This is a genomic window from Peribacillus sp. NPDC097895 (genome assembly GCF_050277555.1).
Taxonomy (GTDB): Bacteria; Bacillota; Bacilli; order Bacillales; family DSM-1321; genus Peribacillus.
Map to the genome: position 1 here is coordinate 1,105,682 of NZ_JBNNSH010000001.1, position 230,686 is coordinate 1,336,367.

The 230,686-nt window shown below is 38.9% G+C and carries 219 protein-coding genes, 1 other RNA gene, 4 pseudogenes and 3 riboswitches (1 of these 227 only partly in view); of the genes and pseudogenes, 181 read left to right on the plus strand and 43 right to left on the minus strand.

Annotation, left to right across the window (positions count from 1 at the left end; genetic code table 11):
• Window positions 1-253: pseudogene (locus tag ACQKMH_RS05300) on the minus strand (cupin domain-containing protein) (its annotated part extends 367 nt beyond the left edge of the window); the annotation flags it as partial.
• A 442-nt stretch (window positions 254-695) separates the two neighbouring features.
• Here ACQKMH_RS05300 and ACQKMH_RS05305 point away from each other — a divergent pair.
• From ACQKMH_RS05305 to ACQKMH_RS05315, 3 genes and pseudogenes are all read left to right on the plus strand, one after another.
• Window positions 696-1,115: a DUF6944 family repetitive protein gene (locus tag ACQKMH_RS05305; RefSeq protein ID WP_427586388.1), complete on the plus strand. Its 420-nt coding sequence runs from the start codon at window positions 696-698 to the stop codon at window positions 1,113-1,115.
• Window positions 1,116-1,388: 273 nt separating this feature from the next.
• Window positions 1,389-1,524, plus strand: a riboswitch (FMN riboswitch).
• A gap of 164 nt (window positions 1,525-1,688) precedes the next feature.
• A complete protein-coding gene (locus ACQKMH_RS05310) occupies window positions 1,689-2,270 on the plus strand; it encodes an ECF transporter S component (RefSeq protein WP_427586389.1) in 582 nt (193 codons plus the stop codon).
• Window positions 2,271-2,362: 92 nt separating this feature from the next.
• Window positions 2,363-2,611: pseudogene (locus tag ACQKMH_RS05315) on the plus strand (transposase); the annotation flags it as partial.
• Between the two features lie 47 nt (window positions 2,612-2,658).
• Here the strand turns inward: ACQKMH_RS05315 and ACQKMH_RS05320 are convergent.
• On the minus strand, window positions 2,659-2,907 hold the full coding sequence (locus tag ACQKMH_RS05320) for a ferredoxin (RefSeq protein WP_214789522.1): 249 nt from the start codon (window positions 2,905-2,907) through the stop codon (window positions 2,659-2,661).
• 292 nt (window positions 2,908-3,199) lie between these two features.
• On the opposite strand from ACQKMH_RS05320, the gene ACQKMH_RS05325 reads away from it, so the two are divergent.
• The 20 genes from ACQKMH_RS05325 to fni all read left to right on the plus strand — a co-directional run bounded on the left by ACQKMH_RS05325 (window position 3,200) and on the right by fni (window position 22,054).
• Entirely contained in the window at window positions 3,200-4,264 is a 1,065-nt protein-coding gene (locus tag ACQKMH_RS05325) for a helix-turn-helix domain-containing protein (RefSeq protein ID WP_427586390.1), read from the plus strand.
• Entirely contained in the window at window positions 4,264-5,775 is a 1,512-nt protein-coding gene (locus ACQKMH_RS05330; protein WP_427586391.1) for a RecQ family ATP-dependent DNA helicase, read from the plus strand. The genes ACQKMH_RS05325 and ACQKMH_RS05330 overlap by 1 nt, the downstream gene beginning before the upstream one ends.
• On the plus strand, window positions 5,765-6,391 hold the full coding sequence (locus tag ACQKMH_RS05335; protein ID WP_427586392.1) for a CPBP family intramembrane glutamic endopeptidase: 627 nt from the start codon (window positions 5,765-5,767) through the stop codon (window positions 6,389-6,391). Before ACQKMH_RS05330 ends, ACQKMH_RS05335 begins: the two co-directional genes overlap by 11 nt.
• Window positions 6,369-7,157: a LysM peptidoglycan-binding domain-containing protein gene (locus tag ACQKMH_RS05340; RefSeq protein WP_427586393.1), complete on the plus strand. Its 789-nt coding sequence runs from the start codon at window positions 6,369-6,371 to the stop codon at window positions 7,155-7,157. Before ACQKMH_RS05335 ends, ACQKMH_RS05340 begins: the two co-directional genes overlap by 23 nt.
• A 124-nt stretch (window positions 7,158-7,281) precedes the next feature.
• Window positions 7,282-7,740, plus strand: a complete 459-nt coding sequence (locus tag ACQKMH_RS05345) for a YpbF family protein (RefSeq protein ID WP_230156930.1) — start codon at window positions 7,282-7,284, stop codon at window positions 7,738-7,740.
• Between the two features lie 98 nt (window positions 7,741-7,838).
• Window positions 7,839-8,654, plus strand: a complete 816-nt coding sequence (locus ACQKMH_RS05350) for a metallophosphoesterase (protein ID WP_427586394.1) — start codon at window positions 7,839-7,841, stop codon at window positions 8,652-8,654.
• A gap of 99 nt (window positions 8,655-8,753) precedes the next feature.
• Window positions 8,754-9,647: a MerR family transcriptional regulator gene (locus tag ACQKMH_RS05355; RefSeq protein WP_427586395.1), complete on the plus strand. Its 894-nt coding sequence runs from the start codon at window positions 8,754-8,756 to the stop codon at window positions 9,645-9,647.
• A gap of 87 nt (window positions 9,648-9,734) precedes the next feature.
• Complete coding sequence (locus ACQKMH_RS05360; protein WP_427586396.1) at window positions 9,735-10,310, plus strand: genetic competence negative regulator; 576 nt, start codon at window positions 9,735-9,737, stop codon at window positions 10,308-10,310.
• A gap of 271 nt (window positions 10,311-10,581) precedes the next feature.
• Window positions 10,582-11,859, plus strand: coding sequence for a Glu/Leu/Phe/Val family dehydrogenase (locus ACQKMH_RS05365; RefSeq protein ID WP_427586397.1), 1,278 nt, complete (start codon window positions 10,582-10,584; stop codon window positions 11,857-11,859).
• Between the two features lie 151 nt (window positions 11,860-12,010).
• Window positions 12,011-12,979 carry a YpdA family putative bacillithiol disulfide reductase gene (locus tag ACQKMH_RS05370; RefSeq protein ID WP_427586398.1) on the plus strand — a complete coding sequence of 323 codons (969 nt, stop codon included), beginning with the start codon at window positions 12,011-12,013 and terminating at the stop codon, window positions 12,977-12,979.
• Between the two features lie 23 nt (window positions 12,980-13,002).
• Window positions 13,003-13,968 (plus strand): asparaginase, encoded by a 966-nt coding sequence (locus tag ACQKMH_RS05375; protein WP_427586399.1) that lies wholly within the window; start codon window positions 13,003-13,005, stop codon window positions 13,966-13,968.
• A gap of 97 nt (window positions 13,969-14,065) precedes the next feature.
• Window positions 14,066-14,752, plus strand: a complete 687-nt coding sequence (gene prsW, locus ACQKMH_RS05380; RefSeq protein WP_427586400.1) for a glutamic-type intramembrane protease PrsW — start codon at window positions 14,066-14,068, stop codon at window positions 14,750-14,752.
• A gap of 124 nt (window positions 14,753-14,876) precedes the next feature.
• The gene (sleB, locus tag ACQKMH_RS05385) at window positions 14,877-15,728 is read left to right on the plus strand and encodes a spore cortex-lytic enzyme (RefSeq protein ID WP_427586401.1); all 852 of its coding nucleotides are present in this window, start codon (window positions 14,877-14,879) and stop codon (window positions 15,726-15,728) included.
• 14 nt (window positions 15,729-15,742) lie between these two features.
• Window positions 15,743-17,098, plus strand: coding sequence for a germination protein YpeB (gene ypeB, locus ACQKMH_RS05390; protein WP_427586402.1), 1,356 nt, complete (start codon window positions 15,743-15,745; stop codon window positions 17,096-17,098).
• 166 nt (window positions 17,099-17,264) lie between these two features.
• Entirely contained in the window at window positions 17,265-17,924 is a 660-nt protein-coding gene (locus tag ACQKMH_RS05395; protein ID WP_427586403.1) for a flagellar brake protein, read from the plus strand.
• A gap of 67 nt (window positions 17,925-17,991) precedes the next feature.
• A complete protein-coding gene (locus ACQKMH_RS05400) occupies window positions 17,992-18,177 on the plus strand; it encodes a YpfB family protein (protein ID WP_230156946.1) in 186 nt (61 codons plus the stop codon).
• A gap of 194 nt (window positions 18,178-18,371) precedes the next feature.
• Window positions 18,372-19,046 carry a (d)CMP kinase gene (gene cmk / locus ACQKMH_RS05405; protein ID WP_230156947.1) on the plus strand — a complete coding sequence of 225 codons (675 nt, stop codon included), beginning with the start codon at window positions 18,372-18,374 and terminating at the stop codon, window positions 19,044-19,046.
• Window positions 19,043-19,630 (plus strand): lysophospholipid acyltransferase family protein, encoded by a 588-nt coding sequence (locus ACQKMH_RS05410; RefSeq protein ID WP_427586404.1) that lies wholly within the window; start codon window positions 19,043-19,045, stop codon window positions 19,628-19,630. The genes cmk and ACQKMH_RS05410 overlap by 4 nt, the downstream gene beginning before the upstream one ends.
• 216 nt (window positions 19,631-19,846) lie before the next feature.
• Window positions 19,847-20,986 (plus strand): 30S ribosomal protein S1, encoded by a 1,140-nt coding sequence (rpsA, locus tag ACQKMH_RS05415; RefSeq protein ID WP_427586405.1) that lies wholly within the window; start codon window positions 19,847-19,849, stop codon window positions 20,984-20,986.
• A gap of 21 nt (window positions 20,987-21,007) precedes the next feature.
• On the plus strand, window positions 21,008-22,054 hold the full coding sequence (gene fni, locus ACQKMH_RS05420; protein ID WP_427586406.1) for a type 2 isopentenyl-diphosphate Delta-isomerase: 1,047 nt from the start codon (window positions 21,008-21,010) through the stop codon (window positions 22,052-22,054).
• Between the two features lie 65 nt (window positions 22,055-22,119).
• Here fni and ACQKMH_RS05425 read toward each other — a convergent pair whose 3' ends face one another.
• Entirely contained in the window at window positions 22,120-22,251 is a 132-nt protein-coding gene (locus tag ACQKMH_RS05425) for a YpzI family protein (protein ID WP_427586407.1), read from the minus strand.
• 133 nt (window positions 22,252-22,384) lie between these two features.
• On the opposite strand from ACQKMH_RS05425, the gene ACQKMH_RS05430 reads away from it, so the two are divergent.
• The 33 genes from ACQKMH_RS05430 to ACQKMH_RS05590 all read left to right on the plus strand — a co-directional run bounded on the left by ACQKMH_RS05430 (window position 22,385) and on the right by ACQKMH_RS05590 (window position 55,635).
• Complete coding sequence (locus tag ACQKMH_RS05430) at window positions 22,385-23,005, plus strand: YphA family membrane protein (RefSeq protein ID WP_427586408.1); 621 nt, start codon at window positions 22,385-22,387, stop codon at window positions 23,003-23,005.
• 507 nt (window positions 23,006-23,512) lie between these two features.
• A complete protein-coding gene (gene der / locus ACQKMH_RS05435; protein WP_230156953.1) occupies window positions 23,513-24,823 on the plus strand; it encodes a ribosome biogenesis GTPase Der in 1,311 nt (436 codons plus the stop codon).
• Between the two features lie 17 nt (window positions 24,824-24,840).
• Window positions 24,841-25,893: an NAD(P)H-dependent glycerol-3-phosphate dehydrogenase gene (locus ACQKMH_RS05440; RefSeq protein ID WP_427586409.1), complete on the plus strand. Its 1,053-nt coding sequence runs from the start codon at window positions 24,841-24,843 to the stop codon at window positions 25,891-25,893.
• A 399-nt stretch (window positions 25,894-26,292) separates the two neighbouring features.
• Window positions 26,293-27,630, plus strand: a complete 1,338-nt coding sequence (locus ACQKMH_RS05445) for an APC family permease (RefSeq protein WP_427586410.1) — start codon at window positions 26,293-26,295, stop codon at window positions 27,628-27,630.
• Window positions 27,631-27,742: 112 nt separating this feature from the next.
• Entirely contained in the window at window positions 27,743-27,901 is a 159-nt protein-coding gene (locus tag ACQKMH_RS05450) for a hypothetical protein (RefSeq protein WP_427586411.1), read from the plus strand.
• 605 nt (window positions 27,902-28,506) lie between these two features.
• On the plus strand, window positions 28,507-30,612 hold the full coding sequence (locus ACQKMH_RS05455; RefSeq protein WP_427586412.1) for a sigma 54-interacting transcriptional regulator: 2,106 nt from the start codon (window positions 28,507-28,509) through the stop codon (window positions 30,610-30,612).
• Window positions 30,613-30,911: 299 nt separating this feature from the next.
• Entirely contained in the window at window positions 30,912-32,282 is a 1,371-nt protein-coding gene (locus ACQKMH_RS05460; protein WP_427586413.1) for a putrescine aminotransferase, read from the plus strand.
• 459 nt (window positions 32,283-32,741) lie between these two features.
• A complete protein-coding gene (locus ACQKMH_RS05465) occupies window positions 32,742-32,939 on the plus strand; it encodes a DUF2768 domain-containing protein (RefSeq protein WP_284470311.1) in 198 nt (65 codons plus the stop codon).
• A 13-nt stretch (window positions 32,940-32,952) separates the two neighbouring features.
• Window positions 32,953-33,681 (plus strand): hypothetical protein, encoded by a 729-nt coding sequence (locus tag ACQKMH_RS05470; protein WP_427586414.1) that lies wholly within the window; start codon window positions 32,953-32,955, stop codon window positions 33,679-33,681.
• A 230-nt stretch (window positions 33,682-33,911) separates the two neighbouring features.
• Window positions 33,912-35,390 carry a stage IV sporulation protein A gene (gene spoIVA / locus ACQKMH_RS05475; RefSeq protein WP_230156962.1) on the plus strand — a complete coding sequence of 493 codons (1,479 nt, stop codon included), beginning with the start codon at window positions 33,912-33,914 and terminating at the stop codon, window positions 35,388-35,390.
• A 495-nt stretch (window positions 35,391-35,885) separates the two neighbouring features.
• A complete protein-coding gene (locus tag ACQKMH_RS05480; protein WP_034308023.1) occupies window positions 35,886-36,158 on the plus strand; it encodes an HU family DNA-binding protein in 273 nt (90 codons plus the stop codon).
• A 304-nt stretch (window positions 36,159-36,462) separates the two neighbouring features.
• On the plus strand, window positions 36,463-37,029 hold the full coding sequence (gene folE, locus ACQKMH_RS05485; RefSeq protein WP_427586415.1) for a GTP cyclohydrolase I FolE: 567 nt from the start codon (window positions 36,463-36,465) through the stop codon (window positions 37,027-37,029).
• Window positions 37,030-37,049: 20 nt separating this feature from the next.
• Complete coding sequence (gene mtrB / locus ACQKMH_RS05490; protein WP_427586416.1) at window positions 37,050-37,298, plus strand: trp RNA-binding attenuation protein MtrB; 249 nt, start codon at window positions 37,050-37,052, stop codon at window positions 37,296-37,298.
• Window positions 37,299-37,544: 246 nt separating this feature from the next.
• The gene (locus tag ACQKMH_RS05495; RefSeq protein ID WP_427586417.1) at window positions 37,545-38,375 is read left to right on the plus strand and encodes a heptaprenyl diphosphate synthase component 1; all 831 of its coding nucleotides are present in this window, start codon (window positions 37,545-37,547) and stop codon (window positions 38,373-38,375) included.
• 3 nt (window positions 38,376-38,378) lie between these two features.
• Window positions 38,379-39,095 carry a demethylmenaquinone methyltransferase gene (locus tag ACQKMH_RS05500; RefSeq protein ID WP_427586418.1) on the plus strand — a complete coding sequence of 239 codons (717 nt, stop codon included), beginning with the start codon at window positions 38,379-38,381 and terminating at the stop codon, window positions 39,093-39,095.
• A gap of 28 nt (window positions 39,096-39,123) precedes the next feature.
• A complete protein-coding gene (gene hepT, locus ACQKMH_RS05505; protein ID WP_427586419.1) occupies window positions 39,124-40,086 on the plus strand; it encodes a heptaprenyl diphosphate synthase component II in 963 nt (320 codons plus the stop codon).
• A gap of 96 nt (window positions 40,087-40,182) precedes the next feature.
• Window positions 40,183-40,629, plus strand: a complete 447-nt coding sequence (ndk, locus tag ACQKMH_RS05510) for a nucleoside-diphosphate kinase (protein ID WP_034308008.1) — start codon at window positions 40,183-40,185, stop codon at window positions 40,627-40,629.
• A gap of 184 nt (window positions 40,630-40,813) precedes the next feature.
• On the plus strand, window positions 40,814-41,587 hold the full coding sequence (locus tag ACQKMH_RS05515) for a CheR family methyltransferase (protein WP_427586420.1): 774 nt from the start codon (window positions 40,814-40,816) through the stop codon (window positions 41,585-41,587).
• A 259-nt stretch (window positions 41,588-41,846) separates the two neighbouring features.
• A complete protein-coding gene (gene aroC / locus ACQKMH_RS05520; RefSeq protein ID WP_427586421.1) occupies window positions 41,847-43,019 on the plus strand; it encodes a chorismate synthase in 1,173 nt (390 codons plus the stop codon).
• A gap of 3 nt (window positions 43,020-43,022) precedes the next feature.
• Window positions 43,023-44,102: a 3-dehydroquinate synthase gene (gene aroB / locus ACQKMH_RS05525; RefSeq protein WP_427586422.1), complete on the plus strand. Its 1,080-nt coding sequence runs from the start codon at window positions 43,023-43,025 to the stop codon at window positions 44,100-44,102.
• A 26-nt stretch (window positions 44,103-44,128) separates the two neighbouring features.
• A complete protein-coding gene (aroH, locus tag ACQKMH_RS05530; RefSeq protein ID WP_427586423.1) occupies window positions 44,129-44,497 on the plus strand; it encodes a chorismate mutase in 369 nt (122 codons plus the stop codon).
• Window positions 44,498-44,578: 81 nt separating this feature from the next.
• Window positions 44,579-45,691 carry a histidinol-phosphate transaminase gene (gene hisC / locus ACQKMH_RS05535; protein ID WP_427586424.1) on the plus strand — a complete coding sequence of 371 codons (1,113 nt, stop codon included), beginning with the start codon at window positions 44,579-44,581 and terminating at the stop codon, window positions 45,689-45,691.
• A 46-nt stretch (window positions 45,692-45,737) separates the two neighbouring features.
• On the plus strand, window positions 45,738-46,841 hold the full coding sequence (locus tag ACQKMH_RS05540; protein WP_427586425.1) for a prephenate dehydrogenase: 1,104 nt from the start codon (window positions 45,738-45,740) through the stop codon (window positions 46,839-46,841).
• 24 nt (window positions 46,842-46,865) lie between these two features.
• On the plus strand, window positions 46,866-48,152 hold the full coding sequence (aroA, locus tag ACQKMH_RS05545) for a 3-phosphoshikimate 1-carboxyvinyltransferase (RefSeq protein WP_427586426.1): 1,287 nt from the start codon (window positions 46,866-46,868) through the stop codon (window positions 48,150-48,152).
• A gap of 381 nt (window positions 48,153-48,533) precedes the next feature.
• Entirely contained in the window at window positions 48,534-49,805 is a 1,272-nt protein-coding gene (locus ACQKMH_RS05550; protein ID WP_427586427.1) for a tetratricopeptide repeat protein, read from the plus strand.
• Window positions 49,806-49,846: 41 nt separating this feature from the next.
• Entirely contained in the window at window positions 49,847-50,398 is a 552-nt protein-coding gene (locus ACQKMH_RS05555; protein ID WP_377355734.1) for a ReoY family proteolytic degradation factor, read from the plus strand.
• Between the two features lie 162 nt (window positions 50,399-50,560).
• A complete protein-coding gene (locus tag ACQKMH_RS05560; RefSeq protein WP_427586428.1) occupies window positions 50,561-51,022 on the plus strand; it encodes a YpiF family protein in 462 nt (153 codons plus the stop codon).
• A gap of 159 nt (window positions 51,023-51,181) precedes the next feature.
• Entirely contained in the window at window positions 51,182-51,688 is a 507-nt protein-coding gene (locus tag ACQKMH_RS05565) for a ubiquinol-cytochrome c reductase iron-sulfur subunit (RefSeq protein ID WP_427586429.1), read from the plus strand.
• Window positions 51,689-51,691: 3 nt separating this feature from the next.
• Window positions 51,692-52,366: a menaquinol-cytochrome c reductase cytochrome b subunit gene (gene qcrB / locus ACQKMH_RS05570; RefSeq protein WP_230156978.1), complete on the plus strand. Its 675-nt coding sequence runs from the start codon at window positions 51,692-51,694 to the stop codon at window positions 52,364-52,366.
• A 56-nt stretch (window positions 52,367-52,422) separates the two neighbouring features.
• The gene (locus tag ACQKMH_RS05575; RefSeq protein ID WP_427586430.1) at window positions 52,423-53,190 is read left to right on the plus strand and encodes a c-type cytochrome; all 768 of its coding nucleotides are present in this window, start codon (window positions 52,423-52,425) and stop codon (window positions 53,188-53,190) included.
• 184 nt (window positions 53,191-53,374) lie between these two features.
• Window positions 53,375-53,971 (plus strand): DUF1405 domain-containing protein, encoded by a 597-nt coding sequence (locus ACQKMH_RS05580; protein WP_427586431.1) that lies wholly within the window; start codon window positions 53,375-53,377, stop codon window positions 53,969-53,971.
• Between the two features lie 118 nt (window positions 53,972-54,089).
• Window positions 54,090-54,875 carry a sporulation protein YpjB gene (gene ypjB / locus ACQKMH_RS05585; RefSeq protein ID WP_427586432.1) on the plus strand — a complete coding sequence of 262 codons (786 nt, stop codon included), beginning with the start codon at window positions 54,090-54,092 and terminating at the stop codon, window positions 54,873-54,875.
• Between the two features lie 85 nt (window positions 54,876-54,960).
• A complete protein-coding gene (locus ACQKMH_RS05590; RefSeq protein ID WP_427586433.1) occupies window positions 54,961-55,635 on the plus strand; it encodes a zinc metallopeptidase in 675 nt (224 codons plus the stop codon).
• A gap of 153 nt (window positions 55,636-55,788) precedes the next feature.
• On the opposite strand, the gene ACQKMH_RS05595 is transcribed toward ACQKMH_RS05590, so the two are convergent.
• A complete protein-coding gene (locus tag ACQKMH_RS05595; protein ID WP_427586434.1) occupies window positions 55,789-56,661 on the minus strand; it encodes a YitT family protein in 873 nt (290 codons plus the stop codon).
• Between the two features lie 169 nt (window positions 56,662-56,830).
• Between ACQKMH_RS05595 and ACQKMH_RS05600 the strand changes: the two genes are divergently transcribed.
• The 23 genes and pseudogenes from ACQKMH_RS05600 (at window position 56,831) to ACQKMH_RS05710 (ending at window position 78,441) form a co-directional block, all read left to right on the plus strand.
• Window positions 56,831-57,190, plus strand: coding sequence for a nucleotide pyrophosphohydrolase (locus ACQKMH_RS05600; protein WP_427586435.1), 360 nt, complete (start codon window positions 56,831-56,833; stop codon window positions 57,188-57,190).
• Window positions 57,183-57,983 carry a 4-hydroxy-tetrahydrodipicolinate reductase gene (gene dapB, locus ACQKMH_RS05605; protein WP_427586436.1) on the plus strand — a complete coding sequence of 267 codons (801 nt, stop codon included), beginning with the start codon at window positions 57,183-57,185 and terminating at the stop codon, window positions 57,981-57,983. Before ACQKMH_RS05600 ends, dapB begins: the two co-directional genes overlap by 8 nt.
• 17 nt (window positions 57,984-58,000) lie before the next feature.
• Window positions 58,001-58,426 carry a methylglyoxal synthase gene (locus ACQKMH_RS05610; protein ID WP_230156986.1) on the plus strand — a complete coding sequence of 142 codons (426 nt, stop codon included), beginning with the start codon at window positions 58,001-58,003 and terminating at the stop codon, window positions 58,424-58,426.
• Window positions 58,410-59,123, plus strand: coding sequence for a bacillithiol biosynthesis deacetylase BshB1 (bshB1, locus tag ACQKMH_RS05615; protein WP_427586437.1), 714 nt, complete (start codon window positions 58,410-58,412; stop codon window positions 59,121-59,123). The genes ACQKMH_RS05610 and bshB1 overlap by 17 nt, the downstream gene beginning before the upstream one ends.
• 4 nt (window positions 59,124-59,127) lie before the next feature.
• Window positions 59,128-60,267: an N-acetyl-alpha-D-glucosaminyl L-malate synthase BshA gene (gene bshA / locus ACQKMH_RS05620; RefSeq protein WP_427586438.1), complete on the plus strand. Its 1,140-nt coding sequence runs from the start codon at window positions 59,128-59,130 to the stop codon at window positions 60,265-60,267.
• Window positions 60,268-60,280: 13 nt separating this feature from the next.
• Window positions 60,281-61,474 (plus strand): CCA tRNA nucleotidyltransferase, encoded by a 1,194-nt coding sequence (locus ACQKMH_RS05625; protein WP_427586439.1) that lies wholly within the window; start codon window positions 60,281-60,283, stop codon window positions 61,472-61,474.
• Window positions 61,459-62,439 carry a biotin--[acetyl-CoA-carboxylase] ligase gene (locus tag ACQKMH_RS05630; RefSeq protein WP_427586440.1) on the plus strand — a complete coding sequence of 327 codons (981 nt, stop codon included), beginning with the start codon at window positions 61,459-61,461 and terminating at the stop codon, window positions 62,437-62,439. The genes ACQKMH_RS05625 and ACQKMH_RS05630 overlap by 16 nt, the downstream gene beginning before the upstream one ends.
• A gap of 348 nt (window positions 62,440-62,787) precedes the next feature.
• Complete coding sequence (gene panB, locus ACQKMH_RS05635) at window positions 62,788-63,624, plus strand: 3-methyl-2-oxobutanoate hydroxymethyltransferase (protein WP_427586441.1); 837 nt, start codon at window positions 62,788-62,790, stop codon at window positions 63,622-63,624.
• Window positions 63,621-64,469: a pantoate--beta-alanine ligase gene (gene panC / locus ACQKMH_RS05640; RefSeq protein WP_427586442.1), complete on the plus strand. Its 849-nt coding sequence runs from the start codon at window positions 63,621-63,623 to the stop codon at window positions 64,467-64,469. Before panB ends, panC begins: the two co-directional genes overlap by 4 nt.
• Window positions 64,470-64,496: 27 nt before the next feature.
• A complete protein-coding gene (panD, locus tag ACQKMH_RS05645; RefSeq protein WP_427586443.1) occupies window positions 64,497-64,880 on the plus strand; it encodes an aspartate 1-decarboxylase in 384 nt (127 codons plus the stop codon).
• A 194-nt stretch (window positions 64,881-65,074) separates the two neighbouring features.
• Window positions 65,075-67,855, plus strand: coding sequence for an ATP-dependent DNA helicase DinG (dinG, locus tag ACQKMH_RS05650; RefSeq protein ID WP_427586444.1), 2,781 nt, complete (start codon window positions 65,075-65,077; stop codon window positions 67,853-67,855).
• 154 nt (window positions 67,856-68,009) lie between these two features.
• On the plus strand, window positions 68,010-68,180 hold the full coding sequence (locus ACQKMH_RS05655) for a YpmA family protein (protein ID WP_064505144.1): 171 nt from the start codon (window positions 68,010-68,012) through the stop codon (window positions 68,178-68,180).
• A gap of 18 nt (window positions 68,181-68,198) precedes the next feature.
• Window positions 68,199-68,675, plus strand: a complete 477-nt coding sequence (locus tag ACQKMH_RS05660; protein WP_427586445.1) for a DUF5590 domain-containing protein — start codon at window positions 68,199-68,201, stop codon at window positions 68,673-68,675.
• 19 nt (window positions 68,676-68,694) lie between these two features.
• Complete coding sequence (locus ACQKMH_RS05665) at window positions 68,695-69,879, plus strand: pyridoxal phosphate-dependent aminotransferase (RefSeq protein WP_427586446.1); 1,185 nt, start codon at window positions 68,695-68,697, stop codon at window positions 69,877-69,879.
• A 348-nt stretch (window positions 69,880-70,227) separates the two neighbouring features.
• Window positions 70,228-70,599 (plus strand): annotated as a pseudogene (locus ACQKMH_RS05670) (transposase); the annotation flags it as partial.
• A 247-nt stretch (window positions 70,600-70,846) separates the two neighbouring features.
• Window positions 70,847-71,524: a GntR family transcriptional regulator gene (locus ACQKMH_RS05675; protein WP_427586447.1), complete on the plus strand. Its 678-nt coding sequence runs from the start codon at window positions 70,847-70,849 to the stop codon at window positions 71,522-71,524.
• Window positions 71,525-71,635: 111 nt separating this feature from the next.
• Window positions 71,636-72,553, plus strand: a complete 918-nt coding sequence (gene hpaI, locus ACQKMH_RS05680) for a 2,4-dihydroxyhept-2-ene-1,7-dioic acid aldolase (RefSeq protein ID WP_427586448.1) — start codon at window positions 71,636-71,638, stop codon at window positions 72,551-72,553.
• A 76-nt stretch (window positions 72,554-72,629) separates the two neighbouring features.
• The gene (gene hpaE, locus ACQKMH_RS05685) at window positions 72,630-74,144 is read left to right on the plus strand and encodes a 5-carboxymethyl-2-hydroxymuconate semialdehyde dehydrogenase (RefSeq protein WP_427586449.1); all 1,515 of its coding nucleotides are present in this window, start codon (window positions 72,630-72,632) and stop codon (window positions 74,142-74,144) included.
• A 31-nt stretch (window positions 74,145-74,175) separates the two neighbouring features.
• Window positions 74,176-75,159, plus strand: coding sequence for a 3,4-dihydroxyphenylacetate 2,3-dioxygenase (gene hpaD, locus ACQKMH_RS05690; protein WP_427586450.1), 984 nt, complete (start codon window positions 74,176-74,178; stop codon window positions 75,157-75,159).
• Window positions 75,160-75,339: 180 nt separating this feature from the next.
• Window positions 75,340-75,999 carry a hypothetical protein gene (locus tag ACQKMH_RS05695; protein ID WP_427586451.1) on the plus strand — a complete coding sequence of 220 codons (660 nt, stop codon included), beginning with the start codon at window positions 75,340-75,342 and terminating at the stop codon, window positions 75,997-75,999.
• A gap of 44 nt (window positions 76,000-76,043) precedes the next feature.
• Window positions 76,044-76,229 (plus strand): hypothetical protein, encoded by a 186-nt coding sequence (locus tag ACQKMH_RS05700; protein WP_427586452.1) that lies wholly within the window; start codon window positions 76,044-76,046, stop codon window positions 76,227-76,229.
• A gap of 301 nt (window positions 76,230-76,530) precedes the next feature.
• The gene (locus ACQKMH_RS05705; RefSeq protein WP_427587520.1) at window positions 76,531-76,872 is read left to right on the plus strand and encodes a DUF485 domain-containing protein; all 342 of its coding nucleotides are present in this window, start codon (window positions 76,531-76,533) and stop codon (window positions 76,870-76,872) included.
• 3 nt (window positions 76,873-76,875) lie between these two features.
• Window positions 76,876-78,441, plus strand: coding sequence for a solute symporter family protein (locus ACQKMH_RS05710; RefSeq protein WP_427586453.1), 1,566 nt, complete (start codon window positions 76,876-76,878; stop codon window positions 78,439-78,441).
• A 143-nt stretch (window positions 78,442-78,584) separates the two neighbouring features.
• Here ACQKMH_RS05710 and ACQKMH_RS05715 read toward each other — a convergent pair whose 3' ends face one another.
• Window positions 78,585-79,454: a LysR family transcriptional regulator gene (locus ACQKMH_RS05715; RefSeq protein WP_427586454.1), complete on the minus strand. Its 870-nt coding sequence runs from the start codon at window positions 79,452-79,454 to the stop codon at window positions 78,585-78,587.
• 161 nt (window positions 79,455-79,615) lie between these two features.
• Here ACQKMH_RS05715 and hpaB point away from each other — a divergent pair, with 161 nt between their 5' ends.
• Window positions 79,616-81,100, plus strand: coding sequence for a 4-hydroxyphenylacetate 3-monooxygenase, oxygenase component (gene hpaB, locus ACQKMH_RS05720; protein ID WP_427586455.1), 1,485 nt, complete (start codon window positions 79,616-79,618; stop codon window positions 81,098-81,100).
• Between the two features lie 76 nt (window positions 81,101-81,176).
• Here hpaB and ACQKMH_RS05725 read toward each other — a convergent pair whose 3' ends face one another.
• From ACQKMH_RS05725 to ACQKMH_RS05735, 3 genes are read right to left on the minus strand one after another with little or no spacing between them, the layout of a single operon-like run.
• Window positions 81,177-81,560: a 5-carboxymethyl-2-hydroxymuconate Delta-isomerase gene (locus tag ACQKMH_RS05725; protein ID WP_427586456.1), complete on the minus strand. Its 384-nt coding sequence runs from the start codon at window positions 81,558-81,560 to the stop codon at window positions 81,177-81,179.
• A gap of 4 nt (window positions 81,561-81,564) precedes the next feature.
• Window positions 81,565-82,365: a fumarylacetoacetate hydrolase family protein gene (locus tag ACQKMH_RS05730; protein ID WP_427586457.1), complete on the minus strand. Its 801-nt coding sequence runs from the start codon at window positions 82,363-82,365 to the stop codon at window positions 81,565-81,567.
• Entirely contained in the window at window positions 82,362-83,150 is a 789-nt protein-coding gene (locus ACQKMH_RS05735; protein ID WP_427586458.1) for a fumarylacetoacetate hydrolase family protein, read from the minus strand. The genes ACQKMH_RS05730 and ACQKMH_RS05735 overlap by 4 nt, the downstream gene beginning before the upstream one ends.
• A 236-nt stretch (window positions 83,151-83,386) precedes the next feature.
• On the opposite strand from ACQKMH_RS05735, the gene ACQKMH_RS05740 reads away from it, so the two are divergent.
• The 5 genes from ACQKMH_RS05740 (at window position 83,387) to ACQKMH_RS05760 (ending at window position 87,133) form a co-directional block, all read left to right on the plus strand.
• Window positions 83,387-83,536: a helix-turn-helix domain-containing protein gene (locus tag ACQKMH_RS05740; RefSeq protein WP_427586459.1), complete on the plus strand. Its 150-nt coding sequence runs from the start codon at window positions 83,387-83,389 to the stop codon at window positions 83,534-83,536.
• Between the two features lie 277 nt (window positions 83,537-83,813).
• Window positions 83,814-85,106: an asparagine--tRNA ligase gene (gene asnS, locus ACQKMH_RS05745; protein ID WP_427586460.1), complete on the plus strand. Its 1,293-nt coding sequence runs from the start codon at window positions 83,814-83,816 to the stop codon at window positions 85,104-85,106.
• 116 nt (window positions 85,107-85,222) lie between these two features.
• The gene (locus ACQKMH_RS05750) at window positions 85,223-85,918 is read left to right on the plus strand and encodes a DnaD domain-containing protein (RefSeq protein WP_427586461.1); all 696 of its coding nucleotides are present in this window, start codon (window positions 85,223-85,225) and stop codon (window positions 85,916-85,918) included.
• Window positions 85,919-85,940: 22 nt separating this feature from the next.
• Window positions 85,941-86,597 (plus strand): endonuclease III, encoded by a 657-nt coding sequence (nth, locus tag ACQKMH_RS05755; RefSeq protein ID WP_427586462.1) that lies wholly within the window; start codon window positions 85,941-85,943, stop codon window positions 86,595-86,597.
• A complete protein-coding gene (locus tag ACQKMH_RS05760; protein ID WP_427586463.1) occupies window positions 86,594-87,133 on the plus strand; it encodes a YpoC family protein in 540 nt (179 codons plus the stop codon). Before nth ends, ACQKMH_RS05760 begins: the two co-directional genes overlap by 4 nt.
• Window positions 87,134-87,158: 25 nt before the next feature.
• Here ACQKMH_RS05760 and ACQKMH_RS05765 read toward each other — a convergent pair whose 3' ends face one another.
• Window positions 87,159-89,864 (minus strand): PBP1A family penicillin-binding protein, encoded by a 2,706-nt coding sequence (locus ACQKMH_RS05765; RefSeq protein WP_427586464.1) that lies wholly within the window; start codon window positions 89,862-89,864, stop codon window positions 87,159-87,161.
• 27 nt (window positions 89,865-89,891) lie between these two features.
• Window positions 89,892-90,503, minus strand: coding sequence for a Holliday junction resolvase RecU (recU, locus tag ACQKMH_RS05770; protein WP_427586465.1), 612 nt, complete (start codon window positions 90,501-90,503; stop codon window positions 89,892-89,894).
• Window positions 90,504-90,648: 145 nt separating this feature from the next.
• Here recU and ACQKMH_RS05775 point away from each other — a divergent pair, with 145 nt between their 5' ends.
• The 4 genes from ACQKMH_RS05775 (at window position 90,649) to ACQKMH_RS05790 (ending at window position 93,342) form a co-directional block, all read left to right on the plus strand.
• Window positions 90,649-91,596 carry a DUF2515 family protein gene (locus tag ACQKMH_RS05775; RefSeq protein WP_427586466.1) on the plus strand — a complete coding sequence of 316 codons (948 nt, stop codon included), beginning with the start codon at window positions 90,649-90,651 and terminating at the stop codon, window positions 91,594-91,596.
• Between the two features lie 359 nt (window positions 91,597-91,955).
• Window positions 91,956-92,228 (plus strand): hypothetical protein, encoded by a 273-nt coding sequence (locus ACQKMH_RS05780; protein WP_230157017.1) that lies wholly within the window; start codon window positions 91,956-91,958, stop codon window positions 92,226-92,228.
• A 69-nt stretch (window positions 92,229-92,297) separates the two neighbouring features.
• On the plus strand, window positions 92,298-92,666 hold the full coding sequence (locus ACQKMH_RS05785; protein ID WP_427586467.1) for a YppE family protein: 369 nt from the start codon (window positions 92,298-92,300) through the stop codon (window positions 92,664-92,666).
• Between the two features lie 79 nt (window positions 92,667-92,745).
• Window positions 92,746-93,342, plus strand: coding sequence for a YppG family protein (locus ACQKMH_RS05790; RefSeq protein ID WP_427587521.1), 597 nt, complete (start codon window positions 92,746-92,748; stop codon window positions 93,340-93,342).
• A 69-nt stretch (window positions 93,343-93,411) separates the two neighbouring features.
• Here ACQKMH_RS05790 and ACQKMH_RS05795 read toward each other — a convergent pair whose 3' ends face one another.
• The gene (locus tag ACQKMH_RS05795) at window positions 93,412-93,870 is read right to left on the minus strand and encodes an Hsp20/alpha crystallin family protein (protein ID WP_427586468.1); all 459 of its coding nucleotides are present in this window, start codon (window positions 93,868-93,870) and stop codon (window positions 93,412-93,414) included.
• Window positions 93,871-94,008: 138 nt separating this feature from the next.
• On the opposite strand from ACQKMH_RS05795, the gene ACQKMH_RS05800 reads away from it, so the two are divergent.
• From ACQKMH_RS05800 to ACQKMH_RS05860, 13 genes are all read left to right on the plus strand, one after another.
• Complete coding sequence (locus tag ACQKMH_RS05800; protein WP_427586469.1) at window positions 94,009-94,767, plus strand: alpha/beta fold hydrolase; 759 nt, start codon at window positions 94,009-94,011, stop codon at window positions 94,765-94,767.
• 126 nt (window positions 94,768-94,893) lie between these two features.
• Window positions 94,894-97,173 (plus strand): DEAD/DEAH box helicase, encoded by a 2,280-nt coding sequence (locus ACQKMH_RS05805; RefSeq protein ID WP_427586470.1) that lies wholly within the window; start codon window positions 94,894-94,896, stop codon window positions 97,171-97,173.
• A gap of 32 nt (window positions 97,174-97,205) precedes the next feature.
• Window positions 97,206-98,474 (plus strand): ribonuclease H-like domain-containing protein, encoded by a 1,269-nt coding sequence (locus ACQKMH_RS05810; protein WP_427586471.1) that lies wholly within the window; start codon window positions 97,206-97,208, stop codon window positions 98,472-98,474.
• A gap of 455 nt (window positions 98,475-98,929) precedes the next feature.
• Window positions 98,930-99,451, plus strand: a complete 522-nt coding sequence (locus tag ACQKMH_RS05815) for a CotD family spore coat protein (RefSeq protein WP_427586472.1) — start codon at window positions 98,930-98,932, stop codon at window positions 99,449-99,451.
• A 66-nt stretch (window positions 99,452-99,517) separates the two neighbouring features.
• Window positions 99,518-100,066 (plus strand): DUF1273 domain-containing protein, encoded by a 549-nt coding sequence (locus ACQKMH_RS05820; protein WP_427586473.1) that lies wholly within the window; start codon window positions 99,518-99,520, stop codon window positions 100,064-100,066.
• Window positions 100,067-100,268: 202 nt separating this feature from the next.
• Window positions 100,269-100,580, plus strand: a complete 312-nt coding sequence (gene gpsB / locus ACQKMH_RS05825; RefSeq protein WP_230157025.1) for a cell division regulator GpsB — start codon at window positions 100,269-100,271, stop codon at window positions 100,578-100,580.
• A gap of 80 nt (window positions 100,581-100,660) precedes the next feature.
• Window positions 100,661-101,050, plus strand: an RNA gene (rnpB, locus tag ACQKMH_RS05830) — RNase P RNA component class B.
• A gap of 651 nt (window positions 101,051-101,701) precedes the next feature.
• Complete coding sequence (locus ACQKMH_RS05835; RefSeq protein WP_427586474.1) at window positions 101,702-102,850, plus strand: THUMP domain-containing class I SAM-dependent RNA methyltransferase; 1,149 nt, start codon at window positions 101,702-101,704, stop codon at window positions 102,848-102,850.
• A gap of 193 nt (window positions 102,851-103,043) precedes the next feature.
• Window positions 103,044-103,244: a cold-shock protein gene (locus ACQKMH_RS05840; RefSeq protein WP_034307871.1), complete on the plus strand. Its 201-nt coding sequence runs from the start codon at window positions 103,044-103,046 to the stop codon at window positions 103,242-103,244.
• Between the two features lie 201 nt (window positions 103,245-103,445).
• Complete coding sequence (locus ACQKMH_RS05845; protein ID WP_427586476.1) at window positions 103,446-105,362, plus strand: ATP-dependent DNA helicase; 1,917 nt, start codon at window positions 103,446-103,448, stop codon at window positions 105,360-105,362.
• Between the two features lie 126 nt (window positions 105,363-105,488).
• Complete coding sequence (locus ACQKMH_RS05850) at window positions 105,489-107,006, plus strand: carboxypeptidase M32 (protein ID WP_427586477.1); 1,518 nt, start codon at window positions 105,489-105,491, stop codon at window positions 107,004-107,006.
• Window positions 107,007-107,323: 317 nt separating this feature from the next.
• Window positions 107,324-107,425, plus strand: a riboswitch (purine riboswitch).
• Between the two features lie 162 nt (window positions 107,426-107,587).
• Window positions 107,588-108,187 carry a xanthine phosphoribosyltransferase gene (locus ACQKMH_RS05855; protein ID WP_427586478.1) on the plus strand — a complete coding sequence of 200 codons (600 nt, stop codon included), beginning with the start codon at window positions 107,588-107,590 and terminating at the stop codon, window positions 108,185-108,187.
• Entirely contained in the window at window positions 108,180-109,493 is a 1,314-nt protein-coding gene (locus ACQKMH_RS05860; protein ID WP_427586480.1) for a nucleobase:cation symporter-2 family protein, read from the plus strand. The genes ACQKMH_RS05855 and ACQKMH_RS05860 overlap by 8 nt, the downstream gene beginning before the upstream one ends.
• Before the next feature lie 382 nt (window positions 109,494-109,875).
• Here the strand turns inward: ACQKMH_RS05860 and ACQKMH_RS05865 are convergent, their stop codons facing one another.
• Window positions 109,876-110,334 carry a chemotaxis protein CheX gene (locus tag ACQKMH_RS05865; RefSeq protein WP_427586481.1) on the minus strand — a complete coding sequence of 153 codons (459 nt, stop codon included), beginning with the start codon at window positions 110,332-110,334 and terminating at the stop codon, window positions 109,876-109,878.
• A 182-nt stretch (window positions 110,335-110,516) separates the two neighbouring features.
• Between ACQKMH_RS05865 and ACQKMH_RS05870 the strand changes: the two genes are divergently transcribed.
• The 7 genes from ACQKMH_RS05870 (at window position 110,517) to ACQKMH_RS05900 (ending at window position 119,583) form a co-directional block, all read left to right on the plus strand.
• Window positions 110,517-111,605: a type III polyketide synthase gene (locus ACQKMH_RS05870; RefSeq protein ID WP_427586482.1), complete on the plus strand. Its 1,089-nt coding sequence runs from the start codon at window positions 110,517-110,519 to the stop codon at window positions 111,603-111,605.
• Entirely contained in the window at window positions 111,602-112,135 is a 534-nt protein-coding gene (locus ACQKMH_RS05875; protein ID WP_427586483.1) for an isoprenylcysteine carboxyl methyltransferase family protein, read from the plus strand. The genes ACQKMH_RS05870 and ACQKMH_RS05875 overlap by 4 nt, the downstream gene beginning before the upstream one ends.
• Before the next feature lie 497 nt (window positions 112,136-112,632).
• A complete protein-coding gene (locus ACQKMH_RS05880; protein WP_427586484.1) occupies window positions 112,633-116,346 on the plus strand; it encodes a dynamin family protein in 3,714 nt (1,237 codons plus the stop codon).
• 168 nt (window positions 116,347-116,514) lie between these two features.
• On the plus strand, window positions 116,515-116,652 hold the full coding sequence (locus ACQKMH_RS05885; protein WP_427586485.1) for a hypothetical protein: 138 nt from the start codon (window positions 116,515-116,517) through the stop codon (window positions 116,650-116,652).
• Window positions 116,653-116,786: 134 nt separating this feature from the next.
• On the plus strand, window positions 116,787-117,614 hold the full coding sequence (locus tag ACQKMH_RS05890; protein ID WP_427586486.1) for a sulfurtransferase: 828 nt from the start codon (window positions 116,787-116,789) through the stop codon (window positions 117,612-117,614).
• A gap of 85 nt (window positions 117,615-117,699) precedes the next feature.
• The gene (locus tag ACQKMH_RS05895; RefSeq protein WP_427586487.1) at window positions 117,700-118,575 is read left to right on the plus strand and encodes a 5'-3' exonuclease; all 876 of its coding nucleotides are present in this window, start codon (window positions 117,700-117,702) and stop codon (window positions 118,573-118,575) included.
• Between the two features lie 729 nt (window positions 118,576-119,304).
• Complete coding sequence (locus tag ACQKMH_RS05900; RefSeq protein WP_427587522.1) at window positions 119,305-119,583, plus strand: DUF6123 family protein; 279 nt, start codon at window positions 119,305-119,307, stop codon at window positions 119,581-119,583.
• 44 nt (window positions 119,584-119,627) lie between these two features.
• Here the strand turns inward: ACQKMH_RS05900 and ACQKMH_RS05905 are convergent, their stop codons facing one another.
• Window positions 119,628-120,536: a DMT family transporter gene (locus ACQKMH_RS05905; protein WP_427586488.1), complete on the minus strand. Its 909-nt coding sequence runs from the start codon at window positions 120,534-120,536 to the stop codon at window positions 119,628-119,630.
• On the minus strand, window positions 120,520-120,933 hold the full coding sequence (locus tag ACQKMH_RS05910) for a reverse transcriptase-like protein (protein ID WP_427586489.1): 414 nt from the start codon (window positions 120,931-120,933) through the stop codon (window positions 120,520-120,522). Before ACQKMH_RS05910 ends, ACQKMH_RS05905 begins: the two co-directional genes overlap by 17 nt.
• 227 nt (window positions 120,934-121,160) lie before the next feature.
• Between ACQKMH_RS05910 and ACQKMH_RS05915 the strand changes: the two genes are divergently transcribed.
• The 3 genes from ACQKMH_RS05915 (at window position 121,161) to ACQKMH_RS05925 (ending at window position 123,093) form a co-directional block, all read left to right on the plus strand.
• Window positions 121,161-121,841 (plus strand): reverse transcriptase-like protein, encoded by a 681-nt coding sequence (locus ACQKMH_RS05915; protein ID WP_427586490.1) that lies wholly within the window; start codon window positions 121,161-121,163, stop codon window positions 121,839-121,841.
• Window positions 121,838-122,023, plus strand: coding sequence for a zinc-finger domain-containing protein (locus ACQKMH_RS05920; protein ID WP_427586491.1), 186 nt, complete (start codon window positions 121,838-121,840; stop codon window positions 122,021-122,023). The genes ACQKMH_RS05915 and ACQKMH_RS05920 overlap by 4 nt, the downstream gene beginning before the upstream one ends.
• Window positions 122,024-122,097: 74 nt before the next feature.
• On the plus strand, window positions 122,098-123,093 hold the full coding sequence (locus ACQKMH_RS05925) for an HD-GYP domain-containing protein (RefSeq protein WP_427586492.1): 996 nt from the start codon (window positions 122,098-122,100) through the stop codon (window positions 123,091-123,093).
• A gap of 12 nt (window positions 123,094-123,105) precedes the next feature.
• Here ACQKMH_RS05925 and ACQKMH_RS05930 read toward each other — a convergent pair whose 3' ends face one another.
• Window positions 123,106-123,570 (minus strand): RrF2 family transcriptional regulator, encoded by a 465-nt coding sequence (locus ACQKMH_RS05930; protein ID WP_230157047.1) that lies wholly within the window; start codon window positions 123,568-123,570, stop codon window positions 123,106-123,108.
• A gap of 171 nt (window positions 123,571-123,741) precedes the next feature.
• Here ACQKMH_RS05930 and hmpA point away from each other — a divergent pair, with 171 nt between their 5' ends.
• The 13 genes from hmpA to ACQKMH_RS05995 all read left to right on the plus strand — a co-directional run bounded on the left by hmpA (window position 123,742) and on the right by ACQKMH_RS05995 (window position 140,893).
• Complete coding sequence (gene hmpA / locus ACQKMH_RS05935) at window positions 123,742-124,950, plus strand: NO-inducible flavohemoprotein (protein ID WP_427586493.1); 1,209 nt, start codon at window positions 123,742-123,744, stop codon at window positions 124,948-124,950.
• Window positions 124,951-125,283: 333 nt separating this feature from the next.
• Window positions 125,284-126,372, plus strand: coding sequence for a glutamate 5-kinase (gene proB / locus ACQKMH_RS05940; protein WP_427586494.1), 1,089 nt, complete (start codon window positions 125,284-125,286; stop codon window positions 126,370-126,372).
• Window positions 126,373-126,414: 42 nt separating this feature from the next.
• Entirely contained in the window at window positions 126,415-127,662 is a 1,248-nt protein-coding gene (locus tag ACQKMH_RS05945) for a glutamate-5-semialdehyde dehydrogenase (RefSeq protein WP_427586495.1), read from the plus strand.
• An 80-nt stretch (window positions 127,663-127,742) separates the two neighbouring features.
• Window positions 127,743-128,189 carry a general stress protein gene (locus ACQKMH_RS05950; RefSeq protein WP_427586496.1) on the plus strand — a complete coding sequence of 149 codons (447 nt, stop codon included), beginning with the start codon at window positions 127,743-127,745 and terminating at the stop codon, window positions 128,187-128,189.
• A gap of 658 nt (window positions 128,190-128,847) precedes the next feature.
• The gene (locus tag ACQKMH_RS05955; RefSeq protein ID WP_427586497.1) at window positions 128,848-130,779 is read left to right on the plus strand and encodes a sigma 54-interacting transcriptional regulator; all 1,932 of its coding nucleotides are present in this window, start codon (window positions 128,848-128,850) and stop codon (window positions 130,777-130,779) included.
• A 187-nt stretch (window positions 130,780-130,966) separates the two neighbouring features.
• Entirely contained in the window at window positions 130,967-131,941 is a 975-nt protein-coding gene (locus ACQKMH_RS05960; RefSeq protein WP_427586498.1) for a hydroxyacid dehydrogenase, read from the plus strand.
• Window positions 131,942-132,017: 76 nt separating this feature from the next.
• A complete protein-coding gene (locus tag ACQKMH_RS05965) occupies window positions 132,018-132,209 on the plus strand; it encodes a DUF3311 domain-containing protein (protein ID WP_427586499.1) in 192 nt (63 codons plus the stop codon).
• Window positions 132,209-133,705, plus strand: coding sequence for a sodium:solute symporter family protein (locus ACQKMH_RS05970; protein ID WP_427586500.1), 1,497 nt, complete (start codon window positions 132,209-132,211; stop codon window positions 133,703-133,705). Before ACQKMH_RS05965 ends, ACQKMH_RS05970 begins: the two co-directional genes overlap by 1 nt.
• A gap of 79 nt (window positions 133,706-133,784) precedes the next feature.
• Complete coding sequence (locus tag ACQKMH_RS05975) at window positions 133,785-135,449, plus strand: thiamine pyrophosphate-dependent enzyme (protein ID WP_427586501.1); 1,665 nt, start codon at window positions 133,785-133,787, stop codon at window positions 135,447-135,449.
• An 83-nt stretch (window positions 135,450-135,532) separates the two neighbouring features.
• Window positions 135,533-136,708, plus strand: coding sequence for a Glu/Leu/Phe/Val family dehydrogenase (locus ACQKMH_RS05980; protein ID WP_427586502.1), 1,176 nt, complete (start codon window positions 135,533-135,535; stop codon window positions 136,706-136,708).
• A gap of 93 nt (window positions 136,709-136,801) precedes the next feature.
• Window positions 136,802-138,229: an amino acid permease gene (locus ACQKMH_RS05985; protein ID WP_427586503.1), complete on the plus strand. Its 1,428-nt coding sequence runs from the start codon at window positions 136,802-136,804 to the stop codon at window positions 138,227-138,229.
• Between the two features lie 122 nt (window positions 138,230-138,351).
• On the plus strand, window positions 138,352-139,794 hold the full coding sequence (locus tag ACQKMH_RS05990; protein WP_427586504.1) for an aldehyde dehydrogenase family protein: 1,443 nt from the start codon (window positions 138,352-138,354) through the stop codon (window positions 139,792-139,794).
• 67 nt (window positions 139,795-139,861) lie between these two features.
• Window positions 139,862-140,893: an aromatic ring-hydroxylating oxygenase subunit alpha gene (locus tag ACQKMH_RS05995; protein ID WP_427586505.1), complete on the plus strand. Its 1,032-nt coding sequence runs from the start codon at window positions 139,862-139,864 to the stop codon at window positions 140,891-140,893.
• 197 nt (window positions 140,894-141,090) lie between these two features.
• Here the strand turns inward: ACQKMH_RS05995 and ACQKMH_RS06000 are convergent, their stop codons facing one another.
• Window positions 141,091-141,537: a DUF5392 family protein gene (locus ACQKMH_RS06000; protein ID WP_427586506.1), complete on the minus strand. Its 447-nt coding sequence runs from the start codon at window positions 141,535-141,537 to the stop codon at window positions 141,091-141,093.
• A 522-nt stretch (window positions 141,538-142,059) separates the two neighbouring features.
• On the opposite strand from ACQKMH_RS06000, the gene ACQKMH_RS06005 reads away from it, so the two are divergent.
• Window positions 142,060-142,440: a hypothetical protein gene (locus ACQKMH_RS06005; RefSeq protein ID WP_427586507.1), complete on the plus strand. Its 381-nt coding sequence runs from the start codon at window positions 142,060-142,062 to the stop codon at window positions 142,438-142,440.
• Window positions 142,430-142,906 (plus strand): hypothetical protein, encoded by a 477-nt coding sequence (locus ACQKMH_RS06010; RefSeq protein WP_427586508.1) that lies wholly within the window; start codon window positions 142,430-142,432, stop codon window positions 142,904-142,906. The genes ACQKMH_RS06005 and ACQKMH_RS06010 overlap by 11 nt, the downstream gene beginning before the upstream one ends.
• Window positions 142,907-143,032: 126 nt before the next feature.
• Here ACQKMH_RS06010 and ACQKMH_RS06015 read toward each other — a convergent pair whose 3' ends face one another.
• Window positions 143,033-144,148, minus strand: coding sequence for a GerAB/ArcD/ProY family transporter (locus ACQKMH_RS06015; RefSeq protein WP_427586509.1), 1,116 nt, complete (start codon window positions 144,146-144,148; stop codon window positions 143,033-143,035).
• Window positions 144,149-144,502: 354 nt separating this feature from the next.
• Between ACQKMH_RS06015 and ACQKMH_RS06020 the strand changes: the two genes are divergently transcribed.
• Genes ACQKMH_RS06020 through ACQKMH_RS06035 form a run of 4 tightly spaced genes read left to right on the plus strand, consistent with a single transcriptional unit; the run spans window position 144,503 to window position 148,772 of the window.
• Window positions 144,503-146,203: a spore germination protein gene (locus ACQKMH_RS06020; RefSeq protein WP_427586510.1), complete on the plus strand. Its 1,701-nt coding sequence runs from the start codon at window positions 144,503-144,505 to the stop codon at window positions 146,201-146,203.
• Between the two features lie 17 nt (window positions 146,204-146,220).
• Entirely contained in the window at window positions 146,221-147,408 is a 1,188-nt protein-coding gene (locus ACQKMH_RS06025; protein WP_427586511.1) for a Ger(x)C family spore germination protein, read from the plus strand.
• A 6-nt stretch (window positions 147,409-147,414) separates the two neighbouring features.
• A complete protein-coding gene (locus tag ACQKMH_RS06030) occupies window positions 147,415-147,648 on the plus strand; it encodes a hypothetical protein (protein ID WP_427586512.1) in 234 nt (77 codons plus the stop codon).
• Window positions 147,649-147,665: 17 nt separating this feature from the next.
• Window positions 147,666-148,772, plus strand: coding sequence for a GerAB/ArcD/ProY family transporter (locus ACQKMH_RS06035; protein ID WP_427586513.1), 1,107 nt, complete (start codon window positions 147,666-147,668; stop codon window positions 148,770-148,772).
• Between the two features lie 157 nt (window positions 148,773-148,929).
• On the opposite strand, the gene ACQKMH_RS06040 is transcribed toward ACQKMH_RS06035, so the two are convergent.
• Entirely contained in the window at window positions 148,930-150,210 is a 1,281-nt protein-coding gene (locus tag ACQKMH_RS06040) for an MFS transporter (protein WP_427586515.1), read from the minus strand.
• A 661-nt stretch (window positions 150,211-150,871) separates the two neighbouring features.
• Between ACQKMH_RS06040 and ACQKMH_RS06045 the strand changes: the two genes are divergently transcribed.
• The 3 genes from ACQKMH_RS06045 (at window position 150,872) to ACQKMH_RS06055 (ending at window position 153,347) form a co-directional block, all read left to right on the plus strand.
• Entirely contained in the window at window positions 150,872-152,320 is a 1,449-nt protein-coding gene (locus ACQKMH_RS06045) for a sensor histidine kinase (protein WP_427586516.1), read from the plus strand.
• On the plus strand, window positions 152,317-153,003 hold the full coding sequence (locus ACQKMH_RS06050; RefSeq protein WP_427586517.1) for a response regulator transcription factor: 687 nt from the start codon (window positions 152,317-152,319) through the stop codon (window positions 153,001-153,003). Before ACQKMH_RS06045 ends, ACQKMH_RS06050 begins: the two co-directional genes overlap by 4 nt.
• Window positions 153,004-153,158: 155 nt before the next feature.
• Entirely contained in the window at window positions 153,159-153,347 is a 189-nt protein-coding gene (locus ACQKMH_RS06055; protein WP_427586518.1) for a hypothetical protein, read from the plus strand.
• Between the two features lie 46 nt (window positions 153,348-153,393).
• Here the strand turns inward: ACQKMH_RS06055 and speB are convergent, their stop codons facing one another.
• Window positions 153,394-154,353, minus strand: a complete 960-nt coding sequence (speB, locus tag ACQKMH_RS06060) for an agmatinase (protein ID WP_427586519.1) — start codon at window positions 154,351-154,353, stop codon at window positions 153,394-153,396.
• Between the two features lie 422 nt (window positions 154,354-154,775).
• Here speB and ACQKMH_RS06065 point away from each other — a divergent pair, with 422 nt between their 5' ends.
• The 5 genes from ACQKMH_RS06065 to ACQKMH_RS06085 all read left to right on the plus strand — a co-directional run bounded on the left by ACQKMH_RS06065 (window position 154,776) and on the right by ACQKMH_RS06085 (window position 159,251).
• Window positions 154,776-156,122 carry an APC family permease gene (locus ACQKMH_RS06065; RefSeq protein ID WP_427586520.1) on the plus strand — a complete coding sequence of 449 codons (1,347 nt, stop codon included), beginning with the start codon at window positions 154,776-154,778 and terminating at the stop codon, window positions 156,120-156,122.
• A 214-nt stretch (window positions 156,123-156,336) separates the two neighbouring features.
• The gene (locus ACQKMH_RS06070; protein ID WP_427586521.1) at window positions 156,337-157,614 is read left to right on the plus strand and encodes a Glu/Leu/Phe/Val family dehydrogenase; all 1,278 of its coding nucleotides are present in this window, start codon (window positions 156,337-156,339) and stop codon (window positions 157,612-157,614) included.
• 34 nt (window positions 157,615-157,648) lie between these two features.
• Window positions 157,649-157,939, plus strand: a complete 291-nt coding sequence (locus ACQKMH_RS06075; protein WP_230157077.1) for an SAV0927 family protein — start codon at window positions 157,649-157,651, stop codon at window positions 157,937-157,939.
• 16 nt (window positions 157,940-157,955) lie between these two features.
• The gene (locus tag ACQKMH_RS06080) at window positions 157,956-158,204 is read left to right on the plus strand and encodes a hypothetical protein (RefSeq protein WP_427586522.1); all 249 of its coding nucleotides are present in this window, start codon (window positions 157,956-157,958) and stop codon (window positions 158,202-158,204) included.
• 378 nt (window positions 158,205-158,582) lie between these two features.
• Window positions 158,583-159,251, plus strand: a complete 669-nt coding sequence (locus ACQKMH_RS06085) for an NlpC/P60 family protein (protein ID WP_427586523.1) — start codon at window positions 158,583-158,585, stop codon at window positions 159,249-159,251.
• A gap of 398 nt (window positions 159,252-159,649) precedes the next feature.
• On the opposite strand, the gene ACQKMH_RS06090 is transcribed toward ACQKMH_RS06085, so the two are convergent.
• Window positions 159,650-161,143 carry a DHA2 family efflux MFS transporter permease subunit gene (locus ACQKMH_RS06090; protein WP_427586524.1) on the minus strand — a complete coding sequence of 498 codons (1,494 nt, stop codon included), beginning with the start codon at window positions 161,141-161,143 and terminating at the stop codon, window positions 159,650-159,652.
• 508 nt (window positions 161,144-161,651) lie between these two features.
• Between ACQKMH_RS06090 and ACQKMH_RS06095 the strand changes: the two genes are divergently transcribed.
• Together ACQKMH_RS06095 and ACQKMH_RS06100 are read left to right on the plus strand one after the other, a co-directional pair.
• On the plus strand, window positions 161,652-162,857 hold the full coding sequence (locus ACQKMH_RS06095) for a styrene monooxygenase/indole monooxygenase family protein (RefSeq protein WP_427586525.1): 1,206 nt from the start codon (window positions 161,652-161,654) through the stop codon (window positions 162,855-162,857).
• 153 nt (window positions 162,858-163,010) lie between these two features.
• A complete protein-coding gene (locus ACQKMH_RS06100; RefSeq protein WP_427586526.1) occupies window positions 163,011-163,514 on the plus strand; it encodes a DinB family protein in 504 nt (167 codons plus the stop codon).
• Window positions 163,515-163,889: 375 nt separating this feature from the next.
• On the opposite strand, the gene ACQKMH_RS06105 is transcribed toward ACQKMH_RS06100, so the two are convergent.
• Entirely contained in the window at window positions 163,890-164,402 is a 513-nt protein-coding gene (locus ACQKMH_RS06105) for a DUF3189 family protein (protein ID WP_427586527.1), read from the minus strand.
• Window positions 164,403-164,796: 394 nt separating this feature from the next.
• Here ACQKMH_RS06105 and sigH point away from each other — a divergent pair, with 394 nt between their 5' ends.
• A complete protein-coding gene (gene sigH / locus ACQKMH_RS06110) occupies window positions 164,797-165,447 on the plus strand; it encodes an RNA polymerase sporulation sigma factor SigH (RefSeq protein ID WP_427586528.1) in 651 nt (216 codons plus the stop codon).
• 250 nt (window positions 165,448-165,697) lie between these two features.
• Here the strand turns inward: sigH and ACQKMH_RS06115 are convergent, their stop codons facing one another.
• Window positions 165,698-166,465, minus strand: coding sequence for a yteA family sporulation protein (locus ACQKMH_RS06115; protein WP_427586529.1), 768 nt, complete (start codon window positions 166,463-166,465; stop codon window positions 165,698-165,700).
• A gap of 148 nt (window positions 166,466-166,613) precedes the next feature.
• Here ACQKMH_RS06115 and ACQKMH_RS06120 point away from each other — a divergent pair, with 148 nt between their 5' ends.
• Window positions 166,614-166,772: a hypothetical protein gene (locus tag ACQKMH_RS06120; RefSeq protein WP_427586530.1), complete on the plus strand. Its 159-nt coding sequence runs from the start codon at window positions 166,614-166,616 to the stop codon at window positions 166,770-166,772.
• A 135-nt stretch (window positions 166,773-166,907) separates the two neighbouring features.
• Here ACQKMH_RS06120 and ACQKMH_RS06125 read toward each other — a convergent pair whose 3' ends face one another.
• The 4 genes from ACQKMH_RS06125 to ACQKMH_RS06140 all read right to left on the minus strand — a co-directional run bounded on the left by ACQKMH_RS06125 (window position 166,908) and on the right by ACQKMH_RS06140 (window position 170,965).
• Window positions 166,908-167,108 carry a hypothetical protein gene (locus ACQKMH_RS06125; protein WP_427586531.1) on the minus strand — a complete coding sequence of 67 codons (201 nt, stop codon included), beginning with the start codon at window positions 167,106-167,108 and terminating at the stop codon, window positions 166,908-166,910.
• A gap of 223 nt (window positions 167,109-167,331) precedes the next feature.
• On the minus strand, window positions 167,332-168,678 hold the full coding sequence (locus ACQKMH_RS06130) for a GntP family permease (RefSeq protein ID WP_427586532.1): 1,347 nt from the start codon (window positions 168,676-168,678) through the stop codon (window positions 167,332-167,334).
• A gap of 18 nt (window positions 168,679-168,696) precedes the next feature.
• Entirely contained in the window at window positions 168,697-170,241 is a 1,545-nt protein-coding gene (gene gntK, locus ACQKMH_RS06135; protein WP_427586533.1) for a gluconokinase, read from the minus strand.
• Window positions 170,234-170,965, minus strand: a complete 732-nt coding sequence (locus ACQKMH_RS06140) for a GntR family transcriptional regulator (RefSeq protein ID WP_427586534.1) — start codon at window positions 170,963-170,965, stop codon at window positions 170,234-170,236. The genes gntK and ACQKMH_RS06140 overlap by 8 nt, the downstream gene beginning before the upstream one ends.
• Before the next feature lie 243 nt (window positions 170,966-171,208).
• Here ACQKMH_RS06140 and ACQKMH_RS06145 point away from each other — a divergent pair, with 243 nt between their 5' ends.
• Window positions 171,209-172,618, plus strand: coding sequence for a processed acidic surface protein (locus ACQKMH_RS06145; RefSeq protein WP_427586535.1), 1,410 nt, complete (start codon window positions 171,209-171,211; stop codon window positions 172,616-172,618).
• 1 nt (window position 172,619) lies between these two features.
• The gene (locus tag ACQKMH_RS06150; RefSeq protein WP_427586536.1) at window positions 172,620-173,243 is read left to right on the plus strand and encodes a class D sortase; all 624 of its coding nucleotides are present in this window, start codon (window positions 172,620-172,622) and stop codon (window positions 173,241-173,243) included.
• Between the two features lie 341 nt (window positions 173,244-173,584).
• Here ACQKMH_RS06150 and ACQKMH_RS06155 read toward each other — a convergent pair whose 3' ends face one another.
• Complete coding sequence (locus tag ACQKMH_RS06155; protein ID WP_427586537.1) at window positions 173,585-173,734, minus strand: hypothetical protein; 150 nt, start codon at window positions 173,732-173,734, stop codon at window positions 173,585-173,587.
• Between the two features lie 430 nt (window positions 173,735-174,164).
• Here ACQKMH_RS06155 and ACQKMH_RS06160 point away from each other — a divergent pair, with 430 nt between their 5' ends.
• The 5 genes from ACQKMH_RS06160 (at window position 174,165) to ACQKMH_RS06180 (ending at window position 180,943) form a co-directional block, all read left to right on the plus strand.
• Window positions 174,165-174,581: a DUF2690 domain-containing protein gene (locus tag ACQKMH_RS06160; RefSeq protein ID WP_427586538.1), complete on the plus strand. Its 417-nt coding sequence runs from the start codon at window positions 174,165-174,167 to the stop codon at window positions 174,579-174,581.
• A gap of 635 nt (window positions 174,582-175,216) precedes the next feature.
• The gene (locus tag ACQKMH_RS06165; RefSeq protein ID WP_427586539.1) at window positions 175,217-176,821 is read left to right on the plus strand and encodes a sigma-54 interaction domain-containing protein; all 1,605 of its coding nucleotides are present in this window, start codon (window positions 175,217-175,219) and stop codon (window positions 176,819-176,821) included.
• Window positions 176,822-176,952: 131 nt separating this feature from the next.
• Window positions 176,953-178,104 (plus strand): iron-containing alcohol dehydrogenase, encoded by a 1,152-nt coding sequence (locus ACQKMH_RS06170; protein ID WP_427586540.1) that lies wholly within the window; start codon window positions 176,953-176,955, stop codon window positions 178,102-178,104.
• Window positions 178,105-178,118: 14 nt separating this feature from the next.
• Window positions 178,119-179,507 (plus strand): hypothetical protein, encoded by a 1,389-nt coding sequence (locus tag ACQKMH_RS06175; RefSeq protein ID WP_427586541.1) that lies wholly within the window; start codon window positions 178,119-178,121, stop codon window positions 179,505-179,507.
• Window positions 179,504-180,943 carry an NAD-dependent succinate-semialdehyde dehydrogenase gene (locus ACQKMH_RS06180; RefSeq protein WP_427586542.1) on the plus strand — a complete coding sequence of 480 codons (1,440 nt, stop codon included), beginning with the start codon at window positions 179,504-179,506 and terminating at the stop codon, window positions 180,941-180,943. The genes ACQKMH_RS06175 and ACQKMH_RS06180 overlap by 4 nt, the downstream gene beginning before the upstream one ends.
• 237 nt (window positions 180,944-181,180) lie before the next feature.
• Here the strand turns inward: ACQKMH_RS06180 and ACQKMH_RS06185 are convergent, their stop codons facing one another.
• A complete protein-coding gene (locus ACQKMH_RS06185) occupies window positions 181,181-182,383 on the minus strand; it encodes an MFS transporter (RefSeq protein ID WP_427586543.1) in 1,203 nt (400 codons plus the stop codon).
• A gap of 25 nt (window positions 182,384-182,408) precedes the next feature.
• Entirely contained in the window at window positions 182,409-182,990 is a 582-nt protein-coding gene (locus ACQKMH_RS06190; RefSeq protein WP_427586544.1) for a TetR/AcrR family transcriptional regulator, read from the minus strand.
• Window positions 182,991-183,367: 377 nt separating this feature from the next.
• Between ACQKMH_RS06190 and ACQKMH_RS06195 the strand changes: the two genes are divergently transcribed.
• Complete coding sequence (locus ACQKMH_RS06195) at window positions 183,368-184,108, plus strand: VCBS repeat-containing protein (RefSeq protein WP_427587523.1); 741 nt, start codon at window positions 183,368-183,370, stop codon at window positions 184,106-184,108.
• Between the two features lie 223 nt (window positions 184,109-184,331).
• Here ACQKMH_RS06195 and ACQKMH_RS06200 read toward each other — a convergent pair whose 3' ends face one another.
• A complete protein-coding gene (locus ACQKMH_RS06200) occupies window positions 184,332-184,952 on the minus strand; it encodes an NAD(P)-dependent oxidoreductase (RefSeq protein ID WP_427586545.1) in 621 nt (206 codons plus the stop codon).
• Window positions 184,953-185,488: 536 nt separating this feature from the next.
• Here ACQKMH_RS06200 and ACQKMH_RS06205 point away from each other — a divergent pair.
• Complete coding sequence (locus ACQKMH_RS06205) at window positions 185,489-186,115, plus strand: hypothetical protein (RefSeq protein WP_427587524.1); 627 nt, start codon at window positions 185,489-185,491, stop codon at window positions 186,113-186,115.
• A gap of 342 nt (window positions 186,116-186,457) precedes the next feature.
• On the opposite strand, the gene ACQKMH_RS06210 is transcribed toward ACQKMH_RS06205, so the two are convergent.
• Window positions 186,458-186,775, minus strand: coding sequence for a hypothetical protein (locus ACQKMH_RS06210; RefSeq protein ID WP_427586546.1), 318 nt, complete (start codon window positions 186,773-186,775; stop codon window positions 186,458-186,460).
• 137 nt (window positions 186,776-186,912) lie between these two features.
• On the opposite strand from ACQKMH_RS06210, the gene ACQKMH_RS06215 reads away from it, so the two are divergent.
• Both ACQKMH_RS06215 and ACQKMH_RS06220 read left to right on the plus strand, forming a co-directional pair.
• Window positions 186,913-187,902: an MBL fold metallo-hydrolase gene (locus ACQKMH_RS06215; protein WP_427586547.1), complete on the plus strand. Its 990-nt coding sequence runs from the start codon at window positions 186,913-186,915 to the stop codon at window positions 187,900-187,902.
• 118 nt (window positions 187,903-188,020) lie between these two features.
• Window positions 188,021-189,028 (plus strand): IS1595 family transposase, encoded by a 1,008-nt coding sequence (locus ACQKMH_RS06220; RefSeq protein WP_427586548.1) that lies wholly within the window; start codon window positions 188,021-188,023, stop codon window positions 189,026-189,028.
• A 136-nt stretch (window positions 189,029-189,164) separates the two neighbouring features.
• Here ACQKMH_RS06220 and ACQKMH_RS06225 read toward each other — a convergent pair whose 3' ends face one another.
• From ACQKMH_RS06225 to hxlA, 3 genes are all read right to left on the minus strand, one after another.
• On the minus strand, window positions 189,165-189,725 hold the full coding sequence (locus ACQKMH_RS06225) for a hypothetical protein (RefSeq protein ID WP_427586549.1): 561 nt from the start codon (window positions 189,723-189,725) through the stop codon (window positions 189,165-189,167).
• A 375-nt stretch (window positions 189,726-190,100) separates the two neighbouring features.
• Entirely contained in the window at window positions 190,101-190,658 is a 558-nt protein-coding gene (hxlB, locus tag ACQKMH_RS06230) for a 6-phospho-3-hexuloisomerase (protein WP_427586550.1), read from the minus strand.
• Between the two features lie 8 nt (window positions 190,659-190,666).
• On the minus strand, window positions 190,667-191,299 hold the full coding sequence (gene hxlA / locus ACQKMH_RS06235) for a 3-hexulose-6-phosphate synthase (protein WP_427586551.1): 633 nt from the start codon (window positions 191,297-191,299) through the stop codon (window positions 190,667-190,669).
• A 205-nt stretch (window positions 191,300-191,504) separates the two neighbouring features.
• Between hxlA and ACQKMH_RS06240 the strand changes: the two genes are divergently transcribed.
• The 3 genes from ACQKMH_RS06240 (at window position 191,505) to gnd (ending at window position 194,815) form a co-directional block, all read left to right on the plus strand.
• Window positions 191,505-191,873, plus strand: a complete 369-nt coding sequence (locus ACQKMH_RS06240; RefSeq protein WP_427586552.1) for a winged helix-turn-helix transcriptional regulator — start codon at window positions 191,505-191,507, stop codon at window positions 191,871-191,873.
• Between the two features lie 466 nt (window positions 191,874-192,339).
• Entirely contained in the window at window positions 192,340-193,794 is a 1,455-nt protein-coding gene (zwf, locus tag ACQKMH_RS06245; protein WP_427586553.1) for a glucose-6-phosphate dehydrogenase, read from the plus strand.
• Window positions 193,795-193,918: 124 nt separating this feature from the next.
• Window positions 193,919-194,815: a phosphogluconate dehydrogenase (NAD(+)-dependent, decarboxylating) gene (gene gnd, locus ACQKMH_RS06250; RefSeq protein WP_427586554.1), complete on the plus strand. Its 897-nt coding sequence runs from the start codon at window positions 193,919-193,921 to the stop codon at window positions 194,813-194,815.
• Window positions 194,816-195,039: 224 nt separating this feature from the next.
• On the opposite strand, the gene ACQKMH_RS06255 is transcribed toward gnd, so the two are convergent.
• The 3 genes from ACQKMH_RS06255 to accD form a co-directional block, all read right to left on the minus strand.
• Window positions 195,040-195,438, minus strand: coding sequence for a DoxX family protein (locus tag ACQKMH_RS06255; RefSeq protein ID WP_427586555.1), 399 nt, complete (start codon window positions 195,436-195,438; stop codon window positions 195,040-195,042).
• A gap of 530 nt (window positions 195,439-195,968) precedes the next feature.
• Window positions 195,969-196,919: an acetyl-CoA carboxylase carboxyltransferase subunit alpha gene (locus ACQKMH_RS06260; RefSeq protein ID WP_427586556.1), complete on the minus strand. Its 951-nt coding sequence runs from the start codon at window positions 196,917-196,919 to the stop codon at window positions 195,969-195,971.
• A 3-nt stretch (window positions 196,920-196,922) separates the two neighbouring features.
• Window positions 196,923-197,744, minus strand: a complete 822-nt coding sequence (gene accD, locus ACQKMH_RS06265) for an acetyl-CoA carboxylase, carboxyltransferase subunit beta (protein WP_427586557.1) — start codon at window positions 197,742-197,744, stop codon at window positions 196,923-196,925.
• A gap of 789 nt (window positions 197,745-198,533) precedes the next feature.
• Here accD and ACQKMH_RS06270 point away from each other — a divergent pair.
• The 5 genes from ACQKMH_RS06270 (at window position 198,534) to ACQKMH_RS06290 (ending at window position 203,799) form a co-directional block, all read left to right on the plus strand.
• Entirely contained in the window at window positions 198,534-199,790 is a 1,257-nt protein-coding gene (locus ACQKMH_RS06270; RefSeq protein WP_427586558.1) for an MFS transporter, read from the plus strand.
• 323 nt (window positions 199,791-200,113) lie between these two features.
• On the plus strand, window positions 200,114-200,575 hold the full coding sequence (locus tag ACQKMH_RS06275) for a GNAT family N-acetyltransferase (RefSeq protein ID WP_427586559.1): 462 nt from the start codon (window positions 200,114-200,116) through the stop codon (window positions 200,573-200,575).
• 117 nt (window positions 200,576-200,692) lie between these two features.
• Complete coding sequence (locus ACQKMH_RS06280) at window positions 200,693-201,316, plus strand: fumarylacetoacetate hydrolase family protein (RefSeq protein WP_427586560.1); 624 nt, start codon at window positions 200,693-200,695, stop codon at window positions 201,314-201,316.
• A gap of 725 nt (window positions 201,317-202,041) precedes the next feature.
• A complete protein-coding gene (locus tag ACQKMH_RS06285; RefSeq protein ID WP_427586561.1) occupies window positions 202,042-203,226 on the plus strand; it encodes a D-alanyl-D-alanine carboxypeptidase family protein in 1,185 nt (394 codons plus the stop codon).
• A gap of 363 nt (window positions 203,227-203,589) precedes the next feature.
• Complete coding sequence (locus tag ACQKMH_RS06290) at window positions 203,590-203,799, plus strand: hypothetical protein (RefSeq protein ID WP_427586562.1); 210 nt, start codon at window positions 203,590-203,592, stop codon at window positions 203,797-203,799.
• Between the two features lie 356 nt (window positions 203,800-204,155).
• On the opposite strand, the gene dapA is transcribed toward ACQKMH_RS06290, so the two are convergent.
• Window positions 204,156-205,052 (minus strand): 4-hydroxy-tetrahydrodipicolinate synthase, encoded by an 897-nt coding sequence (gene dapA / locus ACQKMH_RS06295; RefSeq protein ID WP_427586563.1) that lies wholly within the window; start codon window positions 205,050-205,052, stop codon window positions 204,156-204,158.
• A 135-nt stretch (window positions 205,053-205,187) separates the two neighbouring features.
• Window positions 205,188-205,366, minus strand: a riboswitch (Lysine riboswitch).
• 301 nt (window positions 205,367-205,667) lie between these two features.
• On the opposite strand from dapA, the pseudogene ACQKMH_RS06300 reads away from it, so the two are divergent.
• Window positions 205,668-206,229, plus strand: a pseudogene (locus tag ACQKMH_RS06300) (threonine ammonia-lyase); the annotation flags it as partial.
• 193 nt (window positions 206,230-206,422) lie between these two features.
• On the plus strand, window positions 206,423-207,376 hold the full coding sequence (locus ACQKMH_RS06305) for a D-2-hydroxyacid dehydrogenase (RefSeq protein ID WP_427586564.1): 954 nt from the start codon (window positions 206,423-206,425) through the stop codon (window positions 207,374-207,376).
• Between the two features lie 261 nt (window positions 207,377-207,637).
• On the opposite strand, the gene ACQKMH_RS06310 is transcribed toward ACQKMH_RS06305, so the two are convergent.
• Entirely contained in the window at window positions 207,638-208,828 is a 1,191-nt protein-coding gene (locus ACQKMH_RS06310; protein ID WP_427586565.1) for an MFS transporter, read from the minus strand.
• Window positions 208,829-209,562: 734 nt separating this feature from the next.
• Here ACQKMH_RS06310 and ACQKMH_RS06315 point away from each other — a divergent pair.
• The 11 genes from ACQKMH_RS06315 (at window position 209,563) to ACQKMH_RS06365 (ending at window position 221,078) form a co-directional block, all read left to right on the plus strand.
• Window positions 209,563-209,916, plus strand: a complete 354-nt coding sequence (locus tag ACQKMH_RS06315; RefSeq protein WP_427586566.1) for a hypothetical protein — start codon at window positions 209,563-209,565, stop codon at window positions 209,914-209,916.
• Between the two features lie 292 nt (window positions 209,917-210,208).
• Complete coding sequence (locus ACQKMH_RS06320; RefSeq protein WP_427586567.1) at window positions 210,209-210,850, plus strand: hypothetical protein; 642 nt, start codon at window positions 210,209-210,211, stop codon at window positions 210,848-210,850.
• Between the two features lie 778 nt (window positions 210,851-211,628).
• Window positions 211,629-213,212: an ABC transporter substrate-binding protein gene (locus tag ACQKMH_RS06325; RefSeq protein WP_427586568.1), complete on the plus strand. Its 1,584-nt coding sequence runs from the start codon at window positions 211,629-211,631 to the stop codon at window positions 213,210-213,212.
• Window positions 213,209-214,189 carry an ABC transporter permease gene (locus ACQKMH_RS06330; protein WP_427586569.1) on the plus strand — a complete coding sequence of 327 codons (981 nt, stop codon included), beginning with the start codon at window positions 213,209-213,211 and terminating at the stop codon, window positions 214,187-214,189. Before ACQKMH_RS06325 ends, ACQKMH_RS06330 begins: the two co-directional genes overlap by 4 nt.
• Window positions 214,182-215,696, plus strand: a complete 1,515-nt coding sequence (locus ACQKMH_RS06335) for an ATP-binding cassette domain-containing protein (protein ID WP_427586570.1) — start codon at window positions 214,182-214,184, stop codon at window positions 215,694-215,696. The genes ACQKMH_RS06330 and ACQKMH_RS06335 overlap by 8 nt, the downstream gene beginning before the upstream one ends.
• Window positions 215,671-216,399: an ABC transporter ATP-binding protein gene (locus ACQKMH_RS06340; protein WP_427586571.1), complete on the plus strand. Its 729-nt coding sequence runs from the start codon at window positions 215,671-215,673 to the stop codon at window positions 216,397-216,399. Before ACQKMH_RS06335 ends, ACQKMH_RS06340 begins: the two co-directional genes overlap by 26 nt.
• Before the next feature lie 12 nt (window positions 216,400-216,411).
• The gene (locus ACQKMH_RS06345) at window positions 216,412-217,026 is read left to right on the plus strand and encodes a phosphate starvation-inducible protein PhoH (protein ID WP_427586572.1); all 615 of its coding nucleotides are present in this window, start codon (window positions 216,412-216,414) and stop codon (window positions 217,024-217,026) included.
• Window positions 217,026-217,655 (plus strand): hypothetical protein, encoded by a 630-nt coding sequence (locus tag ACQKMH_RS06350; protein WP_427586574.1) that lies wholly within the window; start codon window positions 217,026-217,028, stop codon window positions 217,653-217,655. The genes ACQKMH_RS06345 and ACQKMH_RS06350 overlap by 1 nt, the downstream gene beginning before the upstream one ends.
• A 63-nt stretch (window positions 217,656-217,718) precedes the next feature.
• Window positions 217,719-218,243 (plus strand): hypothetical protein, encoded by a 525-nt coding sequence (locus tag ACQKMH_RS06355; RefSeq protein ID WP_427586575.1) that lies wholly within the window; start codon window positions 217,719-217,721, stop codon window positions 218,241-218,243.
• Between the two features lie 1,242 nt (window positions 218,244-219,485).
• Entirely contained in the window at window positions 219,486-220,421 is a 936-nt protein-coding gene (locus ACQKMH_RS06360; protein ID WP_427586576.1) for an alpha/beta hydrolase, read from the plus strand.
• Window positions 220,422-220,532: 111 nt separating this feature from the next.
• Window positions 220,533-221,078 (plus strand): TetR/AcrR family transcriptional regulator, encoded by a 546-nt coding sequence (locus tag ACQKMH_RS06365; protein WP_427586577.1) that lies wholly within the window; start codon window positions 220,533-220,535, stop codon window positions 221,076-221,078.
• Between the two features lie 390 nt (window positions 221,079-221,468).
• Here ACQKMH_RS06365 and ACQKMH_RS06370 read toward each other — a convergent pair whose 3' ends face one another.
• Both ACQKMH_RS06370 and ACQKMH_RS06375 read right to left on the minus strand, forming a co-directional pair.
• Window positions 221,469-221,999, minus strand: a complete 531-nt coding sequence (locus ACQKMH_RS06370; protein ID WP_427586578.1) for a PadR family transcriptional regulator — start codon at window positions 221,997-221,999, stop codon at window positions 221,469-221,471.
• 45 nt (window positions 222,000-222,044) lie between these two features.
• Window positions 222,045-223,226, minus strand: coding sequence for a YhgE/Pip domain-containing protein (locus tag ACQKMH_RS06375; protein ID WP_427586579.1), 1,182 nt, complete (start codon window positions 223,224-223,226; stop codon window positions 222,045-222,047).
• Window positions 223,227-223,634: 408 nt separating this feature from the next.
• Between ACQKMH_RS06375 and ACQKMH_RS06380 the strand changes: the two genes are divergently transcribed.
• The 3 genes from ACQKMH_RS06380 (at window position 223,635) to ACQKMH_RS06390 (ending at window position 226,527) form a co-directional block, all read left to right on the plus strand.
• The gene (locus tag ACQKMH_RS06380; RefSeq protein ID WP_427586580.1) at window positions 223,635-224,129 is read left to right on the plus strand and encodes a hypothetical protein; all 495 of its coding nucleotides are present in this window, start codon (window positions 223,635-223,637) and stop codon (window positions 224,127-224,129) included.
• Window positions 224,130-224,242: 113 nt separating this feature from the next.
• Window positions 224,243-225,067 carry a class I SAM-dependent methyltransferase gene (locus ACQKMH_RS06385; RefSeq protein ID WP_427586581.1) on the plus strand — a complete coding sequence of 275 codons (825 nt, stop codon included), beginning with the start codon at window positions 224,243-224,245 and terminating at the stop codon, window positions 225,065-225,067.
• Window positions 225,068-225,666: 599 nt separating this feature from the next.
• Window positions 225,667-226,527, plus strand: coding sequence for a transporter substrate-binding domain-containing protein (locus ACQKMH_RS06390; protein WP_427586582.1), 861 nt, complete (start codon window positions 225,667-225,669; stop codon window positions 226,525-226,527).
• Window positions 226,528-226,809: 282 nt separating this feature from the next.
• Here the strand turns inward: ACQKMH_RS06390 and ACQKMH_RS06395 are convergent, their stop codons facing one another.
• Entirely contained in the window at window positions 226,810-226,968 is a 159-nt protein-coding gene (locus ACQKMH_RS06395) for a hypothetical protein (protein WP_427586583.1), read from the minus strand.
• A 190-nt stretch (window positions 226,969-227,158) separates the two neighbouring features.
• Window positions 227,159-227,875 (minus strand): vanadium-dependent haloperoxidase, encoded by a 717-nt coding sequence (locus ACQKMH_RS06400; protein ID WP_427586584.1) that lies wholly within the window; start codon window positions 227,873-227,875, stop codon window positions 227,159-227,161.
• A gap of 305 nt (window positions 227,876-228,180) precedes the next feature.
• On the opposite strand from ACQKMH_RS06400, the gene ACQKMH_RS06405 reads away from it, so the two are divergent.
• From ACQKMH_RS06405 to fosM, 3 genes are all read left to right on the plus strand, one after another.
• Window positions 228,181-228,939: a carbon-nitrogen hydrolase family protein gene (locus ACQKMH_RS06405; RefSeq protein ID WP_427586586.1), complete on the plus strand. Its 759-nt coding sequence runs from the start codon at window positions 228,181-228,183 to the stop codon at window positions 228,937-228,939.
• Between the two features lie 604 nt (window positions 228,940-229,543).
• Window positions 229,544-230,086 (plus strand): PepSY domain-containing protein, encoded by a 543-nt coding sequence (locus tag ACQKMH_RS06410; protein ID WP_427586587.1) that lies wholly within the window; start codon window positions 229,544-229,546, stop codon window positions 230,084-230,086.
• 46 nt (window positions 230,087-230,132) lie between these two features.
• On the plus strand, window positions 230,133-230,555 hold the full coding sequence (fosM, locus tag ACQKMH_RS06415; protein WP_427586589.1) for a FosM family fosfomycin resistance protein: 423 nt from the start codon (window positions 230,133-230,135) through the stop codon (window positions 230,553-230,555).
• Window positions 230,556-230,686 lie beyond the last annotated feature (131 nt).

A 230,686-nucleotide genomic window follows, 5' to 3' on the forward strand; every position in this document is an offset into this window, starting at 1 on the left:
GCACTGCCCAAAATCATGTAGGCCCATTCTGATTGCTTATGCCAATGTAACTCACGCCCACCGCCCGTCGTCAGACGCATGTTCACCCCCGCAAGCGTAGTTGCGATCGGCAGCTCTTTACCCGTTATTCACGCGACCAACCTCCTTGATTTTACTGCATATGAGTGTCCGAAAAAGAGTACTTTAAATTGGGCACCGGCCCGGCGTCGGTGGCCGGTGGAACTAGCATGTCGGGGTTCTCAAGGTCCCTCATGACGTCTTGAGGAACGAAATAGGTCGCTCCGGTACCATCGTCCCTTATCAGCTGCGGCACATTTTTATATGAAGTTTGATTCCAGGGGTCGTTTTTTCAAGAGAGATGCCCCCATCATTGGGTATTGTTCTTTAGAGGTATATGTAATTTATATATGACCTAGATTTCAAAGCTATCTCAGTTTCTGTAAAAAGCCCTAGCTCTCGCTAGTATAGAAAAACAAGAAGTGACATTAGAATATCAATTTGCATATGAATAGGTTATAACCTAATAATAGATTGCGGTTTGAAATGAATAATGAATCTAACAATATTTTTGCTTCTGTGATAGTAGCTGTGGGAACAATTTCGGCTGCCGATGGAGCTTCGCCACTGAACTTCATAAATAGTAATTTGCGTTGAAAACCTAAGTTTATGAGGAAACGTCTTACAGGCAGGAGGGAATGCCTTACAAGCAGAAGGGCAAGGGGAAATCATTCATAACCGGGCAGGTTATTGACTTTAAAAAAGAAACAAAACAGAAAATATTCAATACTGGGAACTGGATGCAAGCGTTAAGTGGACTTATTAATGTAGGACACGGAATCGAACTTAATCCCTTCCCTGGCCATTCAGAAAACATGATAGGAAACTTAGTACAGTCTATGGGGGACTCATTACAGGCTATTGGAGGAGTATCTGAATATGGAAACCAGTATGAAGTCTATAGGGAACATAATTATGGTGAGTCATTAGTAGTAACAGGAAGTTGGATACAAGCAATTGGTTCAGTAATATCAGTAATTGGAACAATAAAAGAAGAGACCCAAGGAATACAAATAGAAAGTCAATTAAGGTTTTATGTCGCATTTATTCATTTATGAACCAACAATGTTTAACAATTCCTTTATGTTAATTTAAGAAAACAGTAATCTTATAGTCTAAATTGTTTTCCTTGTTTTTTTATAATTTCTAAGTTAAAATCAAATCAATCTAAGGGAATTCGTATTGGTAGGATTTTAGTAGGAAATTGGATGAGTTTTAAGGTTTTCCGAGGAAATTAGAGGATAAGGAAAAAGCATTCAAATTCCTTAAAACCATTTGGTAAGCCACTAGAAAATACAATCGGATTCACGAGGATACAAAAAATTTTATAGGTCTATCTTCGGGGCGGGGCGCAATTCCCCACCGGCGGTGATGAAGGAAATCTTCTTCTTAGCCCGCGAGCCTTACGGGGCAGGATTTGGTGTGATTCCAAAGCCGACAGTATAGTCTGGATGGGAGAAGATGGAGGTTCCTGAGTGCGTTTCAACAGTCATATGCTGAACGTTTGTTTGATGAAACCTTTAATTTATCCCTTTAATTCGATCGGAATTAAAGGGTTTTTTATTGAACATCAACGATGAAGGAACACTAACCTCTTTTTCAGGTAGATCGGAAAAGAAGGAGAGAGAGCTATGAAAAAGAACAGAGTTAAAAAAACGGTCACGCTGGCCATGATGGGGAGCATTTCTTATTTATTGATGCTTTTGAATTTCCCGTTTCCAGGATTTCCACCTTTTCTGAATGTTGATTTTAGTGACATTCCAGCACTGATGGCGGCTTTGATTTTTGGTCCGATGGCTGGAATCCTAGTTGAATTCCTTAAAAATCTATTGGATTTAGTCATGACAGGTACCCTGACTGCTGTACCGGTTGGGCATATTGCTAACTTTATAGCAGGAGTACTGTTCGTTTTGCCTACTTACTACGTATTTAAAAAAATCAATTCCAAAAAAGGTATGACGTTCGCTTTACTTGCGGGTACAGTTTCAATGGCGGTAGTCATGAGTGTTTTAAACTATTTTGTTTTTTTACCGGCATATACCTTCTTTATGGGATGGGATGCAATGTCGGCGCCCGAGTCAAGAAAGTTCGTAACGACGGCAATTTTACCTTTCAACGTGATTAAAGGCGTGCTTATCACTTCTGTATTCATGCTGTTGTTCATTAAATTGCAGACATGGATCAATAAGCAAACATTATATAAAAATGCTTAATGGCATTGACGATGATACAAAAAAGCCGGATATCCATATCCGGCTTTTTGTTTTTAAAATAAAAGTAATAAAACTTGAGGTGATGAGGATGCTTTGCCTATACGTTTCATACAGCATCAGAACGCAATGGATTTTGGTTGGGGACGATAGTAACTCCCGGCAATACGCATGATAGTCATATCTTAGAGCCTCAGGTTGAACAAGTGATTGATAAAGTCGGAAAAACAGAAGCTGTTGCCGCAGATGCTGCCTACAAAACACTAGCCATTACAAACTATCATTTTGGCAAAGTAATCAAACCGTCTTTACCTTATACACGTCCCCGAACAATAGAAGGATTCATTAGCCAAAAGAAAAAGCCATTCTCGATTGAAAATGGCTTGCCTTTTTATTCGAATTTTAGTGCATCCCCGTCAAATGACTCGTCAGCAACTTTAATAGAATCCGTTGGGCATCCTTCAAATGCGTCCATCATGTCATCTATAAGTACATCTGGAATTTCAACGATTCCTTCGTTATCGTCAAGGGTAACAAATGCAATCCCTTCGTCATCATAATCATATATATCTGGTGCTGCTGCTCCGCAAGCTCCGCATGCGATGCATGTTTCTTTATCCACAATAGTAAATTTAGCCATGAATATAAAACCCCTCCTAAGTTGTTTAACAACTGATAATCTTTTTATTTCAGATTATTATCTCTTTCTTATTGTAAGACCGAATGCCAAACTTTTCAATAGAAATTGTATTGATAATAACTATCAAGAAGCGAATTGTCAATGAAAAACATCGGAATAATTAACTCGATACTTGCCATGGTTCGTCATTTAGTCACAAATTCTTCCTTATCCCCATCAATAATACCGGCGATTTTTGCAGTTTTTTGATACAATGGGATTAATGGTTAAATGAAACAAGGATGTGAGTCCCATGAATAATTATCTACAGGCAATCATTCTATATGCGATAAAAAAATTTCAAGGCGAACGTTCCATTTATGCTATTTACCATATGCTGCAGGGGAAGAAGTCGTCACAAACGATTCAGGATGCCCATTTATTCGGATTAACGAATATATTCGGGACAATACCCCGTTTTACCCGTCAGCAATTGAATCAAAACATTGAATGGTTCCTAAAACATGACTTCATTAAACTAATGGATAAAACCGATGCTTATGAAATTAGTGTACAAGGTGAGAAAATGTTAGTTAGTTTCTTAGAAAACAACCCATTTCCAACGTATTTAAATGGTTGGAAGTATCAAAATATCACCCCTGTATTCTGGGGGAGATTAAATTTACTCATTCAAACCATATCCCATATTGTCCACAACGAAAGACGTTTTTATCCGATACAACAAAATCCTAAAATCCAACATTTCGTTAAGGAATTCTTACATACCAATCGGCAAGACCGAGTGTTGATAGCAACTCATCTATATGAAGAATTGATATCGCTTTTAGAACGGCAAAGCGATCTGAAAAGAGATATTTTCATTTTGAAATTAACTGGGGTAAACAGGATTGGACTTACGTTTGAACAGATTGCAAAAAGGAAAGATGTAGAAGAAGAATATGTTCGCTTTATGTTTCTTGACTCTCTGCATCAAATGCTTGCAGATACGGAAATGGGCAAGGATTATCCTCTTTTAGCCACGTTAATATACGATTGGAAAAGGAGTGGGAATCCCCATTTGACGCAATCTACACAAACGACTTTACGATATATCCAGGAAGGGAAAAATATGTGGGAAATAGCTGAAATCCGCCGATTGAAGGTGAATACCATAGAAGACCATCTAGTCGAAATTGTCCTTTCGGATAATAGTTTTCCAATTGCCGATTATGTGTCGATCGAGGATGAAAGTAAAATAGCTTCAGCGATCAAGGAGCTTGGTACGAAAAAGCTTAAAGCAATCAAACAAATGGTCGATAATAAACAGATAAGCTTTTTCCAAATACGGCTTGTGCTCGCGAAACTAGGTGATGGATGATGAATATAGAAGCTGTCCTAAAAGAAAAATTCGGATTTGATGAATTCCGTCCTGGGCAAAAAGAAGTGATTGAATCATTGATGTCCGGCCGTCACACTTTAGGGATGCTACCCACCGGATCCGGTAAATCATTATGTTATCAGTTGCCCGCATATCTTTTAAATAAGACGGTCTTAATTGTCTCTCCGTTACTTTCTTTAATGCAGGATCAGGCAGATCAGTTGAAAATGAGTGGAGAAAAAAGTGTATTGACCCTGAATTCTTTTTTGACGCTAAATCAAAAAAGAAGTGCGTTCGAACGGTTACATAGTTATCGGTTTATCTTTTTATCTCCTGAAATGCTTAGCCTGGAGGGCGTAATAAAATCCTTGAAATCCATAGATATAGGTTTGTTCGTCATTGATGAAGCGCACTGCATCTCACAATGGGGGTATGATTTCCGTCCAGATTATTTGAATTTAGGTGAAGTGAGGCGTGAACTGAACGATCCGCTAACGCTTGCCCTGACGGCAACTGCTACCATTGAAGTCCGCAGGGACATCGTTGGTAAACTCAACCTTGGCCAAGTCAATGAAACCGTCGCGTCCGTTGATAGGGAAAATATTGGGATACTTGTTGAACGCATGTTCAGCTACGATGAAAAGCAATCTCTTGTACTTGAACTAGTCAGGAAATTCACAGGGAGTGGAATTATATATTTTTCATCAAAAAAAGTAGCTGAAGCAGTCACTCGGTTTTTACAGGAAAATGGGGTGGATAGTGTCAATTATTATCACGGGGGCATGGAACAGGAACAGAGGATGCTCATCCAGCAGCAATTCATTTCCGGTCAGTTGAAAATAATTTGTGCAACGAGTGCCTTTGGCATGGGTGTAAACAAATCGGATGTCAGATATGTTATCCACTTTCACATGCCATCCACGATGGAAGCATATCTTCAGGAAATAGGCAGGGCGGGGCGAGATCGGAAGCAAAGTGTCGCTGTTTTATTATATAGTGATGGAGATGAAGGGCTTCCCATGCATTTGATGGAACAACAATTACCTACGGATATGCAAATAGAGGGGGTTTGTTCGTTCCTAAATGATTCACAAAAGATTCCGGCGAACTTGACTCCATCTGAAAAAGAACAGCTGTCTCTATCCTTTTCTTTGAACGAAATCCAACTTCGTTTTTTTACCCAGCTTATTAAAGGAACGGATAATCCTTTACATCAAGTCGCAGAGATGAAAGAGTATTGCCATAAGAGGAAGGCCGCGAATCAAGGAAAACTGTATAAATTCCTCCAATGGATAGATGCACAGGAATGTCGCAGGTTAGGGATATTGGACTACTTTGAGGAAAAGCAACAAATAGTGAATCCCATCTGTTGTGATTACTGTGGGATGGATGCGGATAGAATGGTCGATGTATGGCCTGAGGTTAAGGTGGATCACGTTAATTCCTATTCCACGTGGAAAAAGGAATTGGCTTTTATCTTATTAAAGAAGGAAACTGGCAATGAAAAATAAGCAAGCTGAATTAATTAAACAACTAACAGATAAACAGTTGATATATAATTTGTTTCTTACACAAATTATTCTCTTAACGTTAGCCGTTTTTTTAGGTATTATTTTATTTAAAGAACGTTCTGCTTTTTTCGACTTATTTATCTTTGATGACCTTAACATTTTGCTGGTCGGCATTCCTGCTGGAATCATCGTTGTGTTAATTGACATTTTATTGATGAAAGTGACACCATCTTCCTATCAGGATGATGGGGGCATTAACGAACGCATTTTCAGTCATTTATCTTATACGATGATATTTGCCGTTGCTTTAGTGGTCGCGATAAGTGAAGAAGTATTATTTCGTGGAGTTTTGCAAACACATTTTGGTTTACTTTGGACGAGCATCATTTTTGCAGCCGTCCATTATCGTTACCTTTTTAATTGGTTTTTATTTTTAAATGTTTTGGTTTTGAGCTTCTTTATCGGCTTGCTTTTTGAATGGACCAATAATATCATGGTGACGATTACGGCCCATTTTTTGATTGACTTCATCCTTGGTATTTTAATTAGGAGTAAAAAGCAAACAGGGTTGAGCAAGAAGGGGGGTGACTTGAATGAGTCAAGTACAAAAGAATGAAAAAGAAAAAGATCAGGCTGGTGAACTTCGTTCGCGAATAGAACGTCATAAGGCTAAGTCATCATTGCCCAAGCGTAGCAAAATCCACCATAATAAAAAGAAAAAAAGTAAAGCGAAGATTAAGTTACCAATCATACAATTTTTATCGTTGTTTTTTATTTTGCTTCCTATAGGATTTTACGGCCTTAATACATATTTTCAGGATAGACCTGTACGTGATACAAATAGTGACCAAGTCGTCGTTAAAAACAATGAGGAGGAGGTTACAGAAACGATTCCAACTACAGCAACAGCAGATGATTTAAAAGATGATAAAGAAAAAGACTCGGAAAAAGCTGTAGCGGAGAAAGAAAAAAAAGAAAAGGAAGAAGCTAAGGCTAAAGCTGAGGAAGAGGAAAAGCGCAAGCAAGAGGAACAAGCTAAGAAAAATGCCGAAGCAAAAGCTAAAGCACAGCAAGAAGCTGAAGAAAAGGCTAAAGCACAGCAAGAAGCCGAAGAAAAGGCTAAAGCACAGCAAATAGCTGACGAAAAAGCCAAGAAGGAAGCAGCCGAAAAGAAAAAGGCAGCTGAAATTCAAGCCGCAAAACCGGATAAGGATGAATACAAGGTTGTTTTACATACTGTTAAATCGGAAGAAACACTTTTCCGCATTTCAATGAATTACTACAAATCACAGGAAGGCATTGCTTTGATCAGGGAATGGAATGGACTGAATGGCAATGAAATTTCCAATGGTCAGGTTTTGAAAATTCCGATTAAGAAATGATGATGGCACCCTGTCTTTGTAGGCAGGGTGTTTTTCCAATTTGAAGCCAAACATGTCAGGTACTTTATCATTTTTTTCTGGACAGCTTCATATCATGACTTGAAAGAGTAGAGGAGGAAAAAGAATGGAATCGACAATCATTTTATTGGATGAAAAAACGGACCAAGCAACAAAACAAATGTTGCAGAATGTTGTGGATCGAAAAAAAAAGTTCGAGGCTCTTAAAAAGAAGCATCTTCAAAGTTTATGGGCGACCATGATTGTTGCTGCTCTTTTTTTGGTTTACCTTTATTTTTATATTGTTGTACCTTATTCCTATTCCTTTTTCAGCATGTTTAGTGTTTTCGTCGACCATTTCAGCCATTTTCTTTTTTTAGCGGCAGCTATAGGTCTGTATGGATATATGATATTAATTAAAAAGAAGCTCGATAAAGCTGAAAAGGAGTTTCAGCTGCTACGTTGTGAAATCATTAATAAAAGTAAGCAGTTATGGGAAAAAGAGGAAGAATGGAAAAGTCGTCATAAGGTTTTTGAAATGATGAAGAAGAATTATGATATTAACTTATATCATGAAAATAAATGATTGATCACGTTAAAATATATTTAATTGCGGGTAATATGGTTTTATGGTTATATGAAGGTAACTATTAGGATTAGGATGGAAAGAAGGTTTAACGAAAGATGTTATTGGTATCTGGATTATTTTTAGTCATCATTTTGCTGGTAGTCGGCATGGTCATTTACATGTGGCTTACTGCTAAGCAAGATAGGTTGATTTTTCAAGACTTATTTTTCAATGACTTTCCTGAAGAGTTTGGCGATGTTCGAATTTTTTTCATATCTGATCTCCATCGTCGGATCATATCTGATAAATTGATTGAAGAAGCCCGAGGCAAAGCTGATTTGGTGATTATCGGCGGGGACATAAGAGAAAACGGGGTTCCCCTAGCACGAGTGGAAAAAAATATTTTGAAATTGAAAGAGCTTGGTCCCATTTATTTTGTTTGGGGAAATAATGATTATGAAGGGGATTTTCATGAGCTGGATGCAGCACTTCTAAAACATGGAGTGAAAATCCTTGATAATACAGCTGTTTCTTTTGAATCTCGAAATGGCAGGAAAATCGCTCTTTTAGGTATTGATGATATAACGGAAGAACGAGATAGGCTGGATCTCGCCCTGTCGGATTGCGAGAATGAGGCTTTTCGGATATTGGTGAGTCATAACCCCTTGGTCAAGGAACAATTGACTCCGGAACACCATATAAGTCTTGTCCTGTCAGGTCATACCCATGGCGGGCAAATTCGAATATTCGGATTCGGGCCCTATCAGATCGGCAGTATAAAAAAAGAGGGCAACTGTTTGTATATGACGAGTAATGGTTATGGGACAAGCGCAGTGCCTTTAAGGCTTGAGGCTAAACCAGAAACACACCTAATCACCTTGAAAAGGGGAATGCGCACTGAGATAGGCGATGCGATGGAGAAGACCTTTTAAAAAGCTTTTTAACGAGCATATCGGAATTTTACAGACTTATAAGAAACCACTATAATTTCAACAAATGAACGTTCAATTATTGGAGGCCTTGAAAAAACCATGCAAGAAGGTAAATATAATATAAAGGCAGTTTCAAAACTGCTAGACATTCAGCCGGGTACTCTGAGGGCATGGGAAAGGCGCTATAAATTTTTCGAACCTGTCAGGAATGATTCAGGGCATCGGCTATATACAGAAAAGCATCTGCAGATCCTTATATGGCTCGTCAATAAAACGAATCAAGGGTTCACGATAAGCCAGGCCGTGTCACTTCTCGAAAGTACTGGCACTAAAGCGATTGGAGTTCCTGAAACGAACAGTAAGGATGAACAAACGATTAAGTTATCGGATGAATTAATTGAAGCTCTATTGAATTTCAATGAAAATAAAGCCCAGATGCTGATTAGCCAAGCATTCAGTATGTATACGATCGAACATACGATAGTGGATGTTCTTGGTGCCGTACTGGTTCAGATAGGGGATAAGTGGGAAAGGGGAGAAATTACTTCCGCTCATGAACACTTTGCGTCGAACATTATAAAAGCCAGGATCAGTTCCGTCATGCATACGATTCCGACTAATGGTTTTCTTCCAAAAGCTCTTACCGTTTGTGCCCCTGGTGAAAAACATGAGTTTGGCCTGTTGATTTTCACCATTTTTTTGAAGCGGAAAGGGTATGAAACCGTTTATTTGGGAGAATCAATCGCCGATAAGGATCTTTTTACCGTTTTAAACATCATAAAACCCTCATACTTATTCATGTCTGTTTCACTTGAAGAAAATCTTGAAGGTACATTTAGTCTTGTGGAAGCGTTAAAAAAAGATTTCCCGGATTTGAAGGTAGGTCTTGGAGGTGCGGCTTTGAGTCTTATATCCGAAGAAAGAAATATTACCTTCAGTGAAGTTCTCATGGGGGACAAGCAATCGGAATGGGAGGAATGGCTGAAAAGTTAGTGACTGTCTTTGTGAAATAATGGATATGCACCCTGCGACCAAGGCTTCATATGATGTATGAAGATGGTAACCAGGGGGCCTTTTTTTATGAAGCTGGAGCGTTTAACTAATAATAAAATCAAGATTTTTTTGACCCTTGATGATTTAATTGATAGAGGTATAACAAAAGAAGATATTTTAGGGAATTCTTTAAAGGTCCACAAGTTATTTCAGGATATGGTTGAAGAAGCATGCGAAGAACTCAGCTTTAAAATGAGTGGTTCCATTGCAATCGAGATTTTTTCCCTGCCTGCTCAGGGGTTGATAATCATCGTGACAAAGGACGAAGAAGAATTATTGGCAGACGAGGAAGAATTCTTGGATTTGCAGGTTAAAATCGATGACTTCCCCCATATACTGTATGTTTTTGATGAGTTTGAAGATATCGTCCAATTATCTCATAGATTGTCTTCTCAAGGTTTGCTTACGAGTACTCTTTATCATTATGAGGGAAGATATTATTTACTAATCGAAAATGGTAAAGACACGACCTATGACACGGTCATCTCCTTAGCCGCCGAGTATGGCCATGCTTCGACACTGACGCTCTGCCGCATTAATGAATATGGCACTTGTATAATTGAAAATGAAGCTATACATGTTTTGACTACGCACTTCAGTTAACTGCAAAAAGAAGGAGACAAGGCAGACGCATGATGTAAAAATCAATGCGGTTTGCCTTATTTTTCTCTCCTTTTTGATTGAAGAAAATCTGCGGGAATTGAGTAAGAAAACAATGGCTATGATAACGTTTTCATTTTTTGAATATTTCCAACTTTAAAATTCCCATTTTTGTTCTTGCATAAATATAACGAAGGTGTATACTAGCACATGAAGAGGACTATTTGTAAATTATAATTTAATATATGGATGAGATTTTTAGGAGGTACTTTTAATGGATTCGGCAAAAGATAATAGCCATGTAAATGAAGAAGAAAAACACGACGTACTGAGGTCAACCCAAACTGTAATACATAAAGCTTTGGATAAGCTGGGTTACCCGGAAGAAGTTTATGAGCTCTTGAAGGAACCATTGCGTTTATTAACAGTGAAGATACCAGTCCGGATGGATGATGGGTCGGTTAAAATTTTCACGGGTTACAGAGCGCAGCATAACGATGCTGTTGGGCCTACAAAGGGCGGTATCCGTTTTCACCCTGATGTAACGGAACGTGAAGTGAAAGCATTATCCATTTGGATGAGCTTGAAATGCGGGATCGTTGATTTGCCATATGGCGGTGGTAAAGGCGGGATCGTTTGTGACCCTCGTAATATGTCCTTCCGTGAGTTGGAAAGACTAAGCCGGGGCTATGTTCGCGCAATCAGCCAAATCGTGGGGCCGACAAAAGATATCCCGGCACCGGATGTATTTACGAATTCCCAGATCATGGCTTGGATGATGGATGAATACAGCCGTATGGATGAATTCAACTCCCCAGGATTCATTACAGGTAAACCGCTTGTATTGGGTGGTTCTCATGGCCGTGAATCAGCAACTGCTAAGGGTGTAACGATTTGTATCAATGAAGCTGCCAAGAAACGTGGCATTGATATTAAAGGGGCACGGGTCGTCATTCAAGGCTTTGGTAATGCAGGAAGTTTCTTAGCTAAATTCATGCATGATGCAGGTGCTAAGGTTATTGGGATTTCCGATGCATATGGTGCGCTTCATGATCCTGAAGGACTGGATATCGATTATCTTCTAGACCGGAGAGACAGTTTCGGAACCGTAACAAAATTGTTTAAAAGCACAATTTCAAATAAAGAACTGCTTGAATTGGATTGTGATATTTTAGTTCCGGCTGCAATTGAAAACCAAATCACAGAAGAGAATGCTGCTGATATTAAAGCTTCGATCGTTGTAGAGGCTGCAAACGGGCCTACGACAATGGAAGCGACACAAATCCTAACGGACCGTGGAATCCTTCTTGTTCCTGACGTCTTGGCATCTGCTGGCGGAGTTACGGTTTCTTACTTCGAATGGGTACAAAACAATCAAGGATATTACTGGTCTGAAGAAGAAGTGGACGAAAAGCTGGAAAAAATCCTTGTGAAATCTTTTAATAATATTTATGAACTTGCCCAATCCAGACGTGTAGATATGCGTCTTGCGGCTTATATGATTGGCGTAAGAAAAATGGCTGAAGCTTCACGCTTCCGTGGTTGGATCTAAAAAGATTCAATTCACGAATGGCATATAGATAAAATCGTATTCATTGCTTTATCATTGAAATGATTTGTAAAAACTCCTATCATGTATTGATAGGAGTTTTTATTTTTAGGCGAACGAATTACATAGTGCATGGAAAGGCAGTGGAGTAAAAATGAATGTTGAAGAAGTCATTATCATAGGTGGGGGCCCTTGTGGATTGGCGGCTGCGATTGCTCTTAAAGAAGTGGGAATTCAGTCCCTGATTATTGAAAAAGGCAATGTGGTGGATTCGATTTACCGTTACCCCACACATCAAACATTTTTCAGTTCAAGCGAAAAATTGGAAATCGGTGATACCGCTTTTATTATAGAAAACCGTAAACCGGTCCGTAATCAGGCATTAGCTTATTATAGGGAGGTAGTTAGAAGAAAAGAATTACGGATCAATAAGTTCGAAAAAGTGGAAAAGGTGGAAAAACGGGAAGATGGGAAATTTTTAGTAAAGACATCAAAAGGTGACTATACAGCATTGCATGTGATCGTATCTACCGGATACTACGATCATCCAAACTATATGTGCATTCCCGGTGAAGATCTCCCTAAAGTGTTTCATTATTTCAAGGAGGGCCACCCTTACTTTGATTGTGATGTTACCGTCATCGGTGGTAAAAACTCAAGTGTGGATGCGGCACTGGAATTGGTCAAATCAGGTGCAAGAGTTACCGTCCTATACAGGGGAGCGGAGTACTCTTCTAAAATCAAACCATGGATTCTCCCTGAATTTGAATCATTAGTCCGCAATGGAACGATCATGATGGAATTTAATGCGAATGTTGACGAAATCACTGAAGATAGTGTCATATATCATGTAGGTGAAGAGGAAAAAGTTATAAAAAATGATTATGTGTTCGCCATGACTGGTTATCACCCTGACCATTCCTTTTTAGCTTCAATGGGCATAAATATTGATAAGGTGACTGGAAGGCCAACCTATAACGAGGAAACGATGGAGACGAACGTAAAGGGACTATATATTGCCGGCGTTCTTGCAGCCGGAAATAATGCGAACGAAATTTTCATTGAAAATGGCAGGTTCCATGGTGGTTTAATTGCCTATCATTTGGCTGTTAAAGAAAAGTGAAATGAAAAGGGAGCTGAAAGAGTATGGACAAAATATCATTAATAACGACAGGCGGGACTATTGCCAGTAAAGAAACTACAAATGGAATGTTGGCTTCAGGTGCGTTGAGTGGGCAGGAGTTGGCATCCATTTGCGAATTACCCAACGATATTGAGGTTAAAGTGGTTGATCTTTTCCAAATCTCAAGCATGTCCATGTCATTTGGGAAAATGGAACAGCTGAAACTAGCCATAAAAAAGGAATTGGAAGACCCGGAAGTTACCGGGATTGTCGTGACCCACGGTACCGATACACTTGAGGAAACGGCTTATTTCCTTGATGTCACGAATAGAGATCAACGACCAATCGTTTTAACAGGATCCCAGCGGTCTCCTAAAGAGGTGGGAACCGATGTATATTCGAACCTAAGGAATTCGATATTATGTGCTGCGAGTGACCTTCTCAAGGATGTTGGTGTGGTTGTCGTTTTTAATGAGCGCATTTATTCAGCAAAGTATGTAAAAAAAGTGCATGCTTCCAATTTGCAAGGATTCGAATCTTTCGGCTATGGATATCTGGGGATCATTGATAATGATGTCGTCAGCATCTATCAAAAACCTTTACATAGGGAGTTCTATGATATCCAGAATCGCATCCCCAGAGTGGATATCATCAAGTGCCATACAGGCGCCGATGGCCTCTTTATAGAGGCTGCTGTTAAAAACGGTGCGAAAGGCATCGTCCTCGAAGGTGTAGGAAGGGGACAAGTTACGCCTGAAATGGTAACTTCCATACAAAATGCAATCGATAATGGCATAACAATCGTCATGACAACAAGTGCAGAAGAAGGAAAAGTTTACCCGGCATATGATTATGTAGGCAGCGCATTTGATTTAAAACAGCGCGGCGTGATATTAGGTGCTGATTATGACAGCAAGAAGGCTAGAATAAAGTTAGCTGTCGTGCTGGCAAGCGAAAACTCTGTAGATGAAACCTTCTTTAAGTACTGACGGATTAAATAAATGTTGGAAGACTTGATTCTTGGATTTAGTTTTTCTGCATTCCATGGTACGATTAAGGAAAAGAAGAGGAAAAGAGGGTCAGCTAATGCTGGTCATGTTGTCAGCGGCTATTGCGCCAGGGTTGGCGCTACTTAGCTATTTCTATTTGAAAGATCAATATGAAACAGAACCGATATCGGTTGTTATCAAAACATTTTTATTCGGTGTCTTTCTTGTTTTGCCGATTATGTTCATACAGTATGTGCTCGAAACGGAACATATCTTGAATACAGACTTAGCTAATGCATTTTTATGGGCAGCACTGCTTGAGGAATTCTTCAAGTGGTTCATACTCATATATGTTATTTATCAGCATGTAGCCTTTGATGAGCCATATGATGGTATCGTTTACGGAGCAGCAGTCTCACTTGGATTCGCTACGTTGGAGAATATTTTGTACTTACTTGCAAACGGCGTGGAACATGCCTTTGTCAGGGCGGTTCTCCCTGTATCCAGTCACGCTTTATTCGGGGTGATCATGGGGTATTATTTGGGCAAGGCGAAATTTTCAGCTACCAATAATAGGTTCTATTTATTATTGGCACTGATCATACCAATTTCGTTACATGGTGTATATGACTATATTTTAGTTTCTCAAAAATTTTGGGTGTACTTTATTATGCCATTTATGATTTACCTATGGTGGTTAGGGATGAAAAAGGTGAAAAAAGCACGTTTGATGTCTGATTTTCACGCTGAAAAACTTTCTCAAAATCATTTTATTAGCAAATGATGAATAATGAAAAACGGAGTGTTGGCATATTTTGCCCGCTCCGTTTTTTTATGGTTTGGAATAAAAAAGCCAGTTAAGAAGAAAATAGAATTACATTAATTCAAGAAAAAGAGGAGTGTTTTTGATGAAAGGAATTTCGTCAAAATGGAAATGGCTTTTGCTGTTTTCGTGTTTAACTATTTGTTTCGGAATTTACCCGGAAACAAGGACAAATGCCTTTTCGAGCCAGGTCATTCAAAAAGGTGCGGTTGGGGATGATGTAATTGAACTGCAGGCACGCCTGCAAAATATCGGTTACTATAATGGAAAGATTGATGGAGTCTATGGATGGGGCACTTATTGGGCACTTCGAAACTTTCAACAAGATTTCGGGCTTCCAATCGATGGTTTGGCAGGGACTACAACAAAACAGAAGTTGGCGAATGCCTCTAATTTCAATAGTGCATTCGTTCACGAACAGATTAATAAAGGGAACGAGTTCACCTATTATGGGGGAGTCGATATTGAAAAACAGGTAAAAGTGAAAGGAAATGCAAATACACCCAAGTCTGGAGGGGCCAATGATAAATCCGGAAATGCCCCTTCCAAAACAACAACAGCGGCCAATCTTCCAGGAGGATATTCTCAAAACGATATACAGCTTATGGCCAATGCCGTTTATGGAGAGTCGCGTGGGGAGCCATATACAGGTCAGGTTGCTGTTGCGGCGGTCATTTTAAACAGGGTGGAAAGTGCAGCTTTCCCGAATACCATTTCGGGAGTGATCTTCGAACCTGGAGCCTTTACGGCAGTTGCGGATGGCCAGATATGGCTTACCCCGAACGAACGGGCAAAAGAAGCGGTCGTGGATGCTATCAATGGATGGGATCCGAGTGGAAATGCCGAGTATTACTTTAATCCCGAAACGGCTACAAGCAAATGGATTTGGTCTAGACCGCAAATCAAAAAAATCGGAAAACATATCTTTTGTAAGTAAAGAGGTGAAGGAAAATGATCAGGAATATAGTGATTGCCCTGCTTGTTGTAGTTGTTGCAGGAACTGCATTCTGGGGCTATCAAGAACATAAGGAAAAAAATGCTGTATTGATCAATGCGGAAAACACATATCAGAGAGCCTTTCATGATTTAAGCTATCAAGTAGATTTATTGCATGATAAAGTCGGCAGCACGTTGGCGATGAATTCAAGATATTCATTAAGTCCAGCTTTAACAGATGTTTGGCGTATCACTTCCGAAGCCCAAAGTGATGTCGGGCAGTTGCCATTAACCCTGCTTCCTTTTAATAAAACAGAAGAATTTTTAGCGAAAATTGCGGACTTCAGTTATAAAACAGCCGTACGCGATCTTGATAAAGAACCATTGAATGATCAGGAATATTCGACTTTACAATCCCTATATACACAGGCAAGTGACATCCAGGGCGAGTTAAGAAAGGTGCAATATCTAGTCCTTAAAAACAATTTAAGATGGATGGATGTCGAAATGGCTTTAGCATCTGGAAAAGAAAATTCAGATAACACGATCATTGACGGCTTAAAAGTGGTGGAGAAAAAAGTATCGGGGTATGGGGAAACAAACGAAATGAATCCGACCTTTACTTCTACCCAACAGAGGGATGAAAACTTCAAAAATTTGCAAGGTAAGACCATTACTAAAGAAGAAGCCATTGCGACAGCGAAAAGCTATGTACATTCAAAAAGCGGGAATTTGAAGGTGAATGTTGAAGAAAACGGTAAAGGTTCCGATTATGGATTTTATAGTGTGAGCATCCTTGATAAGGATTCCGATACCGAATTGAATATGGATTTGACAAAAAAAGGCGGTTACCCCATTTGGTATATCAATAATAGGGACGTGAACAAAACAAATATTGATTTGAATCAAGCCTATACGAAAGCCGAAGCCTTTTTAAAAGAACATGATTTCAGTTCTCTGGAATTATTTGAAAGTGCACAGTACGATAACATCGCTTTACTGAATTTCGTTACATCTGAAAATGGAGTCAAGATTTATCCTGATTCAGTCAAGGTTAAAATTGGATTGGATGACGGATCTGTTGTGGGGTTCTCGGCAGACGAGTATTTAAAATCACATAAAACAAGGGAAATAGAAAGTCCGAGCATATCGGAGAAAGAAGCTAGAGATAAAATCAACTTAAATGTAAAAATAATGGAAAGTGGAAAGGCATTAATCATTAATGATATTGGCGAAGAAGTTCTTTGTTATGAATTTCTGGGTACTATTAAAGAAGATACATACCGTATTTTCATTAATGCCGACACTGGTCAAGAAGAAAAAGTGGAAAAATTAAAGAATTCCGAACCGGTATACGAAAATTTAATCTAGACGGATAGGATGATTCATTCAAAATGGGGAAATGTGCCTAGTCACTTTCCCTTTTTCTTATTTCATGACATAATAATATAAAAGATTTTTGGATTATATGGGAAATTAATAGGTAATATAGTGTTGTTTCCTTCATTACTGGCTACCAAAAAGGATGTGGTTCAAGATGTTTAAAATTGGTGATATTTTAATGCTCGAACAGAAATACTCCTCCCGGAAGGAAAAGTTCAAATGTATGGTTGTCGAAATGGAGCCGGGATGTGTTTATATAGACTTTCCCATCAATTTAGAGACTGGAAAAATTGCATTCCTGATGGACGGGACACAGTTGAACGTCACATTTTCAAACGAAGATCAGGCAGTATATGTATTTGATTCTGAAGTGCTCGGAAAAGTGAAGGGGAGAATACCAATGATACAATTAATGCTGCCTGATACAGGTACATTTGTGAAAATTCAAAGGAGGCAGTACGTTCGCCTGGATGTAACGCTTGATGCAGCCATCCACCCAGAACATTCCGAGTTTACTCCTTTTCGCGCATTAACGGAGGATATCAGTGCAGGGGGAGCTTCTATAAGGCTTTTAAAAGGCGCAAATATACAATCGGCTTCACAATTATTTCTGTGGATGGCCCTAACACTGAAATCCGGGGAGATCCATTATTTACGTTTAAGAAGCAAAGTCATTCGTGTAACGGAGAAAGAACATGAAAATAAGCTTCTACACGTCCAGTTTATTGAACCGACAAAAAGTGATGTACAAATATTAATGAGATTTATTTTTGAAAAACAAGTGGATTTAAAGAAAAAAGGGTTGTATGTTTGACAGGATTGAATGAAAAACAGTGATTCCATCCATACTGCTAATATAATCAGTATGGAAGGAGCGGCATATGAAAACATTTGAAAGACTTTTAATTAAAGTGATCATCATCCAGCTGGCCTGCTTATTCTTTTTTCAGTTCCTTTTGAGCAGGGAGGACCAAATCATTGATTTGACCAAGCTCTCGAAGTATGAAGGGGTAACTAGCAATAATTATACGAAAATCATTGAAACATTCAATGGGACCTCAAAATGAAAGCGGTGTTCCGCTTTTTTTTTGTATGAAGATCTTCAATAAAGGAAAACTATTGATGGTCATATAAAATCAAAAGATGAACAAAGGTGTTTTTGTATGTACACGTCCCTTTTATTAATGATTTTCCTGCTAGTTGTGATAAAATGAAAGGGTAATAAATAATCAGCATGATTGTAGGATTCTTGGGAGGATTTATGGAAAAAAAATTATCAGTTGCAATCGATGGACCAGCTGCTGCTGGAAAAAGCACGGTTGCTAAAATTGTTGCAGAAAAGTTCAATTACATATATGTGGATACAGGAGCAATGTATAGGGCCCTTACCTATAAGGCCATCAATCAACAGATTCGTCTGAATGATGAACAAGCACTATTTGAAGTTCTCATCAATACAGAAATCGAATTAAGACCGAGTGAAAAGGGGCAGTTGGTGTTCTTGGATCATGAGGACGTGACAGCCCAAATTAGAAACAATGAAGTGACTGGTTCTGTATCGGAAGTGGCAAAGCACAGAAGCATCCGGGAAGAAATGGTGCGCAGGCAGCAGATATTTGGTGAAAATGGTGGAGTCGTCATGGATGGCAGGGATATCGGTACACATGTTTTGCCGAATGCCGAGGTAAAAGTATTTCTAATTGCATCTGTAGATGAAAGGGCACAGCGGAGACATCAGGAAAATATGTTAAAAGGTTTTCCATCCGATATCGAAAAGCTAAGGGAAGAAATTGCAACAAGGGACAAGCTGGATTCGGAACGCGAGGTATCGCCCCTGAAAAAGGCGGCAGATGCTATCGAAATTGATACGACTTCTTTATCGATTCAAGAGGTGGCAGAAAGCATCATGTCTTTAATAGAAGAGAGGAAAAGATGAAATTGGATTTTTACACATTTGGCAAAAACGTCGTAAAAGTCGTTTTAATGCCTGCGTATAGGGTCAAGACGCTCGGAAAGGAACATATCCCTAAAGAGGGCGGAGTATTGATCTGTGCCAATCACATTGATAATTTGGATCCGCCTGTAGTTGGCATGACATCTCCAAGGGACATTCATTTCATGGCGAAGGAAGAGCTGTTTCAAGCACCTGTTTTAAAGGGGATATTACCCAGAGTGAATGCTTTTCCCGTCAAGCGGGGCAATAGCGATCGTGAATCCCTTAGAAAAGGTTTAAAGCTTTTGAAGGAAGGTAAGGCACTTGGGCTGTTTCCCGAGGGAACCAGAAGTAAGACAGGTGAATTGGGAGAGGGGATGGCTGGTGCAGGTTTTTTCGCTTTGCGATCTGATGCCGTAATCATCCCTTGTGCAATCATCGGCCCATATAAGTTATTGCGTCCTTTAAAGGTGGTGTATGGTCCTCCCATACATTTTGCCGAGTACCGTGAACAGAAAATTTCAGCCGATGAAGCAACCAAAATCATTATGGACGAGATTGGGAAATTGATTTCCCAGCATAAATAGTCATTCATACTTGACAATTTTCTGGTTTTGTTAGAATTTATAAAATAGGGGTATTGTTCCTTATAGGGAATGAAAAGGAATATAACCTTATTACTCTAAAAAAAAACCGTTTTTATCTTTATTAGGAAAGTGTTTTTATTGAACCACTTTAAATAAAATATGTGGCCGATGAAGAGGAAGTTTGCTGATCAGTCATGGGTTAAGGAGGAGTTAGTAATGACAGAAGATATGAACCAGGTAGAAGTGAACAATTACAAAGTTGGGGATCAAGTGAAAGCAACCGTTTCAAAGGTAGAAGAAAAACAGGTCATCGTCGATGTAGAAAACAGCAAGACTGATGGAATCATCCCTATCAGCGAGCTGTCGAGCCTTCATGTCGAAAAGGCGTCAGACGCCGTTTCGGAAGGTGATGTATTGGAGCTTGAGGTCATTAAAGTAGAAGAAGAAGCTCTCATTCTATCAAAACGCAAAATTGACGCGCTAAAAGCATGGGATGACCTAGAATTGAAATTTGAAAACGGAGACGTATTTGAGGCTGAGGTTAAAGATGTCGTCAAAGGCGGACTTGTTGTAGATCTAGGCGTACGTGGTTTTGTTCCGGCTTCTCTAGTAGAAGACTATTTCGTTGAAGACTTTTCTGATTACAAAAACAAAACTTTAACATTCAAGATCGTTGAACTTGAGAAAGACAAGAATCGCTTAATTCTCTCACATCGGGCAGTCGTCCAAGACCAAAAGGAAAAACAAAAAGCAAATGTTCTGGATAGGATTGAAAGCGGGCAAGTGCTAGAGGGTGTGGTCCAAAGGATTACCGATTTCGGTGCATTCGTCGATATTGGAGGCGTTGACGGTCTTGTCCACATATCCCAGCTTTCCCATCAGCATGTCGACAAGGCATCCGATGTCGTTTCCGAAGGGGATAAGGTACAGGTGAAGGTCCTTTCCATTGATCGTGATAATGAAAGGATTTCACTTTCCATTAAGGATACCCTTCCTGGGCCATGGGCAGGCATTGCGGAAAAGGCAGCAAAGGGTTCTACACAAGAGGGCATCGTTAAGCGCTTGGTTTCATTCGGAGCATTCGTGGAGATTTTCCCTGGGGTAGAAGGACTTGTCCATATTTCACAGATTTCGCACAAACACATTGCCACACCACAGGAAGTACTGAAAGAAGGCCAATCTGTCGAAGTGAAAGTACTGGATGTCAATGAAACGGAACAACGTTTATCCTTGAGCATTAAAGAACTTGAAGAACCACAATCCAATTACAACTCATCAGATTATGAACTTCCTGAAGAATCGAAGGGCTTTCAGTTAGGTGAAATGATTGGAGATCAATTGAAAAAACTAAAATAATAGATAATAATGGTGATAGCCTTGGAGAGAGAAAAACGAAAATTAGATCATATAGAATTTGCGCTAAAAACAGGTCAGCAGCATAAATCCGGACTAGAAGATATTTCGTTTATTCACCAAAGCTTACCAGGAATTTCTTTGAATAATGTGAACCTCACAGCAGAAGTTGGCGGACTTAAATTAAGTTCGCCAATTTTTATAAATGCCATGACCGGAGGCGGAGGCCTTGAAACCGAGAGATTGAATGGTGACCTTGCCATTGCTGCACGGGAAACAGGAATCGCCATGGCGGTCGGATCACAGATGGCAGCAATCAAGGATCCTAGACAGCAGGCATCTTTTAAAGTGGTAAGACAGGAGAACCCTGATGGGGTGCTGATTGGTAATCTCGGTGGTGAAGCAACTGTAGACCAAGCAAAACGAGCGCACGAGATGATTGGGGCGAATGCCTTGCAGATTCATGTCAACGTCATTCAAGAGTTGACGATGCCGGAAGGAGATAGGAATTTTGCGGGTACCCTTTCTAGAATAGAAAAAATCAACAGAAGTATCGGAATACCTGTCATTGTTAAAGAGGTAGGATTTGGGATGAGTATGGAAACGGTGCAACAATTACGTTCTGTTGGTGTTTCAATCATTGATGTAGGTGGGTTTGGCGGAACAAATTTTGCTAAGATTGAAAATGAAAGGCGAGCAAAAGTACTCGGATATTTTAATGAATGGGGCATTCCGACAGCTGCTTCCATCGTGGAAGCTGTTAATGTTTCACCAGAGATTTCAGTCATTGGATCGGGTGGTATTCAAAACCCTCTGGAAATTTCAAAAGTCCTGGCTTTAGGAGCGAAAGGTGTCGGGTTAGCCGGTCATTTCCTAAAGTTGCATAAAGAATTGGGGCTGGTACAATTAATCAAAGAAATTAACTACATACATGAAGATTTAAAGATCATCATGACTGCACTTGGGTGCGGTAATATCTCAGAATTAAGGGAATCAAAAATTGTCATCACAGGCAAGACCTATCATTGGTTAACTCAAAGAGGCATTGATTGCTCGTCATATGCTAAATGAATCACTACAAAAGAAGCATCTCAATTGGAACATTCATTGAGATGCTTCTTTTTATTCACATAGATTCAGCTATTTCTTTTTCGTGCTTCTTCCGGGCTTTCCATTTTTGTTGCCCCTTTATAATCCAATGATTGGTCCCTATCGGACTCCACCCGTTTACTTTGTTTCAGTTTCTTCTCTTGCCGATCTTTGCCCATGTTTACACCTCCTTTATAAAATAAAGTAGGAACTGTTTTATGTATAAATATTGCAACACCGCATTAAAAGCCGTGCCTAACGTTTATTCTTTGTATAAACGAGCCATAATGTTTCCTAAAAGGGGGACGCAGCATGGATGGAATTTTGTTTTATTGGATGTCATGGATAGTTTGGGTCATTGTCATGTTTTTTATTCCAAAAACGGTTCCCTTTCGTTTTGATTTTCTTTTTCATCTATTAGCCGTAATGGTATTGGCGGGGTATAAACTGGAGGTATCCTTGCTTTCGGTGCAATTGAGCGGTCTATATCTATTGTTTATATTGTGTGTGTATATTAGGAAGCTATCCATCATCAAGTTGATGGAGCTGATTTGCGGCAGTCTAATAATCACACTCGCTTATGCCAGTTTTCAACTGTTTTCTTTGCTTGATCCGATATGGCTGATTATGAAACCTTCATATCTTATGTGTATCTTTCTGAATTATCTTATCCTATTACTTTTTAAAAATTGGAAACATCGATTGTTTGTGCTTTTAATTGGTTTGATAATGGGTGATATCATATATTCAGGTTTGCTTGTTTATCACTCTTTGCCTTATGCTGCCCTTACATACGCATGGCATGATGATGCAGTGCTGATATTGGGCTCGAATATACTGTGGAGAATATTAGAGCTTGTCGGCCAATACATATATTTATCATCTCAATCTAGGGTGATATCCAAACAAAGAAAAGAGAACTTTAATCAATGAGGTGAACTGTGAAAGGAAGGAAAATAAGTATGAGGTGTTGACCGCATTACCAAGAATGCTGCGGTCTAAAATGGAATCAATTGGAATGGGAAGGCTTTTATGCATACAATCATTGTTGATTGTTGAGAAATTTGTTACTATAGGATAGTTAGAGGTCTGTAGATAAATCGTAAAATGCTCTAAACAATTAAAAAGGAAGCAGTATGCCGAACGCTTTCTTCATTTTTTTGGGCTGTTATAATCACGTTTTAGCATGCTGAGGGTTCAGCTTCACGTCACCTAAAGGAACTGGGGAGTAAAGTGGACAAACTGCCTGTATTTACTTGATACGTTTAACTAAAACATCAGGGGGCTTCACTTGCTGATGGAAGTTTCCTATATATGATGATGGATACAGCCTTTTCCTTTAATAGGAAATAATGAAAATCAATAATGCAACGATAATAAATGCATTCATGGATTTCGTGACTTTGACAAAGATGATAGTAGCAGAAAGGGTGAATAGCAATGCCAAAACCGGTAATTGCGATAGTCGGTCGTCCGAACGTAGGAAAATCGACAATCTTTAATAGAATAGTGGGAGAACGGGTTTCGATTGTCGAAGACGTTCCTGGGGTAACACGTGACAGGATTTATAGTTCTGGTGAATGGTTAACACATGATTTTAACATAATTGATACAGGTGGAATTGATATCGGTGACGAACCATTCCTTGAACAAATTCGTCAGCAGGCTGAAATTGCGATCGACGAAGCTGATGTGATAATCTTTATGACGAATGGCCGTGAAGGAGTAACGGCTGCTGATGAAGAGGTCGCTAAGATTCTCTTTAAATCTAGGAAGCCTGTCGTTCTTGCGGTTAATAAAGTCGATAACCCAGAAATGAGAGATCAAATTTATGATTTCTATGCGTTGGGTTTTGGCGATCCATTCCCAATATCCGGATCTCACGGACTAGGTCTTGGTGACCTCCTGGATGAAGCAGCGAAACATTTCCCAAAATTCAGCGGTCAGGATTATGCTGATGATGTCATTAAATTCAGTTTGATTGGAAGACCGAACGTAGGTAAATCATCGCTGGTCAATGCATTGTTGGGAGAAGATCGTGTAATTGTAAGTGATATTGAAGGAACCACGCGCGATGCGATTGACTCTCCTTATAAATATAATGGTAAAGAGTATGTTATCATTGATACCGCTGGGATGCGGAAAAAAGGGAAAGTGTATGAAAGTACGGAAAAATATAGCGTACTACGTGCATTAAGGGCAATTGAACGTTCAGACGTTGTGCTTGTGGTCCTGAACGCTGAAGAAGGGATTCGGGAGCAGGATAAAAAAATTGCCGGATATGCCCATGAAGCGGGTAGGGCGGTCATCATCGTTGTCAATAAGTGGGATGCCATCGAGAAAGATGAAAAAACCATGAAGGATTTTGAAGAAAAGATTCGTGCCCATTTCCTATTCTTGGATTATGCGCCAATCATTTATCTTTCTGCCTTAACTAAAAAACGGACACACACATTAATACCAGTCATCGATCAGGCTAGTGAGAATCATGCTATCCGTGTTCAGACAAATGTATTGAATGAAGTGGTCATGGATGCCGTGGCGATGAATCCGACTCCGACTCATAATGGTAATCGATTAAAAATTTATTATACGACCCAGGTAGCGATCAAGCCGCCTACTTTCGTTGTATTCGTCAATGATCCGGAGTTATTGCATTTCTCATACGAGAGATTTTTAGAAAATAGAATCAGGGATGCCTTTGGTTTTGAAGGAACACCAATACGAATTTTTGGACGCCAAAGAAAATAGTAAAGGCGGGTTTTAGAATGGTGAAAGCAAAAGAGAGTATCGCAGTCATTGGTGCAGGGAGCTGGGGAACTGCTTTAGCAATGGTAATAGCAGATAACCAGCATGAAGTGAGATTATGGGGACATAATCCGAAACAAATTGATGAAATAAATCAAAATCATACGAATGAAAAATACTTGCCTGGAATTGAATTACCTTTGGGGATTAAAGGGTATTCTTCCATTGAGGAAGCATTGGTGGGTATTGAAACAATAATCTTGGCTGTCCCGACTAAAGCCTACCGGGAAGTTCTTGGACAGATTAAAGCGGCTCATGATAAACCATTGACAATCGTTCATGTGAGTAAGGGGATTGAACCAGATTCACTGCTTCGTATTTCTGAAATGATTGAAGAAGTTTCTTCCACTGATTGGCTTAAAGATATAGTGGTTCTTTCAGGACCAAGCCATGCAGAAGAAGTCAGTTTACGTCATCCAACTACAGTTGCCGTTTCTTCAAAAAATATGCAGGCGGCTGAAAAGGTTCAGGACATCTTTATCAACAATAGTTTCCGTGTGTATACAAATCCTGATTTGGTTGGTGTTGAAATCGGCGGTGCTTTAAAGAATATCATTGCCTTGGCTGCCGGTATTACCGATGGGTTAGGCTATGGCGATAATGCCAAGGCTGCTTTAATTACTCGAGGACTGGCTGAAATCTCACGCCTCGGAGTGGCCATGGGGGCTAACCCACTTACTTTTTCAGGATTAGCTGGGATTGGTGACTTAATCGTCACTTGTACAAGCGTTCATTCCCGAAATTGGAGAGCTGGGAATATGCTTGGTAAAGGGCAAAAACTAGAAGAAGTATTGGAAAACATGGGTATGGTGGTTGAAGGAGTCAGAACGACTAAAGCGGCTTATCAACTAGCTCAAAAGTATGAGGTGAATATGCCGATTACTGAAGCCTTGTACAACGTCTTATTCAATGGGAAAGAAGTGAAAGAGGCAGTTGACCTGTTGATGACCCGATCGAAAACGAATGAAATGGAAGAACTTTTTAACATATTGGATAGCAGACAGCAGGATTAATCTCGAATTAGTTGATTTAATAAAAGAATTTCATTAAATTAGGCATTCGATGATGCACCTTGCCATGTATCAGCATACAATGCAACGAAAGTAAACTAGTAATTTGACCTCGGCACGGGGGATTTAGTCAAATGAGCAGAAGATATCTTGATATCTTCTGCTTTTTTTTATGGGTAAAAATCATCGTGATCACTTTAAGCTGGCTTAAGCGTTATGAATATTTGAATAGGTTATTCAAGTTTGCATGAATCATTCGGCTTTATTCCTTATTTTTTGTTATATTTCGACTATTTTTTTTGGTATGAAAATTGCGGAGTGTATTGTATCCAGAAAATAAAAAAGGAAAGGCCTAAAAAATTGGTTCACATATTATCGGCTAAATTGAAAGGGGAATGATACATGCAAACAGGACAGCTGAAAAGATCTTTAAACTTATGGCAAATCGTGTTACTTGGTGTTGGATATATGACGCCCATGGTTGTTTTTGATACATTCGGGATTGTTTCTGAAAAAACAGGGGGACATGTACCAACAGCTTATGTCATTGCTCTAATGGCGATGTTGTTTACGGCAGCGAGCTATGGGAAAATGGTGAAAATTTATCCCCAGGCAGGTTCATCCTATACTTACACACAAAAAACGATCAATCCACATTTAGGCTTCCTTGTCGGATGGTCATCGATGCTTGATTACTTATTTTTACCAATGGTAAACGCCGTTTTAACAAAAATATACTTAACAGCTCTTTTTCCAGAAGTATCCCCGTGGATATGGGTGGTTGCATTTGTCCTATTAATGACTGGCATTAACTTATTCAATGTTAATTTTGCTGCCAACTTTAATAGTTTTCTCGTTTTTTTTCAAATGCTGGTCATCATTATTTTTGTTGCCCTTGTCGTTAAAGGGGTCATGAAGGGTGAAGGAACAGGAGCGGTCTTTTCGCTTCAGCCGTTCATCGGATCTCATATGGAAATGTCGACGCTCATAACAGGTGCTACAATCCTTTGTTTTTCTTTCTTGGGGTTTGACGCAGTCACTACATTATCGGAAGAAACACCAAACCCATCGAAAACGATTCCGCGGGCCATCTTTTTAACTGCCCTTATAGGAGGTGTTTTGTTTGTGACGGCAGCATTCTTTACACAATTATTTTTCCCTGATGTTTCCCGTTTTACTGATCCTGAAGCGGCTTCCCCGGAAATTGCACTTTTCGTAGGAGGGAAGTTATTTCAAGCCTTCTTTCTAGCTGGAACATTATGCGGCACACTTGCCTCCGGACTTGCGTCTCATGCTAGTGTATCGAGATTGTTATATGTCATGGGCCGTGACCAGATGATTCCGAAAAAACTTTTTGGCTTTGTTCACCCTAAATACAACACGCCATTTTTTAATGTCATCTTTGTCGGGATCATATCAATGATTGCCTTATTCCTTGATTTGGTTACGGCTGCTTCCCTCATAAATTTTGGGGCTTTGATTGCTTTTACTTTCGTGAATATTTGTGTGATTGTCCATGCAATAAGGAACAAAAGCTACCAAACGGTTAAAGGATTTCTTGTAAATATTCTGTCCCCGGTTATTGGAGGGGCATCCGTATTCATCCTTTGGCTTAATCTCGATATGAGCTCATTAATTCTGGGGGTTGTCTGGGCGGCTATTGGAATTGGTTATCTACTATATCGGACAAAATGGTTTACGGAATCCCCACCACTATTCCGTTTTGAAGAAGCTCAGTGAATCCACCCTAATCATGAACCGTAGGAGGTTATTAGCTGATAAGAAAATGAAGAGGTCGTTGACGCTCTTGCCCGCTGTTCTATTTGGTTTTTCGTTCATGGCGTAGGCTACGGTGTTCAGCACGTATGGAATCGCTGCAGAAGTGTCAAATGGATGGTTCCGGGAGCTTACTTACTGGCTTTATAGTTTACTGATTATTGTGATAGTTATCAATATGATGGGGGTGAAAATGGCTACGAAAGCGAATGCTGTCCCACCTTGCTTTTCATAGTCAGATTCATTGCTTTATCTATCCGTGAGATTTCTGATGGGGAAGGAACGGGAGCTCTTTTGAGCTTTCAGTCTTTCTATAATTCAAACGAGTCGATTTCATACATCGTTGTTCTCGTTCAGGGACTTTGATTCGGCAACAACGTTTGCCAAAGAACCGGTTAATCCTGTAAAACGCATTCCCCGTACAGTTTAAATCATCATGTTTATAGGTGGCATTTTGTCTATAGCTGTATCATACTTTTTCAAGCGCGTGTTGAATTAACCTTTATCGATGGAAAGCAGGTATGGTGCCGTAATGGTACTGTGGAGGCAAACCTATCTGTATAGTGAGGGCGAGGTGTCTAAAGACCAGCCTCCCATCTAAGGAAGTGGGTTTAAGCAGGGAATTAAATAGGAAAAGGTGAACGTCCTTTTGTAATGAAAAACAATCAATTTTAAGATTTTATTCTTGTCAAAAGGGTCCATTTGAGGACCCTTTTATTTTGGTTCAAATATAGGTAAATATTGGTTGTTGGTTAGAGTGAAGAGTTGCATGTTATTTTTTATCTCGCAATTTGGAATTGTGTTAAAATATAGGCTAGGTTACAAAAGGAGAGTGAAATTGTGTTATCCATTCCGGATGATAAAATTAGACCATTCATAACTATCATAATTGATCAGCCAACATTTTCAGAACAGAAAATTCATGAGATACAGGAACCCTTCTTCTTTCTTGTGAAAGAAAATCAAGTGTTTGCCTATATCCGCGTGGATGACCTCCCGTTAAATAAAAGAATAACAACAGTTGATCAGCTTTTACAGTATGCCTGCTCGATTGATAATGTCTGTAAATTGCCTCCAAACATTTCCATGCCACTCCTGTTTCAAATTATCGGCGAACCTATCGTACTGATAAAAACAGATGAAGGCCAGTTTACCGGCTATGTAAAAAGGGAAGATGTGTTAGCTGAATTATTCAAACAGGACAGCAAACAAAATATAGACCTGCTAAATGTCATTTTAACTTCCATTCCCATGGGGATTTTTGTGGCTGATAAAGAAAAAAATATTGTGAACTTCAACGAATCAGGATTGAAAATGATAAAGAAGCCTTCAGATCAGGTCCTAAATGAACCTGCTGCGACCATCTTCAATAAGCAGCATATACATAGCGTGTTTGCAAGCGGGGGCAGTATCCTTAATCAGCTGGAAATTACTGATATCATGAGTGTGCTAGTCGATTATAGCCCGATTCTAAACCACGCAAAAGAAGTGGAAGGCCTGATCATCATCGTTCAGGATTTACCGATGGTTGAGGAAATGGCTATGGAAATTGAATTGATAAAAAGTTCAAATAAAGACTTGAATGCCATCTTAGCGAATATCTATGATGAAATTCTGGTCGTTAATCAAAAGGGTGAACTGCTGCGCTATAGTGACAGGATCATTTCCGGATTCTGGGGAAAGGATCTAAAAGATTATATCGGAAAGAATCTCTTGCAACTAGAAGATGAAGGGATTTTTAATTCTTCGGTCACTCGATTAGTCCTTGAACAAAAAAAGAAAGTATCGATTGTCCAAGATACGAAAATGAACAAGAAAGTCCTATCCGTGGGGACCCCAGTATTCAATGAAAAAGGGGATATCGAGCGAATTGTCATTGCATCAAGGGATATAACGGAAACGACACAGTTGAAATCGGAATTAAATGAAATGAGGAAAGAACTTGATTCTTTCAAAAAACAAGATCAATTTTATAAAGAGTTGATTTTTGCCAGTCCTAAAATGGAGCAGATAATTAGCCAAGTCAAAAAAATCGCTCATTTTTCATCTACCGTGTTAATCAACGGGGAGTCGGGAGTAGGTAAAGAAGTGATAGCCGAAGCCATTCATAAAATGGGTAGGCGATCCAAGCTACCTTTCCTGAAGATAAATTGCGGGGCAATCCCGGAAAACCTCCTCGAAAGTGAATTGTTTGGATATACGAAGGGTTCATTTACCGGAGCAGATAAAAATGGGAAAATAGGGTATTTTCAACAGGCGAATAAGGGTGTTTTATTCCTTGATGAAGTGGGTGATATGCCTATACATCTGCAAGTGAAGCTGCTCCGTGTCCTTCAGGAACAGGAAGTGATTCCAATAGGCAGCACTACACCAATACCCATTGATGTTCAAATTGTAGCTGCCACGAATAAGAGTCTGGAAAAAATGGTCGAGAGGGGGACGTTTAGAGAAGATTTGTTCTATCGTTTGAACGTCATTCCCATACACGTACCCCCTTTAAGGGAAAGGCCGGAGGATATACCACCACTTGCTTTTCATTTTCTGCAAAAACTGAATGAACGGTATCAGCGGAATTACCACTTTTCACCTGATGCCTTGACTATACTGGAAGTCTACACATGGCCGGGAAACATTCGTGAATTGCAGAACATGATTGAAAGATTGGTTGTTTCAGCAGATGAAGAGACGATAGATGCTGACTTCATTCAAAGGTTCATTCCGGTCAGCAATGACTTTAAACAAACGAAACCAATCATTACGAGAATCCTTCCTCTTCAGGAAGCACAGGATCATGTCGAGGAGCAATTGATCATGCTTGCCATGAAACAATATAAAACTACGACCAAAGCGGCAAAGGCGCTGGGGATAAGCCAATCGTCCGTTAGCCGGAAGTATCAAAAAGTCCTGGCGGAACAGAGTAAGAGAATCGAAAAAAATGCATTTTGATTGAAAGCTGTTGACAAGTGATGATATTCACTTGTACAACGGCTTTTTTTTATGAGGGAATGGGTAAGTAGGGTCATGACATTTCAAGGGGAGTATGCAAATGAAACTAAAGCTATTCAAATTTGCATAGTTTTAGAGGGATTTATTAAAAAGGAATGTGATTTTATTGGTTAATTATCTTGGCATGCTTCTTGCTAGATATATAAGTATAAGAAAAAAGGGAGGTAAGCATTAAAGTTTAATCTAAAGCAATCTTAATTAACCATCCACTAAAGTTATAAAAAAAGGGAGAGTATAAAATGTCAATTAACGTAGAAAGTAAATCTCAAGCAAACCAATCAGCAACACAAGATTATATTAAAAAGGTGCTTCAATTAATCGAACAAAAAGAAATTTCAAAAGAAGATGCCCAATGGGTAACGAAAGAAACGGTCGAGAATTTCCGTAACCATGTAAACCCAGGGTTTTTGGAATATCGGAAGACGGTCACTAAAGACACACAATTTGCTGCGGTGGAGTGGTCTGATCAAGATTCCTGTTTTACGGACGTTAATGGAAAAAAATATATTGATTGTTTAGGTGGTTTCGGTATTTATAATGTTGGCCATCGTAACCCTAAAGTAGTAAAAGCAGTAACCGATCAATTGCAAAGACAAGCCCTTCATAGCCAAGATTTACTTGATCCATTGCGGGCCATGCTTGCAAAAATCCTAGCCGATATCACGCCGGGAGATTTAAAATACTCATTCTTTACGAACAGCGGTACGGAGAGCGTGGAGGCTGCGCTTAAGCTGGCTAAAATGTACAGTGACAAATACACGATTATTTCCACGACAAAATCATTCCATGGTAAAAGTCTTGGTTCCCTATCGGCAACTGCAAAGGGCATGTTCCGAAAACCGTTCATTCCACTGGTACCAGGTGTGCGTCATGTACCTTTCGGTGATGTGGATATGATGAGAAAAACGTTTGAAAGTTGTGCGTTGGTCGGTGAAGATGTTGCTGCAGTGCTGTTGGAGCCTATCCAAGGTGAAGGTGGGGTCATCCTCCCTCCGAAAGATTATTTAAAGCAGGTTCGAGCACTATGTGACGAATATGATGCGTTATTGATATTGGATGAGGTTCAAACAGGAATGGGACGTACAGGTAAAATGTTCGCATCCCAGTTATATGATGTTGTTCCGGACATTATTTGTTTAGCGAAAGCATTTGGCGGCGGAGTAATGCCTGCAGGAGCTGTTGTAGCCAACGAGAAAGTGTTTAAAAGCTGGTTCGACAATCCATTCATGCACACTACCACGTTTGGAGGAAATCCACTCGCTTGTGCTGCGGCCATTGCTACGATAGACGTACTTTTGGAAGAAAAATTACCGGAGCGTGCTGCAGAAGTTGGTGAATACTTCTTAAATGGGTTAAGGGAAGTGGCTGCTGAGCACAAAGATAAAGTTTTGGAGATTCGAGGCCAAGGATTGATGATTGGTATTGAGTTCCATAAGGACGAAGTGGGTTATGAATTTTCAAAAGCCCTCTTTGATAAAGGCATCTTGGTGGCAGGTACGCTTATAAATTCCAAAACAATCAGGATTGAGCCGTCATTGACTATTCATTTAGATGAAGTCGATGCAGTGATTAAAGCGTTTAAAGAGGTCTTGCCGACGCTTCAATCTTAATTTAAATAAGCAGAAAAGCAGCCTTTGGACTGTTTCAGACTGTAGACGAACTCGGTGAAAGTCGAGTTTGTCTACAGTTTTTTTGGTTATTTAAATTTGACCGTTGCCACGAGGCACTTGCTTTTCTCGAGCGGTCCGCCCTCGGCGCCTCGGGGTCTCCTTTGGACTTGCTTTTTCCGCAGGAGTCTCGTACACCGGTTCCAATCAATTTTGTTTTAGCAGGTAGATAGAACTTCTCTCCCTTCGTTTTTTGTTTATTGCAGTGGATGATGAGGAATGAATGTCAATCAAATGGCCAGCAGCATAGTCCTGAACATGGTGCATATCGGATGAATGTCGGTTGGGTTTTTTTTACATTAAAGCGATCGTGCATATATTACATAGTTTGGACAATGATTTAATTCCTTTAACGTAATTTGGTATGTTATAATAATTTCTGGAAAAAGGAGTGATAAAGATATGACACCTGCTCTGCAAAAAATGTGGATATCCTTTATAGCTATGGGCTTTATGGTTATCTCTATATTTCTTATCTACTTAAGCCGATATAAGTTAAAAGGTTTTTGGAGAGGCTTGACAGCAATTATCGCATACATACTAATGATTCTAGCCGGCTTGATCATCCTTATCGTTGTTCTTAGCGGGCCAACCACTTGATAGGTGAGGAGAAATGATGAAAACTTTTTTCAAAATATTATGTTTATTATGCATCTCTGTGTCTCTATCTGGCTGTTTATATCCAGAGAAGCAAAAAATGCAAAACCAGCTGCCTTATAAAGAACAAATACAATCCGTCCAAAGTGCAGTAGATCAATTTCAGAAAGATGAAGGTGGCATTCTGCCCATCGTTACGAAAGATGCAGAGACACCCATTTATCAAAAATATGTCATTAAATTTTCTAAGATTTCCCCAAGGTATATGGCTGAACCGCCGGATAATGCCTATGAATCAGGAGGCGTTTTTCAATATATCCTTGTAAATGTTGAAAAGGATCCGACTGTAAAGTTGTTGGATGTCAGGATGGCGCAAAAAATACAGGATGTTTCGTTGAGATTGACTGCTTATCAACAAAGCAACGGATATCCGCCTTTTAAGGAAAGGTTATCCGATAATGTCTTTACACTTGATTATGAAAAAATGGGCCTGAAGGAAGCTCCTACTGTCACAAGTCCATTTTCACAAAGAGACTTATATCTTGTAGTCGATGGACAGGGTAGTATTTTTGCCGATTATACCCCGGATTTAATTGAGGCGATGAAGAAGCATGATGGAGAAAAAATTAAGCCAGGTGAAGATATCCGGGACCTGCTTGTACAGAGTTCGGAGTTCGTGCCTGCCTATTCACTCCCATATACGATTGATGAAAAAACAAATAATCCAATATTTCTTACAAAATAGGCATAACCCTTCTTCTACAAAATATATTGTAGGGGAAGGGTTATTTCTTTATCTTTATTTCATCTTACTTTTAAAATAACAACCCTTATATAAAATTTCTGGTGGAGGAAGGGATTGAACCAGGGAAATAATTGGAATAAATTTTTAGGACAACATCATAGATATATAGTGTCCTAAATAAAGTAAATGGATAAACGAAATCCCAAAACTCTAATTCGGGAGGGGATACCTTGGAAAAGGTAGATATTTTTAAAGATATAGCAGAACGGACCGGCGGCGATATATATTTGGGGGTGGTCGGTGCCGTCAGGACTGGGAAATCCACATTTATTAAAAAATTCATGGAGTTAGTCGTTATTCCGAATATACCGTCAGAGGCTGACCGTGCCAGGGCACAAGATGAATTGCCTCAAAGTGCAGCTGGAAAAACCATCATGACGACAGAACCTAAATTCGTACCTAATCAGGCAGCATCGATTCAGGTAGCTGAAGGGCTCGAAGTGAACATTCGTTTAGTCGATTGTGTCGGTTATACAATACCTGGGGCTAAAGGGTATGAAGATGAAAATGGTCCCCGCATGATTCATACGCCTTGGTATGAGGAGCCGATTCCGTTCAATGAAGCGGCAGAAATAGGTACACGCAAAGTAATTCAGGATCATTCCACTTTAGGTGTTGTCGTTACGACTGATGGATCCATAGGAGAAATTCCACGCAGTGATTATTTAGAGGCCGAGGAAAGGGTTGTTGAAGAATTGAAGGAGGTTGGCAAGCCATTTATCATGATTGTCAATTCCGTTCAGCCTCATCATCCAAATACAATAGCCTTAAAGGAGTCCTTGCAAGAAAAGTATGATATCCCTGTCTTGGCCATGAGTGTTGAAGGAATGCGGGAATCGGATGTTTATAGCGTCCTGCGTGAGGCCCTGTATGAATTTCCTGTACTTGAAGTCAATGTAAATCTCCCGAGCTGGGTAATGGTTCTGCGTGAGGATCATTGGTTAAGGGAGAGTTACCAGGAAGCGGTTAAAGAGACCGTGAAGGACATTAAACGTCTGAGGGATGTAGATCGTGTAGTCGGTCATTTCAATGAATTCGAGTTCATTGACCGTGCCGCACTTGCAGGTATTGAGATGGGGCAGGGTGTAGCGGAAATCGACCTTTATGCACCTGATGAACTCTATGATGAAATCCTGAAGGAAATTGTCGGTGTGGAGATACGGGGCAAGGATCATCTATTATCATTGATGCAGGACTTTGCGTATGCCAAAGCTGAATATGATCAGGTGGCCGATGCATTGAGAATGGTCAAACAAACAGGATATGGTGTCGCAGCCCCTTCCCTTAACGATATGAGTCTTGATGAACCTGAAATTATCCGACAAGGCGCCAGGTTCGGTGTCAGGCTAAAAGCGGTAGCGCCTTCCATCCATATGATCAAGGTCGATGTCGAATCTGAATTCTCACCAATCATTGGGACGGAAAAGCAAAGTGAAGAATTGGTCCGGTATCTGATGCAGGATTTTGAAGATAATCCACTTTCCATTTGGAACTCTGATATTTTTGGCAGAAGCCTTAGTTCATACGTAAGAGAAGGCATACAGGTGAAATTAGCGATGATGCCAGACAATGCACGTTACAAATTGAAAGAGACACTGGAGAGAATTATTAATGAGGGCAGTGGGGGATTGATTGCCATTATCTTATAAAAATGTTAAAAAGCTGGACCAATTCCATTCTGGATTGGTCTTTTTGCATGCAAATTCGGAATGAATCCAAGTAAAAGTATCGCTTGTGAGGTCCACATTTTGAAAATAACGGTTGTTTTTTAGGGAAATCTTGAAAAAACCCTGTGGTTAAGCGATATTCAGTAATATAATAAGTTTAAATTCTATAAAAAAGGGAAATGATGATTAGCGAAAGACAAAATTTATAATATATACAATTATTAATGAAAAGATTCCCATTATTTTTTGAATTCCCTTGCTAAGCTTATAGGATTTGTGATAATCTACATACAGAAAACGCGTTATAACAGCGATTTCACCTGTTTTTAAATTTCTGGATGTACTATTTGGAAATTTATCCGGCTTAGTAATTTTCGATTTTTAAAGGAATGAAAATTAAAACCAATATCAAATCACTATTATAGTGTTGTAATAATGATTTTTTATAAAGAATCCTTTTGGGAGGAGGTGAATGGCATGAACAAAACAGAATTGATTAATGAAGTTGTTACAGCAACTGAAATTTCTAAGAAAGACGCTACAAAAGCTGTTGATGCTGTTTTTGATACAATTTTAGAAGCTCTAAAAAACGGTGATAAAGTCCAATTGATTGGTTTTGGTAACTTTGAAGTTCGTGAACGTGCGGCTCGTAAAGGCCGTAACCCACAAACTGGTGACGAAATCGAAATTGCAGCTAGCAAAGTGCCAGCTTTCAAACCTGGTAAAGCACTGAAAGATGCAGTGAAGTAATTCTACCATTACATACGGGTGCTTAACCGAAAAGGGCCGCGTGCAAACGCGGCCCTTTTTTTGCTTCTTAATTTCTATCTGTGATAATATAAAAGACAGTGAACATTTTAGTGAAGGTGTAAATGTTAAATGCACCATAATGAATGAACCATTACGAAAAAGCGATTCCGATGAAGCGGCGTTTCAAGGGACGTATTGCGGTGGTAATGGGCTGCTTTAACAAGAGGAAATATGGATATCGGGGTGTAATGCCTTGATTTTTCTAAATACATATTATGTTTGAATTTTTAGGAGGTACGTATAAATGGCTAATGTAGATCATGCCAAATTAGAGGAAGCGGTTAAAATGCTTCTTGAGGCTGTAGGAGAAGACCCAACGAGGGAAGGACTGCTTGATACTCCTGGCCGTGTAGCTAGAATGTATGAAGAAATTTTTTCTGGACTGAACCAGGATCCAAAGGAATATTTCGATACTGTATTTGGAGAAGACCATGAAGAACTCGTACTAGTAAAAGATATCCCGTTTTACTCAGTCTGTGAACATCATTTAGTCCCTTTTTACGGAAAAGCGCATGTAGCATATATTCCGAAAAACGGAAAAGTAACAGGCCTAAGCAAGTTGGCACGTGCGGTTGAGGCCGTATCAAAACGTCCGCAACTTCAAGAACGTATCACTTCAACGGTGGCGGACTCCATTATGGATAAGCTTGAACCTCATGGTGTAATGGTGGTAGTGGAGGCTGAACATATGTGCATGACGATGCGAGGTGTCAAAAAACCAGGATCTAAAACAGTGACATCAGCTGTAAGGGGAACGTTCGCAAAAGATCATCGTACAAGAGCTGAAGTGCTGGCATTCATTAAAGACTAAGGTATGGGGGCAGGAAAAAAATGAATGAAAAAAAGATTCTGAATGATTTTGTCGTAATCAAAGCTATTGAGGATAGTGTGAATGTCATTGGATTAACAAGAGGTACGGATACAAAGTTTCATCACTCCGAAAAACTTGATTCAGGAGAGGTGATGATCGCACAATTCACAGAGCATACATCGGCGATTAAAATCAGGGGACATGCAAAAATTTATACGCCTTTCGGTGAGATAGAAAGCGATTCGAAAAGGAATCCCTCCGACAAATAATGGCTTTTCCATAATTTAAGTATTAAAATAATCATCTGATATCGCGTTTAACAAGCTGTACATTTCCCGCATCCATTTTTTTGAAGAAACAAAAGACGATGGTTTCCATATTTTTGGGAGTTTCATTTTATAAACGTTGTCCATTTCATCTGATTGTTTTTATGGTATAATAATGTGTATTTTACACAGACAGAAACCAATATGTATGAAAAAAATTATCTTTCGGGGATGCAAGGGTGATCTCAATTGTTAAACATAACGGACGACATAAGGCAATTAAAACGATTAATCGAAACGAAAGCTCAACATCCATATTTATTGAAGTTTATACAAAAACCAAGCTTAGACGAAGATAAACTGTTATTGCTTTGGGGATTGTTTAACGATTTGGACGTTTTAAGCGAAAAACGGAATCAATACATCATTTCAACCATGTTAGTGCAAATAGCTCTGGATACCCATGAAACCGTATCGAATTCTGGTGAAGGTATCGAGTTACCAGAGGTATTGAAAAATCGCCAATTACAAGTGCTTGCTGGTGATTACTATAGCGGTCTATACTATCAAGGTCTTGCCAGTGTGGGCAACGTTGAGATGATCCGTGTACTCTCAAACGCCATAAAACAAATAAATGATAATAAAATCATTCTATATCAGCAAGGTTCCATAAAGGATGTACCAACGCTTTTAATGACGATAAAAGCGATTGAGGCCTCGCTGATCCTTAAACTGGCGGATTACTATGATCAGCCCGCCTGGAGAGACATCTCGGAAGATTTGCTGCTTTTAAACCGGTTACATGCAGAGAAGAGGAGTTATCTGAAGTCGGGCCAATCGATAGTTTTTGATGTCCTTAGGGAAATGCCTTTTGATGCTTCGAATGGTGAGGAAGTTCTCACCTCGGAAAAAGAAGATCGGGTACGGGTCCAATTCGATAAGTGTCTGAGGGATGCCAGGCAATCCGTACAGCACTCAATGCGAAAATTAGTAAAAATGGATGATGATCTTCTGGAAAGAGTGAACGTCATCTTGGAACAAACAGAGAATATAGCAAATTCATATGTGAAAGAAGGGTGAATCATGGAGCAGTCTAAAGAGCAAAAAGTTCATCATGTCTTTGAAAAGATCTACGGAAATTATGACAAGATGAATTCTCTCATCAGCTTTAAACAGCATCTTAAATGGCGTAAGGCTACAATGGCCATCATGAATGTCCCAAAAGGCGCCCATGCACTTGATGTATGCTGTGGAACAGCGGACTGGACCATTGCCCTTGCTAATGAAGTAGGACCAAAAGGTCGTGTCGTGGGTCTGGATTTTAGTAAGAACATGCTGAAAATCGGCGAGCAAAAGGTGGATGAACTCAATTTAGATCAAGTTACCCTAATGCATGGGAATGCAATGGAGCTTCCTTTTGAGGATAATAGCTTTGATTATGTCACGATCGGTTTCGGGTTGAGGAATGTCCCTGATTACATGCAAGTGCTTAAAGAGTTAAACCGAGTCGCCAAGCCGGGTGGAATGGTCGTTTGTCTGGATACTTCACAACCGACGATGCTTGGCTTTAAACAGGGCTATTATTTTTATTTCCGCTTCATCATGCCCGTGTTCGGCAAATTATTCGCAAAAAGCTATAACGAATATTCATGGTTACAGGAATCGGCCCGCGATTTCCCTGGCATGAAAAAGCTTGAAAACATGTTCAAGCAGGCAGGAATGGAAAATGTCAGCTACAAGGCCCATTTTGGTGGTGTTGCAGCAACACATTTCGGGTACAAGCCTTCAAAAAAAGCATAATAGCAATGGACAAAGCTGGGTGGAATGTATGAAATTTAAAATGATGTATTCATTTTTGAATGCAGATTTGCAATTAATAGAAAAAGAACTAGAAGCCGCAATTGAAGCGGATTCCACTGTTTTAAGGGAAGCATCCCTGCATTTACTGCAATCCGGTGGAAAGCGGATCCGTCCTGTATTCGTCCTATTGGGTGCGAAGTTTGGCGATTATGATATTCATGTCGTAAAGCATGTTGCAGCGACATTGGAACTGATCCACACGGCTTCCCTCGTACATGATGATGTTGTAGATGATGCGGATTTACGCAGGGGATCTGCGACCATCAAATCCAAATGGGATAATCGTGTCGCCATGTATACAGGCGACTTCATTTTTGCACGTGCATTGGAAATGATGGCAGTGATCGAGTCTCCTCTTGCACATCAAATTCTAGCAAATACGATGGTTGAACTATGTCTTGGAGAAATTGAACAGATCAAAGATAAATACAATTTCGAACAAAATTGGCGGATATACTTTAGAAGGATCAAACGAAAAACGGCATTACTCATTGCTTCTAGCTGCCAGTTGGGGGCCATTTCAGCGGGAGTGGATGAGAAAATTCACCAAAAGCTATTTAAATTCGGATATTATGTCGGTATGTCTTATCAAATCACCGATGATATATTGGATTTTACAGCTTCCGAAGAAGAACTTGGGAAACCAGCCGGAAGTGATTTGATACAAGGAAATATCACGTTACCCGTTTTGATTGCGATGGAAGATCCAAAGTTGAAAGAGCTTATCGAAACAGTTCGGGAAGATACGCCTAAGGACGAAATGAACCGTATAATCAATGCGATAAAATCTTCGGGTGCCATTGAACAGGCAGCGAGGGTCAGTGATATGTATTTAGAAAAGGCATTTATTGAGTTGAAGGGTCTTCCTGCTATTAAAGCAAGAAAAGCTTTATCCGATATCGCGAAAAATATCGGAAAAAGAAAGTTTTAATACTTGGAGTTGCGAAACTCATCAAACAATGGTAATATTCTAAAAGGATTGCCTTATATAGGCAAATAACAATGATACATAATAGGAGTGACAATTATGGAAAGAACATTTTTAATGGTAAAGCCTGACGGCGTTCAACGTAATTTAATCGGTGAAATCGTTTCCCGTTTTGAAAAGAAAGGCTTCCTTCTTGCAGGAGCAAAATTAATGGTCATCTCCCAGGAATTGGCTGAGCAACATTACGGCGAGCACAAAGAACGTCCTTTCTTTGGCGAATTAGTGGACTTCATTACTTCAGGTCCTGTTTTCGCAATGGTTTGGGAAGGTGAAAATGTAATCGCTACTGCACGTCAAATGATGGGTGCAACTAACCCTAAAGATGCAGCAGCAGCAACAATTCGTGGCGACTTTGCCGTAACTGTTGGAAAAAACATCATTCACGGTTCTGATTCAGCTGAAAGCGCAGTGCGTGAAATCGGTTTATTCTTCAAAGAAGAAGAGCTTGTTGAATATTCTAAACTTGTTAACGAGTGGGTTTATTAATCTATAGAAACACTTTTTAAAAAGCGGGCTTCATCGTCTTTATGCGATGGACCCGCTTTTTTTGTATGGACTTTTCTATGTTGGGAAGAGGTCGTGAGCACCATTTTAGTTTAAAGAAATTTCAGCTCTCTCCGATATATATATGGAATCATTTAAAATAATTATGTGCAGGGGAGTCGTTGGAATGCCTCAAGAATATGAAGAGTTTATTCGTAATATCAAAATGCTGACAGGCATTGATTTGGCATTATATAAAGAAGGGCAAATGAAAAGACGACTGACATCTCTATATGAAAAAAGAGGTTATCAATCATTTCGTGAATACTATAAAGATATTCAAACCAGTCCCGGAGTTTTGAATGAGTTTTTGGATAGAATGACCATCAATGTTTCTGAATTTTATAGAAACGTGAAAAGATGGGAAGTGCTGGAGGGGAAAATCCTTCCACGCTTATTGGGAAGCAATAAAAAGTTGAAAATTTGGAGTGCTGCCTGCTCTACGGGTGAGGAACCATATACAATTGCCATGATATTATCCAATCTTGTTCCACTTAACCAAATAGAGATATTGGCGACGGATCTAGATGAAAATGTATTGGCGCGAGCGAAATTGGGAATTTATCCTGAACGGTCATTAAATGAAGTGCCTGAAGAAATGAAAAGGAAATACTTAAAAAAAGAAGAGGGCTTTTATCGTGTCGATGATGCAATCAAGAAGAGAGTGACATTTAAGAAGCATAATCTTCTTGCTGATCGATTCGAACAGGGATTCGATTTAGTCGTTTGCCGTAATGTGTTAATTTATTTCACTGAAGAGGCAAAAAGTTTATTATATGATAAATTCAGTACGTCACTAAAAAGCGGCGGGGTTTTTTTTGTAGGAAGTACAGAGCAGATATTCACCCCCGGAAAATATCAATTTGAAACCATCGATACATTTTTTTATAAGAAAAAGTAAATACTTTGTATAAGGGACTGATTATACGCATTCAGTCCCTTTTTGGTTTGCACGTAATAAGCAAATCCTGTAGGAGCATGATCCAAAAAGAATAAACTATATCGAAAATGCTGGAGAACATGTAAAATAAAATGAATAGTGATTATATTCAGTATTTGATCCAAAATAAGGTTTTTGCGTTTTACATATACCCATATTTCATAAAATTGTGGTATATTGATACATATACACTTTAAAGTGCTAAAAGGGGGGCTGGAAGATGAGATATTTAACAGCGGGAGAATCACATGGTCCGCAACTTACTACTATTATTGAGGGATTACCGGCAGGAATGCCGATTACGAATGAGGATATTAATGAAGAATTAGGACGCCGGCAAAAAGGGCATGGACGTGGTCGAAGAATGCAGATCGAGAAAGATCAGGCTTTTATATCTTCGGGAATCAGACATGGCTACACACTAGGTTCACCGGTTGCTTTAGTTGTTGAGAACGACGACTGGAAGCATTGGACAAAGATTATGGGAAGTGAAGGTCTTTCAGAGGAAGAAGCTGAAGAAGTCAAACGTAAAATTACCCGGCCGCGCCCAGGTCATGCCGATTTGAACGGTGGGATTAAATACGGGCACCGTGATTTGAGAAATGTTTTGGAACGCTCTTCAGCCCGTGAAACGACTGTAAGAGTGGCAGCAGGGGCTGTCGCTAAAAAGTTATTGTCGTTATTGGGAATAGAAGTGGCATCACATGTTTTGGAAATTGGTGGAGTGAAGGCTGAACCGCCAAAATACGAAACAATTCAGCAATTGCAACAGGTGACAGAAGAATCTTCAGTTCGATGTTTTGATAAAAACGTGGAGCAGCAGATGAAGGATGCAATTGATGAAGCGAAACAAAAAGGGGATTCCATCGGCGGAATTGTTGAGGTCATTGTAGAAGGAATGCCTGTGGGCGTAGGAAGCTATGTGCATTATGACCGTAAACTTGATGCGAAAGTTGCTTCTGCAATAATGAGCATTAATGCATTCAAAGGGGTGGAAATAGGGCTTGGATTTGAAGCGGCCCATCGTTTCGGCAGTGATGTCCATGATGAAATTGCTTGGGATGAAGAACAGGGGTATTACCGGAAAACCAATCGCCTTGGCGGTTTTGAAGGCGGTATGACAACTGGAATGCCGATCGTTGTGCGCGGGGTAATGAAGCCGATCCCTACTTTATATAAACCATTGAAAAGTGTTGATATTGATACGAAGGAAGTATTCGAAGCAAGTGTCGAACGTTCCGATAGTTGTGCAGTTCCTGCTGCAGCAGTAGTTGCTGAAGCTGTAGTTGCATGGGAACTGGCGACTGCCATCGTTGATCAATTCCCTTCAGATCGATATGAGCAATTAGCGGATTACATAAGATCCTATCGTGAAGAAGTAAAGGAGTTTTAAATCATGGAATCCATCCAAATAAAAACGGCTTCCAAGCAATATCCGGTTTTAATTGGCCAGAAGGTGATCAATGAATTACCGGAATTAATAACAGATGAATTAAATCATCTAAACAAGATTTTGATCATAACGGATGAAAAAGTAGCGGAACTTCATTTGCAAACTGTAAAAAACGCTCTGATCAAGACGGGGAAACCGGTCCTGCAACATATAGTGCCAGAAGGGGAGCATGCTAAAACATTCGAAGTGTTTTATGAATGCCAAAGCTATTGCTTATCCCAACAGCTTAACCGCAAGTCATTGATTATCGCCCTTGGTGGTGGTGCAGTCGGTGACTTGGCTGGATTTGTTGCGGCTACTTTTATGAGGGGGATTCCATTCATTCAGGTTCCTACCACCTTGCTCGCCCATGATAGTGCTGTGGGCGGTAAGGTTGCCATCAATCACCCTCTAGGGAAAAATATGATTGGGGCCTTTCATCAGCCTGAAGCGGTCATATATGATCTTGAATTTTTACAAACTCTGCCTCTCCAAGAATTAAGGTCAGGTTTTGCTGAAGTCATTAAACATTCCTTGATTGCCGATAATGAGTTTTATCAATGGTTAAAGTCGAATATTGTGGATTTGAATAATATAACGGATGAGCAATTTCTGACAATGATTACAAAAGGGATTGGCATTAAAGCGGAAATTGTCGAAGAAGATGAAAAAGAAATGGGCATTCGAGCCTTTTTGAATTTTGGTCATACACTTGGACATGCAGTAGAAGGTTCTATGGGATATGGAAACTTTACGCATGGGGAATCCATATTAATCGGGATGGTATATGCTCTTAAATTAAGCAGAAAAAAAGAGGGTCTCGATTTTAAACTTGAGGAGTTTATTAATTGGGTATCCTCTTTAGGTTATCAAACAACCATTCCTACTGGACTTGAAAACATCACTTTACTTAATTTAATGAAAACAGACAAAAAATCAATCAATGAAGCAGCTACTTTTGTCCTGCTAAAGCAGGTTGGGTCACCACTATTAACGGACATAGCCGACTCTGAGCTGTTAGAGGAAATGATTGATATGAAATGAAATTCAGAGAGAAGGGGGAACTATGTGTGATTAGAGGAATAAGAGGTGCAACCACAATTGTGAACGACACGGAAACGGAAGTGATTGACGCTGTCGAGAAGTTAATGGCAGAAATCATTCACCTAAACAAGATTGATCCCGATATGGTTGCTTCTGTATTTTTTTCCGCTACGGATGAGATCCGTTCTGTCTTTCCTGCCAAAGCCTTGAGGAAATTCGACGGCTGGACCTATGTACCGGTTACATGCATGAAAGAAATACCAGTGAGCAATTCATTGCCATTTTGCATCCGTGTTATGATCCATGTAAATACAACGATATCTCAAAAAGAGATTCAGCATGTATATCAAGGTGGGGCTATCGCATTACGCCCAGATTTGACAAAGAAAATATAAGATGATCATGAATACTGGAATATGATACACTATTCTCACACTTTCTTACTTTAAAGTGATAAAAATATAGAGGTGATTGATATGAAGTGGAATGAAGCGGTCCTTTCCTTGAAGTCTTATCAACCAGGAAAATCCACCGATGAAGTGAAAAAATTGTATGGTCTTGAAAAAATCACGAAATTAGCTTCAAATGAAAATCCTTTTGGCTGTTCGGAAAAGGTCAAGGAGTCTGTCAGGAATTCAACACATTCTTTTGCGATTTACCCGGATGGATATGCAACGATGCTTAGAGAAGCTGTCGCAAAACATACAGGTGTGAAAGAAACCCAGCTTATTTTTGGGAATGGATCAGATGAGAATATCCAAATTATTTCTAGAAGTTTGTTGGGGGCTGGAAAGAATACGGTCATGGCAACAGGCACTTTTTCGCAATATCGCCATAATGCCACGCTGGAGGGTGCGGAAATCAGGGAAGTTCCTCATATTGACGGTGCACATGATCTAGACGGAATGATCAATGCCATCGACGAAAAAACAGCGGTTGTTTGGCTTTGTACACCCAATAATCCTACAGGGAAATACATTTCGGAACAGGACTTATTATCGTTTATCAAAGGGGTGCCTGAGGATGTGCTTATCGTCCTGGATGAAGCCTATTGTGAATATGCAACGGCAGAAGATTACCCGAAAACGAATCAATGGATTAATAAATATAAAAATTTGATTATCCTTCGTACGTTTTCAAAAATTTATGGACTTGCTAGTTTTCGGGTAGGTTACGGATTGGCGGATGAGGATATTATTCAAAAGCTAGATCCATCCCGGGAACCATTCAATGTCAACACTTTCGCTCAAAATATTGCTATCGTCGCTTTGGAAGATCAAGCTTTCATTGAAAAATGCAAGGAAGAAAATCAAAAAGGGCTTAAGCAATACTATGAGTTTTGCAGTAAGGAAAATTTAGCCTATTACCCGTCGCAAGGTAACTTTATTTTTATCCATTTTAAACAGGATGCCGATGTGGTGTTCCAATATTTGCTTGAGCGTGGATATATTGCAAGGTCGGGTAAATCTTTCGGGTTTCCTAATAGCCTAAGGGTGACGATTGGATCTACTGAAGAAAATGAAGGAATGATTAACGCTATTAAAACTTTCTTGAATGAAGTTGAGGCACCTTCTGATTCGCTGCTCTAACGATTTATCAAACTAGAGGGGCATAATAGATGCGGGGGAGAGAAGAGTGAAGGGAAAGGTTTTTGTAATAGGTCTCGGTCTAATTGGCGGATCCTTGGCCATGGCTGTACGCCATGCACATCCTGATGCCGTGATTGTTGGTACGGACCTAAGTGAAAAGAATATTCAGCTTTCGATGCTATTGGGAATCATAGATGATTCGGTATCTTCCCTGGAAGCGGGAGCATGTGAAGCTGATTTGATCATACTTGCTGTACCTGTCAATGAAACGGTCAAGATATTAGCTCAATTAGCAGACATGGATTTAAAAAGTGATGTCCTTATATCGGATGCCGGAAGTACGAAGGATACAGTCGTAAAGGCAGCGAAACCATTGATAGATAAAGGGGTGGCCTTCATCGGGGGGCACCCTATGGCCGGTTCCCATAAAAGTGGTGCAGGGGCAGCCAAATTGCACTTATTTGAACATGCATTTTATTTACTCACTCCTGGAGATTCGATCGAAGAAGAAAAAGTGGAGCAGCTGAAAGAGTGGTTAAAAGGGACAAGAGCGAACTTTTTGGTTGTCACTCCTGCTACACATGATAAGCTGACGGGAGTCATTAGTCATTTTCCGCATATTGTCGCATCGGGTCTGGTCAAGCAAGCGGAAAATTACAGTAAGGAAAATAAGTTGATTTCAAGGCTTGCAGCTGGTGGGTTTCGGGATATTACAAGAATTGCTTCAAGCAGTCCGGAAATGTGGCGTGACATTTTGTTACATAACCGGGATGTTTTGCTTGTATTAATGAATGATTGGCTTGCTGAAATGGAGCATATTAAAGGGTTGGTGGCAAATGAAGATAGTGATGAAATCCTTCGATTCTTTACTGAAGCCAAGATTTTCAGGGATGATTTGCCAACCCACGAGAAAGGCGCCATCCCAGCCTTTTATGATTTATATATCGATATACCGGATTATGCCGGAATAATTTCTGAGATCACCGGATATTTGGCCCAAGAAGGTATCAGCATTACAAACATTAGGATCATAGAAACCAGGGAAGAGATATACGGTGTGCTGGTCATCAGTTTCCAAACGGATGTTGATCGCATAAAGGCCGCTGATTGTATCTCAAGACATACGGATTATGAAACGATCCTGGCATAATAATAAAAGGGGAAGGATGATTGTATGAAAACAAAAACATTACAAACCAACATTCAATCATTACGTGGTTTGATTGCCATACCAGGAGACAAGTCCATCTCCCATCGTTCGATAATGTTCGGAGCCCTTGCTGAGGGAGAAACGACAGTCACTAATTTTCTCCCAGGAGCCGATTGTTTAAGTACGATTTCCTGTTTTCGGCAGCTGGGAGTCCATATTGAACAAGAAGGACATCAGGTCCGGATTGAGGGCAAAGGATTTCATGGATTGAAGGAACCGGAAGAAGTGCTGGATGTCGGAAATTCTGGTACCACGATCAGGTTAATGATGGGCATTTTGGCAGGACAAGATTTTTCCGCCGTTTTGGTAGGTGACGAATCCATCGCCAAACGCCCTATGTCACGGGTAGTGAACCCTCTTCGTGAGATGGGAGCGATCATTGATGGTCGTAAAGGTGCCGAATATACGCCGCTTTTCATAAGAGGTGGCAAGTTACAAGGGTTTCGATATGAATTGCCTGTGGCAAGTGCGCAGGTGAAATCGGCGATAATACTGGCAGGTTTACAAGCTGAAGGGGAAACGACCATTGTCGAACCGGAAGAGACCCGTGATCATACAGAACGAATGATCCAGGAGTTTGGCGGGAAAATCGAAAAGGACGGTCAAACGATTAAAGTTAGCGGGAATCAAGTCTTCAAAGGAACCACAATCCAGGTGCCAGGCGATATTTCTTCAGCTGCATTCTTCATGGTGGCTGCAGCGATCACGGAAAATAGTGAAGTCGTTTTAAAAAATGTCGGCCTTAATTCGACAAGGTCAGGAATCATCGACGTTATGAAATCGATGGGGGCAGATATTTCGATAGAGATGAAGGCGAGCGAGGGTGAACCAACAGGAGATATTACAGTCAGAAGCTCCCGCTTAAAAGGAACAACCATCAGTGGGGATCTAATCCCGCGTCTCATCGATGAGATTCCGGTTATTGCACTTCTGGCATCCCAGGCGGAGGGAATAACGACAATCAAGGATGCAGCAGAGCTCAAAGTGAAAGAGACCAATCGAATAGATACGGTCGCAAACGAGCTTTCCATCCTGGGGGCTGATATAACGCCGACTGCGGATGGATTAATTATCAATGGACGGAAAGCCCTTAACGGAGGTATGGTTACAAGCCATGGAGATCATCGTATCGGGATGATGCTCGCAGTAGCGGCTTTGATAGCTGATGGTGAAGTGGAACTTGGTGACCCTGATGCAATTGATGTTTCATATCCACAATTCTTCGAGCATATGACTCATTTGATTCAGTAAATATTTTCAAGTTTACAGACCTTTTAAATAGGTCTGTAAACTTTTTTTATTTTCATGTAATATGCCAGAAAGTGTTGAAAGCGCTAACATTTCGATGTTCATACGCGTCTTATTCATAAAAAATTATGAAAAAGTGATCCGTGATCAAAAAGGAGATTGACCGTAGCATGGAGAATTAACTAGTAACCTTTTTTTAATGAGAATGGGAGGGGACTTCATCAATGGAATACAGGGCTACAGTATGGTAAACTAATGAATACTGCTTACTATGCACCTCACGATTACATGGGTATTTTGGTCTTGATGGAAGAGAATATGACATAAGGCGTGAGAGTGTATGACTAAGGACCAAGTCTATCATGCAAAAGGAAGGAATCAGCAATGAACACTGTGGAACAAGTTATTCAGCAATTAAAAAAAGGGGAATTAAAAGAAGCTCTTAAACATATAAATCGAATTAAATCATCAGAGTCAGTCGAGGACATATTGTTGCTGGCCGAGGAAATGCTCCAGCTTGGTTTTGTGGAGGAGGCAAAGGATCTTTTTGAACACCTATTGGAACTATATCCTGATGAAGGAGAATTGATTGTTTCGTTGGCTGAAATACTGATTGACATGGATCAAGAAGATGAAGCGATGTTAATGCTTGAAAAAGTAAGTGTTGATGATGAAGTATATCCAAGTGCTTTGCTTTTGGAAGCGGACCTTTATCAATTACAGGGGATGGATGAGGTCAGTGAAAGAAAATTGCTGCAAGCCAAGGAAATACTGCCAGATGAGATCATCATTGATTTTGCTCTAGGTGAACTGTTCTTTCATCAAGGAAGGGATCAGGAAGCCATTGCAAATTACATAAAGGTTTTGGAACAGGAACAAGAAATCGCTGGAGTCAATGTCAATCAGAGGCTTGCTGAAGCATTAAGCAGTTCAGGGAAGTTCGAGGAGGCACTTTCGTACTTTGAAAAGGCCTTAGATGATGGAGTTGAAATCAATACGCTATTTGAGTATGCATTTACAGCTTTCCAGGCAGGTCTATATGAGACAGCCGTACGTAAGTTTATTGAACTGAAAGAAATGGATCATGAATACCATTCCCTATATTTATATTTGGCAAAGAGTTATGAACACCTAGAGGATTTGGAAAATGCCTTGAAAACGGTCAAAGAAGGTATAAAGGCTGATGAATTCAATAAGGAACTTTATTTCTTCGGTGGAAAAATAGCCTTGAAAAGCGGACTTGATGAAGAGGCGGAAAATTTATTTAAGGAAGCTCTTGCCATAGATCCTGGATATTTGGAAGCTGCACTTACACTCTTGAAATTGTATATGCATCATGAAAGATATGAAGATGTGTTGGAGTGTATCGGTGAAGTCAGGCGATATGGGGAGGATGATCCGCAATTTGAATGGATTGCCGCTGTATCTTATCAACACACCGAACAATTTAAAGAGGCATTAACCAGCTATCATAAAGCATATAATTCATTCAAGAACAATCAAGATTTCCTAGAAGACTATGGTTTCTTTTTAATTGAAGAAGGAGACAGAGCCACATCTAGAGAAGTATTTAATAAGCTGCTTGAGATAAACCCAGCGAATGATGAGTATGTGATGATATTGGAGCGGCTAGGTGAAAGTACAGAAGAAATGTAGATAAGCGAAATAAAACTAAATCAAGACAGAGGAGGGAATTCATGGTGGCTGCCCCTGTTTCTGTGAATGAGAAGAAGGAATTTATTCGGTGGTTTTTAAATCATTATCAATTGAAACGAAGAGAATGCGTGTGGATATTAAATTATTTGATGAGTCATGATCAATTAATGAAAAAGGTTCATTTTGTAGAGAACGCCCAATATTGCCCTCGTGGACTGGTAATGTCGACACATTGTGTGGAAGAGGTCCCTTTCAGGTTCTACAAGTCCAATATCATGACGACCGATGCTGAAAAATCTTTTCACGATATCCGTTTAAACCGGGATGAAGATATTTATATTCAACTCAATTTTAAATCCGCATACTCTTCCTATCAATATGCAGCGGTTCTGGAACATAATCCATTCATGCCGAAATCAACGGCAGCGAACGAAAAAGATCAGCTGCTTGCTGAACAATTTTTAGAAAAAAGCATGTTGTATTTTCAAAGGGACCGCCTGCTTAAGGAAATCGATGAAGCACTTGATAAGCATGATGAACAAGCATTTAAGAGCCTAACTGAACAATTGAACCAGCTAAAAGTACTTGGCTGAAATAAAATGACCTTTCCGTAATCAGGAAAGGTTTTTATTTTTTATAAAACATTGATAAAATCCACATTTTTGTAAAGACTATGGGTATATGGTAAATGTGTTATAAAAATAATGGTAAAATGATAAGGAGTTGATTCAAAAAATCGGGAGTGAAGAAAAGATATGAAGTGGACAGCAAAAGATCTTGACATGTACAACCAGTCAAAAGAGTATGTGGATACCGTTTTAATCCCATTGGTTCCCATTTCTTTTGGAGGACAAATGAAGCAAACGGGTTCAATGAATGAATTTCTTACCATCTTAAGCTTGGAAATTGAAAAGCAGATGAAAGGAAGAATACTTTTAATGCCAACATTTCATTATTTACCTGATGAAATGGATAAAATTGAGCGGTTAAAGCGTTGGGCCAATGAAGTGAAAGAAAATGATTTCAAGCATATTTTTTTTCTAACATCAGATTTTGAATGGAAAAAGGAAGAGCAGGAATTAGAAAACCATTTAGTTTGGATCCCTGCCATCCCCCTGGATAGTCTGGAAAATGACCAAGCCAGGGAAATGATTAACCAGCAAGTTCTCCAAATCCTTGATATTTTCACTTATAATTGGAAAAATGAAAAAAAGTAGGATTTTTCTCATTATTTTCACATAGTTGCCACCTTTTGGGTTTTACAAATATTGACCTTGGTAAATTATTGAGATATCATGGAAATGTCCTAGTTTTATAGTGTTGCTATTTATTGGTCCTTTGGGCTCTCAGTATAGTAATAGAGGGGGGGAAAACGCATGAGCAAGCATAATGTTTCACGACGTCAATTCCTTAATTACACACTTACTGGCGTTGGTGGATTTATGGCGGCCGGTATGTTGATGCCTATGGTTAGGTTTGCAATTGATCCAGTACTATCTGCAGATAAAGGCGGGGATTACGTTGCAACTAAACAAAAGGTAAGTGAACTGACTACCGAACCAACCCGTGTTGACTTTAGTTTCAAGCAGGTCGATGGGTGGTATGAGTCCGAAGAAACAAATACAGCTTGGGTTTACAAAATGGATGATGGTAAAATCATTGCTTTATCTCCAATCTGTAAGCATTTAGGCTGTACGGTAGCATGGAATACGGATAAGTCTAATCCGAATCAATTTTTCTGTCCTTGCCATTACGGCAGGTATACGAAAGATGGAGTGAACGTGAAAGGGACACCGCCGGTTTCACCTTTGGATGTCTATGACACGAAAGAAAAAGATGGAATTCTTTACTTGGGTCAACTAAAACCGCATGGGGAGGCGTAAACATTGCTAACAAAGTTATATGACTGGGTGGACGAGCGTTTAGATATTACGCCGTTATGGCGGGATATTGCTGACCATGAGGTTCCTGAACATGTTAACCCCGCGCATCATTTTTCTGCATTCGTATATTGTTTTGGAGGGTTAACTTTTTTTATCACGGTCATCCAAATCTTGTCAGGCATGTTCTTGACGATGTATTATGTCCCGGACATTAAAAACGCTTGGGAATCTGTTTATTATTTACAAAATGAAGTGGCCTTCGGTCAAATTGTTCGTGGTATGCATCACTGGGGAGCAAGTCTGGTTATTGTTATGATGTTTTTACATACTCTTCGTGTCTTCTTCCAGGGAGCTTACAAAAAACCGCGCGAATTGAACTGGATGGTCGGCGTTTTGATTTTCTTCATCATGCTGGCACTAGGTTTAACTGGTTATTTACTGCCATGGGATATGAAAGCGCTATTCGCAACGAAAGTTACTTTGACCATTGTTGATTCGGTACCGTTAATGGGACCGGCACTCAGGGCATTGATAGCAGGAGATCCAACCATCGTTGGAGCACAGACATTGACACGATTCTTTGCCATTCATGTATTCTTCCTGCCTGCAGCATTATTTGCTTTACTGGCGGCTCATTTCTTAATGATCCGAAAACAAGGTATTTCAGGTCCACTATAATAGAATTATGAACCAAGAACTAAAAAAACCTTTTCATAAAGGAGGGGAATTGTTCAATGCATCGTGGGAAAGGTATGAAATTCGTAGGTGACTCGCGTATCTCTGCGAACCGTAAACCGAATATTCCGAAAGATTATTCAGAATATCCTGGTAAAACTGAAGCATTTTGGCCTAATTTCCTTTTAAAGGAATGGATGGTCGGGGCAGTTTTTCTTGTTGGTTATCTATGCCTGACAATCGCACATCCGTCTCCATTGGAAAGAATAGCAGATCCTACAGATACAGCGTATATTCCGCTGCCAGACTGGTATTTTCTATTCCTTTACCAATTACTTAAGTATACTTATGCATCAGGCCCTTATAATGCAATTGGGGCACTGGTAATACCGGGTTTGGCTTTCGGAGCCTTGCTCTTGGCACCTTTTTTAGATCGTGGTCCAGAGCGGAGCCCGGCGAAACGCCCTTTTGCTGTAGGATTCATGCTATTGGCAATGGCGGGTGTTTTCTATTTAACTTGGGAGTCAGCAGCCCATCACGATTGGGAAGCTTCTAAGAAACAAGGAGCAATCGTAGAAGGTGCAGACATTGATAAAGAGAGCGATGGATATAAATTGATGGATTCAAATGGCTGTATTAGTTGTCATGGAGCAGAATTAACTGGTGGAGCAGGAGCGCCAAGCTTAATTGACACTGGTTTAAGTCCTGAAGAAATCTCTAAAATCGCTCGCAAAGGCCAAGGCGCCATGCCAGCTGGCATGTTTAAAGGGTCAGATGAAGAATTGGCAACATTAGCTGAATTTGTTTCGGGATTATCCGCAAAATAATGTAACCATCCATCAAGAGCATTTTCTTTCATATGCTGCAAATGAGAAGCTGACGACTACGGTTGTCGGCTTTTTTATTGGTAAATTGAAGCCTAATTGCAAAGAAATTGAAATAAAATACTTGGTTTTAATGGTGATGACCTGTAAAATGAGTATACTTGAATATGTAAGAGAGGTTAAAAGAATGAATATCATCTACAGTTGGCTTGCAAATCGGCAAATGCTCGTTTTGTTATTAATAATAAATATATTCGGAACTGCCTTTGGATATTATTGGTACGGAAGCCAATTGCAAAATACACCGGCCATATTTTTGGCATTTGTACCAGACAGTCCGACAGCTAGCCTGTTTTTTGTATTTGTATTACTGGGGTTCCTTTTAAAAAGAAATTTTGGACTGATGGAAGCCTTGGCGATAATAACACTATTCAAATATGGTATTTGGGCAGTCGTAATGAATCTATTGACGTTAATGACAACGGGTTCATTGCCTTGGGAAGGGTATATGTTAATGGCTTCTCATTTGGGTATGGCGATTCAAGGGATATTATATGCACCATTTTATCGAATAAAACCTTGGCATTTAATTGTCGCAGGGATTTGGACCATACATAATGACATAATTGATTATGTCTTTGAAATGATGCCTATATACAGTGATTTGTTGGATTATATGAAATCGATCGGCTATTTTACCTTTTGGCTTAGTATCCTTTCCATCTTCGTCGGCTGGTACTTTGGATATAGGAAAAAGCGATTTACTCTATCCTTCATCCATTAAAAAGTTAACCCCGCATACAGCTTTGTAAAAGCGGGGTTAACTTTTTTATGTTGACAAGGTCTACTCATGTTTTTTCTTTCATATCGTTTTAGTAGAGATATGAGGAGGGACGAGTAGCATGTTGAAAAAATTCATATTAACCATTGCTGTTTTATTTGTCGTCTTACATTTCCCTGTCTATGCAGAATCCTCTTCAAGTTTGGAGCAATTAGATAACATTTCCGATAGAGCCTTGGAAATGACCAAGTTGAAGCGATATGGAGATTCAGAAAAGATGCTGACGTATTTTTCTGACCGGTTTTTAAAAGAGACAGCGAAAGAGCAGATTCTTGACATGGACGAACTTCGCATTATCACTGTAGCTCATAATGAGGCGTTGATGACAATAAAGGATATGAATAAGGGAGATTCGGAAAAGGTTAATTCTGTCACAAAGTTCAGGCTTGTCGTTGATGCGGTCAAGTCCACCCATCAGCCCCTGTGGACAGAGATGGAGGATCAAATGATGAATTCTTTCCAGCAGACAAAAAATGCCGCGATCAACCAAGACACAATTACATTCAATAGCCAATTGAACTTATTCCTTTCACAATATGAAATGATATATCCGAGCTTGAAAGTAGACCTTTCTAAAGAAACGATGCAGCAACTGGACACCAGGATTCAATACATTAACCAATACCGCCCGGAAGTAATCAGTGATGGTAAGAATCAAAAGGAAATGGATGCGTTGCAAAATGAACTAACTTCCATTTTTGATGACATGGGAGAGGATGATGCAGACCCTTCCCTCTGGTGGGTCATCATATCTACAGGCAGTATTATTATCATGACTCTTTCATATGTAGGTTGGAGAAAATATAAAGGTGACCAGGGAAAACCGAGAAAAGAACATAATGATTAAAAAGGCATGGGAAGAGAACACTATATTTGACTTGGGTGCCCTCAAATCATAGAATTAAAAGTAATAATAGTTATAGGAGGATACCATGTATTTCATTTATTTGGCGATTATCATTTTAATCCCGATTTATGCACAAATGAAAGTGAAAAGTACGTATAAAAAATATTCAAAAGTACCGGCTTCTTCTGGTATGAATGGTGCTGAGACGGCACGGGCCATTTTGGATCAAAATGGACTGTTCAATGTCAGGGTAGAAGAGACACCTGGCATGCTATCAGATCATTATGATCCAAGAGATAAAACGGTGCGTTTGTCAACAAATAACTATCACGGCCATTCAGTTGCAGGTGTAGCGGTTGCGGCCCATGAAGTTGGACATGCGATCCAAGATAAAGAAGCTTATGCATTCTTACGTTTCCGCCATGCGTTAGTACCGGTAGCTAACTTTGGTTCTAACATATCCTGGATTTTGATTTTAATCGGGATGTTAGCTTCAATCCCTGACTTGCTATTGGCGGGTATCGTATTTATGTCAGCCGCAGTTTTATTCCAAGTGATTACACTCCCGGTCGAATTCAATGCTTCTTCTCGGGCGATGGATCAGCTGGTTTCCGTCGGGGTCATCCGTAATGATGAAGAACGGGAAACGAAAAAGGTTTTAAGTGCAGCTGCGATGACGTACGTTGCTGCCGCTCTTGTAGCCGTGCTTGAATTAGTCCGTCTTCTGCTTATGTATACAGGAATGAGAGAAGAAGATTAATTGAAAAAGGACGCCATCATATGATGGCGTCCTTTTTCATGTACTGTTTTTAAAAGGATCAAAAATATTGGAGAACACAGCTCATAACATTCATACATTCGGGGAAACATTCAAAATGATTACATTCCATTTGTTATACATCAAGCAAATCGATTATCTTTCAATGGGATTCTTGTTCTCATCGAGGGTAAAGCCTTCACCCAATACGTCATGCACTTCACTTACAGAGACGAATGCATGAGGGTCCACTGAAGTTATGCAATTTTTTAAACGGACAAGCTCATTTTTCCCGACAACACAATAGAGAACTTCCCGGTCATTGCGTGTAAATGATCCATACCCCCTTAATACAGTTACGCCCCGCTCCATATCATTCATGATTTTTTCTGCAATTTCTTTGTTTTTCTCACTAATGATCATTGCACCTCTTGCTGCATATGCTCCTTCCTGCATAAAGTCAATGACTCTAGCACCGATAAATACGGCAACAAGGGTGTACATCGCTTCCCGGTAATCCAGGTAGGTGAGGATGGAAAGACCAATAACAACGGCATCAAAGATGAACATTGTCCGTCCCATGGCCATTCCTAAATACCGATGAGCAAAACGGGCAATGATATCAACTCCGCCTGTTGTCCCACCGTAACGAAAGATGATGCCTAGTCCGACACCAACAAAGACCCCGGCAAACAGTGCCACCAGCATCAAATCGTTACCGAGGTTGATTTCGATTTGATATCTTTCGAATACCCATAGCCAAACGGATAGGCCTACTGTTCCAATGATCGTATAAAAGAAAGATGTCCGCCCTAAATATTTCCATCCAATAAAAAATAATGGAATATTCAAAACCAAATTAGAATAAGAAGGATTTATTCCAATAAGTTGATATATAATCAAGGTGAGACCGGTGAAACCGCCTTCGGCTAAATTGTTCTGCATGTTAAAATGCACAAGGCCAAAGGCAAAGATTCCTGCACCAAAAAGGATGAATAATGTATTTTTCAATTTTAAGCCGAAAAGCATGTCCCATACCTCCAAAAGGTTTGTATATCATTAATTTACTTATTATAACTAATTAGCCAACTATGGGCAATTTTGATTCGCGAACGTATCTGTTGTCATCTGTTTCACTTTTAGCTAACATGGAGAAGGTATAATGTAAGGTAAACGAAAATCAAGAATGGGTGACTATATGGAAAAGCACAAGACGATCCAACAAATGCAAGCAGAAGTCGACCAATACATAGGGCAATTCAAAGAAGGATATTTCAGCCCTCTGGCCATGCTTGCACGCATGTCAGAAGAGCTTGGGGAATTGGCTAGGGAAGTCAATCATTATCATGGTGAAAAACCTAAGAAAACAACTGAGGAAGAGAATACGGTTGAAGAGGAATTGGGGGACATGCTTTTTGTTTTAATTTGCTTTGCCAATTCTTTAGGGATAGATCTTCAAAGCTCACATGATAAGGTCATGCATAAGTTTGCAACCCGTGATAAAGATAGATGGACGAAAAAAGAAGAAAAAATGGAGGAGGAAGGTAAAGATGAGTAATGTAAAAGTGATTGTAGCTGGACCTCGTGGCAGAATGGGAAATGAAGCGGTGAAGCTGGTACATAGGACAGAAGGGTTTGAATTGGCAGCTGTCATCGATCGTAAGCATGACGGGGAAAGCCTCTCCGCAATAGAAGGATTTCAAGGCATTGAAGCACCTGTTTTTTCAGATATAAATGAATGTTTTTCTTCGGTAAAAGCAGACGTATTGATTGATTTAACTACACCTGAAGTGGGGATGTACCATACCGAAACGGCACTTAACCACGGAATTCGTCCTGTAGTGGGAACGACTGGTTTTACAAAGGAAGATTTAGCAAAACTTGATTCGTTAACCAAGGAAAAAGGCATCGGTTGCATCATCGCCCCAAACTTTGCAATTGGAGCCATTTTGATGATGAAGTTTTCACAAATGGCCGCCAAGTATTTCCCGGATGTGGAAATCATAGAAATGCATCATGATCAAAAACTGGATGCACCTTCGGGAACGGCTTCCAAAACGGCAGATATGATTGCTGCCGTACGTGAAACAAAACAACAGGGGCATCCTAATGAGAAAGAAACCATTCAGGGAGCTAGAGGAGCTAATGTTGATGGCATGCATATCCATAGTGTAAGGCTTCCGGGACTTGTTGCTCATCAACAGGTGCTTTTCGGAAGTGATGGAGAGCTATTGACGATCCGTCATGATTCCTTTAATCGGGCATCCTTCATGTCGGGAGTTAAACTTGCTGTCGAATCCGTCATGAAATTGGATGTACTTGTATATGGTCTGGAAAACATTATCGAATAGTGATTAGGAGGAAGACGATGAGAATTGCCTTAATTGCCCATGATAAGAAAAAAGAAGATATCATTCAATTTGTAACTGCCTATAAAACTGTATTTCAGCAACATGATTTATATGCTACAGGTACGACCGGGAAACGAATTATGGAAGAAGTATCACTTCCTGTCCACCGCTTTCATTCGGGACCACTTGGCGGAGATCAGGAAATAGGTGCCATGATAGCACGTGGAGAAATGGATATGGTCTTATTTTTCCGTGATCCTTTGACATCACAACCCCATGAACCGGATGTATCAGCACTTATACGTCTCTCTGATGTCTATGAAATTCCATTAGCGACAAATATGGGCACGGCAGAAGTACTGATACAAGGTCTGAAAAATGGGTATATGGATTGGCTTAAACTACGAAAAAAACAAGGTGAGATTAATGATAAACAAAAGTAATATAGATATACTGGCTTTCGGTGCACACGCAGATGATGTGGAAATCGGTATGGGTGGCACGATTGCTAAATATGTGCAACAAGGCATGGAAATTGTCATTTGTGATTTGACAAAAGCTGAAATGTCATCGAATGGGACTGTGCCTTTACGACAAGAGGAAGCGCAAAAGGCTGCAGAAATCCTTGGGGTGAAGAGAATATCCCTTGATTTACCCGACCGGGGTTTATATATGAAAGCGGAATACATAGATCAAATCATAACGGTCATACGTCAATATAAACCTTCCCTTGTATTTGCACCTTTTTTGGCAGATCGCCATCCCGATCATGGAAACTGTGCGAAATTAGTGGAAGAAGCAGTTTTTTCGGCGGGAGTCAGAAAGTATATGGAAGAAGATGGAGTTGAATCTCATCGTGTCAAAAATATGTACTATTATATGATCAATGGTTTTCACAAGCCGGACTTCGTCGTGGACATCACATCTACCATCTCGAAAAAACTGGATAGCCTTAGAGCATATGGGAGCCAATTCGAGAAAAGCGATATAACAGTTGAAACCCCGCTAGTGAATGGCTATATCGAGACTGTAGAGGCACGTGAGAGAATGTTCGGCAAAGAAGTGGGTGTCTCATATGCGGAAGGATTCATGACAAAAAAACCGTTACTGATCGATACCGATTTGTTAGGAGAAAAATAACCTTATGAAATTAAAAATTGGAATTACCTGTTACCCTACAGTTGGGGGTTCAGGTGTCGTAGCAACAGAATTAGGCAAGATGCTTGCGGAAAAAGGACATGAAATACATTTTATTTCCTCGAGTCTCCCTTTTCGCTTGAATAAAATGTACCATAATATTTATTATCACCAAGTTGAAGTGAACTCGTACTCTGTCTTTCAATATCCACCATATGATTTGGCACTTGCGAGCAAGATAGCGGAAGTCGTGAAACGGGAGAAATTGGATATCCTTCACGTTCATTATGCGATCCCGCATGCTGTTTGTGCGATTCTGGCAAAGCAGATGTCAGGTAATGAAGTAAAGATCGTGACCACACTGCATGGTACGGACATAACCGTGTTGGGACAAGATCCTTCATTGAACAATTTAATAAAATTTGGGATAGAACAATCCGATGTCGTTACAGCGGTATCCAATTCACTTGTGCAACAAACACATGATTTAATCGCTCCAGATAAGGATATCAAAACCATTTATAATTTTATTGATGAGAGAGATTACCATAAAACCAATTCAGGATACCTAAGGGAAAAATACGGAATCAGGGATGATGAAAAAGTGATCATACATGTTTCGAATTTCCGTTCGGTCAAGCGTGTAAAAGACGTCATTCAAGCGTTTTATTTAACTCAACGGAAAATTCCTGCGAAGCTTCTTCTCGTCGGTGACGGACCTGAAGTGACTACCGTTTTGAAATTGGCTAAAGATCTTGGAATCGATGAATCGGTCTTGTTTCTTTGCAAGCAAGATAATCTTGCCGAATTATATTCAATCAGTGATTTGATACTCCTCTTATCCGAAAAAGAGAGTTTTGGCCTTGTCTTGCTGGAAGCGATGGCATGTGGGGTTCCTTGTATCGGAACGAATATCGGGGGAATACCTGAGGTCATCGTTGATGGGGAGACTGGATATATTTGTGAACTGGGGGATGTTGAAACGGTTGCTGAAAAAGCAATTGGCCTTTTAAGCGACCCGATTTTACATAAACGTTTTTCAGAGGCTGCACTGGAAAGGGCGAATTCTGATTTTCACTCCGATACGATCATGTCAGAATATGAAGCCATTTACATTGAAGCTCTTGAAGGTAAATCTATGAAATAAGGAGGGGATGCTGATGGATCAATTATTCCTAAAATCGGTGCCCATTCTTGAATTGATTGAAAAAGCAGGATTCGAGGCCTATTTCGTTGGTGGTTCTGTCAGGGATTATATCCTAGGCAGGCCCATCAACGATGTGGACATCGCCACTTCCGCTACACCCGAGGAAATCAAACGGATTTTTCCTAAAACCGCCGATATCGGGATTGAACATGGAACAGTCCTTATAATTACGGAGGCTGGTACATACGAAATAACGACGTTTAGAACGGAAAGCAGTTATTCGGACTTCCGCAGACCTGATTCAGTGCAATTTGTTCGTTCTTTGACGGAGGATTTACAAAGAAGAGATTTCACGATGAATGCAATGGCCATGGATAAGTCGGGGAATATCATCGATCCATTTAATGGGAAGCATGACTTGGTAGAAAAAAGGATAATCACGGTTGGCAATCCACATGAAAGGTTTCATGAGGACGCTTTAAGAATGATGCGAGCATTAAGGTTCGTCAGTCAACTTGGTTTTGAACTGGATCAAGATACGTTTGTTTCCCTTAAAGAGAATGCCCAAATCATAAATGAAATCGCTGTCGAAAGAATCCTTGTTGAATTTGAGAAGCTAATGGCTGGCTCCAATAACAAAAGGGCTATTTCTCTCTTGCTTGAAAGCGGATTGTATCAATATCTGCCACACTTCTCCAAAGAGAAGGATCATTTAGGAAATTTACTAAAACTGCCGCTTAATCAGCTAAAAGCAGCAGAAATATGGTCTGTAATCATGGTTCATACGAGCGATCAGGAAATTGAAGCGGCATTAAGAGCATGGAAGCTGCCATTGAAAACAATTAGAAACGTCCAACGTATCATACAACTTGTGAAGAAAGACCCATCATTTGAAAATTCAGCTTTCGATGTATTCCAGGCAGGTCAAATCCTAGCCGTACAGGCGGCTAAAGTCAGGGCTGCGCTGACTGGAGGAGACGTTATGGATGCAGAGGAGAACGCCCATCAACATTACAATAAACTCATTATTAAACAGATGTCCGATCTTGCCGTGACGGGGACGGATTTATTGAATTGGAATCAAGAAAAGCCAGGTCCATGGGTGAAGGAATCCTTGGAAATGATATTGAAAGCAGTCTTGGACGATGTATTAATAAATGATAAAGAAGAAATAAAGAGGTGGCTGGAAAAATGCAATCTGAGTTAAGAACAAAGCTGATGGAAGCCCTCTCAAAAGCGGATGGTGCATTTATATCCGGTCAGGAAATTGCCGAATATATTGGCTGTTCGCGTACAGCGGTCTGGAAGCATATAGAAGACCTGCGCAGTGAAGGTTATAATGTGGAAGCCGTTAGAAAAAAAGGCTATCGGATCATTTCAGCACCGGAAAAAGTGTCCGAAAGCGAAATACAACTCGGCTTGGAAACAAAAACGATCGGCAAGATGATTCACTATCAGGAAACTGTGGAATCCACTCAAAAAATTGCCCATCAATTAGCAAATGAAGGCGTTCAGGAGGGGACCCTGGTCGTTGCCGAGGAGCAAATCTCTGGAAAAGGTAGACTGATGAGATCTTGGCATTCCCCAAAATACAGCGGCATTTGGATGAGCCTCATCTTAAGACCGAATATCCCGATTCATGAGGCTCCCCAACTGACATTATTGGCAGCTGTGGCAGTGGCTCAAGCAATCGAGGATACAACTGATGTAAAACCTCAAATTAAATGGCCGAATGATATTTTGGTGAATCGCAAGAAAGTGGTAGGCATCCTGACTGAGATGCAGGCTGAATCGGATAGGATCCATTCTGTCATTATTGGGATTGGCATGAATGTCAATCAGCAATTGGAGGATTTTCCCGAAGACTTACAGGAAAAGGCGTCTTCCCTTTTCATAGAAAGTGGAGAAATGGTTTCAAGGTCCAAGGTTATTCAACGTGCATTGTTTCGCCTGGAAAGATTATATGATCTCTATTTAATTGAAGGCTTCCTGCCAATAAAGGTTTTGTGGGAGAGTTATGCCATCAGCCTTGGGCAAGTCATCAAGGCCAGTACCGTCAATGATACGATTGTCGGAAAAGCATTAGGCATAACGGATGCCGGTGTTTTACTCCTTGAAGATGGAAAAGGAACTGTACATTCGATCTATTCTGCAGACATTGAAATTCAGTAGTTTTTTGTCAAATCAATGAAAAATAAATAGAATTTTTGAATTTGGCTTGATATAATGCAAGTGGGCAGTATCTCATATGAACTGCACCCCCATAACTACCAAATTATTTGAAAATCTGCCTTGATCCAGAGAACTGGACTGGGACGGAGGGATGAAACTTCTGATGGAACAAAGAGATTGACTAAAAAGTAAAGTGATGTTTTAGTGAACGATATGTGGCTTTTATAGCCATTTTCGTAACGAAACAGATCCTTCTTTAGTCAGTCTTTTTTTTGCGTATGAATGTATAGACACCAGTTTTTAAAACGCTGATGTTTTCATCTCCTCCATCAAAAAGGAGGAAACGTAATGAAATTGTCCGGAGAATTTTTGAAAATGAAACAAAATCAAGAGAAAATTGTCATGCTTACGGCTTATGATTATCCGTCAGCAAAGTTAGCCGAACAATCAGGTGTAGACATGATTTTAGTGGGCGATTCATTAGGAATGGTCGTATTGGGCTATGACTCAACCATTCCTGTAACGGTGAATGACATGATTCATCATACAAAGGCAGTAAAACGCGGGGCGCCAAATACATTTGTCGTGACTGATATGCCCTTTATGAGCTATCACCTTTCAATGGATGAAACCCTCAAGAATGCAGCCCGTATCATGCAAGAAGGTCATGCGGATGCTGTGAAGCTTGAGGGAGCGGATGATGTTGTTGAAAAAATATCAGCATTAACGAAAGCGGGCATCCCAGTTGTAGCTCATCTTGGCCTGACTCCGCAATCCGTTGGCGTTCTTGGCGGATATAAAGTACAAGGAAAAGACGCCGAAGCTGCAGCACAGCTCGTGGAGGATGCGAAAAAGTGTGAAGCGGCGGGGGCGATGGCAATAGTATTTGAATGTGTACCATATCAAGTGGGGGAACTCGTCACACGGAATCTCGGAATTCCAACCATAGGAATTGGAGCAGGTGCCGACACAGATGGTCAAGTTCTCGTTTTTCATGATGTCATCAGATATGGTGTTGATCGTGTAGCAAAATTCGTAAAAGTTTATGGAGATGCGAACGAACTGATCGGTCAATCGATAACGAAGTATGTGAGTGAAGTGAAAGCTAAAGATTTTCCATCGAAGGAACATTCATTTACGATGAAGGAAGAGCAGCTTACCGAACTTTACGGAGGGACAAGATGAAAACTTTTACTTCAGCAGATGACTTGCAACAGGTGCTCCGAGAAGAAAAAAGTAATCAAAAAAGTATTGGCTATGTAGCGACAATGGGCTTTTTACATGAAGGGCATGCCACCCTTTTGGAAGAGGCACGGAAAGAAAATGATATTGTGGCATTGAGCATTTTTGTCAATCCGTTGCAATTCGGACCAAATGAGGACTTTGAAACATATCCACGTGATAGGGAGCGTGATGAAAATATTGCTTCCAATGCCGGAGTGGATTATCTCTTCTATCCAACAGTCCAAGAAATGTACGGTGAAGAACCATCGGTCAAAGTGGTTGTCCAAAGCAGGACGGATTGTTTATGTGGTAGACAAAGGCCAGGACACTTTGATGGTGTAGCGACAGTCTTAACGAAGTTCTTCAATATCATCCTTCCTGATCGCGCTTACTTCGGTAAGAAGGATGCCCAACAGGTCGCCGTGATAGATGGTTTGATCCAAGATTTTAATTTCCCGATTCAGCTAGTTGCTGTAGATACCGTACGTGAAGAAGATGGGTTAGCGAAAAGCTCGCGAAATGTTTACCTATCAGATCAAGAACGCAAGGAAGCTAAAGAGTTGTACCAAAGTTTATTAAAGGCGAAAGAAGCCGTTGAATCTGGTGAAAGGAATCCTTCAAGCGTTACGGCAATGGTAAGGGAACATATTGAGGACCATACAAATGGTGTGATCGACTATATTGAAGTCTATCAATACCCGGAACTTAAACCACTTGAAACGCTATCTGGAAACATCATCATCGCAATAGCGGTTAAATTCAAGCATGCAAGGCTAATTGATAATATTACTTTAAACATCGAATAAAATCAGAAAGATCAGGGGGGAATATAGATGTTTCGAACGATGATGAATGGTAAAATTCACCGTGCACGGGTAACAGAAGCTAATTTGAACTATGTGGGCAGCATTACAATTGATGAAGACATAATTGATGCGGTAGGTATTCTGCCAAATGAAAAAGTCGCCATCGTGAATAATAATAATGGTGCACGGCTTGAAACATATGTGATTGCCGGTGAACGCGGCAGTGGTGTTGTTTGTTTGAACGGAGCAGCTGCAAGACTGGTTCAGCCGGATGATATCGTGATCATCATTTCTTATATGATGGTCGCCGAAGAAAAACTGGGAGATCACAAGCCAAAAGTTGCAATTATGGATGAAAATAACAAAATCATTGATTTGATTTCAAACGAACCTGCAGCTACAATCATGTAAGCGGAAGGCCGGCTCATGCGCATGAACCATGCATACATGAGCCGGCCCTTTTTGTCTGTGGGTGGAAGGGGAGAAATTGATTATAAAAAGGTCTGATGAACGGTGTGTTTCCTTTATTACGATTATTATGGTATAAAAAAGATAAGAGAATTCCATCAGGATGTGGAGAAAGAGAAGTTTGAGGTGTACAATTCATGACGCAACGATATGTAGTGGTCGATTTGGAAACAACAGGGAATTCTCCGAAAAAAGGGGATAGGATTATTCAATTTGCTGGCGTGGTCATCGAAAATGACCAAATTGTTGATGAATACTCGACATTCATCCACCCTGGACAGGAAATTTCCTTGTTTATAGAAGAATTGACCGGAATAAGCAACGAGACGGTAAAAAATGCACCTGACTTTGAGGATGTCGCAGAAAATATTGCCCGGCTGATCGAAGGGGCATGTTTTGTTGCCCATAATGTTTTATTTGACTTATCTTTTTTACAGGAAGAATTAGTACGATGCGGGTTTGAGCCATTTTATGGTTCCACCCTTGATACGGTAGAGTTAGCAAAAATTTTAAAACCAACATCCGATGGATATAAGCTGCACCAGCTTGCAAAAGAAGAGAACCTGGATCATTCCAGGCCCCATCAAGCGGATAGTGATGCATATGCGACGGCTTTATTATTGCTGGAATTGAAAAAAAAGCTGATGAATCTTCCGGTGATGACGCTTAAACAGTTATATCGATTATCTTATTCCTTACAAAGTGAAATTTCCGAATTGATAGATGCTTGCATTGCAAGCAAACTTGCTAAGGCAGAAGTTCATTCACCCGAACTTATAACTTATAGGGGCCTTGCATTTAAAAAGGCCGGCGAGGAAAGTGATCATAAAGGCACGGAGTCGGAATTTCCGCTCGATGATGATGAAAAAATGTCCTTGCTTCAAAGTGCGTTCCCTGCTTTTGAAGCAAGACAGGGACAGCTTGATATGATGAATATGATTCACCATTCCTTTGAAACCAGCCAAGATGCAATCATTGAGGCAGGGACTGGTATTGGGAAATCCATAGGCTATTTGCTTCCAGCCGTTTATTTTGCTAGAAAACATCAAAAACCGGTCGTCGTTTCGACGTATACGCTTCAGCTGCAGGATCAACTTCTCCAAAACGAGGTACCTAAGCTGAAGACAATTCTTCCCTTTACCTTTCAAGCTGTTTTATTAAAGGGGAGAAGTAATTATTTGAGCTTGGCAAAGTTCGAAAGGGCATTACGTGAAAAGGAAGATAATTATGAAACGGCATTAACGAAAATGCAGATATTGGTTTGGCTTACCGAAACCGAAACTGGCGATAAAGACGAATTGAATCTTACAAGCGGAGGTCAGCTGTTTTGGAATCGGCTGCAAAGTGATGGCCTTACATACGCAGGTTTAAAACAACCCTGGCAGAAATTGGATTTTTTTGAAAGGGCAAAAAGAACGGCAGCCAAGGCAGATGTCATTATCACTAACCATTCATTTTTAATGACGGATCTTCTTGCCGAAGACGCTTTGATTCCCAAGAAAGGGTACCTGATACTCGATGAAGCGCACCATTTGGAACAGGCTGCCTCTAAACAGCTTGGAAGAAGGCTGAATTATATTTCAGTGAAGACGATGTTGAACAGACTAGGCACATCAGATCAAAAGCAATTATTATATAAATTGGATAGATTACTATTAAATAATAGGCTGACGGAAGGGAACTCTCGGCATGAATTGGATCAAAAACTGAATGATTTTTCCTATGAATTCGAACAGCTTTTTTATTACCTCTCCAATCAGGCTGAAAAACTTTCACGTTCCATAAGTCCGAAACGGATCTCTTTCAAGATAGAAGATGGTAAATGGGGTAAAGCGATCCTGGTTGCTGAGCGATTGGTTGACTTACTGGGGTATATCATCACGGAGCTCTCGCAAAGATTGGCCCTTTTATTGAATCACGAGTCCCCTTTAGGTAAAAATTCATTATTTTACTTAAATGATATTGAAGTGCTTCTTGGACATTTGCAGGATACAAGGGATTCGTTACATGAGTTTTTCATTAAGCCGCATGAAGAAAATATTTATTGGCTTGACTATACGAATGCAGCACCACAGCATGGGGTGACTCTGACAGTTCAGCCGATTGCAGGAAGTAAATGGTTGTGGGATTCCTATTTCGGTCGTCAGAAAAGTGTCGTCATGACATCAGCAACCCTTGTAGTGAAGGATTCCTTTCAGTATTTTAAAGAACAACTTGGATTAGAGAATGAACCGATGCAGACAGCAAGTTTTCCTTCGCCATTTCCCTATAAGGAACTTGTAAAGGTTCTTGTTCCCAATGATATACAAGATATCAATTGCTTATCGGTGGAGGAGTTTTCCGAAACGGCAGCAAACCATATTATTGCCGCTGCACAGGCAGCTAAAGGCAGGATGATGGTATTATTCACCTCACATGAGATGCTTCGGGCTACTTTTTATGCCATCAAAGACACAGGGGTTCTGGATGAGTTCACATTGTTTGCTCAAGGAATTTCTGGTGGAAGCCGAATGAGGTTGCTAAGGAACTTCCAAAACTTCGAGAAAGCAGTCCTTTTTGGAACAACCAGCCTTTGGGAAGGCGTCGATATTCCAGGTGAGGATTTATCTTGTTTAGTGATTGTCAGGCTGCCTTTCTCACCTCCGGATGAACCAGTGACAGCTGCTAAATGCCAACTTCTCGAGAAGCAAGGGCGCAATCCTTTCTCTGCGTATTCTTTACCTGAAGCCTTATTAAGATTTCGCCAAGGATTCGGCCGGTTAATACGTACTCCAGAAGATAAAGGGATCTTGGTTATTCTTGATCGCCGCGTCGTCACAGCCAAATATGGCCCGGAATTTCAAAAGGCCATTCCTGCAGTCAATTGGCACCAAACGTCAATAATGGAAATGGCCGATATGATAGAAGAGTGGATTTAAAGACTCTGGAGATAATTCATAAATCCTATTGAATTTTTATGAAATTTTAAAGAAAAATGATCTTTGAACTGGTATAATGTGAAAGGTGGTAAAGCCTTCTAACCCTATTCATACCAGTGGTTGTTGACAAATTTTAAATCGGAGGGGCGTTTTCATGGAAAGTAAAATTGAAGTAATCTCGACAGTCAGGCTGCAACATTCTCCTGATCTGTATAAAATCGTGGATTCTTTGAACCGAACATTGAAAAAAGATGACTTAATGTTTGGTTTGGCATTGGATTCCGAAGATCAAGAAAAAGCGATATTTACAATTTATCGTACATAGAAAGTGGGAAAAGCAGCTTTGAAAAAATGGTTGATTATTGCTTCTATCCTAATCCTTTGTTTTATCGGATTTGTCAGCGGGGCATATATTAAAGCGTTGCAGCCTAAAAAAGAAGCTGGTAATGAGGCTTTTGAAAAGGCGAAGGAAGAGGGCGGCCTTGTATCCATGGACGAATACTATCTCTATAATGGGCAGGATTCATATTCCGTCATCATTGGTAAGGGAGAAAAAGGGACTAAAAAAATAGTCTGGCTTCCTAAGGATGAGAAAAAAGAGATAGTAGTCGAAAACTATAAAGATGGTAAATCGAAAAAAGAAATCTTAAGCATTGTTAAAGATAAGCTAAACCCACAAAAAATCATTTCAGTCAAGCTTGGCATGGAAAAGAACGTTCCACTTTGGGAAGTAACGTATCTTGATGAATCAGAGCGTTTTAACTATGATTATTATGATTTTAAAACTGGGGAATGGCTTAAGTATTATCGAAGCATTTAGAATGGAGGATTAATTTAATATGAAATTAGCGAATCGGGTTCAATCATTAACGCCATCTACAACATTGGCCATCACGGCAAAAGCAAAGGAGCTTAAAGCTCAAGGTCTTGATATTATTGGTTTAGGGGCCGGTGAACCCGACTATAATACGCCTAAACATATAATAGAAGCAGCTGTTCAATCCATGAATGAAGGTCAAACTAAATACACGCCATCTGCTGGTCTTCCGAAGCTCAAAGAAGCAATTGCCGCCAAATTAAAGCGTGATCAAGGTTTGGAATACAAGCCTTCTGAAATTTTAGTCGGCTCAGGTGCTAAGCACGCTCTTTACACACTGTTTCAAGCTATTCTGGATGAAGAAGATGAAGTCATTGTACCAATCCCGTATTGGGTAAGTTATCCTGAGCAAATCAAGCTTGCTGACGGAAAGCCAGTTTATGTGGTCGGTACGGAAGAAAATCAATATAAAATAACAAAAGAACAATTAGAACAAGCCATTACCGAGAAAACGAAAGCGGTTATCATCAACTCGCCAAGCAATCCAACGGGTATGCTTTATTCCAGGGAAGAACTGGCGGCTATCGGGGAAGTTTGCCTGGCACATGATATCTTGATCGTATCCGATGAAATTTACGAAAAATTGGTTTATGGAAATGCAACACATACATCCATTGCAGAGATTTCACCTGAATTGAAAAAGCAAACGATCATCATCAATGGTGTTTCTAAATCGCATTCAATGACAGGCTGGAGAATTGGTTATGCAGTCGGCGATGAGTCCATCATTAAAGCAATGACGAACCTTGCTAGCCATAGCACATCGAACCCAACCACAACCGCACAATATGGAGCGATTGCCGCCTATGAAGGTTCCCAGGAGCCCGTAGAAGAAATGCGTCAAGCATTTGAAGGCCGCTTGAATAAAATATATGATAAATTAGTTGAAATCCCAGGGATAAGCTGCATTAAACCACAAGGTGCATTTTACTTGTTCCCGAATGTTACACGCGCAGCTGAATTAACAGGTTACAGCAATGTCGAAGATTTTACGACTGCATTGCTGGAAGAAGCAAAAGTGGCAGTTATTCCAGGTTCAGGTTTTGGTTCACCTGATAACATCAGGCTATCTTATGCGACTTCATTGGATCTTCTTGAAGAAGCTGTTGAAAGAATCCATTCATTCGTTAAATCAAAAATGGCATAATTTTTTAAAAACCTGCAGACTTCCTGGCTAGATGAGGGTCTGCAGGTTTTTTTAGTTGGAAAATATCGAAGCAGTCCATGTTTAGAAGAGGTCATGAAATTTCAAAAGGTACAGGAAAATCATCAAGGAAGTTTATCTGCTTTTAAAATTTGACCGTAGCCTCCAGGCACTCGCTTTCCGCGGACGGTCGGCCCTCGGTGCTTTGCATCTGCGGGGTCTCCCTTGGAAGTGTATTTCCGCAGGAGCTCGAGCACCTGTTCTAATCAACTTTGGTTTGACAGGTAGATAGGACTTCTTTTACCTAAAGTCTTTTTAGTATTAAAGCTTGAGGGATAAGGATGCTATCTTTCGACATATGTGAAAACCGGTGAGAATAAACGGAAATTTGAACGTGCGTAAGGAAACACGAGCCTATCAAGGACACCTTCAAGAAGAAATAAATCAAGATCGTGAAAACAGTGGAAAGAAGCCTTTTCCACCAGATAAATTTATATAGGAAGAAACCAAGGAGTTTAAAGAAAGTTCAACGGATCCTGAGAGTGGCCACTATGTGAAAGATAAAGTCGAACAAACCAGTTTGCCAAATCGTTTCATGCGGCAGCAGACCGCCGCAATGGATTTGTGTTGGGGGCGATAGTCACACCGGGAAAAAGCATGATAATCATATCTTAGAGCATCAAGTTGAAAAAACCAGAAGCTGTTGCCGCAGATGCAGCTTACTAAACACCAGTCGTTGTTCTCTATAACTGGATCAAATCCAATAAAAAATCAAACAGGTTTCGCAAAGAGACCATTCCGAAACCTGTTTGCCTACAAATTAAAGCTCCCTTCATCAAGGAGTTTTTTTGCTTCCAAAGCTAACTGATCATAATTAAGCAATCTAGTTAGATATGAAAAAACACAAATCATATATGATTTTGAATAAAAATGGATTGCAATCATATATGATTTCATATATGATAAAAATATGGAAGATAAAAACAAAAACACCAGTAAAAAGCAAATAGCCTATGAGCACCTTCGTAAATTAATATTGGATGGAACATACGGTTCTGGACAGCGGATCATTATCGATCAAATAGCGAAAGAACTGAGTCTAAGCCCAATTCCAGTCAGGGAAGCGATCAGACAATTGGAATCTGACGGCCTTATTCAATATAAGCCGTATAGTGGCGCAGTGGTTACAAGCATTAATGAGAGCGAATACATAGAAACGCTTTCCGTTTTATCTTTGCTTGAAGGCTATGCAGCTGCCCTCAGTTCTTTAACGATGAATGATCATGATTTTGAAAATCTAATTAATTTAAACAAAGAAATGGAAAAAGCCCTCCATAACTTTGAATTAGAGCTGTTTGGTAAGTTAAACGAATGTTTTCATGCAAAAATTTATGAAAAGTGCGGAAATTCCTTTTTAATTGAGGAAATTAAACAATCGCAACAAAGAATGAATCGAGTCAGAAAGTCCATGTTTACCATGGTGCCACAGCGTGCAGTCCAATCCATTCGTGAACATGAAAGCATCATACAGCTTCTAAAGGAAAAAGCTTCTTTCGAAGAAATTGAATCATTGGTTAGAAAGCATAAGCTGAATGCCATTAGTACATTCAAGCAGAGGGCTGAAACTAATCACGATCAGGCACTTTAATGACCTAGGTTTTGTTTTATAATAGTCGATTTGATTATCTATAAAGACAAAGCCGATTTTTTCACTTTTATTAGTCTGAATATTCAAAATAATTAAAAGGTGGTTGATGAAATGTACGAGGAAATCAAAAGTCGTTTAAGAGGTTCCATCGCTCCGGTGATTACTCCGTTTGATGACAAGATGGAAGTGGATGTAAAAGCAATTGAAAGTTTAGTAAACTGGCATATTGAAAGCGGTTCCCATGGAATCTCGGTATGCGGGACTACCGGTGAACCCAGTTCATTAACGATTGAAGAGCGGGAATTAGTGATGGAAACAGCTATTAAAACAGCAAATGCCCGTGTTCCGGTAGCACCAGGTACTGGTTCTGCCAATCAGAAAGAAACGTTGCATTTGACAAAAAGAGCACAGGAAATGGGTGCGGATGCCGCTTTAGTCATCGTTCCTTACTACAATAAACCGAACCAACAGGCACTTTACAATCATTTTAAGACAGTAGCTGATTCTGTCGACATTCCACTGATCGTTTACAACATACCTGGAAGAACGGCGACAAATCTAGAAGTGAAGACACTGGCTCGTCTTGCTGAAGATTGTAAAAACATCGTTGGTGTAAAGGAATCCAATAAGGATTTCGAACATGTGAACCGTGTCTTACTGAATTGTGGAAGGGATTTTCTCTTATATTCGGGCATCGAATTATTATGTTATCCAATGCTGACAATTGGAGGAGCAGGGCATATTAGTGCTACAGCCAATATCACACCTAAAGAGGTAGCGGAAATTTACAACCTTTGGGTGGAAGGTGATGTTGATAAGGCACTTGATCTCCATTATAAATTAATGCCTTTGAATGATGTTTTGTTTAAAGAAACCAATCCTGGACCATTAAAAGCGGCAATGGGGATGATGGGAAAAATCAATCCCGCATTAAGACCGCCGATGGGCCCGCCTTCGGAACCTTTGGAAAGAGAACTACGTGAAACCCTTCAATCATACGGATTGATTGGCCAAAACATCCAGTCATAATTTATAGATTGGGAAGATTACAGAATCCTAATAATTCATGTTATCTTCCCAAATTACGATTTAAGGAGGATTAATCATGCAAACATTTCCCGTGAAAGATGTTCAGCATTATATCAATGGTCAATTTGTTGAGGGTACCTCAGGAAAAACATTTGTAAATCTAAGCCCTTTTAATAATCAAGCAATCAATCATGTGGCTGAAGGGTTTAAGGAAGATATTGATAAAGCGGTAGCTGCTGCACGAGAAGCATTCGATAACGGTCCATGGAGAAAGATGAAAGTGGAAGAAAGATTGAAATATATTAATAGGATTGCCGATTTAATTGAAGAAAACGCCGAAGAAATTTCCTTTTTGGAATCACTCGATACAGGTTTGCCCATTAGCCAGACAAAAAAACAGGCAGCAAGGGGAGCGGAAAATTTCCGGTTTTATTCTGAAATGGTGAAAAGCAGGCTTATCGGAGAATCGTATCAAGTGGATGACACTTTCATTAATTATACGATTCATAAACCAATAGGTGTGGCGGGATTAATCACGCCTTGGAATGCGCCTTTCATGTTAGAAACTTGGAAGATCGCCCCGGCTTTCGCTACTGGTAATACTTGTGTCCTTAAACCTGCTGAATGGTCTCCCTTGACGGCCAATAAATTGGCTCAGATCATTGATCAATCCGGTTTGCCAAAAGGAGTATTCAATATTGTTCACGGTTTTGGTGAGACGGCGGGGGCATCCATGGTTGCCCATCCTGATGTCCAATTGATTTCCTTTACCGGAGAGACGACGACTGGCGCTGAAATCATAAAAAATGGTGCCGATACGATGAAACGTTTTTCCATGGAACTCGGAGGTAAATCACCAGCGATCATTTTTGAAGATGCCGATCTAGAAAAGGCACTGGATTCAGTGGTATGGGGAATCTATTCATTCAATGGGGAGCGGTGTACGGCTAATTCCAGGTTATTTGTCCATGAATCGATAATGGACCGGTTCGTTGTAGAATTGAAGGAGCGTGTTCATACTATCAAAATTGGAAATCCGATGGACACTGGAACGGAGATCGGGCCGCTTATCCATCGAAACCATTTTGATAATGTCTCCCGTTATCTGAAAATAGCAAAGGATGAAGGAGCAGAAATTGTAAGCGGTATCATACCAAGTGAATTCAAGGAAGGGAATTATATTGCCCCGACGCTGCTCTTGAACTGCACAAACGATATGACTGTAGCACAGGAAGAGATTTTTGGACCAGTCATGGCAGTCATTCCTTTCAAGACGGAAGAGGAAGTACTGAGAATGGCTAACGATGTAAAGTATGGGCTTGCTGCTTATGTATGGACCAATGATATGAAACGTGGTCATAGATTTGCTCAAGCTGTCGATAGTGGGATGGTCTGGGTGAATTCCCAAAATGTAAGGGATCTGAGGATACCATTTGGAGGTTCGAAATATAGTGGGGTAGGACGTGAAGGAGGCCATTATAGCTTTGAGTTCTATACAGAAACCCAAGTTATTCATGTAGCAATTGGAGAACATCACATTCCAAAGTTTGGATCCATAAATCAAAATGCCGTTTCTTCTGCTGAAAAATAATCCGGATTTCATTAAAGAAGGGGAGAACACTATGAATTTTTCCATTATTCGTGTTGCGAGGACGATACTAAATGTAACAGATTTAGACAAATCAAGAGCCTTTTATGTGGATGCTCTAGGTTTTATTGAAACGGAAAGAACAAATGGACACATTTATTTACGCGGTTTAGAGGAAGCGCATCATCATTCGCTAATCCTGCAAAAGGCAGAAAAGCCAAGTGTGGAAGCGATAGGATACAAGGTTGAAAAAGAGGATGACCTAATAGAACTGGAATCATTTTTCAAATCCAAGGGAATGAAAATGCAGTGGATGGAAGCAGGAACACAGCATGCTATAGGAAAATCGCTCCGTGTTCAGGATATTTCGGGCTTGCCGGTGGAATTTTTCTGCAAAATGGATAAAGCCGAGAGATTGCTGCAACGATTCGATTTGTATAGGGGTTCGAGGGTCCAAAGGATCGATCATGTGAATTGCAGTGTTCCAAATGTGCAAAAAGCCTATGATTTTTATGTGAAAGAATTAGGTTTTGTCTGCTCGGAAGATACAGTGGATGAGTCGGGTAATTTATGGGCAACGTGGCTGCATAGAAAACAAACGGTCCATGACCAGGCATTCATGAACGGTGTTGGTCCAAGACTTCATCATGTAGGCTTCTGGCTGCCAGATCCGCTTGCACTTATCCATGCCTGCGATGTGCTGGCCTCTCTCGGGTATGCACAGTCCATCGAACGGGGACCCGGAAGGCATGGTCTATCCAATGCATTCTTCCTGTATTTAAGAGATCCGGATGGTCACAGAATCGAACTTTACAATGGAGATTATTTAACGTCTGACCCAGATAACGAACCGATTCATTGGGATCTGGATGATCCAAGGCGTCAGACATTCTGGGGTGCAAAAGCCCCGGATTCATGGTTTGATGAGGCATCTACTGTCCTTGATATAATATCAGGCGAAGAAGTTCTTCTTGAAGAACCGATCCTGGCAAAAAGTAAACCTGAATTCATCATTTGAAGACCTGATGCGGGGGTGAATCATCGAGCGTCCCGTAAAATTGAACATGGGCACTCAGTGGAAATTGGAAGAGAGAGTGCTCATGGTATGTGTGTTTCCATAACTCCTGTATGGGCAGCTTTATGCCTTTTGATTACCAGTTGCGAAAAAGAACTGCTGGAAGTATAGAAGGTCTGTTTGATGAAGTTATTAATAGAACCTTTCAAGAAGCAGATGAAAGGAAGATGGAATTGGTTATGTACGGCTAAAACAGAACCGTGTGTGATGGCGCTTGGGTTTTTCGACGGCGTTTATCTAGGACATCAACCATTGATTAATCGAGCCAAAAAAATTGCTTTGCAACAAGATTTAAAATTGGCGGTCATGACATTTTTTCCTCACCCAAAGCAAATCATAGGTAGTGATCAAACACCGAAAAAATACATTACTCCGTTAGAACAAAAAGCAAAAATCATACAGGAATTAGGTGTGGAAACCTTGATAGTCGTGAACTTCGATTCCGCATTTGCTAATCTTCCCCCTTCTGAATTTATCCAGGAGTATCTTTGTAGGTTTAAATGCAAACATGCCGTCGCTGGTTTTGATTTTCGATATGGGTATAAAGGGGAAGGAAATATGGAAACGCTGAAAATCGAAGGAAAGCGATTTTTTGAAGTGACGGAAATCGAGAAATTTGAAATTGTACACGAAAAAGTGAGTTCTACGATGCTTAGGAACTTGATTGAGAATGGAAGGTTTGCTGATATCCCGGCATACCTTGGCACATATTTTCAAAGTCACGGGACAATCAATTCCTCCTATTTCCGTTCCAAAAACCATCAAAACGTCCTAGTTACATGATCAGAAGCATTTCTGACACCTCCGCCAGGCGTTTTTTAATCGAGATGCAAAACGACGGAAATGTTTACGAAGGGATTGCCTATCAAACAATGGAGGAATCCAAACAAGAGAGTGGGCATTTACAAATCAATGATTGTCTTCCCTTAGAAGATATGAAGATTCATATCGAGTGGAAAAGTGAAAGCACAAAGAAGTTGAATCAGATGACAGATATGCGGGCCGTCTATTAAGAGAGAGCAGGCCATCAAAAGATATGGTCTGGGGCAGGGCAGCAGTGAGAATATACTGCTGCCCTATCTGTAAGCTTAAGTGCAAATGTGAGGAAGCGAAGAAATAAGGGATCGTGGCTTTAGAACCTCTTCAAGCAGATATATTAAACATGAACCCTTCAGTTTGAATCTTCTTTACTAAGGCTTGCTTTGAGTATGGTCCATTGAAAGGAAGAGTACTGAACTGTTTTCAATTGTGATAATCAAGACTTCTGCTAGGTTACCGCCCTTGGAAAATAAATGTAAAAAGAGGTGTGAAGTGATGGTGCAGATGGAAAAACAAAACCATGAAGAATCGGAACAAACTAATCTATTAGATTATGAAAAGATTGTTGCTTCCAAAGAGTTTCAGCAGATGCTTACCGGTAAAAAGAAGTTTGTCATCTCTTTTACGATTTTTTTTATGGGATATTCCCTGCTTTTGCCCTTCTTAGTTTTTTATACAGATATCCTGGATCACACTTTCATTGGAGACATAACATGGGCGTGGGTATACGGTGTATCGATTACCGTTATGTCTGTATGGGTTTGCAGCATGTATGTAAGGAAATCGGATAAAATCGATAAGCAAATACAAGAAATCATCGAGAAAGAAGGGCTTTGATTTATGAATTGGACAGTGGTAATTCTATTTGCGCTTATGTCGATAGGCACCCTTTTTATAACGTATTACGCTTCCAAAAAAACGAAAACGCCAGGCTCTTTTTATACGGCCGGGGGCGGGTTGACCGCTAGGCAAAATGGACTTGCGTTGGCAGGGGATTTTATGTCGGCTTCCACGTTTTTAGGGTTGATTGGAGCATTTTCCTTAACGGGGTATGATGGTTTTTTCCTGATGTATGGGGCACTTGTTTCATTCCTGGTCGTATTATTCCTGGTGGCTGAACCATTAAGGAACTTAGGGAAATATACATTGGCTGACATGGTGACCACGAGGTTCAAATATAAACAGGTCAGGGGAGTGACCGCTTTTAATACTCTGGTGATATCAGTCATGTACATGCTGGGGCAACTTGTTGCAGCAGGTGCTTTATTCAAATTGCTCTTAGACATCCCGTATAATACATCTGTAATCATCGTAGGGATTGCCATGTTGGTATTTGTTCTATTTGGAGGAATGACGGCGACAAGTTGGGTGCAGATCATTAAAGCCGTCCTGTTAATCGGCGGGGTATTCATATTATTCATGATTGTCATGTGGAAAATGAATTTCAATTTCATCGGGATTTTCACGGATATGAAAACAGCGACACCTATGGGTGCAGATTACCTGAAGGCAGGTATTAAATATGCCAGTGGGTGGGATGCAGCATCCTTGTCACTAGGCCTTATTCTAGGCACAGCAGGTCTGCCTCACATATTAATTCGTTTTTTGACCGTCCCCAATGCTCAAGTGGCAAGAAAATCAGTTGTTTGGGTGATGTGGATCATGGGGACTTTTCACATCATGGTCATTTTTCTTGGATTCGGTGCAGCGAAATTGGTTGGAACATCGAATATCATGGCCGCTAACCCAGCGGGAAACATGGCTGCTCCTCTATTGGCCAAACTTGTGGGCGGCGACATCTTATTCGCCTTTATTGCTGCCGTGTCCTTTGCCACGATACTCGCAGTAGTGGCTGGGATCGTTTTAACAGGTGCTACGGCATTTTCCCATGATTTTTATAACGAAATATTAAAAGAAGGAAAAGCGACGGAAAAACAGCAAATGACCATGGCAAGATGGGCATCCGTTGGTGTGACTGCACTTTCAATCGTTTTATCATTAGGTCTGCAGGAATTCAATGTAGCATTTTTAGCGTCTATTGCCTTTACATTGGCCGCCAGTTCAAATTTGCCAGTCATCCTTCTTACGATCTATTGGAAAAAATTCAATAAAACAGGTGCCATAGTCGGAATGATGACTGGTCTTTTTGGTACACTTATACTCGTAGCATTAAGTCCGAATGTCTGGAACCCAGTACCGGGGTCAACCATTATTACAGGCGACCCCATTTTCCCGTTGAATTCACCCGGAATAGTTTCCATTCCACTTGGCTTTTTGGCATGCTACTTAGGTGCCTTGTTCGGTAACCGTCAAGCTAATATGAAAGCGATCACAAATGATAATTTTAATGAAATCCTCGTAAAGTCCAATACTGGCCATGACGTTAAAGGTGTCGTACGACATTGAATGATGATCGATTTTGTTAACGTCCATGGGAGAAAAAGCAGCCCTTCTGAATAGAGGCTGCTTTTTTTCTTTTTATCCGAGAATCCATCCAGTTTAATAGGGGAGTGATAAATCAAAAAGAAGATTCGGGAAAACTGGGTCACTCATTCAGAAAAGGTTTCTAAAAATTTGACGGCACCTTTGGAAAGATAACGTTCTTCGAGCCAGATTAGTGCGGCTTCCGATTGTACTTCACAATCTATGAATTCGACTATTTTTATACCTTGGGTTGAAAACGATTTGGATGTAGTACGTGGCATGATGGTAGCACCTATTCCTTCTTTCACTAAAGATAGAATCATTGCTGCATCAGGACATTCACAAACAATGGTGGGTTCAAATCCATGTCTGAAGCATTCATCCACTATCAGTTCATAGGTACCTTGACCACTTACCCTATGCAGCAATAATAGAGGGAATTCCTTAATATGTTTAAATTCAATGGAGTCTGGAATATCCCATTCTTTTGGGATGACAAGTACAAAGTCTTCCGGTGGAAGGTTAATCGATGAGAATTGCTTACCGTTAATTGGAAGTCGTACGATGGCTAACTCGATTTCCCGGTTTAGTAAACCTTCCGTCATACGAAACGTATCGCCTTCCATTAACTTGAAGCTTATTTCAGGGTATTTTTCTCTAAACGTTCTCATCCTTTGCGGAATGTAAGAAAAGCAAGTTTTTACTGACCCGATGGATAGAGTGCCCTTTAGCCCTTTACTGACTTCCTTCACTTCCAAAAGTGTTTCTTCAAACTGGTTTAATAGAGCTTCAGCTTTTTTATAAAGGACCTTGCCAGTTTCAGTGAGTTCAAGTTTCTTTCCGTTCCGATCGAAAAGTTTTTCACCGATTTCCATTTCCATTAATTTTAGTTGCTGGCTAAGAGGTGGTTGAGCCATATGTAATTTTTTTGCAGCTTTAGTTACTTGCTCTTCCTGAACAATCGTCACAAAATACTTTAGTTGCCGGAGGTCCATTTTATACACCTCATACATATGATTTACATATACATATTCAATTTTTTAAGTATTTTATATATATTTTAACACATGGTATATTTTGTTAAAGTAATTAATTGAATTTTTCGAATTTATTTGTAAGCGCTTCATTCTTATTGAAACTAAAGGGGGATACAATCATGCCGGTAAAAACAGGTGAAGAATATATTAATAGGGTAGACAAAGCAAAGGCCAATGTATGGATCAATGGAGAGCAAGTACAAGATAAGATCAGTGAACATCCAGCTTTTAAAGGAGTCATGAAAACCCAGGCTGAATTATATGACCTTCAGCATGATTCCACGAAAGAAGACATCATGACTTATACCTCGCCTACTTCCAAAGAACGAGTAGGAACCTCATTCATGCAGCCTCGGACAAAGGAAGACCTCGCAAAAAGAAGAAAAATGATTCAAGAATGGGCAAGACATAATAATGGAATGATGGGAAGGTCCCCTGATTATATCAACAGTGGGATGATGGCGTACGGTTCAGCTGCGGATATGTTCGGAACCCAGGATTCGGCATTTGCAAAAAATATGAAAGATTATTATGAGCTCTGCCGGGAAAAGGATTTGTCATTGACACATACCCTGATTCAACCGCAGGTTAATAGGGGAGTTAGTGCAGCAAAGCTTCCGGACCCTTACATCGCAGCACGGATAGCAGGCAAGAATTCAGAAGGGCTTATTATAAAGGGAGCCAGATTATTGGCCACACAAGGCGGGATTACGGACGAAATCATGGTTTTTCCTTCCACACTGCTTAAGCAATCCGAAGAAGAAAACCCTTATGCATTCGCCTTCTCCATACCTAATAATACACCTGGATTAAAATTCATCTGTCGTGAATCATTCGACTATGGTAAATCACATTTTGATCACCCACTCGGTTCACGATTTGAGGAAATGGATACAATCATCGTTTTTGATGATGTAGTCGTTCCTTGGAATCGCGTGTTTGCATACGGTGATGTCGGCATTTGTAACCAAGCGTATAATGAGAGCAATGCGGTTGTTCATATGACCCATCAGGTGGTATCGAAGAATATCGTTAAAACTGAGTTCATTCTGGGGATTCTGCAACTAATGGTAGAAACCATCAATATTGGGCAATACCAGCATGTTCAGGAGAAAATCTCGGAAGTCATCATAGCGCTTGAAACGGTAAAGGCTTTCATTACAGCTTCGGAGGCAAATGCAAAATTGGATAAATGGGGAATAATGACACCTGATTTCACACCGTTAAACATTGCCCGTAATTATTATCCGAAGATTTACCCTAGGTTCAGTGAAATCATGCAGCTACTTGGAGCCAGTGGATTAATGGCGATACCAAATGAAGCGGATTTCAATTCAGAACTTCGACCGGATTTAGATAAATATCTTCAAGCAGCCAATGGAGGAGCGTATGAAAGGGTTGAATTGTATCGTCTTGCATGGGATGTATGCATGAGTTCATTTGGAACAAGGCAAACGTTGTATGAACGGTTCTTTTTTGGGGATCCGATACGTATGGCAAGCGCTTTATATAACGGCTATGATAAACAGGAATATGTGGATCGTGTCAAGGAGTTCTTAAACCGTTCAGAACATCTTGCTGAAATCAACCAAGCACGGCTGTAGTTTCATATCATTTCATTATTAAAGGCCTTCCTGTTGATCGGGAAGGCCTTTAATATGAAATCGGAAGATCAGGTGTTCATTTATATCTGTTATGGATATTGTTCTTTTTATATGTGCCAAAATCACTGAATTCGGAAAGCTCCATGGAAAGGGCTAGATATCTCTTAGAAAAGAGGGATGCCAAATGGGATTCCATCGTTTCGAAAAGTTTATCACATACTTTGGTTTTATCACTTTCATGGCGTCCAGCGCCAATTTTTAGTATGGCATGAACAAACGCATCATCCTCTGAACCATCGGCGACCCGATAATGCTTCAATTCTATGGCCCGGGAGCGAATGCCGCCAATTGGAAAGATGGAAGGATAGGAGATCAGGACATCATTTATCTTCTTTAACAAGTCGTCAATTTGGATTTCATCTTTTATATTGTCCGTATATTCTATAATGATATGAGGCATGTGATTAATTCCTTCCATTAAGGTGGATTTTTAGGTGCGACGATTCCTGGCCTGAGGTAAAAAGATCATCACCGACAATTGTGCTAATGAGTTTTCCGATCCCCTCAATTTCAGTGGTGATTTCATCGCCTACAGCGGTATCCGCCAATCCTTCCGGTGTGCCGGTCAATATGATATCTCCAGGACTCAAAGTCATGAAGCTGCTGAAATATTCTATTAAATCAGCAATGCTGAAAATCATGTCTTTCGTATTGCCTTCCTGAGTCAATTTTCCGTTGACGTATGTCCTGATGGCAAGATTCGAAGGATTTGGAATATCTTCAGCGTCCACTAGCCATGGGCCAATGGGGGTGCATGTATCGCGATTTTTAACCTTTAAGTTCGGTCTGTAGTAATTCTCGAGATAATCCCTAATTGCAAAATCATTTGCAATTGTGTAGCCACTTACATACATAAGTGCTTCTTCTTTTTTTATGTTTTTCGCCCTTTTACCGATGACGACAGCCAATTCACATTCATAATGCATATAAGCCGCATCAGCAGGCCGTCTTGTCTGACCCCGGTGGCCGATAAAGGTATTGGGACCCTTTAAGAACGCGAGGGGTTCTTCCGGCGCTTTAAAAGCAAGCTCCTTTGCATGGTCTGCATAATTCAAGCCGAGCGCGAACACTGTACGGGGCTCCAAAGGGGGAAGCCAGACAACATCTTGCTCGTCGACAATCCGGCCATCCGTTAATCGGAGCTGTCCATTATATTCACTTGCAAGATGTATGGCACCCGCATAGGCTACTCGAGCTCTCTTCATAAAATCCCCTCCATTGATAGTTTTTCTTCGGGTATGATTGTATTTTCCAAATAACCGATTTCGTCAATTTCTATTCTAATTTGATCATTGGCTTTTGCGAGGGGGGCATTCTCAGGAACTCCAACTAAAAGAACGTCCCCTGAATTCAATGTCATGAAGTCCGTTACATCCTCAATAAGGCGGGAAATGGAGCGAATTAGATTTGAAGTTGAATTTTCTTGCTTTAGCTCTCCATTTATATATACTCGGATTCCTAAAGAATCGGGATTAGATATCGATTCTTTGGATACGACCCAGGGACCGACAGGGCAAAATCCATCACGGGCTTTATGTCGAATGGCAGGTCTGTAAACGCTTTTATGCGGGATACTGATATCATTCGCGATCGTAAAGCCTTCTATATAATCCAATGCATGTTCTTTCTTGACCCTGGTCGCTGTGTTACTGATTACAATACCAAGTGCCGCCCCGATTTCCAATTCAAGTATGCCTTTTGGAAGGGGAACCGGATTTAAAAAAGAAGAAAATGTGTTTCTAGGTTTAATATAAAGAATCGGCCCTTTAGGAGGCTCATTATAAGGAGGGTGGTGAACTTCATCCTTCAATGCCTCCAATGATCCTTTATAGTTTAATAATGTTCCATATACGGTTCCTGAAATAGGGATATCCAACTTTATTTGTGAAACCTCAAATTTTTTTCCATTCATTAAAATATAGCGGTTTGACAATATTTCTATCTCTTCCGAATAATCTGATTTTTGAAGCTTCACTCTTGCTTTTGTCATGGACACTCACCCCTTGAATTTTATTAATCATATATGATATCGTATATGATTTTTTGTATAAGTTCAACATTTTTAGATTATTAAGTATAATTATACAAAAATTGTTAGAAAAAATGTATTCAACAGAAATATGCTTTGATCATTTAGTTAGAATGGAGCTAGCAATTCAATTGAAAAATGTGATTGGGGGATGTTCCGATGATGAATGGTAAAGAGTATTTTGAAAGTTTACGAGATTGAACATTTCAATGAGTGGTTTACGCTATCGGATCAAAAGACTCGAAGAACTTCTTGCCTGCCAGATAAGAAATCCTAAAAGTTCTTTTCAATTATATGCATCATTAGAGACCCTGTTAAAAGCGAAAATGATAACCATTAATGGATAGGGGGCAATCATCTGTTTTAACGCTGCAACGTCAAACTTATATACATATAATGTGATGCTTCTTACAGCATGGGCGGTCCCATATAAGCAAATTCGTTAGTATATATTTAATCTATCAAGCAATGCGGCGAATAAGCTTATTTAAATCATAAAAAGAGAAATATAAAAGGCATGCAGACTTCCACTTCAAGTGATTTATTTGCTTGTAGGGAGGGCTATGGGTATAATAAGTAGAGTAAATTCGATAGTAAGTTAAGCTATTTTTGGAGGGAAATTCCGTGAAAATTACAATAAAAGATGCTAGCAAATTCGTCGATCAAGAAGTTACCATTGGAGGCTGGCTTGCAAGCAAACGTTCCAGTGGAAAAATTGCTTTCCTTCAAATCCGAGATGGCTCTGGTTTCATTCAAGGAGTGGTCGTGAAAGCCGAGGTTGGTGAAGAAATTTTCGCTCGTGCGAAATCGATTTCGCAAGAGACATCCTTGTATATTACAGGTGTCATTCAAAAGGATGAACGCTCACCGTTCGGATTTGAATTACAAGTGAAAGATATTGAAGTCATTCATGAATCATTGGATTATCCCATTACACCAAAAGCACATGGTCCTGAATTCTTAATGGATAACCGTCACCTGTGGCTGCGTTCAAAACGGCAGCATGCTGTCATGAAAATCCGGAATGAAATCATTCGTGCTACATATGAATTCTTTAATGAAGAAGGGTTCGTTAAAGTCGATCCGCCAATTTTAACTGGAAGCGCTCCAGAGGGAACAAGTGAATTGTTCGCGACTAAATACTTTGATGAGGATGCATACCTATCACAAAGTGGTCAGCTCTATATGGAAGCGGCAGCCATGGCACTAGGGAAGGTATTTTCTTTTGGTCCTACTTTCCGGGCAGAAAAATCCAAAACAAGACGCCATTTAATCGAGTTCTGGATGATTGAACCAGAAATGGCCTTCATCGAATTTAAAGAGAATCTCGAGGTTCAGGAACAATTCGTTACCTCCATAATTCAATCTGTATTGAAAAACTGTCAGCTTGAGTTGAATACACTAGGCCGTGACACAACAAAGCTTGAACAAATTAAAGCTCCTTTCCCACGGATTACATATGATGAAGCCATAAAGTTCCTTCATGAACAAGGTTTTGAAGATATCCAATGGGGTGATGATTTTGGAGCGCCGCACGAAACTGCAATAGCTGAAAGTTTTGATAAACCAGTTTTCATCACTCATTATCCAACCAATATCAAACCTTTCTATATGCAGCCAGACCCTGAGAGGGGAGAAGTCGTTCTTTGTGCCGATTTGATTGCTCCAGAAGGGTATGGGGAAATAATTGGCGGTTCAGAGCGGATTCATGATCAGGAATTGCTTGAACAAAGAATCAATGAGCATGGCTTGAGCGAAGAAGCTTACAAATGGTATATGGAATTAAGAAAATACGGTTCTGTACCGCATTCAGGCTTCGGTTTGGGGTTGGAACGTACGGTTGCTTGGATCAGCGGGGTTGAACATGTACGTGAAACCATTCCTTTCCCACGACTATTAAATCGATTATATCCTTGATCTCTTAATGAAACGGTTATCTTGTCATATTTGGCAGATAACCGTTTTTTGTTAAAATTATAAGCTTATTCGGGGAGCCATATTCATGTTATACTTATTCAGAGGTGTCCAAAAACATGAATAAAGAACATTTATATGCGTGGTTTAAGGAAGGAACGATAACGATTCCATCCTTTTTGTTGACTAACTATAAGACAATGGGATTAAACGAACAAGAAATGGTCCTATTATTACAATTGCAAAGCTTTATCGATAAAGGCAATCATTTTCCTGCACCATCCCAACTTTCTGACCGAATGACATTACAGGAAACGGAATGTCTATTCTTAATCCAGCGTTTGATTCAAAGGGGATTTGTGGAAATGGTGGTTGAAGGGAATCAAGAAATCGGTCAGGAAAAATATTCGCTTGATCCCCTTTATGAAAAAATGATGGACTGTTTCTTGAAAACGTTGAAACAGGCAGAGTCAGCTGAGGTGCAAAAAGCTGGGGAGAGCCTTTATACGATTTTTGAGCAGGAGTTCGGCCGCCCCTTATCTCCATTTGAATGTGAGACATTGGCAATGTGGATGGAGGATGATCACCAACCTGAAATCATTAAGTCAGCCCTTAGGGAGTCAGTCATTTCCGGAAAATTGAACTTCCGTTACATTGATCGTATTTTATTCGAGTGGAAAAAGAATGGAATAAAAACCTTGGAACAGGCAAGGGCGCAAGGACAAAAATTTAGAGTCCATCAAAAAAGGGACAGAAAGACAGAAACTGCACAACCATTGAAAGATGTGCCCTTTTATAACTGGCTTGAGCAGTAATGTAAATTGAAGGAGAACGAATATGTTGAATAAAGCTCAAATTCGATATTGTCTGGATACAATGGGTGAATTGTATCCGGATGCCCATTGTGAGCTGAATCACTCCAATCCATTTGAATTGGTGATTGCTGTTGCACTGTCAGCTCAATGTACGGATGTACTAGTCAATAAAGTCACGAAGGATTTATTTCAAAAATATAAAACGCCTGAGGATTACATAAGCGTACCGATAGAAGAGTTGGAAAATGACATTCGCTCAATCGGTTTGTTTCGTAATAAGGCCAAAAATATTCAAAAGTTGTCACGAATGCTGATCGAAGAATACGGTAAGGTGGTTCCCAGGGATCGTGATGAGCTCGTTAATTTGCCTGGTGTTGGCAGAAAGACGGCGAATGTAGTCGTATCCGTTGCGTATGGTGTGCCTGCGATAGCTGTTGATACCCACGTAGAGCGTGTTTCCAAGCGTCTGGGTATATGCCGCTGGAAGGATAGTGTCCTAGAAGTTGAGAAAACGTTAATGGCTAAGATCCCAAAGGATGAATGGTCAGTTTCGCATCACCGTCTCATATTCTTTGGACGCTATCATTGCAAGGCCCAGTCACCAAAATGTGAAACCTGCCCGCTTCTCGAATTATGCCGTGAGGGGCAAAAAAGAATGAAAAGGAAAGAGGCAAAGTGACGCAGTTCATATCCTTAAAAGTGCCTGCAGAATTAGAGCATCCTTTGTTTTACCCTGACAAGGAAACCAACTTAGAGTATGAGCACTATAAAAGATGGAGTGGATCAATTCCATTCGAGTCATTTCCGTATGAGTTACTTTATTATAATAATGTAGAGTCGTATGCCCCTTGGACAAAGGGAGCGGAACATGTAAAGGAGCTACTGGACAAGTGGAAGGAAATTGATTCAGAATGCGGCTTGTTATTTTCTGAACGAAAAGTGAGTCAGACTTCGGGACTCATGAAACAGGGCATCAGTTTATTTCTAACTGCAATCTTCTGGATGCATGGAAGGCCAGTGATATTGAGTGCTTGGCAGCGGCAAATTGAATCCTTGAAAGATATTCCGGTAAACCTGGCTGAAAGGCTTTCCTTTATATTTGCAAGACCTGCTTTTTTCCATTCCTATAGACAGCTTAGTGAGTTGTTCCAGGAGTTAGAAAAACAATATGCGAAGTACTTGATCAAAAATAAGAACAGCAAAAAAAACGTCTAAGCTCTTAGCTTAGACGTTTTTTTAGTCAATCTTTGTTTTCTTTATCCTTGTCTTTATCTTTATCTTTTTCTTTTTCTGGATCAGGGGCAGGGTTAGGGTCAGGAGTTTCACCCGGATTTTCTTCCTCTACCGTTCCAGGGTCAGTGACGGCACCACCGTCTTCCGCATTTTCATCGCCCTTTCCATCGTCAGGGTTGTTTCCATTTCCATTATTATCAGTGTTTCCATTCCCATTGTTGCCATTGTTATTTTTGTCTTCATCTTGATTGCCTTTTTCGCCTTCAGCAGGAGTCTCTTCTGCCGGATCATCGCCTTCGGCCGGATCTTCAATATTTTCGTCCGTAGCCTCTGGGTCTTCCACTTGAGCAGGGATTTCCACAGATGTACTAGCCGGATCACTTTGTTGGCCATCCACTAAGGCAACCACAGAGAAGGTATATTTACTTCCAGGGGTTGGATTTGGGATCGATAAACTAGTATCCTTCGATTTTTTTAACACACTCTGACCGCCGCCATCAACGGACATCAGAACTTCGAATTTTGTATCTCCATCACCTTTAGGATATGACCATGATAGATTGATTTCATTACTTTCTTGATTATAAGAAGCGTTAATGCCAGGTTTGTCGATTTTCTCATATTCTGTCGTCACTTGTGTTGGCTCGTGACCCTTTACATAATATTCATAAGTGATTTTACTGCTTGGTGTATATTCATTGGCTTTAACAGCCGGATTCGAACCTTTTATGACTCCAACCTTTACTACACTGTCCGGTTGATCAAAGTCTTTCGTTGCTTTTGACTGAGCCATATGTTCCATCAAACTCTTAAAGATCGATTTAGGGATCCTTTGAGATGAATCTCCAAGATACTCCATCTTTTTACCTGCTGCATTATCATAACCAGCCCATATCGCGACTGTATAATTGGTTGTATAACCTGCCATCCAGCTATCTTTTACACCGGAAGATGGGATGTTGTTTGCTGCACGCTGTTCTGGCGTGAAATTGGTTGAACCAGTTTTACCGGCTATAGGCAGACTAGGTATGTTCGCTAACCTTCCTGTTCCATAACTTTCATTCAAGACGCTTTTCAACATGTCCGTCACGATGAAAGCTGTGGAATCTTTCATGACTGGTTTCGATTCCGTCTTGTTTTTGATGGTTGTTTTGTCACGTAAAACAATCTTTTTAACACTATGCGGTTCATTATAGATACCATTGTTTCCGAATGCACTGTAAGCACCGGCAAGTTCTAGTGTAGAAACATCCTTACCGCCGCCCAATGCAGCTGATTCGGTGATTTCCTTTTCAAAAGGAATGCCAAGGTCAACGGCAAAATCACGCGCCCTGTCCAGGCCTACCTCTTGAAGCGTTTTTAAAGCTGGAATATTCAATGACCGTGCTAGTGCTTCACGAATGGTAACTGTGCCATAATGGCGTCCTGAAGCATTTTTAAGCGGTGTTCCATTACTATATGAATAGTCCTCGTCTTTAATCTGTTGGTAAGTGGACCAATTTAAATATTCTACAGCAGGACCATAATCCAAAATTGGCTTAATGGTCGAACCAGGGGAACGCTTGGCATCCGTGGCATAATTCCAGCCCCGTTTAACCGTAGTGTTCCTGCCGCCGCCGACAGCTTTAATTTCACCAGATTGTGTGTCAAGTAAGGTGACTCCAGCTTGAAGATCTTTACTTGGATAATTGATGATTTCATCACTGTTCAACATTTTATAGACATATTCTTGGGCATCTTTATCAATAGTCGTTTGGATTTCCAAACCATCGGTAAAGACGTTATAGTCACCCATATCTCCGACTTCTTCAATTACCAAATCGATGAATGCATCATAAGCAGTCGTATCGATTTGACTCTTATCGATTTCTTGAAGTCCCTCTGTTATATCGATGCTTTGTGCATCTTTCATTTCCTTTTCGGTGATATATCCATGTTTATTCATTAAATGTAGGACAATGTCACGGCGTTCTTTCGCACGCTCAGGATATTTATAAGGGTCATAACGGCTTGGGCTTTGCGGTAATCCTACAAGCATGGCCGCTTCGTTTAATTTCAATTCGTTTAGTTCTTTTCCATAATACGTCCGGGAAGCAGTTAAGACCCCGTTAGCACGGTTTGCGAAGAAAATCTTATTCACATACATTTCGAAAATTTCTTCTTTAGTATATTTTCTTTCTAGCTGTATGGAAAGCCACATTTCCTGCACTTTCCTTTTAATGGTCTTATCAGGTGTAAGATAAGAACGTTTGATAACCTGCTGGGTCAAGGTACTGGCACCCTCAGAGCCGAATCCATTTTTAACGTTGGCTATGACGGCACTGCCCAGACGTAATAAGTCCACCCCGTGATGTTTATAAAAACGGGAATCTTCCGTTGCCAGGAAGGCTTCTTCGACAAGATCAGGTATGTCTTCATAATTCACATAATCCCGGTTTTCTGTGCCGACTTCAGCTAGCAATTTACCATTTTCATCGAGTATTTTGGATGTGACGGGATCTTTCAAAAGCTTTTCATCAAGTTTTGGAGCGTCGCTTATAAAGTAAGCCATTGCAGCTCCTCCGGCAACCAAGCCAATTATTCCGATCGTTACGAGTATAAGGAAAATGCGCTTAAGCATATTGGCCGGCTTTTTAGGACCTTTCTTCGGTCCTTTTTTTTGTGTCTGCCCCTGCTTTCGGCGCTCTTCTCTAGTATTATATTTTTCAGCCATTACAGCTAACCTGCCTTTCTAAAAAAACTAAAAATTTTCTGAGATGAGCGAATCTACTACTTTAATATAGTCAATTCTCGGTTGAAAGCCAAGAGTAATCTTTCGTGAACTGCTTTCAACCTCTTGAAGAGTTATAGATTTGCGCCCGCCGTCTTTCATTCTCTTCCAATAATAATTCAGTTGTTCAGAACTCATCAAATATATATCATCCATGACGGAAAAGCGGATGATGACAAATGCAATTCCGTTATGCTGAACGATCTGTTTCATATGTTCAATTTGATGGTCATGAAAATTCTTCAGCGGGAAGGAACTGCTGTTTTTCGTTTCCTTTGCCTCAAAATCAATGTACTTTCCTTTATAAACACCGTTGTAATCAGTGGTCGATGCTTGTTTGAAGTAGGCTTCTTTAATGACTGCGGCACTTCTCTTCGGGTAGTGGACATCGACAATTTGAATAGGTGTCGGTTTTTTATGAATGACGGCAATGCCGTGTGCTAAATAATATTGATTGGTTTCGTTCAAATCGTCTTCCAATGTTTTTCCCCGATTGCTATAACTGACTTTTTTTAGTGGGCCTTCCTTTTCTTCCATAGCCTGCGGTACAAATCTTCGCCCGTTGGGATAATGAAATGCCACTTTTACCCCTCCTTTTTTTCACTTATCTATATTAGCAAAAAAAGAATCCAATATGTGAATAAAAAGAATTGTTTCTTAGAACGATAGGATTTATGTACAACTATATGTCACAATTCATCGCTAAAGAAAGGCGGATGACCCATATATGCGAATGTTTCAAACAGAAAAGCAATTGCTTTTTTCCATAAAAGCCCAAACAGCGAAAGGGAATAGGGATAATATATCAAGAACTAAGGCATATGAACAGTTTTTCAAGATGCATCCTGAAATACAATGGTCTTTTTTGGCAGGAATGGTTTCAAGGAATGCAGGCTGGAATATGTGTGACCTTGAAGGTATTTGGTTCTCCCAGTTGCTTAGCCTTAAATACAGGCATCACTTATTCCTAACATATGAAGAAGCCAATTGGAGAATATTCCAAGATGCTTATCCGCAATTACTTCTCTATCATTATTCGACGAAGTATAGACGTCCTTTGTTTCACTTAGGACATTATTTTTTTATTACTAAATTCATGATGGACGAATGGAATTCTTTTTGGAAACACGGAAATCGCGAAAAACTAGTCACCGCGCTTATAATAAATGAACAAAATATCATTGAAAAACCGGTCATTAAAAAGCAATCTTTCGTTTTCCATTCTTTATTATTTTTCCTGCAGGACTGGATGCACTTTAGCACTGTATTTTTTCCTACCTGCAATGGAAGACTGTACGGCTCGTCCGTTTCTCATTTTAGAAACATCGATGAAAGGATTAAATTGGGGAAAAGGTTGGCTGGACTTTTATTTTCTAAAGATTTGTTTCCGCTCTTTTATGAATTTTCCTGCCGGACTGAGCCAACTGGAGCCAGATATGATTATGAACAATATCGAAAAAAGCCAAGGTACCATGAAACCCCTATGCTCCGGCGAGTTTATCCATTGATTCATCATCAAGCAGGGGAGACGGTACAATGGGATGAGAATAAAAGGATAAAAAAGGATTGGTTTAATGAACCCCGATGGGAAGAAGACCCGCAAATGACCGATTGGTTTGACCATAAACAAAAACAATTGCACAAAGCCGTACTGATTAAAAAATTACTTTTTTGAAAAGAAAAACAAGGAAGGCCTCGTTTAAGCCTTCCTTGTTAATGATGCAAGTGTTTAAGTTTTACGTTGAAGGGCGGTTTTCTCCATCAAGTTTTGGGTTCCCCGTTCCTGCCTTTTTAGTGGGCGGCTTTTGTCGTTTTTCGTATCCTTGCTCTTTGCTTTCATTCGACTGCATAAAATCACCTCCTGTATGTATTTTTGTTTAAAACTCCATTCTTCATTCTGCCATTGTTGTCGAAGGGCATAATAAATTAAGTGAATTGCACTTTCTTTGCCGATTCCCTTCTAGTTTTGTCAGCCTTGAAGGGCTTTCCGATAAAAAAAAGAATAGTACAGGTAAAGAATGGGGAGGGATCAGCATGGTCAATAAAAGTGTCGCAACAGAGGAAATATTGAGGATGATAGCTGAGATCAGTACCAGCCTGGATCGTTTGGAAATTTCATATGGTGAAACTGTTAATACAGTTCGGTGCAAACTATGGGCAGAGCAATATACATTAGTGAATGATGCCCAGGAAGCCATTGAGAAAGCCGAGGAATATTGGGTGAATACTGAAGGTGAAAACCATTCCTTTTCATTCGTTCCGGAGAAATCAATAAGAACGCACAATGTTTTGACTGCTCAGGTATAAGCCGACTGAATTTCCTTTTATAAAAAACTGGATTATAATAAGGGAAACAAATGTACGGAGGAATATATTTTGCAAAAAGAAAAACTACAGCAATTAACGGAACAATTAATACAATATACATCCCAAGCGGATGATATCTATGAAGGTGTACGCGTGGAAGGAAAAGAAAAGGATTTCTTCTCTGAAGTTAAGCCATTTGCAGATAACGTCAGGACCGTATGCATCGAATGGGAAATTGGAATGAAGGAGTGGATGAAAGTAACGGAGTTTAAGCATCTTTTCCCCGAGCAAATCGAACAAACCGCTCATAACCTTTCTGATGTAGCCGTTCAGGCATTTTTTCCAAAAACCAGTTACAAGCGATTTAAAAGTCATGTCCAATCAGTTGAATATATCCTTAATAATGTAAGAGCGGAAATCGATCGGATTTTATCATGAAAAACACCTACACTTTATTTCCTCTTTTTTCATATATTATCAGAACCATGTAATGAAAAAAGAGGAGGGCTCATTGAATATGATGAGATCCGGTTTTAACCAAGTCTCCCCAAATCAAGGACAGTATCCTCAATCGATGCCGGAATATTGGGGAGGGCACCAGCAGCCGATGCACCTTCAGAATCAAAATCATGAACCATTCATGTATCCATATCATCCCCAGAATACAGGGGGCTATATGACGCCATATCATGATCCTTATCAGCAGGCGGCCTATCACCCCTTCCAACAAGTTCAGCAGCAGTCAATGCCTGTGGGAACTTTTCCGGGCAACAGTGTAATGCAGCCAATGCCCCAATATCCGCAAATGCAGCCAATGCAGCCAATGCAGTCCAATCAGCAGCCGCAGCCGCAAGCTTTCAGCCCGTTTGATAACCCGCTACAGCCTGCTAAACGACCACCGCAAAGTCAACAGCAGGCGTATAATCCTTATCCAAAGCAACAGTTCATGCAAAAACCGCAGCCATCAGGAATCAAATCGGTCATGAATCAATTCAAAACACAGGATGGATCAATGGATATAACGAAGATGATGAATACAGCTGGACAAATGATGAATACAGTTTCACAAGTGTCTTCGATGGTCAAAGGAGTAGGGGGCTTCTTCAAAGTTTAGATGGTGAATAAAATAAAAGCAGACTTACAAGTGACCCAGCCACTTTATTAAGTCTGCTTTTAAAATTGCTCAATTGATCTCAATTCGGTTTCCTTTAATTTTTGGTAGGTGAAGCGTAAGGATGCCATCGCGATGCCGTGCGGTTACTTTTGCTTCATCAATCGGTTTTGGAAAGGAAATGGTTCGTGATATGTTACCTACAGAAACTTCCTTTTGAAACATTCCTTGAGTCTTAAGTTGTTTATGCCGTCCATCACGCTTTGCCGTTATCGTTACAGCTTGAGTCAGCACATCAATTGATATTTGGCTGCGTGCAATGCCCGGCAAGGTAGCTGTGAGGATATATTCTGAATTCGTTTCGTGAATATCAACCGGAAAGCTACGTTCTTTAGTCGAACTGAAGAAATCGTCTAGAGATTGCAGCATCCCTTTTGGAGGCCTTTCGGAAAACAGTCGATCCATTTTATTAATAAAATGGGTAAAGGGCTCTATTCGATCTCGATTATTATTTTTTTCAGAAGAGGTCATCTCGGTGCTCCTTCCTAAAAATTCCTTTGCCTATAGGCTATGTGGGGACTGAAGATTTGTGAATGCACGGATGGTTTTAGATATGGACATATAGGGAATAACGTTATGGAAAGAATAGTATAGGAAATGAGGGATATTATGACTGAAAATAGCAAGCTTTCCTACATAGATTACGGGAAAGGAAATAAAACGTTGTTGTTTATCCATGGATTTTGCGGAAGTCATGAATATTGGAGTGACATCATCGCTAAAGTTAAAGATGAATATCGTGTCGTTGCCGTTGATTTGCGAGGCCATGGTGCGAGTGAGGCACTAGGGGCATCTTTTTCGATTGAAGATATGGCTGCGGATATCGCATCATTCTTGGAAGATAGGGAAATCGATCAGGTTTATATGTTTGGTCATTCGCTTGGAGGGTACATCACCTTGGCGTTCGCAGAAAGGTTTCCTGGGAAATTGTCTGGTTTTTCACTCGTTCATTCAACGGCTTTGCCGGACGATGAAGCAGGTAAGGAAGGTCGATTAAAATCCGTCGAGAAAATTAAAAATGATGGAATTCCTGCTTTCATAGACGGACTTGTACCAAAGCTTTTTGCTGATTCAGATGATCCCCACATTGAACATACAAAGGACATCGGTTATAAAACAAGTGAAAGCGGTGCAATCGGATCTTTGAATGCCATGAGGAACAGGACTGATAGAAATCATGTACTCAGAGATACGAAGCTTCCGGTTCTATTGGTTGCAGGTGAACAAGATAAGGTAATACCAGCCGAAAAAACCTTTTCTGTTAAAGGAAGTCATATTAAAGAAGTGATCCTTGAAGGAAGCGGCCATATGGGAATGATGGAGGCTCCAGGCAGACTAGCCGAGGAAATCATTCGCTTTGTCAAATGAATGAACTAAAAAAAGACTGAGCAGGAAACGATGTGTTACCGTTTCCTGCTTTTTTTTTGAAAAGGAAATAGTTTCCCTTTTGCATAGAACGTTCATTCGGTAGAATAGGAAGTATGAGGTGGTTATATGAAACTGCGAAAAAATTTACAAGAGGTCATCAATGACTTAAAAACCAATGAGGATTTTAAAGATAATATCGTACATTGGCAGGTAATTGAAGCAAAAGAGGCAAAACACGTTCCATTTCCCGATCGAATGAATGATAAGATCAAGCAGGCCCTCGAAAAACGAGGGATAAATGGGTTGTATACCCATCAGGCAACTGCATTTGATGCAGCTGTGAGTGGCAATAGCCTTGTAGCAGTCACTCCAACGGCTTCTGGTAAAACATTATGCTATAATTTGCCGGTCCTTCAAAAAATACTTGAAGATGAAAAAACAAGAGCGCTATATATTTTTCCGACAAAAGCACTGAGTTATGATCAAAAAAGCGAATTGAACGAAATGATTCATGAAATGGATGCAGAGATAAATAGTTATACATATGATGGGGACACACCTTCCAACATCCGGCAAAAAATTCGCCAAGCTGGGCATATCGTGATCACCAATCCAGATATGCTTCATTCCGGAATCTTGCCGCATCACACGAAATGGGTCTCTTTATTTGAAAACTTGAAGTATGTGATTATCGATGAACTCCATATTTACCGTGGTGTTTTCGGAAGTCATACGGCAAACGTCATAAGAAGGTTAAAGAGGATCTGCAAGTTTTATGGAAGCGACCCTGTGTTCGTCTGTACTTCTGCTACGATCAATAACCCAAAAGAGCTGGCTATGGAGCTAACGGAAAAAGAAATGGTACTTGTCGATAATAACGGGGCACCAAGTGGGAAAAAACATTTTGTGTTTTACAATCCGCCAATTGTCAACAAACCGTTAAACATTCGAAGGAGTGCCGTTTTGGAGGTCAGGAAGCTTGCAAATCAATTTTTGAAAAATAAAATTCAAACGATCGTTTTTGCTCGAAGCAGGGTTCGTGTAGAAATCCTATTGACCTATTTACAGGAACTTGTGTCAAAGCAATTGGGGCCGAAATCGATCAGGGGTTATCGTGGGGGCTATTTGCCAACACAGCGTAGAGAAATAGAGCAGGGCCTTAGGGATGGATCCATTTATGGTGTTATATCTACGAATGCGCTTGAGTTAGGGGTCGATATTGGCCAGCTCCAGGTTTGCATCATGACAGGTTATCCTGGATCGATATCGAGTGCCTGGCAACAGGCCGGCCGCGCGGGTAGAAGGCATGGAGAAGCCCTTATCATCATGGTCGGCAGTTCTAGTGCCCTTGATCAGTATATTGTACAGCACCCTGATTATTTCTTTACCAGGAATCCAGAAACGGCAAGAATCAATCCTGATAATCTTTTGATAATGGTTGATCATGTAAAATGTGCCGCATATGAGCTGCCGTTTAAAAAAGGCGATACCTTTGGAAAAACAGAGATTTTGGACGTTCTGGAATTTCTTACGGAAGAAAGGGTCTTGCACCAAAATGGGGACAAATGGCATTGGATGAACGATGCATTTCCCGCAAGCAATATCAGTCTTCGTTCTGCGGCACAGGAAAATGTCGTGATCATTGACCAAACCAATGCCCCGAATAATCGGGTAATTGGAGAGATGGATACGTTCAGTGCAATGACCCTTCTGCACGATGAAGCCATTTATTTGCATCAGGGAATACAGTTTCAAGTGGAAGAACTGGATTGGGAAGAAAAGAAAGCATTCGTACGTGAGGTCAATGTGGACTATTATACGGATGCCAACCTAGCTGTTCAGTTGTCTGTATTGGAAGTGGATAAACAGCGCACTTTCGCTTCCACATCAGCAGCCTTTGGTGATGTCGCCATCCGGGCGATGCCTACCATATTCAAAAAAATCAAATTTGAAACGCATGAAAATATTGGATCAGGACCAATCAGTCTGCCAGAAGTTGAACTACATACGAGTTCGGCCATGCTTTCCATGGAGCCTGATATATTTGAATGGGACGAAAATCGGATCGAGCAAGGAATGATTGGTGCCTCCCATGCCCTTAATTACATGATTCCGCTATATGTCATGTGCGATCCACATGATATCCATGTTTATCCTCAGGTTAAGGCCGCGCATAATGAAAAACCAACCATTTTTATCTATGATAGTTATCCAGGAGGCATTGGGTTAAGTGATAAAGTATATGAAAACTCTGAGATCATTCTACTTGAAACCATATCAATGATCGAAAATTGTTCTTGTGATAACGGCTGTCCTTCCTGTATAGGAACGGAATCCGCTACGAAAACGGCCAAGAGTGACGCAAAACAGTTATTGGGTCAATTTTGTCAGGAAAAACGATCATAGGATGCGGGAATTAGGGAGGAGAGGTGTAGTTTATGTCATTAAAAAATAAATTGAACCGTATGAAAACGCATATGAACCTAGAGAAAGTAGAACATCCTTCTCCGGTGGAGGAAAATATCGGGATAGTGAATGAAGATATTCCTTTTCTTGAAAAATGGCTGGAGAACGATACCGTATCCTATCATTTCGATGATGACTATTGTTTCATTAGGGAGGTCCGCTATCCTTTAAATCATAAACATGGACTATATGCCTTTTCTGAATTGAAAAAAATCGTAAACGAATGGAATCAAACTTCATTGGAGCATCCCCTTTCCGCTAGAGGTGTGAATAGTGAGGACCTTTTTTTCTTCGATACGGAAACAACAGGGCTTGGCGGTGGTGCAGGTAATACCATTTTTTTACTTGGTTATGCCTATTTAGAAGGCGAAGAAGTGGTCGTGAAACAACATATCCTGCCTCAGCCCGGCAGTGAAATACCACTTTACCAAAGCTTTCTGGAAAAAATCAATTACGAAACGCTTGTCACCTATAATGGTAAGTCTTTTGATTGGCCTCAGCTAAAAACAAGACATACCCTGATAAAAGAACATGTTCCAAAACTCCCGGAATTCGGACATTTCGATTTGTATCATGCTTCAAGAAGGCTTTGGAGAAACAAATTGGAACGTGTGAAATTATCTGTAGTTGAAACAGACATTCTCGATGTACATAGAGAGGATGATATTCCTGGATATTTGGCACCGATGATTTATTTTGATTTTGTTGAGAGAAAGAACCCGGAAATTTTGTTCGGAATCATGAAACATAATGAGTTGGATATTTTATCATTGATCTCTTTGTATATTCATTTGTCCAGGAAAATTCTCCAATTGGATGGTTATACGGAAGATTCCATGGAAATTGCACGGTGGCTTGCATATCTAGGGAAAAAAGAGGAATCGGTTGAGACATATGAAAAAATATTGACAGCAGGAAATGAGGAAGATCGGATCATTGCTGGCCACGCCTTAGCCTTTCAGAAAAAGAAGGAAAAACAATTCAATGAAGCGCTGGAAATTTGGAAGGAAGTTGCCGTAAAAGGGAATGTACAATTACGGATACAGGCACAGATTGAATGTGCAAAATTATATGAACATCAATTTAAGGACGTCGCCTTTGCTCTAAAATGTTCTTTAATCGCGCATCAAGAGATGATAAGGGAAGAAAGTGGTCTGATTCCGGGGAAAAAACAATTGGAATTGGAAAAGAGGATCCGACGGCTCGAAAAGAAAGAGTTATCTAAGGATATTTTGGTATAAGATAAGGGATTTCGAATGGTCTTTTAGTGCGAAAGGCAAAAAATAAAAAATGTAGATACAAATATTGTAGCCTTCAACTATTATGTGTAAAATGGAAAGAGTTGAGGGTGAAATTTTTCAAGCATTCATTTCATCCCTTTCCATTTAAATTTAAGGTGAAAGCGGAGCGGAGAAATGTATAAAACGACTTTATTTCTATTTTTTGTAGTCCTTTGTTTAACGATTGTTTTATTTACATCATTAAAAGACAGTTTATACTCCTTATTATAGAAAATTATCCTCAGTGCCTTTGAAGGGTTAGCCAAATATAATGTAGTGTACTTATTTACTGACATAAATGGTTTTATACTTATTCTGTATAAATAGGTCATTTCATCAGTACACGTCTCCCGTTTTTTTCATAGTCTGTAATGGTAAGACTAAAACTTATCATGATGAAAGGGGACGTATTATATATGTATTTTCGTAATTGTGGAGGAAATAACCCCAATGTAATGGGAGCATCCAGCAATGTAATGGGAGCATACGGTAACGCACCAGGAGTAATGGGAGCATCAACCGGTAAACACCCCAATAATGTAATGGGGGCGTCAACCGGTAAAAACTCCAACGTAATGGGAGCCTATAGTCCATCTGCTGTGTCTCCAGCGCAATATGGTCCATCTGCTGTGTCTCCAGCACAATATGGTCCATCTGCTGTGTCTCCAGCGCAATATGGTCCAACACAAACATCTCCATCTCAAGTTGCCCCAGCGCAAGTTTCTCCAACACAGCAATATGTCAATACGAATGTATCGAACACAGTGATTCCTGTCGTTCATCCATCACATACTACAAATGTGAATAAACATGTGAACACATTTAAGCATTACTTCCCGCATACTCAATCCGTGGTGAATGAGTGCTTTAATCAACACTTGATTTGTGGAAGGCCGCCGCAAAACCCATGCTGTCCGCCTAGACATTTCGGATATTAAAAAATAAGGGCTTATCAAGCCCTTATTTTCTTACATAATCATGTTAAAAGGGAGATTGGCCAAGTAATGAAGGTTTTGTATATGACGGGCTACAAGGCTTTTGAATTCGGGATATTCAAAAATGACCATGAAGCTGTAAAATATATTAAGAAAGCGATGAAGCAACGTCTTTTACCATTGGTGGAAGATGAACTGGAATGGGTGATTATATCAGGCCAATTGGGTACGGAACTATGGGGTGCCGAAGTGGTGTTTGAATTGAAGGAAGAATATCATCAGCTTAAATTAGGGGTGCTTACTCCATTCTTGAATCAGGAAGAGTCATGGAACGAGACGAACCAAGAGTATTACCGATCCATATTGGCCCGTGCCGATTTTGTAGAGTCCATTTTCAATAAGCCATACGAAGGGCCACAACAACTAAAAATCAAAAATAAATATATGGTCCATAAAAGTGATGCCATGCTCATCATTTTTGAAGCCGAAAAAGAAGGATCAGCCAAATATCCATATTACGAAGCGATGAAAAAGGCGGAAACACAACCATATCCCATCTTTCAGATAAACTTTGATGACCTGCAAATGGCTGCTGAAGAGAGCAGCTGGTCCGAATAATGACAGATAGAAAATAATTATCGATTAAAAGTTGTTTCCAAAGCATATTCATATTATGATGAAATTTAGATAGAGTTTCATGGGAGTACATAGCGGCACTGAAACAATAAGCATAAAAAAGTGTTTCGTTGACAAACCCACGTAGATTTGAAAAAATAATAAAAAGTCGATTGTATTGGCGAAAGTATTGAGGTGAAGTCTTATGCTATCCGATAAGATAAAATTAACGGCTAAAGATATTCTTGAAAAAGATTTTAAAACAGCCATGCGCGGTTATAAACCAGAAGATGTGGATCAATTCCTGGATCTTATCATGAAAGATTATGAAGTGTTTCATCAGGAGATTGAAGATCTTAAACAAGAAAATCTTAAATTGAAAAAACAGGCCGAAGAGAGTACAAAGCGTCCAAGTCAACCTGCTCCCGGTGCCACTCCGGGAACCACTAACTTTGACATCCTTAAACGATTATCCAACTTGGAAAAGCACGTTTTTGGAAACAAGCTGTTTGACTAAGGTTTTGCTTTTAAAAAGGGAAAATGATTTTGGTATTGTGTTTTCATGAAGAATGAAGTATAATCAATAATGTTATGTTAACGTTTGGGTAATTGCTGTTGCATTTTTTGCAGTAGAGGAAAGTCCATGCTCGCACGGACTGAGATGTCCGTAGTGTTCGTGCCTGGCGAAAAAATAAGCTTGGGCAGCAGTCTTTGATTGCTGACGGCTGGGAAAATGCCTAAGTCCTTTTGGATATGGCATGAATACCTATAAAAGTGCCACAGTGACGTAGCCTTTACAGAAATGTAAGGGGTGGAACGAGGTAAACCCCACGAGCGAGAAACCCAAATTAATGGTAGGGGCGCTTTCTTCCTTGGAAATGAACGAGGAGAAGGACAGAAGCTTTGCTTCTGTAGATAGATGATTACCACCGAAGTACGAGACGCGAGTCGCTTGCAGTACTGAGGAACAAAACATGGCTTACAAAACGTTATCATATTCTACCAAAAGCACAACTCTCCTTTTAAAAGGAGAGTTTTTGTTTGTAAAAAAAATTGCAAAAAAGCGGAGCATTCCAAATCATTTATCGTTTTCTAAAACCCTGCTGTGTTACACTAAGGACTTGATGAAGTTCGAATCCCATTCGGATGATTTCTAATTCAAGTGTAGTAGCAGAATTTTCATGTCAACCATTACGTTTTATAAAAAAACGTGAAAATGTTAAGCAATTCCTTCATTCTGGGTATCCTATAATTGGAGGGATTGAAGGTTTGGATATGAAAGGCATGACCTCAAATGTTTCAGTTAATGAATGGGAAGCGTGTTTTAAAGGTATACATAATGAGCTGTGAATAACTATTTTGGATATTTCATTCCTAAACCTTCGCGGCGTTTGGATACATAGAAAAATGAGTGAAGTTTTTTTGGACGGTTGGATGACCCAGTTATAAAAAAATGCTATCATTACAGGCCTAAGACATTTAGACAGGAATCAATGAAGAATTCTAAGCAAACTTAAATGGACGGTAGACTTTTTAAAAGAAGGGGTTTACTTGTCAAAAATCGATACCTATTTCTAAAATGTGTGAATTAGGGAAGGTGCAATTGATTTGGATTAATGGGAAGAAGGTGCAAGACTAATGAAACAATTCGATATTATCGCAACATCCGCAATGGGATTGGAATCGATCGTTGCGAAGGAAGTTAGGGATCTTGGTTACGATTGTGAAGTTGAAAATGGTAAAATCATGTACAAAGGGGACCAATCTGCCATTGCCCGCTCTAATTTATGGCTGCGGAGTGCAGATAGGGTGAAAATTAAAGTAGGTGAATTTAAAGCATATTCTTTTGATGAGCTGTTTGAAAAGACTAAGGCCTTGAATTGGGAAGATTACTTATCGGCTGATGTCGAGTTCCCTGTAAGTGGTAAGTCGGTTAAGTCACAGCTATACAGTGTCCCTGACTGTCAGGCTATCGTGAAAAAGGCAATAGTTGATAGATTGAAAAGCAAATATAAACAAGTATCTTGGTTTGCTGAGACGGGTCCGTTGTTTAAAATTGAAGTATCCATTTTAAAAGATGTAGTGACACTTACGATGGACACTTCAGGTGCAGGTTTGCATAAACGAGGATATCGTACAGGGCAGGGAGAAGCGCCACTAAAAGAGACATTGGCGGCTGCTTTGATTATGCTGACCAATTGGAAACCTGATAAACCTTTCATAGATCCATTTTGTGGGTCTGGAACGATCCCTATCGAGGCTGCCTTAATCGGGCAGAACATTGCACCTGGCTTTAATAGGGAATTTGTTTCCGAAACGTGGTCATGGATGGACAGTAAGGTTTGGGATGAAGCGAGAATTGAAGCTGAAGATTTAGCTGATTATGATCAGTATTTGGACATAACCGGTTGTGACATTGACCATCGAATGGTTGATATATCCAAAGCAAATGGTATTGAAGCAGGTCTCGGTGATCTGATTGAATTCAAACAAATGCAGGTGAGGGATATCTCGACTAGGAAAGAATATGGCGTCATTGTCGGCAATCCGCCTTACGGAGAACGTCTTGGGGAGAAAAAAGCGGTGGAACAGATGTATAGAGAAATGGGCCAAGCCTTTAAGAAGCTTGATACTTGGTCTGTATACATGATTACCTCCAACCCTGACTTTGAACAGCATTACGGTAAGCCCGCAACGAAAAAAAGGAAGCTGTTCAATGGTTTCATCCGTGCTGATCTTTATCAGTATTGGGGAAAACGGCCGCCGAGACAGCCTAGAGGTGAATGAATAGGTAGAATATAACAGAAAATTATGAATAGTCAGGACGTTTTATTCATAATAGGTTCCAGTCTTGCTTATCATTTCCTTTTCTGTTATTCTAATAATGAATTATTTTTGTTCAGATTTAAGGAATACCTTAATATTCAATGAGCAAGGATAGTAATATAATGTGTGGCGAACACACTAGGAGGCAACAAAAATGGAACAAGGTAAAGTAAAATGGTTTAACGCAGAAAAAGGTTTTGGATTCATCGAACGTGAAGGCGGAGATGACGTATTCGTACATTTCTCAGCAATCCAAGGCGAAGGTTTCAAAACACTTGAAGAAGGCCAAGATGTTACATTTGATGTAGAACAAGGTCAACGTGGACCACAAGCATCAAACGTAAACAAAGCTTAATTCAACCCTATATTATTTACAGACAGGCTCTCTTGTGGAGCCTGTCTTTTATTTTACGGATTTGAACAAGCAACATACATAGAATATCTGGTAGAATGGTAAATACCTTGACTATTAAAGTGAAATAAAGGATAATATACTTTTGCCTAGATATATTTTGATACGGATTCGATATACTGATGATAGATAAAAGGGGAGACCATGATGCTTAAAACACTGCCTTTTTCGGTAACAAAGGAAGATTCTTTTTACGATAAGCTTTCAGAATGGATCGGAGATGTTTTTTACGATATTCTTCCCGAAAAAGGATTTGAACTGCGTGACGAACAAATCTTTATGGCTTTTCAGCTGGAAAAAGCCTTTAAAGAAAAGAATGTAAGTTTTGCTGAAGCAGGTGTAGGGACCGGTAAGACGTTGGTTTATTTACTATATGCGATTTGTTATGCGAGATATACAAATAAACCGGCCATTATTTCGTGTGCAGATGAAACGCTGATTGAACAGCTTGTAAAAGAAGAAGGCGACATACAAAAAATTAAGAATGCATTAGGTATTGAAGTGGATGTTCGTCTTGCCAAATATCACGATCAATATGTATGTCTTAAGAAGCTGGAACACGCAGTGAATCATGAAGATTCTGAGGGAATAGATCAGCTCTATGATGAACTTCCGAAGTTCGTTCATGATAATTCATCGATGAATGCCTATACTGCATATGGCGACCGTAAACAGTATCCATATTTGAATGATGAAGACTGGTCTAAAGTGGGCTGGGATCAGCTTCAAAACTGTTTTACTTGTGATAAACGACATCGTTGTGGACAAACCCTATCACGGGACCACTACCGGAAATCAAGCGATTTGATCATCTGTTCACATGACTTCTTCATGGAGCATGTATGGACAAAAGAAAAACGTAAGCGTGAAGGGCAATTACCGTTATTGCCTGAACATAGCTGCGTTGTCTTTGATGAAGGTCATCTATTGGAATTTGCTGCTCAAAAAGCGTTAACCTATAAAGTGGGCGAACAAACTCTTGCTTCTGTTTTAGAGTTGCTTACTGCTAATCAGGTTCGTGAAGAAACGTTATACATCATTGAAGACCTAATTGATATCAATGAAGAGTTTTTTGATTTATTGGACGAAAAAGCTATACATGTCAGCGGATCTAATCGCTATGAAATCCCGATGTCCAAACAAATAACAAGCTTTGCACAAAAGCTTCATAAAAAGGTTGAAGAGTTAGAGGAGAACCTTGTTTTTGAAGCGGAAATGTACACGATCAATGACTACGATTTAAAGGTGACGGAAGAATATTTAGAACAGCTCGGGTACTCTCTTTCACTATTTGTGAAGGATGAACAGGCCGTTTCCTGGTTTGAAGAAAATGAAATGACCAAAACATTGGTCATTATGCCAAGGCTTGTACAAGACATTTTGTCTGAACAGGTATTCTCTAAAAAAATCCCTTACATTTTCTCATCGGCAACATTATCGGATAATAAATCTTTCCAGTACATTGCGGATAGCTTAGGGATAGAAAAGTATGACAGCTTCTCTGTTGAATCACCATTTGACTATGATGAAGTCATGAAAATGAACATGCCGGTCTTTGAAAATGGAGACCAATTGGCAAAACTTCAATATACAATGAAGACAATTGAGGAAAATGAAGGTCGAACGCTTGTGTTATTCCAATCAAAAGAGGAATTGCATTGGTTCAAAGAAAACTGCCCAAAATCATCCTATCCCTTTTATTTTGAAGGAGAAGCGGAAATCAGCGAGCTTGTTAAGAAGTTTCAAGAAGATGAGCAATCTGTACTTTTCTCCTATCATTTATGGGAAGGGCTTGATGTCCCAGGGCCGTCATTACAAAATGTAGTAATACACTCCCTTCCATTCCCACCACGTGATCCGGTGTTCGAGGCGAAACGTAACTCGGTTACCAATGCATTTGAAGAAGTGGATCTTCCATACATGCTCCTTCGTTTGCGTCAGGGAATAGGGCGTTTGATAAGGACAAGCAATGATTCGGGAACCGTACAGATTTTGATAGAAAAGGATCTTTCGGAACAGGTCAAAGAGAAAATTGTTACCATTCTCCCTGTAACGCTTTAATATATTTAATTTGTGAGCCAAGGGAAATCTTCCCTTGGCTCTTATTTAATTTTTTATATGGGGTAGTTCTGAAGTGAAAGATTTTTGTATAATATGGTAAAGTGAAGTTTGGAAGGAGCAGTGAATATGAATATAAAGGGTACAGATTTGATAGAAAAAGAATTTAAAGAATATGTCAAGAAAATCTCTGCTTATAATGAAGCTCTCAATTTAATTTTTTGGGATTTACGTACAGGTTCACCGAAAAAGGGAGTTGAACAGCGTTCAGAAGTAATCGGGGTACTTTCCTCTGAAGTATTTAATATGATCACAAGTAAGGAAATGGAATCTTTCATTACGGAACTTACAATGAAAGAAGCTTCTCTTAGTGAAACGACGAATAAGATGGTTCAAGAGTGTAAAAAAGAATTCGAAAGGAATAAGAAAATCCCTGCTGACGAATTTAAAGAATTCGTCATTTTACAATCCCGCTCTGAAAGTGCATGGGAAGAGGCAAGGGAAAAAGCGGATTTTTCGTTATTTCAACCGTATCTAGAGCAGGTTGTTGCTTATACCCGTAAGTTCGTAGAGTATTGGGGGTACGAAGGTCAGAAATATAATACCCTTCTAGATATGTATGAACCAGACATGACGGTAGAGATACTCGATAAGGTATTCAGTGAACTGCGGGCGAGTATAGTTCCTCTGGTAAAACAAATTGCTAAAAGCGAACACAAGCCTGAAACAGCGTTCCTTTATAATAGATTCCCAAAAGAAAAACAACATCAATTCAATCTTGAAGTTTTAAATCAACTAGGATACGATTTCAAGGCTGGCAGGCTGGATGAAACAGTTCACCCATTTGCAACTGGAATAAATAGGGGCGATGTCCGTGTTACGACCCGTTATGATGAAAATGATTTTAGAGGGGCAATCTTTGGTACGATTCATGAATGCGGACATGCCATTTATGAGCAGAATATCGCTGAGGAATTAACCGGGACACTACTAGATGATGGGACATCGATGGGAATCCATGAATCACAATCATTGTTTTTTGAAAATTTCATTGGACGGAACTATAGCTTCTGGAAAAATAAATTCAACCTTTTAAAAGAATATGCTCCCGAACAATTCAATGATGTGACTTTGGATGAGTTTTACCGGGGCATTAACGAATCAAAACCATCGTTCATCCGTATAGAAGCAGATGAACTTACTTATCCTTTACATATTATGATTCGGTATGAACTGGAAAAGGCCCTCTTTAATGGAGAACTTGAAGTGAAGGATTTACCGGAAGTCTGGAATGCAAAATATAAAGAGTATTTGGGGATAGTACCAGAAAATGATGCTTTGGGTGTATTACAAGATGTACACTGGGCCGATGGAAGCTTTGGTTATTTCCCTTCTTACGCATTGGGATATATGTATGCAGCCCAAATCAAGCAGTCGATGCTTAAAGATTTGCCTGATTTTGATGGACTGCTGGAATCCGGTGATATTGCTCCAATCAGGAAATGGCTAAATGAAAAGATCCATAAATACGGAAAAACAAAAAAGCCTTTAGAGATTTTGAAAGAAACAACAGGGGAAGGCTTGAATGTTCAATACTTAATCGCATATCTTGAAAATAAATATAAAGAAGTTTATAAAATCAAATAATCAAAGAAGGAAGCCGCGGCAAAATTGTCGGGGCTCCTTCTGCTTTAGAAAGCTGAAGAAAGTTAAGTCATTTTTTGTCCTTAAGGACCCTTAGAGCACAGTTTTGCATCTTTTTTTTTTCGATACACTTTAGATAATTCGCCTACTAGTGATAGTGAATATTCTTTTCTTAAACTGGTGAAATATCTCAATTTCCGATTGGTAAATTTCATAATTTTCAAAAAAAACGAATGATTATTTCATATTCAAAGTGAAAGTTCGGTTTTTGTTAAAAATGCCTTTTCAAATGGGGCGAGCATTGTTATAATTCATATATTAATAAAATATTAAGTTTCACTCGTATAATCGCAGGGATATGGCCTGCAAGTTTCTACCGAATTACCGTAAATGATTCGACTATGGGTGAGTAATGGATCTTGTTGCATAATGGACGGTTTTTACCCATTCATTTTTCATTCATGCCCAAGAAATATTGCTTCACTCCAAAAAAGTGCCGCAATGTTTCCTGGGCTTTTTTATTTGCCGGGAAACGATTGCCTGGTTTATGGGTCAATAAACATCCAAGATTGGGAGGAACCTTCATGCAACTTTTAAAGGAAAAAATCTTGTCCGAGGGTCAAGCTTTATCAGAAGACATTTTAAAAGTAGATTCATTCTTAAATCATCAAATGGATCCTATGCTAATGAAAGAAATTGGTAAAGAATTCGTAAAACGTTTCGGACAAAAGGAAATAACGAAAGTGCTGACCATTGAATCTTCAGGCATTGGACCTGGTCTGATGGCTGCGTTGGAATTGGAAGTTCCTCTAATTTTTGCACGTAAACGTAAATCACTTACTTTAACAGATGATTTAGTGACGGCGTCCGTTCATTCTTTTACAAAAAAAGAAACCAATACAATTACGGTTTCCAATAAATATATTGAAGCTGGGGATAAGGTTTTAATCATCGATGACTTCCTTGCGGTCGGACAGGCAGCCCGGGGCTTGGTGGATATCTGTAAGCAGGTTGGAGCAGAAGTGGCGGGAATTGGCATCGTTATTGAAAAAGCATTCCAAAGTGGTGGTAAGGATCTTAGGGAACAAGGGTTTCATGTGGAATCCCTTGCGCGAATTGCAAAGTTGAAATTCGGTGAGATAACATTCGCTGAGGAAAAGGAAGGGGCAACCGTCAATGTCTAATCAATCACCATTGAAAGTTGCTTCCTTAGGATTACAACATGTTCTTGCAATGTACGCAGGCGCAATTGTCATTCCATTGATTGTCGGTGGGGCACTGGGATTGACTGCAGCGCAGTTAACTTATTTAGTATCGATTGATATTTTAATGTGTGGAATAGCAACCTTATTGCAAGTGTGGAAAAATAAATTCTTTGGAATTGGGCTTCCGGTCGTCCTAGGATGCACATTCACAGCAGTTAGCCCGATGATTGCAATTGGTACGCAATATGGTATCAACTCCATTTATGGATCTATTTTGGTGTCGGGATTTATTGTCGTTTTAATTAGTAAATTCTTCGGAAAACTGGCAAAGTTCTTCCCGCCCATTGTCACTGGATCGGTCGTTTTGATTATTGGCATTACGCTCATTCCTGTTGCAATCAACAATCTTGGCGGAGGTCAAGGGGCTGCTGATTTCGGAGACTTGAATAATGTAGCTCTTGGGTTTGGAACTTTATTATTCATCATATTCATGTATAAATTCTCAACGGGATTCGTACGCTCCATTTCTATTTTATTGGGGCTGTTAGTCGGAACTTTGGTAGCTTTCTTCCTTGGAAAAGTGGATTTTAGCTCAGTGGTCAGTGCCACGTGGCTCCACATGCCACATTTCTTCTACTTCGGCACTCCGACATTCCACGTTACACCGATCATTACAATGACCTTGGTGGCGATCGTCAGCTTGGTGGAATCGACTGGTGTTTATTATGCCCTTGGTGAAATTACGGACAAAGAGATTTCAGAAGACGATCTAGCTCGCGGATATCGTTCTGAAGGTCTTGCCATCATGATTGGCGGTTTGTTCAATGCGTTTCCATATACGGCTTTTTCACAAAATGTCGGATTGATTCAATTGTCAGGCATTAAAACAAGGAATGTCATTTATACGACAGCAGGTATCCTTATTTTCATTGGTTTTGTTCCGAAAATTGGTGCATTCACGACCATTATCCCTTCCTCCGTACTTGGCGGTGCAATGGTTGCGATGTTTGGTATGGTCATTGCCGCTGGAATTAAGATGTTGAGCAAAGTGGATTTTGCTTCCCAAGAAAATTTATTGATCATTGCTTGTTCAGTAGGTATGGGCCTTGGGGTAACGGTCGTTCCCGAGGTATTTGCCCAAATTCCCGAAAGTTTTCAAATCTTAACGGAAAACGGTATTGTAGCCGGAAGTTTGACAGCCATTTTCTTGAATATCGTCTTTAACATCGTCCCTATAAAAGGGAAAGTAAAAGAAGAGCGTATAGAGGGACAAAATGTAGCCTAATTAAGAATAGATTCGGTAAACTTGATAGATTCACCTAATAGATGTCCCCTGATCCTCCAATAATTGAGGATAGGGGCATTTTTTTATTTGCCCGGAGATTGATGATTTTTTCATGAAATGGGGTTTTGTCAGATAAAAGGAAACTCTCTTCACTTTTTGAATATATTGATAGTATAAGTTCAGGAAAGTAGTGATAGAGATGGAGAAAAAATATTGTATACATTGTCGGACCATATTAAGTCACGAGTACAGGTGCAGAGTGTGTGGAAAAGAGGAGTTTCAAAATATCATTATTCAAGTACAAAATCAATCCACATTAAAGAAGGAAGAATGAAAGCACCCCCTTACCGATTATTAAGGTAAGGGGGGTTATTATTTATGGCTACATTTCCATCATTAAGATGATATGAATCGTACCTGCCCCATCCATTGAAATGGGTATATGGATTGCTTCGTTAAATCCATACATTTTGGTTTTGCCCACAATGACAGTAGGTGGTGTAATATCCATTATTGTATCCTCTCTAGCTAAAGAGGTGGCGACATTGCCCGCCAGCATATTGCCGAGTTCTGCAGCGAAAGATTCAAGCATTTCTCCTTCTAATGGCATGCCAAACATGCTTTCACCTATCTTGCTCATGCATCCGTTTGTACCTTCAATGATTAATCTTCCACGGATATCCCCTGTCATCCCAATGAGGACGCTAATGGACTCCTGTTCGAAAGGCTGTCTAATGAGGGATGGCTTTTGAATGTCTAAAGAGAAAGGAAGAACGGACTTGACCGCCAGAATGGTTCCGTTTAAAACTTTTGTAATTATAGCGTTGATTTCCAAATTCATTCCCCCGTTTGTATGGTTATGTTCTCTATTTTAACAATAAAATAGGTTTTATTACCTATTTTTCAAGGAAAAAAATTAAAAAAGTTACCAACTTATCAATAAATATAACCATTAAGTTAAAAAGCATAAAAGGGTTTGAGGTGGGTATATTAACCATATCAAGAATAATAAGGGGTGGGTTCATGCCATATTTATTATCTGCATCACATTTAAAGCTCCCATATTTGCTTTCACAGGAAAAAATAATGGAATTTTCGAGAGAAATATTCGGACCTTCATTTAAGAATATTGAAAGATTACTAAAGGCATTTAAGAATGGCCAAGTAGAAAATCGTTATTTTTCAAATGATCTTGATTGGTTTAAAGAGGAGCATACTTTCGCCGATCGGAATGATTTATACATCAAGCAGGCGGTCGAGTTTGGGAAAGAGGCGATAGAAAAATGTCTAGCAAACACAGAATTTTTAAAAAACGAGCTGCAGGCAAATGAACTAGATGCTTTTTTTTATATTTCAAGCACGGGGATGGCTACCCCGACCATCGATGCCAGGATAATGAATGAGCTACCATTTAACCCGCATGTCAAAAGAATTCCGATTTGGGGGCTCGGATGTGCAGGGGGAGCGAGTGGACTATCGCGTGCATTTGAATATTGCAAAGCATACCCGAACGCAAAGGTCATTGTCTTAAGTGTGGAATTATGTAGTTTGACATTTCAACGGAATGATATTTCCAAAAGTAACTTGATTGGAACCTCCCTATTTTCTGATGGAGTAAGCTGTGTTTTGGTTTGCGGTGATGAAGTGCCAGGTGAACAGTTTTCAAGAAAAGGACGTCATTTGAAATTTTTGGATTCCCAATCTACGCTTATGCCGAATTCTTTGGATGTAATGGGGTGGGATGTGAAAGACCAAGGTTTATACGTGGTCTTTTCAAAAGATATCCCTACAATCATCAAAGAGTGGCTTAAACCGAATGTTCAAGACTTTTTAATGGAGAATGGGTTGGAACTCCAGGATATAAAAGATTTCATCGCTCATCCTGGTGGAAAAAAAGTCATTGATGCTTATCACGAAGCTCTGGGATTCGATGAAAGCAAGACGGCGGAATCAATGAGTGTATTGAGGGAATATGGAAATATGTCCTCTGCTACCATATTGTATGTCTTGGAGAGATTCATGCAGCGCGGTGGAAATGAAGGTGAGTTGGGCTTGGCGGCTGCATTGGGTCCTGGATTTTCATCGGAACTTGTGTTAATGAGGTGGAAATGATGATGTTCGCCATTTTCATTATTTTGATTGCCTTACAGCGCATCGTTGAATTATATATTGCCAAACAAAATGAAAAACAGCTGAAAGTGGCCGGAGCCGTAGAATACGGTAAGTCCCATTACAGATGGATGGTACTGATGCACCTAAGTTTTTTTATAGTTCTCATCATTGAAGTGAACGTGTATGAAAGGAATATCGCTGGTCTATGGCCGATTTGGCTGACCCTTTTTCTGATTGCACAGTCAGGAAGGATCTGGGTAATCAGTTCATTGGGGAAACATTGGAATACAAAAATCATAGTGGTTCCTAATGCAGAGGTAGTCATTAAAGGTCCTTATAAATATTTTAAACATCCGAACTATATTATAGTAGCAACCGAAATTATTGTTATTTCCTTATTATTTAGTGCATATTATACAGCAATCATCTTTAGTTTATTGAATGCATGGATGATGGCAGTAAGAATTCCCCTTGAAGAGAAGGCACTAAAAGAACATACGGAATATTCTGTGGTTTTTAAGGGAAAATAATAAAAATTTAAGTTTCTTATTGAAAATGATTATCGTTCGTGATAAGATTCTAAATGAAGATGAAAATTATTCTCAATCACATATCGATAAATTTTTTAATGAACTTTAAAGCTACCCAATATATAAGAGGATGGTGTATGTAATGGTCTGGTTATTCATTATATTGACAATCGCTACATATAGTTTTGTGATGAAACATGTATTAAAAAATATTCAAAAACCTGCAAAGGCAGTAAAAACTTTTAGAGAGTCATCCGTGGAAAGCCAAGCTGCATTTAATCCCACCCCTACAACCAGGTAAACAACCTGGTTTTTTTTGTGCATTCAAGACTCATAACCAAGGTATATTCAAACGATTTGAATCCACCTTGAGTGGTTTTTTGAACATGGCCTGTAAAGATTCATATAGTAAAACTAAAAGCTGACGGTATGAATAATGAACGAAATCGTTTACAATAAGAGTATTAAAATGACGATAGATTAAGGGGTATGGATTCATGATTCAAGAAACATTAAAACAACAGTCTAAATTGGGGATTTTGACTGCCATGTATGAGAAATTTCAATCGGCAGGTGATACAGGCAATGCTGATAAACTGAAACAGTTAATCATGAAAGTGAATAAAGAGGAGTTCATCATTGCTTTTTGCGGGCATTTTTCTGCTGGAAAATCAAGTATGATCAACTTTCTTCTTGATGATCAAGTATTGCCTTCAAGTCCTATTCCAACAAGTGCCAATACGGTTAAAGTCCAAAAAGGTGAAGATTATGCCAAAGTCTTTTATCATAATCAGCCGCCTGTCCTGTTTCCTGCACCTTATGATTTTAAAGAGGTCAAGAAATTTGCCAAGGATGGTGATTCAGTATCGGCAATAACAATAAGTTCCAAGCATTTTTCGCTTCCGGATTCATGTGCGATCATGGATACGCCAGGAATCGATTCGACAGATGATGCACATAGAGTATCTACGGAATCTGCCTTGCATCTTGCAGATGTCGTCTTCTATGTTATGGATTATAATCACGTACAATCAGAAGTGAACTTCCTTTTCACCAAAGAATTGTTAGAGGCTGAAAAACCGACATACTTAATTATTAATATGATTGATAAGCATGATGAGAACGAGCTTAGCTTTCAAGACTTCAAACTCTCCGTTTCTGAAGCATTTTCGAACTGGAATGTATATCCTGATGGGATCTTTTATACGTCTGTAAGAGATTTGAACAATAGCGAAAATGAAATAGAAGTGGTCCGGAAATTTATATATGAAATGGCAGGCAAAGGTCAAAGTGATGGGAAAGATGCCATCATGCAATCGGCTAATGCCCTTGTGGAAAGGCATCTCAGTTGGCTGAAGGAGCAGTATGAAGAGGAACATGCCGATGATTTTGAAGTATTGGCAGAACTTCCTCATGAAGAGCGAATTCACCTGACGAATCAAGTGGACAGCCTATTAAAAGAAAAAAAATCATTAACTGGACGTATAGAGGGTATCAAGGATCAATATGCAGATGCATTAGAAACAATTTTGAAAAGTGCGTACATCATGCCCGCGGCTACACGGGACCTAGGTGAATCTTTCTTGGAGTCGGCACAGCCGGATTTTAAAATGGGATTATTATTTGCCAAGAAAAAAACGGAAGCCGAGCGTGAGATACGTATCAAAGCGTTCTTGTCGGATTTACAAGAAAAGGTGAAAACCCAGCTTGAATGGCATCTTAAGGAGTTAGCGGTTAAAACACTTAATCAAGCGGAAATCCATGATTCAGCACTTGAAAGTAAGGCTCAGTCACTTCAGATAGAGGTAACGGAAGCTTACATAAAAAACTCCTTGAAGCCTCAAGTTGATATTACTGGTGAATACGTCTTAAACTACACGAATGATTTGGCCTCAGCCATCAAAAAGAAAGCCCGTGATATTTCAGAAGAATTTTTGAATAATGTGGTTGCCGTTATGGAAGGAATGGTGGAACAGCAGTCTATATCCATCGATAAGGAGCTTGAAGGTTTTTCTGAATTTGCGGAAGCCCTTAAAGTTACTGCGGCATGGAACGCGGAAATCGAGTTCCAAACGGAACGATTTGAGGCCATTGCCAACCAAACTGAATCATTAGTCGATGAACGCGATATCGATATGCTTTTAACACAATGGAACGAAGAAGAAAAAAATATTACAGTCAAAATCATGAATACCGATGAAGGAAGTACTTCAATGCCCGTCAACGTACACCCTGAGACGGATCACGATAAAGAAAACAAGGAAGCTGTACCATCTGTGACTGTTTCTTCATCGGATGCTCCTGATTTACGCGGCAAGGAAAAGCTGATGGAAACATCAACGAGTTTACAGCAGGCGGCAAAGCTGATTCAACCGTTGAGAGGGTTTCAGTCACTTTACAAGGAATTGACAGATAAGGCAAAACGCTTGGAACAGCAGACTTTCACGGTTGCTCTTTTCGGAGCATTCAGTGCGGGTAAATCTTCCTTTGCCAATGCGTTAATGGGAGAAAGCGTCCTTCCTGTTTCACCTAATCCGACCACTGCTGCAATCAATAAAATCATGTCTTCCGACGCTGAGCATCCACATGGCACAGCAACCGTCAAATTAAAGACAGAAGCAATGTTGCTAGAAGATGTAAGCCTGGCTTTAGCTGCTTTTGATAAATCAGCAAAGACACTGGATGAAGCCCATCATTTAGCAGGGCAAATCATTGAAAAAGCAGGGGAAGTGGATAAAGGGAAAACACATTTATCCTTCCTTAGGGCTTTTCATCAAGGAATGCCCCTGCACAAAAATGATTTAGGAAATGTAGTCACCGTTGATCTTGAAGGGTTTAAACGTTTTGCTGCAGAAGAATCCAAGTCGTGTCTTGTTGATTTGATTGAATTACGTTATGACTGTGAAATGACAAAACAAGGGATGGTGCTTGTTGACACTCCAGGGGCGGATTCGATAAATGCCCGTCATACAGGCGCTGCTTTTGAATATATCAAGAATTCTGACGCCATCCTTTTTGTGACCTATTACAATCATCCATTTTCCCGTGCAGATAGGGAGTTCTTGATACAGCTTGGACGTGTGAAAGATTCTTTCGCCATGGATAAGATGTTCTTTATTGTCAATGCGGTCGATCTTGCACAAACAACTGATGAATTGGACGAAGTGATGGATTATGTTACAGATCAATTGAATGGATTCGGTATCCGTTTTCCAAAACTGTTCCCGCTTACTAGTAAAGGAGCGTTGATGGAAAAACAAACGCCTGGTTCATTTAAGCATTCGTTCCTTCCGAATAGCGGAATTTCAGCATTCCAAAACCAGTTCGATTCTTTCATCGAAAACGATTTAACTGGTCTTGCCATTGAATCAGCTAAAGCGGCTGTAAAAAGAACGGAAGAACTGCTCCGTGATGTGATTACAGCTTCCAAGCAGGATGAAAAAGCGAAACGAAAAGCCCTGGAGTCCCTTTCTGGTGAGGCACAAGCCATTACGGAACTTCTCTCCATCATAAAAGGAGATGCAGAAAAACAACGCTTGAAAAAAGAAATAGATGAATTGACTTTCTATAGCAAACAACGAGTCTTTTTCCGGTTTAATGATTTCTTCAAAGAATCGTTTAATCCAGCCGTTTTAAAGGATGATGGAGGAGATCTGAAAATCGTCCTCAAGCAAGCCCTTAATAACCTATTGGGTGCGGTAGGCTTTGACCTTGCCCAGGAAATGCGGGCGACAGCCTTAAGGACAGAAATGTTCGTAAATAAATTATTGAATGAAAAGCAAAGCGGTTTGCTTTTGCAAATGCAAAAAGTAAGAAAAACACTATCATTACAGCCATATGAACCAAATGATAGGGAGTCCCTTGAATTTACTGGTGCTTTTGACCAATTGGATACGGGGGAATTCAAAAAGGAATTGTCGTTATTTAAAAATCCAAAGTCTTTCTTTGAAAAAAATGAGAAAGTGAAAATGAGTGAAGGACTTCAGAAGCGTCTGGATGAACCTGCCCTAGTGTTCGTGAAAGAGCAGGGTGAACGGATTTTCGATATGTATAAAGATGTACTTGATCAAGAGTTACTGGCGATTCAAGAAGAGTATAAGACGGAAATAGCGGATATCTTTGCAGGTTTACGTGCAGCTTTGGAAGAAAAGGTCGATATACCTTATTATGAAAAAGCAGTAGCGGAATTGGCAAAAATGCATTCGAAATAGTAACAAGGTTCCATTCATGAAAGAAATCCTTATTTCTCGATTGAGATACCTAGAAAAGCAAGAGAATATGACCGTATTGATGGCTGCTGTTACTGGCAGCCATTCTTTTGGTTTCCTATATGTTCATAAAGATAAACAAACATACCTCAGGTTGAGCAGCCCGTTCAAGTGATTCAATGGAAAGCAGGCTTATACGAAGGCTGGGATTTATTTAAATCCTCCAGTCTTACGGTAATAATCCGTTGTGAATTGGTTGATTTAGATTTGATGGATCAAATTGATAACGAGGATGGCACGTATATTTAGGGCTAAACAAAAAGAAGGATGCACAATCAACAAGGAAAGTGAAAAGAATCTTTCGTTATTAGAAGGGAAATCACTTTCCTTAAAGAATGAAATAAATAAGCTGCTTAATCAATATGAAATAGGGGGAAATACAGATGGGGTATATAATGGAAAAAGAAGAACTGTTGCCGTTGGTGAATTCAGTAGATATCAGAATATGTGACTGTCGCTTTAAGCTAGGTTCTCCTGATGTAGGGTATAGTGAATACGAAAAAGACCATATTACCGGTGCAGTTTATTTCGATCTTGAAAAAGACTTATCAGGGGATGTTCAAGAACATGGCGGGAGACATCCTCTTCCTGATCTAAAAACGTTTAAAGATAAACTGGAATCCAAGGGAATATCCAATGATACGATACTTGTTGCTTATGATGGAGGGGAAGGCTCCTTTGCTTCGAGGTTTGTCTGGCTCCTGAGCTATCTCGGACATCAGCAAGTGTATGTACTTAACGGCGGATATCAGGCCTGGAAGGATGCGGGCTACCCGATTGACACGAATCCAAAAGAGTATACTTCAACAGAATATCAAATAGATTTGAATGAAAACGTTTTTGCATCTTATGAAAAAGTGAAGGATTATACAATGAAGAGGCCTGGTGATACCGTATTAATCGATTCAAGGGAATCTAAAAGGTTCGAGGGAATCGAGGAGCCGATTGATAAAAAAGCCGGACATATACCTGGTGCAGTCAATAAGGTGTGGACGAAGGTTCTGGAAAATGGCTATTATAAGAAAAAGGAAGATCTTCAGGCTAATTTCACAGACATCGGCAAGGGTAAAGAAATCATTGTATATTGTGGGTCAGGTGTAACCGCATCTCCCAATTACGTCGCTTTGAAAGAAGCGGGCTTTAAAGATGTTCGAATATATATTGGCAGTTTCAGTGACTGGATTTCCTATGATGATAATCCTATTGACTGATATTGTTTCCAATTAAACGTCCCTTAACAAAGTGGACAGGTATGTTAAAATGGAAGTACATCATGATAGAGGTGATAATGTGTTAATGAAAGAAAATGAGCAGCATCCTTCCTTTATACTTGTCGATGGGATGGCGCTATTATTTAGAGCTTTTTATGCAACGGCAGTTACTGGTCAGTTCATGATTAACTCAAAAGGCATTCCGACTAATGCCGTTCAAGGATTTTTGAAACATATGCTGACGGCGGTGAATCATTTTTCACCTAGTCATGTAGCAGTTTGCTGGGATATGGGCAGCAAAACTTTTCGTAATGAATTATTTGATGGATACAAGGCTAATCGTTCAGAAGCTCCAGTCGAAATGATCCCTCAATTCGACTTGGCGAAAAAAGCGGTTGAAGCGTTTGATATTCCGAACATAGGGCTCTCCGGATTTGAAGCGGATGACTGTATCGGGACGATTGCGAAGGCATCTGCCCAACATAGCCGAGTGGGTATTTTGACAGGCGATCAAGATATGCTCCAGTTAATAGATGAAAACATTTCCGTACTTTTGTTGAAAAAAGGGTATGGTAATTATGAAGTGCATAATCCCGATAGCTTTTTTGAGTGGAAAGGGATCACGCCAAGACAAATGATCGATTTAAAGGCTCTAATGGGTGATACAGCTGATAACTATCCCGGAGTTAAAGGAATTGGGGAGAAGACAGCGTTGAAATTATTGATTCAGTACCAAAGTATTGAAGGGATTCTTGAAAATGTAGCTTCATTGACGAATGGCCAGCGAGCTAAGATTGAAGCCGCCGTCGATATGCTACATTTATCCAGACAACTTGCAGAAATAAAATGTGACGTACCCGTTTCATGTTCTTTGGATGAAGCGGTCTATCAGTATGATCGTGAGAAGGTCAAAAGTCTGGCAAGGGATCATGAATTCAGGGCTTTACTGCGTATGATTTAATATTGGTACAAAGGGAGCTTCCCTTGGGCAGCTCCTCAGACTGTAGACAAACTCGATGAAAATCGAGTTTGCCTACAGTTTTTTTTTGCTTTTATAATTTAATCGTTGATTTTCCTCCAGGCACTCGCTTTCAGCGGGCGGTCCGGGAGCCTCTTCGGCTTGCGCCTGCGGGGTCTCCCGCAGACGCGCTTTTCCCGTAGGAGTCTCGTACCTTCCGTTCCAATCAACTTTGTTTTAATTTTTAAATGATTACATTAGAACAACTGATGCCGACGAACCATTTGGTTAGTAAAATCGAGGCAGCCAGAAAGTTGGAAAACCCTAAGCCTTTGCCACGGATCCAGCTAATAAAATCCCAGCCATTACAAGCTATCTATTGGGAAAAGAATTTACAACGGATTTACCCCACGTGCTCGCACAAAAGAGGGTTTTTTGGGCAAAAAAGACTATATTTACGATTAATATTTTAAGTGTTACCTTTGCCCTTCGTGCTAGATTGTAATGTATTCAATAAAAAAAAGAGGGCTATTGGGAGTGCAAATCTCAAAAAAACAAAAGGAATTTCAAAAAGGGTACGGAATTTTTTATTCCGCCCCCCTTTTGTCTACAAACTGAGGAGCTTCCCAAAGGGAGCTCCTTTAATTTGCAGGGTGAATTTTTTGTCGAAAAATGGATAGTCAAAATCTTTTATTTACGGTAAGATGAAAATAAGGCAAGAATGATGGAGTGATGCAAAAAGTGGGGAAATCAACTGAAGAGTATGTTAGTTTTTTAGAAGGTAAGGGGTTCACTTTCGGTAATGACGCCATTGGTTTTATTTATTTTGGTAAGCGCTACACGGACGCCAGTGATATATTAGTCAATGCAGCAATAGAATTGACTTTGAAGGTTCAGAAGAATTTTGATGGTAGCTTTTATATCTCCTTTTTGGAAAATTTAAAACAAAATGGCATAGAAACACGTAGCGCAGCGGTATTGTTTGCAAAAGAACAGGGGTTGCTTAAATAAATCGGACTTCGTTATTTTGAAGTCCGATTTATTTATTTAGATCTTCAAGAAAACTCCTGTGTTATCGTTTTCTTTTTCTTCGAAGGCAGCTCAGCAAGAATCATCCCCAAGAAAATGAATGCGCATCCGATGATGGAAGCGGTAGTCAATTTTTCCCCAATCAGTATGTATGAGGATAAAGCAGCAAAAACAGGTTCCATTGAAAAGATCAATGCCACTCTTGTAGGCGTCGTATAGGCTTGGAAAAAGGTTTGAGCGAAAAAAGCGAACGCCGTCGCAAGTGCTGCCGTGACAAGTAAAGCAGTCCAGACGTCTTTCTGTAACATGACCTCCGTGCTGAAGATGACAGAATGATTCTCTTTGAAAATCAAGGCTGAAACAAAGGATAATAAAGATACGGTAGAAATCTGTATCAGCGTCAACGGTAAAGCGGGAAGCGTCTTGGCATACCTAGCTGTTGTAATGATCTGCATGGCAAAACTTATTGCGCATAAGAATACCAGTAAATCACCGATGTTCAAATTTGACCTGTCAGCGAAGGTCATTAAATAGAGCCCAACTGTTGCGGCTGCAACACCCAATACTGTATTGCGGGAAAGCCTATGCTTTAAAAGCAACAGAGAAAAAACAGGTACCATGACAACACTTAATCCCGTTATGAAACCCGTCTTCGCTGGTGTTGTATAATTCAATCCGACCGTTTGAAAACCATAACCAAGAAAAAGCCAAACCCCGATATGAATTCCTGCTTTAAAAAGGCCTTTATTCCAAGTCTTTCCCCTATTGCGAAAAGTCAATGAATATGGGATGAGCAATAAAATTAAGGCCATGAAGAAACGGACTGCATTAAATGTGAAGGGGTCAAGAAATGACAAGGCGTTTTGAACCATGACAAAAGTGACACCCCAGATAAATACAACGAATAATAATGAAATATCAGCTGTCTTGTTCATGGACTTCCTCAATCTTATTTAATCGTATCGCTCGCCTAGCCAACTCATCAGCGGACTTGTTTTCGAGATTTGGAATCCATTTCATGAAAAATAACTCAAGCTCGTCGGAAAGGATAAGCGCTCGATCAAGTAATGGGGCGTACTTATTTTTTGCAAATCTTTTTTCAATGGCCTGGTTGATGGCTTGGGAATCAGTCCGAAAAGAAACCACTTGATATTTATTGGCTACACAAATTTCCAGTGCTTTAATTAAAGCATGGTACTCCGCTTCATGGTTTTCCATCATTCCAAGCGGAATGGAATGCCGCTCGACCACTCCGTTATTATTGATGAAAACACCTGCACCGCTCGGACCTGGATTGCCCGCACTGGCACCATCAATATACACTTCAATCATGATGTGCTCCTCCTTTTCGTTTAAGTTGTTAATATGCTATGATTAAAAACTGTTTCATATAAAAATATTAAGATTGAAACATGAGAATTTCAGGCTGATAAGGGAACTATAATTAAAGAAGTGATTCAATTGCTTACATTATATTATAAATGGTATTACGAAAGATAGGTATCAAAATTGTACGACTGTACTGCTTGAATAGTGAGATGATAAGGAGTTGGAAATCTTTGAAGGTAATTATGCAATGGACATATCATGCTTCAAAAAAACCATCCGCCGATTTCGTTTCGGATTGGCTTGATGCCGGTATTGCACTAGTCATTACAGAAGACCTTGAAAAGGCAGGCAGGCTGAAAGAAGTGGAATTCAAGGATGAATTCGATACAACATGGACAAAGAAGGAGTTAAAGAAACTCTTAACGGAAGTTGAGGAAGAACCGCAGGATGTGACGGTTTATTTTGATGGTGGTTATCAAAAAGCAGAAGGGGTGGCGGGAATTGGTGTAGCCATTTACTTTCGTCAAGGTAAAAAGTTTTGGCGTTTACGCACTAATGTAAAACTGGAGCAATTCGAATCCAATAACGAAGCGGAATATGCAGCCTTTCATGAAGCCGTTAGGCAGATGGACGAACTTGGGGTCCATCACCAAAGCTGTGTATTTAAAGGGGATTCGCTTGTTGTATTAAATCAACTTTCCGGTGAATGGCCCTGTATGGAAGAAAACTTAAATAAATGGCTGGACCGAATAGAAGCGAAACTGGATAAGTTAAAGATCATCCCGGTCTACAAGCCAATTTCACGCAAAGAGAATCAGGAGGCAGATCGCCTGGCCACTCTAGCGTTACAGGGAAAAGCCATTTTCAGCAAATCAGAAATAGCTGAGTCAAAGGAGCCATATCAACAATGAACAGGAAAAGAATATATGAAGAAGTAGAAGATGTACTCGCTTCATTTTGCCAAGATTGTTTTTTACGAAAACATTTTCGAAAAGAGAAGGGGCGTTCTTATGCCCACCAGTTCTGTATATCAGAATGTACAGTTGGTGAGAAGTTAAAACAGCTAGGCAATGAACTTAGCGACCGCTCGTAAATATATAAAACTGTTTATATAAATACACGACTGTATGAAGGATATGGTATTATAGGTAAAAAATAGAGAAAAGTGTGAGGGCGCTGAAGAATAGAAAAGGGAAGCTGAATAGTAAATGGATTTCACCTCTTACGATCCCTGAAATTGATTTCATATTGAAAAAAATGAATAAAGGGAAAGAAAGTGAACCCGCTTTAACTGAATATCATGTGCAACCTAAAGTGAAAATCCATAAAAGAATCAACGAAGCTTCTGTTCAAATCAAAAAAATCTTATCCGATATTCGTAATGAAGGAAACATACAGCAGAAATCGGTTGAAGTAATTAAGTCGAAAATTGCACCTGTCATTGCGGAGACTGCAAAGAATCCGGATATTTATTACCTTTTCGAAGAGATGCAAACAAAGAACGAGTACACTTATAACCATAATATCGGGGTCGGGATCATTGCCACTTATCTAGGGATGAAGCTTGGATTATCGAAAGAAAGCCTTTCCGAACTGACATTGGCCGCCACTCTGCATGACGTGGGCAAAACAAGGATTCCCGAGAGTATATTGGAAAAACCGGGGAAATTGACAGCGACAGAATATGAAGAAATGAAGCGCCATACCATTTATGGGTATGAGTTACTTAAAAATATCCCTGACATTCCGCCATCAATTGCATTATCGGCCCTTCAGCACCATGAACGGGAAGATGGGCAAGGCTATCCACTTAGACTGAAGGGGAATGATATTCATCATCATTCGAAAATCGTGGCAATAGCTGATGTATTCCATGCAATGTCATCAAATCGTGTCTATCATCAGGCAATGCCATTTTATAGGGTGATCGAGCAAATGAACCGTGATATGTTCGGTAAATTCAATCCTGAAATCTTGCTGGCGTTTGTAAACCAATTAATGTCCACCCTGGTTGGAAAAGAAGTCATGCTTACTAATGAACGACTCGGGACGATCATTATGATCAATCCATACGATCCCCTTAAAGTTTTAATGAAAACAAGTACAGGGATCATAGATTTACGAATGGAAAAGGAAATGCAGATCGAACGAATCATAGGTTAAAAAAAAGCCCGATTATAAGAAATCGGGCTCTTGGTCATTATGCTTTACCGAATCGAAATAGGCTTTGAGCATCACTTTATTTTCGCTGAAGTCTGCAATCGTATATTGGTCAAGGACCTGTAGAAAAGCGTCCAAGGCATTATTCAGGACAAATTTCAAAGAACAAACAGGAGAAATCACACAATTATCGTGATCTTTAAAGCATTCCACTAAATAAAAATCCTCCTCGGTCTTCCGTACCAGTTCACCTACATTTATTTCAGCGGGTGATTTTGCAAGCCGGAAACCGCCATTTCTTCCACGTATCGTCTCTATATATCCTAATTTCCCCAGATTATGAACAATCTTCATCAAATGATTTTTAGATAGTTGATAAACCTCTGAAATTTCTTTTATATTGGATAATTTGCTTTGGTCGTGGGAAGCTAGGTAAATCAACACTCTAAGTGAGTAATCGGAATAACTCGTCAACCTCATGTTTTATCGCCTCACATTCTATCCCCATTTGACTATATCATAAATGTGAACATTTTATAAACATGAAAACTTATTATTTGAAAAGATGTATTAGAAATATTGCTTTAAATGCAAATTCGCTTTAATATAAACATGTATTTAAAATACTTGTTAATGAAGAGAGGTATATCTATGCTATCCCAGAAAACGATCGATATTATCAAATCCACTGTACCTGTTTTAGAAGTACATGGTACAACTATAACAACTGTATTCTACAAAAATCTTTTCGAAGCACATCCTGAATTATTAAATATTTTCAATCACGCCAATCAGAAAAAAGGGCGCCAGCAAACTGCACTTTCCAACACGGTTTTGGCTGCAGCTAAACATATAGATCAACTTGAAACGATTTTACCTGTCGTGAAGCAAATAGCACAAAAACACAGAAGTCTCGCAGTTAAACCGGAACATTATCCCATTGTAGGACAATATCTATTAGGTGCTATCAAGGAAGTATTACAAGATGCAGCTACAGAAGAAATCCTCCAAGCTTGGGGAGAGGCCTATGGAGTCATTGCCGATGTATTCATTAGCATCGAAAAGGAAATGTACGACCAAGCTTCCAATCAGGTCGGTGGTTGGTCGGATTTCAAACCATTCACTGTGGTTGAAAAAGTACGAGAAAGTGATGTAATCACTTCCTTTTATTTAAAGTCATCAAATGGAGAGGAGGTTCCATCATTTCTTCCTGGACAATATATCACCGTTCGTATCGAGATACCAGGTGAACGCTATTTATTCAACCGTCAATATAGTTTGTCCGATGTACCAGGAAAAGATTACTTCCGGATTTCCGTTAAAAAAGAAAAGCCGGGAACCTCTCCTGATGGTAGGGTCTCTAACTACTTGCATGAATCCATTCAGATGGGCGACAGTATAGACGTAACGGCTCCTGCGGGTGATTTCACGATCGATTTGGAAAAACGAACACCTGCAGTATTCTTGAGCGGAGGCGTTGGCATAACACCTTTCATGAGTATGGTCCATGCCGTAGCTGAACAAAAACCTGATCGTGATGTCCAATTCATTCATGCGTCTGATAATGGTAATTTACAGCCGTTTAGAATGGAACTAATGGATCTCAAACACAAGCTTGCCAGCTATCAATTATCCTTTGTTTTTAAAAATCCGAGTGAGGATGATAAGAACATGCCGAATTTTGAGAAGGAAGGGTATATCGATAAGGAATTATTGAGCCGTCATGTAAAACCTGAAGCTGATTATTATGTGTGTGGTCCTGTTCCTTTCATGAAAGCCATCATCACTTACCTAAAAGAGTTAGGGATCGACTCGGATAAAATTCACTATGAGTTCTTTGGACCGGCCATAGCTTTATAAGGTTCATTCATCGTAGGAATGTTATTGACATCAAGAAGATAATTTAGCATACTATATTAAAACCATGAACGTTGAGAGAAGATTAGTATGCGAGAATTACTGTGACAGAGAGCGGCGTCAATTGCTGGAAGACCCGCGACAGGAAAGCGCAGAACCTGCTTCTTGAGTCCTATGCAAAACATAGGCGCAGATCCTGGCGTTATCAGGCAAAGTGGAATGCATCAACTTGCATTCAATGAAGGTGGTACCACGGAGAGAAGCCCTTTTCGTCCTTATTTCAAGGATGAAAAGGGCTTTTTTTCATGTCTATGCTATTTATTGGAGGAAAAATCGATGGAAAAGAAGCGCATCGTTGTAAAGATAGGAAGTAGTTCTTTAACGAATACACAAGGTGAAATCGACCAAGACAAATTTTCCGATCATATCCAGGCTGTGGCAGCATTAAGGAAAGCGGGACATGAAGTGGTCCTTGTTTCATCAGGTGCGGTAGCGACAGGTTTTCGCAAGCTGGGATATCCTACGAGACCTGTCACTCTTAAAGGGAAGCAAGCGGCTGCAGCTGTAGGACAAAGCCTATTAATACAGTCATATATGGAACAATTAGGGCACTTTGGAATCGTTCCAGCGCAGATTTTATTGACACGGAAAGATTTCTCGAAAAAAGATCGATATAAAAATGCATATGCAACATTAATGGAATTGCTTGAACGCGGCATACTTCCGATTATTAATGAAAACGATACGGTATCGGTCGAAGAGTTGACATTCGGTGACAATGATATGCTTTCAGCCCTAGTGAGCGGGTTGGTTCACGCTAACCATTTGATCATTTTAACGGATATTAATGGGCTTTATGATTCCAATCCCCAAACAAATCCAAGTGCCAAACGGTTGGATAAGCTTTCCGAAGTTACGGCGGATTTATTGCAAATGGCCGAAGGAGCTGGTTCCAGTGTTGGTACAGGTGGAATGAAATCGAAGCTGATTGCAGCTCAAACAGCACTGTCTCTGGGAGTGAAAGTATTTATCGGATCTGGTGCAGGGAGTGAAAAACTTCTTACGATCCTGGAGGGCAATGGTGATGGCACCTATATCGGCAATGATGTCTTGACGACTGTAACGAAAAACAAACAGTGGATCTCCCTTCATTCACAAGTATCCGGGAAAATATTCATTGATGAAGGTGCTGAAAAGGCTTTAGTTTCAAATGGCAGCAGTCTATTACCGGCTGGGATTTATGAAATTAAAGGTGTTTTCAGCAAGGGGGATGTCGTCGAGGTCTATGGTGCAAATGGATTATTGGGACGGGGGGAGGTTCTTTATTCTGACGAACAATTAAAACAGGCTATGGGCAAACGGACAACCGAGCTTGTGTTCACATCCATAGAGGTCATCCACCGCGATAAATGGGTGAAAGCATAGGGAAAGATCAATTTTAGCGAAGGAAAAGGGGGCAATTTGAAAATGAGTGAAGTGATTGCGAAAGGAAAGGCAGCGAAAGCAGCCAGTTATCAGCTAATCGGATTGACAACGGAAAAGAAGAATGAAGCACTTGAGAAAATTGCCAATCAACTTATTATCGATAAAGATTTTTTGATAAAAGAAAACCAAAAGGATCTGGAAGATGGCAGGAAAAAAGGCTTCAGTGAGTCTACATTGGATCGAATTATGTTAAATGGTAACCGTATAGATGACATGGCTGCGGCCATTATGCTTTTAATCGATTTAAATGATCCAATTGGGGAACAATTGGAGACGATCGAAAAAGAGAATGGTTTATTAATTAAAAAGTTACGGGTGCCGATCGGTGTAATCGGGATGATTTATGAAGCAAGGCCGAACGTGACCATCGATGCAGCTACATTATCCTTGAAAACGGGGAATGCAGTGCTTTTAAGGGGCAGCTCGTCAGCCAAGAACTCGAATATGGCCCTAGTCTCCTCCATTCATAAAGCATTAGGGTATACGGAAATCCCTGTGGAAGCTGTTCAGTTGATCGAGGATACGAGCCGTGAAACCGCTAAGGAACTTTTTCATCTTAATGAGTATTTAGATGTTTTGATTCCCCGCGGTGGAAAGAATTTAATTGAAACGGTCATTAAGGAGTCCACTGTTCCCGTCCTCGAAACGGGGGCAGGTAATTGTCATATTTTCATCGATCAAACGGCAGATATCACCATGGTCGAGAAGATTGTATTGAACGGTAAAACACAGCGGCCTTCGGTATGCAATGCAATTGAGAGTCTTTTAATACACGAAAAATGGTTTGAAGAAAATGGAAAACGGATTTTGGAAATCCTCGACGAAAAGGGTATTGAAGTTTACGGAGACAAAGCAGTTTGTAACGCTTTTCCGAAAGCGAAAACGGCTACGGAGGAAGATTGGTCAACTGAATACCTAGCATTGAAAATCAGCGTGAAAGTGGTAAACGGTGTATCGGATGCCATTGAACACATTAACCAATACGGTACGAAACATTCCGAAGCAATCCTAACAGAAGATGAACAAAACGCTTCCTTATTTTTAACTAAAGTAGATGCAGCAGCAGTTTATCACAATGCTTCCACTCGCTTTACAGACGGTTTTGAATTCGGTTATGGAGCAGAAATCGGCATATCCACGCAAAAGCTTCATGCACGTGGACCAATGGGTTTACCTGCCTTAACATCGAGCAAGTATTTCATTTATGGCCAGGGGCAAATCCGGGAGTGACATTCATTTTTGCATAGAAGGTTATTAAAACTCAATTAAGGGTATTGTATAGTACATTACTTTTAAAGGAGCAGATACTCATGGACAAGAGGTTTATAGCAATATATGAAAATGAAAATGAAGCGATTTCGGCAGTCGGAAATTTAAAGGAACGAGGATATACCTCCGATCAAATATCAGTAGTAGCAAAAAACATTGATAACTTACCAAATGAAGCTGAGGAAGTCAGCCCAGCAAAGACTGATGGATTGGTAGCTGGGGCAGCAGCTGGAGGAGCTGTCGGATTGACAGGCCTACTTATTGGAATGAGTGCATTAGCCGTACCGGGAATTGGTCCGATTTTGGCAGCAGGCCCGATTTTCGCCACGTTTGGCGGAGCGGCAGCCGGTGCAGCATCAGGAGCAGGCGGATTGAGGAAGCCATTATTGGATATTGGACTGAAGGAAGCGGAAGTCGATAAATATGTGGAAGACATCAAGTCCGGGAAAGTTCTTGTCATTGCCGATCCTTTATTAGTTCGTAAGTAAAAACCGCCAAGAAAGAACAATTTACGAAGATTGACAACAAACCCTGTCCTCAAATACCCAATATGTGTTTATTGAATAACCCCGTTCAGGATTACTTGAACGGGGTTTAGAATTTTATTGTCTGTCACTAAAAAATCAAAAGGATTTCCCCATTTGTATGAAGAATATAAGGAATATGTACTATTAGTGTGAAAGGAATGAAACTTATGGAAAATAAAATAGGTGATGAATAACATGATATACCAGTAATTTGTTTTTATACTGAAGTTCATGTTACATGCGTATTCTAACGATGCAGATCAGAGGAACATAAACATTCGAAGAAAAAGGTTAGTGGCGTTTGAATGTGACCACCCATACCCTTTAAAAAGGTGACTAATGTTTTTGGATCATTATAAAAACATTCGAAAAAACCCACGATAACAGGGTTTTTTATTTTTCAAAAGAGATTTTTCAAAAATGAAATATCTAAGTAAATGGCGGACGATTAATTTTTTAGGAATGTGTCAATTGGTAATTAGGATAGTAAGCCATATACTTTTCATAATGATCGAAAATTTTTGCTTGCCATTCTTAGCTATCTCAATTATATCAAGTCCTTGTTTGATGCCAGTGGATTATATATCCAATAAACCTATATGATTTTGAGGTGTGTGCTTTGATAAAAATTAAACTCGTTGTTCCTCGAAAAGGGTATATAACGGATGCTTTTGAAAGATTTGAGGAATTCAACCAATTGGAAGAAGCGGAAAATAATGATGATGGTTCAGTGAAGTTTGCGTTAGAGGAGGTAGTTGTGGATGCTGATCAGATTGTGAAGCTGAAGCTTGATGCTGATGTAGTCATCTCGCGGGGATTAATTACGAAGCTTTTAAAAGAATGCAATGAATTAATTCCTATCGTTGATATACCTGTACAAGGTATAGATCTCATTCGTTGTCTGTATGATTGCAAGGCACGTTTTGGCAGTAAAAAAGTGGCCGTTATTGGAGCGTTAAATATGATATATGGCGTGGAAAACCTTTCTGATATCGTTGATTTGCCAATTCAGTCCTATATATTAAATGATATCGAGTCCTCCGCCAGTTTAGTAGATTTAGCGGTCAGTGATGGCTGTGAGGTGGTGCTAAGTGGTTTAAGTACCTGTAAATATGCTGAAGAGATAGGATTGGGAGCCATTCTCGTTAATACTGGAAAGGAATCATTCCGGCAGGCGTTGATCGAGGCGAAAAGAGTAGCTCTTGTCAGTAGAAGGGAACAGGAGAAGACCAAGCGCTATCAAACGATTCTTAATTATGCCTATGAAGGGGTTATTGCTATAGATTTAAAAGGGCAAATATCTGTATTTAATACGGCGGCACAGGAGATATTATCCATTTCCAAGGGGAGCTTAATTGGAAATTCTATAAACGAAATAATAAAGCATGGAAAATTTCGTGATATGCTGTTAAGTAACGATGAATACGAAAAAGATATTGTTGCTTACCAATCTATTCAATTATCGGTAAAAAAAGTTGGAATATTTTTAAAAGGTAAAAAAGTGGGGGATATGGTTGCCTTTCAAGATGTTACACGCATTCAGGAGATGGAAGGGAAATTCTATCGGAAGTTACATTTACGCGGACATGTGGCTAAGTACACATTTGATGATATATTGTATCGGGGTCCCGAAATTAAGCGGACGATTGAAACAGCTCAACATTATAGTGAAGTAGATTCAAACATACTTATAATTGGAGAAACGGGAACGGGCAAGGAAATATTTGCCCAAAGCATACATAATCATAGCAGCCGGAAAAATAAACCGTTTGTGGCCATTAATTGTGCGGCGCTTCCCGAAAATTTATTGGAAAGTGAGCTCTTCGGATATGCAGAAGGAGCATTCACGGGGGCTATGAAAGGCGGAAAGCAAGGGTTTTTTGAACTTGCTCATAGAGGTACCATCTTTTTGGATGAAATAGGAGAAATCTCCCCAAAAATGCAGAGCCGCCTGCTTCGTGTCCTGCAAGAGCGGGAAATTATGCGCATTGGCGATGATAAGGTAATTCCGGTTGATGTGAGAATTGTGTCGGCAACGAACAAAGACCTCATGCAAATGGTCAAAAGTAATGACTTTCGCGAGGATCTGTATTATCGCTTGAGTGTACTGGACCTTGTATTGCCTCCACTTCGGGAACGCAGGGAGGATATTCCGTTATTGGTGAATGCTTTTATTCAGAAAGGTCACTCGGATCAAAAACAAATTAAGATTACGGATGCTGCCAAGAAAAAACTGAGTGAAGAGAACTGGGAAGGGAATATTCGCCAATTGCAAAATTTTTGTGAGCGATTAAGCGTTCTGTATAAAGACAAGTTAATTGATGTGTACGATATCGAAATGTTTTTTCCGAATAAGAGTAAAAAGAAAATAGTGTTGAAACGAGAGGAAGAAAGCGGGATGACGCCTGGAATACATTTATCCGAGCGTGAAAGAATTGTTCAAACGTTAATAAGGGTTAATTATAATAAGGGAAAAGCTGCCTCTGAGTTAGGGATGAGTCGCACGACTTTATGGAGAAAGATGAAAAATTTACATATTGAAACAAATTGAAACATAATGAAACAAATTAATTCGTTTTGAAACAATGTGTTAACTTTATTTATGTCTTGATTAAGAACGAAAAGGCTTGTTTCATGGATAATACTGATGTTTTTTATGTTGGCACAATTATTGTATATATACAAAGGAGTAGGAAAGTTTTTTTCCTTCCAGGTTAACAAGAAAGGGTGGTGGACATGTGAGTCATTTAGTGTATATTCCTCAAGATATTGAGAAAGAGGGCAAAAGTTATTTAGTAGAAAGAGGCTATAAGATTAAAGTAGGGTCTGACCTGGCGCAAGAAATTCTTATCGAAGAAATCAAGGATTGTGATGCAGTATTAACGAGATCTACGGCTGTATTAAATAAAGATGTTATTCAAGCAGCTGAAAACCTCAAAGTAATCGCTAAGTATGGAGTGGGCTTGGACAATATTGATATCGAAACAGCTACAAAGCGTGGAATTTATGTAACAAATACGCCAGAGGCAAATGCGAATGCTGTAGCTGAACATGTAATGGCATTGATTTTATCATTGTCCAAAAACTTAAACTTGGCTGATAAAGAGCTGCGCAGTGGGAATTTTGCTATCCGTAATCAAATTTTTGGCATGGACTTGGAAGGCAAGACGTTGGGGATTATTGGACTAGGTAGAATCGGCAGAATACTGGCCAAAAAGGCCTCGAATGGCTTCGATATGAAAGTAATTGGCTACGACCCCTATGTTACAGCCGGCATGAACTCGGAATTAGAGATAGTAACAGATTTAGAATGGTTATTCAGAAACTCTGATGTTATAAGTCTGCATCTGCCGTTAACGAAAACCACAAAGGGTATAATAGGAAGCCGTGAGTTTACCTGGATGAAACCTTCTTCCTATTTTGTAAACGCTTCCAGGGGCGGTGTAGTGAAGGAAAGTGATTTAGTACATGCTTTGCAAGCGGGCGAAATTGCCGGCGCTGGAATAGACGTATTTGAAGTTGAGCCTCCTGATAAATGGAATCCTCTTTTTAAATTGGATAATGTGATTGTCAGTCCTCATAATGCGGCATTGACGAAGGAAGGGTCGATACGGATGGCTGTACATGCAGCCATGCAAGTGGAACAAGTTCTTACTGGTGTAAAACCGAATTGGGCTGTAAATGAGCCCTTAACTAAAGGGGTGTCAATGTAAGTACACGTATGTTTTATTAAAATAGCAAGATATTAAAAAGTTCAGTTTGGCATTTGTTGATAAGGATGGTGAACAAATGAAGAAAATAATCTATGTGATAAGTGTGATACCAGCACTCGGCTCGCTTGTTGTTATCAATCGAATTGAACCTTATGTTTTAGGGATGCCATTTGTTCTTTTTTGGGCCATATTATGGGTATGTCTTACATCTGTGTTTTTGATGATTGCTAATAAACTTGATCCTTCAACCAAGGAGGAAGAAGACTGATGAATGCAGCCCTGCTTGTTATCTCTTTCTTTCTCGTTTTGTGTATTTGGTTAGGACTTCAAGCACGAAAAGGTAAAAATATGAGTTTGGAACAATGGGCTATAGGTGGAAGAGGTTTCGGCAGCTTTTTACTCTTCTTTTTGATAGCAGGTGAAATGTTTACGACATATACGTTTCTGGGGGCCAGCGGCGGAGCTTATAGATCCGGTATGCCTCCTGCCTTATACGCTTTCAATTGCTTCTATTTTGTAATCGCCTATTGGCTGTTGCCGCCAATTTGGAGGTATGCTAAAAAAAACAATGTCATATCTCAATCTGATTTTTATGACAAAAAGTACAATAGTCCGGCTTTAGGTGTTCTTGTGGCGGTAATTAGCGTTATTTCAATTATTCCTTATCTGATCATGCAGTTAAAAGGGCTAGGAATAATCGTATCGGAAGCCTCCTATGGGTCCATCTCTCCTAATGTGGCTATAGTTGTAAGTGTAATTGCCATCACAATTTATGTAACGGCTTCAGGAATGCATGGTGTTGCATGGACGGCCGTCATTAAAGATATTATGATTTTGGCAGTTGTCGTCTTTATGGGGATTTATTTTCCACTTCATTATTACGGTGGTTTGCAGCCGATGTTTGAAGCAATCGATACAGCAAAACAAGGATTATTGATATTCCCTGAACAAGGAATGAGTATCTCTTGGTTTATTTCCGCTACGATTATGACGGCACTTGCTTTCTATATGTTTCCTCATATGTTAGCGGGAGTGTTCTCTGCAAAAAGTCCAAAATCACTTCGTTGGAATGCTGGAATTATGCCAATTTATCAAGTAATCATCATTTTTTCACTTTTTATTGGTTTTTCTGCGATACTTCAAGTTCCGAATTTACAGGGAGCAGAAGCAGATTTAGCTTTATTTAAAATGGCGAAGATGTCATTCGATCCCTGGTTTGTTGGAGTGATTGGAGCATCTGGGGCGATGGCTGCCCTAATACCTAGTTCACTCGTGTTGACGGCTACGGCCACGATACTTTCAAAAAATGTATATAAGGTGTGGAAACCGAATACATCAGATGAACAACTTCGGAGATTGAGCAGGATGTTAGTACCGGTCATTTCTATCGTGACTCTATACTTTACGTTCAATGGCGGGGAGTCAATTTTTACGTTGTATCTTATGGCATATAGCTTCATGGCACAGTTGTTCCCAGCCCTATTTTTCAGTCTGTGGAAAAAGAATCCCGTTACCGTTCAAGGAGCTTTTGTCGGTATGATTGTTGGAATTCTGCTTGTCATATACTCGACTACTTCAGGTACGACGCTTGCCACATTATTTCCATCACTACCGCAAGCAATACAGGATCTTGATGTGGGGTTAGCTGTATTACTTATAAACATTGCAGTAACTTTGGGGGTTAGTGCTGTGACAAGAAAAACTTCAATCAATGTGGAAGAAGAGGATGAACGAGTTTCGGGTATGGGGAAACTTGTTAAATAATAGTAAGAATGAGTTCAACATTCATCTAAATATAAATTACTAGAACAAAAACACGTTTTTGAAAGCGGGAGGCTGGATTATGAAAGTCAATGGAGGAAGAGCGGTCGTAGAAGTAATGGCTAAAGAAGGGGTAAAAAAAGCTTTTTGTGTACCAGGTGAAAGCTATCTTAGTGTAATGGACGCACTATATCAACATTCTGAAATAGAACTTATTTCCGCCAGACATGAAGGTGGTGCCTCTTTTATGGCGGAAGGGTATGCGAAGGCTTCTGGTGAGGTAGGAGTTTGCATGGCAACACGTGGAGTGGGTGCGACAAACTTAGCTATCGGTATCCATACTGCTGCTCAAGATTCAACCCCTTTGGTTGCGCTTATTGGGCAGGTTGAACGCCCTTTTAAAGAAAAGGAAGCATTTCAGGAAGTAAATTTGACGGGCTTTTTCAGTCATTTATGTAAATGGACGGTAGAAATCGATCGCGTCGAAAGGATCCCGGAATTATTGCAACGGGCGTTTCATATGGCACGGTCGGGACGTCCGGGCCCTGTATTAGTGTCTTTGCCGCATGACATGTTAGAAGATGAGGCAGAGTTGAGAATCAATCCTTCTTATCGCTCACTTCCTCCTCAACCACATATGGAAGATGTGAAGCAGGCGATAGGGACGTTACGAAACGCGAAGCGCCCCGTATTGATTGCTGGTGGCGGTGTGATTCATGCTAGGTCTAACAGGCTGCTTGTACAGTTTGCCGAGGTCATGAAACTACCTGTTGTTACCGCTTTCCGCCGATTCGACGCGTTTCCGAATTCACACCCTTGCTATGCAGGATGGCTTGGGTTTGGGACACCTCAATATTTACTTGATGCAATCCGAGATGCAGATGTTGTTTTGGCGTTAGGGACGAGATTCTCTCAAGTAGGAACACAAGATTACACCCTGCTTTCTAAAAATACAAAACTGATCCATGTGGATATTTGTCCCGATAATTTTGGTAAAGTGTATGCTCCTTCTCTTGCCATTGAAGCCGATGCCAAGAGTTTCTTAGAACAAGCACTGCAAGCGCAAGGTTCAGATCCTTCTATTTCAAATGAAGATAATGTGAAAGAATTGCACGATAAATATATGGAATTTTCTGAACCAAAGCCCGACTACACAGAAGATTTCGTGGACATGGACGGATTCATGCATGACATTGCTGCCAGTCTTCCAAAGGATACAATTATTACAAATGATGCAGGCAACTTTTTTGGATGGCTATCGAGATATTATCGCTTTGAACATGAAAACACTTATGTGGGGCCAACATCGGGGGCCATGGGATATGGACTGCCTGCGGCAATAGGGGCAAAACTGGCGCAGCCTCACAAACATGTGGTTTCTTTTTCAGGAGATGGCGGCTTTATGATGACTCTCCAGGAGATTGAAACGGCTGTACGATATAAAATTCCGACCATATCCATTGTTGTGAACAACAATATTTACGGAACCATTCGCGCACATCAAGAAAGGCATTTTCCAAATCGGGTCGTTGGAACTGACTTGTCCAATCCTAATTTTGCCGAATTGGCCCGCTTATTTGGAGCGCATGGTGAAAAGGTTGAAAAAAATAGTGAATTTGCACCAGCGCTGCAAAGGGCGATTGCTTCTGGGCTTCCGGCTGTTATCGAGGTTACAGTCAATCCAAAGATACTTTCTGTAGGCCAAGACAAGAAAGAAGTACACGAAAATCTCGTGTCCAACAAATAGTTGCTGGCATTAATGCTTAGGTATTGTTTGCATTAGAAGGTAATAGGAACGAATAATAGGAAGGTTTTGGGGAGGTTTCAAAGATGTTAAAACCATATTTAGTTGTCGAATGGAATGATACGGAAACAGATGCAAAAGGCTGGCTGGTCGTTCATAATTTTGTGAAAGGCTACGCAGGCGGCGGTACGAGAATGCATCCAACGGTTACAAGAGAAGAGGTAGAAAGGTTAGCTGAGGCGATGGCTTATAAGTATGTAGCGTGTGAGTCTGAGACGACTGGCGGTTGTAAAGCGGGAATTGCCTATGATTATAAAGCGCCAGACGCGTATGCAGTATTAAGAAGATTTTTACTTGCGATGATGCCTTATATAGACATCGGGGTATCTTTAGGCAGTGATTTAGGTACAAAATATGACGATGTGCTCAAAATATTTAAAGAATTCGGTATTGATATCCCTCTTACGAAATCAATGAAGAAAAACCCGAATGTTCTGCAAGGGATAAAAGACTTCGATGAACTGTTGACGACAAAAATTGACGGGTTGTTTTTAAACGATGTCGTTACGGGCTACGGTGTAGCATTTTCTGCAGATGAAGCTTGGAAATTTAATAGCGGAAAAGATGGAGCGAGAGTTGTCATTCAAGGATTCGGATGCGTAGGAGCAAGCTGCGCATTGAAAATGTCTCAGTTGGGTTATAAAGTGGTTGGAATTTCTGATGCAGCCCTTTTAGTAACGTGTGAAGAAGGATTAGATGTCCAAAAGCTTATTGATCATAAGAATTTGTACGGAGAAATGGATAAAGCCTTTTTTGAACCGCATTATGATGTAAGGTCGAACACGGAATGGCTCGATATAGATTGCGACATCTTAATTCCGTCCGCACTCGAAGATGTCATCCACAGTTCCAATGCTAATAGCGTAAAAGCAAGCTTAATTGTGGAAGCGGCAAACATTCCCCTTTCTCCTGAGGGGGACGAAATCATAAAACAAAGAGGAATTGATCTTGTCAATGATTTCGTAGCCAACCTGGGGGCGATAAGATTTTATGATGTGATTATTTTCGGACTAGTTAAACCAAACCCACAAGCTGTAGTTGATGATATTGAAAAACTATGTAGAAAAAATACGTATCAGTTGTTTACGGAGGCAAAAAAACAAAATAAATATCAAAGAGAGGTAGCTTATGAAATATTTAAACCGACAATAAGCTACTTGCTAGAATATGGGGAGCCTTCCGAAGCGTTAGCTGCACAATGATGTGTTTTAATTTCAGAATAATGAGAACTCTCGTTATCTCGTGTTAATTAAAGGTGTTTAGGCCAGTTATTCGATTAGAAACGGGGGGTATTCATGCAAACAGTACCTGAAAATCAGCCAAAAGAATTACAGCGATCAATGAAGAGTAGACATTTATTTATGCTCTCCTTAGGTGGGGTAATTGGAACAGGTCTTTTCCTGGGATCAGGTTATGCGATCGGGGAAGCCGGACCCGCAGGAGCGATTCTTGCCTATTTGGTCGGTGGTTTATTAATGTACTTGGCGATGATATGTCTCGGTGAATTATCGGTAGTGATGCCGGTGTCCGGTTCCTTTCAGGTCCATGCAACGAAATTTATTGGACCCGCCACTGGTTTTGTCATTGGATGGATTTACTGGCTGAGCTGGGCTCTATACGTAGGCCTGGAATTTGTAGCGGCTGGTTTGCTCATGACTAGATGGTTTCCTGATATACCAGTATGGGTTTGGTGCACGATATTTACCGTCCTTTTGTTCACTATTAATGCGTTAACAACTAGAAGTTTCGCAGAAACAGAGTACTGGTTCTCAGGGATTAAAGTACTTGCCGTTATTTTGTTCATCATTATCGGTGGGGCAGCAATGTTTGGTTTGATTCATATGGACGCACAACCTGCTCCGTTTTTTTCTAATTTTATAGGTGATGGACTATTCCCTACAGGATTTACAGGTGTGTTTGTATCGATGATGACGGTCGTTTACGCTTTCCAGGGATCGGAAATCATGGGGGTTGCAGCAGGAGAGACGGAAAACCCGCAACAGAGCATCCCGAGAGCGATTCGAAATATCGTAATACGTGTGTTGCTATTTTATGTACTAGCAATCTTTGTCTTGTCGGCTATCGTTCCGTGGCAAGAAGTTGGGGTGATGGAAAGCCCATTTGTTACAGTGTTTGAAATGGTAGGTATTCCTTATGCTGCCGACATTATGAATTTCGTAATTTTGACGGCAGTCCTTTCTGTGGGGAACACGGGTCTGTTTGCTTGTACGAGGATTCTTTTCTCCCTTTCTCAAAACGGTATGGCGCATGCTTCATTTGGAAAGCTCAATCGGCGCGGTATACCTATTAACGCCTTACTTGTCAGTATGGTCTTTGCCTTGCTGTCGTTACTTACTAGTGTAGTAGCAGAAGAAACGTTATTTGTTGTGTTACTTTCTATAAGCGGGGTTGGAGGATTACTTACTTGGATAGCAATTGCGTTGGCACAGTACAGATTCCGGAAACAATATATCAGAGAAGGTGGAAAGGTTGAAGATCTGAAGTATAGAGTACCTTTCTTCCCGGTAGCCCCGATTCTCTGCATTCTAATGTGTCTAGGTATATTCGTTTTCACCGCTTATGACCCGACACAGCGTAATTCGTTGTATTGGGGATTAGGTTTCGTCGTTGCTTGCTATTTATTTTACTATTTAAGATATACGAGAAGGAAAATAGAGGTTCCGGCCTTATCAAACGAACCGCCCAATGATTTCGTTCAATAGAAATTATTGTTCATATGCCGACAAAGTGAAACCATATGATTTTACACGTATGGTGAGAATCATTTAAGAGTTTTCCAGTTATAAAGAAAATCTACCATCAATAGAATGTGGGAGGAAATTGTATGCGTTACTTAAATTATATTAATGGAAAATGGAAAGAACCAACTACTGGGGAGTATAAGGAAAACCTTAGTCCCCATAATGGAGAAAATTTAGGGGAATTTCCATCTAGTGCGGCCGCAGATTTACATGATGCAGTGGCTGCCGCAAAAAATTCATTTCCTGCTTGGAAAAAACTATCGTTTCAGCAAAGGGCTTCATACTTGCAGAAAGCGGCTGATATTTTGAAAAAGAATATGCAGGAAGTAGGTCGGGATTTGATAAAGGAAGAAGGAAAAACATTCTTGGAAGGGATGGGGGAAGCCAATCGAGCTGTTAGCATTCTTGAATATTATGCTGCTGAAGCCCGGCAGCCAATAGGAGAAGTAATTCCTTCAGCGAATGCCAATACATTTTTGTACACAACTCGTACTCCGCTCGGTCCGGTGGGTTTGATTACACCATGGAACTTTCCAATTGCCATCCCTGTGTGGAAGCTGGCACCCGCCCTTATTTATGGGAATACAGTTGTAATTAAACCGGCTGATCTTACACCTAAGTCAGTCTATCATGTGATAAAAGCATTGGATGAAGCGGGTCTTCCGGCTGGAGTCATGAATTGTGTATTCGGAAGGGGTTCCGTCATTGGTGCTGAGTTAGTGGAACATCCGGATGTGAAGGCTATATCTTTTACCGGTTCGAATCAAGTAGGTCAGCAAATTCAAAAACAAGCCATTGAACATGGGAAGAAAGTGCAAGTGGAAATGGGAGGGAAAAACCCGCTCGTCGTACTAGCTGATGCTGATTTAGAAAAAGCAGTGGAAATTGCTGTAGGCGGAGCTTTTAAGTCCACTGGGCAAAAATGCACAGCCACTAGCAGGGTGATTGTCGAAGAAGGAATTTATGAAGCATTCCGTGACCGTCTTGTCGCCCGTACAAAAGAATTAAAAGTGGGCGACCCTCTCAACGAAAAAACATATATTGGTCCCTCTGTATCTAGATCACAACGCGATGGCGTGCTTGAAATGATTGATGCTGGGAAATCAGAAGCAACGTTATTGTGCGGAGGAGAGATTCCGACTGAAGAGGAATTGGTGAACGGTTTTTATGTACGACCGGCTATCTTTGAAAATGTTGCTCAACATGCCCGCATTGCACGTGAAGAAATCTTTGGACCAGTCATCGCACTTTTTAAGGCAGGAAATTATGAGGAAGCAGTTAAGATGGCGAATGATACCGAATATGGATTGAGCGCAGCAATTTGCACGAATAATTTAACGGCGGCTCAAAAGTTTATTGAAGATGTAGAAGTGGGTCTTGTCCATGTCAATTCGGAAACAGCAGGAACTGAACCGCAAATGCCATTTGGCGGATGTAAAAATTCAAGTGCAGGCAGCCGTGAACAAGGGAAGAGTGCAGTTGAATTCTATACAGAAGTCAAGACAGTCTATATGGATCGGGTATAACTAGAAATAAATGTACGAAGCGGTTTTATTGAAAAAAATCAGATAATTATCAGGAGGGATTTTCAATATGTCTACTAAAGAAAATGTACAGTTCAGCCCTACACTACCTTATTCAAGTTATGTCGATCCAGAGGTATTTAATGAAGAAAGAATAAAGATTTTCAGTAAAAATTGGATATTAGTTGGGCATGCCAGCCAACTTGAGAAAGTGGGCGATTTCTTGACATTGGATATCGCAGGTGAGCCTATTATTGTTACTCACGGTACTGATGGTGAACTGCGTGCTTTCTACAATATTTGTCCTCATCGCGGAATGAAAGTAGAAAACTCTGACAAAGGAAATAAAAAAGTTTTACAATGTGGATACCATGGATGGACGTTCAAATTAGATGGAAATGTAAATAGGGCTCCTAATTTTAAAACGAATGACCTGGGAGAACACAGCTGTATGAAATCCATTCGCTTAGAAGTTCAGAATGCTATGATTTTTGTCAATCTGGACAAAAATGCCGCTTCTCTGGCAGAAGTATATCAGGAGTTTTTAGAGGGAATGAAAGAGTATCCCTTCTTTGATTCTCTAAAACTAGTTAGAGAAACTAGGCGTGAAGTTAAAGCAAATTGGAAAGCTGTTGTGGACAACTACCTTGAATGTGATCATTGTTCCATTGCCCATCCTGGCTTTGCAAAATCTTTTGATATATCGAACTTTTGCACAACGACACATGACAAATTCACCTATCAGTATATGGCAGCTAGCAAGAATGCTGAAGGTGACCAAGCGCGCTTTTATTGGATTTGGCCAAATATGATGATTAACGTTTATCCAGGAGACGGGAATGTGAACACCATTCAAGTAGTTCCTGTTGATGCAGAGACATCACTAGGTATTTATCGTGATTATTCCCTCAATGAAATCACAACAAAAGAAAAAGAAGAATATTTTAAATTTGTTGATCAAGTAAGGCAGGAAGATTTTGACCTGGTGGAAAAATTGCAAAAAGGATTAAGTTCCCAGGCATTTTCAAATGGTATCTTTTCTCCGACTGAACATGCTGCTGTCTATTTTCACGAACTTATTGATAAGAACCTTCAAGACTAATTACTTTTTTGGAAAGGATCTATCGTAAAGTTGTCTTACCTCATTATGTAGACAGTTTCAAAGGCAAAGCAACCAACCCGTTTGAATCGGCAGGTTACCGATTCAAACGGGTTGAGGTGTTTTTTACCTATTTTTTTTAAAGCGCTAATCGTTGATTGATTCCAACGGTATAGTAAATTGCGAACTTCTTTTTGTATTTATTCCTCGTGTGAGGATCTGTTCATCCTTTGTTGTTCTTCAGAGAGAAACTCAAAAAAAACATTCATGGCAAATAGTGGCTGATCATTTACCCTTTTATAGTAATTACTTTTCCTGGAATCTGTTAAATAGTTACTTTTTTTCATTCTCTCCAACATATATTTTTGGCTCATTTTCACTATTTCTTTTTGATTGTGTTTATTTTCTTTTAAGAGAGCAAATCCAACAGCTCCTACCAATGCATAAATTCCAAGAGCAATTTTCGAGATGGGTAATGATTCGCCCTTAAATAAAAGGAAAAAAAGATTAATGATGGAAAAACCTATCATCACAGTTGATAAAAGTCTGTATTTCATATTTTTTTTCAACAAGGGAGATAATGTTGATTGAAGTTCTTCCATTTCGGCTTGCATGAAACGCGGTATCTTATTTATTTTTATATTCATTGTTTCCTCCTTATTATCTTGCATGCATTCAATAAGTATGATACACGATAAAATCACACCTATTTAATGAATCAGGAAAGGAACCTAATAGTATATATCTTATCGTTTTGAAGGACATTTGTCATTTAATATACTTCAGGTGGGGATTCCGCTGAGAGTAAAAGTGAAAATGAATGTGAAGAAAAGAACAACGATGAAAAAAGCAAAGTGAAAGCTGTTGACTAATGAGAATCATCCATTCTCTCATGTTGTGGAAATTTAATATGCAGGATTAATACATGGAACCAAAATATAGTAACAAAGGTTTGATTCATCATTGAATAATGGTAAAATAGTATTTAAATGGAAGATGCAATAGGTGTTTTACCATCATAATTATTGAAGAATAGCCATCTCTCGCCTTTTTTTGTCATAAATACATGACTATTGTAATATTTAGTTCTTTTAAATCGAGTTTTGGTGCAAATCAATATATAATTAGAAAGCGAGATAATAGATATAAAGATTAAGGAGGGACATAGAATGATGGAATGGGCTCTAGTCATTTTGTTTGGTGCAGCAGTTTTACTGTTCATTTTGTCGTTTATTAAAAAGGATTCAATGAAAGTGGACAGTCAATTGGAAATGCTTGCTAGCAATTTTGGAGATGAAATGAATGTATTACATGAAAAAATCAGGAACATCGAGATAGATGCTGAAATTACGGTGCAAGAGGCAGGCATACTTGCCATGTCTTCCGAAAAGCGGAACTTGTTGCGTGAAGTTCTCGACTTACATAAGCGGGGCTATTCTTTTGAAAGCATCGCATTGAAAACAAAACAGCCGGAAAATGAAATAGAACGCTTGCTTACTCCTTACATAGTAACGAAGAATGAAAGGAGAAATGTTGCCAATGACATCTAAATCAATGCGCAGCTTTGCAGGGGGTCTTATTGTTGCCGCTGGATTGTGCGGTGCAGTATACTTTTTTGGGCCAGGTGAAGCGACCGGCACATCAGAGAAACTATCGGAAGATGATATGAAAGAGTCTCTGACCTCGAAAGGGTATGTTATTCATTCTGAAAAAGAATGGGAAGATCAGATAGCAGAAGAGCAATCTATTAAAGATAAGGCGGAAGCCGAAAAAGAAACAGAAAAAGAAAAAGAACCAACAGAAAAAATCATATACCGTACAGTTCTGAAAGTATCTAAAGGCTCGACAAGCATCGATGTAGGCAAAACCCTTCAAAAAGCAAAAGTCATTAAGAATGCCAATGAATTTTCTGACGAGGTTGAAAAAAAAGGCAAGGCCAACGGATTACGTCCAGGAACATATGAGGTAGATAGTGAGATGAAAACGGATAAAATCATATCCATCATATTTAAATGACCATAAAAAAACGACCATCTTTATGATGGTCGTTTTTTATGCTTTGAACTCCCATGCAATCATTTTAGGCTTAAGTAAAAACAGCCATGTTGTTTTTGGACTTGCGAGTCTCGTTTTCAAATCTAGCTATTTAAGTTCCTCTCTTTGTTTATTCATTGTGTTTTTAAGTTTAACGATAATAAGCAATAATAAAGGCATGATCAGACCAAAAGTCGATGCATAGAACAACCAAATATTTTTATTGAAATCTCCAGATACCTGGACCGTTGGAAAAATAATGATTGAAAGAAAGATCATAATCATTCCTAAAGCAGTAGTAAAAGGTCGATAATCTTTTAAATTGAATATATTTGTAAAGACAACTACCGATACATAGAAATACATCACCGTTCTGGTATAGGTTGTAATGATCCAAATCGTAGCAATGATAGCTTCAATTCGCACGAGGAAATTCCCAACATTAATCTTTTTCGCAAGAGTATAGCTTGGGGTGATATTTCTTGCTGTCGAATCGGGACCAAGAACTAATATATCCAGCATGATAATAAAAATTATAATGATTCCTCCGATTAATGTGCCAGTATAAAAAGCTTTTTCTCCTTCTTTCTTTTTATCGACCTTTGAAGGGGAAATCATTAAAAACATAACAGGTGACAGCGTAAACACGCTTATGAAAAAAAGTGTGGCCCGAATTACAGGCTTGGTGCCATTTTCTAATACTGGCTGTATGTTTACTATATTAGCTTGAGGAATACTAAAAACAATAAAAATAGTAAGTAATACTAAAACAGGTATGAAGAATATTTCCAACGTGCGTGTGAAAGTTTCAATACCAAGTCGCACTGTGAAGACTACAACTACAGCTAATAACATATTTAATGCTACAAGTGGTGTATCTGGCATCCAAAATATTTTAATGAAATTACCAACATAATAAGTGGTCTCGGCAGCTGTTGAAAAAGACCAGAAAAAAAATAAAAGGTTGATCAACTTTCCGATTGACCTACCGAAAACCTTTTCATTTATTTGATCCAAAGCTAGATCAGGATATAAATTTCCAACTCTGATGTAGAACCATACAAAAACTAATGCAACCCCTGTGCCGAGAAATGCCGCAAGCCACGCATCCTGCTTTGCAATGGTAGCTAAAGGAGAAGGAGTATGTAAAATAACTGTTCCAACTGAATACAAAAGGACTAAAATCATCAATTGATGAGATGAAATTTTGAAACTATCAGTCATTCTTATTCACCTTTGTGTTTGATCCTTCCTTCCTTAATACTTCTTAGTTTTGGCTATTCATGTTCAAGTTATTCACATCTGTAAATTATTAAGTAGCGTCAGGGCCTTTATTCCACGAGCCTCCCCGTTTCATATTCGAGCTATATTTCTCTTACCTTTTCCCTCAAAAAATCAATGGATGAATTTCATTAGAAACGCCTAAATACTAGTCCAATTATATGATGATTCATGTTCGGTGAATGGAATCAGAAAATCAATTTATTGAATGGACAAGTTTTTGCATTTTGATGGATATATTTGCATCTAAGGTGAAAACATACTATTAACAGGCTTTTGGTAATGAGGGGGTTAGCAGTGAAATCTCGAGTTCCTATACCATTAAGAAAGTTAATAAAAGATAAACAGTCAGTGAAAAGTAAAAAACAACATGCAGACCTAAATCAGAGTGGAAATCCAAACTCTAGCAAAACGCAAAAGAATGATCAAAACCAAAATCCTGGTCAAGACCAAAATAGATGTCAAGACTCAACTAATAATCAACCCAAACATATTTCTGCTGATCTTCATGATAATTTAAACCATATTAAGAAAACGTTAGGAAATAGTTCAGACATTGTGACTAGGGAATTTCAGGCCGGTAAAAATGGGGAAATTAAATTAGGCATCATTTACACGGAAGGATTATCCGACTCAGTTTCAATCCAAGATTTTATCCTCGACACTTTGATGGTTCAAATGCGTAACTCGGACTTAGATGTAAAGGTCCTTAATCATTCTGACTGGTTTCAAATGATAAAAGTACATACTCTTCCTGTAGGGGGAATATTGGAAATAACCGATTTTCAAAAACTTTTCCACCATGTTTTATCGGGAGACACGATGTTATTAATGGATGGCTCCCCAACAGGAATTGCACTCAGCTCAAGAGATTGGGCAGATCGCGGAGTGCAGGAACCATCCTCGCAAACTGTTGTAAGAGGACCAAAGGATGGATTTTCTGAAACACTACGTACAAATACAGCTTTAATACGACGTAGAATAAAAGATCCAAACCTATGGCTTGAAACAAAACAAATTGGAGAAAAAACACAAACAGACGTTGCAATTATGTACTTAAAAGGTGTTGCTGAAGATAAAATAGTTTCAGAATTACAAAGCAGGTTGAATCGAATCAATATAGATGCGATTCTCGAAAGTGGCTACATTGAAGAGTTCATACAGGATGAAGTATACACTCCATTTCCGACCGTTTATAATACGGAACGACCTGATGCGGTAGCCGCTGCCATTTTAGAAGGAAGGATTGCGATTCTTGTTGACGGAACGCCGTTTGTCCTTATCATTCCGGCTTTGATGGTCCATTTTTTCCAATCCAGCGAAGACTATTATCAACGGGCAGACATTGCAACGCTAATTAGAATATTACGGTATTTATCATTTTTCCTTGCCTTGCTTACACCGTCACTTTATGTAGCTGTCTCAACCTTTCATCAAGAAATGCTTCCTACCCCTTTGCTCATAAGTTTGGCTTCACAACGAGAGGGTGTTCCATTTCCAGCTTTTGTAGAGGCGATGCTGATGGAACTAGTGTTTGAAATCTTGCGTGAGGCAGGTGTGAGAATGCCTAGGGCAATCGGTTCGTCCATTTCCATCGTAGGTGCGTTAGTTATTGGACAGGCTGCTGTCGAAGCAGGGTTCGTTTCGGCAACAATGGTTATCATCGTATCCTTAACAGCCATCTGCAGCTTTGTGTTTCCATCCAATACTATGGCAATGGCTTTTCGGATGCTTCGTTTCTTGTTTATGATCCTTGCTGCAACATTTGGATTATATGGGATTATATTAGGGATGATCGGGATGGTCCTTCATTTAAATAGCTTACGATCTTTTGGATTACCATACTTAGCTCCAAATGCACCATTTATTTTACAAGATCAAAAAGATAACATCATTCGAATGCCGCATTGGTCACTAATAAAGCGTCCGCGTTTGGTCACTAAAAAAGCTACAGACAGAGGAGATGCCAGTTCTCCCAAACCACCTGGAAAAGGGTGAGATTATGAGGGTTCACGATGAAAAAAATGTTAAGGGTATTTTTAATGTTACCTATTATATGTTTATCCGGCTGTTGGAGCAGCATTGAGTTGAATGAACTAGCCATTGCTACGGCCTTGGGAATCGATAAAACAGAAGCTGGATATCTTGTAACCGTCCAAATTCTAAATACGAGTGAGTTAGCGGGAGATGCCAGATCTGGTCGTTCGGAAGTTGTAACTTTTAAAAAAAGTGGAGCAACCATTTATGAAGCGATGAGAAGCCTATCAACTGATGTACCAAGGAGGATTTATGTATCACATCTTCGTGAAGTTGTTTTTGGTGAGGAAATGGCCAGAGAAGGAATCGGGAAAGCCCTGGACGTCCTTTCCCGGCAAAAAGAATTACGTTCGGACTTCTATATGACAGTTGCAAAGGGAGCTACTGCTTTTGATATTTTAAATATCCAAACTGGTATTGAAAAAATACCAGCAAATAAAATTTATAACGCCTTAGAAAATTCAGAGAAAAGATGGGCAGCGACAAGGACAGTCACTTTGGATGAGTTGATCAGCAGTATGATCAGTAATGGCAGAGAGTCTATGTTAACGGGAATTTTCATATATGGTGATCGTAAATCTGGAAGCAACGTCTTAAATGCACAAGATATCTCCCCGAAAACAGGTATACGATTGGACTATCTTGGAGTATTTAAAAAGGATAAACTTGTAGGTTGGTTAGATAAGAACGACAGTAAAGGTGTCAGTTACATTACCAATCATGTGAAGTCAACGGCGGTAACCATTCCATGTGAAGGTGAGAAAATTACGATTAACACGATTAGGTCAAAAACGAAAATAAAGGGGAGAATGGAAAAAGGAAAACCGAAAATTGATATAAATGTCACGTCGGAAGGGAGTATAGGAGATGTTGAGTGCAAAATCGATCTATCTAAAGAGGAAAATATCAAAGAATTGAATGAAAGATACGAAAAAGATGTTAAAGGTAAAATAGTGGGATCGATAAAAAAACTACAAGACGATTATCAAAGTGATATCTTTGGTTTTGGTGAAGAAATTCATAGGACTGATCCTAAAGCTTGGAAACGTTTAGAGGAAAATTGGGAACAAGAATTCGCAAACTTAGAAGTGAAAGTAACCGTTAAAGCAAAAATTCGAAATTTAGGCACCATGCTTGAGTCCTTTCAAAAAGAAATCGAGGAGTAAAGATCAATGTGGGCAATCATTGGAACAGTATTTACTGGTGCTATTATATCATTTTTTGAAATACCTCCTCTTGTTAAAAAGAAATGCTGGAGGGAAATCATCGTTTTTGTTTCATTGCTATTAGTTGGAATGACGTTGGGTATATTAATATTCATGAATATTACCATTCCCACTCCTATAGACTGGATAACAAAAATATATAGTCCATTCGCTTCTTTCGTGGATCATATTCTATCTTAGGGAGGTGTCTTACCAATATGCTCGAAAAAGGAAAGATTAGCTCTGGTGAATTCCTTATCTTGGTCATCATATTTACGATAGGAGGCGCGATCCTTACTTTACCTTCTGCACTTGTCACATATGCAAAACAAGATGGATGGATTGCTTATATTATTGCTACTATCATTGGTTTATGTTTCATATTCTTATTTAACCAACTTGCATCACTTTATCCAACTTTGACTTATATAGAAGTAAATGAAAAAATATTTGGGAAATGGATCGGGAAAATCTCGGCACTCCTCTTTCTATTTTACATTTATTACCTTTCTTCTGCTTTACTTAGTGAAATCGGGAATTTTTTTACGACTCAAGTTCTTGTTGGGACACCCATACAAATGATTATGATATTGTTTTTATTAACAAGCTTATTTGGTGTAAGGCTAGGATTAGAAGTCATTTGCCGAACGGCGGTAATCTTTTTTCCTTGGATTGTAGTGCTGCTTTTCATATTATTCTTATTTATTACCCCTGATGTCAAAATCGAAAATCTACAACCTATATTTGAAGAAGGTATGAAACCGCTATTGAGTGGATCCTATCACTCTTTAGCACTCCCCTATGTACAGCTTGTTTTCTTTTTAATGATCACGCCGTATGTAAACGAAAAAGCAGAAATGAAAAAAAACTTTTATCGAGGGACTTTAATAGGAGGTATCGTGTTATTCCTAGTGATTATTTTCAGTATCCTCGTATTGGGTGCTGAAAATACAACAAGACTAACCTATCCTTCTTATAAATTAGGGATGAGGATAAGTATTGGTAATTTTTTTGAACGGGTTGAGGTCATTGTGGCATTCATTTGGATTTTTACGGAGTATTTCAAGTTGACCATTTGCTATTATGGACTCGCCCTTGGACTCGCCCAATTGCTGGGGTTGAAAGATTATAAAATACTTCTTTTCCCATTAGCTTTTTTAATTCTAACCTTTACCATCATTTCGCATCCAGATATCGTACATTATCAGAACTTCATTGCTACAACCTGGACCCCTTTTTCCTTAACCATTTGTTTATTGCTTCCGTTGTTATTGTTAGTCATTGGTAAAATAAGAAAAAAACATTCTACTTCCACTCGTATCTGATATTAAACCACTTCTCTTAGGAAATTGCCTTATGGCAAAACATATTTAAGGGGAAAGTTTCTGGATTAGAACTTTTCTTGCACTGTGATGAAGAAAGCCTAGCTGCAAATGAGCAACTAGGCTTTAATAAGCACTATCCTATAGAAAACCACTAAGGTTATCCTTTATTAGACGTAGAAAGAGACCAGATAATGACAGGGATAAGTACTAATGGCAGTATACCACCGACAAGTGATAGTGCTGCGAAGCTTGAATTTGCCACAACCATACCTGAAAGTGCCCCAGCTAATGCCCCAGCCAATGCAATTAACACATCTACTTTTCCTTGAGTCTTTGCTCGAGAGGAAAGGGGTGTCCCATCAACGATGAGTGCAGTTCCAGTAATCAAGCCAAAGTTCCAGCCAAGTCCAAGTAATGCCAGTGCACCAATAAGTCCTGGCATTGAATCGGCAGGTGCCATAGCAGCTAGTGCTCCAGCGGCCAGTAAAGTAAATCCGGAAGCCATTGCCATTACAGTTCTACCCAACTTGTCCACGAGGTAACCCGTCATCAGGGATGGTAGATACATAAAACCGATATGGACGCCAATCACCATACCAACCTGACTTAAATCATGTCCGTGATGCTTCATATGTACAGGTGTCATTGTCATAATAGCAACCATGACAACTTGAGTTAAGATCATTACTGTAGCCCCGACAATAATACCTCGTTTGTTTTTTGGGGTTGTTAAAGCATGTGTACTTAGAGGTTTATTTTCGTCTGCCACCTGTCCCTCAGCAATGGCCTTTGCAATCATGAAAGGGTCAGGACGAAGGAAAACCAAAAGAACAAAACCAGCAAGAATGAAAGCTGCTGCAGCTAAAATAAACGGTCCTGCTAGAGCTGGAATCCCCATCGATAAGGCAAACTCACCCATTACATGAACCGAGTTTGGACCCGCTACAGCCCCAAGTGTTGTTGAAACCATTGCGATGCTGATGGCCGTAGCACGCTGAGTCGAATTGGCTAAATCGGTTCCTGCATAACGAGCCTGTAAATTAGTAGCAGTCCCGGCACCATAGAACAGTAATGAAGCGAAAAGGAGGGGAATACTATTGGTTACTGCTGCCACCACTACACCGATTGCCCCAATCCCACCAGTCATAAAGCCCGTTACGAGACCTAAACGTCGACCATATCGTTGGGAGAGTCGCCCAACGAGTAGCGCCGCCCCAGCGGAACCTAGCGTGAATAGGGCAGTTGGTACTCCAGCAAAACTATCCGTCCCTAACATATCCTGAGCGATTAGTGCTCCGACCGTTACCCCTGCTGCAAGTCCGGCCCCTCCAAAAATTTGTGAAATGACAACAATCAATAACGTCCTACGATACAGCTGGCGTTGTCTTTCATTCGAATCAATGTAACTTTTTATCAAAGGCGACTGACCTTGTGACATGATGCAAACCTCCAATCTAATTGTTTATCATGTTGTAAAGAAGCATGAATGATAAAATAGCAACAGCTAATGCGTAAATCAACTATAAAGAGATTTTTTTATTTAAACAACAAAAAGGTGAAAATATATTCATCTTTAAAAAAGTTTCGCTAATGGAATACCTTCTTACCTCTTCTATAGTGATCTTTAAAAGGCCTAAGGATTGAACTGGGCGGCTTTTCTAGGGAAATGAAACTTGAATGAGGGAAAATCCTGTTTGGACAATTAAATCGATTCAAGGCGGCTTGGCGTTTAGGAAGCATGTAAAGCAGGCAATCGGTTCCATCTAAGACAATGGTGTGGGATGATTTCGGAATTGAACCCCCAAAAAATCTTCTGCCATTAAAATTTAGAGAACCATGCACACTGAATTGAAGTTTCGTAGGAATGATCGTTGTTTTAAAATCGAATCGATCAGTGTCTGACTAATAAATGATGTTTAGAGATATTTCATACCTATTTTAGAAAGTTTTAAGATTTGTATGTTACTTTTAAATGGTAAATCCGCATTTAAGAACAAGCTAATGATAGGTGTTAATACAACAAACTGTATAAAAAACAATTATATAGTGCCTAATAAACATTTATAGGAGAGGGAAAAGTAAATACGGAGTTGATTAATATGTCAATTAAAACGAGGTTTCTGTTATCTTATATTGGAGTGGTACTCTTCTCTATCGTTTTACTGTTGGTCGCTGGGTTTTTAATTATTTTTACGATTACAGGCGATACAAAATCGATAGAGCATTTTTACAAAAAATCTTATGTCCAAAAACCATTGACAACAGTAGAGGAAAGTGCATTTCTTGATTTAAAGCTATTGGCTAAAAACAATCCTGCACAGCTTCTAAATGAAGAGCAGTTGAAGAAAATAAATCAGAAGGATATCGGGATTGTCGTTAGAAAAGATACGAAAATTGTATATGCTTCCCCCTCTCTCGATAAGCAGTCATTGGTTAAGTCTCTTCCGGGATTTGAAGAAACGAACATCAATACGCGAGATACGATTAAGATCGAAGACTTTTTTTTCACATATGTGAAATTTGATTTTTATTTTTCAGATAAAAGCAAAGGAAGTATTTTTGTTCTAAGAAAGGCGAGTTCTTCAGCAGAGTTGGCTCGAGAGTTGTTTCCGATTTTATTTGGTTTGTTGCTATTTTTATTTATTATGATTATTGGGCTTCTAAACTATTTGGTATCACGAAGCATCATCAAGCCGATCTCACTACTTAAAGAAGGTGCCAAACGAATAAAATCAGGAGATTTAGATTTTGAAATCAAAGCTACATCGAATGATGAAATCGGACAGTTAAATCGGACATTTGATGAAATGAGAATAAAATTAAAAGAGTCCGTTAAAATTCAGCTTCAATATGAGGAAAATCGGAAAGAACTATTATCCAATATTTCACATGATTTGAAAACACCTATTACTTCAATTATTGGATATGTTGAGGGGATAAAAGACGGTGTAGCAAACACCCCTCAAAAAATGGAAAAGTATTTATCAACTGTATATTTAAAAGCGAAAGATATGGATTCATTGATAGATGAATTGTTCTTATTTTCCAAGCTGGATTTAAAAAAAGAGCCATTCACTTTTGAAACTGTGGAACTGGATAAATATTTGAGAGACTATGTAGAAGAACTTCATTTAGATTTAATTCAAACAGGGATTCAGATTGAACTGTGCCATATGAATAAGCCTGTATTCGTGACAGCAGATAGAGAGAAATTAAAACGAGTTTTGGCTAATTTGATCAGTAATTGTGTGAAGTATACGAATAAAGAAAAAGCGAGCATTTCCATTACTCTGCATGAAGGACCCTATGAAGTAGTAGTACAAGTAACAGATAACGGACAAGGAATAGAACCTTCTGCATTACCCTTCATTTTTGATCGCTTTTACCGTGCAGAACAATCAAGAAATTCCCTGACAGGTGGAAGTGGCTTAGGGCTTGCGATTGCAAAACAAATTATCCAAGAGCATAGAGGGGATATTTGGGCTACCAGTGAGATAAGAAAAGGCACAAGTGTCTTCTTTACCTTAATGAAAGGTGAGGAAAAATGAAAAAAATATTACTTATTGAAGATGATGTCAGCATTGCAGAATTGCAGAGAGATTATTTAGAGATTAATGATTTTAGTGTCTATATTCAACATACAGGAGATGCTGGTCTTCAACATGCCCTTCAAAAAAATTATGATTTAATCATACTGGACATCATGCTTCCCGGAGTAAATGGATTTGAGATATGCAAACAAATACGCGCTGTCAAAGACATTCCTATCTTACTTTTGTCCGCCAAAAAGGAAGATATCGATAAAATTCGAGGTCTTGGTTTAGGGGCTGACGATTATATTACAAAGCCATTTAGTCCAAGTGAGCTGGTTGCAAGAGTGAAGGCGCATTTAGCGCGTTATGACCGTCTAGCAGGAAATCAAGCCAAAACAAACACTGTTTTCGTTCATGGAATTTCGATAGATAAGTCGGCACGCAAAGTACATATTAATGGCGAGGAAGTGCCGTTTACTACAAAGGAATTTGATTTGTTACTATTTCTTGTCATGCACCCGAACCAAGTGTTGAGCAAAGAGCAGCTATATGAACGTAATTGGGGGCTGGAGTCAGCTGCGGATGTTTCAACCGTGACCGTTCATATTAGAAAATTACGTGAAAAGATTGAAAGAGAGCCGGCACATCCTAAATTCCTGGAAACCGTTTGGGGTGCCGGATATCGTTTTAATGTTTAATAGTGAGTTATATGACCCGTCACAATGTGGCGGTTTTTTAATGATCATTAATAAAATTTATTAATACGTTTTTTATAGGAATATTATAGAGGGATTAGGAGGTGTTTAGGATTAAGCACGAACATCATTTAAAGATCGTTTGAAGGACGAATAAAATGGGATGTAGGATTGTAGGACTTGTAATGCTTCACCGATTTTTAAATAAAATATCAATCGGGGCTGCTGCAGAATATGACATGATATTAACCGCCATGAAAAATCCCCACTCAGATAGACTAGTAAGACCATTTTATCAAATGTCTTGTCTACCTGTAGGGGATGGTTCCATCTTCATCGATTCGTAAAAAGATTTCAATACATTATGCTCATGAACTTGAGATCAAACTTTACTTAACTATTTTGGATCGATTTTTCTTGGTCTTTTTTGATTTTCAAGGCTACTAAACTGGCAAAGTCATGAATGATGGTGGCTGCCAAAAGTGATGTGATTTGTGTTGGATCATAAGGTGGGAGGACTTCCACCAGGTCGAATCCAATAAAGTTGAATCCTTGCAGGGAACGAATCATCTCTAAGGTTTCAAAACTATTCAGACCGCCGACCTCAAGGGTGCCCGTACCAGGTGCACAAGATGGATCAACAAAATCAATATCAAAGCTCAAGAAACATGGTGTTTCACCAATGGTCTTCTTGACTTCCTTCACGACATCCATGATTCCTCTTTCCTTCAGCTGAGGCGTAGTTATCACGTTGTAGCCGAGATCCGTGCTGGAATCTATATCTCCTGGATGATTGAGCGTACCTCTAATTCCAATTTGGAAAACTTTATCCGTTTGGAGCAAACCTTCCTCATATGCACGGATAAACGGAGAACCATGCCAATACTTCTCATCATAATAAGTATCCCATGTATCTGTATGTGAATCAAAATGAAGAAGTGCGACAGGCCCATGTATTTTTGCGGCGGCTCTTAGATTAGCTAAAGTTACTGAATGATCTCCTCCAATTGCTATGGGGATGATTCCGTTTTTCATCAAATCTGACATAGCGGTTTCAATTAACTCATAGCTTCGGTGTATATTATGGGGAATCACCGAAACATCGCCAATATCTATTGCATTACATTCGTCAAATGGGAAAACCTTTTGAATGGGGTGATAAGGAAACAAGGTCATGGATGCCTGGCGGACTGCCTGTGGGGCAAACCGTGCTCCTACCCTGAATGAAGCAGCTGTATCAAAAGGCATTCCTACCACTGCCAATTTGGCATTTTCCCGTGAAGAAGGTAAGCGCATAAACGATCCGGTCGTACAAAACTCTGGTTTAACATCAGGTGATAAAGGATATTTCATTTTTCTATTCCTCCATTTTCTTATAACTTTTAATTGTCTTAAACATTCATTTTTATTGAACTCATTTAACAACTATTATGCAAATACCATGCCAATTCATAATAAGAGATTTATTGTTGATTATTACTAGGTTTCATTTGTAAGGGAGTATGCAAGCGCGAATAATCTATGGGAAATTGAATCGTAATTTTAATGAAAGATGGTAATGCTACATTTCCATGAAGCCAGCCAAGGATGTGACTTATAAGGAAATTTCAACGTATTTTTATCGTTTACATTTATTGAAATAAACAGCAGTCATTTGGCACAGAATTTGCATAAAGGTATACAGTTAAAACTTTTCAAAAGAGGGAGGCATTGAAAATTATCTAGTTAAGAAATTAAACCTACTATTTGAAAGCGGTTTCAAGGAGGAATGATAGGTGGAAAATGAGGTTACATTGAAAAGATCACTGAAATTATGGCAAATTGTCATGATGGGTTTGGCTTATATGACACCCATGGTCGTATTTGATACATTTGGCATTGTATCTGGGATTACGGGCGGACATGTCCCGACTGCCTATATCGTTGCATTGGTGGGGATGCTTTTTACAGCCGCAAGCTATGGAAAACTTGTAAAGGTTTTTCCTGCTGCAGGTTCTGCCTATACTTATACACAAAAGGCCATTAACCGACATTTAGGATTCCTGGTAGGGTGGTCTTCGTTGTTAGACTATCTGTTTTTACCTATGGTAAATGCATTGTTGACCAAAATTTATCTGACAGCATTATTTCCGGAAGTCCCAACATGGATTTGGGTAGTATTGTTCGTAGCAATTGTCACCATTCTAAATCTCCGAAGTGTCAATGTGCTGGCCAACTTTAATGCCCTTTTTGTTTTAATTCAAATTGTCATCATGGCAGTGTTCATCATCCTTGTTGTCAAAGGCTTACACAATGGAGAAGGTACAGGAGAAGTGTTTACAATAAAGCCTTTCATAAATGGAGAAATGGACTATTCAACAATCATAACGGGAGCCACGATCCTTTGTTTTTCCTTTTTGGGATTCGATGCGGTAACGACGCTATCTGAGGAAACGCCGAATCCGAAAAAAACGATTCCAAAAGCGATTTTTTTAACAGCACTTTGGGGTGGAATCATCTTCATTACCGCATCTTTCTTTATTCAACTCTTTTTTCCGGATATATCCCGTTTTAAGGAACCGGATGCTGCATTACCGGAAATCGCCCTTTATGTAGGCGGGAAGCTATTCCAATCCATTTTTCTTTGTACGACTTTCATCAATACGTTAGCCTCTGGACTAGCATCGCATGCCAGCGTTTCCCGGCTTTTGTATGTTATGGGCCGTGATAACGTGTTTCCGGAAAAATGGTTTGGTTTTATCCACCCTAAGTGGAAAACGCCAGCCATTAATGTCCTCATGGTTGGAGTTATTTCATTGTCGGCTTTATTCTTCGATTTAGTGACAGCCACGTCACTGATCAACTTTGGTGCATTAATGGCATTTACCTTTGTGAATCTGTCAGTGATCAGCCATTTTATCATCCGGGAAAAGAAGCATCGAACGATAAAGGGCTGTATCAATTACTTGATCATGCCATTAATTGGAGCTATATCAATTGGGATGCTCTGGATCAACCTTGAGACAAGCTCACTAATAATGGGATCAGCTTGGTTTATTCTTGGCTTTTGTTATCTATTATATATGACAAAGGCATTCCGGAAAGCTCCGCCCCAATATCAAGTTGAAGAAATTCAGATATAGACAAACGGATAAAAAGACGCATTCCAATAGGATGCGTTTTTTTATTTCAACTTCATTTTTTACATATGCAATCCTGAATTGATTATGAATGGATACATATGTCTGGATGAGTTTGGCCTGCCGAACATGAATGGAAAGGGCTATCCATACAGTGTTTTCAAAACTGGCATGAAAGTTGCTTAATCTATTAATAGAATAAAAGTGAGGTGCTAAAATGGCAGGCAAAACTAAGAGTATTGAAAAACGTCAAATGGATAATCCATTGCAAGAATTTCAGGATATTTTAAAAGAAGCCATTCATGTTTTGGACTATCCAGATTTGGTTTTTGATTTTTTAAAAGCGCCAATGCGTTTTTTGGAAGTCAGTATTCCCATTCAAATGGATAATGGGGAGACAAGGATGTTTCAAGGATATCGGGCTCAACATAATGATGCAGCCGGTCCAACGAAAGGAGGAATTCGTTTTCACCCGGATGTCACTCCAAATGAAGTCAAGGCATTGGCGGGTTGGATGAGTTTGAAATGCGGAATAACGGATCTTCCATATGGAGGGGCAAAGGGTGGTATTGTCTGTGATCCCAGACAGATGAGTTCGTTTGAACTAGAGCGATTAAGCAGAGGGTATGTCAGGGCTGTCAGTCAAATAGTGGGACCGACCAAGGATATTCCTGCACCGGATATGTATACAAATTCTCAAATAATGGCCTGGATGTTAGATGAATACGATCACATCAAGGAATTCGATTCACCGGGCTTCATTACAGGAAAACCACTGACTTTAGGAGGATCGAAGGGCAGGGAAACGGCTACTTCCAAGGGAGTATTATATACGCTTCAAATGGTAAGTGATTTAAAAGGAATTCCTATTGAAGGCATGAGGATAATCATTCAGGGATTCGGGAATGTTGGCAGTTATTTGGCCATGTATTTGCATGAGATGGGGGCTAAGGTTGTCGGGATAGCGGATGAACTTGGGGGTTTATATGACCCTGACGGCTTAGACATTCCTTACCTTTTGGAGAACAGGGACTCTTTTGGGGTCGTTTCGAATTTATTCAAAGACTCAATATCCAATCAAGCATTATTGGAAAAAGAGTGTGATGTACTTATTCCCGCTGCTATTAGTGGAGTGGTGAATAAAGATAATGCCGAACGATTGCAGTGTGAAATCTTAATCGAAGCAGCAAATGGACCGACAACTAAAGAAGCAATCCAAATTCTTGATGGAAAAGGTATAATGCTAGTCCCGGATATTTTGGCGAATTCAGGAGGAGTGATCGTCTCGTATTTTGAATGGTGCCAAAATAACCAAGGTTATTACTGGACGGAAGAGCTTGTAGATGAACGATTGAAAGAAAAAATAACAGCCAGCTTTTTGAATGTCTATCAAACATCTCAAAAATTTTCCGTGAATATGAAAGTTGCTGCTTATATAGAAGGGATTCGTAAAATAGCAGAAGCATCACGGGATCGAGGATGGGTCAGATTCTGAACTAATTAGGGCTTACAAGAAAGGAGGCAATCAGTTGAACTTTGATATTCTTTCGGAAAATAAAGAAAACCAGGCCATACATCATTATTGCTTATTATCAAGAAATTATAGATATGATGTGACCATTGTATATTCGGCTCAGTTTTACGGTAAAGCAATGGTAACTTCCATTCAAAGCGGAAGAATGATCCTTCTGTGTGCCGATGATATTAATTTAGATCAGTACTGGGCACCGACCCTTGGCATTGAACAAGAAGATATATCCGAATTTCAAGACTTTCTAAATTTGGTCCTACAATCCCCATTTCATTTTGAACAATATTGAGGAAGGAATGATGTAAATGTTTGTTGACGTGATCCTTAGCCCTTGTGATGGCAGGGTTGAAAAAATTTCGATATCCAAAAATTCCAGATTTTACGAATGGGAACAGTTATTTCGTATTAAGAAAGAAGACGGACGTGTGGAAATCATTGATATTGGCCTCAGCGGCGAGGTCGAATCCTTGGAGGTAATGGAAGGGGAAAAAGTGGTGGCTGGTGAGGTCCTCGCCTATTATAAAGAAGATTTATTTGTGACAGGGAGCGATTAATAGATAGTAAAAGAAGATGAAATGTTTCATCTTCTTTTTTTGCTTGCTAATCATCCACATCAATTTTGTTAAGAAAAGAACTTTTGAATGTATGTCCCTAGGCCCAGTATGGACACATTGGACAAAATCACACAGGAAAATCCATCTACCTATCCACAAAAGACTACCAACATAGCAACTTAGTAGAGATTTATATGATTTTCAAGGGGCACTATTGTCACATTATTTTTGGGAGAAAATTGGCGAATTATAGGCATTATGTCATTTTTGTGCGTATTCTGCATAAATTTGTAATGATAATGTAAATTTAGGTAAATATATTTGTCATTTAAGGGTGATAAAATAATGAAAAAGACCTAATCGGGGGAAAAATAGAAAATGAAAAAAATTATAGCTTCAGTTGTCGTTACCGGATTGTTATTATCGAATCCATTGGTCAGTAATGCTGCACTAGGAGATCGAACATTAAAAAGCGGAATGACTCATAAAGAAGTAAAACAACTACAAGAGGTTCTGAAGAAAAAAGAATATTTTAAGAGTAATAATACCACTACCTATTTTGGAACTGTTACTAAAAGCGCAGTTGTAAAGTTTCAAAAAAGTAAAGGCTTAAAAGCTGATGGCATTGTAGGGACGAATACATATAAAGCATTAGGCATAAAAAAGCAGACAGCCATGAACAATTCAAGCAATAAATCTACAGCGATAATAAAAGAAGCAAAAAAACATTTGAATGTACGGTATGTATGGGGTGGAACTACGCCAAAAGGTTTTGATTGCAGCGGATTCCTAAAATATGTTTTCGAAAAAAGTGCAGATGTAACCTTGCCAAGAACGGTATCGGAAATTTATAAAAAGGGGACAAAGGTGTCCAAACCACAAGTTGGCGATTTGGTCTTTTTTGAAACCTATAAATCCGGTGCCTCACATGCGGGTATTTATATAGGGGGGAATCAATTCATACACAGCTCCTCATCAGGTGTAACCATTACCTCCATGGATAATAGTTATTGGGAAAAAAGATATTTAGGGGCTAAAAGAATGTAATAGTGATAGCAGCCAGTTCCTTTTTTATGAGACTGGCTTTTATTTATTCAATCTACCAATCTATTATTGCTAATAATAGGATATTCCCGCCAATGAGGTGTTTCTTTTCACATACGGCACCCATTTAACACCCTGCCATCCACAGACTTAACTTATTCTAAATTTTCATCACAATTATGTAAGGATTTGTTGGAATATACAGAAAGGAAGCAGGCATGGGAGTAAGGAAAAATAAATATTCTGAAATTCGGTTATGTAAGAATAAGCAACAGATTTCATGAAGGAATTACGGATAGAATGAAGGGGCACTTTTAAAAAGTGTCCCTTATTTAGGTATTTAACTGTCTTCTTGAGGCAAGTTGTTAATAAAAAATGTTGTATGGTTCCTGGAAACTAGATCATGTTACATGTTTCTTGGATAAGCGATTTGTGATGGTATCTTCTTGTGGTGAAGTTCGCCGAATGTAAAAAGCCAGGATGAACGCAACGATTGTTAACCATGTAGCGATCATAAATGCATCATCTACCCCCATTACGCTTCCCTGTTTAATGGCCATGGCCATTTGAGTTGTATTTTCTGATGATATGTGCTCTTTAGTTAAAATTCCCTGTACATGTTTAGTACCCTGATTTGTCATTATTGACACAAAGAACGCCATGCCAACAGCTCCTGCAACCATTCTCAATGTATTCACCATTGCTGTTCCATATTTATTTAGACTAAGTGCCAATTCGTTTAGTCCAGCTGTGAAGATGGGCATCATCAGTAATGACATACCTAACATTCTTATAGTATACACCCACACCACATAAGAATAAGAGGTATCTGTTTCAAGCCGCGTTAAAAGATAGGTTGTAATAATAGTAATAGCAAGTCCGCTTACTGCAAGCCATCTTGCGCCAAATCGATCAAATAGCTTCCCTGTGATAGGAGACATGATACCCATTAGGATACCCCCAGGCAATAGCATGAGTCCAGATTCCATGGGAGTAAAGCCACGGATGTTTTGCATATAAATTGGCATAATAATCATTCCAGAGAACATACCCATCGTCGCGATAATGTTGATGATGGTCGTTAATGTGAACATCCGGTAACGAAATATTCGAAATTCCAGAATAGGATGCATTACAGTAAATTGCCTCCATACAAATAAACCTAAACTGATTCCACCAATAAGGAACATAGTCAGGACTTCTAAGCTGTCCCAGCCCTTAGTACCGCCTGTTGCAAATCCGTATAGAACTCCTCCGAATCCGATAGTGGATAGAATGACACCAATTTTATCGAGTTTAGGTCGGCTCGTTTCACCCACCTTTTTAATGATAAAAATGGCAAAAATTAAGTCAAGAAGTGCAAATGGGAAAATGATAAAAAACAGGACTCGCCAGGAATAGTTTTGTACAATCCATCCTGATAACGTAGGTCCAACGGCTGGGGCAAAATTCATTGCGATACCGAATATACCCATTGCAAAACCGCGTCTGTTAGGAGGAAATATAGTGAAAATTACGTTTGTAATCAAAGGGAATAAAATCCCTGCACCTGCAGCCTGAACCACACGTCCGATTAATAAGACAAAGAAGCTAGGGGCAATTCCACATAATAAAGTTCCTAAAGCAAACAGTCCCATCGAAGCAAGATATAATTGTCTCGTATTAAATCGTTCCATTAAGAAAGCTGTAATCGGGATGACAATCCCATTGACCAACAAAAAGATAGTTGTAAGCCAATTAGCTGTTGCAGCTGATATTTCAAAATGATTCATCAATTGAGGCAACGCGATATTGATTAAAGTCTGATTCAAGAAAGCGACGAGAGCACCAGCCAGCATTACCGCAAACATGGGGCCTGTACGAAAAGTAGAGCTTGTTGTTTTGTCGTGATTCATTCTTTTGGCACGTCCTTTTGATTGAGTTAGTACATATTGTTACGTCCTGCTATTTTAAGTTATAGAAACTAAAGCGACTATACTAAGTTAATATTCCCTCTATCTTAAAGAAAATCAACCTACCTTTTCCAACAATATACACCAACTTAAGGTATTTACCTAAACCTTCGACTTTAAAAAGATATTTTTCTTTTTAACACCTGCGATTGACCATTTGATCCATTCTGCAGGTATGTTTTACAGATGACGATGAAGCACTATAAAAGTTGCGAAAAATCCAGAGATTTCCTTCTGGTATTGGTAAAAGGTGCTTATTTAAATATGTTTCGTAATAAGACTCTGTCACTAAAGAACCATTTACATGAAAATCAGCCTCCCATAAAATAAGTGTTAGATACAAATAGTTGGAAATGTTAGCCAAAGGAATTTCACAGGCAGGTTCTGATAATGTAGCTAAGGCATTCGCCCCGATACGCTTCGTTTATGTAAAATATATACTATTAAGGGAGTGGGATTGTTGAAAAAGAAACTTTGTATTATTGGTAGTGGTGTAGCGGGTCTGCACCTAGCTTATGCTCTAAAGGACGACTTTGATATCACTGTCATTGAACGTCAATCACCAGATCAGATAAGAAAAGGCCGAATCATGTCCACCCAGGTGCATTTTGGATCAACAAGGACTCGTGAAAAACGCTTTAATATGCCGAAATGGGGAGAACAATCACTTCTTGAAAGCATTCATATTACAATTGGAAATCAAAAGCTATTTGTGGGAATGCTGCAAGAACCGGCATTATCTGTTGATCAGCGTTTGTATTACTCTCATTCTATTAAAGATCTTATAGAAAAAGGAGTCTCCTTCCGTTTTGAAAAGATAGATAAAGAGAATGTGGAAGTACTAATTGATGAGTTCGATTTACTTATTGATTGTACTGGAAAAAATGGACCTCTTTTGCCGTTTCCGATTGAAGAGGCTCTGTCTCCTTATCAAACTCCTCAGCGAAAATGTATCGTTGGTTATTTCACAGGAATAAGAGCAAACACTCCTCTAGGGGTAAGCGTTACAGTTCTTCCTGGGTTGGGTGAAATGTTTGAAATACCCGCAATAACAGAACACGGTCCTGTGACCATACTATTCATTATGGGCATACCAAACACTGAATTGGATGTATTTAAAGGTATAAAAAATGCAGAAGAGTTTACTCTTAAAATGAGAAGTACAGTTCAACAGTTCTTCCCGGAAATTCATAACCGAATTGATGGAAGTAATTTTGCTTTATGTGATGAAAGTAGCTTTCTTCAAACAGCCTTAACACCGGTTATACGAAAGCCATATCTCATGGTTAATAATAAGTTGGTTGTCGGCTGTGGGGATAGTGTGTTTCTAAACGACCCTATTTCGGGTCAAGGCTGTAATCTTTCTTCTTACTGTGCTGAACAATTGTATGAAACCCTTATTGAATACAAAAATTCCAAGTGGGACGCAGATACAGGGGAGTCTTATTGGAATCGAACGAAACAGTATGTAAAAGAGGTAACGGAATGGACAAATGCCATGACGGAGCCATTACCTGAGCATGTTATTCAATTGCTGCTACAGGGTGCTCAGGACCAAGTACAAGCTAACGAAATTGCTGAATGGTTTGCCAATCCGACAAAAGCGTTTGAAGCGTTTTTTTCAGCGACAGCGACGGTACATAAAAATAATCAATGACCGGCATTAAGATTAAAAGTTTAGTTTCATAATGAATCCGTTTATGTACCCCGTTACTTGATTCACCGCAATTGCAGAGTTTAATGAGGCATTTGAAGTGAGGGAACATATGTTTTATAATGTATTTTGAATAAAAAATATGGGGGGACGTATATGTATATGACAATTTCAGATTTTATTAAAGAATGGAATAAGGAAGCCATACTGACTCAAAATGTCTTGGATAGCTTGACTGATGATGCATTAAAACAAAAAGTTTATCCTGAAGGTCGAACTTTAGGAAGAATTGCGTGGCATTTCACAACTAATATCCCAGATTATTTAGCGCATTTTGGGCTTAAGATAGCCAGGATAGATTATGGGGAAAGCGTTCCATCTTCTGCAAAAGAAATCGCCATAACTTTTAAAAATGTAAGTTCACACGCGGCTAAAATGATTGAGCAACAATGGACAGACGAATCCCTAGGACATATACAAGAAGCGTTTGGAAGACAGGAATCAAATGCTTCAATCCTAATGGGGTTAATCAAGCATATTGTTCATCACCGCGGACAAATTACGGTTCTGATGCGTCAAGCAGGAATTAAACCTTATGGGGTTTATGGGCCACCAAAAGAAGATTGGGTTCATTTAGGTGTAGAAAATCCACCACTTTGATAAGAGTGTGCTACCAATAAGGGGAAGCAATGATCTTCAACAAAACGGGCGCTATTGTTGAAAAAATACATCCCAATTTCTCATTTATAGTACTGAGAGATTGGGATGTTTAATAGTGAAAATTCTTTAACGTTGTAAATTCGCGTATTACTGACTGCCCCCCCCATTAAAACCTTTCCCTTTTAGGTTATGCTTTTTATATCTCTTGCTTCCCATCAAAGTTCGTCAATCATATATGGGAGGGAGGTGAAAAATCGTATGAACCTGAGTGAGTTGATGAAGCCTATCGTTGTTCCGAATATCTTCAACAAACTCATCGCATTTTATTTTTCAAAATTCCTATGTAGCTAGTCTTTTCTAATAGAGATGAACTCTTTACTTATATGTTTCATTTTCTAAAATGATCACTTTTTCCTCGTTTGAGTATTTCCCTATTTGTTTCGTATTTTCAACCAACCGAAAAATATTATCACAGCATTGCTTGGTACCTAAAATTAATAATGGTACACCAATCAAATCAATTTTTAATTGTTTTGATAAAAATCCTCCAATTGACATGACGAACGGTACAGTTGGTGATGTATTTGAGAATATTATTTTTTCATGAAATGGATGTTTGCTTTGAAGTAATAAAATTAAGTTTTTTAATGCTGGAACAACTAGTTTGGAGGATTTCCGTCCTATTGTATAGACAGAGTCTCCATTTTCATCTATACCATGAAAAATGATTTTCCCTGCATCATCTTTAGATAATTTATTGAAATAGTTCACATTTAATATTTCTTCTTTAGTTAGTTTTCGTTCAGATTGGGTAAGTTCTTTTAAATGATAGGCGGCTGCAAGGGCCGTGGTATGTGTTCCACCATAGTCATTATAGATATAAATCATGTAATCATCCTTTATATATATTTTTATCTATGGTTACCATTATGGTCATTTATTCTAGTTCCAATTCAGTTATTGTCTTTTAGCACTTACCTCACAGTTTGTGTCGAGTCCATTTTATCACTAAAGCGAGCTCTTATATTAGCTTGGATGTAAAAAAATAACATAAAACAATGTTTATGGTCGTTGATTATACAGCAAGTGGATTTAGTTATAGGTCAGTACTTTAAAGAGAAGGAATAATAGTAGAAGTTTTGTAGAAAAATGTCGATATTTACGAATATCTTTATCGTCATTTCTAAGATATTATTATATTGTATTGTATTTACTTTAACACTTTGATGTGGCAATTCAACCATAATATCGATGCTCAACTTTAGTGAGTGGGGGAAAATAAATGAGTGTACTCATCGAGAAGAAACAAGTGGAAAACTATACTCATATGGAAGATGTAATGTTGGTTGAGAAAATCCAATATGGTGATGAAGATGCACTGGACTATTTAATCAAAAAATACAGATCTGTCGTCCAATCTAATGCTGTGAAGTATTTTTTAACGGGTGGAGATAAGGAAGACGTCTTTCAAGAAGGTATGATTGGATTATATAAGGCGATTCGCGACTACAAGGACTGCAAAAAGTCTTCTTTTAGGTCATTTGCGGAACTGTGCATTACCAGGCAAATCATAACGGCGGTTAAAGCGGCTATCCGCCAAAAGCATTCGCCCTTAAATAATTATGTTTCATTGTATAGGCCTATCTATCAAGGGGAGTCGGAACAAGCCTTAATTGATCTAATCCCTGAACAGGGACAAATCGACCCTGTCACGATTTTAATAAAATCAGAAGAAATGACAGATCTAGAGCTAAATTTAGCGGAAGTCCTAAGTGAGTTGGAAAGTAGAGTGGTGGACTTGTATCTGGAAGGTCAAACATATCTAGAAATATCAAAGAAACTGGATATTCAGATAAAGACGGTCGATAATGCTCTTCAACGGGTAAAAAGGAAGTTGGATCGGTATTTGGAATCAAGGACCTCGGAAGAATAATCACTATAAGAATAATAATGGCAAGATTTTTGTGTATTAATTGATTAGTCATTGAAAACATCGAAACGAGTTTGTGATAAAAGTGAAAGTAGAAATACAATTTAAAAATACATACATGTTCTTAAACAAGATTCTTCCGATACACTTATAAGAGCTTATCTCCTATCCATGGCATGGCAATAACCATGAAAAAAACGTCCAAATTATCAAAACCAGCTTCCTCAGAAGCTGGTTTTTGTTTTGCAGGTCGTTAACTCTCATCTTCATCTTCGACGTAAGGATCATGTTCGTATGCAGGTAAGTCCCCAAATGAAGTCATGATACCATCTTCATCAAGTGCTTCTTCATACTGTTCGTGCTGATTGTTCGGGTAAACGGTAATATTTTTTCCGGAAATATCAGTCCCTACAAAGTTTTCATAAGATTCCACATATCCAATCGGATCAAGCGATTCGTTATACATGTCATTATAAGTGTCTTTATCATCTGTAAAGGCAAAGTCAGATGGTGTTTCAGATGTTCCATACTGCGCTACATCCTGCCACGAGTCTTCTGCATCATAACTTACATTTTCATCTTGATTATCCATATCGAATTTTCCAAATGGAGGCATGAGCACCTCTTCTTCAACGGGACGATTATGGGATACGACTTGATCTGGACTGTGGTCTTTACAGAAAGTTGTATAAGGAAGTGCCTCAAGTCTTTCAAAAGGAATTTCTTCACCACATTCCTGACACGTTCCGTATGTTCCATTATCCATCGCATCAAGAGCCCTGTTGATATTGGTTAAATGATGAGTTGCATGCTCATTAAGGGCAAGATCTTTTTCTCGTTCGTATAATTCCGTCCCTTCATCTCCTGGATGGTTATCATAGCTTGATAATTCTCCCACTGACTCATATGGATGTTCCCAGTCAAAGCCAAAATTATCATTCACTTTAAATTCGGCTTCAAGTTCTTTTTTCTCCTTTAGCAACTGCGAGCGAAACTCAGCTAATACTTGAGATGTTAACATAAACAAACCCCTTTCATTTATATTTTCGTGCTTATTAGTTCCAATTATGTAAGGAAGTTTTTTGTTTTTAAACTTCATCATCGAATAAAAAACTTCTTAGGATGTATCTTAAGACTGAAAGGCTAAAGAAATTTTAGGGGGGCTTAGAATGGTTAACATTGATTTCGACAAATTTATTAAATCTCAGAAAAACCACGAAGGACGATATTTGGGCAAAGAAGATCATCAAGAAGGCGTAAATGATAAGGACTACAACAATCGGGGAAATTCAGATAAATCGGTGGGGGCTACAGGAAGGAAACTATAGATCACCTTGAAAAGTTGTTAAAAAACTGTATGACAGATATACAGGTACAACTCAGAAGAGGTGATCACTGTACGAAATAATACACAGAAGGACGGATTATGCCGTGTGGGACGAAATATCTCTCAGAAGGACGGATTATTCCGTGTGTGGGACGAAATATCTCTCAGAAGGACGGATTTTGCCTGAAGCGAACGCTGTTACACCATCAGCGGAAACCGATACGTTGGATGTTGAATTAGCTATAGAGGGCCTAACATATGGCATTTGAATCATGGTGATAGTTCCGCGTGGACCAGCTGACATCAAGCGAATTAATTCTCCGTGATCAGGTTCCATTCTATCCCCTACAAAGAAAAAAATTTATGATTAGTTCTTTATTAAAAGAGGGAATCGTGAAATTCATAAACATGAGAGAAAATTCAAAAGAAAAGGCCTATCCCTATTTAGATCCGGGAAAGGCCAGCTTGAAATTCTGAATGACAGGTTATGTACAAAATTCTCACCTATAGCCTTAGAATTTTTAAGGCTATAAGTGAGAAGCTACTGCCTGGAAATAGATTTATACGAAAAGGCTTAGTAATAGAATAAAACCTAATCCAGCTATAGAAATGATTGATTCAAGTAAGGTCCATGTTGAAAATGTTTCTTTCATGCTTAGGCCAAAATACTCTTTAAACATCCAGAAACCTGCATCGTTAACATGTGAAGCGATTAAACTACCGGCTCCAGTTGCGAGTACAACCAAGGCAAGATTAACGTCGGATTGTCCTAACATCGGAATAACTAAACCGGCAGTTGTTAAAGCTGCAACAGTTGCAGAACCTAAGGAAATACGTAAGATTGCAGCAATGATCCATGCAAGCAAGATGGGTGATAGCGAAGTTCCTTTGAATAATTCGGCTACATAGTCACCTACGCCTCCATCAATTAATACCTGTTTGAAGGCTCCGCCGCCCCCGATGATTAATAGCATCATCCCAATATGAGTGATGGCGGTTGTACAAGATTCCATGACATTTTTGATTGGGATTTTTCTTGCTAATCCCATTGTATAGATTGCAACAAGTAAAGAAATCAACATGGATGTTGAAGCATCACCAATGAAACGGATAGCTGCTAGTAAACTATTATCTTCAAATCCAATTGTTTTTTGAAGCAAAGTAATAATCGTAGCAATAGACATTAAAATAACGGGAAGCATTGCGGTAAATACACTGATACCAAAACCAGGAGTGTCTTCAAGTTTAAATACCTTTTGTTCTCCTAGAGAGGCAATATTCCCAGTTTTAGTGAATGATTCAGGTACAAGCTTTTTAGCTAGTTTAGTAAATAAAGGCCCAGCTAAAATGACTGTTGGGATTGCTATAATAAAACCGTAAAGTAATACTTCACCAATGTTTGCACCATATTCACCAGCAATGACGGTTGGTCCTGGATGTGGCGGTAAGAAACCGTGTGTCACGGATAAAGCTGCTACCATCGGAATACCGAGATGTAAAATAGAGACCTTTAATTCCTTAGAAATGGCAAATACGATTGGTATTAATAGTACTAATCCCACTTCAAAAAATAGAGCGATTCCGATAATAAATGAAGCTATAACCACAGCCCATTGAATATATTTTTCTCCAAATTTGTTAACGAGCGTCATCGCAATTCGTTGAGCGCCCCCTGAATCTGCGATTAGCTTGCCCAGCATCGCTCCAAGCCCAAAGATCAACGCTAAGTGACCCAGTGTTCCGCCTAGTCCAGCTTCAATTGATTTTACAATTTGGTCTAAGGGCATCCCAAGTAATAAAGCAACTCCGAACGATACAATGATTAGTGAAATAAAGGTATTTAATTTTAAGCCCATTATTAATAGTAGTAATGCTAAAATCCCAACTGCTACAATGATTAATGGCATTCTAATTCCTCCAATTAGTTATCTAGTAGTGTTAATTAAGCTTCTTTGATAATTGGAAATCCGTGTATAATCTTCTTCTAATATTCTAGATAGATTAATGAAAATCGGCAGTAATTGCCTATATTCTTTTGTTGCCTCTTCCTTTGGTGTGTGAATGTTGGTACTGCCAATCATTTCAGAAACGACCTCAAATGATTCGATTTTTCCTGTGGCATATAAGCCTAGAATACATGCTCCTAGACAAGAACTTTCATAGCTTTCTGGGACAACTACTTCAGATGCGAAAATATCAGACATCATTTGCCGCCAAACATCTGATCTTGCAAAGCCTCCTGTGGCTTGAATACGGGTCACGGGACTTTCCATGCATTCGGTTAAGGCTAAAAAGACGGTGTATAAATTGTAAATGACTCCTTCTAGGGCAGCGCGAATCATATGTTCTTTCTTATGTGACATCGTTAAACCGAAGAATGATCCACGTACGTCTGGATTCCATAATGGCGCACGTTCACCAGCAAGGTATGGGTGGAACAGCAATCCATCTGAACCTGGTCTTACACGTTCAGCAATTTTGGTTAATACATCATAAGGATCAATTCCTAATCTTTTCGCTGTTTCTACTTCTGAAGAGGCAAGCTCATCACGGATCCAGCGAAGGACCATTCCGCCATTGTTTACCGGTCCGCCAATTACCCAGTGCTTTTCGGTTAAGGCATAACAAAATATTCTTCCCTTTTCATCTGTTTGCGGCTTGTCAATAATGGTTCGAATGGCACCGCTTGTCCCGATCGTTACAGCAATTTCGCCTTTTTGTATCGCATTTACACCTAGATTAGAAAGGACTCCATCGCTGGCCCCTATGACAAATGGTGTTTGTTGATCAATGCCCATCTGTTTGGCTAAATCGGAATCACAGTTGGTAAATATCTTGGTTGTTGGCACAAGATCAGATAATTGGGAAGATGTAATTCCAGCAATTTTTAATGCTTCTTCATCCCAATCCAATGTTTTGAGATTCATCAAGCCCATGGCTGAGGCTAGTGAATAATCTACAATATATTTATCAAAGAACTTTTTAAAAATATATTCTTTAATTCCGATATATTTTTTAACCTTGACAGCGATTTCAGGAAGGTCGTTCACGATCCAAGTTATTTTAGTCAATGGTGACATGGGGTGAATCGGTGTTCCTGTTCGTTTATAGATTTCTTGGCCATTCATCTCATCTTTTATATGATGTGCCCATGCTTGACTTCGATTATCTGCCCAAGTGATGCAAGGCGTCAGCGGTAGGTCTTTTTCATCCATGGCAATGACACTATGCATGGCACTGCTAAATGAAATGAACGATAGCTTTTTTTGTGAATGATGTTTCATTATATTCGAAATGGCTTGTAGAACTGCCTGGAAAATCTCTTCTGGGTTTTGTTCTGCAGCCGATATATCAGGTGTATAAAGCGGGTACCCAATATTTTCTTGTTGGATGACCTCGCCTTTTTCACTAAATAACACGGCTTTCGTACTTGTGGTTCCGATATCTACACCCAACATATAGTTAGTCATCTTGTTGCACGACTCCTTTAGTAAGCATTTGTTGTGACATCCATAGGTCTTCTACTTTACCTTGAACATCATCAAAGTTCTCATGAAAAGTTTTAATCATGAGGTCTCTATCTTTTGTTTTGATCGCTTCAATATAAAGCTCATGATTTTTTACTATCCGCGTGAAGTCTTCATACTTTTCTTTGAAACGCATACGCATCGAAATTAAGATGAGGCTTTCCATTACGGGTTTTAAATTACTCCAGATCATCAAGATATATGAATGATTATCTGCACGAATAATCGTTTCATGGAACAAGACATCTTGATAGGAAAATTCATCAGCATCATTATATTTGATTGCGACTTTCATCATCTCCAGTATTTTACTAAGTTCCTTTACTAAATGATTAGTGTCCATCCTTACTAGGCGTTCAAATACAAACGATTCTATAAGTAAACGAACATCATAAATTTCTTCGATTTCTTTTTCTGATAAACCTATAACAACGGCACCCATTCTTTCTAATCGGATAATATTTTCGGATGCCAGGATTTTTAATGCTTCACGAATAGGTGAGCGACTTACAGCAAAATCTGCAGCTAATTTATTTTCCGATAATATGGTACCGCTTTCAATTCTCCCGGAAATTATACGCATTCTTAGCTCACATGTAACACGTTCACCAGCAGAGGCTTTTGAAAGCCATTTAGTGGGATAAAGAAATTCCCTTGAATCGTCCATACATTCACCTTCTTGAGTTCGAGTATACTTGTATACAAGTATTATAACGAAAATTTTTGATTTTGCAAACGCTTTTAAATCGATGTCCATCACGGCCCGATACCCTCAATAGAAGAAACACGCCTTAAAAAGTAAGAAAAATATCATTTTTCCTTATTGGTAAAAAATACCCTCATTGTTAAGTTAATGTTATTCCCTTATAATTTTCAAGAAACATAGAAATGTTATGAATAGGAGAACAGTATGAAAAAACTGTGGAACACGTTACTTACCCTTACGTTGTTAATTAGCTTATTCCCGCAATTAGCATCGGCTGCTCAAAGCAATAATTTTGAACAGGAACTTAAAAAGTATTTAAAGGAGGTAAGCCTTGTTAGGGGCTTTGAAGTGACGAAGGATGATATTGAAACGTCGCTTTCTTTTTACGATGAGAGTATAAAAAACTTTCAATCTATTGATGAGCTTAAAGATACTTTAGGAGAAACTATAAAAGCAGATTTAAGCAATTTAAAACCTATTTATGAAGATTATAATCTTACTAATGAGAGTCTAATTAAACTGTTGCACGAGAACGGAGAAGAGCTGGATGATTATATCTTTATCTGGGACCTCGATGAAGCTGTTTATTTCTATAAAGAAGAGGGCGATTTTGAACGCGATCCAAACTTTGACCAAGAATTAGCCAATTATTTAGCAAAGGTTAGCAAGGAAAGAGGCTTCGAAGTAACAAAAGAAGATATCGAAGTGTCATTAGAACCCTATGAAATTAGCACGGAAGACTTTGAATCTGTCGAAGAGCTTAGCGAATTTTTAGGTGACGTCATAAAGGCAGACCTAAGTAACTTAGATTATTTTAATGAGAATTATGAACTGGATAAACAATCCCTGCTTCAATTGTTAGAGGAAAATGGTGAAGATATTAACGATTATATATACATAGATAATCTTGAAGAAACTGTTTGGACCCTTACTGGTGAGGACTTGGATGGTGAAGTTGCCGAAGATCTTCTTCCTATTTTCGAGGAAGAACTCGGTCTAACCGAAGAGGAATTACAGCGTCTTGAAGACCATTTAATGTCTTTGGAAGAGCATCTTTCCAATCCGGAAACAGTCAAGCGACTTGAAGAATTGGGCAACCGTATGATGGCTTTCGAGGAATTTGACGTAGCAACCGAGCTTTCAGCCGAACAAATAGCTGAAATGGCATCTATCTATGAAGAATTACTTTCCATCTTTAAGCTTAATGTATCCTATTCCCTTGTGAAAAGCGGTTCGGAATCGCCTATTTCTCTTTTTGATTTAATGAAAATGGATGAATTGAAGGGTGCTAACCTGAAAATTGCGATATACACTACAGATGGGAAGTTCTTGGCTGATCTTTTGATTACGGGTGATATGGTCGATTCTGACACTCTTACGAATGCAGGACAACAAATAAAGGAATCTGCTAAAGAGGTGACAAAGACCATTGAAAAGGCACCCGTTGCAAAACCAGTAAAACAAAAAATCAGCTCTCATACTAAATCGGAACATCAAACGGTAAAAGGGGCCAAGCTGCCAAAGACCGCATCAGATTACATCCCTAACGCCCTTTTAGGACTATTCATCGCTTTGTTGGGATGCATGATGTATCGAAAAATCAGGAACGCTTAATATGAAACAACTAAAGAAAAGGCGGTTACTTCTGCTTTGTTGTACAATTGCCATCATTTTATTTGGGGTTTGGTTTTCCACATCTAATATGTATAAGTTTGCAAAAGGCTACCTACTATATAAGACTCATGCTCCAAGTAGCCAAGTAAAAGAAACAGTACAGAAACCACCAAGTAATAAAACAACAAAGGAAGAGCTTTATCCTGTCCGCCCTAAAACGGGTGAAGAAATGGGGGAACTGTATATACCCAAACTAAAAGCAACACTCCCTATTTTCCATGGCACAAACGAGGATGAATTGGAGAAAGGCGTAGGTCACTTTGCAGGAAGCGTGCTACCAGGTGAAAATGACAATTCGGTTCTTTCCGGTCATCGAGATACGGTATTCCGTAAACTTGGGCAAGTTGGCGAAGGAGATTTGTTGATTGTAAGAACTTCGGCAGGAGAGTTCACATACAAAGTCAACAAAGTTCGCATTGTGGATGAGGATGATCGAACCGTAATCGTTCCAAAACCACGAGCGACACTAACCGTCAGTACATGTTATCCCTTTGATTATATTGGATCAGCTCCTGAACGCTATATACTTGTCGCTTATCTTGCTTCAAAAACATTAAGTAAATAAAAAGGCGGATATATGTTGCAACTACTGGCTTCAGCATTCCTTCTATTAACTTAATACGCGAGAGTCCCAATAGGTTAAACCCTATTGGGACTTTTTTAGCTTCTAAAGATTGTATAGTCAACGTGTATGATTGGACTTTCTTTAAAACAGATGATGTTCAGTAAACACTGATTATGACGGACCAAATGACGACAGAGCTTTCGTTTAATTAAGAATTCCTTCGTAAGCTAAAGGATGTGTTAGCACTTTAAAAGGGTGACAAATTGGTGACCATTATATGAAGGTGGAGGTAAGAGGGAGAAGATCATTAGGAAGATAGAAAAACGCCAAAAAGGCGTTTGTTAATCATTTTTATTGATTTTACCATCGTTTCCCTTGTCAATACCGGTAGCGTTATTAATCAATTGTGGAAACAAGTTTAACCCCTGATCCATAGCGTTCATTGAATCGGCTTTTTGGCCAATTTTTTTTGATTTTTCTTGTTTTTTCATTTTTGTCGCCTCCTAAAATTAGGATTCGTAGTAAATCAAAAAATATTCCAAAGTAATTTATTATTAGTGATTATGTTGCACAGTATGCATAAACCGGGAGGCAATCTGTAATATCCAAACAGTCATATTGTGTGAGTAAACTTCATTCCTTGGGTGTTTAAGAGTCCATCATCGCTTTTGTGTACTTTAACTAACGGAGCAGATTGGATGGTTAGAGAAGATTCATTCTTTAGTACCTAATTAACTAAATAGTTAGCCTGAAAATGGGAGTATGTAATTAAATGGAATATGATCCCATGGTACATAGAAATATCAATTTTCACATGGTAAAGTCTAGAAGAAGGAAAAGAGAGAGGTTATTATAAAAAAATTATTAAATATTGGGATGTCAGTTACTCTTGTCTTTGGTCTATTTTTTGCGATATCACCGATGAAGAAAGCGTATGCGCTTTCTTATGATAATACAAATCCTTATTCGACTGGTTGTGCCAATAAAAGCCCAAACACCTATGAAACAGAATATATCTATAAAAACGGTGTGAAAATTGGATATGTGCAGCTAAAAGGAAGTGCGTATTGTCATTCGGCTTGGGGTTACTTAAAGCTTTATTCGACCGCACCTTATGATTATTATGCGAATGTGTGGGTTGATAGTTTTAATGGCACTTCTAAGAGAGCATATACAAGTTGTTCCAGTTCCGGTGGTAACGGATGGATAATGAAAGGTCAGACCTTCTGTTATATCGCTCAATTATGGGATAAAGATCCGTATAGTGCTTTGGCCAAAGCGGGTATTTATTCTTCAAGCGGGGCTCTCATTATTTCTGCGAACACCGGTCGTTATTAATTTATTATTAATAATAGATAAGAAAATGAAAATCAGTGAAATTACTCACTGGTTTCTTTTTTATTTTCATTAACTGTCTTTCTTATAAACATAAGAACAATCTACACACAACGGGAGTTTTCATAAGGCAGCCTATTGGCAACTGCAGCCTTCCTTAAATGGGTGAAAATGGAATTTGAGCATTGGAAAGACCCTTGGTATGATAAAAGTGTCCAGTGCCCTCCCAGCTAAATGGACAAAATAGAGGTCTGGGCGGGACTTATTTACGGTATTCCTCAAATCTTCTATTTGGATGTTTTCATTCCTTCCATTTATGAAGTTTTTTAGCATATTTAAAAAGGGTTGACTCCGTTTTAACGGTGTATGTTTATGAGTCGTTTGTTGTTGTACATAGTATCATAAGGAAAGGGACTTACATAATACTTACCATAAAGTTCACTAAAAAAACGAATAGCACATGATTTATGGATATTAGAACATTCATATTAGCCGTTTTGAACACGAATTTCAAAGAGTGACCTAGTATAAAGGGAGAAAGATAGGTGGCAATTATATGAAAAAATTAGAGGAAATTAATGAAGAATATCGAGAAACCTTCGATTTTGATGTTAAAGAACCAGTGGGAGTGGATATTGATGACTAAGTTTCATTCTGATATGACAGTGGAGGAAGCGATCTCATGTTTTCCCATCGGTAAAAATGAAGTGGAAGTGATAGACAATTCAGAGGATTTTATCGGATTTCTGACAATGGAAGCGTTATCAGCTGCCGTGCAGCAGAGTGATTTAACGAAGCCTATTTCTCATTTTATTACTGTGAATGCACCTCTGCAAAATTTACGGAATTACTCGATACCATATGAACAATTTCAAGCATTTTTTGAGAGTGATTTATGCAGGGTTGTATTTAATGCCCTGTACGATGGCGTGTATATCACAGATGGTGAAGGAACGACATTATTTATCAATCAAGCTTATCAACGAATTACTGGAATTAGAGAAGAGGAAATTATCCGGAAACCTATGAGTTATTTAATTGAGCAGGGGATGATTTCCGTTTCTGCTTCATTGGACTCTATTCGAACGAAGAATCAAGTTACGCTGACGCAAAGAATCCGAAATGGAAGAAAGATTATCGTGTCGGCCACACCCATTCTTTCGCCACAGAACGAAGTCATATTTGTCATAAATAGTGTAAGAGATATTACCGAATTAATCAGAATGAAGTACACGATTGACAGTCAAAAGTTATCTTTTCAACCCATTTCTCAATTGTTACCTGATTCGGAACAGGTGAATCTACAGGAAATTATCATTGGGCCCTCTACAACGCCTTTATTCAATTTGGCTGACAAGGTAGCCAAAACGGACGCGAAGATTTTGTTACAGGGGGAAACAGGTGTAGGGAAGAGCTTGATTGCTAAGTACATTCATTCCAAAAGCTCCAGGAAGGAAAATATTTTCCTTGAATTAAATTGCGGGGCCATCCCAGCGAACTTGGTGGAATCTGAACTTTTTGGATATGAACCGGGAGCGTTTACCGGATCCCTAAAGAATGGGAAAATGGGTATTTTTGAGAAAGCCAATGGTGGTACTTTATTTTTAGACGAAATTGGGGACTTACCTTTAGAGTTACAAGTAAAACTGTTGAAAGTGGTGGAAGAAAACAAGTTTATGAGAGTAGGCTCTACTGAAATGAAAGAAGTGGATGTTAGATTAATTACTGCCACTCATCGTGACCTAGCATCACTTGTTCAAGAAGGATCTTTCCGTGAAGATCTTTATTACCGGCTTAATATTGTCTCGTTTGAAGTTCCGCCTTTACGCCAGCGGAAAGAAGAAATGGTCCCGCTTCTAGAAATGTATCTGGAAAAATTCAATGAAAAGTATAATGAAAAGAAAAAGATGACACCGGAATGCTATGAATGGCTAACAAATTATTCGTGGCCTGGTAATATACGTGAGCTTGCGAATCTTGCTGAGCGACTGGTCGTTACGACTTATGAAGATACGATTGATTTATCTAATTTACCATCTTTCATACGTCCAGTCGTGACAAGGAAAACTACACCTCTTTCCTTGAAGGAGGCCGTTTCTGAACTGGAGCGATCCTTAATCCTGAATGCAATGAATAAATATGGGACAACAAGGGCGGCTGCCGCTTCTTTAGAAATCAGTCAAAGCGCCTTGGTGCAAAAAATGAAAAAATTTCACATGCGAGTAGAAAACGAATCGAATTAGTTTGTTCGATTTGATTTCTACTCATTTTAATCGGATTTCCAATGAAAAAATAGGTTAAACCGTTATTATATGAAGCGTTTTCATTTTGGCATGATTCCTGCATTAGTAGATTAATGAAAGGGGAGATTACCATGAATATTTCTATTTTTTCAATGGCTAACAAATTGGTGACAGGAGCAGATTCTTTACAACAGCTGACTGAAGAGGTTACGCGATTAGGGATGAAGAATCCATTATTAGTTACAGATAAAGTTTTACTGAATGCTGGGGTTGTGCAAAAGGTTGAGGATTTACTTTCATCGGCATACGGTATTTTTTCGGAAGTCAATCCTGAACCGGAAATTGAAATCGTTGAGCAATGTGTACGTTCAATCCAAGATGGCAATCATGATGGGTTGATTGCGGTAGGGGGAGGAAGTGCGATAGATATCGCAAAAGCCTCTTCCGTTATGGCTACGAATTCGGGAAGCATCGAGACCTATTTTGGTACGAACTTAATTGAAGTTCCAGGTATTCCTTTAATAGCTATACCGACGACAGCGGGCACTGGGTCCGAAGTAACGAATATTTCGATACTATCTGATAAAAAAGAACAGGTTAAGAAGGGAATTGTTAGTTCGTATCTATTACCGGATGTAGCGATTGTATCCCCGATTATGACACTGACTTGCCCACCAAGTGTGACGGCGGCGAGTGGAGTGGATGCACTTGTTCATGCAGTCGAGGCCTATATTTCAAAATTTGCGTCCCCTGTGACGGATGCCTTGGCAATTGGCGCTATGAAGTTAATCGCTAAAAATCTACCAAAGGCTTATGCGGCTCCAGATCATCTAGAAGCACGAGAAGCCATGATCACGGGAAGCCTAATGGCCGGGTTAGCATTTGGAAATGCCGGTGTTGGAGCTGTACATGCCCTAGCTTATCCGCTTGGAGGCCGTTTCCATTTATCACATGGAGTCAGCAATTCATTATTACTGCCCTTTGTCATGAAATGGAATAAAATTGCATGTTTAGAAAGATTCCGTGATATTGCGGAAGCTCTTGGGGAAAAAGTCGATCATTTAAATGATGATGAGGCAGCGGATAAAGCGATCGAAGCAATGACTAGAATATGTCGATACGTGGATATCCCTGAGTCACTTCGTGAATTTGATATTCCTGAATCTTCCTTATGTGAAATGGCTGCTGAAGCTATCAAACAAGTCCGTTTACTACGGAATAATCCTCGTGCATTAAACGTTCGTGATATCGAAAAAATATATCGTTCAGCCTATGGCATGTAACTGGAGGAAACAACATGAAATGGAAAAACCGTCCATATGGAAAAGAGACATCGTATATACCTGCAGGTCCTTTTAAAATTAGACTGCCATTTGTTCATTATCGTTTTGAGTGGCCAGACTATGTTCAAGGTTTATTAATGTGTGCCGTTGATCTTGGAGCGATTACACTTCTTGCAGACCATCTAGGTATGCCTTTCGATGTGGCTCTAGCCGTTGTTGTCTTAAATGGATTATTATATTTAACACATCATTTACTCGGAGACCCAGTTATACCAGGTTGGATTACACCTGCGGTTCCATTGCTTGTATTGTTTGTCGGACAATTTCCAGAAGGACCTGATAGGGTCTATGCACTCGTTGCGTTTCAATTAACATTAGGGATTTTATCCATAATACTAGGAATGACCGGGCTTGCGAGTAAAGTCGTTCGATTAGTGCCGAATGCAATTAAATCAGGCATTATATTAGGAGCGGGAATTGGTGCTGTCGTTTCTATTTTTGAAGTCGGTGGAAAGTTTGATTTATTTCCTTATACAATAAGCATTTGTATCGGTTTTGCCTTTTATTTGCTTTTTTCGAAAAGTTTCGGAAAATTGAAAATGCGAAATAAAGTTTGGATATTTATCGGTAATTTAGGGATATTGCCAGCTATCTTACTCGCGGTCTTTGTTGCTCCCATTTTTGGAGAAGCAAAATGGCCAAATATTCAATGGGGATTCAGCAGTCCGGACTTTGCTACGCTTTGGTCTGACTATACGGTTTTTGGTTTAGGTTTCCCAGCCATGACCTTCTTTTTAAGTGCAATACCAGCTGTTTTTGCTACTTATTTAGTTGTATTTGGGGATGTGCTGAAAACAAAAGCGTTGCTCTCTGAATCGGATGATGTCAGGGAAGATGAAAAAGTGGAATATAATCCAAACAGAGCCCATTTAATTTTTGGCGGCCGAAATGTGATCATGAGTTTCATCGGGCCTGATATTACGATGTGTGGCCCGTTATGGGCAGCCATGCAGGTCGTTGTAGTGGAGCGCTTTAAAAATGGCAAGAAAGCGATGAACTCTTTCTTTGGCGGTGCTGGCTCTTTCCGTTGGGGTACGAATACTGGGTTATTCTTATTGCCGGTCGTCAGTTTGGTTGAACCAATTCTCGGTGTGGCCTTGGCCTTAACGCTTTTGGTTCAAGGATATGTTAGCGTGCGTGTCGGTGTAATGCAGGCGAGGAGCCAACGCGACTTGGGAATTGCAGGGGTCGTTGCTGCCATCCTTGTTATAAAAGGTGCTGGAATGGCGTTTGCAGCAGGAATACTTTTATGTGCCCTTTTATATGGTAAGGACTTTTTCAAAGGAGAAAATGATAAGACTTTTACAGATCATGAAGAAGAAGAGGAGCTTAAAGCAGGATGAACAAAGTAGTTGAAAAATGGCCAATATATATAAACGGTGAAACCAAACAAACAGAACGTCATTTTGTAGTGGAAAATCCAGCAACATTGGAGCCTGTGGGCTATGTACCGGACGCTACGGAAAAAGAAGCAAAGGCTGCTGTGGATGCAGCTCATGCGGCTTTTCTAAATTGGTCGAAAACAAGTGCATATCAGCGGGCGGAATTACTTGAGAAGTGGTACACAATTATTGAAAAAAGGCTAGATGAAATCGCAACAATCATGACATTGGAGCAAGGGAAACCATTGGCCGAAGCAAAAGGTGAAATAAAATATGCTTCAAGTTTCGTGAAATGGTTTGCTGAAGAAGCAAAGCGTAACTACGGAGAAACCATACCTGCTTCCGTTGCTTCTAAGCGAATTTTAGTGCAAAAGCAGGCAGTCGGTGTCGTTGCTGCCATCACGCCTTGGAATTTTCCTGCTGCCATGATCACAAGGAAAGTGGCGCCTGCACTTGCAGCAGGATGTACCGTCGTCATCAAACCCGCGGAACAAACACCATTGACAGCATTGCTATTAGTTGAAAGTGCTCATGAAGCAGGAATTCCTGCCGGTGTAATAAATATTGTCACAACACAAAACCCGGGGGAAGTGTCAGACGTTTGGATGAATGATTCACGTGTCAAAAAAATTACATTTACAGGTTCCACACCTGTAGGGAAGCATCTAATGAAAAAGGCCGCAGAAACGGTAAAAAAAGTCTCACTTGAATTGGGTGGCTTAGCTCCGTTTATCATAGCCGAAGATGCGAATATCAAAGAAGCCGTAAAAGGTTTGATTCAATCGAAATTTAGGAATGCCGGACAAACATGTATTTGTGCGAACCGAATTTACGTCCATGAGACTATTCAAAAGCCATTTTTACAAGCCTTTGAAAAGGCTGTTTTATCTTTGAAGGTTGGAAATGGAATGAATGGAACCGATCTTGGTCCACTGATTGATGGAGCTGCAGTAAAAAAAGTTCAGTTTCAATTAGATGATGCTATAAGTAAAGGAGCTGTCATCCATAAGACTACCAAGGTAGATAAAGAAAAGGGTTATTTTATCGCACCTGCCATTCTTTCCAATGTAACGGATGATATGCTGTGTATGCAGGAAGAAACGTTTGGTCCGATTGCACCAGTCAGTACATTTAAAACTGACCAAGAAGCGATGGATCGAGCCAATAACACTAATTTTGGCTTGGCAGCTTATGTATATACGGAGTCATTAAATAAAGCAGTTACCTATTCGGATGGCCTTGAATATGGGATTGTTGGTATTAATGATAGTGCCCCATCCACTGCTCAAGCACCATTTGGCGGCATGAAGGAAAGTGGATTAGGTAGAGAAGGCGGGCACTCTGGCATGGATGAATTTTTAGAAGTAAAGTATGTATCTCTTCAACTTAGCAATTAAACTAATGAATGTTGACGATTCTGAAGGATCACATTCTAAATAAGAGTGTAAAGGCACATCGAATATCGATGTGCCTTTACTCCTTATCAAAAGTTAATAAGCATTTTTAGTTCGTTCAATGGCAAAAAAAATGCCCGAAGAATTTTCATTAATGATAAAAGTATAGTCCGATTTTTCAAGTTTGAGAGTTTTGTACTCGAAAAGGAAAAATTGGGAATGGACAATCATGGACTTTGATTATTCCGCTAAGCTTTCTGCCAATCGGTTTTCCTTCCAAATGACTGTAATACCCAGTCCGATGACGATAATGACAGCAGCGAAAAGATATGGATAGTTGATGTTGACGTCAAATAGTAATCCTCCAATTGATGGTCCGGCGATATTCCCCAAGCTCGTATAGGTTGAGTTCATACCAGCAACAAACCCTTGCTCTTTCCCGGCAGCTTTTGATAGAAATGTCGTCAATGCCGGACGAAGCAAGTCAAATGCAAGGAAGATGAAACAAGTTACGACTAGAACTGCCAAAAAGCTAGAGATCATGGTGGAAGCTACTGCAAAAATTGCACTGATAATTAAGCATAATTGGATAAGCTTCTTTTCACCTAGGAACTCTATCAGTTTACCAAACATAAATACTTGCACAACCACTCCGAAGATTGAGCTTATTGTAATGATTATTGCAATATCCTTCGGCGTGAAGCCGAATTTACGATCAGAAAATAGGCTAAAAACAGTTTCATACGCTGATAAACCAAATGCGAGTACAAATACAATGATGAACGCAATAAAGTAAAGCGGATTAAGTGATTTTTTTAAATCGCCTATAAAGTTCGTTTGCTTTGTATTAGCCGAACCTTCTGCAAGCTGTTCCTTTGTTAACGGCTCTTTTAAAATGAATAAGGATGTAAGGCATGCTAAAAAAGCGATAGCTCCCGCAAGGAAGAAGGGCAAGCGTATGCCATATTCTGCAACGAAGCCACCGATACCGGGTCCTATTATAAAGCCCAAGCTAATGGCGGCTGATATATAGCCCATAGCTTTCGGCCTTTCCTGAACGGACGTAATATCTGCAACATATGCCGTAACACCTGGCATAATAAAGGCAGCACTGATTCCGCCTAGGATCCTTGATATATAAAACACGGATACATTCGTGCCTATACCGAAGATAAGTTCAGAAACACCAAAAAGGAATAAGCCGATGATGATGATTTTCTTTCTGCCATAACGGTCAACCCAACGACCTGCGAATGGTGACATAACAAGCTGTGATACCGCAAATACGGCAACCAGATAGCCCATCGTGCTTCCTGATAAATGCATGATATTCATAAATGACGGCATAACGGGGATGATGAGTCCAATTCCCAAAAAAGCAATGAATATATTGCTTAGAAGAATAATTAATACTGCCTTTTGTTCTTTAATTGGTTTATTCATGTTTTAACACCACTTTCTATGTGAATCATTTTTGTGAAATACCTCTCCAAAACACTTTCCAAGAGGCAGATAATTTATCCTTCAGCCGTTTCTCATCATTGCCATATACAAGCTCAACCAAAATGGAATCCACTACTCCCAAGAAAGCATAGGTCGGCGTTATGGCTGCATCTTCGACGATTAATTTGGCATGGATCCAATCCTGGAATTTACATTCGAGAATCGCCTGCACCTTTTCCTCGATATCTATGACTTCCTGCCCAATCTCTTTTTCAAGATGTGCTGGCGGAAAAAAGGACATACGCAGCCAAAACTTTATATGCTCATTTTTTTGGAAAAGATCGATGACCAATTGTAGGAATCCATATAAATCTTTTTCAGGATTTTTTGAATCAACTTTACTGAAATATTGGAGTTTCGAAGATAGCTCCGTCTCTTTCGCATCACGTAAAACTTGCAGAAAAAGATCATCCTTGCCTTTAAAATGGGCGTAAATGGATTGCTTTTTCATTCCGACTTCTTCAGCTATTAGGGAAAGGGAAGCTCCTTCATAACCATGAATCGTGAAATATTTTAGAGCGGCTTCCTTAATTTCATTACTTTTCAATAATATCACCTCATAATTTAACGAACGTTCGTCAGTTATAATAGCAAATTAAATAAATATATGCAAGCGAATAAGGTTATACAATAGTATTTTGCAACAGAAATCATAAGATATGCAATCAAGGCTATTCACTAAATTCCCGCATATAATTCTATATGGATAATAATGAGACAGGTGGGATGAAATTGGATACATATGACATCAGAAAAGTGATTCATTACTTTTATGCAAAAATACAAGAAACGAATCATCCTTATTATTGGTACTGTTTGGCTGAGACTCAAAGTAGGGCCGGATTAACAAATGAAGCACTGCAAACGATTGATAACGCCTTGTCGTTTCCAAATCCTTATCCTTCAAAAATGGAACTGCTAGATATGCAATTGAACCTCCAAACTGATCTTTCAAGAGAAATGAACTTGAACAGAACAGTCATAGTGACCTCAAAGCAAGGCGATATTAATGGGGACGGGACAAAGGACAATGTTTTTCTTACCGCAAACAAAACCTCTGATAGCCCCTTTTGGAGGAATATAACTTTGGTTATTCAAAATGGGAGGACTAATCAATATGAACAAGTTCAAATGAAAAATAACGCAGGATATAATCCGACCCTTTTTCTTGGTGAGTTTACAGGTAATAAGGGGGAGGACATTTTAGTGGTCATTGATACAGGAGGAAGCGGTGGTTCCATTTATGCTTATGTTTTTTCATATCTTAACGGTCGACTCTTGACCATTTTTAATTCCGATACATTCAATGAAACGTATAAATACGCTGTAAATTACGAAAATCTATACAAAGCCAAGGTGAACAGCTATTACCTAAAAGAAAGATACATTCTAGATCTTACTTATAAAGATAAGGAATATTTATCGGAAATTTATAACAAGAATGGTGTTTTGAAGGCGCCGATAGAAGGATGGGTCAATCCTTTATCTGGTTTATATCCGGTTGATTACAATAGGGATGGCATATATGAGCTCGAAGCGTATCAGAGGATCGCAGGGAGGTATAATGCCGACTCACTAGGATATGTGCAGACCGTATTGAAATGGAACGGGCAAGCGTTTGTTCCTGACCGGCAGAATGTGGCTATTTTTGGAAGAGGAATATAGCACATTGGAAAAGAAGGTTCATGAGCAAGGTACGAGTGAAATCTTCGCCCAAAATAAGCTGGAAAATATTCTTGGCAATGGTTCAGAGACTGTGCAGAACGAAATTCCAATGCATTTACGAAGATAATTGAACCGGCTTTCTATCAACGCAATGTGATGGTTTTTTTGCTTTCTATACGATTAAACAAACTTACTCGAAGGGGAGTAATGTTAATTGGAATTTTTAGTAGGCAATACCTACACGTGATTTTAAAAAATCGCTACTTGTTATTTGGCTAAATGCAAATTCTGCAGTATCAGGAACGGATATTTCAACTCCATTCTCCGGCAAAAAGTCACCTTCTACACGATATGTACCAACACTTTCTCCATCCGGCAAATACGTAGGACAGACAATGGTCCATAGAAGTGTTGATTGTTTAAGCATCTCGTAAACTTTATGATGTTCTTTCGCTGCACGGGTAGACTTCTGCTTTGATTCACTTGACTGATAACGCAGAGAATTTGGGTTGGTTCTACTTTGCAGAATACCTGCTGTTCCAATGGTTATAATTCGTTGTATTCCTTCGTATTCCATTGCTTCGATAATTAGTGGCATACTTGCTGATAAAGTGGTTGTCCCATCAGTATTCAGTGCACTAATAACGACATCAATCCCATACATGGCACGTACGATATCATCTTTATTTAAAACATTACCTTGAATGATGGTTAAATTGGCATTGTTTATTTGAATCTTCTCTGGAGTGCGAGCTAAAACTGTAACATGATGTCTGTCTTGCAGACCATAAGTAACTAATTGACCCCCAACTCGTCCAGTTGCACCCAAAATTAAAATATTCATAGAAACGAACCTCCTTTTGCGAATACAATCATCCACTAACATTATATCGTTATTTTCAACTAATGGGAGCATTAGTGCAATACGATATCATAATTCAGCGTTTGCTGGCGGTACCCCATGCCCATCAAGGTAAGATACCATAATACCCCTAGAACGAAAATTTTGTGCATCTTACTCGTTTTTAACGTTTTTCCCACAATCATGTTGTGGGTTATATTTTTTCCTCAACATTGACTTCATTCAAAAAGCTTATTTTGGATAGCAATGATAGATTACTTATTTCCTGCTTAAGACAAAATTACTAATTTTCGTTTTATAAAGTCTCTCTATTATGAATAGTCTGTTATGTCCAAGCTCACTTATTCCTTTTCCATATACTAATAAAAAAAGGAGGTGAGAAAGTGAGTAAAAATAAGAATAGTTCTTCACGCAAGGATGAAGAGAAAATGAGTAAAAATAAGAATAGCTCTTCACGCAAGGATGAAGAGAAAGTGAGTAAAAATAAGAATAGCTCTTCACGCAAGGATGAAGAGAAAGTGAGTAATAATGAGCATAGCTCTTTACGTAAAGATAAAGCGAAAATAGAATCGGCACACCAAGAGTGTATTGACCGTGCTTATCGTATTCCTATATTTTTAAGTACGACAACTCATTTAAATGACAACCAACAACGGTTTCTAAACCGTCTAATTTTAGAGATTGAGAATGCTTTGCTTTTTCCGCGTACATTACCATTAAGCGAAAGTTATCCCGAATCCATTTTAACTGATATTCGTCGGTTAGTTTCATCAAGCTATGGAATGTTGGCAGTAAACCTTCGTCGTTTTAAAATTCAAACAGATGATGTCAATGCAGGACCCCTTCCACCATCCACTCCATTCTGGATAGGATCAGTTTATTCACAAGTAGAACCTTCAATGGCTTTTCAATTTGGTCTACCCTTATTATTAGTAAGGGAAGAAGATACTGACGCAAATAATGGAATTTGGGCAGGAGGAATTGCCCCACTCAACCTATTTATAGTTTGGCATTCTGAAACTCAAACTGTAGAACAATTCTTTAACACTCCTGAATGGAGATCAGCCTTTGCAAATTGGAGTGCACAAGTAAGAAATGCTTTTTATATACAGACAGAGCCTGAGTTCAAGTACAGATGTGAATGATACACTGGTACTTTAGCAACAAGTAGAAAATATACAAGGTTTTGTTCACCTTTATATATTTTCTACTTATTCGCACGAAAACAAATATTTCAATTTTTGTTATCAAAAACAAAAAGATTTACTTCATAAAAACAGCCTTTATAGAAGAGAAACGGCCGGGGCCGGTCACATCCGAAGGCTTAGCGTATATTTTTTAAAAAATGTGGCGGTACCCCAAGAAGAAAAACGTTCGTTGATAAAGAAACAAAATGGGCCGCTCAAACGCTTCATGAGGGGCCCATTTGAGTTAGAAAAAATATAAAAACGTTTTAAAACGAGTCAATAGCGACTACAATACCTCCTCTAATTTTCCTGTCCCTCTTTCGATTTTAGAAAGGAATCAACTGATTCATCTAATAATTTTTCTCGATTAGGATCTTCATTGACATCTGTATCCACTTCCATTTCGTTGTTATTTAATTTACTAACCTGACTTTTAAGTTGAACTGGATTATGGTTATTATTATTTTTGTTTGCCATATAAACTCCTTCTTGAACAGATATTTTTAATTTAGTTTGAACAATTGATCCAATATAAAATCCAATATTTTTTAAGTTTATTTCAGCTTCTTTCCCGAATTGAGCTCTGTTGTCTTGATGGAAGGTTGAAAAAGTATACATGATTTTATTTCGGGCATTATTGACTGAATATTATAAATATTGTAATATTTATTTTGTGAATGTATTTAAGAAACAAGGTTTTATATTAAAAACAAGCGGCTCGATTTTCCTTGAATAATCTTACAGGAGGTTTTTTTATGAAGAAAAGAATAAGAAATACTTCTTTTGGTTTTTTGTTGCTAGTTTCAATAATTCTATCATTATCATTATTTCTTCCTTCTTTTGGCCAAACCGCTGTACAGAAAACGGATTTTAAAGTAACTCTATTAGGAACAGGTTCTCCTATTTTAAGTACAACTCGCTCAGGTCCTGCTACCCTTTTAGAAGTAGGTAATGAAAAACTACTCTTTGATGCTGGACGTGGAACCGCTTTACAATTATATAAGGTGAATATGTTACCTGGAAGTGTGGACAAGTTATTCCTTACTCATTTGCATTCTGATCATACGATTGGCATACCAGACGTTTGGCTTACAGGTTCTTTACCAACAGGAGGTAAAAGGGAGCAACCATTTAATATATGGGGACCAAAGGGAACCGAGAAAATGATGTTACATATGAATAAAGCATTTAAAGCCGATTTGGATGCAAGGAATGACTCTGGGAATGGAAACGTTGAAGGATCAAGTATAGTAGCAAATGATATCAAAGAAGGTATTGTCTATAAAAAAAAGGGAATCGAGGTAATAGCATTCAGGGTTGACCATAAATCCATAGAACCTGCTTTCGGTTATCGGGTTAATTACAAAGGACACTCCGTAGTGATCTCAGGTGACACCCGTTATAATGAAAATCTCATTCAATTTGCTAAAGGTGCTGACGTAGTGATCCATGAGGTTGCAGCCGCAAGCCCTGATAACGAATCAGAATCAATATCCAATATACTTGATCTTCACACTACACCTGAGGAAGCAGGTAAAGTCTTTAGCCAAATAAAACCAAAACTTGCTGTGTACTCACATATTGTATTATTGGAAGGACTGTCAGAAGAAAAGGCAAATTTGCTCGAAAGAACAAAAGAAATATACAAAGGAAACGTTGTAGTAGGTGAGGATTTGTTATCAATTGAAATAGGAGACAAGGTACAGGTACTACATCCGGTAAACGGGGCGAACTCAGGGAAATAATACAGCTTCAGCGAGCAAGTGCTTTAAACTATTAATTAGGCTGTTTTCGTATAGATTGTTGTTTTTCCACATACTAATTGAACGTTGATATAATCCGTTTTATAGGAGGCGTTTAGTTTTGTGGGAAAATGTATACGAAGGTTTCAACGATTTAACTAAGTCACAGCAAATGACTTTATTTGAGGCAATAAAACAAGATTTGTTTCCAGAAGAAACTAATAGAATTGATAAATTGCTCGGACCTATACGTGAAGCTCGATTTGCTTCAGGAATAGGTTGCGTTCATTGTGGAAGTACATCTGTAAAACGCAATGGGAAATATCGTACAAGGCAACGCTATTTATGTAAGGATTGCAATAAAACTTTCAATGATATGACTAATACTCCATTTTCAGGCTCAAAATATCCAGAAAAGTGGGTGAAATATATTGAACTTATGATTGAGGGTGTTACTTTACCCAAAATCGCTAAACGCTTAAAAATACATATTTCCACTGCATTCTATTGGAGACATAAAATCTTGAACGTACTAGGTAGCCTCGGCTTCAAACAATTAGAAGGAATTGTCGAGAGTGATGAAACATTCTTTCGTGAGTCTTTAAAAGGGTGCCGTGTGATCAACCATAGAAAACCAAAAAAAAGAGGAGAAAAAGATAAAAAAAGAGGAATTTCAAATCTTAAGGTTGCCGTAGTCGTGGCTCAAGACCACAATGGAAATATGATTGCACGTAAAGAAGGTACAGGGCGGGTTAAAGCCGAAGAAATTGATGCAGTGATAGGTGATTTTATTCACCCATCTGCTTTGTTATGCACTGATACCGCTACAAACTATAAAAAATTCGCTAAGATAAAAGGCTTGTTGCACGAGACGATTAATGAACGTCAGAAGCAACGTGTGAAAAAAGGTATCTATCATATACAGCACGTTAATAACTTTCACAACAGACTAAAGGGTTGGATGGAGCGTTTTCAAGGAGTCGGAACATATTATCTGGATTATTACCTTTACTGGTTTCGCTGGCTAGAAATAGGAAAGAATATGGCATTTGATATACGAGTTGAACAAATGCTTATTTCAGCTTGTCAAAGATCTAATAATCATACTGTTGAGACGTTCAGAAGTTAACCGGCTTTAGGAGTTTGGTGTACTAAAAAACACCCAGAGCATTTTAATCTAAGCGTGATAATACAATTGATCCGTTTAATCATTAGAGCCCCCGATTGTTGAATAACGGATACAATTCTACTTATAGCCGGTAACCTTAGATATCGCTGCTGTTAATATCAAGTGAGTAATCATCGGATATATAGTTTGGGATTTTTCCAGGCGAGTTAAATAGACTATTCTTACTGAATATTGTAAATCCAACCTCTTCCATATCGACAAATGTTTCGACTTTATTTATATCAAAATTTTTAAATACTATAGGTCTATTCCATTGTCTTGAGGGAATTAAATCCTGCTCTACAATATCTTTCCCGTGAAAAATGAATACACTTAGTCCATTACTAACTAATTCTTTTGCTAATTCACTAACCAGATTCAATTTCTCTACAGAATCAACTTTGATAATAGCACCATCTGACGAAAACTCATAAAAAGGAATATTATTTTCAATTAAAGTCTTTTTTTCATATCCAAAGATCATTGATTCTAAAACAAAAAAAACAGGTAAACTGAACATTTTTTGAACTAAGGAAATGATAAAATCATTTGGGATATCACTAATCCCTATAGAGATAGAAACAAAGATATCTTTTGGAAAGTCAAAGCTATTAATTATACTTTGGTCTGAGTATTGCACAAAATATTCTTTTTTCAACTTTTAGCCTCCTTCAGGGTCTAATCCTTTTAAATCCTTACTATTACGTTATGCAGCAATTGTCCCCGTTAATGAAAAAGTACTTTATTCTACAATCCGGCTCGTTTGTTGATTAAAATCACTTGTATTTTACCATAAAAATGCAAGTGATTTGTTTTTATCCTGAGAGCAACAATCTTTTAGAAAACAGCCATTAATTAAGACGATAATCGTTTCGAAAACTAGACCGAAGCAAGTAAAATCCCCTTTAAACAAGTGAGGGTGATTTAATATATTTGGAGATGACTCATAATCGTTTCTCTATAAAAAGACCGCAAAAAATTCAGAAGAATTTTTGCGGTCTTTTAACATCTTACTTTTTTGTTTAATATTAAACTACTCGAGATTAGCGTGTCGTCCATACATATTATTCGAATCCAATCCCTTTTTATCCATGAACCTCAAAATGACAGCATCGTAAAAAAGTAAGAGAGTTTGTTCAAATAGAGAGCCCATTGGCTGGATTGTTTTATAATCGCCTTCTGACTGATTTTTTGGTGTGCCAGGCAATATTATAGCGATATCCGCTAATTTTCCGATGGTGGATTCCGGGAAAATTGTTACTGAAGCAATCGCCCCACCGATGCTTTTTGCTTTCTCAGCCATGGAAACCAAACTTTTTGTTTCTCCTGAACCTGAACTGATAATCAAAATGTCACCTTTTTCGAAGGAAGGAGTGACCGTTTCCCCTATTACATATGCATCAATCCCCATATGCATCATTCGCATCGCAAAGGAATTACCCATAAGGCCAGATCTTCCTGCACCTGCAACAAATACTTTCTTTGATTCAAGAATCCCATTAACTAATTTTTCAGCTTCTTCGTCAGCAATTATGTCTACTGAACGATTTAGCTCTTTTATGATTTCAGCTAAATATTGAGTGGTCTGCATGATGGGTATTAGCCTTGTTTAACCAATTTTTGTATTTGGGAAGCAGTACCTTTAATATCAACTTGTCCGGTGATACCGCCACCAACGATGACTAGGTCAGGTTGTGCTTGGATAACTTCCGGAAGTGTTTCTAATTTTATGCCGCCTGCTACTGCAGTTTTAGCCTTTTTGACAACACGTTTAATGGTTTGAAGGTCCTCAAAAGAATTTTTTCCAACGGCTTGAAGATCATAACCAGTGTGAACACAGATGTAGTCAACACCAAAAGAATCCAATTCTTTAGCACGAGTTTCAAGATCCTTAACAGCAATCATATCAACAAGGATTTTTTTACCTTGTTTTTTAGCTTCTTCAACAGCACCTTTGATGGACATATCTTCAGCTGCACCAAGGATTGTAATGATATCAGCTCCAGCTTCAGATGCCTTCATCACTTCATATGCAGCAGCATCCATGATTTTTAAATCAGCTAATACTTTCAAAGAAGGAAAAGCTTTTTTCATTTCTTTTACGGCTCGAAGTCCTTCATTAATAACAACAGGTGTACCGATTTCCACAATATCAATATATTCCTCGATCTCTTTGACCAATTTTATTCCTTCTTCTATGTTCACTAAATCCAATGCCAATTGTAATTCCATTTATCTTTCACTCCTAATAAAATATTTTTGTTGTCCCACAGTAATAGCACCTTCCCTTGCCTTCAATGTTACACAGAGAAGAAAACGTATCGTCTGTACAATGTATCGTATAATAAGTATAATAATTTTGTAAGTACGCACTTTTTTTTTACATAGTGTTAAAAAGTATACTATGTGATTTACCATACGTTTGGAGTGGATTTGAATGACAAGGCTGCAGAATAAAACATATAATTGTGAAAAGGAATTGACTCTTTCTGTTATCGGTGGGAAATGGAAAATGCTTGTTTTGTGGCATCTAGGAAAAGAGGGGACCAAACGATTCGGTGAACTGAAAGCCCTCATGCCGGGAATCACTCAAAGAATGCTCGTTAACCAGCTTCGAGAGCTGGAAGAAGATCTTATTGTTCATCGAGAAGTCTATCCCATTGTACCTCCCAAAGTGGAATACTCACTGACAGAACAAGGCCAAAGCCTGATGCCAATTCTTGATTCGATGTATAATTGGGGTAAAAACTATATGGAGATTAATGACATTGGGATAATAGAAGAAAGAAAGGAAGATATTAAGTAGAAAAAAATTCCATTCTTAATTGATCTGATAGGGTTACGCATCAATATAGGCAGAGAAAAACAACACAACAAAGTTATTTAAAGCCAAGGTTTGCGATTTTTTGTAAAGTCGCTGACCTTGGCTTTTTCACGTGCACCCGCCATTGTACATGTGCTTTATTTGAAAGGTTGTACTTACAAAATAAAACATCGTATTAGACTAATTTGGCATAACTAATAGTGAGCTTAAGGAATACTAATACATGCATGAAAAAAACTCATGAGAACGACAAATAACTGTCAATAAGAGTTTGTGGAACACTCGCTAATATTGTCAAAAAAAAGCCATGCTTCATTTAATGATGTCATCACCTGCAAGCAGTGAGAGATTAACGATTCCTATATGTAAAAGCAGGATAATGCATTTGCGACCGAAGCGAATAAGACATTACCTTATGAAAAAATGTTGAAGAGTGGAGGAATGAAAAGTGGATTCTATGACCTTTGTCTTATTTGGAGCAACGGGAGATTTAGCTAAGCGAAAAATCTATCCTGCCTTGTTTAATATGTATCTTAATCAAAAATTGCCGGATCCTTTTTCAGTTATTGGTGTAGGGAGAGGCGAGTTGTCTGATGTTGAATTTCAAACACGTGTAAAAGAATCCTTAATGACTTTTTCAAGGCAGTTGATAAATGACCCATCAAAAAAAGAAGAGTTCATCCAGGCATTCCGTTATATCCAATTGGATGTAACAAATGCTAATGGGTATGAAGGGCTACTTAACCTCATTCGGCAAAATGAAAAAGACCAGAATATTGAAGAGAATCGAATGTTCTATCTTTCTGTTGCCCCGGAATTCTTTGATGTAATTGCTTTGAACATTAAGAAAAGTGGATTAGGCTCAACAAAAGGATGGAAGCGTTTGATTATCGAAAAACCGTTTGGACATGATCTAAAATCTGCCCAAGATTTAAACGAAAAACTGAATGAAGCTTTTGAGGAAGATGAAATTTTTCGGATTGATCACTATCTGGGAAAACCGATGGTTCAAAACCTTGAAGCCTTGGAATTTGCCAACCCTGTGTTGCAATCACTATGGAACAATCGCTATATAGCCAATGTGCAAATTACGGCTAGTGAAACGGTTGGTGTGGAAGAGAGAGCGGGGTATTATGACAAAGCTGGGGCGATTCGTGATATGGTTCAAAATCATATGCTGCAGCTGTTGATGATGACGGCCATGCATCTGCCAAAAAAGATTAGTGCAAAGGATATTCGAAATGAGAAGCGAAAGGTTATGGAATCTTTGCGACCATTACAGATACCAACTATAGGAGTCCACGTCGTTCGTGGTCAATATGAATCTGGGGAAATAAATGGTAAACCAGTAGTCGGATATATAGAGGAACCTGGCGTTGATGGTTCTTCCAAAAATGATACATTTGTGGCGGCTCGTCTATGGATTGATAATTCCTTTTGGGATGGGGTCCCATTTTATATCCGTACAGGAAAACGTATGACAGAAAAGTCGACGCGGATTGTGATTGAATACAAAAATCCATTAACCATGTTGTATAGTAACGAGAATCAGCATGCAGAACCCAATCTTTTAATTATCAAAGTAAGTCCGAATGAAGGGATTTCGATGCAATTGAATAGCAAAAACTCAATAAACGGAAAATTAGAACCTATAATGATTGACTTTTCAGCAAGTGAAAAAGGAGTACCTGAAGCGTATGAACTGCTTATATTTGATGCTTTGCGAGGAGATTCTACGTTCTTTGCCCACTGGGACGAAGTTGAATTATCTTGGAAATGGGTCCAGCCTATATTAGAAGCATTCAAGGAAAACAGCCTTCCCCTTCACTTATACGAAGCTGGTTCGATGGGACCGGAAGTTGCTCATCAAATATTGGAGGTTGATGGAAATAAATGGTGGTGAAGGTAAGGTAATGTTTGATAGAAAACTGAGTAGGATGGGATCGGTGTTCTAAAAAGTGAGTAGACCATCCTCAAAAGCAGAAATAAAAAAAAATTTGAAAAGAAATTTAAAGGAGGCACTTCAAATGAAAGTAGGATTAATTGGTTTAGGAAAAATGGGAATGAACTTGGGGAAGAATTTAATCGATAATCATCATCATGTAGTGGCGTTCGATTTAAATACAAGTGCGATTGAAGAAATAAAAGGTTATGGAGTGGAAGGGGCATCCAGTTTACAAGAGCTTGTCCAATCTTTAGAACAACCACGAGTTCTTTGGATTATGGTTCCACATTCTGTAGTTGATTCACTTATTAGTGAGATTTCCCCTATGTTAAGCGAAGGGGATATCGTTATAGAGGCAGGTAATTCCCACTATAAGGAATCCATCCGTCGTTACAACGAGCTAAGGGAATTTGGGGTGCGTTTTATGGACTCTGGCACATCCGGAGGGATGGAAGGCGCTCGGAATGGAGCTTGTTATATGGTAGGTGGAGATCCAGAAGCATGGGACATTGTCGAGCCGATTTTTAGGGATACAGCCGTAGAAAATGGGTATTTATATGCTGGAAAGGCAGGTAGTGGCCACTTCTTGAAAATGGTCCATAATGGAATTGAATACGCAATGATGGCGGCGATAGGGGAAGGGTTTGAAGTCCTAGAAAAAAGCGACCTGGATTTTGACTATGAAAAGGTAGCAAGAGTATGGAATAATGGATCGGTTATTCGCTCATGGCTCATGGATTTAACAGAACATGCATTTTCTAAAGATGCAAAGTTAGATGAAATTAAAGGCATTATGCATTCTTCCGGAGAAGGAAAATGGACAGTAGAAACGGCTCTCGATCTACAAGCCGCTACCCCTGTTATCGCCATGTCTTTATTGATGCGTTATCGTTCATTAGATAATGACACATTTACAGGTAAAGTCGTAGCTGCATTGCGAAATGAATTCGGCGGACATGCTGTAGAGAAAAACAACTAGGACAATTTTGTGTGAATTCAAAAACGAAAGCCCTTGATAAACAGTAAGGAAAAGGTGTGCAAAAGAATTACATTCGGATTCGTATGAATACTTTATACGGAAAGCTTATTTACTGTCAAAACAAATACGAGCCATAATTTTTAGCCAAAGAAAAAACACCGTTAATGGTGCTTTTTCTTTCATATTCAATTCTTACATAAATGAGTAGGAAATGGCCAATTCATTTATATTGTTAAGCTATTCTCACTACTCGATGAAGCGGATTTTATTATTTTGTGATGAAAAATATAAGAGACAGCTATCAAAATATATCCGATAATGAAAATCAGCCATCCACTGGCGGGATCGCCCACTGATATGCTTGAATACAAAGCGCCCGTCAAATCAAAGACAAAACCGGCATAAGCCCATTCCTTAATTCTCGGAAAGCCAGGAACAAGTATCGCCACAATACCTAATAGCTTTGCAATTCCAAGAAAAGGCAGGAGGTAGGTAGGATAACCTAAATGAGTAAATAAATCAACTGCATCGGGAACAGACATAATATCCGGAATAGAACCCAGACCCATTAAAATAACCAACAGTCCCGTGAAAATCCAGTATATGATTTTTGTTTTTTTCATTGACTCATTTCCTCCCTTAGTTTGATATTTAAATCATATTCCACGTTCGTTTTTTTAATACACTCTTTACATTATTATTGATTTTCAGCTATCCGGGACGATGCTTCAATAAGAAGAATCGCTTTTTCTTATCAGCTAAAGGGTAGACATATTTGTTTTGAAGAATGATCCGCCTCTTTAAAGAAAAGAGCCTTCTTGTATGATGCATGAGTGTCAAAGCACATGGACACAACATCAAACTAAGGGGACTCCCTCTTCCAATAAAGTTGGGGCTTTAACAAATACAAGCATAGTGACAAGTTCCTTGAAGAAGTATTATTAACATAATAAAGCTTTAAATGGGAGTTGGAATGGTAAAATTTAAGTTAAATCCGAAGAGGAAACAGCACATAAGGAATATAAACTTGTATCATCTAAAGGTTCTTTATCTTCTATTAATGGACTATGTGATGGAAGGATTTTTAAGTTAAATTCAGCAGATTGGCGATTGGGAGATAGGAGATATTGAATAGAAGGGTAAATGATCACCATTAACCTAGTATTTCGTCCATATACTCACCAATTTTGCGGAACTTATCGTAACGTTGCTGGCGTAGAATGCCTTTATCTAAATGACCGAGTTCTTGCAATGCTTTTCGTAACGTTTGTTTTATATATTGCGATTGAAGAGGGAGGTCTTTATGTGCTCCTCCAACAGGTTCTTTTATGACTTCATCAATCACCCCTAATTTCATCAAGTCCTTTGCCGTAATTTTCAATGCTTCAGCTGCGCGTTTTGCTTGTGTGGCATCCTTCCATAATAATGCTGCTGCTCCTTCAGGCGATATAACCGAATAAAATGTGTTTTCTAGCATGAAGATTCGATTGCCAATACCTAAAGCCAACGCACCACCACTGCCACCTTCGCCAATGACAATACAGATGATGGGCACTCCAAAGCTAGCCATTTCACGAAGATTGCGGGCAATAGCTACAGATTGTCCACGTTCTTCGGCTTCACGACCTGGGAAGGCTCCAGGCGTGTTAATGAATGTTACGATAGGTCGATTGAACTTATTTGCTTGTTGCATAATTCTTAAGGCTTTTCTGTAGCCTTCAGGTTGAGACATGCCAAAACGGCGATAGATATTGTCTTTTGTATTTTTACCTTTTTGATTTCCTAATACGGTTATAGGCATTCCATCGAAGATAGCTATCCCTGAAACTAAGGCAGGGTCATCCCCATATAGTCTGTCACCATGAAGTTCAATAAAGTCTTCAAAAATATGATGGATAAAGTCTAAAGTAGTAGGACGTTGTTGAATTCTACATAGTTTAATTTTATCCCATACTTCCATATTCTCATTAAGATGATTTCTGATTTCATTGGCTTTTTTCTCAAGATTATTTAATACTTCGGTAAGATCAAGATGATGAGTTGTAGACATCTCTTTCAGTTCAGCAATATGGTTTTCTAGTTTTATTAATTCTTGCAAATTCATCGTTCAAAGACACTCCCTAAAATTGAGATGGTGAATTTTTAAAATGGTTGATAATGATTGTTTTAATTCACTCCTCTTTACAACCATATCCAGTTGTCCGTGTTCTAATAAAAACTCAGAGGTTTGAAAATTTTCCGGGAGTTCTTCTCTTATGGTCTGTTCAATGATACGTTTACCTGCAAAGCCAATTAAGGCTTGTGGTTCGGCAATATTTATATCACCTAATGAAGCGAAACTAGCAGAAACGCCCCCCATTGTAGGGTTGGTTAAAACGGATACGAAAAGAATTTTTTCATGGTTTAGTTGTTCTAAAGCGGCACTCGTTTTTGCCATCTGCATCAGACTAAGAATCCCTTCTTGCATCCGAGCTCCACCGCTTGCTGAAAATAGTATTAATGGTTTTCGGGTTTTTAATGATTCCTCAATGGATCTTGTGATTTTTTCACCCACCGCTGAACCCATGCTTCCCATACGGAAGCGAGAGTCCATGACACCAATTACGACCGGATAGCCACCTATGGAAGCTTCTCCAGTAACAACCCCATCATTTAATGAAGTGTTTTTCTTATCAGAAATTAATTTATCTTTATATTCAGGGAAGTTTAACGGGTCAACGGAAGTTAAACATTTATCGAATTCGGAAAAAGAACCACTATCTGTAATCATTAAGATGCGGTCATAAGCTGTAACGGGATAGTGATATTGGCACTTCGGACAAACATTCCATTCTTTTTTAATCAGTAACTCATCATATGTTTCCCCACACGATTTACAAGTAAAAGAGTTCAAGTCTTTTTTTTCTCGCTTTAATGGATATATATTCATCAATCCTCCTGTAACAAGTCACGCTCTTAAATTAGGAGCGGGATATTTTTATGAAATTGTCGGTGCTTCATGATGATTTAATTTTTCCTGTATTCATACGTTTACTGGGAGGATAATAAAGAGATGATTGTACCAGAAACACAGGATGATATGGACGTTAAATATCTAGGCTTGTATTTATAAAAGCTTTAAAGATCTCTTTCTTTTTCTAAAAAGAGGATAAAGGTATCATATGCCAATCCTCATGTAATTGAATGGGTTACTAAAATCATTTACGATAAATGGACATATGTACCTTGATGTAATATGGTAAAATTTCGTATTATGGAATATCGAATAATACGAATGGTTTTATAAGACTTTGTGAATGTAACAATCCCCTAGTTATGTAAAAGGTCATGCGATTCGCTAAAAGAAGGACATATTATTATATTTCTTCAGTATCTGTACACTTAATAGACCTACAGACTCGGTTAATTGTGGTACGATATTTGCTGTACGTGCGATTACGGAAGGTCTCAAGAGTTGGGCAACGATTATTTCACCGGCGGCGGTTAAGTCTGAACTACCAGAAACAACCATGACAGATTTACAACTAAAATCAGCAAGTGTAGCTTCCCTTTCGGTTACGCTGACGCCTAAAGAGTTGCGGAAGTGCCCAACGTGCCGCGCTCAATGCTTGGATCAAAGCAATCAGGGGAATCCACCTTTAGAGCGGTGTGTATTCACGCTGATTGTTTAGTGTTGGAGGGGGAGGATGTAGGTTTATACGGGAGGCGATACATAAAAATGAATAAACAAGAAAGCGGTTATAGATGGGTAGTATTCGGCACCGTCTTATTTGCTTACTTTTTAATTGTAAGCCAAAGAACAGCTCCTGGTCTTATTACAGATCAATTGATGAAGGATTTTCATGTTTCCGCTTCTACCATAGGTCTTATGAGCGGCATTCAATTCTTAGCCTATGCAGGATTGCAAATACCGGTTGGTTTATTATCTGACAGATATGGCCCCAATCGATTTCTTATTTTCGGCACACTTCTTAATGGGGTGGGAAGCCTTATCTACAGTCTTTCTCCCAACGAATACTTGTTGATTTTCTCCCGATTATTAGTGGGAATTGGAGATGCCACCATTTTTGTCAACTTGGTTTTAATATTAAGCCAATGGTTTAAGGCACAGGAATTTGTAAGATTGTTAGGCCTGGTTGCCATGGTTGCCAGCCTTGGTTCGTTATCAGCTACCGTTCCTTTTTCCATATGGATTTCAGTCGCTGGTTGGAGAACCCCATTCCTTAGCATAGGAATTATTTTAGTGGTTTCATCCTATCTTCTGTATATTGTTCTTGTATCGAAACCAAAACAACTATTTAAAGATGATCCAAAAGCGAAGGATATTTTAATAAAAGAACGGGAAGGTGTTTGGACGATTCTACGCCGAATATTTTCTACCCGCCAAGCCTGGGCCACTTTCTTTTGCCACTTTGGAGTAGTAGGCACATATATAGGATTCATCGGTTCGTGGGGAGTCCCATATGGAATTCATGTATTTGAAATGTCTCGTTCAGGGGCAAGCCAGCTTATTATGTTTGGTCTTTTTGGAGCCATCATTGGAGGTCCCTTAATTAGCTGGATTACAAGCCGGCTGGGTTCTATCAAAAAAGTCTACACTATAATCCATCTCATTGTCTTGTGTAGTTGGAGTGGTTTGTTCTTCTCAGGCGTGCACCCTCCATTTATTATGGTAGTGGTTTTACTTTTTATCGTAGGTTTTGGAAATGGAGCAAGCTCTTTGACTTTCGCAGTGGTAAGGGAATCCTTCCCTATTGAACAAGTGGGTGTTGTATCGGGATTTGCCAATATGGGTGGATTCTTAAGTGCCGTTTTATTGCCTAGTGTTTTCGGAAATGTACTGGATTTATTTCCGCAACATTCTATTGTGGGCTATCATTATGGATTTCTCATTCCTGTCCTATTTTCTTTGATGGGATTGTTAGGTGTCCTTTTGATCAAGGAGAAAAAAGGATATAAATTACTCAGCCAGTAAATTTTTTGAAATGAAAATAACAGGTCTAAATAATAGCAAACTCTTAGACACGGCATAAGCTCGGACTGACTTCAGCCGAGCCATGGCCTTATTCATGGCGGCACTAGCTCTGTTGGCCTAGGCCTAGCTGCGCAGCTTGCGAAGAGTATTTGAGTATAAGTAATTTCGACCGCATGGATGGTTTATTCAATACTCATTCAACTCCCTCCAAGACCGGGGATTTAGTGTAAAACAAAGGAAATAATTGATGATTAATTGAGGGTTTTGTGCCATTGATTTGATATAATGACAACAGGCAACAGAAAGAATTAGGAGGACTTGAAATGGAAAAATGGATAAATAACGAATTTTCGATTTCTACTAATAAGAAGTATTTAGATTTACATGTAATACATAACTTTTTGAGTGAAGAATCCTACTGGGCAAAGGGGATATTCAAGGAAACAGTAATAAAGTCAATTGAAAATACTCCCTTATGTTTTGGAGTATTCAAAGGTGAATTAGATAATGAAGGTAGTGAACAGATTGGATTTGCAAGAGTGATAACAGATTTAGCAACTTTTGCGTATCTTAGTGATGTGTTTATATTACCAAACTATCGTAAGAAAGGATTATCAAAATGGTTAATGGATATCATTACCAATCACCCTGAACTGCAAGGGGTTCGTAGGTTTATGTTAGCAACGAATGATGCACATTCATTATATAACAAATACGATTTTGAACAGATTGATCATCCAAAACGATTTATGCAAAAAGTCCTCAAATCTCCTTATCAACAATAATGCTAATATACTAGCAGGTGTGTAGTTCCATTTACCATTGTATATTTAAAAATAAGTTATTAATTAAAAAAAGAAATCTGAAAATATAATCTTTAAAAGAAAAGAGTGAGTTTAATAATGAAAGACATTAAAAATATCTATTGTGTAGGCCGAAACTATGCTTTGCATGCTAAAGAATTAAATAATGAAGTACCAACTTCCCCTTTTTTATTTTCAAAACCAACTCATTCGCTTGTTGAAGCTAATGGTCAGGCAATTACGCTGCCAAGTAATCAGGGTTCCATTCACTATGAAACCGAACTTGTCATACATATCTCAAAGCCGTACGAAACAGGAATGAAGGTGGATCAAATGGTAGATGCCATGGCCATTGGGTTGGATTTAACACTTAGAGATGTTCAATCACAGTTAAAACAAAAACAGCATCCTTGGCTTTTGGCAAAAGGATTTAAAAACTCTGCTGTTGTTAGTGAATTTATTCCGTTTCAAGGTGTCGAAGCATGTAAACAATTAGACTTTTCTCTTTTTAGAAATGGAGAACGTGTACAAGTGGGAAATATTAAAGATCTACTTTTCGATTTACAAACAATCATAGAATTTACAGCAGAGCATTTTGGGCTTGGGGAAGGGGATATTATCTTTACCGGTACTCCTAGTGGCGTCGGTCCTCTGTCAGATCAGGACAAGCTTTCACTAAACTTGGGTGGAAAAGAAATGGGAACCTGTTCAATTACATTATAACCATGAAAAAGAGCAGTCAGTATTGACTGTTTTTTTTATGTCATTGCAACTAAAGGGACGCAATACCCCCTCTTCAGAATGAGAAGAGGGGGCTTCTCTTTTTGAATAATGGATTCATTAACCTTATGATCTCTTGTCATAAATAAAGGTTAATCTTATTTCCTTCATATTAGATTGGAGGGTTCGTTTAATCCAACTTGGATAATTCCTGTCGTGGCGAGTGGGCATGTATCCCTTTTTAAAAGCTTTATAAAGATGAGGTTCTTGCTATTAGCAACTTTATAAAAAATATTTCAAAAATGCCCGGGGGCAGAATTGTTGCTCCCGGGCATTCTTTTTTCAGTAAGGAATGTAATGATTAAGCACCTAATGAGTAACTAAAGCCCTTCAGTTTGAAGGGTTTTTTCATGAAAAGATATGGTCAATATGCTGGCAGGACCCTTATCGTCAGCAAGATGGAAAATAAAACACAATTTTGTTGATTAATAAAAGATCTCTTCTATATAATGGGGCCTTCTTTTATTAAAAACAAGGGCTCCCACTTAAAGGGTCACAGCCCTTATAAAGTTATTTCAGGAAATAAAATGGAGGTTATTACCCAAGAATTTTCCATGATTATTAAAGGGTAATTACTGTTTTATTACAATTTCAAAAAAACATCTCTAAACATTCAATTTACTTTATTATGACTATATAGGATTTTACTTTCATTCAAGGAGAGTTATATGAAAAAGTTTTTCTTTATCTTCATTTTGGCTTTAATCCCCTTTGCATCAACAACTGTAAGTGCCGAATCAGACTTACCTCTCATTAGTGAAGCAGGGATCATTATTGATGCGAAAAGTGGGGAGGTATTATACGAAAAAAACACTAATAAAAAAATGTATCCAGCCAGTCTAACGAAAGTTGCCACAGCTATATATGCTATAGAGCACGGAGATAAGAACGAAATAGTGACTATTAGTAAAAAAGCGGCTGCGGCAGAAGGCTCTTCGTTATTCATTGAACCTGGGGAGGAGATAGAGCTTTCCAAATTAATTGCCGGTACGCTAATCAACTCCGGAAATGATGGAGCTATCGCAATAGCCGAGCATATGTCTGGTAGTGAGAAAAAGTTCATGGAGGACTTGAATGAGTTTTTAAGAAAAGAAGTAAACGTCACCGATACCCATTTTACAAACCCTCATGGATTGTTTGACAAGAACCATGTAACTACAGCACATGACCTTGCAAAAATTACCCAATATGCGATGAAAAATGAAGACTTCCGTGAATATTTGGGGAATAAGGATTTACCATGGGAAGTGAAAACATGGGACACAACTCTAGTTACCCATCATAAAATGTTAAAAGGCGAAATTCCCTATGAGGGAATCACAGGTGGGAAAACCGGTTTCGTTAGTAAGTCCGGATACACCCTGATTTCTACTGCTACTAGAGGCGAACAAGACTTGATTGCCGTTACCCTTAAAGCTCCTTCAGACAAGGAAGCCTACTCTGATACTGAGCTGCTATTCAACTATGGCTTTGCAAACTTTAAATCTGCCAAAATAGATAAAAATAACATATTTTATTCAGCTGACCACTCTAAATCCTACAAACTGAAAGAAGACTTACACTATACATATTTAACTAGAGATGAACCTGGTCTAAAAACCAGTAATGATGGTATTCTCTCGATCATGAACCAAGAAGGGACGGCCATAGATTCTTTTGACCTTAAAAAAGTAGCTGATGTTAGGAAAACAGAAGTGCCTGCTTCGATTAAAAAAGAACCAATCAATGAGGAAACAAATAAATTTTCAGTCTTATCACTAGAATGGGTTCCTTGTGTCATTCTTAGCATTCTGATAACGGTTTTTCTAAAGAAAAACAGAAAAAAACGAAGTAGGATTAGAACTCGTTACTAAAGAAACTCATCGACTGGCATTCAGAGGTGTTGCGGCTATTTTTCCTGAAATAGCCACTAAAGCGTTGAATACACCTATTATAAATGAACTAACAGGTCGTTAGTTAGGTCCGGGGCTGCCATTTGGTGGCCTTTTTGCTTTTTGAACGAACGGGGCAGGTTAGTTGCATAAGGAATGCTAAAATAAGACCCAACGAGGACTTATTTTAAGGAGGAAAACATGAGCATGGATCATGAGTTTTATCTTATTTCTAAGACAACTGATATAAAAGATTTTTGGATGCATAGAGAAAAAAAACAAAAGTGTCATTGACAGTGTTGTAATAATTGATGATTTGATTCAATACATTATGGACTTATCAGAATGGATTCAACTAAAAACCCATCATTCCGAGGAACTCCAATTGGCAGAGGTATTAACAATCATGGAGTAACCCTTTTTGATAAGCAGTTTTCTAAAACTTTAATAAGTATTTTTTCGTCATGGAAGAGTCTAATTAAAAATGCACCAGATAAAATTGAACTCACTGGTGAATTCGTTTATGGCGAAGCTGAAATCAGGAAGGGACAATAAAAAACTAGTCTTCAATCAAGATGTTTGCAAGAGTATTATAATGTCAGAAGCTTTAGCTAAAACAACTAAACAAGAGACCTATTTCAATAATTTAGTGGAAGGGTATGAAGGACAACAAAGAAATCGATGAGTTAAAGGAAATCGCGGTGACTTAAAGGTCAGGATCTATAATTAATGCTGGTTCAGTTGACTCAATAATAACGTTGAGTTTATAACCACTAGCTATTTCTACTAGTTTAGCCCTTGAGTCGTGCAACGATTTAAAAGCAGTGCACTTCTTTCGAAGTTGCACTGCTTTTAAAAACATATCCCGTTTATTATGGTCTTTAATTAGAAAGTCGGTATTATACCTCGCTTTAATTTTTTAACAACACAGATTCTACGTTACTAGGTTGTAGAGCTATTTGTAGAGCTGTTTTTTCTTCGTTGTTTAAAGGGAGCAATGGTAAGCGGACACCTCCAACATTTAACCCTCGCATATTTAATGCTGATTTTACCGGTGATGGGTTTGGTGCAGCAAATAATGCTTTCATCATTGGAAGAAGGTTACGATGTATGGAAGCAGCACCACGGACATCACCATTTTTAAAGCTATTAATCATTTCTTGCATTTCATTACCAATTATGTGTGAAGAAACCGAAACAATGCCTGTTCCACCGATGGCTAAAACCGGTAAGGTTAACCCATCATCGCCGCTGTACAAGGTAAAATCACTCGTTGTTTCGCTAATGATTTGTGCCATGGCATCTAAGTCACCACTTGCTTCTTTTATTGCCACAATGTTGTTAATTTTTGAGAGACGAACAATCGTCTCTACTGACATGTTTACAACACTTCGTCCTGGGATATTATAAAGCATTACTGGTAATGATGTTGATTGGGCAATAGCATTAAAGTGCTGAAATAATCCTTCTTGAGACGGCTTGTTATAGTATGGGGTAACGAGCATAATTCCGTCGACTCCTGCTGCCTCAGCTTGCCTTGTTAAGCTGATAGAAGCTTTCGTGTTATTTGAGCCAGTTCCAGCTATGACTGGAACTCTTCCATCAACAACTTCTACAACAACTTTGAATAAATCTATTTTCTCTTCTGTTGTTAATGTAGGAGACTCTCCAGTCGTACCAGCTATAACTAATCCATCAGAACCATTAGCAATTAAATAATTTACTAGAGTTCTCGTAGCATAAAAATCAACCTCATCATTATGATTAAACGGGGTAACCATTGCAGTTAACACTTGGCCAAAATTCATAACTTCACACCCTTTTGTATATTTTTTTGGAAAATTGAGAGGTGATTAGGGCCATTAAGGAGTAAACGCAAAAAAGCAACAACGAGGATTCGCTGCTGCAGTAGAAACAATATTTATCAAAAAAATCGTTTCGGTGCGTAAGATAGCCCTCCATATAGTTTCCTATATGACAGTCCTGTATTTATTCAATAGCAGAACCAGCTTCAAGAACATGAGATTCTTTCCGCTTCGGCAAATTCCCCTTTCCACAATAGTCATAGGATCTCATTCTCCTCAAACTGTGTACTAATGGTCTTTGCTCCTCTATCCTCACTTCAAAAAGTATGAAGTAAGAAAATATTTAATTGTCTGTAATATAACAGAGAATCCTTTCTGTTGCAAGGGGAATTTAGATTTTTTTTTAAGAATACATGGATAATCGATGGCAATGGCTACGGTTTTGGGCTGGATTCATCTTTTTTAGTATTAAATAAACTCAACATTAATAGCTTTATAAAAACTGTATGAAAAGTTTCATCCTTTTATAGTCAGTTTTGACAATTGATATATCTTATAGAAGGAATTAGTATTTATCTTATGAATACCTAGAATTATGATCAAGGAGGGGAGGACAACATGACTAATACAAAACTAATAAAGGAAAGAAAAGATATGAAAATCGGTGACGTTTGGGAAGCAAGAAAACGAATCGCTTCAATTGTAAGTAGAACACCATTGATTCAATCTACGATACTATTGAAAAAATTGGACGTCCTGGTTTTTTAAAGCTTGAAAATGTTCATGAGGTTGGAGCATTTAAAGTAAGGGGAGCCGCCAATAAGATACTCAGCTTGAGTGAGGAAGAAAAAAACGTGGGGTTGCAACGTTTTCAAATGGAAACCATGGTATGGCTGTAGCATATGTAGCAAAAAAACTAGGGATTGATGCTGTTGTTTGCATTTCAAATCGAATACCAAAAGCAAAAGTAGATTCATTAAAAAGCCTGGGAGCTCAAATTGAGATAGTTGGTGATAGCCAAGATGCCGCAGGAGAGCATTGCTATGAACTGGAAAGAGGGAAAGGATTAACGGTGATTCAGCCATTTGATGATCTTCACGTCATAGCTGGACAAGGAACAATTGGCTTGGAATTGTTAGAGGATCTTCCTAATCTAACAGATGTATTTGTTACCCTTTCTGAAAATCCTTAGATCCAGTCCTTTTATTTAAGATGCAATACCGTATCAATTTCCCAGTTTTACAGATTTAAATACTAATATATTCATTCTTTCAATTTTATTTAGTATCCTATTCATAAGGAGAGATTAATAAAAAAGAACCGTCGATTTTAATAATCGATAGCGAAAAAATGAGTAAAAAAGGGGAGATTCGATGATTACATACCAGCCTAACATTCTTGTATTTAGTCCTGAGCAGGCAGAAGCGTATGCTGAATGTATCCGGGATCATGGATTTACATCGGTAAAGGCAGCGGCAACTCAGGAGGAAGCTGAAAAATATCTACCAAGTACTGAAGTTATTTTGGGCTGGAATTTTCCTACCAAATTGCTAAATAAACCAATTGCCTCATCTGTCCGCTGGTTTCAGTCGATAGGAGCCGGAGTCGATGATTTGATTGCAGACAACTTGATACCTGAGAACATTACATTAACCAGAATTGTCAATCAATTTGGCTCTTATATATCTGAATATGTATTTACGTTTCTCTTGTATATCTTGAAGGACGTTCCCCGTATGAAACAATCGCAAATGGAACGCCAATGGGATCCTTTCATTTCTGAATCTTTAGCTGGTAAAACAATCGGAGTAGCCGGGCTTGGATCAATCGGAGCTGAAATTGTACGTAAAGCTCGAGCATTTGAAATGAATGTGCACGGATTAAGCTTTAGCGCAAAACAAGCTCATTTAGTGGATTGCCACTTTACTCCAGATGAATGGGGGGAATTTGTAAAAGATCTTGATTATTTGGTCTTAACCCTGCCTTTAACGGATGCCACTCATCATATCATTAACCGGGACATTCTGTTAGCAATGAAACCGAAAGCTTGTCTTATCAACGTTGGTCGTGGAGCATTGATCGACGAAGGGGATTTAATACCTGTTATGCAATCGGGACATCTTCTGGCAGCAATCCTCGATGTATTTGAGAAAGAACCGTTGCCAAAAGACCATGTCTTCTGGTCAATGTTGAATGTGTATGTCACTTCTCATCTGTCAGGGCCAAGCACTACTGACGGAGTGAGCCGCTTTTTTGTAGAAAATTTAAAACGATTCTTACATGAACAACCATTACACGGATTAGTAGATCGAAAACGTGGGTATTAAAACGGACAAGAGGGCTGATTCAACATTTTGAGTCAGCCCTCTTGTTTTAATAATCGTATTTAAATTCTTGAATATTTATGGGGTATTAATGGAAAATGATTTAACTTAATCGTTAAAAGTATTGATTTTAGTCTTAGCGTGCAAAATCCGATTTGAAGGTGGTACCCCAAGGGCAAATAAGCTTCTTAAGGGAAACATACTCTATGTTTCTAACGAGTGATTTATGCACCAGAACTGCATTTTTATTGCTTCTTCATCCTCTTATGCTGCTTTCTTTTGTTTTTGGTCTAAGCGATGACTTAGGAAAGTTAGTAGACTTGCACAGATAGCAACCAGCCCACCTACCCATGACACACTCATCAAATTTCCCTGATGGTAAACAATTCCCCCTAATGCGGAACCAAAGGCGATCCCGACATTGCTTGCAACTGGCATCAGTGAAGCGGCTAGTCCTGTAGCTTTTGGTTGATAAATACCGGCAAGGTCTATCAAATAAAGCTGAGTAGATGTTGTTAAAAGGATGGCCATTAATGACATCAAGCTAATGTTAACCAATCCAAAGATAAAATTATTTGTCGTCCAATATAAGCTGATCAGAACAATCGCTTGCACGAGGAAAACTAACCGGAGGCGTCCGATAGCATTGTAGCTGGCAATTTTACCAGCGAGTATGTTGCTGAAAATGGAAATAAATCCATAGCCAAACAAGATCAAACTGATTGAACTACTTGGTGCTTCCATTCCTTTCAGGATCGGAACAAGATACGTATAAACGGCATACGTCGCCCCAAATCCAAGAGATGGAATGAAAAAAGCCATTAAGATTCGTGGGTGTGTTAACAAAGAAAATTGATCACGCATCGAACTGCGAAATGGACTTTGCATAGTCGGCAAAATGAAGAAAGATGCCAAAAACGCAATTCCACCGAGAAAAGTCGTTAACAGGAAGGTGGCATTCCAGTCGTACATTTCAGCGATGACAGTGCCTATTGGTACTCCAATCACGTTTGCAAGAGTAAAACCACCGAAAACGAATGAGATAGCAAGTCCACGTTTTGCGATCGGCATGGTTTCACTTGCAACAATCATGGCAAGTGAAATTAAAACTCCTGTTACAATCGCAGTCATCATCCGAAGTGCAAGGAGCATGATGTAGCTCGTCGAAATCACGCACAAAGCATTCAGGATGATAAACGTACCTATCAAAAACAACATCCATTTACGCTTTGGAAAATGGCTTGTTGCGGACATCACGAGTGGTGTGGCAATGGCAAACGTAATCGCAAACGCAGAAACGAGTGTGCCTGCTTTTGCATTTGTTATATGGAGACTCGAGGAAATATCGGTTAAGATCCCGATGATAACAAATTCGCTTGTCCCGAGAACAAATGTTAATAAAGTAAGTGTTAAGATGAGTAACCAATGTCGCTTGGATAATTCTGTGGTGTGCATAAATACCTCTTTTCTTAGATGATTGTAAATGTGTCACAGGGTTGATAAACAATCTAACTATAATACCATAAAACATTTTTACGTGGAAAACCCTTGCTTAGTTATCGTTAATTATGAACGAGTACAAATGGAATTCTTTCCATATGGATGAACAAGATCATCACCTAGCTCGTTTCATATCCGAAATTTGGATAACTTATGCTTTTAGAGAAGGTAATACCCGAACGACTTTAACCGTCTTAAGTAAGTCACCAACTACAAAGGATGTCCTCTCTAAACTTCTTAATATGTAGCATCCGTCTTTGAAGATGACACTTTGGGGAAGCAAAGGAATTATGAGTATCTAGAAAAAATCCTAAAGGATGCTATTTAAATGGGGAAGAACTTTAATCCATTCCTCTTTATACTTTAATTTTCTCCCGAATACTTACTTATTCTCTATTTTTACAATATAAATAACTGTTTTAAATGATTGCTTGCTTCAATTAAGCAGTACATTCGTTTAAGGATATATTGCTACATCCGTGAAAGTGATAATCAGATATAGATACATTCACTTTTGATGAAATAAATTCAAAAGATTCAATCTATTCGTTGATTTCTCATGAAATGTATTGTATCTTTAGAAAGGTATTCCTCATATTACCAAATGAGTCAGACCAAGTCATTTTTTGTTCTAGAAGAATAACTAGTAAGAGGAATACGACTATAAACTCTTATATAGGAGGTAACAGATGCTTAAAAAAGTTACATTCTCCCTGGTTGCAGTTGTAATCGCTGGTTTTGTCTTGCTTACCAATCTAACCATTACACATGCTGCGTTTTATCCAGTTCAAAAAACGGGTGGTGCAGGTCTGGATATTCGAACCACGCCAACGATTAATGGTAAAAGAGTTGAAACCAATATTCCTGATGGAAAAAAACTTTGGTTGTATTGTTATGTAAATGGTGAATCCTATAAAGGAAGTAAAATTTGGGATTTTGCCGATGATAATGGCTACGGCGGTGACCTTGATCAGGGATACGTTCCAGATTATTTTATTAAAACGGGATCATCTAAACCAGTTGTTGGATACTGTGCTTTCTAAATACGTAGTAAATTCCATTTATTTATATAGATAGAGCCTTTACTTTTTAGTAAAGGTTCTTTTTTGTAGGAAGTAACTTCATTTAATGAAATGAAGTAACTTTAAATTTTATCTTGAATGATGAGCTCTATAAAATAAAGCAGGATAAGAAAAAGTATTGGCGAATATACATTAAAGTTCATTGACTTTTCTGAAAATAATTGAGTTTTTCTAGGAAATCTTGTAACTTATACAGTGAATATAAATAGTTAAATGATGAATAAACAAAGTCTATCTGTAAGGGAGAATACAAATGAAAAAGGTTATTTTATGTATAGCTATCTGTACCTGTTTTATTGTATCTGCTTGTTCAAATCATCAAAGTTCTGAAAAAACAATGAAAGATAGCGAGAATGCAGCAACGCAACCTAATGTAGAAGTAAAACCTTACAAAGAGCCATTGAGTCATGTGGGACAGACTGCCCCTCATCCACTTGGAGTATTTACGCTAAATCAATTAAGTGAGCCGAAGGTAGGCGTTCAAACTGGTCCTCTTCATATTGATGTACAGAAGATAAAAGTCGTACAAAGTAAAGAAGTGAGTGAAGTGGGTAAGTATAATTTACAACAGCGTAGTCTACCTACGAATGAAATGAATGCCATTCAGTTTACAACTACAATTGAAAACGTGTCAGATCAACCACTTGATTTGGGAAAGGGACCTATAAAGAAGCTGCTTCTAAGTAACGGAGAGAGCGTGGATGTATATAAAATGAACGCAGATCCCAAAAACATAACCTTACAAGCAAAAGAAAAAGAAACGTATACATTGATTTGCTTCTTATCCAAGGCTCCCAATCCTCTCACTTATATAAAGATCACCACTAATACGGTTCTGGAACAAGATACGAAAAAACAAGTAGCCTCCCCACATACGAAAGAAATCAAATTATAAACTCGAAGAGCACCCTTCTGTTAAGGATGCTTTTTGTGCCACAGGAATATGGAAGGAAGGATGTACAGTATGTAAGTTACACAGCTTTATACTGGAGGAAGCAAGCTTAATAAATTGAAAAACTAAAACATTTGTATTGCAGGTTCGAAATACCTTTGCAGATGGCCGAGATCACTTCGTTTATCACGTATCGAAAACTCAATTAAATCATCAGTTTTATTGGCAAAAAGAAGGATAGATCATTCACCTGATCTATTCTTCTTTTTTTATCAAGTTATTCATTTAATTTCGGAGTTATGGGTTCTGGTGGAACAAAATCTACAGAAAAGTGCAAAAAACAATTTGAATTTCGGGAAGATTACATGTTGAAGGACATTACTCATAGGCAAGGCACCAGATAGCAAAAGCAATCGCTAAATTCTTGTGTAGGTGGGATTGAAAAGTCGGTATGGTATCAATGGTTATTGGACATTTGAAGCACGTATTAGTCAGAAAAGCAACTAAACTTCGGGCATGGAGAACCCTGTGGGGCAGCGTGACTGAGATCCACCAGTGCGACCATAATTTCTCTTATTACAATATTTTTGTATTTAAAATGGTTAGTGGGTAAAACCAGCTTTATTACTTTGACTCTCTATCTCCAATTGGGAACTATTAATTTTCCTTTAATATAGTTAAATAATACTTGAAAATAATAATTATTTGAATTAGAATTAGTTTTGCGCCTAGTTGATAATAATTATCAATCTCAATAAGGGGACAAAGGGGAGTAATCATTTTGAAGAAAATATTATTTTTATTCGTTGCTGTACTTTTAATTGTAACCGGATGCTCACAATCAAATGAGTCATCTTCAAGTACTTCAAAATCTGAATTAGATGGTAAGAAAATTGTGAAAATCGGGTGGCAAAACAGTGGGTTCCCATCACCGTTTACATTTGATACAAATGGTCCGGGTGGATTTTTACGTAACTCATTTTTATTTGATACGTTAACTTGGAAGGATGATACTGGGGTTATTCCTTGGTTAGCATCATCTTGGAAAGTATCAGAAGATAATTTAGAATATACATTTACATTAGAAAAAGATGTAACATTCCATGACGGAGAATCTTTAACAGCGGATGATGTTGTTTTCTCCTATAACTATTTTAAAGAAAATACTTTTCAATGGAATGCAGATATGACAAAAGTCGCTTCAGTAGAAAAAATCTCTGACTATGAAGTGAAAATTACCCTAGCAGAGCCATATGTTCCGTTCATTTCTGAAATTGCTGGTATGTTACCAATCATTCCAGAGCATATCTGGTCAAATGTTGAACAACCATTAGAGTATCAAGAGAATGAAGCTTTAATTGGCTCAGGTCCATTTACCCTTGATAGCTATGATTCAGCAACAGGTAATTATAAATTTGAGAAAAACGAAAACTACTTTAAAGGTGAAGTGACAGTGGATGAAGTTCAATATTTAGCAACTGAAAACCGAATGTTATCTTTACAAAACAAAGAAATTGCTGGCGGTATGACATTTAACTATACAGAAGTGAAACAGCTTGAAGAATTAGGCTATGACGTTCTGAAAAGCGAACCTACTGGTAGCGCCGTACGTATCGTATTCAACTTGGATAACGAACAATTAAGTGATAAAAATCTTCGTCAAGCGATTGCATATGCATTAGATCGTGCTTCAATTGCTGAAAAATTAACTGGTAACTCAGAAGTTATGGTTGGTAGTGCAGGTGTTATTCCGCTAGATTCTACTTGGTATAACGAAGACGTGAAAAAATATGATTACAAAATTGAACAAGCAAATACCATTCTGGATGAGCTCGGCTACGAGAAAAATGATGATGGTATTCGTGAAGATTTAGATTTAAGCGTACTAGTTTCTTCAACTTCTCAAGAAGCGGAATTAATGAAATCAATGCTTGCTGATGTTGGGATTGAACTTGATATTAAAACAGTTGACTCAGCAACATTCTCATCGGCTATGGCTGAAGGGAACTATGATATGACAATTACAGGGCATATCGGTTTAAGCGGTGACCCAGACTTTTTACGTTTATGGTTTAGCGGTCAAGCTAGTAACTCTCTAGCTGGTAAAGGAGTATTCAATAACGAAGAATTCCAAGAGCTTGCAAGTCTTCAATTAAAACAAGGTAATGAAGCAGAGCGTAAAGCAACAGTTGATGAAATGCAAGATATTTTAGCAGAAGAATTACCAACACTTGTGTTATACCACCGTCCATTCTACTACTTGTATGATTCAAGCGTATTTGCTGGCTGGTACAATACCCATGGTGGTATTGCAGATGGTATTCCATTAACTGATAACAAAGCAGTATTTGTAGATTACAAATGATTAAGAAAATATTGACGCTATACGGATCAGTATTTGTCATATTATTATTACTCAATTTCTTTCTCCCTCGACTTATGCCGGGGGGGCCAATTGAGTATTTAGAGGGCCTGGATAGTGGACCGATGCTAACCGAAGCGCAAAAGGCTTCCATGATTGAATACTATAACCTAGATGCTTCATTAGGTAATCAATTTATCGATTATCTAGGAGGGCTCCTGCATTTAGATTTCGGCTACTCGTTTTCTTATAAGGAGCCAGTTACTGGTATTGTATTAAATCATATACCTTACACATTATGGATTGTAGGGGTTTCAACAAGTCTTTCATTAATCATCGGAATACTTTTTGGTTTATGGTCAGGCTGGTTCCATTTTAAACGTGGTGATCGGCGCTTTATGCTAACTATGATGGCAGTTGGGGCCTTACCTGAATTTTTAATGGGAATGATTTTATTATTAGTATTTGCAGTTTATTTAGGTTTTCTGCCTATGAGCGGTGCAAGTGAACCATTTTTAAGCTCGGATTCATGGTGGGTGGTCTTTGGCGACTATGCTCAGCATGCTGCGCTACCGATTATCACATTAACGATTGTAAGTATTTCAAGTACATACTTATTAGTAAGGAATGAAACGATTCAAGTAATTTCTTCACCATTTATTGAATTTGCGAAAATGAAAGGTATTAAACGAAATCGCTTAGTGTATCGCCATATTTTAAAAAATGCACTACTGCCGATTTTTACATTAATGATGATTCGTATAGGTACACTATTTACTGGCGCTATTTTTGTAGAAACGTTGTTTTCTTATCCCGGGATAGGAAAGCTATTAAAAGATGCAGTGTTATCAAGGGACTATCCGTTAATGCATGGACTGTTTTTTGTGTTTTCAGCAATCATACTGTTTTTCAATGCTTTAGCAGATTTCCTATATCCGAAGCTGGATCCGCGTGTTAAGGGAGGAAATAAAAATGAATAAGATCTATAAGCTGCCCATTATAGTAATTGGTATGTTTTTAATAGTAGCTTTTATTATTCCATTTTTTGTTCCGTATGATCCCTTTTCATATGATGCCGCTTCCTTTTTAAGCCCATCCGCTAATCACTGGCTTGGAACAAATAGATTAGGGCAGGATATTTTAAGTCAATTAATCTATGGGACACGCACTAGTATTTTAATTGGGTTTTGCATTGCTGCATGCTCGACTATTTTAGTTGTAGTACTAGGTTTATTAGCAGGGTATTTCTCTATATTAGATAAAGTCATTAATGGCGTTGCGAACGTTTTATTAGTACTACCTAATTTGCTATTGATCTTAATCATTATGTCGTTCACTGGTGGTGGTATGGCACAGCTTGTCATTATATTAAGCTTGCTGTCATGGCCTTCGTATATGCGTATAGTACGTTCGGCTGTCCTTACATTGAAGGAACGAGAATTTGTGAAAGCTTCCCAATTATTCGGCGGTAATTCCTTATATATTTTACGTGCACACTTATTGCCGCATTTACGACCAATAGTGAAGACGAAATTTATATTAACATGTAAGTCAGCGATATTGACGGAAGCGGGCCTGGCATTTTTAGGACTGGGTGACCCGAATTTTATTTCATGGGGAAGCATGTTAAATGAAGCATTTTCACAGCCATCCATTTTCTTGAATTCAAGCTGGACTTGGATTGTTATCCCTCCAGTGCTATTCCTTACTATTTTAACAATGAGTTTAGCGTTTTTACTTGAGGAAAAAACGAAGAGACCGTCAAAACTGAAAAAGGTAGCAATTGATACGATTCAGAATGAGGTAGATGATTTAGCCGCCTATCATGTCAATATTGCCTTTGAGAAGAAAAAGGTTGTATCGGATGTTTCGTTCCAAATTAAAAGCGGGGAAATTGTGAGCTTGATTGGTCCGTCAGGTTCAGGCAAGACGACTTTAGCTCGTGCGATGTACGGATTATTACCAACTGATGCATGGTCAGGAGATATCCAATATGACGGACAATCTGTTAGAAATCCACACTTTGCCAATAATTGTTACTGGAAAACGTGTGCCTATATTTATCAAGATGCTCGTTCAGCATTTAACCCATTATTAAAACTGAAGGATCAGTTCTTGGAAATTGGGATAACGATGGAGCAGTCAGTTGCAGCTGTGGAAGAAGTATCGCTGTCTAAAACTATTTTAGAAAAGTATCCGTATGAATGTTCGGGCGGGATGCTAAGTCGCGCGTTAATTGCATTAGCTTTCGTCAATAAGCCGAAATTTATTATTGCGGATGAATGTACGAGTGCACTTGATCCGATTTTAAAGAAAGAAATAGTTCTTTTGCTTGAGGAAAAAGTGAAAGAGTACAATATTAGCTTATTATTTATAACGCATGATTTGGACGTAGCCTATGCCATTTCAGATCGTACGCTATCAATCGTTGATGGGCATGTGGAAGAGGAGGTATTGTTCAATGCTCGAGGTTCGCAATTTATGTAAAAAGTTCGGAAATAATGTTGTGTTAGAAAATGTGAATTTTTGTGTAGAAAGAGAAGAATTTATTTGTTTACTTGGTGAGTCGGGTTCTGGCAAGTCTACGATTGCTGAGCTTTTAATTGGATTAAATGAACCATGTCAAGGCGAGGTCTGCTGGGCAGGAGACTCGATTAACTGCACACAATATGTGTATCAAAATCCAGACCGCTCCTTCAACCCATTTTGGTCAATGGAAAAAAGTTTAATGGAGCCGCTTTTATTACAAAAATATTCAAAGAAATCAGCATTAAAGAAAATTACTTCGATGATGAACAAAGCAGAATTGTCACTTGAGCTTCTAAAAAATAAACCGAGCCAATGCTCTGGCGGACAAAAGCAGCGTATGGCCATCATTCGCGCATTACTATGTAACCCGCGTTTATTAATTGCCGATGAAATAACATCTGCGTTAGATCCACAAACAGAAAGAACGATAATTGAATGGCTAAAAAAATTTCAAAGCTCTTGCCATATGAGTGTTTTATACATTACGCATCGTATTCAAGCTATTGAAGATGTAGCAGACCGAGTTTTAGTGTTGGAGAAGGGAAGCATTGTTGAAAGTGGAACGGCTGTAGAGGTATTAAAAAATCCTCAGCACCCTTACACAAAAAATCTTCTGGAAGCTTGTCTGTATTTCGAAAAAAGAAAAAAAACTATAGTTTAGGAGGAAGAATGAATGAGTCAACTTAACATTTTAGAATTGAACCCGTCTCATGCATTTAGCGTAAAAGAACCCGCGGATAATTCATTGAACATAACCGTAATTGACGAATATGAGCTCGAGGCGACAGATATATCTCCGTATAACGTTTTATATATTACGGAATTTGTTGATCAAGAATACTTATTAAATCACAAAGAGGTCATTTCTGAATTTTTGAATAATGGCAAAGTAGTTGTTTTTTGTGGACACTTATTCCGCGATTGGTTACCAGGCTGTTCATTAATGATGCCAATGAAAATTAATAGTTATAAAGATTATTACGTACAACCAGTTCCTGGTGCACCACTATTTGAGGGTGTGGAAGTGGAAGATATGGTATATAACAAAGGCGTTGCAGGATTCTTTGCACGCGGCTATTACCGAGCTCCAGAAGACGCGGAGGTTTGTTTAACATTTACAGATGGAAAGGTCATTACTTATATTGATCGTCAAACAACAAATGGTACGGTCATTGTTCACTCTGGACGTAGTTTATTAGGTTATAAGAGCGATAGGAAAACAACAGGTAAAATTAGAATTCAAATGATGGCACTGCTTGAGAAAGAAGTTGCACAGGAGGAAGTATAATGAGAAAAATTGCAGTTATTTATAGTGGGCATGCACCACACTATCGTACATTCCACGAGCCGAAATATGCGCAATTTATCGACAAATTGATTTACTTCCCTGAGTTTGCCGAGACAGATTTATCACCGTATGATGTACTGATTGTGCCATCACAGTTAAACTCGAACTTATTACTTCAAAATGCGAAAAAAATTCGAGACTTTGCTGATGATGGGAAAACAGTTATAACCTTCGGACCACAGCCTTGGGAATGGCTCCCGAACCAGAACTGGGAGGAGCGCACAACGAATTTCTGGTGGTGGATTGAAGAAAATGCAGATAGTGGATTACGTGTTCAAAATGCTGAACAACCATTCTTTGAATATTTAACGCTAGAAGATTGCACTTGGCACCAGCACGGTGTATTTTGGCCTCCAGCTCATGCAACAACACTTGTTTCAACAATAGATGGTGGATCCGTGTTATACATTGATGAGCAATCAACAAAAGGTACTTGGATCATTACAACATTAGACCCGGACTATCACTTTGGTTCATATTTCATGCCAGCGACAGAACGCTTTTTAGATGGTATGTTCCAATGGATTAGTAAAGGGGATATTACAAAGAAATTTCTGGCGCATTGTTAGACCGGTAATAAAACTACTTCACTAATCAATAGGATTAAATAACGCAATTAGGAGATAAAGTTAATGAGAACAATTAAAATTTATGATCGTGATGATCTAATCGAGATTTCTTTCGACGACATTAAAAAATATCATGGCTACGCAGCATATATGGCACTAGGGGTAGGTTTCCGTGTGGTTGAAGCAGCATTTGAAGCATTATACGGCGATGAAATTCCAAACCGCAAAGATCTTTCGATTCTTTCCGGTCATGGTGGCCCAGGATTCCGTGATGTATTTGAATTTGTAACACGTGCAAAAACTCGCGGGGTATACACTGTGGATGTAAACTATCCAAAAGCACAATATGACCCATACCGTCCAACAGGTTATGCATATGTGTTCACAAAAGAAACTGGCGAATCAGTAGAAGTGTTATTAAAAGAAGACTTCTTACCGCCAATTTTTTATGATTACTTGAAAAAAGGCCGTAATAATGACTTTACTCCCGAAGAGTATGAAGATAATGAACGTTTAAAACAAGAGCTTGGTAATCGTGCATACGAAATGCCAGTTGAAGATTTACTAATCATTAATCGCTTAAAATAGTATTTTCAACTTACACGTTCCCTGTAAATCAAAGGCAAGCGAATATTGTGAGTTCACTTGCTTTTTCTATGCCTTTTTGATACATCTGTCCTTTTTAGACATCGACCTGATAAATACGGAAGGTGCATTCTATCAATCATTTGTAGATAATTCGTATAAATAAGGGGCAGGTTGTATAAAGGTAACTGACTTGAATAAGGCTAGGAAGATATCACTCTCGAGGCCATTAAGGAAACATCGAAAGTGATTCCCCTAATGAGCAAGGGAAAAAGCCAAAAAAATAATTGATCTCGAAATCCATAAAAAAACGTGTATGAAGGTCACATAGCTGGTTTCGCATAAAAGGTCGACCAGTAAAAGTACTGGTTGACCTTTTTTAATTAGAAAATGGATTCAGTTACGAACAAATGAAAATGGTTAAAAATTGACCATGAAAGCCATATGATAAGGAGGATAGGTTGAAGTAATAGAGGGGTTAATGATTAAAGCAATTGGTAATTATGCTTGGCACGAAGGAGATCTAGATTATTTAGGCTATCTTTATTAAGCTAACGGGCTCTACTTCAATAAGGGAGGTTGCTGAGGCAATCTTTTTTAACTGTGCTGGTTAATTCAATAAAGTGAAATTAATGGCGTTAAAATAACACACATGCCTATAAAGTGTATTAAATTAGAAACATTCTTAGTGAATTAAAATATCAATCTTGCGATTAATAACACGAATGTAAGTTGAGAGATTATGGACCTTAGATGTATAGTTTGCGTGGAAACTTTCCTGGCTAAAAATAATTGGCACGTTTAATGCAAGGTTAATTAAAATGAATAATCTTATAGATAGAAAAACAATGATAGAAGAAAGGATGCATTGTACTGTTACTAAGCTTCTTGAAAGATCGTGGAGAGCGAACATGTTAATTTCTTTAATTCATTGAAGAAGGCTTAGATAAGGAATGGGCAGAAATGCTATTGTATGACCGGGGGCTAGGGATATCTATAGAAGAAATTAGAGAATTTTTGAATCAATCGCAACCCTTGAGACCTGAATAAGGTCTTTTTTTATTTCTTCTTTATAGAAGGCATATTACACAATTTCAATCGAATTGTGCACTAACGCACGAATCGTAGTCAATTGGTCATTGAAGATATCCTTTGCTCATTTATAATAATACACAGATGAACCTTATTGCACATGTATGCGGTTTTTCTAGGGCATCGAATTCTTTACAAAAAAGGGGACAAAACATGAAAAAATCAGTAACGTTTAAAAATGGTCATTTAAAGATGGCAGGGAACCTTTATTTACCAGAGGGATTTGACGAAAGCAAAAAATATTCTGGGATCGTTGTTGTACATCCTGGTGGTGGAGTAAAAGAACAGACAGCAGGGGTATATGCACAAAAGCTTTCTGACAATGGTTTTGTTGCGTTAGCATTTGACGCATCTCATCAGGGAGAGAGCGGCGGAGAACCACGTTTGCTTGAAGATCCGAATGCCAGAGTAGAAGATGTGCGTTGTGCGGTGGATTATTTGATAACTCTTCCGTATATTGATCAAGAAAAGATTGGGGCACTTGGTATTTGTGCAGGTGGCGGTTATGTCGTAGCTGCAGCTCCAACTGAGCGCCGTATCAAAGCAGTAGCAACAGTAAGTGCAGTGGATATCGGTTCTATGTTCCGAGGAGAAGGTAGCATTGAAACACAATTGCAAACACTTGAGGCTGTTGGGAAGCAGCGTACTTCAGAAGCAAATGGAACAGAAGCACATTTCCTTACTTATGCACCTGATAAACTAGAAGAAATTGATGAAAATACACCTGTGCTTATGCGTGAAGCTTTTGACTACTATAGAACGCCTAGAGCACAGCACTCTAATTCTCCAAATCGATTCCTATTTACAAGTGTTGACAAACTCATGGCTTTCTCGGCAACAAGTCAAATTAGAACCTACCTGACTCAACCTATGTTATTGATTGTAGGAACTGAGGCTGACACACGCGGTTACAGCGAACAATTCCATGAATTGTCGAATGGACCAAAGGAATTGTTCTGGGTTAAAGGTGCAACGCATATTGCGATGTTTGATATCCCAGAATATGTAGATCGAGCTGTAACTAAGTTGACAGAGTTTTTTTGGCAAGAATCTTTAAGAAATAAGAAAGTAGAATCCAAAGAGTTTTAAAAAAACAGAAGCTTGCTATTATTAAGAATAAAGCCGTTTTCCCGGTCATTTTAGGAAAACGGCTGTACCTTATTGCACAAGTTTGTTCAAGAAAGTGTGGTGACTCTTACAATGTCTATCGTGGATAGAAGAATATTTAAATCTCAAGTAGCGATAAAAACGGCTTTTATTGAACTGATGTCTGAAAAGAATTTTGATCAAATTACGATACAGGATATTGCCGACAAAGCGAATGTTGGCCGAAGAACCATTTACTCTCACTACATGGATAAATATGATCTGCTCGATAAGCTCATTGAAGAACATATTAACGAATTAAGAAAACTTTGTGAAGCGTCTACAGAATTGAGTTTTACAAATGCTCTTCTCATTTGGTTTGAATACTTTGAAAGTCATTATTCATTCTTTTCAACCATGTTGGCAGACAAAGGGGCACCTTTTTTTCGCAGTAGTTTTCTTGAGCTTGTCATTGAAGAAGTAAAGAATGAAGTAGATGTAAACGAAGGAAAAAATCAAGGATTAAGTAAAGATGTCATTATTCAATTTTTTGGAGTGGCAATTGTAGGGATAGTAGAATCGTATTTCACGAATGGAATACCTGTTCCACCTCAAGTCTTGGCAGAACAAGTGGGGATTGTGTTAGAGAGAAATTTGTAATAGTAAACCTTCTGCGGAATCGGGATGCCTTTTTTCTTATTCTGAACAAGTACTTAAACTAAAGTGTGCTTTTACTTCAATAAGGTTGCTGCTTCAGCCTTTTTTCTTATGTAGCTATAGGGGCGGGTTAGTATTAAATAGGTATACTTTACATGCTCATTCCGGGCAAGTTTTTTTGGATGAAATATAGTAAATCCCTTTACTGATCTTGTCTATCATATGAAAAATAAAAGCTATGTGAATATAAGTTTTCACATAGCTTTATCTATTATTTTTGGTAATGTGATTCGGCTAATTTTTCTACATTCGGTGTAATTTTTAATAGCTGGGTATATGGTCTTGGCAAAGTGGTAATCTATGGTTTGGACAAAGGACTGCTCTTGAGTAAACTTATAATTCCTTTGTCTTAATTCTTTTAATTAACTCTTCAAACCAATATATTGTGTGATCTGTTCTGGTCGAAAAATAGACATCCAAAAATTCACGAATATTCTCGTTGTCTTTAGGTTCTGGTTCGAAATTCCCAAGCTGCTCCCAAATAGCCTTGATGGACTTTACTTTTTTTTCTAGTATATCTACTACTTTGTCCCGATCTACATACTTGATATTGGCTATACCAACAATCATATCCTTAATTTCATCCGCATTTTCAAATAATTTATAGATTTTTTTTGGTAGTTCTTCGCGACCCTTATCCGTAATCGCAAATACTTGTTTATCAGGCCGATGTTCTTCTTTTATCACTTCAACTGGTTCGACTAAACCTTGTTTTACCAATGATTCAAAATGGTAGTACAGTTTACTTTCCGTTAACCCGCCTAGGCGATCCAACGGAATGGGTTCTGAAAGCTGCTTTTTTAATTTATAAGGATAGTTTTTATCCTCCATCAGCTTGCTCAATATAAAAATTTGTATAGACATTTTTACGCTCCTTTAAGAAGTATTATCTCCTTATTGTAGCAAAACCTAAGCTGTGATTTCAGCCGCATTCTTTTCATTTTCTGTTTCAGAAACCTGTCCTGGCATTGGTTTGTGAATAAACGCGACAATAGCCATATTAATTACCATCGAAACAGCACCAACCGCAGCCATTGACCAAATATATGGACTTGGACTGATGCTGCCATATAGGTTTGCAAAGTACGCTTGCACCGAGTAATACATCGGTGAAATGTGGCTCATCCATTCATATGGTAAATGCATCATATCACGTGAGATGGTGGCACCATTTGCAATTGTTTGGATTAATAATATCGGTAAGTTTAAAATCATGCCGCCTTCACCTAATAAGAAGATTAAAATCGCGGTGAAATTAAAACATACCATATAGTTTAGTATTTGTTGGCCTACTATACCGAAGAATAGGTCTCCACTGGGCTTATCAATTAAATACGCTACACCTACAGCAACGAATGATGAAATGACTGCAATCAATAACGCAGCTGATTGAACATAAATGAATAAACGTGATTTACTTGCTTTTCCGCGGCTGGCTTTAAATGCACCCACTAATTGCATTGCTCCGATCATCGCCCCAACATAACCGGCCATTGTCAAGAACATAGGAAGCATATTATGATTCATGCCATCTGGTATTTCGTTGAGTGTAACCACATTTCCTACATAGGATTTCTCAATCTTTCCCGCTAATTCAGCGGCTTGCTTTTCAGGTACATTCAAGTTAATCAATACGCCCTGAGCCGTTTGTTGTGAGAATTGTGTGCTTAACTGATTGTTAATTTCAGTTACGACAGAATTCATGGTAGAAGAAACGGCTGTTGCCCCTGCCTCATTGATTGTAAAGTCAATGCTTGATGACGCTTCACCTTTTTGCATATTCGCAGAGAAGGTTTTTGGGATGTGTACGACTAATGCTAAGTCATTTTTCTCTAACTCTTTTAAGGCTTGTTTATTTGTTATATCCGTCTCTATTTCTTTAAAGGGTAAATTTTCTTCTAACTGATCCGCAATCATCGCACCATTTTCACCGACGTCATCATTGATGATGGCGATCGGTAATTTATCGACATTTCCTGGAATGGCTGTATACCCAGGTAAGAAGATGCCTAGCATGGCAATTGCATAGAAAATCCCCATAAAGATTGCCGCAGATGCACCTCTTGTTTTTAAGAATGCAGTAAATTTCATATGTTGTATCCATCCTTTTGATTTAATTTAGGTATTTTACTCCATTTGAAGTACTTTAATTAGAGTACTTCAAATGGAGTACTTTGTATTTTATTTTATTTTTTTCAAAAAGTCAATTGAAAGATTTTATGTTTTTTATGCAGAAGTATTAAGTATAGGCATCGTGAAGCATTGTATGTAAACTTAAGGGGCAGAAACGTTCGCGATTCTTATATAGAATCGCTTTTTTACTACTGACGGGAGATTTATTTCAATAAAGAAGATTGCTGAGGCAACTTTTTCTTATGGAGCTAAAGTGGAAGGAGAGTGGTGTAATGTTTCTGGGTTATATCGGCACCGAGGGAGATGGGAAATTGTGTTAAAATAGTATGCGTAAGGTATATACATTCTTTAAGGGGAAAAAGAGAAATGAATAAAAAATTTTATGGTTTATTTATTGTACTAATGTTTATTTTATATGGTTGTTCAAAAGACGAGTCCTTCGATAGTTTCCTTCAGTCAAAAATGAATGAAATGGAGGGTAAAGGAAAATATTCGTTAATTCAAAAAATGGAAAATGAAAATAATGCTCTTGTTGTTTTTACTACCGAAAACGATAAAAAGATATACATAGCTTACATGGAGAAAATAGATGGGAAATGGGAATGGCGAAAAACAAGAGGTACAGAATGGGAAACACCTCAAAAGTGGTCAGTAATGGATACAGCTCCTTACATTTATTCTGGGGCAATATCAGACCCCTCAATTTCAAAGGTCCTTGTCGGAAATGATGCAGCAGAACTCATGGAAGTAAAGGGTAATAATCGATTTTGGTACTTTAATGGTAAATCAATGGATGAAAAAATTACGATTATTAAATTAGATGGTTCAGTGGAAATGTTGGATGAATTTGAGTTTAGTTAAACAATGTGTTCTTAATGATCTAACGGGTGCTTTACTTCAATAAAGGAGGTTGCTGCGGCAGCCTTTTTCATTGTTGATAAACCAATACACAATAAATGTGGGGTGAATGATACTTGAAGTCATTTCAACTAAACGAAAAAACAATATCTTTTTTATCCAAATATCAATTATTTGAAGGTGATTTGGTACAACAAGTCCAGTTGCAGCACCGTTTGGAATTAGTGGAAGCATTTGGGATTCAAAAAGGAATGCGTGTATTGGAAATAGGCTGTGGTCAAGGGGATACTACCGTTGCAATAGCAGACGCAGTAGGAGAAAACGGATGTGTTGTCGCAATAGATATTGCTAGTCCCGATTACGGAGCACCGTTAACATTAGGTCAAGCAACAGAGCGTATTAAGATATCTTCATTAGGAGAACGTATTGACTTCCATTTTGAAATGGGTTTTGATTTTTTTGAAACAACTATACCATTTGATGTGGCGGTATTATCCCATTGTTCATGGTATTTCAAGCAACCAGAAGATTTATTGAATTACTTTAAAAAAATTCGTAGATTGGCAAAACATATATGTTTTGCAGAATGGGACCTCGATTTTACCTGCATTACGCAACGTTCCCATTTTTGTGCAGTTTCCATCCTAGCATTGTATTCAAACTTCGTAAAAAATGAAGGAAATATCCAAAACTTGTTTCATAAAACTCAAATTTGCCAACTACTCCAGCAGGCAAATTTTGAAGTGATAAAACAACTTAAAGTCGATGCAACATTATTACAAGACGGTCAATGGGAAAAAAGTTATGCAAATAGTATCCGTGCAGAGTTTATTAAAGTTCCTTTCATGATACAAACGTTGATAACTAGTTATTATGAACTGATGAACACTTCGAATGGAAATGAGAATTCATTAAATAGTTTCATTGTTTGTGCAAAGTAAGAAGTTCCTTATTTGAAGATATGTTTTCTGGTATGGAATGTACTTCAACTAACGAGTCCAAGGTCAAGAGCTGCCGAATTGGTTGCTTTTTTGCTTTCTGAACTAACGGCGCAGGATAGGTTAATAATGAAGAGCAAATATCTAATGTTATTATTAAATGCTGTTAAAACCTGAAATCCTGACATAAAAAGAAGAGCTACTAATATACTTGGTGACGATTTTTTTGAAATTGGAAATTCTGCTAAAGTGTTGTCTAAGATGTAAGTACTGGTGAAGAGGAATTCGAGTAGTTCAGATGAAATTGAGTAATTTAGTAATACATCCATTGTCAGAAGAAATTATTTTAACACCCAACGGATAGATAACGAGGTAAATAATAACATTCATTGCGTTGCTCGATATGGAAATTGAGAAATGGTAGATGGAAAATGTATTTTCACCAAGTTACCATAACAAGTCCTTTTAATATCAACTAGTAGGCTAATCAACCTAAATATAAAAATGTGTTGGTTTTTTGAAGGTGATTCATTTATTTTGTTGTATTTTTAATAATTGGTAGATTAATTCTAAAAATATAGCAAAAATGGAGGGAAAATCACGTGGTTAACAAGTGGAAAAAAACACTAATGGCTGGAGTGATCAGCTTATCCTTGCTAGGTACAGGGTACGTCGGTCACGACCTAATCACATCACAAAACGTATCGGCTGAACCCGCATCAGGAAATGCACCAGGGCATTTGAAAAATGTTGAGACTTCCCAGCTTGATGAAATAGTCAAAAGAGGATACATTCGGGTAGGAATGACCGGGGACTACAAACCTTTTACCTATTTGAACCCAGAAACGAATGAGTATGAAGGATTTGATGTGGACGCGGCCAAAGAGCTTGGCAAAGATCTTGGTGTGGAGGTGGAATTTGTCGCTACCACATGGCCTACGATGATGAAAGACCTGCAAGCGGACAAATTTGATATCGCTGTGGGCGGCGTGACTCGCAATACAGCAAGACAAAAAAGTGCTTATGTATCCCAAGGTTACTTTTCATTTGGTAAGGTGCCTTTGATTCGCAAGGAAGATAAAGACAAATATCTTACCATTGAAGATATCAACAAGCCTTCTGTACGCATCGGCGTAAATCCAGGCGGAACAAACGAAGAATTTGTCCGTCAGTATCTAAGCAATGCTAAGGTAACTGTTGTAGAAAACAACCTTGATATCCCACATCTTGTTGCAGAAGGTACGTATGATGTTATGATAACTGACACAGTAGAAGCGATGCTGTATGCAAAAGGTGATTCCAGACTGTATGCGGCTCAAACTGACAAGCCTTTCACAAACAGTGAAAAAGGTTATATGATTCCTCGAGGTGATTTCATTTATGCAAGCTACTTGGAAATGTGGTTGGAAGAAATGAAGCTTCAAGGGAAATTTGACGCCCTCTACAAAAAGTGGATGGAATAGAATAAAGAGATGCTTCCACAAAGCTATCCTAAATACTGCTGTGTAGGGAAGCATGTTTTCACTAACAGGTGCTTTACTTCATTACCAGGAGCTGATCAGCAGCTCCTTTTCCTATGCAGCAAACATTTGTTTATTTCTTTTGTTGGATATTCACGGTCAATGTCATAAGGTGGTCTTTCAAACCAATCGTGCTTAATCATTAAGCTTACAGCATCTCCATCAAATCGAAATGAGAGTGTTTAAATTTCAAGCATAAAATAAAAAACCACTCAGAGTGGTTTTTTAATCGCGCATTGCTCCTGCCTCTCGGGAAGTCATTGCACCTTGTCCTTCGCTTATGTCTTTTAGAATTTCTTGTTTTACTTTTTGTGCATCAGTTCCGGCAAATTCTGGTTTTGTAATAGAACCCAAATTCTCTTTAGCTTGTTGCTCCTGTTGCATACAAGTCCACCTCCATTTATTCTTTAACCATCTTATTATTTACAAAAAAACACTCATTATATCCCGAGGATTTGAGAGAATTTACCTTTGAAAAAAGGGGGCTTCAGTTGAAGGTCGGGGCTGACTTTTTTAATGCAGCTCTTTCTTTATGTAACTAAGGTTCAGGTTAGCTTAACCTGAACCAAAAATATTATTGAAGCGTATTTAGGTTTTGAGCTCTTAATAAACTTACAACGACCTCTCCAATTTGTCTGCCTAACCTTAAGCCTTCATTATTATCTACGTTAAAATGTACGCCAGCGTACAAACGAGATTGAGCACTTTCTTCCATTGCTTTTTTTATTTCGGATGACTCTTGAGGGAAAATATAACTTAATATTGCCTCTGCACATCCCGCCACAGTAGCGTGTGCAGAGGGATAAGCTGGAAAACGAGGGGTAAACAACACAGTAGATAGATTTCTTCCATATTGATTTGGACGTGCAACATCCCAATGATATTTAAAAAACCACGTCATAACAAATGCATCATTCATAGCAGCGTGGAAATATCCCTGCACCCTGGCAACACTCGGTGATCCTAGCTTATATTTTTCAGCTAAACTGAAAATTATATTGGTGATTTTTGCGGTTAATTCACCTGTTCCCCAATATTGTGCGATGCGTATTTGCTGAGGAGTTAATGACCTTAATGTCTCCTCTACAATGAATAACTCTGTTTCCCAATCAATATCTTCAGGATTTTTAATTCGCCAAATAATACGTTGATGAAAGGGGTCCAGGAAATCATTGTCTCTTCCCCTTGAAATAAAAAACATCGGCCAATTTCCTGCATCTGGAGAACCTTTAGGTGGGATACTCTCCCCTGGGTAAGGATATTCCGTCCATCTTCTGTAACTTGTTCTCATAAATACCACCCCCTAATAAATGTTCTCCTTGTTCCTTATGATAAAGAGTAGTGAAATATGACCTATTAACTTTTTACTCCCTTATCAGAGGAGAAAGATCAGGGGGAGAACTGACGTAGTTGGTCCTTTTTTCTGATGTGAAGTTAGACATTTAAATTAAGATGTGTTTTACATCAATTCCTAGGTTGCAAACCTTTTTCTTCATTCAACTATCGGGGCAGATCAGTTGAACAAGCCAATCAATGTATATGCTACAATTATTACAAGCATAGCCATTAAAATAAGTTAATGTTTGGGAGATCATTATGGGAAAAATAAAAATAGCTTTATTACACCTATTGCCTATTGCTGGTGATGTGGAGTATAACCAAAAACTAATTGAACAAGCCATTCATATAGCATCAAAGAATAATGCCGAATGGATTATAACGCCAGAACTATGTGTCAGCGGACTTCAATTCAATCATAAGGTTGGGACTGGATGGATTAACAGGCAACCTGATGCTTGGATGAGTAATTTGAGCCGTCAACTAAAGAATTTGAAACGCACAGTATTTTTGGGTTGCCCTGAAAAAGGCAGTAACGGAGAGTTGTATAATTCTGTGTTTGTCATAGATAAAAAAGGTCATATATTAGGTAAACAGAGAAAAATCAGTGTTATTGATGATTGGTCAGCTTCAGGGGATGTAATAGAGCCAATCAAAACAGACAATGTTGAGGTTGGTATTATGATTTGTGCAGACGCATATACCAAAGATATTGCTAACAACTTATTTGAAAAAGGAGCAGAAATATTAATTGCACCGTCTTCCTGGGGTCCTGGATTACATGGTCCAGAGGGAGAATGGGAACAAAGGTCATTGGAAACAGGACTGCCTGTAATTGTCTGTAATCGTACTGGCGAAGACGAAACTGTCCGTTTTTGGAATGCAGAAAGCATGATCATAAAAAATGGTGTACGACTCTTAACACATCAATCAAAACAATCAGCTATACTTACTTTTGAATGGGATTTAAAAAGGATGGAATTAATATCCTCTCATTTCGACATCGATTACATATAATGGGACTTAATTTACTGCATACATTACACCATTGTTGAACTAAAGGGTGAGTTAGTTGATTAAGGAACATAAAAGTGATCTAACTTTGATTCAAAGCTACAGCATGAACGATGTTTGCGAAGATGAGAAACCCCCTTGGCCGCGAAGGGGTAAATGGAGCCCTTTAATATATAACTAAGGTTGGGGCAGGAATTAGGTAAGACTTTTCGTGCTATGTGAGAATGATTCCATCTTTAACTAAAGGGTCTTGAGATTTAGATCAGAGCTGTCTTTTAGGCAGCTTTTTCTTTATGCAACAAAAGGGGGCAGGAAAGTTGAGATGAATGTTACTACTTAGTTAGTTCTACAAGGAGAGCGGTGGGACTCCAGCGTATTAAACACAGGGTAATCAATGAAGTGCTAGTACAGCTCGTTTTTCTTATGGCACTAAGGGACAGGTCCATAGAATAATGATAAGATATAAATTGGATTAATATACAAATTCTTAATAAATATTGAAAAGACGCATGTTTATGTAAGAACTAGGGTTGGTTTTTTTATTTATGAACGTGAAAAAGGCGAAAAATTGGTGTTTTGAAAAGTAGTCAATTGGAGTGATGGAATAATGTCGAAATCAGTAAAGTTGTATCAATTAAGCCGAAAGGTACATAAATGGACTGGATTAATTTTATCCGTTTTTTTTATGTTCATCGCAGTCACAGGCCTCGTACTTGTTTATATGATACCACTCGGAGTGGCTGATGAGTTAAGGACGGGGAAAGCGGCGAGTCCAGATCAAGCGCTATCCATGGAGAAGGTCGTGTCAATTGCTACGTCTCAGGAGCTACCAGGTGTAGACTCGGTTGAAGATATATTTAGAATCGAATATAGACCAGGTTTAAATATTTACCAAGTACGCTTTAATAACAGTCAAGGTGTTCAAATAGATGCGAGTACGGGAAAAGTGTTATCCACAAATCCAGATTACTCAACTTTCCTCATCACTTTGCATGATGGATCATTCTTTGGAAATTGGTATAGATACACTATCCTCACAATGACCGGTTTATCCTTAATACTGCTGTCATTTTCAGGATACTACATGTTTGGCTATCCTGTGTATAAGCGTCTATTGGCCAAAAAAAAGGCAAAAGATTTGGAGATTTAGCATTTTTTATATAATTATTTAAGTAGTCTTATTACGGGGTGGTAAAGTGTCTATAAAAGGTTTGAATCACTTTTTATTTTCAGTTTCTAATTTAGAGAATTCCATTGAGTTTTATCAAAATGTTCTTGATGCAAAATTGTTAGTTAAGGGTAGAACTACAGCCTATTTTGATTTGAATGGAATGTGGATCTCCCTGAATGTAGAAAAAGATATTCCACGTAATGAAATAAGCCATTCATATACACACATAGCTTTTTCAATAGAAGAAGCTGACTTTGTTAAAATGTACGAGAAACTAATGGAATTGAATGTAAACATCTTGTCAGGTCGTCAAGGAGATGAAAAAGATAAGAACTCTATTTATTTTACTGACCCGGATGGTCATAAGTTTGAGTTTCATACAGGTACTTTACAAGATAGAATAGATTATTACAAACAAGAAAAAGCATATATGGAGTTTTTCGATTAATCAGGTAAGGATATAGCGTCTATTATGTGTATATCGAATTTTCAGTATGAATATTAGGCGATGTTGCTCTGTCTTTGGAAGGCAGGTGCCGAAATAAATATATTGAAGAAAAAGTTAGTTTACCGATTTTA

What these genes read in the sequence shown, in the direction of transcription:
- ACQKMH_RS05305 (WP_427586388.1), top strand. Translation starts at nt 696, where the DNA reads ATGCCTTACAAGCAGAAGGGCAAGGGGAAATCATTCATAACCGGGCAG.
- ACQKMH_RS05310 (WP_427586389.1), top strand. Translation starts at nt 1,689, where the DNA reads ATGAAAAAGAACAGAGTTAAAAAAACGGTCACGCTGGCCATGATGGGG.
- ACQKMH_RS05320 (WP_214789522.1), bottom strand. Translation starts at nt 2,907, where the DNA reads ATGGCTAAATTTACTATTGTGGATAAAGAAACATGCATCGCATGCGGA.
- ACQKMH_RS05325 (WP_427586390.1), top strand. Translation starts at nt 3,200, where the DNA reads ATGAATAATTATCTACAGGCAATCATTCTATATGCGATAAAAAAATTT.
- ACQKMH_RS05330 (WP_427586391.1), top strand. Translation starts at nt 4,264, where the DNA reads ATGAATATAGAAGCTGTCCTAAAAGAAAAATTCGGATTTGATGAATTC.
- ACQKMH_RS05335 (WP_427586392.1), top strand. Translation starts at nt 5,765, where the DNA reads ATGAAAAATAAGCAAGCTGAATTAATTAAACAACTAACAGATAAACAG.
- ACQKMH_RS05340 (WP_427586393.1), top strand. Translation starts at nt 6,369, where the DNA reads ATGAGTCAAGTACAAAAGAATGAAAAAGAAAAAGATCAGGCTGGTGAA.
- ACQKMH_RS05345 (WP_230156930.1), top strand. Translation starts at nt 7,282, where the DNA reads ATGGAATCGACAATCATTTTATTGGATGAAAAAACGGACCAAGCAACA.
- ACQKMH_RS05350 (WP_427586394.1), top strand. Translation starts at nt 7,839, where the DNA reads ATGTTATTGGTATCTGGATTATTTTTAGTCATCATTTTGCTGGTAGTC.
- ACQKMH_RS05355 (WP_427586395.1), top strand. Translation starts at nt 8,754, where the DNA reads ATGCAAGAAGGTAAATATAATATAAAGGCAGTTTCAAAACTGCTAGAC.
- ACQKMH_RS05360 (WP_427586396.1), top strand. Translation starts at nt 9,735, where the DNA reads ATGAAGCTGGAGCGTTTAACTAATAATAAAATCAAGATTTTTTTGACC.
- ACQKMH_RS05365 (WP_427586397.1), top strand. Translation starts at nt 10,582, where the DNA reads ATGGATTCGGCAAAAGATAATAGCCATGTAAATGAAGAAGAAAAACAC.
- ACQKMH_RS05370 (WP_427586398.1), top strand. Translation starts at nt 12,011, where the DNA reads ATGAATGTTGAAGAAGTCATTATCATAGGTGGGGGCCCTTGTGGATTG.
- ACQKMH_RS05375 (WP_427586399.1), top strand. Translation starts at nt 13,003, where the DNA reads ATGGACAAAATATCATTAATAACGACAGGCGGGACTATTGCCAGTAAA.
- prsW (WP_427586400.1), top strand. Translation starts at nt 14,066, where the DNA reads ATGCTGGTCATGTTGTCAGCGGCTATTGCGCCAGGGTTGGCGCTACTT.
- sleB (WP_427586401.1), top strand. Translation starts at nt 14,877, where the DNA reads ATGAAAGGAATTTCGTCAAAATGGAAATGGCTTTTGCTGTTTTCGTGT.
- ypeB (WP_427586402.1), top strand. Translation starts at nt 15,743, where the DNA reads ATGATCAGGAATATAGTGATTGCCCTGCTTGTTGTAGTTGTTGCAGGA.
- ACQKMH_RS05395 (WP_427586403.1), top strand. Translation starts at nt 17,265, where the DNA reads ATGTTTAAAATTGGTGATATTTTAATGCTCGAACAGAAATACTCCTCC.
- ACQKMH_RS05400 (WP_230156946.1), top strand. Translation starts at nt 17,992, where the DNA reads ATGAAAACATTTGAAAGACTTTTAATTAAAGTGATCATCATCCAGCTG.
- cmk (WP_230156947.1), top strand. Translation starts at nt 18,372, where the DNA reads ATGGAAAAAAAATTATCAGTTGCAATCGATGGACCAGCTGCTGCTGGA.
- ACQKMH_RS05410 (WP_427586404.1), top strand. Translation starts at nt 19,043, where the DNA reads ATGAAATTGGATTTTTACACATTTGGCAAAAACGTCGTAAAAGTCGTT.
- rpsA (WP_427586405.1), top strand. Translation starts at nt 19,847, where the DNA reads ATGACAGAAGATATGAACCAGGTAGAAGTGAACAATTACAAAGTTGGG.
- ACQKMH_RS05425 (WP_427586407.1), bottom strand. Translation starts at nt 22,251, where the DNA reads ATGGGCAAAGATCGGCAAGAGAAGAAACTGAAACAAAGTAAACGGGTG.
- ACQKMH_RS05430 (WP_427586408.1), top strand. Translation starts at nt 22,385, where the DNA reads ATGGATGGAATTTTGTTTTATTGGATGTCATGGATAGTTTGGGTCATT.
- der (WP_230156953.1), top strand. Translation starts at nt 23,513, where the DNA reads ATGCCAAAACCGGTAATTGCGATAGTCGGTCGTCCGAACGTAGGAAAA.
- ACQKMH_RS05440 (WP_427586409.1), top strand. Translation starts at nt 24,841, where the DNA reads ATGGTGAAAGCAAAAGAGAGTATCGCAGTCATTGGTGCAGGGAGCTGG.
- ACQKMH_RS05445 (WP_427586410.1), top strand. Translation starts at nt 26,293, where the DNA reads ATGCAAACAGGACAGCTGAAAAGATCTTTAAACTTATGGCAAATCGTG.
- ACQKMH_RS05460 (WP_427586413.1), top strand. Translation starts at nt 30,912, where the DNA reads ATGTCAATTAACGTAGAAAGTAAATCTCAAGCAAACCAATCAGCAACA.
- ACQKMH_RS05465 (WP_284470311.1), top strand. Translation starts at nt 32,742, where the DNA reads ATGACACCTGCTCTGCAAAAAATGTGGATATCCTTTATAGCTATGGGC.
- ACQKMH_RS05470 (WP_427586414.1), top strand. Translation starts at nt 32,953, where the DNA reads ATGATGAAAACTTTTTTCAAAATATTATGTTTATTATGCATCTCTGTG.
- ACQKMH_RS05480 (WP_034308023.1), top strand. Translation starts at nt 35,886, where the DNA reads ATGAACAAAACAGAATTGATTAATGAAGTTGTTACAGCAACTGAAATT.
- folE (WP_427586415.1), top strand. Translation starts at nt 36,463, where the DNA reads ATGGCTAATGTAGATCATGCCAAATTAGAGGAAGCGGTTAAAATGCTT.
- mtrB (WP_427586416.1), top strand. Translation starts at nt 37,050, where the DNA reads ATGAATGAAAAAAAGATTCTGAATGATTTTGTCGTAATCAAAGCTATT.
- ACQKMH_RS05500 (WP_427586418.1), top strand. Translation starts at nt 38,379, where the DNA reads ATGGAGCAGTCTAAAGAGCAAAAAGTTCATCATGTCTTTGAAAAGATC.
- hepT (WP_427586419.1), top strand. Translation starts at nt 39,124, where the DNA reads ATGAAATTTAAAATGATGTATTCATTTTTGAATGCAGATTTGCAATTA.
- ndk (WP_034308008.1), top strand. Translation starts at nt 40,183, where the DNA reads ATGGAAAGAACATTTTTAATGGTAAAGCCTGACGGCGTTCAACGTAAT.
- ACQKMH_RS05515 (WP_427586420.1), top strand. Translation starts at nt 40,814, where the DNA reads ATGCCTCAAGAATATGAAGAGTTTATTCGTAATATCAAAATGCTGACA.
- aroC (WP_427586421.1), top strand. Translation starts at nt 41,847, where the DNA reads ATGAGATATTTAACAGCGGGAGAATCACATGGTCCGCAACTTACTACT.
- aroB (WP_427586422.1), top strand. Translation starts at nt 43,023, where the DNA reads ATGGAATCCATCCAAATAAAAACGGCTTCCAAGCAATATCCGGTTTTA.
- hisC (WP_427586424.1), top strand. Translation starts at nt 44,579, where the DNA reads ATGAAGTGGAATGAAGCGGTCCTTTCCTTGAAGTCTTATCAACCAGGA.
- aroA (WP_427586426.1), top strand. Translation starts at nt 46,866, where the DNA reads ATGAAAACAAAAACATTACAAACCAACATTCAATCATTACGTGGTTTG.
- ACQKMH_RS05550 (WP_427586427.1), top strand. Translation starts at nt 48,534, where the DNA reads ATGAACACTGTGGAACAAGTTATTCAGCAATTAAAAAAAGGGGAATTA.
- ACQKMH_RS05555 (WP_377355734.1), top strand. Translation starts at nt 49,847, where the DNA reads ATGGTGGCTGCCCCTGTTTCTGTGAATGAGAAGAAGGAATTTATTCGG.
- ACQKMH_RS05560 (WP_427586428.1), top strand. Translation starts at nt 50,561, where the DNA reads ATGAAGTGGACAGCAAAAGATCTTGACATGTACAACCAGTCAAAAGAG.
- ACQKMH_RS05565 (WP_427586429.1), top strand. Translation starts at nt 51,182, where the DNA reads ATGAGCAAGCATAATGTTTCACGACGTCAATTCCTTAATTACACACTT.
- ACQKMH_RS05575 (WP_427586430.1), top strand. Translation starts at nt 52,423, where the DNA reads ATGCATCGTGGGAAAGGTATGAAATTCGTAGGTGACTCGCGTATCTCT.
- ACQKMH_RS05580 (WP_427586431.1), top strand. Translation starts at nt 53,375, where the DNA reads ATGAATATCATCTACAGTTGGCTTGCAAATCGGCAAATGCTCGTTTTG.
- ypjB (WP_427586432.1), top strand. Translation starts at nt 54,090, where the DNA reads ATGTTGAAAAAATTCATATTAACCATTGCTGTTTTATTTGTCGTCTTA.
- ACQKMH_RS05590 (WP_427586433.1), top strand. Translation starts at nt 54,961, where the DNA reads ATGTATTTCATTTATTTGGCGATTATCATTTTAATCCCGATTTATGCA.
- ACQKMH_RS05595 (WP_427586434.1), bottom strand. Translation starts at nt 56,661, where the DNA reads ATGCTTTTCGGCTTAAAATTGAAAAATACATTATTCATCCTTTTTGGT.
- ACQKMH_RS05600 (WP_427586435.1), top strand. Translation starts at nt 56,831, where the DNA reads ATGGAAAAGCACAAGACGATCCAACAAATGCAAGCAGAAGTCGACCAA.
- dapB (WP_427586436.1), top strand. Translation starts at nt 57,183, where the DNA reads ATGAGTAATGTAAAAGTGATTGTAGCTGGACCTCGTGGCAGAATGGGA.
- ACQKMH_RS05610 (WP_230156986.1), top strand. Translation starts at nt 58,001, where the DNA reads ATGAGAATTGCCTTAATTGCCCATGATAAGAAAAAAGAAGATATCATT.
- bshB1 (WP_427586437.1), top strand. Translation starts at nt 58,410, where the DNA reads ATGATAAACAAAAGTAATATAGATATACTGGCTTTCGGTGCACACGCA.
- bshA (WP_427586438.1), top strand. Translation starts at nt 59,128, where the DNA reads ATGAAATTAAAAATTGGAATTACCTGTTACCCTACAGTTGGGGGTTCA.
- ACQKMH_RS05625 (WP_427586439.1), top strand. Translation starts at nt 60,281, where the DNA reads ATGGATCAATTATTCCTAAAATCGGTGCCCATTCTTGAATTGATTGAA.
- ACQKMH_RS05630 (WP_427586440.1), top strand. Translation starts at nt 61,459, where the DNA reads ATGCAATCTGAGTTAAGAACAAAGCTGATGGAAGCCCTCTCAAAAGCG.
- panB (WP_427586441.1), top strand. Translation starts at nt 62,788, where the DNA reads ATGAAATTGTCCGGAGAATTTTTGAAAATGAAACAAAATCAAGAGAAA.
- panC (WP_427586442.1), top strand. Translation starts at nt 63,621, where the DNA reads ATGAAAACTTTTACTTCAGCAGATGACTTGCAACAGGTGCTCCGAGAA.
- panD (WP_427586443.1), top strand. Translation starts at nt 64,497, where the DNA reads ATGTTTCGAACGATGATGAATGGTAAAATTCACCGTGCACGGGTAACA.
- dinG (WP_427586444.1), top strand. Translation starts at nt 65,075, where the DNA reads ATGACGCAACGATATGTAGTGGTCGATTTGGAAACAACAGGGAATTCT.
- ACQKMH_RS05655 (WP_064505144.1), top strand. Translation starts at nt 68,010, where the DNA reads ATGGAAAGTAAAATTGAAGTAATCTCGACAGTCAGGCTGCAACATTCT.
- ACQKMH_RS05665 (WP_427586446.1), top strand. Translation starts at nt 68,695, where the DNA reads ATGAAATTAGCGAATCGGGTTCAATCATTAACGCCATCTACAACATTG.
- ACQKMH_RS05675 (WP_427586447.1), top strand. Translation starts at nt 70,847, where the DNA reads ATGGAAGATAAAAACAAAAACACCAGTAAAAAGCAAATAGCCTATGAG.
- hpaI (WP_427586448.1), top strand. Translation starts at nt 71,636, where the DNA reads ATGTACGAGGAAATCAAAAGTCGTTTAAGAGGTTCCATCGCTCCGGTG.
- hpaE (WP_427586449.1), top strand. Translation starts at nt 72,630, where the DNA reads ATGCAAACATTTCCCGTGAAAGATGTTCAGCATTATATCAATGGTCAA.
- hpaD (WP_427586450.1), top strand. Translation starts at nt 74,176, where the DNA reads ATGAATTTTTCCATTATTCGTGTTGCGAGGACGATACTAAATGTAACA.
- ACQKMH_RS05695 (WP_427586451.1), top strand. Translation starts at nt 75,340, where the DNA reads ATGAAGTTATTAATAGAACCTTTCAAGAAGCAGATGAAAGGAAGATGG.
- ACQKMH_RS05700 (WP_427586452.1), top strand. Translation starts at nt 76,044, where the DNA reads ATGCAAAACGACGGAAATGTTTACGAAGGGATTGCCTATCAAACAATG.
- ACQKMH_RS05705 (WP_427587520.1), top strand. Translation starts at nt 76,531, where the DNA reads ATGGTGCAGATGGAAAAACAAAACCATGAAGAATCGGAACAAACTAAT.
- ACQKMH_RS05710 (WP_427586453.1), top strand. Translation starts at nt 76,876, where the DNA reads ATGAATTGGACAGTGGTAATTCTATTTGCGCTTATGTCGATAGGCACC.
- ACQKMH_RS05715 (WP_427586454.1), bottom strand. Translation starts at nt 79,454, where the DNA reads ATGGACCTCCGGCAACTAAAGTATTTTGTGACGATTGTTCAGGAAGAG.
- hpaB (WP_427586455.1), top strand. Translation starts at nt 79,616, where the DNA reads ATGCCGGTAAAAACAGGTGAAGAATATATTAATAGGGTAGACAAAGCA.
- ACQKMH_RS05725 (WP_427586456.1), bottom strand. Translation starts at nt 81,560, where the DNA reads ATGCCTCATATCATTATAGAATATACGGACAATATAAAAGATGAAATC.
- ACQKMH_RS05730 (WP_427586457.1), bottom strand. Translation starts at nt 82,365, where the DNA reads ATGAAGAGAGCTCGAGTAGCCTATGCGGGTGCCATACATCTTGCAAGT.
- ACQKMH_RS05735 (WP_427586458.1), bottom strand. Translation starts at nt 83,150, where the DNA reads ATGACAAAAGCAAGAGTGAAGCTTCAAAAATCAGATTATTCGGAAGAG.
- ACQKMH_RS05750 (WP_427586461.1), top strand. Translation starts at nt 85,223, where the DNA reads ATGAATAAAGAACATTTATATGCGTGGTTTAAGGAAGGAACGATAACG.
- nth (WP_427586462.1), top strand. Translation starts at nt 85,941, where the DNA reads ATGTTGAATAAAGCTCAAATTCGATATTGTCTGGATACAATGGGTGAA.
- ACQKMH_RS05765 (WP_427586464.1), bottom strand. Translation starts at nt 89,864, where the DNA reads ATGGCTGAAAAATATAATACTAGAGAAGAGCGCCGAAAGCAGGGGCAG.
- ACQKMH_RS05775 (WP_427586466.1), top strand. Translation starts at nt 90,649, where the DNA reads ATGCGAATGTTTCAAACAGAAAAGCAATTGCTTTTTTCCATAAAAGCC.
- ACQKMH_RS05780 (WP_230157017.1), top strand. Translation starts at nt 91,956, where the DNA reads ATGGTCAATAAAAGTGTCGCAACAGAGGAAATATTGAGGATGATAGCT.
- ACQKMH_RS05790 (WP_427587521.1), top strand. Translation starts at nt 92,746, where the DNA reads ATGATGAGATCCGGTTTTAACCAAGTCTCCCCAAATCAAGGACAGTAT.
- ACQKMH_RS05795 (WP_427586468.1), bottom strand. Translation starts at nt 93,870, where the DNA reads ATGACCTCTTCTGAAAAAAATAATAATCGAGATCGAATAGAGCCCTTT.
- ACQKMH_RS05800 (WP_427586469.1), top strand. Translation starts at nt 94,009, where the DNA reads ATGACTGAAAATAGCAAGCTTTCCTACATAGATTACGGGAAAGGAAAT.
- ACQKMH_RS05805 (WP_427586470.1), top strand. Translation starts at nt 94,894, where the DNA reads ATGAAACTGCGAAAAAATTTACAAGAGGTCATCAATGACTTAAAAACC.
- ACQKMH_RS05810 (WP_427586471.1), top strand. Translation starts at nt 97,206, where the DNA reads ATGTCATTAAAAAATAAATTGAACCGTATGAAAACGCATATGAACCTA.
- ACQKMH_RS05815 (WP_427586472.1), top strand. Translation starts at nt 98,930, where the DNA reads ATGTATTTTCGTAATTGTGGAGGAAATAACCCCAATGTAATGGGAGCA.
- ACQKMH_RS05820 (WP_427586473.1), top strand. Translation starts at nt 99,518, where the DNA reads ATGAAGGTTTTGTATATGACGGGCTACAAGGCTTTTGAATTCGGGATA.
- gpsB (WP_230157025.1), top strand. Translation starts at nt 100,269, where the DNA reads ATGCTATCCGATAAGATAAAATTAACGGCTAAAGATATTCTTGAAAAA.
- ACQKMH_RS05835 (WP_427586474.1), top strand. Translation starts at nt 101,702, where the DNA reads ATGAAACAATTCGATATTATCGCAACATCCGCAATGGGATTGGAATCG.
- ACQKMH_RS05840 (WP_034307871.1), top strand. Translation starts at nt 103,044, where the DNA reads ATGGAACAAGGTAAAGTAAAATGGTTTAACGCAGAAAAAGGTTTTGGA.
- ACQKMH_RS05845 (WP_427586476.1), top strand. Translation starts at nt 103,446, where the DNA reads ATGATGCTTAAAACACTGCCTTTTTCGGTAACAAAGGAAGATTCTTTT.
- ACQKMH_RS05850 (WP_427586477.1), top strand. Translation starts at nt 105,489, where the DNA reads ATGAATATAAAGGGTACAGATTTGATAGAAAAAGAATTTAAAGAATAT.
- ACQKMH_RS05855 (WP_427586478.1), top strand. Translation starts at nt 107,588, where the DNA reads ATGCAACTTTTAAAGGAAAAAATCTTGTCCGAGGGTCAAGCTTTATCA.
- ACQKMH_RS05860 (WP_427586480.1), top strand. Translation starts at nt 108,180, where the DNA reads ATGTCTAATCAATCACCATTGAAAGTTGCTTCCTTAGGATTACAACAT.
- ACQKMH_RS05865 (WP_427586481.1), bottom strand. Translation starts at nt 110,334, where the DNA reads ATGAATTTGGAAATCAACGCTATAATTACAAAAGTTTTAAACGGAACC.
- ACQKMH_RS05870 (WP_427586482.1), top strand. Translation starts at nt 110,517, where the DNA reads ATGCCATATTTATTATCTGCATCACATTTAAAGCTCCCATATTTGCTT.
- ACQKMH_RS05875 (WP_427586483.1), top strand. Translation starts at nt 111,602, where the DNA reads ATGATGATGTTCGCCATTTTCATTATTTTGATTGCCTTACAGCGCATC.
- ACQKMH_RS05880 (WP_427586484.1), top strand. Translation starts at nt 112,633, where the DNA reads ATGATTCAAGAAACATTAAAACAACAGTCTAAATTGGGGATTTTGACT.
- ACQKMH_RS05890 (WP_427586486.1), top strand. Translation starts at nt 116,787, where the DNA reads ATGGGGTATATAATGGAAAAAGAAGAACTGTTGCCGTTGGTGAATTCA.
- ACQKMH_RS05895 (WP_427586487.1), top strand. Translation starts at nt 117,700, where the DNA reads ATGAAAGAAAATGAGCAGCATCCTTCCTTTATACTTGTCGATGGGATG.
- ACQKMH_RS05900 (WP_427587522.1), top strand. Translation starts at nt 119,305, where the DNA reads ATGCAAAAAGTGGGGAAATCAACTGAAGAGTATGTTAGTTTTTTAGAA.
- ACQKMH_RS05905 (WP_427586488.1), bottom strand. Translation starts at nt 120,536, where the DNA reads ATGAACAAGACAGCTGATATTTCATTATTATTCGTTGTATTTATCTGG.
- ACQKMH_RS05910 (WP_427586489.1), bottom strand. Translation starts at nt 120,933, where the DNA reads ATGATTGAAGTGTATATTGATGGTGCCAGTGCGGGCAATCCAGGTCCG.
- ACQKMH_RS05920 (WP_427586491.1), top strand. Translation starts at nt 121,838, where the DNA reads ATGAACAGGAAAAGAATATATGAAGAAGTAGAAGATGTACTCGCTTCA.
- ACQKMH_RS05930 (WP_230157047.1), bottom strand. Translation starts at nt 123,570, where the DNA reads ATGAGGTTGACGAGTTATTCCGATTACTCACTTAGAGTGTTGATTTAC.
- hmpA (WP_427586493.1), top strand. Translation starts at nt 123,742, where the DNA reads ATGCTATCCCAGAAAACGATCGATATTATCAAATCCACTGTACCTGTT.
- proB (WP_427586494.1), top strand. Translation starts at nt 125,284, where the DNA reads ATGGAAAAGAAGCGCATCGTTGTAAAGATAGGAAGTAGTTCTTTAACG.
- ACQKMH_RS05945 (WP_427586495.1), top strand. Translation starts at nt 126,415, where the DNA reads ATGAGTGAAGTGATTGCGAAAGGAAAGGCAGCGAAAGCAGCCAGTTAT.
- ACQKMH_RS05950 (WP_427586496.1), top strand. Translation starts at nt 127,743, where the DNA reads ATGGACAAGAGGTTTATAGCAATATATGAAAATGAAAATGAAGCGATT.
- ACQKMH_RS05965 (WP_427586499.1), top strand. Translation starts at nt 132,018, where the DNA reads ATGAAGAAAATAATCTATGTGATAAGTGTGATACCAGCACTCGGCTCG.
- ACQKMH_RS05970 (WP_427586500.1), top strand. Translation starts at nt 132,209, where the DNA reads ATGAATGCAGCCCTGCTTGTTATCTCTTTCTTTCTCGTTTTGTGTATT.
- ACQKMH_RS05975 (WP_427586501.1), top strand. Translation starts at nt 133,785, where the DNA reads ATGAAAGTCAATGGAGGAAGAGCGGTCGTAGAAGTAATGGCTAAAGAA.
- ACQKMH_RS05980 (WP_427586502.1), top strand. Translation starts at nt 135,533, where the DNA reads ATGTTAAAACCATATTTAGTTGTCGAATGGAATGATACGGAAACAGAT.
- ACQKMH_RS05985 (WP_427586503.1), top strand. Translation starts at nt 136,802, where the DNA reads ATGCAAACAGTACCTGAAAATCAGCCAAAAGAATTACAGCGATCAATG.
- ACQKMH_RS05990 (WP_427586504.1), top strand. Translation starts at nt 138,352, where the DNA reads ATGCGTTACTTAAATTATATTAATGGAAAATGGAAAGAACCAACTACT.
- ACQKMH_RS05995 (WP_427586505.1), top strand. Translation starts at nt 139,862, where the DNA reads ATGTCTACTAAAGAAAATGTACAGTTCAGCCCTACACTACCTTATTCA.
- ACQKMH_RS06000 (WP_427586506.1), bottom strand. Translation starts at nt 141,537, where the DNA reads ATGAATATAAAAATAAATAAGATACCGCGTTTCATGCAAGCCGAAATG.
- ACQKMH_RS06005 (WP_427586507.1), top strand. Translation starts at nt 142,060, where the DNA reads ATGATGGAATGGGCTCTAGTCATTTTGTTTGGTGCAGCAGTTTTACTG.
- ACQKMH_RS06010 (WP_427586508.1), top strand. Translation starts at nt 142,430, where the DNA reads ATGACATCTAAATCAATGCGCAGCTTTGCAGGGGGTCTTATTGTTGCC.
- ACQKMH_RS06015 (WP_427586509.1), bottom strand. Translation starts at nt 144,148, where the DNA reads ATGACTGATAGTTTCAAAATTTCATCTCATCAATTGATGATTTTAGTC.
- ACQKMH_RS06025 (WP_427586511.1), top strand. Translation starts at nt 146,221, where the DNA reads ATGAAAAAAATGTTAAGGGTATTTTTAATGTTACCTATTATATGTTTA.
- ACQKMH_RS06030 (WP_427586512.1), top strand. Translation starts at nt 147,415, where the DNA reads ATGTGGGCAATCATTGGAACAGTATTTACTGGTGCTATTATATCATTT.
- ACQKMH_RS06035 (WP_427586513.1), top strand. Translation starts at nt 147,666, where the DNA reads ATGCTCGAAAAAGGAAAGATTAGCTCTGGTGAATTCCTTATCTTGGTC.
- ACQKMH_RS06040 (WP_427586515.1), bottom strand. Translation starts at nt 150,210, where the DNA reads ATGTCACAAGGTCAGTCGCCTTTGATAAAAAGTTACATTGATTCGAAT.
- ACQKMH_RS06045 (WP_427586516.1), top strand. Translation starts at nt 150,872, where the DNA reads ATGTCAATTAAAACGAGGTTTCTGTTATCTTATATTGGAGTGGTACTC.
- ACQKMH_RS06050 (WP_427586517.1), top strand. Translation starts at nt 152,317, where the DNA reads ATGAAAAAAATATTACTTATTGAAGATGATGTCAGCATTGCAGAATTG.
- ACQKMH_RS06055 (WP_427586518.1), top strand. Translation starts at nt 153,159, where the DNA reads ATGGGATGTAGGATTGTAGGACTTGTAATGCTTCACCGATTTTTAAAT.
- speB (WP_427586519.1), bottom strand. Translation starts at nt 154,353, where the DNA reads ATGAAATATCCTTTATCACCTGATGTTAAACCAGAGTTTTGTACGACC.
- ACQKMH_RS06070 (WP_427586521.1), top strand. Translation starts at nt 156,337, where the DNA reads ATGGCAGGCAAAACTAAGAGTATTGAAAAACGTCAAATGGATAATCCA.
- ACQKMH_RS06080 (WP_427586522.1), top strand. Translation starts at nt 157,956, where the DNA reads ATGTTTGTTGACGTGATCCTTAGCCCTTGTGATGGCAGGGTTGAAAAA.
- ACQKMH_RS06085 (WP_427586523.1), top strand. Translation starts at nt 158,583, where the DNA reads ATGAAAAAAATTATAGCTTCAGTTGTCGTTACCGGATTGTTATTATCG.
- ACQKMH_RS06090 (WP_427586524.1), bottom strand. Translation starts at nt 161,143, where the DNA reads ATGAATCACGACAAAACAACAAGCTCTACTTTTCGTACAGGCCCCATG.
- ACQKMH_RS06100 (WP_427586526.1), top strand. Translation starts at nt 163,011, where the DNA reads ATGTATATGACAATTTCAGATTTTATTAAAGAATGGAATAAGGAAGCC.
- ACQKMH_RS06105 (WP_427586527.1), bottom strand. Translation starts at nt 164,402, where the DNA reads ATGATTTATATCTATAATGACTATGGTGGAACACATACCACGGCCCTT.
- sigH (WP_427586528.1), top strand. Translation starts at nt 164,797, where the DNA reads ATGAGTGTACTCATCGAGAAGAAACAAGTGGAAAACTATACTCATATG.
- ACQKMH_RS06115 (WP_427586529.1), bottom strand. Translation starts at nt 166,465, where the DNA reads ATGTTAACATCTCAAGTATTAGCTGAGTTTCGCTCGCAGTTGCTAAAG.
- ACQKMH_RS06120 (WP_427586530.1), top strand. Translation starts at nt 166,614, where the DNA reads ATGGTTAACATTGATTTCGACAAATTTATTAAATCTCAGAAAAACCAC.
- ACQKMH_RS06125 (WP_427586531.1), bottom strand. Translation starts at nt 167,108, where the DNA reads ATGGAACCTGATCACGGAGAATTAATTCGCTTGATGTCAGCTGGTCCA.
- ACQKMH_RS06130 (WP_427586532.1), bottom strand. Translation starts at nt 168,678, where the DNA reads ATGCCATTAATCATTGTAGCAGTTGGGATTTTAGCATTACTACTATTA.
- gntK (WP_427586533.1), bottom strand. Translation starts at nt 170,241, where the DNA reads ATGACTAACTATATGTTGGGTGTAGATATCGGAACCACAAGTACGAAA.
- ACQKMH_RS06140 (WP_427586534.1), bottom strand. Translation starts at nt 170,965, where the DNA reads ATGGACGATTCAAGGGAATTTCTTTATCCCACTAAATGGCTTTCAAAA.
- ACQKMH_RS06145 (WP_427586535.1), top strand. Translation starts at nt 171,209, where the DNA reads ATGAAAAAACTGTGGAACACGTTACTTACCCTTACGTTGTTAATTAGC.
- ACQKMH_RS06150 (WP_427586536.1), top strand. Translation starts at nt 172,620, where the DNA reads ATGAAACAACTAAAGAAAAGGCGGTTACTTCTGCTTTGTTGTACAATT.
- ACQKMH_RS06155 (WP_427586537.1), bottom strand. Translation starts at nt 173,734, where the DNA reads ATGAAAAAACAAGAAAAATCAAAAAAAATTGGCCAAAAAGCCGATTCA.
- ACQKMH_RS06160 (WP_427586538.1), top strand. Translation starts at nt 174,165, where the DNA reads ATGAAGAAAGCGTATGCGCTTTCTTATGATAATACAAATCCTTATTCG.
- ACQKMH_RS06165 (WP_427586539.1), top strand. Translation starts at nt 175,217, where the DNA reads ATGACTAAGTTTCATTCTGATATGACAGTGGAGGAAGCGATCTCATGT.
- ACQKMH_RS06170 (WP_427586540.1), top strand. Translation starts at nt 176,953, where the DNA reads ATGAATATTTCTATTTTTTCAATGGCTAACAAATTGGTGACAGGAGCA.
- ACQKMH_RS06175 (WP_427586541.1), top strand. Translation starts at nt 178,119, where the DNA reads ATGAAATGGAAAAACCGTCCATATGGAAAAGAGACATCGTATATACCT.
- ACQKMH_RS06180 (WP_427586542.1), top strand. Translation starts at nt 179,504, where the DNA reads ATGAACAAAGTAGTTGAAAAATGGCCAATATATATAAACGGTGAAACC.
- ACQKMH_RS06185 (WP_427586543.1), bottom strand. Translation starts at nt 182,383, where the DNA reads ATGAATAAACCAATTAAAGAACAAAAGGCAGTATTAATTATTCTTCTA.
- ACQKMH_RS06195 (WP_427587523.1), top strand. Translation starts at nt 183,368, where the DNA reads ATGCAATTGAACCTCCAAACTGATCTTTCAAGAGAAATGAACTTGAAC.
- ACQKMH_RS06200 (WP_427586545.1), bottom strand. Translation starts at nt 184,952, where the DNA reads ATGAATATTTTAATTTTGGGTGCAACTGGACGAGTTGGGGGTCAATTA.
- ACQKMH_RS06210 (WP_427586546.1), bottom strand. Translation starts at nt 186,775, where the DNA reads ATGTATACTTTTTCAACCTTCCATCAAGACAACAGAGCTCAATTCGGG.
- ACQKMH_RS06215 (WP_427586547.1), top strand. Translation starts at nt 186,913, where the DNA reads ATGAAGAAAAGAATAAGAAATACTTCTTTTGGTTTTTTGTTGCTAGTT.
- hxlB (WP_427586550.1), bottom strand. Translation starts at nt 190,658, where the DNA reads ATGCAGACCACTCAATATTTAGCTGAAATCATAAAAGAGCTAAATCGT.
- hxlA (WP_427586551.1), bottom strand. Translation starts at nt 191,299, where the DNA reads ATGGAATTACAATTGGCATTGGATTTAGTGAACATAGAAGAAGGAATA.
- ACQKMH_RS06240 (WP_427586552.1), top strand. Translation starts at nt 191,505, where the DNA reads ATGACAAGGCTGCAGAATAAAACATATAATTGTGAAAAGGAATTGACT.
- gnd (WP_427586554.1), top strand. Translation starts at nt 193,919, where the DNA reads ATGAAAGTAGGATTAATTGGTTTAGGAAAAATGGGAATGAACTTGGGG.
- ACQKMH_RS06255 (WP_427586555.1), bottom strand. Translation starts at nt 195,438, where the DNA reads ATGAAAAAAACAAAAATCATATACTGGATTTTCACGGGACTGTTGGTT.
- ACQKMH_RS06260 (WP_427586556.1), bottom strand. Translation starts at nt 196,919, where the DNA reads ATGAATTTGCAAGAATTAATAAAACTAGAAAACCATATTGCTGAACTG.
- accD (WP_427586557.1), bottom strand. Translation starts at nt 197,744, where the DNA reads ATGAATATATATCCATTAAAGCGAGAAAAAAAAGACTTGAACTCTTTT.
- ACQKMH_RS06270 (WP_427586558.1), top strand. Translation starts at nt 198,534, where the DNA reads ATGAATAAACAAGAAAGCGGTTATAGATGGGTAGTATTCGGCACCGTC.
- ACQKMH_RS06275 (WP_427586559.1), top strand. Translation starts at nt 200,114, where the DNA reads ATGGAAAAATGGATAAATAACGAATTTTCGATTTCTACTAATAAGAAG.
- ACQKMH_RS06280 (WP_427586560.1), top strand. Translation starts at nt 200,693, where the DNA reads ATGAAAGACATTAAAAATATCTATTGTGTAGGCCGAAACTATGCTTTG.
- ACQKMH_RS06285 (WP_427586561.1), top strand. Translation starts at nt 202,042, where the DNA reads ATGAAAAAGTTTTTCTTTATCTTCATTTTGGCTTTAATCCCCTTTGCA.
- ACQKMH_RS06290 (WP_427586562.1), top strand. Translation starts at nt 203,590, where the DNA reads ATGGATTCAACTAAAAACCCATCATTCCGAGGAACTCCAATTGGCAGA.
- dapA (WP_427586563.1), bottom strand. Translation starts at nt 205,052, where the DNA reads ATGAATTTTGGCCAAGTGTTAACTGCAATGGTTACCCCGTTTAATCAT.
- ACQKMH_RS06305 (WP_427586564.1), top strand. Translation starts at nt 206,423, where the DNA reads ATGATTACATACCAGCCTAACATTCTTGTATTTAGTCCTGAGCAGGCA.
- ACQKMH_RS06310 (WP_427586565.1), bottom strand. Translation starts at nt 208,828, where the DNA reads ATGCACACCACAGAATTATCCAAGCGACATTGGTTACTCATCTTAACA.
- ACQKMH_RS06315 (WP_427586566.1), top strand. Translation starts at nt 209,563, where the DNA reads ATGCTTAAAAAAGTTACATTCTCCCTGGTTGCAGTTGTAATCGCTGGT.
- ACQKMH_RS06320 (WP_427586567.1), top strand. Translation starts at nt 210,209, where the DNA reads ATGAAAAAGGTTATTTTATGTATAGCTATCTGTACCTGTTTTATTGTA.
- ACQKMH_RS06330 (WP_427586569.1), top strand. Translation starts at nt 213,209, where the DNA reads ATGATTAAGAAAATATTGACGCTATACGGATCAGTATTTGTCATATTA.
- ACQKMH_RS06335 (WP_427586570.1), top strand. Translation starts at nt 214,182, where the DNA reads ATGAATAAGATCTATAAGCTGCCCATTATAGTAATTGGTATGTTTTTA.
- ACQKMH_RS06340 (WP_427586571.1), top strand. Translation starts at nt 215,671, where the DNA reads ATGCTCGAGGTTCGCAATTTATGTAAAAAGTTCGGAAATAATGTTGTG.
- ACQKMH_RS06345 (WP_427586572.1), top strand. Translation starts at nt 216,412, where the DNA reads ATGAGTCAACTTAACATTTTAGAATTGAACCCGTCTCATGCATTTAGC.
- ACQKMH_RS06350 (WP_427586574.1), top strand. Translation starts at nt 217,026, where the DNA reads ATGAGAAAAATTGCAGTTATTTATAGTGGGCATGCACCACACTATCGT.
- ACQKMH_RS06355 (WP_427586575.1), top strand. Translation starts at nt 217,719, where the DNA reads ATGAGAACAATTAAAATTTATGATCGTGATGATCTAATCGAGATTTCT.
- ACQKMH_RS06360 (WP_427586576.1), top strand. Translation starts at nt 219,486, where the DNA reads ATGAAAAAATCAGTAACGTTTAAAAATGGTCATTTAAAGATGGCAGGG.
- ACQKMH_RS06365 (WP_427586577.1), top strand. Translation starts at nt 220,533, where the DNA reads ATGTCTATCGTGGATAGAAGAATATTTAAATCTCAAGTAGCGATAAAA.
- ACQKMH_RS06370 (WP_427586578.1), bottom strand. Translation starts at nt 221,999, where the DNA reads ATGTCTATACAAATTTTTATATTGAGCAAGCTGATGGAGGATAAAAAC.
- ACQKMH_RS06375 (WP_427586579.1), bottom strand. Translation starts at nt 223,226, where the DNA reads ATGAAATTTACTGCATTCTTAAAAACAAGAGGTGCATCTGCGGCAATC.
- ACQKMH_RS06380 (WP_427586580.1), top strand. Translation starts at nt 223,635, where the DNA reads ATGAATAAAAAATTTTATGGTTTATTTATTGTACTAATGTTTATTTTA.
- ACQKMH_RS06395 (WP_427586583.1), bottom strand. Translation starts at nt 226,968, where the DNA reads ATGCAACAGGAGCAACAAGCTAAAGAGAATTTGGGTTCTATTACAAAA.
- ACQKMH_RS06400 (WP_427586584.1), bottom strand. Translation starts at nt 227,875, where the DNA reads ATGAGAACAAGTTACAGAAGATGGACGGAATATCCTTACCCAGGGGAG.
- ACQKMH_RS06405 (WP_427586586.1), top strand. Translation starts at nt 228,181, where the DNA reads ATGGGAAAAATAAAAATAGCTTTATTACACCTATTGCCTATTGCTGGT.
- ACQKMH_RS06410 (WP_427586587.1), top strand. Translation starts at nt 229,544, where the DNA reads ATGTCGAAATCAGTAAAGTTGTATCAATTAAGCCGAAAGGTACATAAA.